General features: G+C 63.2%; 203 protein-coding genes, 1 tRNA gene and 2 pseudogenes (1 of these 206 cut by a window edge). 121 read left to right on the top strand and 85 right to left on the bottom strand.

Going from position 1 to position 230,686, the window contains the following annotated elements:
- Positions 1-139: 139 nt before the first annotated feature.
- Positions 140-1,243: an IS4 family transposase gene (locus UP09_RS11255; protein WP_044535962.1), complete on the bottom strand. Its 1,104-nt coding sequence runs from the start codon at positions 1,241-1,243 to the stop codon at positions 140-142.
- A 160-nt stretch (positions 1,244-1,403) separates the two neighbouring features.
- Between UP09_RS11255 and cnbZ the strand changes: the two genes are divergently transcribed.
- The 8 genes from cnbZ to hemC all read left to right on the top strand — a co-directional run bounded on the left by cnbZ (position 1,404) and on the right by hemC (position 8,883).
- Positions 1,404-2,153: a 2-amino-5-chloromuconate deaminase CnbZ gene (gene cnbZ / locus UP09_RS11260; protein WP_044538247.1), complete on the top strand. Its 750-nt coding sequence runs from the start codon at positions 1,404-1,406 to the stop codon at positions 2,151-2,153.
- Positions 2,154-2,255: 102 nt separating this feature from the next.
- Positions 2,256-3,854 carry a flavin monoamine oxidase family protein gene (locus UP09_RS11265; RefSeq protein ID WP_044538248.1) on the top strand — a complete coding sequence of 533 codons (1,599 nt, stop codon included), beginning with the start codon at positions 2,256-2,258 and terminating at the stop codon, positions 3,852-3,854.
- Positions 3,854-4,258, top strand: a complete 405-nt coding sequence (locus tag UP09_RS11270; RefSeq protein WP_044538475.1) for a c-type cytochrome — start codon at positions 3,854-3,856, stop codon at positions 4,256-4,258. Before UP09_RS11265 ends, UP09_RS11270 begins: the two co-directional genes overlap by 1 nt.
- Positions 4,259-4,325: 67 nt before the next feature.
- Positions 4,326-4,826 carry a RidA family protein gene (locus tag UP09_RS11275; protein ID WP_082070091.1) on the top strand — a complete coding sequence of 167 codons (501 nt, stop codon included), beginning with the start codon at positions 4,326-4,328 and terminating at the stop codon, positions 4,824-4,826.
- A gap of 117 nt (positions 4,827-4,943) precedes the next feature.
- Complete coding sequence (locus tag UP09_RS11280) at positions 4,944-6,362, top strand: M20/M25/M40 family metallo-hydrolase (protein WP_044538250.1); 1,419 nt, start codon at positions 4,944-4,946, stop codon at positions 6,360-6,362.
- Positions 6,362-7,180, top strand: a complete 819-nt coding sequence (locus UP09_RS11285; RefSeq protein WP_044538251.1) for an aspartate dehydrogenase — start codon at positions 6,362-6,364, stop codon at positions 7,178-7,180. The genes UP09_RS11280 and UP09_RS11285 overlap by 1 nt, the downstream gene beginning before the upstream one ends.
- Positions 7,181-7,185: 5 nt before the next feature.
- Positions 7,186-7,806, top strand: coding sequence for a bifunctional nicotinamidase/pyrazinamidase (pncA, locus tag UP09_RS11290; protein ID WP_044538252.1), 621 nt, complete (start codon positions 7,186-7,188; stop codon positions 7,804-7,806).
- Positions 7,807-7,896: 90 nt separating this feature from the next.
- Positions 7,897-8,883, top strand: a complete 987-nt coding sequence (hemC, locus tag UP09_RS11295; RefSeq protein WP_082070111.1) for a hydroxymethylbilane synthase — start codon at positions 7,897-7,899, stop codon at positions 8,881-8,883.
- A gap of 7 nt (positions 8,884-8,890) precedes the next feature.
- On the opposite strand, the gene UP09_RS11300 is transcribed toward hemC, so the two are convergent.
- From UP09_RS11300 to UP09_RS11310, 3 genes are read right to left on the bottom strand one after another with little or no spacing between them, the layout of a single operon-like run.
- A complete protein-coding gene (locus tag UP09_RS11300; protein ID WP_044538254.1) occupies positions 8,891-9,580 on the bottom strand; it encodes a DUF1045 domain-containing protein in 690 nt (229 codons plus the stop codon).
- Between the two features lie 21 nt (positions 9,581-9,601).
- Positions 9,602-10,774, bottom strand: a complete 1,173-nt coding sequence (locus UP09_RS11305; protein ID WP_044538255.1) for an alpha-D-ribose 1-methylphosphonate 5-triphosphate diphosphatase — start codon at positions 10,772-10,774, stop codon at positions 9,602-9,604.
- A complete protein-coding gene (locus tag UP09_RS11310; RefSeq protein ID WP_044538256.1) occupies positions 10,771-11,436 on the bottom strand; it encodes an LbetaH domain-containing protein in 666 nt (221 codons plus the stop codon). Before UP09_RS11310 ends, UP09_RS11305 begins: the two co-directional genes overlap by 4 nt.
- Before the next feature lie 187 nt (positions 11,437-11,623).
- Here UP09_RS11310 and phnC point away from each other — a divergent pair, with 187 nt between their 5' ends.
- The 4 genes from phnC to phnE (UP09_RS11330) all read left to right on the top strand — a co-directional run bounded on the left by phnC (position 11,624) and on the right by phnE (UP09_RS11330) (position 15,257).
- Positions 11,624-12,439 carry a phosphonate ABC transporter ATP-binding protein gene (gene phnC, locus UP09_RS11315; RefSeq protein WP_044538257.1) on the top strand — a complete coding sequence of 272 codons (816 nt, stop codon included), beginning with the start codon at positions 11,624-11,626 and terminating at the stop codon, positions 12,437-12,439.
- A 78-nt stretch (positions 12,440-12,517) separates the two neighbouring features.
- Positions 12,518-13,447 carry a phosphonate ABC transporter substrate-binding protein gene (gene phnD / locus UP09_RS11320; RefSeq protein ID WP_044538258.1) on the top strand — a complete coding sequence of 310 codons (930 nt, stop codon included), beginning with the start codon at positions 12,518-12,520 and terminating at the stop codon, positions 13,445-13,447.
- A gap of 80 nt (positions 13,448-13,527) precedes the next feature.
- Complete coding sequence (gene phnE / locus UP09_RS11325) at positions 13,528-14,412, top strand: phosphonate ABC transporter, permease protein PhnE (protein WP_044538259.1); 885 nt, start codon at positions 13,528-13,530, stop codon at positions 14,410-14,412.
- Positions 14,409-15,257, top strand: a complete 849-nt coding sequence (gene phnE / locus UP09_RS11330) for a phosphonate ABC transporter, permease protein PhnE (protein ID WP_044538260.1) — start codon at positions 14,409-14,411, stop codon at positions 15,255-15,257. The genes phnE (UP09_RS11325) and phnE (UP09_RS11330) overlap by 4 nt, the downstream gene beginning before the upstream one ends.
- A 198-nt stretch (positions 15,258-15,455) precedes the next feature.
- Here the strand turns inward: phnE (UP09_RS11330) and phnF are convergent, their stop codons facing one another.
- Complete coding sequence (gene phnF, locus UP09_RS11335; protein ID WP_044538261.1) at positions 15,456-16,181, bottom strand: phosphonate metabolism transcriptional regulator PhnF; 726 nt, start codon at positions 16,179-16,181, stop codon at positions 15,456-15,458.
- Between the two features lie 105 nt (positions 16,182-16,286).
- Here phnF and phnG point away from each other — a divergent pair, with 105 nt between their 5' ends.
- Genes phnG through UP09_RS11380 form a run of 9 tightly spaced genes read left to right on the top strand, consistent with a single transcriptional unit; the run spans position 16,287 to position 23,224 of the window.
- Positions 16,287-16,748 carry a phosphonate C-P lyase system protein PhnG gene (gene phnG / locus UP09_RS11340; RefSeq protein ID WP_044538262.1) on the top strand — a complete coding sequence of 154 codons (462 nt, stop codon included), beginning with the start codon at positions 16,287-16,289 and terminating at the stop codon, positions 16,746-16,748.
- 4 nt (positions 16,749-16,752) lie between these two features.
- Positions 16,753-17,361, top strand: a complete 609-nt coding sequence (phnH, locus tag UP09_RS11345; protein WP_044538263.1) for a phosphonate C-P lyase system protein PhnH — start codon at positions 16,753-16,755, stop codon at positions 17,359-17,361.
- 3 nt (positions 17,362-17,364) lie between these two features.
- Complete coding sequence (locus tag UP09_RS11350; RefSeq protein ID WP_044538264.1) at positions 17,365-18,468, top strand: carbon-phosphorus lyase complex subunit; 1,104 nt, start codon at positions 17,365-17,367, stop codon at positions 18,466-18,468.
- Entirely contained in the window at positions 18,465-19,349 is an 885-nt protein-coding gene (locus UP09_RS11355) for an alpha-D-ribose 1-methylphosphonate 5-phosphate C-P-lyase PhnJ (RefSeq protein WP_044538265.1), read from the top strand. The genes UP09_RS11350 and UP09_RS11355 overlap by 4 nt, the downstream gene beginning before the upstream one ends.
- Positions 19,342-20,139, top strand: coding sequence for a phosphonate C-P lyase system protein PhnK (phnK, locus tag UP09_RS11360; RefSeq protein WP_044538266.1), 798 nt, complete (start codon positions 19,342-19,344; stop codon positions 20,137-20,139). The genes UP09_RS11355 and phnK overlap by 8 nt, the downstream gene beginning before the upstream one ends.
- 8 nt (positions 20,140-20,147) lie before the next feature.
- Positions 20,148-20,846: a phosphonate C-P lyase system protein PhnL gene (gene phnL / locus UP09_RS11365; RefSeq protein ID WP_044538267.1), complete on the top strand. Its 699-nt coding sequence runs from the start codon at positions 20,148-20,150 to the stop codon at positions 20,844-20,846.
- 13 nt (positions 20,847-20,859) lie between these two features.
- On the top strand, positions 20,860-22,014 hold the full coding sequence (locus UP09_RS11370) for an alpha-D-ribose 1-methylphosphonate 5-triphosphate diphosphatase (protein ID WP_044538268.1): 1,155 nt from the start codon (positions 20,860-20,862) through the stop codon (positions 22,012-22,014).
- The gene (gene phnN / locus UP09_RS11375; RefSeq protein WP_044538269.1) at positions 22,011-22,607 is read left to right on the top strand and encodes a phosphonate metabolism protein/1,5-bisphosphokinase (PRPP-forming) PhnN; all 597 of its coding nucleotides are present in this window, start codon (positions 22,011-22,013) and stop codon (positions 22,605-22,607) included. Before UP09_RS11370 ends, phnN begins: the two co-directional genes overlap by 4 nt.
- A gap of 5 nt (positions 22,608-22,612) precedes the next feature.
- Complete coding sequence (locus UP09_RS11380; protein WP_044538476.1) at positions 22,613-23,224, top strand: pyridoxamine 5'-phosphate oxidase family protein; 612 nt, start codon at positions 22,613-22,615, stop codon at positions 23,222-23,224.
- Between the two features lie 7 nt (positions 23,225-23,231).
- Here UP09_RS11380 and UP09_RS11385 read toward each other — a convergent pair whose 3' ends face one another.
- Positions 23,232-23,837 (bottom strand): TetR/AcrR family transcriptional regulator, encoded by a 606-nt coding sequence (locus UP09_RS11385; protein WP_044538270.1) that lies wholly within the window; start codon positions 23,835-23,837, stop codon positions 23,232-23,234.
- Between the two features lie 202 nt (positions 23,838-24,039).
- Here UP09_RS11385 and UP09_RS11390 point away from each other — a divergent pair, with 202 nt between their 5' ends.
- Complete coding sequence (locus UP09_RS11390) at positions 24,040-25,284, top strand: efflux RND transporter periplasmic adaptor subunit (protein ID WP_044538271.1); 1,245 nt, start codon at positions 24,040-24,042, stop codon at positions 25,282-25,284.
- Positions 25,285-25,312: 28 nt separating this feature from the next.
- Positions 25,313-28,495 carry an efflux RND transporter permease subunit gene (locus UP09_RS11395; protein ID WP_044538272.1) on the top strand — a complete coding sequence of 1,061 codons (3,183 nt, stop codon included), beginning with the start codon at positions 25,313-25,315 and terminating at the stop codon, positions 28,493-28,495.
- Positions 28,496-28,628: 133 nt separating this feature from the next.
- On the opposite strand, the gene UP09_RS11400 is transcribed toward UP09_RS11395, so the two are convergent.
- The 4 genes from UP09_RS11400 to UP09_RS11415 form a co-directional block, all read right to left on the bottom strand.
- The gene (locus UP09_RS11400; protein WP_044538273.1) at positions 28,629-28,847 is read right to left on the bottom strand and encodes a hypothetical protein; all 219 of its coding nucleotides are present in this window, start codon (positions 28,845-28,847) and stop codon (positions 28,629-28,631) included.
- Between the two features lie 201 nt (positions 28,848-29,048).
- Positions 29,049-29,849: an SDR family NAD(P)-dependent oxidoreductase gene (locus tag UP09_RS11405; RefSeq protein ID WP_044538274.1), complete on the bottom strand. Its 801-nt coding sequence runs from the start codon at positions 29,847-29,849 to the stop codon at positions 29,049-29,051.
- Position 29,850: 1 nt separating this feature from the next.
- Entirely contained in the window at positions 29,851-30,405 is a 555-nt protein-coding gene (locus UP09_RS11410; protein ID WP_044538275.1) for a carboxymuconolactone decarboxylase family protein, read from the bottom strand.
- A 47-nt stretch (positions 30,406-30,452) separates the two neighbouring features.
- Positions 30,453-31,403 (bottom strand): MaoC family dehydratase, encoded by a 951-nt coding sequence (locus UP09_RS11415; RefSeq protein ID WP_044538276.1) that lies wholly within the window; start codon positions 31,401-31,403, stop codon positions 30,453-30,455.
- Positions 31,404-31,606: 203 nt separating this feature from the next.
- On the opposite strand from UP09_RS11415, the gene UP09_RS11420 reads away from it, so the two are divergent.
- The 4 genes from UP09_RS11420 to UP09_RS11435 all read left to right on the top strand — a co-directional run bounded on the left by UP09_RS11420 (position 31,607) and on the right by UP09_RS11435 (position 38,490).
- Complete coding sequence (locus UP09_RS11420; RefSeq protein ID WP_044538277.1) at positions 31,607-35,077, top strand: indolepyruvate ferredoxin oxidoreductase family protein; 3,471 nt, start codon at positions 31,607-31,609, stop codon at positions 35,075-35,077.
- A gap of 138 nt (positions 35,078-35,215) precedes the next feature.
- Positions 35,216-35,647, top strand: a complete 432-nt coding sequence (locus tag UP09_RS11425) for a hypothetical protein (RefSeq protein ID WP_044538278.1) — start codon at positions 35,216-35,218, stop codon at positions 35,645-35,647.
- 275 nt (positions 35,648-35,922) lie between these two features.
- Positions 35,923-37,503, top strand: a complete 1,581-nt coding sequence (locus tag UP09_RS11430) for an alkaline phosphatase D family protein (RefSeq protein WP_044538279.1) — start codon at positions 35,923-35,925, stop codon at positions 37,501-37,503.
- Between the two features lie 168 nt (positions 37,504-37,671).
- On the top strand, positions 37,672-38,490 hold the full coding sequence (locus UP09_RS11435; RefSeq protein WP_044538280.1) for an aldo/keto reductase: 819 nt from the start codon (positions 37,672-37,674) through the stop codon (positions 38,488-38,490).
- 71 nt (positions 38,491-38,561) lie between these two features.
- On the opposite strand, the gene UP09_RS36920 is transcribed toward UP09_RS11435, so the two are convergent.
- The 3 genes from UP09_RS36920 to UP09_RS11450 all read right to left on the bottom strand — a co-directional run bounded on the left by UP09_RS36920 (position 38,562) and on the right by UP09_RS11450 (position 40,683).
- Positions 38,562-38,768, bottom strand: coding sequence for a hypothetical protein (locus UP09_RS36920; protein WP_082070092.1), 207 nt, complete (start codon positions 38,766-38,768; stop codon positions 38,562-38,564).
- 123 nt (positions 38,769-38,891) lie between these two features.
- Entirely contained in the window at positions 38,892-40,130 is a 1,239-nt protein-coding gene (locus UP09_RS11445; RefSeq protein ID WP_044538282.1) for an aminotransferase-like domain-containing protein, read from the bottom strand.
- Between the two features lie 73 nt (positions 40,131-40,203).
- On the bottom strand, positions 40,204-40,683 hold the full coding sequence (locus tag UP09_RS11450; protein WP_044538477.1) for a DUF3124 domain-containing protein: 480 nt from the start codon (positions 40,681-40,683) through the stop codon (positions 40,204-40,206).
- Between the two features lie 121 nt (positions 40,684-40,804).
- Between UP09_RS11450 and UP09_RS11455 the strand changes: the two genes are divergently transcribed.
- From UP09_RS11455 to UP09_RS11470, 4 genes are all read left to right on the top strand, one after another.
- Positions 40,805-42,532 (top strand): cation:proton antiporter, encoded by a 1,728-nt coding sequence (locus UP09_RS11455; RefSeq protein WP_044538283.1) that lies wholly within the window; start codon positions 40,805-40,807, stop codon positions 42,530-42,532.
- Positions 42,533-42,661: 129 nt separating this feature from the next.
- On the top strand, positions 42,662-43,738 hold the full coding sequence (gene ribB / locus UP09_RS11460) for a 3,4-dihydroxy-2-butanone-4-phosphate synthase (RefSeq protein WP_044538284.1): 1,077 nt from the start codon (positions 42,662-42,664) through the stop codon (positions 43,736-43,738).
- Positions 43,739-43,930: 192 nt separating this feature from the next.
- Positions 43,931-45,145 (top strand): acyl-CoA dehydrogenase, encoded by a 1,215-nt coding sequence (locus tag UP09_RS11465; RefSeq protein ID WP_044538285.1) that lies wholly within the window; start codon positions 43,931-43,933, stop codon positions 45,143-45,145.
- Between the two features lie 126 nt (positions 45,146-45,271).
- Positions 45,272-46,189, top strand: coding sequence for an MBL fold metallo-hydrolase (locus UP09_RS11470; protein WP_044538286.1), 918 nt, complete (start codon positions 45,272-45,274; stop codon positions 46,187-46,189).
- A gap of 126 nt (positions 46,190-46,315) precedes the next feature.
- Here the strand turns inward: UP09_RS11470 and UP09_RS11475 are convergent, their stop codons facing one another.
- Entirely contained in the window at positions 46,316-47,170 is an 855-nt protein-coding gene (locus tag UP09_RS11475) for a DUF1499 domain-containing protein (protein ID WP_044538287.1), read from the bottom strand.
- A 262-nt stretch (positions 47,171-47,432) separates the two neighbouring features.
- A complete protein-coding gene (locus UP09_RS11480) occupies positions 47,433-49,061 on the bottom strand; it encodes a fatty-acid--CoA ligase (RefSeq protein WP_044538288.1) in 1,629 nt (542 codons plus the stop codon).
- A gap of 76 nt (positions 49,062-49,137) precedes the next feature.
- On the opposite strand from UP09_RS11480, the gene UP09_RS11485 reads away from it, so the two are divergent.
- Complete coding sequence (locus UP09_RS11485) at positions 49,138-50,175, top strand: extensin family protein (RefSeq protein ID WP_082070094.1); 1,038 nt, start codon at positions 49,138-49,140, stop codon at positions 50,173-50,175.
- 103 nt (positions 50,176-50,278) lie between these two features.
- On the opposite strand, the gene UP09_RS11490 is transcribed toward UP09_RS11485, so the two are convergent.
- Positions 50,279-50,974, bottom strand: coding sequence for a L,D-transpeptidase (locus UP09_RS11490; protein WP_044538289.1), 696 nt, complete (start codon positions 50,972-50,974; stop codon positions 50,279-50,281).
- Between the two features lie 359 nt (positions 50,975-51,333).
- Here UP09_RS11490 and UP09_RS11495 point away from each other — a divergent pair, with 359 nt between their 5' ends.
- Both UP09_RS11495 and UP09_RS36925 read left to right on the top strand, forming a co-directional pair.
- Positions 51,334-52,311, top strand: a complete 978-nt coding sequence (locus tag UP09_RS11495) for a magnesium transporter CorA family protein (RefSeq protein WP_044538290.1) — start codon at positions 51,334-51,336, stop codon at positions 52,309-52,311.
- A 185-nt stretch (positions 52,312-52,496) separates the two neighbouring features.
- The gene (locus tag UP09_RS36925) at positions 52,497-52,718 is read left to right on the top strand and encodes a hypothetical protein (RefSeq protein ID WP_245301898.1); all 222 of its coding nucleotides are present in this window, start codon (positions 52,497-52,499) and stop codon (positions 52,716-52,718) included.
- A gap of 120 nt (positions 52,719-52,838) precedes the next feature.
- Here the strand turns inward: UP09_RS36925 and UP09_RS11500 are convergent, their stop codons facing one another.
- Positions 52,839-53,591 carry an SDR family NAD(P)-dependent oxidoreductase gene (locus tag UP09_RS11500; protein ID WP_044538291.1) on the bottom strand — a complete coding sequence of 251 codons (753 nt, stop codon included), beginning with the start codon at positions 53,589-53,591 and terminating at the stop codon, positions 52,839-52,841.
- Positions 53,592-53,658: 67 nt separating this feature from the next.
- Positions 53,659-54,300, bottom strand: a complete 642-nt coding sequence (pdxH, locus tag UP09_RS11505) for a pyridoxamine 5'-phosphate oxidase (protein ID WP_044538292.1) — start codon at positions 54,298-54,300, stop codon at positions 53,659-53,661.
- 108 nt (positions 54,301-54,408) lie between these two features.
- Here pdxH and UP09_RS11510 point away from each other — a divergent pair, with 108 nt between their 5' ends.
- From UP09_RS11510 to UP09_RS11520, 3 genes are all read left to right on the top strand, one after another.
- A complete protein-coding gene (locus tag UP09_RS11510) occupies positions 54,409-54,816 on the top strand; it encodes an RT0821/Lpp0805 family surface protein (protein ID WP_044538479.1) in 408 nt (135 codons plus the stop codon).
- A gap of 140 nt (positions 54,817-54,956) precedes the next feature.
- Positions 54,957-55,913 carry a DnaJ C-terminal domain-containing protein gene (locus UP09_RS11515; protein WP_044538293.1) on the top strand — a complete coding sequence of 319 codons (957 nt, stop codon included), beginning with the start codon at positions 54,957-54,959 and terminating at the stop codon, positions 55,911-55,913.
- A gap of 555 nt (positions 55,914-56,468) precedes the next feature.
- Positions 56,469-57,926: a DUF8370 family protein gene (locus UP09_RS11520; protein WP_044538294.1), complete on the top strand. Its 1,458-nt coding sequence runs from the start codon at positions 56,469-56,471 to the stop codon at positions 57,924-57,926.
- 14 nt (positions 57,927-57,940) lie between these two features.
- On the opposite strand, the gene UP09_RS11525 is transcribed toward UP09_RS11520, so the two are convergent.
- Both UP09_RS11525 and UP09_RS11530 read right to left on the bottom strand, forming a co-directional pair.
- Complete coding sequence (locus UP09_RS11525; protein WP_044538295.1) at positions 57,941-58,705, bottom strand: anti-sigma factor family protein; 765 nt, start codon at positions 58,703-58,705, stop codon at positions 57,941-57,943.
- Between the two features lie 88 nt (positions 58,706-58,793).
- A complete protein-coding gene (locus UP09_RS11530) occupies positions 58,794-59,282 on the bottom strand; it encodes a sigma-70 family RNA polymerase sigma factor (protein WP_044538297.1) in 489 nt (162 codons plus the stop codon).
- A 206-nt stretch (positions 59,283-59,488) separates the two neighbouring features.
- Between UP09_RS11530 and fabI the strand changes: the two genes are divergently transcribed.
- The 5 genes from fabI (at position 59,489) to UP09_RS11555 (ending at position 64,620) form a co-directional block, all read left to right on the top strand.
- Positions 59,489-60,307, top strand: coding sequence for an enoyl-ACP reductase FabI (fabI, locus tag UP09_RS11535; protein WP_044538298.1), 819 nt, complete (start codon positions 59,489-59,491; stop codon positions 60,305-60,307).
- 12 nt (positions 60,308-60,319) lie between these two features.
- Positions 60,320-60,919, top strand: a complete 600-nt coding sequence (locus tag UP09_RS11540; RefSeq protein WP_044538299.1) for a histidine phosphatase family protein — start codon at positions 60,320-60,322, stop codon at positions 60,917-60,919.
- Between the two features lie 170 nt (positions 60,920-61,089).
- Entirely contained in the window at positions 61,090-62,178 is a 1,089-nt protein-coding gene (gene aroC, locus UP09_RS11545; RefSeq protein ID WP_044538300.1) for a chorismate synthase, read from the top strand.
- Positions 62,179-62,241: 63 nt separating this feature from the next.
- Entirely contained in the window at positions 62,242-63,435 is a 1,194-nt protein-coding gene (locus UP09_RS11550; RefSeq protein WP_044538480.1) for an adenylate/guanylate cyclase domain-containing protein, read from the top strand.
- 297 nt (positions 63,436-63,732) lie between these two features.
- Positions 63,733-64,620 carry a DMT family transporter gene (locus UP09_RS11555; protein WP_044538301.1) on the top strand — a complete coding sequence of 296 codons (888 nt, stop codon included), beginning with the start codon at positions 63,733-63,735 and terminating at the stop codon, positions 64,618-64,620.
- 7 nt (positions 64,621-64,627) lie between these two features.
- On the opposite strand, the gene clpS is transcribed toward UP09_RS11555, so the two are convergent.
- On the bottom strand, positions 64,628-64,933 hold the full coding sequence (gene clpS / locus UP09_RS11560; RefSeq protein ID WP_044538302.1) for an ATP-dependent Clp protease adapter ClpS: 306 nt from the start codon (positions 64,931-64,933) through the stop codon (positions 64,628-64,630).
- A 318-nt stretch (positions 64,934-65,251) separates the two neighbouring features.
- On the opposite strand from clpS, the gene UP09_RS11565 reads away from it, so the two are divergent.
- Entirely contained in the window at positions 65,252-66,103 is an 852-nt protein-coding gene (locus UP09_RS11565) for a DUF1194 domain-containing protein (protein WP_044538303.1), read from the top strand.
- Positions 66,104-66,240: 137 nt separating this feature from the next.
- Here the strand turns inward: UP09_RS11565 and UP09_RS11570 are convergent, their stop codons facing one another.
- The 9 genes from UP09_RS11570 to UP09_RS11610 form a co-directional block, all read right to left on the bottom strand.
- The gene (locus UP09_RS11570) at positions 66,241-67,479 is read right to left on the bottom strand and encodes a class I SAM-dependent RNA methyltransferase (protein ID WP_044538304.1); all 1,239 of its coding nucleotides are present in this window, start codon (positions 67,477-67,479) and stop codon (positions 66,241-66,243) included.
- Positions 67,472-68,227, bottom strand: coding sequence for a TlyA family RNA methyltransferase (locus tag UP09_RS11575; RefSeq protein ID WP_044538305.1), 756 nt, complete (start codon positions 68,225-68,227; stop codon positions 67,472-67,474). Before UP09_RS11575 ends, UP09_RS11570 begins: the two co-directional genes overlap by 8 nt.
- Positions 68,224-68,793 (bottom strand): nucleoside 2-deoxyribosyltransferase, encoded by a 570-nt coding sequence (locus UP09_RS11580; RefSeq protein ID WP_044538306.1) that lies wholly within the window; start codon positions 68,791-68,793, stop codon positions 68,224-68,226. The genes UP09_RS11575 and UP09_RS11580 overlap by 4 nt, the downstream gene beginning before the upstream one ends.
- 36 nt (positions 68,794-68,829) lie before the next feature.
- Complete coding sequence (dxs, locus tag UP09_RS11585; protein WP_044538307.1) at positions 68,830-70,755, bottom strand: 1-deoxy-D-xylulose-5-phosphate synthase; 1,926 nt, start codon at positions 70,753-70,755, stop codon at positions 68,830-68,832.
- A 486-nt stretch (positions 70,756-71,241) separates the two neighbouring features.
- Positions 71,242-71,493 (bottom strand): exodeoxyribonuclease VII small subunit, encoded by a 252-nt coding sequence (locus UP09_RS11590; RefSeq protein WP_044538308.1) that lies wholly within the window; start codon positions 71,491-71,493, stop codon positions 71,242-71,244.
- 127 nt (positions 71,494-71,620) lie between these two features.
- On the bottom strand, positions 71,621-72,547 hold the full coding sequence (locus UP09_RS11595) for a histone deacetylase family protein (protein WP_044538309.1): 927 nt from the start codon (positions 72,545-72,547) through the stop codon (positions 71,621-71,623).
- 105 nt (positions 72,548-72,652) lie between these two features.
- The gene (locus UP09_RS11600) at positions 72,653-74,326 is read right to left on the bottom strand and encodes a bifunctional metallophosphatase/5'-nucleotidase (RefSeq protein WP_044538310.1); all 1,674 of its coding nucleotides are present in this window, start codon (positions 74,324-74,326) and stop codon (positions 72,653-72,655) included.
- A gap of 61 nt (positions 74,327-74,387) precedes the next feature.
- Positions 74,388-75,149 carry an enoyl-CoA hydratase-related protein gene (locus UP09_RS11605; protein WP_044538311.1) on the bottom strand — a complete coding sequence of 254 codons (762 nt, stop codon included), beginning with the start codon at positions 75,147-75,149 and terminating at the stop codon, positions 74,388-74,390.
- Positions 75,150-75,386: 237 nt separating this feature from the next.
- Positions 75,387-75,779 carry a GFA family protein gene (locus UP09_RS11610; RefSeq protein WP_044538312.1) on the bottom strand — a complete coding sequence of 131 codons (393 nt, stop codon included), beginning with the start codon at positions 75,777-75,779 and terminating at the stop codon, positions 75,387-75,389.
- 173 nt (positions 75,780-75,952) lie between these two features.
- Between UP09_RS11610 and UP09_RS37540 the strand changes: the two genes are divergently transcribed.
- Positions 75,953-76,129, top strand: coding sequence for a hypothetical protein (locus UP09_RS37540; protein ID WP_156164560.1), 177 nt, complete (start codon positions 75,953-75,955; stop codon positions 76,127-76,129).
- 17 nt (positions 76,130-76,146) lie between these two features.
- Positions 76,147-76,362 carry a hypothetical protein gene (locus tag UP09_RS11615; protein WP_044587332.1) on the top strand — a complete coding sequence of 72 codons (216 nt, stop codon included), beginning with the start codon at positions 76,147-76,149 and terminating at the stop codon, positions 76,360-76,362.
- 27 nt (positions 76,363-76,389) lie between these two features.
- On the opposite strand, the gene UP09_RS11620 is transcribed toward UP09_RS11615, so the two are convergent.
- Together UP09_RS11620 and UP09_RS11625 are read right to left on the bottom strand one after the other, a co-directional pair.
- Positions 76,390-76,647, bottom strand: coding sequence for a DUF1427 family protein (locus tag UP09_RS11620; protein ID WP_044538314.1), 258 nt, complete (start codon positions 76,645-76,647; stop codon positions 76,390-76,392).
- A gap of 9 nt (positions 76,648-76,656) precedes the next feature.
- Complete coding sequence (locus tag UP09_RS11625) at positions 76,657-77,625, bottom strand: quinone oxidoreductase family protein (RefSeq protein ID WP_044538315.1); 969 nt, start codon at positions 77,623-77,625, stop codon at positions 76,657-76,659.
- Positions 77,626-77,731: 106 nt separating this feature from the next.
- Between UP09_RS11625 and UP09_RS11630 the strand changes: the two genes are divergently transcribed.
- The gene (locus UP09_RS11630) at positions 77,732-78,622 is read left to right on the top strand and encodes a LysR family transcriptional regulator (RefSeq protein ID WP_044538481.1); all 891 of its coding nucleotides are present in this window, start codon (positions 77,732-77,734) and stop codon (positions 78,620-78,622) included.
- A 248-nt stretch (positions 78,623-78,870) separates the two neighbouring features.
- Positions 78,871-79,842, top strand: coding sequence for a 2,3,4,5-tetrahydropyridine-2,6-dicarboxylate N-succinyltransferase (gene dapD / locus UP09_RS11635; RefSeq protein ID WP_044538316.1), 972 nt, complete (start codon positions 78,871-78,873; stop codon positions 79,840-79,842).
- A gap of 262 nt (positions 79,843-80,104) precedes the next feature.
- Here dapD and UP09_RS11640 read toward each other — a convergent pair whose 3' ends face one another.
- Entirely contained in the window at positions 80,105-80,668 is a 564-nt protein-coding gene (locus tag UP09_RS11640) for a DinB family protein (RefSeq protein ID WP_044538317.1), read from the bottom strand.
- Between the two features lie 335 nt (positions 80,669-81,003).
- Complete coding sequence (locus tag UP09_RS11645; protein ID WP_044538318.1) at positions 81,004-82,782, bottom strand: acyl-CoA dehydrogenase family protein; 1,779 nt, start codon at positions 82,780-82,782, stop codon at positions 81,004-81,006.
- Positions 82,783-83,104: 322 nt separating this feature from the next.
- Here UP09_RS11645 and UP09_RS11650 point away from each other — a divergent pair.
- A tRNA-Gln gene (locus UP09_RS11650) sits at positions 83,105-83,179 on the top strand.
- 633 nt (positions 83,180-83,812) lie between these two features.
- Here UP09_RS11650 and UP09_RS11655 read toward each other — a convergent pair.
- Together UP09_RS11655 and UP09_RS11660 are read right to left on the bottom strand one after the other, a co-directional pair.
- Positions 83,813-86,020 carry a carboxypeptidase-like regulatory domain-containing protein gene (locus UP09_RS11655; protein WP_044538319.1) on the bottom strand — a complete coding sequence of 736 codons (2,208 nt, stop codon included), beginning with the start codon at positions 86,018-86,020 and terminating at the stop codon, positions 83,813-83,815.
- Positions 86,021-86,276: 256 nt separating this feature from the next.
- Entirely contained in the window at positions 86,277-87,647 is a 1,371-nt protein-coding gene (locus tag UP09_RS11660; protein ID WP_044538320.1) for an IS1182 family transposase, read from the bottom strand.
- Positions 87,648-87,803: 156 nt separating this feature from the next.
- Here UP09_RS11660 and UP09_RS37550 point away from each other — a divergent pair, with 156 nt between their 5' ends.
- The 12 genes from UP09_RS37550 (at position 87,804) to UP09_RS11715 (ending at position 100,684) form a co-directional block, all read left to right on the top strand.
- Positions 87,804-88,046, top strand: a complete 243-nt coding sequence (locus UP09_RS37550) for a hypothetical protein (RefSeq protein WP_156164561.1) — start codon at positions 87,804-87,806, stop codon at positions 88,044-88,046.
- Between the two features lie 194 nt (positions 88,047-88,240).
- Positions 88,241-89,218 (top strand): LysR substrate-binding domain-containing protein, encoded by a 978-nt coding sequence (locus tag UP09_RS11665; protein ID WP_063840140.1) that lies wholly within the window; start codon positions 88,241-88,243, stop codon positions 89,216-89,218.
- A 154-nt stretch (positions 89,219-89,372) separates the two neighbouring features.
- The gene (locus UP09_RS11670; protein ID WP_156164562.1) at positions 89,373-90,551 is read left to right on the top strand and encodes an ABC transporter substrate-binding protein; all 1,179 of its coding nucleotides are present in this window, start codon (positions 89,373-89,375) and stop codon (positions 90,549-90,551) included.
- Positions 90,552-90,586: 35 nt separating this feature from the next.
- Positions 90,587-91,459 (top strand): branched-chain amino acid ABC transporter permease, encoded by an 873-nt coding sequence (locus tag UP09_RS11675; RefSeq protein ID WP_044538321.1) that lies wholly within the window; start codon positions 90,587-90,589, stop codon positions 91,457-91,459.
- 10 nt (positions 91,460-91,469) lie between these two features.
- The gene (locus tag UP09_RS11680) at positions 91,470-92,474 is read left to right on the top strand and encodes a branched-chain amino acid ABC transporter permease (RefSeq protein ID WP_052833062.1); all 1,005 of its coding nucleotides are present in this window, start codon (positions 91,470-91,472) and stop codon (positions 92,472-92,474) included.
- Positions 92,471-93,259: an ABC transporter ATP-binding protein gene (locus tag UP09_RS11685; RefSeq protein ID WP_044538322.1), complete on the top strand. Its 789-nt coding sequence runs from the start codon at positions 92,471-92,473 to the stop codon at positions 93,257-93,259. The genes UP09_RS11680 and UP09_RS11685 overlap by 4 nt, the downstream gene beginning before the upstream one ends.
- A complete protein-coding gene (locus tag UP09_RS11690; protein WP_044538323.1) occupies positions 93,249-94,004 on the top strand; it encodes a branched-chain amino acid ABC transporter ATP-binding protein in 756 nt (251 codons plus the stop codon). The genes UP09_RS11685 and UP09_RS11690 overlap by 11 nt, the downstream gene beginning before the upstream one ends.
- A 124-nt stretch (positions 94,005-94,128) precedes the next feature.
- Complete coding sequence (locus UP09_RS11695; RefSeq protein ID WP_044538485.1) at positions 94,129-96,207, top strand: hydantoinase/oxoprolinase family protein; 2,079 nt, start codon at positions 94,129-94,131, stop codon at positions 96,205-96,207.
- A gap of 11 nt (positions 96,208-96,218) precedes the next feature.
- Positions 96,219-97,877, top strand: coding sequence for a hydantoinase B/oxoprolinase family protein (locus tag UP09_RS11700; protein WP_044538324.1), 1,659 nt, complete (start codon positions 96,219-96,221; stop codon positions 97,875-97,877).
- 29 nt (positions 97,878-97,906) lie between these two features.
- Complete coding sequence (locus UP09_RS11705; RefSeq protein WP_044538486.1) at positions 97,907-98,707, top strand: SDR family oxidoreductase; 801 nt, start codon at positions 97,907-97,909, stop codon at positions 98,705-98,707.
- Positions 98,708-98,747: 40 nt separating this feature from the next.
- Positions 98,748-99,485 (top strand): HpcH/HpaI aldolase family protein, encoded by a 738-nt coding sequence (locus UP09_RS11710; protein ID WP_044538325.1) that lies wholly within the window; start codon positions 98,748-98,750, stop codon positions 99,483-99,485.
- Positions 99,485-100,684: an aspartate transaminase gene (locus tag UP09_RS11715; RefSeq protein WP_044538326.1), complete on the top strand. Its 1,200-nt coding sequence runs from the start codon at positions 99,485-99,487 to the stop codon at positions 100,682-100,684. The genes UP09_RS11710 and UP09_RS11715 overlap by 1 nt, the downstream gene beginning before the upstream one ends.
- A 230-nt stretch (positions 100,685-100,914) precedes the next feature.
- On the opposite strand, the gene UP09_RS11720 is transcribed toward UP09_RS11715, so the two are convergent.
- The 7 genes from UP09_RS11720 to UP09_RS11755 form a co-directional block, all read right to left on the bottom strand.
- Positions 100,915-101,646 carry a DUF3750 domain-containing protein gene (locus tag UP09_RS11720; RefSeq protein ID WP_044538327.1) on the bottom strand — a complete coding sequence of 244 codons (732 nt, stop codon included), beginning with the start codon at positions 101,644-101,646 and terminating at the stop codon, positions 100,915-100,917.
- A gap of 32 nt (positions 101,647-101,678) precedes the next feature.
- Positions 101,679-102,029, bottom strand: coding sequence for a hypothetical protein (locus UP09_RS38085; protein ID WP_044538328.1), 351 nt, complete (start codon positions 102,027-102,029; stop codon positions 101,679-101,681).
- Positions 101,944-102,480, bottom strand: a complete 537-nt coding sequence (locus UP09_RS38980; RefSeq protein WP_082070098.1) for a ParB/Srx family N-terminal domain-containing protein — start codon at positions 102,478-102,480, stop codon at positions 101,944-101,946. The genes UP09_RS38085 and UP09_RS38980 overlap by 86 nt, the downstream gene beginning before the upstream one ends.
- A 440-nt stretch (positions 102,481-102,920) precedes the next feature.
- The gene (locus UP09_RS11740; protein ID WP_044538331.1) at positions 102,921-103,166 is read right to left on the bottom strand and encodes a hypothetical protein; all 246 of its coding nucleotides are present in this window, start codon (positions 103,164-103,166) and stop codon (positions 102,921-102,923) included.
- A 533-nt stretch (positions 103,167-103,699) separates the two neighbouring features.
- Positions 103,700-104,629 carry an HlyD family secretion protein gene (locus UP09_RS11745; protein ID WP_245301900.1) on the bottom strand — a complete coding sequence of 310 codons (930 nt, stop codon included), beginning with the start codon at positions 104,627-104,629 and terminating at the stop codon, positions 103,700-103,702.
- A 28-nt stretch (positions 104,630-104,657) separates the two neighbouring features.
- Positions 104,658-106,988, bottom strand: a complete 2,331-nt coding sequence (locus tag UP09_RS11750; protein ID WP_044538333.1) for an ABC transporter permease — start codon at positions 106,986-106,988, stop codon at positions 104,658-104,660.
- The gene (locus UP09_RS11755; RefSeq protein WP_052833063.1) at positions 106,985-108,046 is read right to left on the bottom strand and encodes an HlyD family secretion protein; all 1,062 of its coding nucleotides are present in this window, start codon (positions 108,044-108,046) and stop codon (positions 106,985-106,987) included. Before UP09_RS11755 ends, UP09_RS11750 begins: the two co-directional genes overlap by 4 nt.
- A 416-nt stretch (positions 108,047-108,462) precedes the next feature.
- Between UP09_RS11755 and UP09_RS11760 the strand changes: the two genes are divergently transcribed.
- The 7 genes from UP09_RS11760 to UP09_RS11790 all read left to right on the top strand — a co-directional run bounded on the left by UP09_RS11760 (position 108,463) and on the right by UP09_RS11790 (position 115,282).
- The gene (locus tag UP09_RS11760) at positions 108,463-109,368 is read left to right on the top strand and encodes a 3-hydroxyacyl-CoA dehydrogenase (protein WP_044538334.1); all 906 of its coding nucleotides are present in this window, start codon (positions 108,463-108,465) and stop codon (positions 109,366-109,368) included.
- A gap of 21 nt (positions 109,369-109,389) precedes the next feature.
- Positions 109,390-110,367: a 3-hydroxyacyl-CoA dehydrogenase NAD-binding domain-containing protein gene (locus UP09_RS11765; RefSeq protein ID WP_044538335.1), complete on the top strand. Its 978-nt coding sequence runs from the start codon at positions 109,390-109,392 to the stop codon at positions 110,365-110,367.
- Between the two features lie 87 nt (positions 110,368-110,454).
- Positions 110,455-111,675, top strand: a complete 1,221-nt coding sequence (locus UP09_RS11770) for an acyl-CoA dehydrogenase family protein (RefSeq protein WP_044538336.1) — start codon at positions 110,455-110,457, stop codon at positions 111,673-111,675.
- A 60-nt stretch (positions 111,676-111,735) separates the two neighbouring features.
- Entirely contained in the window at positions 111,736-112,587 is an 852-nt protein-coding gene (locus UP09_RS11775) for an enoyl-CoA hydratase-related protein (RefSeq protein ID WP_082070099.1), read from the top strand.
- A gap of 36 nt (positions 112,588-112,623) precedes the next feature.
- Entirely contained in the window at positions 112,624-113,850 is a 1,227-nt protein-coding gene (locus tag UP09_RS11780; protein ID WP_044538338.1) for a CaiB/BaiF CoA transferase family protein, read from the top strand.
- A 50-nt stretch (positions 113,851-113,900) separates the two neighbouring features.
- A complete protein-coding gene (locus tag UP09_RS11785; RefSeq protein ID WP_245301901.1) occupies positions 113,901-114,719 on the top strand; it encodes an enoyl-CoA hydratase in 819 nt (272 codons plus the stop codon).
- A gap of 2 nt (positions 114,720-114,721) precedes the next feature.
- The gene (locus UP09_RS11790) at positions 114,722-115,282 is read left to right on the top strand and encodes an NADPH-dependent FMN reductase (RefSeq protein WP_044538340.1); all 561 of its coding nucleotides are present in this window, start codon (positions 114,722-114,724) and stop codon (positions 115,280-115,282) included.
- Between the two features lie 62 nt (positions 115,283-115,344).
- On the opposite strand, the gene UP09_RS11795 is transcribed toward UP09_RS11790, so the two are convergent.
- The 3 genes from UP09_RS11795 to UP09_RS11805 form a co-directional block, all read right to left on the bottom strand.
- Positions 115,345-115,794, bottom strand: a complete 450-nt coding sequence (locus UP09_RS11795) for a hypothetical protein (RefSeq protein WP_044538341.1) — start codon at positions 115,792-115,794, stop codon at positions 115,345-115,347.
- Between the two features lie 52 nt (positions 115,795-115,846).
- Positions 115,847-117,178, bottom strand: coding sequence for an NAD(P)/FAD-dependent oxidoreductase (locus tag UP09_RS11800; RefSeq protein ID WP_082070100.1), 1,332 nt, complete (start codon positions 117,176-117,178; stop codon positions 115,847-115,849).
- Between the two features lie 182 nt (positions 117,179-117,360).
- The gene (locus UP09_RS11805) at positions 117,361-117,720 is read right to left on the bottom strand and encodes a hypothetical protein (protein WP_044538342.1); all 360 of its coding nucleotides are present in this window, start codon (positions 117,718-117,720) and stop codon (positions 117,361-117,363) included.
- Positions 117,721-117,882: 162 nt separating this feature from the next.
- Between UP09_RS11805 and UP09_RS11810 the strand changes: the two genes are divergently transcribed.
- From UP09_RS11810 to UP09_RS11855, 10 genes are all read left to right on the top strand, one after another.
- On the top strand, positions 117,883-119,121 hold the full coding sequence (locus UP09_RS11810) for a heme o synthase (protein WP_349643910.1): 1,239 nt from the start codon (positions 117,883-117,885) through the stop codon (positions 119,119-119,121).
- 1 nt (position 119,122) lies between these two features.
- Entirely contained in the window at positions 119,123-120,001 is an 879-nt protein-coding gene (gene cyoA / locus UP09_RS11815; protein ID WP_052833064.1) for a ubiquinol oxidase subunit II, read from the top strand.
- On the top strand, positions 119,998-121,980 hold the full coding sequence (cyoB, locus tag UP09_RS11820) for a cytochrome o ubiquinol oxidase subunit I (RefSeq protein ID WP_044538343.1): 1,983 nt from the start codon (positions 119,998-120,000) through the stop codon (positions 121,978-121,980). Before cyoA ends, cyoB begins: the two co-directional genes overlap by 4 nt.
- A complete protein-coding gene (gene cyoC, locus UP09_RS11825) occupies positions 121,977-122,612 on the top strand; it encodes a cytochrome o ubiquinol oxidase subunit III (protein ID WP_044538344.1) in 636 nt (211 codons plus the stop codon). Before cyoB ends, cyoC begins: the two co-directional genes overlap by 4 nt.
- Positions 122,609-123,004: a cytochrome o ubiquinol oxidase subunit IV gene (locus UP09_RS11830; RefSeq protein WP_044538345.1), complete on the top strand. Its 396-nt coding sequence runs from the start codon at positions 122,609-122,611 to the stop codon at positions 123,002-123,004. The genes cyoC and UP09_RS11830 overlap by 4 nt, the downstream gene beginning before the upstream one ends.
- A gap of 132 nt (positions 123,005-123,136) precedes the next feature.
- Complete coding sequence (locus UP09_RS11835) at positions 123,137-123,937, top strand: acetoacetate decarboxylase family protein (RefSeq protein ID WP_044538491.1); 801 nt, start codon at positions 123,137-123,139, stop codon at positions 123,935-123,937.
- Between the two features lie 126 nt (positions 123,938-124,063).
- Positions 124,064-124,864, top strand: a complete 801-nt coding sequence (locus UP09_RS11840; RefSeq protein ID WP_044538346.1) for an acetoacetate decarboxylase family protein — start codon at positions 124,064-124,066, stop codon at positions 124,862-124,864.
- A gap of 342 nt (positions 124,865-125,206) precedes the next feature.
- The gene (locus UP09_RS11845) at positions 125,207-125,794 is read left to right on the top strand and encodes a helix-turn-helix domain-containing protein (protein WP_052833065.1); all 588 of its coding nucleotides are present in this window, start codon (positions 125,207-125,209) and stop codon (positions 125,792-125,794) included.
- Positions 125,791-128,643, top strand: a complete 2,853-nt coding sequence (locus UP09_RS11850) for an ATP-binding protein (RefSeq protein WP_044538347.1) — start codon at positions 125,791-125,793, stop codon at positions 128,641-128,643. The genes UP09_RS11845 and UP09_RS11850 overlap by 4 nt, the downstream gene beginning before the upstream one ends.
- Before the next feature lie 116 nt (positions 128,644-128,759).
- The gene (locus tag UP09_RS11855) at positions 128,760-131,669 is read left to right on the top strand and encodes an ATP-binding protein (RefSeq protein WP_082070104.1); all 2,910 of its coding nucleotides are present in this window, start codon (positions 128,760-128,762) and stop codon (positions 131,667-131,669) included.
- Here the strand turns inward: UP09_RS11855 and UP09_RS11860 are convergent.
- Entirely contained in the window at positions 131,631-134,381 is a 2,751-nt protein-coding gene (locus UP09_RS11860; protein WP_052833067.1) for a winged helix-turn-helix domain-containing protein, read from the bottom strand. The two genes, UP09_RS11855 and UP09_RS11860, sit on opposite strands and share 39 nt — an antisense overlap.
- A gap of 222 nt (positions 134,382-134,603) precedes the next feature.
- On the opposite strand from UP09_RS11860, the gene UP09_RS11865 reads away from it, so the two are divergent.
- The 10 genes from UP09_RS11865 to UP09_RS11905 all read left to right on the top strand — a co-directional run bounded on the left by UP09_RS11865 (position 134,604) and on the right by UP09_RS11905 (position 147,954).
- Positions 134,604-137,360, top strand: coding sequence for an ATP-binding protein (locus UP09_RS11865; protein ID WP_052833068.1), 2,757 nt, complete (start codon positions 134,604-134,606; stop codon positions 137,358-137,360).
- A 129-nt stretch (positions 137,361-137,489) separates the two neighbouring features.
- A complete protein-coding gene (locus UP09_RS38475) occupies positions 137,490-138,500 on the top strand; it encodes a thiamine pyrophosphate-binding protein (RefSeq protein ID WP_245301902.1) in 1,011 nt (336 codons plus the stop codon).
- A 102-nt stretch (positions 138,501-138,602) separates the two neighbouring features.
- On the top strand, positions 138,603-139,196 hold the full coding sequence (locus tag UP09_RS38480) for a thiamine pyrophosphate-dependent enzyme (RefSeq protein WP_245301904.1): 594 nt from the start codon (positions 138,603-138,605) through the stop codon (positions 139,194-139,196).
- The gene (locus tag UP09_RS38485; protein WP_044538348.1) at positions 139,197-139,412 is read left to right on the top strand and encodes a hypothetical protein; all 216 of its coding nucleotides are present in this window, start codon (positions 139,197-139,199) and stop codon (positions 139,410-139,412) included. It begins immediately after the preceding gene.
- Positions 139,413-140,388: 976 nt separating this feature from the next.
- Entirely contained in the window at positions 140,389-141,165 is a 777-nt protein-coding gene (locus UP09_RS11880) for a TetR/AcrR family transcriptional regulator (RefSeq protein ID WP_044538349.1), read from the top strand.
- Positions 141,162-142,133 carry an ABC transporter permease gene (locus UP09_RS11885; RefSeq protein WP_044538350.1) on the top strand — a complete coding sequence of 324 codons (972 nt, stop codon included), beginning with the start codon at positions 141,162-141,164 and terminating at the stop codon, positions 142,131-142,133. Before UP09_RS11880 ends, UP09_RS11885 begins: the two co-directional genes overlap by 4 nt.
- A 44-nt stretch (positions 142,134-142,177) precedes the next feature.
- The gene (locus UP09_RS11890; RefSeq protein ID WP_044538351.1) at positions 142,178-143,173 is read left to right on the top strand and encodes a sugar ABC transporter substrate-binding protein; all 996 of its coding nucleotides are present in this window, start codon (positions 142,178-142,180) and stop codon (positions 143,171-143,173) included.
- A 70-nt stretch (positions 143,174-143,243) separates the two neighbouring features.
- Positions 143,244-145,367 carry an ABC transporter permease gene (locus UP09_RS11895; protein WP_044538352.1) on the top strand — a complete coding sequence of 708 codons (2,124 nt, stop codon included), beginning with the start codon at positions 143,244-143,246 and terminating at the stop codon, positions 145,365-145,367.
- Positions 145,364-146,461, top strand: coding sequence for an SMP-30/gluconolactonase/LRE family protein (locus UP09_RS11900; RefSeq protein WP_044538353.1), 1,098 nt, complete (start codon positions 145,364-145,366; stop codon positions 146,459-146,461). The genes UP09_RS11895 and UP09_RS11900 overlap by 4 nt, the downstream gene beginning before the upstream one ends.
- On the top strand, positions 146,458-147,954 hold the full coding sequence (locus UP09_RS11905; RefSeq protein WP_044538354.1) for a sugar ABC transporter ATP-binding protein: 1,497 nt from the start codon (positions 146,458-146,460) through the stop codon (positions 147,952-147,954). Before UP09_RS11900 ends, UP09_RS11905 begins: the two co-directional genes overlap by 4 nt.
- Here UP09_RS11905 and UP09_RS11910 read toward each other — a convergent pair whose 3' ends face one another.
- The 4 genes from UP09_RS11910 to UP09_RS11925 all read right to left on the bottom strand — a co-directional run bounded on the left by UP09_RS11910 (position 147,955) and on the right by UP09_RS11925 (position 151,587).
- On the bottom strand, positions 147,955-148,989 hold the full coding sequence (locus UP09_RS11910; RefSeq protein WP_044538355.1) for an LLM class flavin-dependent oxidoreductase: 1,035 nt from the start codon (positions 148,987-148,989) through the stop codon (positions 147,955-147,957).
- 219 nt (positions 148,990-149,208) lie between these two features.
- Positions 149,209-150,132 (bottom strand): glutathione S-transferase family protein, encoded by a 924-nt coding sequence (locus tag UP09_RS11915; RefSeq protein ID WP_044538356.1) that lies wholly within the window; start codon positions 150,130-150,132, stop codon positions 149,209-149,211.
- 89 nt (positions 150,133-150,221) lie between these two features.
- Positions 150,222-150,980 carry an SDR family NAD(P)-dependent oxidoreductase gene (locus UP09_RS11920; RefSeq protein WP_044538357.1) on the bottom strand — a complete coding sequence of 253 codons (759 nt, stop codon included), beginning with the start codon at positions 150,978-150,980 and terminating at the stop codon, positions 150,222-150,224.
- A gap of 37 nt (positions 150,981-151,017) precedes the next feature.
- Complete coding sequence (locus UP09_RS11925) at positions 151,018-151,587, bottom strand: TetR/AcrR family transcriptional regulator (RefSeq protein WP_044538358.1); 570 nt, start codon at positions 151,585-151,587, stop codon at positions 151,018-151,020.
- Between the two features lie 107 nt (positions 151,588-151,694).
- Here UP09_RS11925 and UP09_RS11930 point away from each other — a divergent pair, with 107 nt between their 5' ends.
- Positions 151,695-152,483: a crotonase/enoyl-CoA hydratase family protein gene (locus tag UP09_RS11930; RefSeq protein ID WP_044538496.1), complete on the top strand. Its 789-nt coding sequence runs from the start codon at positions 151,695-151,697 to the stop codon at positions 152,481-152,483.
- 271 nt (positions 152,484-152,754) lie between these two features.
- On the top strand, positions 152,755-153,606 hold the full coding sequence (locus UP09_RS11935; RefSeq protein ID WP_044538359.1) for a division plane positioning ATPase MipZ: 852 nt from the start codon (positions 152,755-152,757) through the stop codon (positions 153,604-153,606).
- Positions 153,607-153,617: 11 nt separating this feature from the next.
- Here the strand turns inward: UP09_RS11935 and UP09_RS11940 are convergent, their stop codons facing one another.
- The 3 genes and pseudogenes from UP09_RS11940 to UP09_RS11950 all read right to left on the bottom strand — a co-directional run bounded on the left by UP09_RS11940 (position 153,618) and on the right by UP09_RS11950 (position 157,501).
- On the bottom strand, positions 153,618-155,012 hold the full coding sequence (locus tag UP09_RS11940) for a glycosyl hydrolase family 79 N-terminal domain-containing protein (RefSeq protein ID WP_245301906.1): 1,395 nt from the start codon (positions 155,010-155,012) through the stop codon (positions 153,618-153,620).
- 231 nt (positions 155,013-155,243) lie between these two features.
- Positions 155,244-156,482: pseudogene (locus UP09_RS11945) on the bottom strand (SulP family inorganic anion transporter); the annotation flags it as partial.
- 119 nt (positions 156,483-156,601) lie between these two features.
- Complete coding sequence (locus UP09_RS11950) at positions 156,602-157,501, bottom strand: CHAD domain-containing protein (RefSeq protein ID WP_245301909.1); 900 nt, start codon at positions 157,499-157,501, stop codon at positions 156,602-156,604.
- A 291-nt stretch (positions 157,502-157,792) separates the two neighbouring features.
- Between UP09_RS11950 and UP09_RS11955 the strand changes: the two genes are divergently transcribed.
- The 3 genes from UP09_RS11955 to UP09_RS11965 all read left to right on the top strand — a co-directional run bounded on the left by UP09_RS11955 (position 157,793) and on the right by UP09_RS11965 (position 160,062).
- Entirely contained in the window at positions 157,793-158,227 is a 435-nt protein-coding gene (locus UP09_RS11955; protein WP_044538363.1) for a MarR family winged helix-turn-helix transcriptional regulator, read from the top strand.
- 74 nt (positions 158,228-158,301) lie between these two features.
- A complete protein-coding gene (locus UP09_RS11960; RefSeq protein WP_044538364.1) occupies positions 158,302-159,072 on the top strand; it encodes an enoyl-CoA hydratase-related protein in 771 nt (256 codons plus the stop codon).
- Positions 159,073-159,192: 120 nt separating this feature from the next.
- A complete protein-coding gene (locus UP09_RS11965) occupies positions 159,193-160,062 on the top strand; it encodes an aldose 1-epimerase family protein (protein ID WP_044538365.1) in 870 nt (289 codons plus the stop codon).
- Here UP09_RS11965 and UP09_RS37565 read toward each other — a convergent pair.
- The gene (locus UP09_RS37565) at positions 160,055-160,228 is read right to left on the bottom strand and encodes a hypothetical protein (protein ID WP_156164565.1); all 174 of its coding nucleotides are present in this window, start codon (positions 160,226-160,228) and stop codon (positions 160,055-160,057) included. The two genes, UP09_RS11965 and UP09_RS37565, sit on opposite strands and share 8 nt — an antisense overlap.
- Positions 160,229-160,237: 9 nt before the next feature.
- Between UP09_RS37565 and UP09_RS11970 the strand changes: the two genes are divergently transcribed.
- Together UP09_RS11970 and puuE are read left to right on the top strand one after the other, a co-directional pair.
- Positions 160,238-160,651, top strand: coding sequence for a DUF3830 family protein (locus UP09_RS11970; RefSeq protein ID WP_044538366.1), 414 nt, complete (start codon positions 160,238-160,240; stop codon positions 160,649-160,651).
- 1 nt (position 160,652) lies between these two features.
- The gene (gene puuE / locus UP09_RS11975; protein WP_044538367.1) at positions 160,653-161,591 is read left to right on the top strand and encodes an allantoinase PuuE; all 939 of its coding nucleotides are present in this window, start codon (positions 160,653-160,655) and stop codon (positions 161,589-161,591) included.
- 191 nt (positions 161,592-161,782) lie between these two features.
- Here puuE and UP09_RS11980 read toward each other — a convergent pair whose 3' ends face one another.
- The 5 genes from UP09_RS11980 to UP09_RS12000 are packed head-to-tail and all read right to left on the bottom strand — an operon-like array spanning position 161,783 to position 167,156.
- On the bottom strand, positions 161,783-163,315 hold the full coding sequence (locus UP09_RS11980; RefSeq protein WP_082070106.1) for an ABC transporter ATP-binding protein: 1,533 nt from the start codon (positions 163,313-163,315) through the stop codon (positions 161,783-161,785).
- Positions 163,312-163,995 carry a biuret amidohydrolase gene (biuH, locus tag UP09_RS11985; RefSeq protein ID WP_044538368.1) on the bottom strand — a complete coding sequence of 228 codons (684 nt, stop codon included), beginning with the start codon at positions 163,993-163,995 and terminating at the stop codon, positions 163,312-163,314. Before biuH ends, UP09_RS11980 begins: the two co-directional genes overlap by 4 nt.
- A gap of 17 nt (positions 163,996-164,012) precedes the next feature.
- The gene (locus UP09_RS11990; RefSeq protein ID WP_044538369.1) at positions 164,013-164,939 is read right to left on the bottom strand and encodes an ABC transporter permease; all 927 of its coding nucleotides are present in this window, start codon (positions 164,937-164,939) and stop codon (positions 164,013-164,015) included.
- Between the two features lies 1 nt (position 164,940).
- Positions 164,941-166,050, bottom strand: a complete 1,110-nt coding sequence (locus tag UP09_RS11995) for an ABC transporter permease (RefSeq protein ID WP_044538370.1) — start codon at positions 166,048-166,050, stop codon at positions 164,941-164,943.
- Positions 166,047-167,156 (bottom strand): BMP family ABC transporter substrate-binding protein, encoded by a 1,110-nt coding sequence (locus UP09_RS12000; protein ID WP_044538371.1) that lies wholly within the window; start codon positions 167,154-167,156, stop codon positions 166,047-166,049. Before UP09_RS12000 ends, UP09_RS11995 begins: the two co-directional genes overlap by 4 nt.
- A 383-nt stretch (positions 167,157-167,539) precedes the next feature.
- Between UP09_RS12000 and UP09_RS12005 the strand changes: the two genes are divergently transcribed.
- Complete coding sequence (locus UP09_RS12005; RefSeq protein ID WP_044538498.1) at positions 167,540-168,796, top strand: allantoate amidohydrolase; 1,257 nt, start codon at positions 167,540-167,542, stop codon at positions 168,794-168,796.
- A 273-nt stretch (positions 168,797-169,069) separates the two neighbouring features.
- Positions 169,070-169,291: a hypothetical protein gene (locus UP09_RS12010; RefSeq protein WP_044538372.1), complete on the top strand. Its 222-nt coding sequence runs from the start codon at positions 169,070-169,072 to the stop codon at positions 169,289-169,291.
- Here the strand turns inward: UP09_RS12010 and UP09_RS12015 are convergent.
- The gene (locus UP09_RS12015; RefSeq protein WP_044538373.1) at positions 169,239-170,222 is read right to left on the bottom strand and encodes a LysR substrate-binding domain-containing protein; all 984 of its coding nucleotides are present in this window, start codon (positions 170,220-170,222) and stop codon (positions 169,239-169,241) included. The genes UP09_RS12010 and UP09_RS12015 overlap by 53 nt on opposite strands.
- An 86-nt stretch (positions 170,223-170,308) precedes the next feature.
- Between UP09_RS12015 and UP09_RS12020 the strand changes: the two genes are divergently transcribed.
- From UP09_RS12020 to UP09_RS12030, 3 genes are all read left to right on the top strand, one after another.
- Entirely contained in the window at positions 170,309-171,367 is a 1,059-nt protein-coding gene (locus UP09_RS12020; protein WP_044538374.1) for a YeiH family protein, read from the top strand.
- A 211-nt stretch (positions 171,368-171,578) separates the two neighbouring features.
- Complete coding sequence (locus UP09_RS12025) at positions 171,579-172,256, top strand: cysteine hydrolase family protein (RefSeq protein WP_044538375.1); 678 nt, start codon at positions 171,579-171,581, stop codon at positions 172,254-172,256.
- A gap of 24 nt (positions 172,257-172,280) precedes the next feature.
- Complete coding sequence (locus UP09_RS12030) at positions 172,281-173,942, top strand: hypothetical protein (protein ID WP_044538376.1); 1,662 nt, start codon at positions 172,281-172,283, stop codon at positions 173,940-173,942.
- 61 nt (positions 173,943-174,003) lie between these two features.
- On the opposite strand, the gene UP09_RS12035 is transcribed toward UP09_RS12030, so the two are convergent.
- On the bottom strand, positions 174,004-175,167 hold the full coding sequence (locus UP09_RS12035; RefSeq protein ID WP_044538377.1) for an NAD(P)/FAD-dependent oxidoreductase: 1,164 nt from the start codon (positions 175,165-175,167) through the stop codon (positions 174,004-174,006).
- 146 nt (positions 175,168-175,313) lie between these two features.
- On the opposite strand from UP09_RS12035, the gene UP09_RS12040 reads away from it, so the two are divergent.
- Complete coding sequence (locus tag UP09_RS12040) at positions 175,314-176,231, top strand: amino acid ABC transporter substrate-binding protein (RefSeq protein WP_044538378.1); 918 nt, start codon at positions 175,314-175,316, stop codon at positions 176,229-176,231.
- A gap of 6 nt (positions 176,232-176,237) precedes the next feature.
- Here the strand turns inward: UP09_RS12040 and UP09_RS12045 are convergent, their stop codons facing one another.
- From UP09_RS12045 to UP09_RS12060, 4 genes are all read right to left on the bottom strand, one after another.
- A complete protein-coding gene (locus UP09_RS12045; RefSeq protein WP_044538499.1) occupies positions 176,238-177,062 on the bottom strand; it encodes a carbohydrate ABC transporter permease in 825 nt (274 codons plus the stop codon).
- Positions 177,063-177,073: 11 nt separating this feature from the next.
- The gene (locus UP09_RS12050; protein ID WP_044538379.1) at positions 177,074-178,018 is read right to left on the bottom strand and encodes a carbohydrate ABC transporter permease; all 945 of its coding nucleotides are present in this window, start codon (positions 178,016-178,018) and stop codon (positions 177,074-177,076) included.
- On the bottom strand, positions 178,015-179,337 hold the full coding sequence (locus UP09_RS12055) for an ABC transporter substrate-binding protein (RefSeq protein WP_044538380.1): 1,323 nt from the start codon (positions 179,335-179,337) through the stop codon (positions 178,015-178,017). The genes UP09_RS12050 and UP09_RS12055 overlap by 4 nt, the downstream gene beginning before the upstream one ends.
- 118 nt (positions 179,338-179,455) lie before the next feature.
- A complete protein-coding gene (locus UP09_RS12060; RefSeq protein WP_044538381.1) occupies positions 179,456-180,310 on the bottom strand; it encodes a VOC family protein in 855 nt (284 codons plus the stop codon).
- Positions 180,311-180,383: 73 nt separating this feature from the next.
- Here UP09_RS12060 and UP09_RS12065 point away from each other — a divergent pair, with 73 nt between their 5' ends.
- Complete coding sequence (locus UP09_RS12065; protein ID WP_044538500.1) at positions 180,384-181,688, top strand: NAD(P)/FAD-dependent oxidoreductase; 1,305 nt, start codon at positions 180,384-180,386, stop codon at positions 181,686-181,688.
- Here the strand turns inward: UP09_RS12065 and UP09_RS12070 are convergent.
- The 4 genes from UP09_RS12070 to UP09_RS12085 all read right to left on the bottom strand — a co-directional run bounded on the left by UP09_RS12070 (position 181,685) and on the right by UP09_RS12085 (position 186,975).
- A complete protein-coding gene (locus UP09_RS12070) occupies positions 181,685-183,310 on the bottom strand; it encodes an ABC transporter ATP-binding protein (protein WP_044538382.1) in 1,626 nt (541 codons plus the stop codon). The genes UP09_RS12065 and UP09_RS12070 overlap by 4 nt on opposite strands.
- A complete protein-coding gene (locus UP09_RS12075; RefSeq protein WP_044538383.1) occupies positions 183,307-184,137 on the bottom strand; it encodes an ABC transporter permease in 831 nt (276 codons plus the stop codon). The genes UP09_RS12070 and UP09_RS12075 overlap by 4 nt, the downstream gene beginning before the upstream one ends.
- A gap of 2 nt (positions 184,138-184,139) precedes the next feature.
- Positions 184,140-185,117, bottom strand: coding sequence for an ABC transporter permease (locus UP09_RS12080; RefSeq protein ID WP_044538384.1), 978 nt, complete (start codon positions 185,115-185,117; stop codon positions 184,140-184,142).
- A 244-nt stretch (positions 185,118-185,361) separates the two neighbouring features.
- A complete protein-coding gene (locus UP09_RS12085; RefSeq protein ID WP_044538385.1) occupies positions 185,362-186,975 on the bottom strand; it encodes an ABC transporter substrate-binding protein in 1,614 nt (537 codons plus the stop codon).
- 423 nt (positions 186,976-187,398) lie between these two features.
- Between UP09_RS12085 and UP09_RS12090 the strand changes: the two genes are divergently transcribed.
- Complete coding sequence (locus UP09_RS12090) at positions 187,399-187,698, top strand: HU family DNA-binding protein (protein ID WP_044538386.1); 300 nt, start codon at positions 187,399-187,401, stop codon at positions 187,696-187,698.
- A gap of 74 nt (positions 187,699-187,772) precedes the next feature.
- On the opposite strand, the gene UP09_RS12095 is transcribed toward UP09_RS12090, so the two are convergent.
- Both UP09_RS12095 and UP09_RS12100 read right to left on the bottom strand, forming a co-directional pair.
- On the bottom strand, positions 187,773-188,552 hold the full coding sequence (locus UP09_RS12095) for an SDR family oxidoreductase (RefSeq protein ID WP_044538387.1): 780 nt from the start codon (positions 188,550-188,552) through the stop codon (positions 187,773-187,775).
- A 295-nt stretch (positions 188,553-188,847) separates the two neighbouring features.
- Complete coding sequence (locus UP09_RS12100) at positions 188,848-189,837, bottom strand: ABC transporter substrate-binding protein (RefSeq protein ID WP_044538501.1); 990 nt, start codon at positions 189,835-189,837, stop codon at positions 188,848-188,850.
- 470 nt (positions 189,838-190,307) lie between these two features.
- Between UP09_RS12100 and UP09_RS12105 the strand changes: the two genes are divergently transcribed.
- The 8 genes from UP09_RS12105 to UP09_RS12140 all read left to right on the top strand — a co-directional run bounded on the left by UP09_RS12105 (position 190,308) and on the right by UP09_RS12140 (position 199,004).
- Complete coding sequence (locus tag UP09_RS12105; protein WP_502689042.1) at positions 190,308-191,405, top strand: ABC transporter substrate-binding protein; 1,098 nt, start codon at positions 190,308-190,310, stop codon at positions 191,403-191,405.
- A complete protein-coding gene (locus UP09_RS12110) occupies positions 191,383-192,405 on the top strand; it encodes an ABC transporter permease (protein WP_044538388.1) in 1,023 nt (340 codons plus the stop codon). Before UP09_RS12105 ends, UP09_RS12110 begins: the two co-directional genes overlap by 23 nt.
- On the top strand, positions 192,399-193,208 hold the full coding sequence (locus tag UP09_RS12115) for an ABC transporter ATP-binding protein (RefSeq protein WP_044538390.1): 810 nt from the start codon (positions 192,399-192,401) through the stop codon (positions 193,206-193,208). The genes UP09_RS12110 and UP09_RS12115 overlap by 7 nt, the downstream gene beginning before the upstream one ends.
- Positions 193,202-194,374, top strand: coding sequence for an acyl-CoA dehydrogenase family protein (locus tag UP09_RS12120; protein ID WP_044538391.1), 1,173 nt, complete (start codon positions 193,202-193,204; stop codon positions 194,372-194,374). The genes UP09_RS12115 and UP09_RS12120 overlap by 7 nt, the downstream gene beginning before the upstream one ends.
- Before the next feature lie 32 nt (positions 194,375-194,406).
- The gene (locus tag UP09_RS12125; RefSeq protein ID WP_044538392.1) at positions 194,407-195,501 is read left to right on the top strand and encodes an LLM class flavin-dependent oxidoreductase; all 1,095 of its coding nucleotides are present in this window, start codon (positions 194,407-194,409) and stop codon (positions 195,499-195,501) included.
- A complete protein-coding gene (locus UP09_RS12130; protein WP_044538393.1) occupies positions 195,498-196,439 on the top strand; it encodes an ABC transporter substrate-binding protein in 942 nt (313 codons plus the stop codon). Before UP09_RS12125 ends, UP09_RS12130 begins: the two co-directional genes overlap by 4 nt.
- Positions 196,440-196,678: 239 nt before the next feature.
- A complete protein-coding gene (locus tag UP09_RS12135; protein WP_044538394.1) occupies positions 196,679-197,524 on the top strand; it encodes a CmcJ/NvfI family oxidoreductase in 846 nt (281 codons plus the stop codon).
- A 235-nt stretch (positions 197,525-197,759) separates the two neighbouring features.
- Positions 197,760-199,004: an MFS transporter gene (locus UP09_RS12140; RefSeq protein WP_044538395.1), complete on the top strand. Its 1,245-nt coding sequence runs from the start codon at positions 197,760-197,762 to the stop codon at positions 199,002-199,004.
- A gap of 58 nt (positions 199,005-199,062) precedes the next feature.
- Here the strand turns inward: UP09_RS12140 and UP09_RS12145 are convergent, their stop codons facing one another.
- The 4 genes from UP09_RS12145 to UP09_RS12160 are packed head-to-tail and all read right to left on the bottom strand — an operon-like array spanning position 199,063 to position 202,236.
- A complete protein-coding gene (locus tag UP09_RS12145; RefSeq protein WP_044538396.1) occupies positions 199,063-199,827 on the bottom strand; it encodes an anti-sigma factor family protein in 765 nt (254 codons plus the stop codon).
- Positions 199,824-200,354, bottom strand: a complete 531-nt coding sequence (locus UP09_RS12150; RefSeq protein WP_044538397.1) for an RNA polymerase sigma factor — start codon at positions 200,352-200,354, stop codon at positions 199,824-199,826. Before UP09_RS12150 ends, UP09_RS12145 begins: the two co-directional genes overlap by 4 nt.
- The gene (locus tag UP09_RS12155) at positions 200,351-201,808 is read right to left on the bottom strand and encodes a YncE family protein (RefSeq protein WP_044538398.1); all 1,458 of its coding nucleotides are present in this window, start codon (positions 201,806-201,808) and stop codon (positions 200,351-200,353) included. The genes UP09_RS12150 and UP09_RS12155 overlap by 4 nt, the downstream gene beginning before the upstream one ends.
- Positions 201,808-202,236 carry a DUF305 domain-containing protein gene (locus tag UP09_RS12160; protein WP_502689045.1) on the bottom strand — a complete coding sequence of 143 codons (429 nt, stop codon included), beginning with the start codon at positions 202,234-202,236 and terminating at the stop codon, positions 201,808-201,810. Before UP09_RS12160 ends, UP09_RS12155 begins: the two co-directional genes overlap by 1 nt.
- A 333-nt stretch (positions 202,237-202,569) precedes the next feature.
- Here UP09_RS12160 and UP09_RS12165 point away from each other — a divergent pair, with 333 nt between their 5' ends.
- The 3 genes from UP09_RS12165 (at position 202,570) to UP09_RS12175 (ending at position 207,620) form a co-directional block, all read left to right on the top strand.
- Positions 202,570-204,228: a hydantoinase B/oxoprolinase family protein gene (locus tag UP09_RS12165; RefSeq protein ID WP_044538400.1), complete on the top strand. Its 1,659-nt coding sequence runs from the start codon at positions 202,570-202,572 to the stop codon at positions 204,226-204,228.
- Positions 204,229-204,234: 6 nt separating this feature from the next.
- Entirely contained in the window at positions 204,235-206,274 is a 2,040-nt protein-coding gene (locus UP09_RS12170) for a hydantoinase/oxoprolinase family protein (protein ID WP_044538401.1), read from the top strand.
- 110 nt (positions 206,275-206,384) lie between these two features.
- On the top strand, positions 206,385-207,620 hold the full coding sequence (locus tag UP09_RS12175; protein ID WP_044538503.1) for an ABC transporter substrate-binding protein: 1,236 nt from the start codon (positions 206,385-206,387) through the stop codon (positions 207,618-207,620).
- Positions 207,621-207,752: 132 nt separating this feature from the next.
- On the opposite strand, the gene UP09_RS12180 is transcribed toward UP09_RS12175, so the two are convergent.
- Both UP09_RS12180 and UP09_RS12185 read right to left on the bottom strand, forming a co-directional pair.
- The gene (locus UP09_RS12180) at positions 207,753-208,967 is read right to left on the bottom strand and encodes a mandelate racemase/muconate lactonizing enzyme family protein (protein ID WP_044538402.1); all 1,215 of its coding nucleotides are present in this window, start codon (positions 208,965-208,967) and stop codon (positions 207,753-207,755) included.
- Positions 208,968-209,237: 270 nt separating this feature from the next.
- Positions 209,238-210,479 carry an amidohydrolase family protein gene (locus UP09_RS12185; RefSeq protein ID WP_044538403.1) on the bottom strand — a complete coding sequence of 414 codons (1,242 nt, stop codon included), beginning with the start codon at positions 210,477-210,479 and terminating at the stop codon, positions 209,238-209,240.
- A 194-nt stretch (positions 210,480-210,673) separates the two neighbouring features.
- Here UP09_RS12185 and UP09_RS12190 point away from each other — a divergent pair, with 194 nt between their 5' ends.
- Entirely contained in the window at positions 210,674-213,976 is a 3,303-nt protein-coding gene (locus UP09_RS12190; protein WP_044538404.1) for a carboxyl transferase domain-containing protein, read from the top strand.
- Between the two features lie 86 nt (positions 213,977-214,062).
- Here the strand turns inward: UP09_RS12190 and UP09_RS12195 are convergent, their stop codons facing one another.
- Positions 214,063-215,700, bottom strand: a complete 1,638-nt coding sequence (locus tag UP09_RS12195; RefSeq protein WP_044538405.1) for a flavin-containing monooxygenase — start codon at positions 215,698-215,700, stop codon at positions 214,063-214,065.
- A gap of 389 nt (positions 215,701-216,089) precedes the next feature.
- Here UP09_RS12195 and UP09_RS12200 point away from each other — a divergent pair, with 389 nt between their 5' ends.
- From UP09_RS12200 to UP09_RS12220, 5 genes are all read left to right on the top strand, one after another.
- Positions 216,090-217,655: a tyrosinase family protein gene (locus UP09_RS12200; protein WP_044538406.1), complete on the top strand. Its 1,566-nt coding sequence runs from the start codon at positions 216,090-216,092 to the stop codon at positions 217,653-217,655.
- Positions 217,656-217,662: 7 nt separating this feature from the next.
- A complete protein-coding gene (locus UP09_RS36315) occupies positions 217,663-218,061 on the top strand; it encodes a hypothetical protein (protein WP_052833070.1) in 399 nt (132 codons plus the stop codon).
- A 222-nt stretch (positions 218,062-218,283) separates the two neighbouring features.
- Positions 218,284-219,885, top strand: a complete 1,602-nt coding sequence (locus UP09_RS12210) for a GMC family oxidoreductase (RefSeq protein WP_044538408.1) — start codon at positions 218,284-218,286, stop codon at positions 219,883-219,885.
- Positions 219,886-219,904: 19 nt separating this feature from the next.
- On the top strand, positions 219,905-220,354 hold the full coding sequence (locus UP09_RS12215; RefSeq protein WP_044538409.1) for a hypothetical protein: 450 nt from the start codon (positions 219,905-219,907) through the stop codon (positions 220,352-220,354).
- Between the two features lie 180 nt (positions 220,355-220,534).
- Positions 220,535-221,557 (top strand): S1C family serine protease, encoded by a 1,023-nt coding sequence (locus UP09_RS12220; RefSeq protein WP_044538410.1) that lies wholly within the window; start codon positions 220,535-220,537, stop codon positions 221,555-221,557.
- A 483-nt stretch (positions 221,558-222,040) separates the two neighbouring features.
- Here the strand turns inward: UP09_RS12220 and UP09_RS12225 are convergent, their stop codons facing one another.
- Positions 222,041-223,633 (bottom strand): winged helix-turn-helix domain-containing protein, encoded by a 1,593-nt coding sequence (locus tag UP09_RS12225; RefSeq protein WP_156164568.1) that lies wholly within the window; start codon positions 223,631-223,633, stop codon positions 222,041-222,043.
- Between the two features lie 143 nt (positions 223,634-223,776).
- Between UP09_RS12225 and UP09_RS12230 the strand changes: the two genes are divergently transcribed.
- Together UP09_RS12230 and UP09_RS12235 are read left to right on the top strand one after the other, a co-directional pair.
- Positions 223,777-224,973 carry an ABC transporter substrate-binding protein gene (locus UP09_RS12230; RefSeq protein WP_044538411.1) on the top strand — a complete coding sequence of 399 codons (1,197 nt, stop codon included), beginning with the start codon at positions 223,777-223,779 and terminating at the stop codon, positions 224,971-224,973.
- 42 nt (positions 224,974-225,015) lie between these two features.
- Positions 225,016-226,185 (top strand): FAD-dependent monooxygenase, encoded by a 1,170-nt coding sequence (locus tag UP09_RS12235; RefSeq protein ID WP_052833071.1) that lies wholly within the window; start codon positions 225,016-225,018, stop codon positions 226,183-226,185.
- Between the two features lie 133 nt (positions 226,186-226,318).
- Here the strand turns inward: UP09_RS12235 and UP09_RS38490 are convergent.
- The 5 genes and pseudogenes from UP09_RS38490 to UP09_RS12255 all read right to left on the bottom strand — a co-directional run.
- Positions 226,319-226,423 (bottom strand): annotated as a pseudogene (locus tag UP09_RS38490) (type II toxin-antitoxin system RelE/ParE family toxin); the annotation flags it as partial.
- A gap of 362 nt (positions 226,424-226,785) precedes the next feature.
- Positions 226,786-227,565 carry an alpha/beta fold hydrolase gene (locus tag UP09_RS12240; RefSeq protein ID WP_044538412.1) on the bottom strand — a complete coding sequence of 260 codons (780 nt, stop codon included), beginning with the start codon at positions 227,563-227,565 and terminating at the stop codon, positions 226,786-226,788.
- Between the two features lie 3 nt (positions 227,566-227,568).
- Positions 227,569-228,864 carry an O-acetylhomoserine aminocarboxypropyltransferase gene (locus UP09_RS12245; RefSeq protein WP_044538413.1) on the bottom strand — a complete coding sequence of 432 codons (1,296 nt, stop codon included), beginning with the start codon at positions 228,862-228,864 and terminating at the stop codon, positions 227,569-227,571.
- Between the two features lie 45 nt (positions 228,865-228,909).
- Complete coding sequence (gene pncB / locus UP09_RS12250; protein WP_044538414.1) at positions 228,910-230,214, bottom strand: nicotinate phosphoribosyltransferase; 1,305 nt, start codon at positions 230,212-230,214, stop codon at positions 228,910-228,912.
- Between the two features lie 61 nt (positions 230,215-230,275).
- A protein-coding gene (locus UP09_RS12255; RefSeq protein ID WP_044538415.1) for a molybdopterin cofactor-binding domain-containing protein crosses the window boundary here: on the bottom strand, positions 230,276-230,686 show its 3' end. 3,126 nt of this gene lie beyond the right edge of the window; 411 of the gene's 3,537 nt are visible here — the last part of the coding sequence; its start codon lies off the right edge, out of view; the stop codon is at positions 230,276-230,278.

The following is a 230,686-nucleotide window of genomic DNA, read 5'->3' on the forward strand; positions in this document are numbered from 1 at the left end:
TTACGTCTGGGAGGCTCGCGCAGATGTCGTTGGAGAGCGAGGCTGGCTCTGCGCAGACGCGCGATTGTGGGCTGGGGAATGATGGCTTGGAGCAGGGAGGCGATGAGCTGACGGAGCAGGCGCCATGCTGCAGGTCTGGTTAGGCGGCTTCGGCCAAGCGGGGAGAGTCCTCGAGTTCGTCGACAAGCGGCTCGAGCAGAAGAATGATCAGCAGGTGAGCGAGGATATGGGGTCTGGCAGACCGCTCGTCAGTTCCTGGAGGTCCTTTCAAGCCAATCAGGCTCTTCAGCCGCTTGAAGCCGAGTTCGATCCGCCATCGCAGCCGGTAAAGGGCAAGCAGATCAGCGGTTGTGAAGTCCTCGGGCTTGAGCGAGGTCACCAGGATCACCCAATCCGCAGCATCAAGCGTTTGCCTGGAGAGACGATGGCCTCCCTTCTGAGCCGTCCTGCGTGCCTTGCGCCGTGCAGCCTGAGCCGCATCTGCAGGTTTCTTGACGGCAACCAAACGCACAGCAAGCGGTGCTCCACCAGACTTGCGTTTTACCCAGATCGGCCGGTCGATGATGCCGCGTGCCGCGGCCTTGCGCAGTTCGGCGACGAGATCGATCAGATTGCCTTTGCGATCCAGCCAACAAGCGCTCTTCCAGCCCGAGCGGATCACGAAGTCCGCACCGGCCTCGACCAGATACGCCATGCGCTCCGGCTGCAGATAGGCGCGGTCGGCAAGACGGATCTCGCCGGCAATCAGCGGGATCCGGTCCAGCGTCTCGCCCGCGCGTTCGTCGGTCAGCTCGAAGTGACCAAAACGTTCTTGCGGAAGATCGAACGCACTGTGGATGCGCCACACCGCATTCTTCTGCCTGCCGCCGGTTCCAGCTTTTGGGACCGTCGTGGCGTCAACGATGCGGATCAGTCGACCGCGGCTTGCCTTCGGCGCACCGCTCGCAAGTGCCCGGCCTATCAGCTGTGCAAGCCAATCCCCGGACTGACGCAGCCGGTATAACAGAGCCACGTTGGAGATATCGACAAGGCCCACCGAAGTCGCCCATGCCGCCGTCAACCGCAGACCTCTCGTGCCCAGGCAATACGCAAGGATCAGCCGCAGCAGATCGACTGCATTGCTGATCTCGCGCGGGCGAACAAACGCCTTCGTCTCCCGCGCGCCAGCCTCCAGAGCCTCAGCTCCGCCCAGCCGCGAAACAACACGCGCCCAGTCTTCGTTCACAAGCGATTCGTTTCTCATCTCTTCTTGGAATCACACGTAAATCCAACGCGCAAATCCTATTTTAGCGCCTATGGGCGCAGGCCGGGACGACGGATGGTGGCTGCGCCCTGTTTGACATCTTCGCGGCGAGCGCATCCACTGCGACGCGACCGTACTTCGATCACGTCAAAGAGGCGACATGACCAACACCGTCGAAGCCCCCGACCGCGGCTATCGTTTCATGCCCGGCGTCAGCCAGTATTCCTGCGGCATCAGTGCGCTTCCCGGTTTTGCCATCGAGCGGGTCAGGTTCTTTGAGCCGGTGCCGCTGAAAGCGGGTTTTGCCAGCATTGCGGAGATACTCAAGGCTGCGGGGCGTCCGCTCACGGCCTTCGGCGCCTGCGAATTGCGCTCGCCGGCGCCATTCACCGAGGAGGGCTTCAAGGCGTTCAACGACATCTACATCAAGACATTGATCGAATGGGCCGTGATGCGGGACGGCGTCAATCCGGTGGCGCGCAGCAATGTCTGTCCGAAGATCGATCCGCCCAAGGAGCCGTGCTTTCACGCCTTCTCGTACACGGTGCCGGCGAAGGACGCGCCCACAAGCTTCGTCGTGGCCGGCAGCGGAGAATCGGTCGAGGGCAAGGCCAATTACCGCGACCACATCGTTGCATTCGGCGACACCAGCCCGGCCGGCATGCTGGCGAAGGCGAAATCGGTGCTGGACGAGATGGAACGCCGGATGAGCGCATTCGGCGGGACGTGGAAGGACACCACCGCAGTGCAACTCTACACCGTGCACGACGCCTATCCGGTGCTCGAAAGCGAACTCGGTCGCCGCGGCGTGTTCCGCAACGGCCTGACCTGGCATTTCGACCGGCCGCCGGTGGTCGGGCTCGACTACGAGATGGATTGCCGGCGCGTGCATCGCGAGCGTGTGGTCTGATGCATCAAAAACGCGTGTGGGTGCACGCGGAAGCGTGCGGCCTTTCTTGACAGCGGTCGCGTCAACCGTTTCCCTCTCCAAACGATGAATGAGGCTGGGTGAATGCCGGTGCAGAACGGACCTGTGATCAAGCGGCGAGACCTGCTCGCGCTGATCGGTACCATCGCCGGGAGTTCGGCGATGTATCATGCGATGACGAGCCTCGGCTTCACATCCGAATCCGCCTACAAGGGGCCGCTCAAGCTCGCGGGCGATCCGAAAGGCGCCTCCGTGCTGATCCTCGGCGCGGGGCTTGCGGGCATGACGGCGGCGCTGGAACTGCGCAAGGCCGGCTACAAGGTCCAGGTCCTCGAATTCAACAGCCGCCCGGGGGGCCGCAACTGGACGATCCGCGGCGGCGACAGTTTTACCGAGCTCGGCGGCTTCAAGCAAAATTGCGAGTTCGAGCAGGGGCTCTACATCAATCCGGGCCCGTGGCGGATTCCCTATCATCACCGCGCACTGCTCGATTATTGTAGACGGCTCAATGTCGTGCTGGAACCCTTCATCCAGCTCAACCACAACGCCTATCTGCACGCGGGTCGCGCGTTCGACGGCAAACCGCAGCGGATCCGCAGCATCAAGGCGGATTTCCAGGGTCAGGTGTCGGAGCTGCTCGCCAAGGTCACCCAGCAAGGCAAGCTCGACGAAACGGTCACCAAGGAAGATCAGGAGATCCTGCTGCAGTCGCTGCGCGCCTGGGGCGCGCTCGATCGCGATTACAAATACAATGCCAATCTCGGCTCCGCAGAGTTCCGGGGGTATGCCCGCGATCCCGGCGGCGGGCTGACCGCCGATCCGCTGCCGAGCGATCCGATCCCGCTGTCGGCGATCCTGCGTTCGCAGGTGTGGCGCTATCTGCAGGCCTTTTCCCGCTACAATGTCCAGACCACCATGTTCCAGCCGGTCGGCGGCATGGACATGATCGGCAAGGCGTTTGCACGCGAGGTAGGCGATCTCATCCGCTACAACGCCAAGGTGACACAGATCCAGCAGAACGGGTCCGGCGTCACCGTGAGCTATGTCGACACGACCAATCCATCCGCTGTGCAGCAGGCCACCGCCGACTGGTGCGTCTGCACCATCCCGCTGCCGATCCTGAGCCAGTTGCCGCTGGACGTCAGCGCGCCGATGCGGAATGCGATCGAGTCCTTGCCCTATGCCGCCTCGGTGAAGATCGGGTTGCAATTCAAGCGCCGCTTCTGGGAGGAGGACGAGGCGATCTATGGCGGGATCAGCTTCACTGACCTGCCGATCCGGCAGATCGCCTATCCGAACTACGGCTTCAACCGCGCCGGCCGCGGTATCCTGCTCGGCGCCTATCTGTTCGAGGGCGCCAATGCCTACGAATTCACGGCGATGACGCCGGCCGAGCGCGTCGCCAGTGCCGTCGAGTTCGGTGCCAAGATCCATCCGCAATACAAAGCTGAGTTCGAGACCGGCGTTGCGGTGGCCTGGCATCGCGTGCCGTTCACGCTCGGCTGCGCCGGCGAATGGACGGAGGCCGGGCGCGCGCAGCATTACCGCAATCTCTGCCAGATTGATGGCCGCATCGTGCTGGCGGGCGAGCATGCCTCCGACCTGCCGGCGTGGCAGGAGGGCGCGATCCTGTCCTCGCTCGACGCCATCACGCGGCTGCACGAACGCGTGGTGAAGACATGATGACGCGAGCCAGCATATCGGCGGTTGCCGCACTGACGCTGCTGTCAGCGACCGCAGCGACCGGACAGGACAATGCGAGCCGCCGCACCTTCAGTTCCGGCTACCGCTTCGTGGAAATGACCGGTGAGGAACTGTTCGCCAATGTCTGCCAAGGCTGCCACATGCCTGACGCGACCGGGGCGACCGGCGCGGGGACGTATCCGTCGCTGGCCGGCAACAAGACCCTCGAGGCCGGTAGCTACCCGATCTTCCTCATCGTCAACGGCCGCCGCGGCATGCCGGCGTTCGGCGACATGATGAACGATGGCCAGGTCGCCGCCGTTGTGAATTATGTGCGGACGCATTTTGGCAACGACTTTCAGGACGCGGTGACGGCCAAGGACGTCCAGGACGCCCGCCACTAGAGCATGATCCGGAAAAGTCTGAAGCTTTTTCCGAAAGATCATGGTCAGACACATCGAGGGGGAAATCATGAAACTCGCAAACATCGTACTTGGGGCCGCACTGTCGGCCGTGGCGACCGCGGCCTGTGCGGACGTGATCCGCCATCCGCTTCCCAACTCGACCTTCCCGATCGCGCAGGCGGTGACCGTCACCGGCAACGCCACCACCATTTATGTCAGCGGCCAGGTGCCGCCTGTTATCAACAAGGATGCCGATCCGGCGAGCCCGCAGGCCTATGGCGACACCAGGACCCAGACCGTCGGCGCGCTCACCCGCATCAAGGGCATTCTGGAAGGCCAGGGGCTCGGCATCGGCGACGTCGTCAAGATGCAGGTCTTCCTGGTGCACAACGCGTCGGCGCCGATGGATTTCAAGGCCTTCATGGAGGGCTACACCCAGTTCTTCGGCGGCAGCCAGCCGAACCTGCCGGCGCGCTCGGTGGTCGGCGTCGCCGCGCTCGCCAATCCCGGATTCCTGGTCGAGATCGAGGTGGTCGCGGCCAAGGACACGAATAAGGATGCCAAATAACGCGTGTGAAACAGCGGAGCTTGTGCGCGCAAATTGAAGGTCTCGCCGTCTTGCCAAAGCAGGTGCCGCCTGTTCTGAATTCGATCGGACGAAGTCATGGAATTTTGGGAGAGCAGGATGTCGCACAAAGCCCGAAGGACGTATCGATCGCTGCTGCTGTCGGCGGTGTTTGGTCCGGTGCTGCTGGCCACGGGCGCTGCGGCGGAGGGGCTGACCGAGCAACAGCAGTTCGCGCGTAGCATCTATCAGGAGCTGGTCGAGATCAACACGACCACCGCGACCGGCGATACGCAGAAGGCGGCGGAGGCGATGGGAGCGCGGTTGCGCGCGGCCGGCTTCTCCGACGAAGACGTCCACGTGTTCTCGCCGACGCCGCACAAGGGTGATCTGGTGGCACGGCTGCACGGCTCCGGCGCGCGCAAGCCGATCCTGCTGGTCGCCCATATCGACGTCGTGCCGGCTCTCCGCGAGGACTGGTCGTTCGATCCGTTCAAGCTCACCGAGCAGGACGGCTATTTCTACGGCCGTGGCTCTAGCGACGACAAATTCATGGCCGCCTCCTTCGTCACCAACCTGATCCGCTACAAGAAGGAAGGCTACACGCCCGACCGCGACATCATCGTGGCGCTGGAGACCGACGAGGAGACGGGGGATTCCAATGCCGTCGGTATCCAGTGGCTGATCAAGAACCACCGCGACCTGATCGACGCCGAGTTCGCCTTGAACGAAGGCGGCGGCGTCGGCCTGAAGAACGGCAAGGCGATCCGCAACAGCGTGCAAACCAGCGAGAAGGTCTCGACCGGCTACAAGCTCACGGTGAAGGACCGCGGCGGCCACTCGTCGCTGCCGCGCAAGGACAATGCGATCTACCGCCTCGCCGAAGGTCTGGTGCGCCTCTCCAACTACGACTTCCCGCTCAATCTCAACGAGACGACGCGGCTCTATTTCGCCAAAACCGCCGAGGTCGAGAGCAAGCAGAACGCCGACGATATCCGCGCCATCCTGGCGCCGCAGCCGGATCCGGCCGCGCTGGCGCGGTTATCTGCGTATCCCGGCTACAACGCCCAGCTCCGCACCACCTGCGTCGCGACCATGCTGCAAGGTGGCCACGCTCTCAATGCGCTGCCGCAGGTTGCGACCGCGGGGGTGAATTGCCGGGTCCTGCCCGGCGAGTCGATCGAGGGTGTTCAGGCCCAGATCGAGCGCGTGCTCGCCGACAAGCAGATCGAGGTGAGCGGGGGCTCGGCCAAGCCAAGCCCACCGTCGCCGCTGAACGAGGAGATCATGGGATCGATCGAAAAGCTGTCGAAGGAATTCTGGCCTGATGCCGCGGTCGTCCCGGTCATGAGCACCGGCGCGACCGACGGCCTGTTTCTGCGCAATGCGGGGATTCCGACCTACGGTCATTCCGGGCTCGGCTCCGACGTCGACGACAACAGGAACCATGGCAAGGACGAGCGCGTGCTGGTGAAGTCGTTCTACGAAGGGCAGGAGTACCTCTACCGCCTGGTCAAGATGCTGGCTGGCGGGAAGTGATGGCAGAGCGAAGCACAAAGACGCGTGTCGCGGTGGCTGGCCTCGGCGCGATCGGCACCGACGTCGTCAAGGCACTCGATCAGGGTATCGAGGGCCTGACGCTGGTCGCGGTGTCGGCGAACAACCCGGAGAAGCATCGCGGCTGGGTCGCGGGCCTCAGATCGGCGCCTGACATCGTGCCGATCGAACAACTCGCCGAGGTCGCCGACATCGTGGTCGAATGCGCGCCGAGCAAGGTGGTTCGCTCGATCGTGGCGCCGGTGGTCGAGCGCGGCAAGACCGCAATCGTGCTCAGCGTCGGCGCGCTGTTGCAGAATATGGACCTCATCGATCTCGCCAAGGCGCATGGCGGCCAGATCATCGTGCCGACCGGCGCGCTGATCGGGCTCGATGCCGTCACCGCGGCCGCTGAAGGGACGATCCATTCGGCGAGGCTGGTGACGCGCAAGCCGGTCGCAGGGCTGCTCGGCGCTCCGCATCTGGTCGAGAACAACATCCAGATCGATGGGATCACCGAGCCGCTGCGGATATTCGAAGGCAGCGCGCGCGACGCCGCAAAGGGCTTTCCGGCCAATCTCAATGTCGCGGTCGCGCTATCGCTTGCCGGCATCGGACCCGACCGCACCCGGGTCGAGATCTGGGCCGACCCGACGGTGACGCGCAACACCCACCGCATCGAGGTCGATTCCGATTCGGCGCGCTTCACGATGACGATCGAGAACATCCCCTCGGAGAACCCGAAGACCGGTCGCATCACCGCGCTGTCGGTGATCGCCTGCCTGCGCAAGCTGCGCGCCAGCTTGCGCATCGGAACGTAAGGGCGATGAAGATCCTGCCGGACGATCTCTTGCTGATCATCGATGTGCAGAACGACTTCTGTCCCGGCGGTGCGCTGGCGGTCGCCGACGGCGATGCCGTGGTGCCGGTCGTCAACCGGCTGGCGGAGCGGTTCGACCATGTCGTGTTGACCCAGGACTGGCATCCGGCGGGCCACAGCTCGTTTGCGACCTCGCATCCGGGCGCCGCGCCGTTTTCCTCCATCACGATGCCCTACGGCCCGCAGACGCTGTGGCCAGACCATTGCATCCAGGGCACCCTTGGCGCCGCGTTTCACCCGCAGCTCGCAACCGACAAGGCCGAACTTGTGATCCGCAAGGGATTCCGCGCGGCGATCGATTCCTATTCGGCGTTCTTCGAGAATGATCAGGCCACGCCGACTGGTCTGGCGGGCTATCTTCGGGAGCGCGGCCTGAAGCGCATCGTCATGGCGGGTCTCGCGACCGATTACTGCGTGCAGTATTCGGCGCTCGATGCGCGGCGGCTCGGCTTCGAGACCGCGGTCGTGATGGCCGGTTGCCGCGCCATCGATCTCGCCGGCTCGCTCGCAACAGCCACCGCGGCCATGACGGAGGCCGGCGTCGCGCTGATCGACGACATCGCCTGAGAAGGGCTTGGTTAGGGGCAAAAACCGTTGTTATGACTGGCCTTTTGCTTTAATCCCCAGCCGTTGACGGTCATTCGCAGCGGAGACTTCGTGTCGGGACAGGCTTTACGGATTGGCACGCGGAAAAGCGTGATGGCGCTGGCGCAGACCGACGAGGTCGCGCGGCTGCTGCGCGCCTCGGCGCCGGACCTTGCCGTCGACGTCGTCAAGTTCGAAACCCGCGGCGACCAGGACCAGACCAGCAAGCTGCTGCGTCACGGCGGCAAGGGCGGCGCCTTCGTCGCCGAGATCCGCGAGGCGATGCGATCAGGCACGCTGCAGGCGGCGATGCATTCGCTGAAGGACGTGCCGGGCAACGAGGAAACGCCGGGTCTCGTCATCGCGGCGATGCTTGCGCGCGACGCCGCCAGCGATTCGCTGGTGCTGCGGCCCGGCCTGTCGCTGGAGACCTTCCGCGCTTCCCGCGGCAAGGGTCTGAAGATCGGCACCAACGCGGTGCGCCGCGCCGCCTATCTGCGCCGGCTGTTTCCGGAAGCGACAGTGATCCATTATCGCGGCGCCGCCGACACGCGGATCGCAAAGCTCGATCGCGGCGACAAGCAGCGGCTGCCTGACGGCGGCGAGGTTGGGCCGGCGGATGCGCTGGTGATGGCGCGCTCCGGCCTCGAGCGCATCGGCATGACCGCGCGCATCGCGCATGATTTCACTGTCGACGAGATGCTGCCGGCCGTTGGCCAAGGCATCGTCGCGGTCGAATGCGTCGACACTGACTGGGCGACGCGCATGCGGCTGGCTGGAATCGACGACGCGCAGGCGCGGCTCAGCGCCGAAGCCGAACGCGAGGTGCTGTGGGTGCTCAACGGCCATTGCAATTCGCCGATCGCGGGCCACGCCACGCTTGTCGACCATGAGATGACGCTGCGCGCGTCTGTGCTCGACGAAACCGGCGACCGCTTCATCGAGGTGGTCAGGCGCGGCGCCGCCGATCGCCCGCGCGAACTCGGCCGCGCGGTGGGACTCGAACTGCTCGACAAGGGCGCCGCCGAGATCATCGCTCGCACAAGGCCGGACGAGTAGGGCGCGCTTACGAACGTAGCGGCCAGTTGCCGACGATCCGGAAGCGCGACGGGCCGTCGTCCTGCCTGAACAGCGCGATGCGGTCGATCGCGAGCGTCGTGAGGCCCGTCGCAGCAAACCGCTCCCGCAACCACGCCACGATCGGGCCGCGCCGCTCGTCGTTCAGCCGCCCGGTCAGCGTCATGTGGAAACGGAACTCCTCCATCACGTAAGGATAGCCCCAGCGATCCAGATGTTCGCACTGCCGCGCGGTCAACTTCGCGGGATTGCGCCGCGCACGATCTTCCGGAGAGAGCGGCGCGCGGAAGGCGTCGAAATCTCTGACGCAGTCGGCGGCAAGCCGCTCGAGATCGTCCGAACGCCTAGCCGGAATCACGGCGATGAAGCCGCTGATGGCATCGACGATGGGTTCAATCACCGGAATGCGCCTGATACGGCCGGCGAAGGTGGCGCAGGCGTCGAGGAGGTCGGCCTCGCGCTTGCCGTCGGCCAGCGACATCGGCGCCTTCAGCGTGGCGTGGAAGCCGTATTTGCGTGGGTCCTGCGTCACCTCGCGCCAGTCTGGTGCGACAGCATCGGGGAATGGCAGATCGTCGCCATCAGCGGCATCGTAGCCGAGCAGCGTCGAACCGAAACGGTGCAGTACGCTGTCGGGCGACGGTGCGTAGTAGATCGCGTAGCGCGGATGATTTGCCATGACCGCCAGAATAGAGCCGCCTTACGCCGTCGCAACTGTCTTGCGCGACGCGAGCGAATGAACCAGGCGGCCGGCATCCGTCAGATGCACAAGCCGTCCGGCGGCGACGACGGCGACGATTCGTGGCCGCAGCGGCACCTTGTCGTCGACGATGATGATATCGGCGCGGCGGCCTGCGGCCAGCACGCCGCGATCGGCGAGGCCAGCGGCGCGCGCCGGCGCCGACGAGATCAGGTCCCAGGCCTTGGCGAGCGGCAGCGTGCCGTCGGCGGCGAGGCGGAACGCTGCCAGCAGCTGCGCCGGATAATAATAGTCGGACGCCAGCACCGAGCAGAGGCCCTTCGCGATCATGTCGGAGGCCTTGGTCCAGCCGGTGTGGCTGCCGCCGCGCACCACATTGGGCGCGCCGAACACGATGAAGTCGCCGGCATCAGCGGCGTCGCGCGCTGTCTCCTCATTGACGGGGAATTCGGCGATCGTGACACCCAGTGTGCGGAAGTCCTGACGCATGGCGGGGCTGTTGTCATCATGCGAGAGCATCCGGACGCCGGCCGCGCGCGCGGCAGCGGCCAGGCGCGCGATCGAGGCCGGCACATCGGGGCGGCGGGCGGCGACCTGGTCGAGCAGCTCATTGACGGCTTCGATCGAGAGCCCGGCGCGTTCGGCCAGGCGGCCGCGCTTCTCGGGCTTCACGTGGCTGTGGTCGTTGAACGCGAACAGGTCGATGCGGCCCTCGGTGAGCCATTCAGTGATCTCGGCCTCGGCTTCGAGATTATGGGTCTCGTGGCGGAGATGAAAGCGGGTATCGGCGGCAAGCTGAGGCCGCAACGCCTCGATCGTATCCAGCAATGTCCGCGCATTGTCAGCGCTGCGCAGGCCGGGCTCCCACGACCAGGTCGTGCCATGGAAGACGGTGGTGATGCCGTTAGCGATCGCCTGCCGGTCGCTGTCAACAAGCGCGACGTCGGTCGGGAAGTCGACGCCGGGGCGCGGCATCATCTGGCGTTCGAAGGCGTCGCCGTGCAGGTCGACGATACCAGGCAGCACCAGGAATCCCTTGGCATCGATATGGAGCGTGGCGCGGCCCTGTTCGGCGTCGAGTGCGTCGATGTCGCGGCCGGCGATCCGCAGCGAGGTCTCGGTGAACGCGCCGTCAACCAGCGCGCGTCCGCCTTCGATGAAAATGTCAGTCACGATGCGGCACTCCGAGTCTTGTCTTGTGATTGGGCCACAGCTTCGGCCTCGTATTTGTCGAGGAAGTCTTCCACCGAAAGGTTGCGAAAATCGGGCAGGGCGCGGCGAAGCGTCTCATGATCCCAGTCCCACCACGCCAGCGCAGTGAGACGGTCGGCGACCGCTTCCGAAAAGCGCCGCTTGATCGGTCGTGCCGGATTACCACCGACGATGGTATAGGGTGGCACGTCCTTGGTCACAACAGCGCCGGCAGCAATGACCGCGCCGGTGCCGATGTTGCGGCCGGCCAGCACCACAGCGCCGTGACCGACCCAGACGTCATGGCTGATATGCACGTGGTGCGCACGTCGCCAGTTGAAGAAGTCAGTGTCGTCGCTCTCGCCGGGAAAATAGGCGCTGGCCCGGTAGGTAAAATGCGCCTGCGTGGCGCGGTGCATCGGATGATTGCCGGGATTGATCCGGGTCATCGCCGCGATCGAGCAAAATCTTCCGATCGTGGTGTAGGTGATCTGGCTGTCGTTCACGACATAGGAATAGTCGTCCATGCTGACTTCGAGCAGGATGGTGCGTGCGCCGACCTCGGTGTAGGTGCCGAGCTTGCTCTCGCGGACGGACGCTGTGGGGTCGATGGTCGGGACGACCGAGAGTGTTTTTCCGGCCATCAGGGCCTCCACAAATCATGGCTTCCGGGAGATGCGCTCGTCATCACGGTGCATGATGACAACAGCATGACGTCACGATGACTGCAACCATAGTGGTGTGGACGATCGCCGCACCGCAGCAGTACGTCACATAACTGTTAAACACCGGGGATAGCGATGGCCTAACACGACGTGGTTGGAGCATTGCATGCTGGTGGTTGAAGGTTTGACGTGCCGCTTCGGCACAAAAGCCGCGGTCGACAACGCATCGTTCTCGATTGCGCCGGGTGCCTTCGTCGGCGTGATCGGCCGCTCCGGTGCCGGCAAGTCGACCCTGCTTCGCATGATCAACCGCCTCGCCGATCCCACCTCCGGCCGCATCCTGTTCGAAGACGTCGACGTGACCTCGCTGCATGGCAAAGCGCTGCGGCAGTGGCGGGCGCGCTCGGCGATGATCTTCCAGCAGTTCAACCTGGTCGGCCGGCTCGACGTCCTGACCAACGTGCTGATGGGCCGGCTCGCCGGGATCCCGTCGTGGCGCTCGCTGGCGCAGATGTGGCCGGAGCAGGACCGGGCGCTGGCGATGTCCGCGCTCGAGCAGTTCGATATCGCCCAGCTTGCGGCGCAGCGCGCCGACCAACTCTCGGGCGGCCAGCAGCAGCGCGTCGCGATCGCCCGCGCGCTGGTGCAGGAGCCCGACATCATCCTCGCCGACGAGCCGATTGCCTCGCTCGATCCGCGCAACACCAAGATCGTGATGGACGCGCTGCTGCGCATCAACAAGCACTTTGGTATCACGGTGCTCTGCAACCTGCATTCGCTGGACCTGGCGCGCAGCTATTGCGATCGCCTGATCGGCATGTCCGCAGGCCGCGTGGTGTTCGACGGCGCACCCGCGATGCTGACCGATCATATCGCGCGCGAGCTCTACGACCTCGAGGCCAACGACGTCATGGGGACGGCGCCGCTGCCCGCGCCCGACGACGCAACCGTTCCGGCGCTCGGCACCGCAGCCGCGGCCTGAGCGCTGCGCATTTTCCGATCAGGATGGCCGGGCATTTCGCCCGGCCCAACAGGCGTAACCACAACAAGAGGGTTTGACATGATCACTCGTCGCATCGTTCTGGCCGGCGCCGCCGCGCTGGCGTTTGCCGGCTCGGCCTCGGCCGAAGACTGGAAGACGAAATATCCGGAGATCACCTTCGCCGTGATCCCGTCCGAAAACGGCTCTGGCGTGACCGAGCGCTATGGACCGTTCGTGAGCTATCTGTCCAAGGAGCTTGGCATCAAGGTGAACCTGCGCGTCGCCAACGACTATGCGGCCGTGATCGAAGGCCAGCGCGCCGGCAACATCCAGATCGGTTATTACGGCCCGGCGTCGTTCGCGCGCGCCCGTCTCACCGGCGTCAAGACCGATGCCTTCGTGATCGACGTCAATGCCGACGGCTCGAAGGGCTATTATTCGGTGTTCTACGTGCTCGCCAAGAGCCCGTACCAGAAGATCGAGGACCTCAAGGGCAAGAATCTCGGCCTGGTCGACCCGAACTCGACCTCCGGCAACAACATGCCGCGCTTCAAGCTGAACCAGATGGGAATCGATCCGGACGCCTATTTCTCCAAGGCGATCTTCACCGGCAGCCATGAGAACGCCGTGCTGGCGCTGGCGCAGGGCACCGTCGACGTCGCCGCCAACTGGTGGAACGCCGATGACGATTCGAACCTCACCCGCATGCTGAACAAGAACATGGTGAAGTCGAGCGACGGTACGCCGCTCAAGAAGGAAGACTTCCGCATCATCGTGAAGTCCGACCTCATCATCAACTCGCCTTACGCCTATCTCGAGAGCCTTCCGGACGACATGAAAGCCGCGATCAAGCAGGTGTTCCTCGATGCCGCCAAGAAGGATCCGGAAGCGTACAAGAAGCTCTCCGACGGCAAGAACCTGCCGTGGCAGCCGATCACCAACGCCGACTACGACAAGACCATCGAGCTGATCAAGTTCGTGGACAATCTGCGCAAGAAGGCGTCCTGATCGATCCGCAAACGAATTGGGCCGGGTTAGATAACCCGGCCCTTTTCCGTTCAACCCTTAAGGCAGATCGGCCCGCGTCGATGGCGACCGCCATATCCATCCTTCCGGCCCAGCAACTTGCGGTGCTGAATGACGCCTATCGCAAGGCGGTGGCGCGCAAGCGGCTGAAGATGACGATCGCCGCTGCGGTGTTTTGTGCAGCGCTGCTGATTGCCGCAATTGGCGCCGAGGTGAACCTGCGCACGCTGTTCACCTATTTCGGCAATTTCATCAGCTATTTCGACCGCATCCTGACGCTCGATTCCGGCGCGCGGGTCTGGACCGATCCGGCCGAATGGTTCTGGGGCTGGAAGAAGTGGCTGCGGATGCTCGGCGAGACGTTGCTCATCAGCTATGTCGGGACGCTGATCGGTGCGGTGTTTGCCTTCGCGCTGAATTTCTTCGCCGCACAGAACACCTCGCCTTCGCGGTGGCTGCGCTTCACGGTGCGTCGCCTGCTGGAATTCGCCCGCACCGTGCCCGGCATCGTATTCGCGTTGATCTTCGTCATCGCCTTCGGTCTCGGACCGATGGCCGGCGTGCTCGCGATCGCGATCCATTCGACCGGCGCGCTTGGAAAACTGTTCGCCGAGATCGTCGAGAACGCGGACATGAAGCCGGTCGAGGGCATCCGTTCCACCGGCGCGAGCTGGCTGTCCTGCATGCGCTTTGCCGTGCTGCCGCAGGTCGTGACCGGCTATGCCAGCTATGCGCTGCTGCGATTTGAGGTCAACGTCCGCGAAGCGTCCGTGATGGGCTTTGTCGGTGCCGGCGGCATCGGTCAGGAGTTCGTGGTCGCGATCCGCAAGTTCTACTATTCCGATGTCAGCGCCATTCTCGTCACCATCATCGTCACGGTCTTCATCATTGATATCTCGACGGGCTGGCTGCGCGCGCGGCTGTTCGGCAAGGAGACCCGCCGATGAGCCAGTTGCCGAAGCCGGACACCGAGCTGCTGCGCTCGAAGTACCCTGATGTGTTCGCCCGGCCTGCCTCGGCGCGGCTGGCGATGCCAGCGACGATCGCAGCCGCGCTCGCGATCTTCGTGTTCGGGCTGGTCGATCTCGACTTCTCGCCGTCGAAGCTGATTTCGGGCGTCAGTCAGCTCGGCTGGATCACCATGATGATGATCCCGCCGAATCCCGGCGCGTCGTTTCCGCTCTACATGCAGGCGCTCGGCGAAACGCTGTCGATCGCGCTGCTCGGCACCACGCTCGCGGCGATCCTGGCGCTGCCGGTGAGCCTGCTGGCGGCGCGCAACATCATCCCCTCGAACCTGATCCGCTTTCCGGTGCGCCGCTTCCTGGATTCGATCCGCGGCGTTGATACGCTGATCTGGGCGCTGGTCTGGATCAACGTCGTCGGCCTCGGCCCGTTCGCCGGCGTGCTGGCGATCATGGTGTCGGACTTCGGCGCGTTCGGAAAGCTGTTCTCGGAGGCGATCGAGGGCGCCGACCGCAAGCAGGTCGAGGGCATCAGAGCCTCTGGCGGCAGCGTGCTGCATGAAATCCGTTTCGGCCTGTTGCCGCAGGTGTTGCCGGTGATTGCGGGGCAGGTGCTCTATTTCATCGAGTCGAACACGCGTTCGGCCACCATCATCGGCATCGTCGGCGCCGGCGGCATCGGCCTGCAACTGGCCGAGCAGATCCGCGTGCTGGAGTGGCAGAAGGTGTCGTTCCTGATCCTGATGATCCTGATCGCGGTTGCCGCGATCGATTTCATCTCGAGCAAGCTGCGCTTTGCGATCATCGGACAACGGGCGGTGGCCTAGGAAGCCACCTCGCTCCGCTCTTCCTATCCTTCTCCCCTTGTGGGAGAAGGTGGCGCGAAGCGCCGGATGAGGGGTATCTCTCCGCGAACTCAGAACGAGAGAATGCGCGGAGAGATACCCCTCACCCGGATCGCATCTGGCGATGCGATCCGACCTCTCCCACAAGGGGAGAGGTGCACCGTGAGTGTGGCGGCACACTCAACTGTTCTCCACCAGAAACTCGACGCGCTCCGCGGCAAAGCGCGAGCGCTTGGTGACCAGCGGCTTGTCCGTGGGATCCACGTCGGTGGAGTCAACGACCAGCACGGGGCGGCCGAGCGCGAGGTCGAGCCGTGCGGCGTCGGTGGCGTCGGCGATCGCCGCGGTGATCCGGGTCGAGGAACGCCGGTAATCCTTGACGCCGTAATGCGCCAGCAGCTTGGTCATCGAGCGGACATTGGCGAACACGCTGCCGGCGTCGGGAAAGCGCTCGGCCGACAGCCAGGTGGTCGACACGCAGATCGGCGTGCGGTCGGCGAGCCGCACCGACTCGATCCGGATCAGCGGCGCGCCAATCTTTAAGCCAAGTTCGCGCGCGATTTCGCGGGTGGCGATATCGTCACCGGCATCGATCAACTGGCCGCGCGGCTCATGGCCGCCGGCGCCGACGATCTCGGAAAACCGCGTACGTGAGCGCAGCGGATAGGCGAGGCGCTGGGCCTCGACATAAGTGCCGCTGCCGCGCTCGGCGCGCACCAGGCCGCGTTCGGCGAGCGCCGCGAGCGCGCGCCGCACGGTGTGGCGGTTGACGCGATAAGTCTCGGCGATCTCGACCTCGCCGGGCAGCTTCTCACCCGCGGCAAAGCGACCGTCGGCGATGCCGCGCTCGATGCCGTCGGCAACCTGCCGCCACAAGGCGACGCCGGAACTCTCCTGCATGCTCATGGCGCGGTGATACCTAGAAATCGTCGATTTGTCACGAAACGGTCATTGGCGTTCGCTAAGAAGTTGTCTAGTATCATAGACAACTTGATTCAGGCAAGGTTGCTCATGGATTCGATGGTGCGGAACAGCAAAGAGGCGCAGCGCAAGGCCGCGATGGCGGTGCTGGCGCATTCCGGCGCTACCGAGATCGCGGGACGGCTCGCTGATATCACGGTGCCGGCGCATGAGAATCTGCGCGAACCGGAGAACGGCCTCGTGATGGTGCGCGGGCGGATCGGCGGCGACGGTGCGCCGTTCAATCTCGGCGAAGCGACGGTGTCGCGCGCCGCGGTGCGGCTTGCGACCGGCGAAGTCGGCTTCGGCTACACGCTCGGCCGCGACATCCAGAAGGCGCAGATGATCGCGCTGTGCGACGCCATGGTGCAGTCAGCGGAGTTGGTCGGCGAGGTGGAGGCCAAGGTGATTGCGCCGCTGCGCGCTGTCATGATCGCCGAACGCAGCCGCAAGGCTGAGGAAACCGCGGCGACGCGGGTCGATTTCTACACGATGGTGCGCGGTGAGGGGTGATGCGATGACGACATTTGCCGAACTGCCCGCAGGCTTTGCCGACAAGGTGTTGTCGGCGCAGTCGACCTTCCGCTCGGTGATGGACGCGATGGCGCGCCCGGGCAGCGTCCAGCGCATCACCGCCACGGCGGGAACGCCCGCCGGCATGATGCGCGGCTCGGCTGCGATCGCGTTGACGCTGTTCGATCACGATACGCCGATCTGGCTCGATGCCGCGATGTCGGCAACATCAGATGTTGCCAGGTGGCTTAAGTTCCACACCAGTGCGCCCGTGATTGCGGATTCGTCGATCGCCAACTTTGCGCTGATCGGCGATGCGGCCAATCTGCCGCCTCTCGATCGTTTCGCATTCGGCAGCAACGAATATCCGGACCGTTCGATCACGCTGATCCTGCAGGTCGACAGCCTGACGCAAGGGCCGACCTTCGAGCTGAAAGGCCCGGGCATCGATGGCACCGCGCTGTTGCAGGCGATGATCCGGCCGCGCGACCTGTTCGAGCGGCTCACCATCAACGAAGCCTTGTTTCCGCGCGGCATCGACGTCGTGCTGGTCCATGACGATGCGATTGTCGCGATCCCCCGCACCACGCGGCTGATCACAAGCGGAGTGTAGGCGATGTATGTAGCCGTCAAGGGAGGCGAACGCGCCATCGAGAACGCCCACCGCCTGCTCGCTCATGAGCGGCGCGGCGACCGCGATGTGCCTGATTTGTCGCTGGCGCAGATCGCCGAACAGCTCTCGCTCGGCGTCGACCGGGTCATGACCGAAGGCTCGCTCTACGATCGCGAACTGGCGGCGCTCGCCATCAAGCAGGCGCGCGGCGACATGATCGAGGCGATCTTCCTGGTCCGCGCCTTCCGCGCCACGCTGCCGCGGTTCGGCGCCACCGAGCCGGTCAACACCGGCGAGATGCAGGTGCGCCGACGCATCTCCTCGACCTTCAAGGATATTCCGGGCGGCCAGATCCTGGGGCCGACCTTCGACTACACGCACCGCCTGCTCGATCCGCAGCTGGCCGAGGGCTTTGTTCCGGAGCAGCCGGCGACGTCGGAGGCCTCGCAGGCGGCGACGCCGCGTGTCACCGACATCCTCGGTCGCGACGGTCTGATCGAGACATCGCCGCAGGCGGAGGCCGATGCTCCGGTCGGCGACCTCACGCGCGAGCCGCTGAATTTTCCGGCCGATCGTGACCTGCGGCTGCAAAACCTCGCGCGCGCCGACGAGGGCTTTCTGCTCGCGCTCGGCTATTCCACGCAGCGCGGCTATGGCCGCAACCATCCGTTCGCCGGCGAGATCCGCTTCGGGGAGGTCGAGGTCGAATTCTTCGCTGAGGACGCCGGCTTTGCCGTGCCGCTCGGCGCGATCGCACTGACCGAGTGCCAGATGGTCAACCAGTTCAAGGGCTCGGCGACCGAGGCGCCGTGCTTCACCCGTGGTTACGGCCTTGCCTTCGGGCAGAGCGAGCGCAAGACCATGTCGATGGCGCTGGTCGACCGCTCCTTGCGCGCGCGCGAGCTCGACGAAGAAGTCACCGCGCCGGCGCAGGACGAGGAGTTCGTGATGTCGCACTCCGACAATGTGCAGGCGACCGGCTTCGTCGAGCATCTGAAGCTACCGCATTATGTCGACTTCCAGTCCGAACTTGGCCTGCTGCGCAAGCTGCGGCAGGAGTTCGCTGAGGCCAACGAGGCTCCCGAACTACAGGAGGCCGCAGAATGAACGCGCCAACTTATAATTTTGCCTATCTCGACGAACAGACCAAGCGGATGATCCGCCGCGCGATCCTGAAGGCGATCGCGATTCCCGGCTACCAGGTGCCGTTCGCCAGCCGCGAAATGCCGATGCCCTATGGCTGGGGCACCGGCGGTGTGCAGGTGACGGCCGCGATCCTCGGCCCCGACGACGTGCTGAAGGTGATCGACCAGGGTTCCGACGACACCACCAACGCGATCTCGATCAGAAAATTCTTCGGCAAGACCGCCGGTGTCGCGACCACGACCGCAACTGCGGACGCGACCGTGATCCAGACCCGGCATCGCATTCCCGAGGCGCCGCTGCATGCGGGGCAGGTGCTGGTCTACCAGGTGCCGATCCCCGAACCGCTGCGCTTCCTCGAGCCGCGCGAGACCGAAACGCGGCGCATGCATGCGCTCGCCGAGTATGGCCTGATGCATGTCAAGCTTTACGAGGACATCGCCCGCTTCGGCCATATCGCGACCGCCTATGCCTATCCGGTGAAGGTGAACGCGCGCTACGTGATGGATCCGTCGCCGACGCCGAAATTCGACAATCCGAAGATGGACAATTGCCCGGCGCTGCAACTGTTCGGCGCCGGCCGCGAGAAGCGCATCTACGCGATCCCGCCGCACACGTCCGTGGTCTCGCTCGATTTCGAGGATCACCCGTTCACGCGCTACCGCTTCGACGCGCCTTGCGCGCTGTGCGGCGCGGATAATTCCTATCTCGACGAGATCGTCACCGACGACAGAGGCGGGCGGATGTTCGTTTGCTCCGACACCGATTTCTGCGAGCAGCGTCAGGCGGCCGGCCATCACGGCACCGAGAGCGCGGCGCCGCACAAGGAGAAGGCGCATGTCTGAGTCGTTCAGTCTCGACAACGCCCAGCCGCTGCTGGTTGCCGAGGGGCTTGCCAGGAACTACGGCCATATCGCGGCTTGCCGCGAGGTCTCGTTCGCGCTCTATCCGGGCGAGGTGCTGGCGATCGTCGGCGAATCCGGTTCGGGCAAGTCGACGCTGTTGCAGCTGCTGTCGGCACAGCTGGCGCCGAGCGCCGGGCGCGTGTCCTACCGGATGCGCGATGGCGTGCTGCGCGATCTCGCCGGGCTCGGCGAAGCCGAGCGGCGTTTTCTGTTTCGCACCGATTGGGGTTATGTGCACCAGGATCCGGCGCAGGGGCTGCGCATGGCGGTCTCGGCCGGTGCCAATGTCGGCGAGCGGCTGATGGCTGTGGGGTGGAATCACTACGGCCGGATCCGCGACACCGCCTCGAATTGGCTCGAGCGGGTCGAGATCGATGTCGGCCGCATCGACGATGCGCCAAAAACTTATTCCGGCGGCATGCGGCAGCGGCTGCAGATCGCGCGCAACCTCGTCACTGAGCCGCGGCTGGTGTTCATGGACGAGCCGACCGGTGGCCTCGACGTCTCGGTGCAGGCGCGCCTGCTCGACCTGATGCGCAACCTCGTCAGCGAGCTTGGGCTTGCCGCCATCGTCGTCACCCACGATCTTGCGGTCGCGCGGTTGCTGTCGCACCGCGTGATGGTGATGAAAGGCGGCCGCGTCATCGAGACTGGCCTGACCGATCAGGTGCTTGACGATCCCCACGAACCGTATACGCAACTGCTCGTCTCCTCGATCCTTCCGGCATGAGGCCACCGATGACCGCGATGATCGAACTTGCCAACGCCGAAAAGACCTTCACGATGCACTTGCAGGGCGGCATCGAACTACCCGTGGTGCGCGGTGTCTCGTTCCATGTCGAGCCGGGCGAATGCGTGGTGCTGTCGGGCCCGTCGGGCGCCGGCAAATCCTCGATCCTGAAGATGATCTTCGGCAATTACCGCTGCGATGGCGGCCGGATCGGCATCTGCCATCATGGCACGGTGATCGACCTCGCCACCGCTGAGCCGCGCCAGGTGCTGAGCGTGCGCCGCTCGACGATTGGTTATGTCAGCCAGTTCCTGCGTGCGGTGCCGCGGGTGGCGACGATCGATGTCGTCGCCGAGCCTCTGATCGTCAACGGCGTGACGCGCGAAGAGGCTCGCGACCGTGCCGCCCATCTGCTACACCGGCTCAATATTCCGGAGCGGCTGTGGGCGCTGCCGCCGTCGACCTTCTCCGGCGGTGAGCAGCAGCGCGTCAACATCGCGCGCGGCTTCATCTCGGACCTGCCGATCCTGCTGCTGGACGAGCCGACTGCATCGCTCGATGCCGCCAACCGCGCCGTGGTGGTCGCGCTGATCGCCGAGAAGAAGACCAAGGGCGTCGCGATGGTTGCGATCGTCCATGACGACGAGATCCGTCACCTGATCGCCGACCGCATCGTCGACGTGACCTCGTTCGCCGCTGCTGCCTGAAGGACCTTTTGAAATGACTGCTAAGCAAGACACCATCATCGGCAACGCCCGCGTCGTCCTCGCCGATCGCGTGATCGAGCAGGGCTGGGTGGCCATGTCAGATGGCAAGGTTGCTGAATTCGGCGAGGGCAGGGCGCCGGAAGCGGCTGAGGACGCCGGCGGCGACCTCATCATGCCCGGGCTGATCGAGCTGCACACCGACCACCTCGAGATGCACTATGTGCCGCGGCCCAAAGTGTTCTGGAATCCGATCGCCGCTGTGATCTCCTATGATGGGCAGCTTGCGACCTCGGGCATCACCACGGTGCTGGATTCGCTCCGGGTCTGGCGCGAGGACGGCGCCGAGGACGTCGACGGCCGCGCCGGCGTGCTGGCCGCGGCGATCTCGGCGGCACGCGAGGAGAACCTGCTGCGTGCCGATCATTTCCTGCATCTGCGCTGCGAAATTCCGATGCCGGACGTGGTCGCCGAAGCTAAGGAACTGATCGACCGGCCCGACGTGCGGCTGATGTCGCTGATGGATCACACCCCGGGCCAGCGCCAGTTCCGCGACGAGGTGAAGCTGCGCGACTATTATCGCGGCAAGGGCGGCGGCATGACCGACGCCCAGCTCGACGTGCTGTTTGCACGCCGCTTCGCCTACCAGAAGCAATACGCCGCGCCCAACATGCGCGCGATCGTCGCACTTGCGCATGAGTACAAGATCCCGCTGGCCAGCCACGACGACACCACGGAAGAGAACGTGGTCGACGCCGTCAAGGATAAGGTCGCGGTTGCGGAATTCCCGACCACGATGGAAGCGGCGCGCGGGCTGCACGCCGCCGGCATCGACATCCTGATGGGCGCGCCGAACGTCGTGCGCGGCGGCTCGCATTCCGGCAACATCGCGGCCGTCGATCTTGCCCAGGAGGGAATGCTCGACATCCTGTCGTCGGATTACATCCCGTCGAGCCTGTTGATGGCGGCGCTGCAATTGCCGCAGCACGTCCCGGCGATCGACCTCGCCTCAGCGGTCCGTACCGTGACCAAGACGCCGGCCGAAGCGGTGGGGCTCTCCGATCGCGGCGAAATCGCGGTCGGCCGACGCGCCGATCTGATCCGCGTGCACGTCGCGCGCGACCTGCCGGTCGTGCGCAGCGTCTGGCGCGAAGGAGGGAGGGTTGCATGACTGAAGCCCCCGTCATCGCCGAGCAGCGCGTCACCGCGATTGGCCCGGGACGTCTGGTGCTGGTGGTCGGTCCGAGCGGCGCCGGCAAGGATACGCTGTTGGGACTGGTGAAGACGGCCTGTGCCGACGACCGCAACATCGTGTTTCCGCGCCGCCTGATCACCCGCGCGGCTTCGGCGTCGGAAGACAATGAGGAAGTCAGCGCCGATGCCTTCCAGCGCGCGGTCGCAGGTGGCGACTACGCCATGCACTGGGAAGCGCATGGGCATCGCTATGCGCTGTCGCGGTCGATCGACGACGAGATCCGCGCCGGGCGCAGCGTGATCGCCAACGTCTCGCGCACGGTGATATCGGCCGCGCGCCGCAACTACATCAATGTCGTGGTGGTCTTGATCACGGCGCCGCCGGACGTGCTCGCGGCGCGGCTTGCGGCGCGGGCGCGCGCCAGCGACGGCCAGCTCGCGCAGCGGCTGACCCGCAGCGTTGACGAGACCACGGCCGTGCCTGACGTCACCATTGTCAATTCCGGCAGCGCCGAATTCCACGCGCGACAGCTTATCCGCATCACCGAAGGCGAGCACTGGGAGAAATGACCCGCATGTCGGCGATTGAATCGATCGAGCAGCTTGAGGCGATCTACGGTTTTCCGAATGACGCCTCGACGGTGAAAGTCGCGGACCGTGTGACTCCGCTCTACCGCGTGCTGATCGAAAAATCGCCGTTCGTGTCGCTGGCGACCTCCGGACCCGAGGGCCTCGACTGTTCGCCGCGCGGCGACCTGCCCGGTTTCGTGCGCATCCACGACGAGACAACGCTGATGATGCCGGACCGCCGCGGCAACAATCGTTGCGACTCCTTGCGCAACATCGTGCGCGATCCCCGCATCGCGCTGCTGTTCCTGATCCCGGGTTCTGGCAGCACGCTGCGCGTCAACGGCCATGCCTATGTATCGGCGGAGCCGGAGCTACTCGCGTCCTTCAAGGTGGACGGCAAGGCACCGCGCACGGTCATCGTGATGACTGTCGAGGAGATGTACTTCCAGTGCGCCCGCGCGATCGTGCGTTCCGATCTCTGGAATCCCGAGAAGCGGGTCGATCCGAATGCGTTGCCGACGCCGGGCCAGATCCTCGCCGAGATGAGCGAGCAAACGGTCGGCGGCGAAAAATACGATCGGGAATGGCCCGAGCGCGCGCGGCAGACGATGTGGTAGCGGCGCGTTACAAGTCGCTCTTAGATTGCTCTTCGAACGCCTTCAGCGACACTGCCGCGATCTGGCGCAACGCGTCGCGGTCGGCCCCCGAGGAGGCCATCACGCACATGCCTGATGTGACCGCGGAGAGATAGCGTGCAAGCCCGGCCGGATCGGCGTTGTCGCCAAGGTCACGTTCGGCCTTGGCGCGGACAAAACGTTCGCGCAACTGGTCTTCGGTGTGGTTGCGGCGCGCCGCCAGCTCGAACGGAACATTCGCCGAGCCCGTGCCGCAGGCCAGTCCCCCCTGGACCAGCAGACAGCCGGGCGGGTTGGCAGGGTCGGTCTGGGCGTCCGCGTGCTCCATCAGAAATCGTTCGGCGACATCGCGGGCGGTCGGCGCACCCAGGACTTCCGCCATCCAGGCGTCACGCCTCTCGGTGTAGCGGTCGAGTGCGGCCTTCAGCAGGCCTTCCTTGCTGCCGAAGGCGGCATAGAGGCTCGGCGGATTGATGTTCATGGCTTCGGTCAGCTGCGCGATCGTGGCGCCCTCATAGCCGTGCCGCCAGAACACTTCCATTGCCCGGTCCAGCGCGGCGTCTGCGTCGAATGCGCGGGGGCGTCCCATACCCATTTCGTTTCTCCCTAAGCCCGGGTGCCGCTTCTATGGCGGATTTTCCGCAAGCCTATCCTGTTGTTAGACGTGGTCTTTTTCCCTGACTTCCAATTTCCCCAACAATCCGATAATAAATTCATAGCGTCCGATACATAAGTATCTTGCGGACCGGCGTCCAGCTCCACATCTGTAGCGAACACTACACATCTGGAGCGCGTGAATGCCCTCGTCAACCCAAAATCCCCGTTCCGGCCGATTCCGACGTGTTATCGGCGGTATTGCGATCCTCGGCGCCCTCGCGGTGGCCGGTTCGATCACGACCGGCCGCTATTTTTATGCAGCCCAAGCGACCGGCGCTGCCGTGGCGCCTGAACCGGCGGTCCCGGTGACCGTTGCAGTCGTCCAGCCGCGCCCGACCACGCTGTTTGAGGAATTCTCGGGCCGGCTCGAAGCCGTGGACCGCGTCCAGCTCCGGCCGCGGGTTGCCGGTGCGATCCTGGCGACCAACTTTACCGAGGGGGCGCTGGTCAAGGCCGGCGATGTCCTGTTCAAGATCGATCCCGCGCCCTATGCGGCTGAGGTCGACAAGGCCCAGGCCCAGCTCGAGGCCGCAAAGGCCCGCGTCGTGTTCACCACCAGCGAGGTCGAGCGCGGCGCCGCGCTGGTCGGCAACAACGTGGTGACCAAGCGCGATTTCGACCAGCGCGACAATGCCAATCGCGAGGCGATTGCCAACGTCAAGGCGGCCGAGGCGACGCTGCAGACCGCCAACCTCAATCTCGACTACACCGAGGTGCGTGCGCCGGTCGATGGCCGGGTCGGCAAGATCGAGATCACCGTCGGCAATCTCGTCGCCGCAGGGACCGCGTCGCCGGTGCTGACCTCGCTGGTGTCGGTCAACCCGATCTATGCGAGCTTTGACGCGGACGAAGAGGTGGTGCTGCGTGCCCTGAATTCGATCGCCGATGCCTCCGGCAAACGCGGCAATCTCGACCAGATCCCGGTCGAGATGGCGACCTCAGGCGGCACCAGCGCCAAGGGCCACATCCAGCTGATCGACAACCAGGTCAACGGCCAGAGCGGTACCATCCGCGTCCGCGCGGTGTTCCGTAACGACGACGGCCGGCTGATCCCCGGGCAGTTCGCGCGGGTGCGGATGGGCCAGCCGCAAGCGCAGACGCTGGTCATGATCGATGAACGCGCCGTTGGCACCGACCAGGACAAGAAGTTCGTCATGGTCGTCGGCGACGACAGCCGCGCGGTCTATCGGTCGGTGACGCTCGGCGGCGCGGTGGAGGGGCTTCGTATCGTGACTTCAGGCCTGAAACCGGGCGACCGCATCGTCGTCAACGGCCTGCAGCGCGTGCGCCCCGGCGCTCTCCTGAAGATGGAAATAGCCGAGATGGGCGCGCGCGGTATCCAGCGGGCATCCGCAGAGAACAACCAGCACACCGCGCAGCGCTGAGCATTCTGCTGCGCCTGGGGGCATCACCATGAATCTCTCAAAATTCTTCATCGACCGGCCGATCTTCGCCGGCGTGCTGTCGATCCTGATCTTCCTGGCCGGCCTGATCTCGCTGCTGGCGATGCCGATCTCGGAATATCCTGATGTGGTGCCGCCGTCGGTCGTGGTTCGTGCGACCTATCCCGGCGCCAATCCGAAGGTGATCGCCGAGACGGTCGCGACTCCGATCGAGGAGCAGATCAATGGCGTCGAGGGCATGCTCTATATGTCGAGCCAGGCGACCACCGACGGCGCGATGACGCTGACGGTGACCTTCCGCCTCGGCACCGACCCCGACAAAGCGACGCAACTGGTGCAGAACCGCGTCCAGCAGGCCGAGCCGCGTCTGCCGGCCGTGGTGCGCCAGCTCGGCATCATCACCAAGAAGAGCTCGCCCGACCTCACCATGGTCGTGCATCTGCTGTCGCCGAACAACCGTTACGACATGACGTATCTGCGCAATTACGCAGTGCTCAACGTCAAGGACCGGCTGGCGCGGATCGACGGCGTCGGCGACGTCCAGATCTATGGCGCCGGCGACTATTCGATGCGGGTCTGGGTCGATCCGCAAAAGGCCGCCGAACATGGCCTGACCGCGAGCGACGTCGTGCGCGCGATCCAGGCGCAAAACGTCGAGGCTGCCGCCGGCGTGGTCGGCTCCTCACCGAGCGTCAAGGGCATCGATCTCCAACTCTCAGTCAATGCAGAGGGACGATTGTCGACCGAGGAGCAATTCGGCGACATCGTGGTCAAGACTGGTTCGCGGGGCGAAGTGGTGCGGTTGCGCGATGTCGCGCGGATCGAGCTCGGCGCCTCCGAATACGGCCTGCGTTCGCTGCTCGACAACAAGCAGGCGGTCGCGCTGCCGATCTTCCAGGCGCCGGGTTCCAACGCGCTGCAGATTTCGGACAATGTCCGCGCCACGATGGCCGAGATCAAGAAGAACATGCCGGAAGGCGTGTCCTACCAGATCGTCTACGACCCCACGCAGTTCGTGCGCTCGTCGATCGAGGCCGTGATCCACACGCTGCTGGAGGCGATCGCGCTCGTCGTGCTGGTCGTGATCTTGTTCCTGCAGACCTGGCGCGCCTCGATCATTCCGCTGCTCGCCGTCCCGGTGTCGATTGTCGGCACCTTCGCAGTGATGCATCTGTTCGGCTTCTCCATCAATGCGCTCAGCCTGTTCGGCCTGGTGCTTGCGATCGGCATCGTGGTCGATGACGCGATCGTCGTGGTCGAGAATGTCGAGCGCAACATCGAATCCGGCCTGTCGCCGCGCGAGGCCACCTATCAGGCGATGCGGGAAGTGTCAGGGCCGATCATCGCGATCGCGCTGGTGCTGATCGCCGTGTTCGTGCCGCTTGCCTTCATCTCCGGCCTCACCGGGCAGTTCTACAAGCAGTTCGCGTTGACGATCGCGATCTCGACCGTGATTTCGGCCGTCAACTCGCTCACTCTGTCACCGGCGCTGGCGGCGCTGCTGCTGAAGGGCCATGACGAACCGAAGGACCGGTTGACCCGGATCCTCGAAAAGGGGCTCGGCTGGTTCTTCCGCGGCTTCAATCGTGTCTTCACGCGCTCCTCCGAGAACTACAGCCGCAGCGTCTCCAAGGTCATCTACGGCAAAGCCGCCGTGATCGGCCTCTATGTGGTCCTGGTCGGTTTGACGGGTGTGCTGTTCAAGCTGGTGCCGAGCGGTTTCGTGCCGGGCCAGGACAAGCAATATCTCGTCGGTTTCGCGCGATTGCCGGATGGGGCCACGCTCGACCGTTCCGAGGATGTGATCCGCAAGATGAGCGACATCGCGCTGACCCAGCCAGGCGTCGAGAGTTCAGTGGCGTTTCCGGGCCTGTCGATCTCCGGTTTCACCAACTCCTCCAATGCCGGCATCGTGTTCTCGACGCTGAAGCCGTTCGATGAGCGCAAGAGCGCTTCGCTCAGCGGCGTGGCGATCGCGGCCGACCTGAACAAGAAATATGCCGGCATCCAGGAAGCCTTCATCGCCATGTTCCCGCCGCCGCCGGTCAACGGTCTCGGCACCATCGGCGGCTTCAAGCTGCAGATCGAGGACCGCGCCGGCCTTGGCTATGAGGCGTTGAACGGGGCGACCACGGCGTTCATGGCCGCGATGCAGAAGGCGCCGGAGATTGCCGGCGTGTTCTCGAGCTTCCAGGTCAACGTGCCGCAATTGTTTGCCGACATCGATCGCACCAAGGCGCTGCAGTTAGGGGTGCCCGTAACGGAAGTCTTCAACACGCTGCAGATCTACCTCGGCTCCTACTACGTCAACGACTTCAACAAATTCGGCCGCACCTATTCGGTCTACGTCCAGGCCGATGCGCCGTTCCGCGCGCGCGCCGACGATATCAGGCAGTTGAAGGTGCGCTCGTCCTCAGGCGACATGGTGCCGCTGTCGGCGCTGATGAAGATACGCCAGAGCGCAGGGCCCGAGCGCGCCATCCGTTACAACGGATTCCTGTCGTCCGACATCAACGCGGCGGCCGCACCGGGCTATTCCTCCGGCCAGGCGCAGGAGGCGGCGACGCGGATTGCTGCGGAAGTGCTGCCGCCCGGCTTCGCCTTCGAATGGACCGACCTGACCTACCAAGAGTTCATCGCCGGCAATTCCGGGATCTGGGTATTTCCGCTCGCGATCCTCCTGGTGTTCCTGGTGCTCGCCGCGCTTTACGAGAGCCTGGCGCTGCCGCTCTCGATCATCATGATCGTGCCGATGGGCCTGTTGGCCGCGATGTTCGGGGTCTGGCTCTCGAAGGGCGACAACAATGTCTTCACGCAGATCGGCCTGATCGTGCTGGTCGGACTGTCGGCCAAGAACGCGATCCTGATCGTCGAATTTGCCCGCGAGCTCGAATTCGCCGGCCGCTCGCCGGTCCGTGCCGCGATCGAGGCCAGTCGGCTGCGTCTGCGGCCGATCCTGATGACCTCGATGGCGTTCATCATGGGCGTGTTGCCGCTGGTGCTCTCGAGCGGCGCGGGCTCGGAGATGCGGCGCGCGATGGGTGTCGCGGTGTTCTCCGGCATGATCGGCGTCACGATCTTCGGCCTGTTCCTGACGCCGGTGTTCTATGTGCTGCTGCGCAGCCTCACCGGCATGAAGCCGTTGACGCAGCACGGCGCGGCGACAATTCCGGGAAAGGCACACGCGGCATGATGCCGCGAGCTAGAGCGTTTTCGAGCGAAGTGGGAACCGGTTCGCATGAAGAAAACGCGTCAAAACAAAAATCGAGAGCTTCAGTTCTGATTCCATCAGAACTGAAGCTCTCGTTCATGAACTTCTCGAAAGGTCAGGCTGCAAGGTCGAGCAGCAATTGCGAGGAGCCGCGGACCAGCACCTTGCGGCCGGCAGGCGTTATCGCGAACGAATCGCCCCGCATCGCTACATAGCCGAGCGTAATCAGGCTTTCGACCGCAAACCGGCCCAGTTTTGAAGGGTTTTCCGCGGGAGCCCGCAACGCCTTCAAGGCATCCCACTGATCCGGCCTTAGTTCGAGTTCTTCGTTCATTGGTCTTGGCACTCCAGGAATTCATAGGGTGCCAGATACCCAGCGCAGATGAATTTCGTGCGACCACAACGAGTCAGGATTTCGATTTATGTGGACGCGCCGTCACATCGTCGTGTCATTGGAATGCTTCAAGTTTTTCGAATCATGAATGACATTGACGCGTGATGTCGTCACACAGGTTAACCTCACCTCTCACAGAGATTAACCGCGCCGCACGCTGGCGCCGCCATCGACCGGCAACGTGACACCGGTGATGAAATTGGCTTCGTCGGATGCGAGAAACAGTGCGGCGTTGGCGACGTCCCAGCCGGTGCCCATCTTGTGACGCAGCGGCACCTTGCTGTCGCGCTCGGCCTCGACCTCGGCGCGGCTCTTCTTGAACTCGCGGGCGCGGGTGTCGACCGCCATCGGCGTGTTCATCAGTCCGGGCAGGATCACGTTGGCGCGAATGCCGTATTGCGCATTCTGGTAGGCGAGCTGCTCAGTGAAGGCGATCATCGCCGATTTCGTCGCCTTGTAGGCCACGTAAGGATAGGTCGTGATCGCGGCCATCGACGAGATGTTGATGATGGAGCCGCGCTGCTGCTGCCGCATGATCGGGATGACATGCTTGGCGGCCAGGATACAGCTCTTCAGATTGATCGCGACGCAGCGATCGAACGCCTCCTCGGTGATGTCGAGCAATTCGGCGTCGCCGCCGGACAGGCTGACGCCGACATTGTTGTGCAGGATATCGACGCTGCCCCAACGCGTATGCGCATCGGCCACCATGGCCTTGATGTCGGCATTTTTGGTGACGTCGGCCTTGAAGGCGACCGCGGCGCCGCCCTTGGCCGCGATCAGGTCAACCGTCTCCTGCGCCGAGTCCAGATTGTGATCGACGCACAGCACCTTGGCGCCCTCGCGCGCGAAGGTCAGCGCCGTGGCGCGGCCGTTGCCGATGCCCTCGCCGGGGCTCTGGCCGGCGCCGACGACGATGGCGACACGATCTTGCAGGCGCATCTCACTTTACTCCCGGTATTGGGTACTGCTGCAGTACCTCTTTGTATTGGGGCTCGTTGTCGATCTTCATCGTCGCGAGTACGCGGACCACGGCGCAATAGAACGCGATGGTCAGCACCAGATCGGTCATGTGCTCGTCGGAGAGGTGCGCCTTGATCTCGGCAAACGTCGCATCCGACATCGCGAGCTCGCGCACCATCTCACGGGCGCCTCTGAGGATTGCTTTCGCGAGCGGCTCGAGCTTCGACGGCTTGCCGTCGGTTTCCGCCATCAGGCCCTGGATGTCCTGGTCGGTGACGCCGAACTCCTTGCCGATCTTCACATGGTGGGTGAACTCGTATTCCGATTTCTCCAGCCAGCCGACCTGCAGGATCGCGAGCTCGCGCAAGCGCGGATCGAGCTTGCTCTTGAAACGGATATAGCCGCCGATGCCGTTGAAGGCGCGCGCCATATCAGGCGAATTGACCAAGAGCTTGTGCAGATTGGTGTTGCGCTTGAGCATGTCGCGATACTCAGGGGCGACCTGATCGGCTTCGAGATAGGGCAGGCGGGCCATTGTTGTTGTCCTTGGTTCGGCGGCTTGCGGGATGCGTGGCTGTTGGTTCAGCCGTAGAGCGCTTTGTACTCGCTGTCATAGTTGGCGTAGGACTGCTTCATGCTGGCGCCGTTGAGCAGCATGGTCGCGACCACAGTGTTGTCGGCATCGAACACGGTGGTGCGGACCCACATGCTCTCGGTGCGCTTGCTGCCGGAGAGTGCGACGACCTCGCGCTCGGCCCAATAGGTCTCGCCCGGGAACAACGGCCCGCGCAGCAGGCGGATCTCCTGATCGGCGAACAGTCCGACCGCAGGGCCACGGACCGGCAGCCGGTCCTCGCGCGCGCGATACTGGAACAGCACGCTCAGCATCTCCATCGGGATGATGGCGCGGCCCCAGGGATTATGCTCCTGCGAATAGTAGTTCGTGGGTTCGGTGATCACCTTCAGCTTGTCGGCCAGCGAAAACGGATAGAGGTCGCCCATGTTCTGGTCGAAATCCATTTTGATCGCCTGGCGCGGTGTCTTCATGCCGACCTTGATGTCGGCGAGGATGACCGGGTCGGTCAGCGGCTTCAATTCGCCGAGCCGGTGGCTGAGCGCGGTCTCCGTACCGTCGCCGTCAATGGACGCGGTGCCGCGCAAGATCTCGATGCCGTCGCGCTTGATCATTCCGATCGCGCAGACGGTCTGGCCCGGTTTCGGCTTCTCGATCTGGGCCTGCACCTCTTCGCCTTCGAAGACGGGGTTGCGGTAATGTGCGGACAGGCATCCGGTCATGAACCAGGCCCGGCCCCAGATCCGCTCGCACAGCGGCGCGAACTGGCTGAAGTGCGTGGGGCCCTCGATCGTCCCACCCTGGAAGCCGAGCTTCTTCGCGGTTGCATCGTCGTGAATCGAAGCGTGGGAGTCGTAGACTTGGGCCTGCAGCATCTGTTTCGGGCTGCGCCAGGGACCCACCAGCAGATTGTCGTTCTCCAGTATTTCCGTTGCGAACGCGGTTTCGACTGTAATCATCCTTAGTCTCCCTTTGACCGCCAAGGTTTCAAAGAAGCCGCCGTTCGGCAAGGGCTTGCGGACGCAACACCGAGATATGTGCTGCGGCCATGGAACAGGGCTGTTCATGCATAGCAAAACCAGTGCATGCTGATGCATGATCATGTGCAGATAATGAGACCGGTTCGGACCGGCGCGGCACATACGGGACGGGAGCCTGACTGATGGCGTTGATGGAAGTTGGACTGGACGACAAGTACCGGTTAGACGCGAAACGAATCTTCCTCTCCGGCACCCAGGCGTTGGTCCGATTGCCCATGTTGCAGCGCGAACGCGATCGCGCGCAGGGGCTGAACACCGCAGGCTTCATCTCCGGCTACCGCGGCTCGCCGCTCGGCATGTATGACCACGCGCTGTGGCGCGCGAAGTCTTTCCTGAAGGAGCACGACATCGCCTTCGTGCCGGGTCTCAATGAGGATCTGGCCGCGACCGCGGTGTGGGGCAGCCAGCAGGTCGGCATGTTCCCGGGCGCCAAGGTCGATGGCGTGTTCGGCATCTGGTACGGCAAGGGTCCTGGCGTCGACCGCTCGCTCGATGCGCTCAAACATGCAAATTCCGCCGGCACCTCGCCCAATGGCGGCGTGATCGCGCTCGCCGGCGACGACCATGGTTGCCAGTCCTCGACCCTGGCCCATCAGAGCGAGCAGGTGTTCGCCTCGGCGCTGATGCCGGTGGTCAATCCAGCGACGCTGCAGGACTATCTCGACCTCGGCATTCTCGGATTTGCGTTGTCACGCTATTCGGGCTGCTGGGTCGGCTTCAAGGCGATCTCGGAGACGGTCGAAAGCTCGGCCTCGATCGTCAGTGATCCCGACCGCATCAAGATCATTATGCCTGACGATTTCGAAATGCCGCCGGGCGGCCTTTCGATCCGCTGGCCGGATCCGTCGCTCGAGGCGGAGCGGCGCCTGCACGGTCCGAAGATGGACGCCGTCGCCGCCTTCACCCGCGTCAATCGCTTCGACCGCATCGTGCTGGATTCGAAGCCGGCGCGGCTTGGCATCATGGCGACCGGCAAGGCCTATCTCGATCTGCGCCAGGCGCTCGCTGACCTCGGCATCACGGACGCCGACGCGCAGGCGCTCGGCCTGCGCATCTACAAGGTGGCGCTGACCTGGCCGCTCGAACAGAGCGGCGCGCGGGCCTTCGCCGAGGGCTTGCAGGACGTGCTGGTGGTCGAGGAGAAGCGCGGCTTCATCGAGGACCAGCTGATCCGTATCCTCTACAACATGGACGCATCAAAGCGGCCATCGGTGGTCGGCAAGCGCGACGAGAGCGGCGCGACGTTGCTGCCGAGCGAAGGCGAGCTGACGCCGACCATGGTGGCGGCTGCCGTCGTGGCACGGTTGCGCAAGCTCGGTCACCGCAGCCCGATGCTGGAGCAGCGGCTTGCCAAGCTTGAGGCGTTCGACCGTCCGGCGGAAGGCACCGGTGCCGTCAAGCTGGCGCGCACGCCGTATTTCTGCTCGGGCTGTCCGCACAACACCTCGACCAAGATTCCCGAGGGCAGCCGCGCGATGGCCGGCATCGGCTGCCACGGCATGGCGCTGTCGGTGCCGAACCGCCGCACTGCTACGATCTCGCATATGGGCGCGGAGGGCGTGAACTGGATCGGGCAGGCGCCCTTCACCGACGAACAGCACGTGTTCCAGAATCTCGGCGACGGCACCTACACCCATTCCGGACTCTTGGCACTGCGCGCGGCTGGGGCTGCCGGTGTCAACATCACCTACAAGATCCTCTACAATGACGCGGTCGCGATGACCGGCGGCCAGCCGGCCGAGGGCGGTTTTTCGGTGTCGCAGATCGCCCATCAAGTCGCGGCTGAGGGGACAAAACGGCTCGTGATCGTCTCCGACGAACCGGACAAATATCCGGCAAACTATTTCCCCGCTGGTGTCACCGTGCATCATCGCCGCGAGCTCGATGCCGTGCAGCGCGAGCTGCGCGACATCAAGGGCCTGACCGTCCTGATCTACGACCAGACTTGTGCCGCCGAGAAGCGCCGCCGCCGCAAGCGCGGGCTCTATCCCGATCCGCCGAAGCGCGTCTTCATCAACGAGCGTGTCTGCGAAGGCTGCGGCGACTGTTCGGTCGCGTCGAACTGCGTCTCGGTGCAGCCGCTGGAGACCGAGTTCGGTCGCAAGCGCCGCATCGACCAGTCGAACTGCAACAAGGATTTCTCCTGCGTCGAAGGTTTCTGCCCAAGCTTCGTGATGGTGCAGGATCCCAAGCTGCGCAAGGCCGATCGCACCGCGGCCGATCCCAAGGCGTTGTTCGCCGATTTGCCGACGCCACCTGCAACTTCGCTCGCCGCTCCCTACAATATCCTGATCACCGGCATCGGCGGCACCGGTGTCATCACCATCGGTGCGCTGCTCGGCATGGCCGCGCACGTCCAGGGCCTGGCCTGTTCGACGCTCGACTTCACCGGTCTGTCGCAGAAGAACGGCGCCGTGATGAGCCATGTCCGGCTCGCGCCGGCCAGCGACATGCTCACGACTGTGCGCATCGCGCCCGGCAACGCCAATCTGATCCTCGGTTGCGATCTCGTCGTTGCCACCAGCGTTCCGGCGTTGAGCCGGGCCGAACGCGGTGTCACCCGCGCGGTCGTCAACGCCGATTTGCTGCCGACCGCAAGCTTCGTGATCGATCCGGATATCGATTTCGAAGCCGGTGCTATGCGCGATGCGCTCAATGGCGCGATAACGCCTGGTGATCTCGACATTCTCGATGCCACAGGTCTCGCCACCGCACTGATGGGCGACAGCATTGCCACCAACTCATTCATGCTGGGCTTTGCCTTCCAGCGCGGCGCGATCCCGCTGTCGCTCGAAGCCATCCTGAAGGCGATCGAGCTCAACGGCGCAGCGATCGAGATGAACAAGACGGCGTTCTCGTGGGGCCGGCTTGCTGCGCACGATTTGCCGCGCGTTATCAGCGCCGCGCGCTTCAAGAGCGCAGGCGCTACGCCCGTGAAGCGGTCGCTGGACGAGGCAATCGCGCTTCGTGCCAAAACCCTCGTCGACTATCAGGACGAGGCTTACTCAAAGCGCTATCTCGCCGACGTCGCGCGTGTGCGTGCCGCCGAGTCCGCGGCGGCTCCCGGCTCGCAGGACCTGACCGAGGCCTTCGCAAAGGGCCTGTTCAAGCTGATGGCCTACAAGGACGAGTACGAGGTCGCGCGGCTCTATTCCGATGGTGAGTTCGCGCGGGCGCTGAAGGAGCAATTCGAGGGCGATTCCGGGCTCAAGGTGCTGCTCGCGCCGCCACTGCTGGCGCAACGCGATCCCGTCACCGGGCATCTGCGGAAGCGCGAATTCGGCCCTTGGGTGTTCAAGTCGTTCGGTCTGCTGGCGCGGCTGAAGGGCTTGCGCGGCACCGCGTTCGACATCTTCGGCTACACCGCCGAGCGGAAGATGGAACGCGCGCTGCCGGTCGACTATGCGGCGATGATCCTGCGTCATCTCGACGGCAAGACGGTCGATCTGCCGCGCTTGACCGCGCTGGCCAGGACGGCCGATCTCGTGCGCGGCTATGGCCACATCAAGGAAGCCGGTGTTGCTCGCTACCGCGCCGAATGTGCGCGGCTGGAAAGCGCGATCGGCCAGCCGGTGGCGCAGGCGGCCGAGTAGGGCGATCGGGCGGCCTGCGGGAACTTTCCACTGAAGCCATGGTTGACTGGTAACCCTGCCCGCAGCATCGGTTGGATTTGCGCGGCCGGGTTCCTACATGATCGATGTTCCCTTTGAGTGATTTCAGGAGGCCGTTTCATGGTCCTGAAAAGTGCTTTTGTTGCAACTGTTTGCACCGTGCTCCTGGCGTTGGGCGGCGTGGCGTTCGCTGACGAGTACCGACCGAGCGAGTTCTTCGGCCTCGATCTGTCCACGGCCGTGCTGTCGCCGAAGCGGCTCGGTCCGTCGGCGCAGTTTGAGCCGGTGGCGGTCGAGGCGAATTCCGAGCGCCGCAATGACGCGCAGGTGAGCGTTGAGCCAAAGGTCGTGCAGCCGCAGGTCAAACCGCGAAAGCCGGTGCGCACGACCAGGGTGATGGCGCCGGTTGAGCAGCCGCGCAAGATCGCGCGCGTTCCCGCGCGTGCAAAGCTCGCGCGGCGGCATAACAACCCGCTCGATGCGGAAGCACGCGATATCCGGATCCAGACCTGGCCGTGCAAGTCTGGCGGTATCTGTGGCTGGCGGCGGTGACGCTCCTAGATTAGACCCGTCATCCCCGCGCCAAGGCTTCGCCTTTGTCGCTGGAGGAGCGCGCTCTTGCGCGCGTCTCGAAGGATGCGCGGCCCCGATCTCGCGGTCGGGCCGTTCGCCCTTCGAGACGCGCGTTCCGCTGTCAGGGTGACGGGAATAATCAGGAGTGTGCGGTCTCAAACGTCACCGAGAGTCATCCCGCTGTCGTAAAACCGTAAGCCGGGAGTCAAGCAGCGCAGGCAAAACCTTCGTCGTGATTCGACGAAGGTCTTTCGATGGCGATAGCGATTTCCGCGCAGATGCGAGGTCTCACCCGGCGTCAGCTCCTGGTGCGCTCGGCGTCCACGGCGGCGCTTGCGGGATTGGGCTCTCTTGCACGACCTTACCTCAGCCGTGCCGCGGATCGCCCGCAGATTGCCGGCATCCAGTCCGGTGACGTCGCCTCTGATTCGGCGGTGATCTGGGCGCGCGCCGATCGCGCGGCGCGGATGCAGGTGGAATGCTCCACCACCGAAAGCTTCGCGACCATCCTGCGCACGGCATCTACGGATGCACTGCCCGACCGCGACTTCACCGCAAAGCTGCTGCTCGACGGCCTGCCGCCGGGACAGGATATCTTCTATCGCGTGCGCTTTGATGATCGCGACGGCGTCGCCGGCGAGAGCCGCGTCGGACGTTTTCGCACCGCGCCGCTCGATCGGCGTTCGGTCTCGTTCGTCTGGTCCGGCGATGTTGCGGGTCAGGGCTGGGGTATCGATCCCGCGCGCGGCGGCATGCGCAGCTACCGCACCATGCTGAACGAGCGCCCCGATTTCTTCATCCATTCCGGCGATCACATCTATGCCGACTGCACGGTGCCGTCGAAGCTGGAGCTTCCGAACGGCGAAGTCTGGCGCAACATCGTCACTGAGGAAAAATCCGTCGTCGCGCACAGCCTCGACCAGTTCCGCGGCAACTACAAATACAACTGGCTCGACGACAATTTCCGCGCCTTTCATGCTGATGTGCCGATGTTCGCGCAATGGGACGATCATGAGGTGGCCGACGACTGGTCGCCGATCGGCACGACTGATGCGACCGGCTACGATCAGGATGGGACGTCACAGCTGGTGGCGCGGGCGCGCCGCGCCTTCCACGAATTCATGCCGATGCGGCTGATGCCCGAGCGCGACGGCCGGGTCTATCGCAAGATCGCCTATGGGCCGCTGCTCGACGTGTTCGTCATCGACATGCGCTCCTATCGCGACTCGACCTGGAACAAGGAGGGCGATCCAGACCAGACCTTCATCCTCGGCCAGAGCCAGCTCGCCTGGCTGAAGCGCGAATTGGTGGCGTCGGATGCGACCTGGAAGGTGATCGCGGCGGATCTGCCGATCGGCCTGATCAGCCTGGATGCGGTCGCGCTCGGCGACGGGCCGCCCTCGCGGCGCGAGCACGAGATCGCCGATTTGCTGTCATTCATGAAACGCGCCGGCATCCGCAATACGGTGTGGCTTACTGCCGATATGCACTACACCGCCGCGCATCACTACGACCCGAACCGCGCGGTCTTCCAGGATTTCGAGCCGTTCTGGGAATTCGTCTCCGGCCCGTTGCATGCCGGCACCTGGTCGCCGGGCGAGCTCGACAACACCTTCGGCCCCAAGGCGATGTATCAGAAGGGATGCAGCGCCGTGCAGGGCGACAACCTTGCGCCGTGCTTCGGGCTACAATTCTTCGGCCGTGTCGACATCGACGGCAAGAGCTCCGTGATGACGGTGACGCTGAAGGACGTCGACAACCACGATCTCTGGTCGGTCGAACTCCCGCCGCGACCGGATGCGCGACCCGGTCAGATCATGGCGCAGCACATCTGAGCGACTAATTTCAGTCGCGACATCTTGATGGCGGATATCTTGCCCTGTCGGCGGATTTGCAGGCAAGTTACGCACCGGCAGCCCTGCCATTTCATCACGTCCCGCAATCGATTGTTCGTGCGACGCCGCTGATCCCCCCAGCGGCCTGCATCTCTTCAGGAGTTATCCATGGAAAATCTGCAAACACAGGGCATCGGCGTGCCCCGGCTGGGGCTCGGCACCTTCCGCATGCAGGGCGACGCCTGTCGTGCCGCGGTCGAGAGCGCGCTCGGGCTCGGCTACCGGCATATCGACACCGCCGAAATGTATGCCAATGAGGAGCCGATCGGGGCTGCGATCGCTGCTTCCAAGGTGGCGCGCAAGGATCTGCATGTGACCACGAAGGTCTGGCACGAGAATCTGGCGCCCGATGCCATCCGAAAAGCCTTCGACACCAGCCTGAAGAAATTGCGTCTCGACCACGTCGACCTCTATCTCGTGCACTGGCCGTCGCGGAGCATGAACCTGCCGGTGGTGTTCGAGGCGCTGATGAAGCTGAAGCAGGAGGGCCGCACCCGCGCGATCGGCGTTGCGAACTTCACGACGGCGTTGTTGAAAACGACGGTCGAGGACATCCGGGCGCCGATCGCCTGCAACCAGGTCGAGTATCACGCGATGCTGGACCAGACGCCGCTGCGAAAATATCTCGCCGCGAAATCGATCCCGCTGGTCGCCTATTGTCCGTTGGCGCAGGGGCGGTTTGCCACCGATGAGACGCTGACGAAGATCGGCAGGAAGCATGATGCGACCGCAGCACAAGTGGCGCTGAAATGGCTGCTCGACCAGGACGGCGTTGTAGCGATCCCGAAAGCCTCGCGCGCCGAGAGCCAGCAGGCCAATCTCGATGCGTTGAAGGTCAAGCTCGACGACGCCGACCGCAAGGCGATCGCCGCGTTGCCCAAGGACAAGCGCTGCGTCAATCCGGGTTTTGCACCCGATTGGGATTGATGATGGATTGACAATGAAAATGGCTCCGCAAGGAGCCATTTTCCGTTGTGTCGATCTTTCGTGGCAATGCCTTAGTGGCTATGCCGCATCCGGTCGTGATGGTGGTGCCGGTCACCGTGCCAGCCGCGATCATGGCGCATCTCGGCGCGGGCGTCCCGGCCGCGATCTCCATGATGGTACCCGCCGTGTTTAATCATGACGGTTTCGGCGCTGGCAATCGACGGCACCGCAACGGCAAGCGCGCCGAGCGCCGCAAGAATCAAACCAAACTTCTTCATCTCTTGTCCTCCTCAATTGAGCGAGAATGAAACAGCGCAGCGATGGGAACGTTCCTGGGAAATCGGAAAAGTTTTCTGAACGGTTGTTCAGGGACGGTGTTTTTGGCTTGCGTGGATGGATCTCTACCCCCGCTTCTCCACATTGCTGCTTCGCGTCGGCACGCCGAACTCCTTGCGACACACCTCGGCGAGCACGGCGACGCCCTCGCGGATTTGCTGATGCGAGGGGCTGGCGAAGCAGAGCCGCAGCCGGCTGCCGGAATGGGCCTTGCTGGTTGACCATTCCGGTCCCGGATTGATCGAGACGCCGGCGGCCAGCGCCGCCTGATAGAGTTTCAGCGTGTCGACATTGTCGGGCAGCTTGACCCAGAGGAAGATGCCGCCCTTCGGCGCCTCGAACTCGGCTGCGGTGCCGAACTGCTCGTTCAGCGCCTCCATCAACGTGTCGAGCTTGGCGCGCAGGCCGCGCGTCAGCCGTGGCACGTGCGTGGCGAAATGCGGGGCGCAGTATTCGGCGAGCACCATTTGCTCCAGCGCGCCGGAGCCTGCATCGGTCTTCAGCGCCAGCATCCGTGACGTCATCTCCCAGGGCGCGACGATGAAGCCGACACGTAGCGCCGGCGCGATCGACTTGGAGAACGAGCCGATATGGATTACGCCGCCATGCTTGCTCATGGCGTAGATCGCCGGCGGCCGCTCACCGCTCCAGATCAAATCGGCATAGCAATCATCCTCGAAGATCGGTACGCCATATTCTTGCGAGAGCTTCAGCATCTCGGCGCGGCGGCTCTCGGGCAGGATCGAGCCGGTCGGGTTCTGCACGGTCGGGATCGTGTAGATGTATTTCGGCGTGATGCCGCGCCGCTTGTGGTCGGCGAGCGCGGCGGCCAGCGCGTCGATCCGGATGCCGTCGCCGTCGAGCGGAATGCCGACCGCGTTGACGCCGAGCCGCGTCAGCCGGTTCAGGGAGCCCTGATAGGTCTCCTGCTCGATCAGCACCGTGTCGCCCTTGGCAAGCAGCGTCTGATTGACCAGATCGAGCGCCTGCAGCGAGCCTGATACGATCATGATCTCATCCGGCGTGCAGGCAATGCCGGCGTCGCGCTTGAGCTTCTCGCGCAGGAATTCGCGCAAGGGCATATAGCCCTGCGGCCCGTGGGCGAGGTTGTAGGTCGCGAGATTCCGGCCGTCGCGCTTCAGCACGGCGCTGACCGCCTCCAGCAGCCCGTCGACCGGGACCTGCTCGGGATCATTGTTGCCGCCGACGAAGCTGTACTTTGCAAGCCCGGTCCACCGCGCGGCCGGCGCGGGCAGGCCGGCCGGAAGCAGGGGCGCAAAGTCGAACTGGGGTGAGGTGGCCATCGCTGTTTCGCTCCGTCTTGTTTTTCGTTGAGAAGGCCTGTTGCGGCCATTCTTGAGTCAGTTCGTGCCTAAGTTAGTTCTTGCCGACCAATTTGACCGGCCGGCCCTGGCTGATGAAGGCATAGTGTCCGGCGCCGACGCCGCCGACCATCAGCGCCTCCACCACCGGTTCCGCAATCTCGTTCGTTGCCGTCCAATCGACCACGAAGTTGGCGCCGGTGCCGCCGCGGGTATCCGTGGTGGCGATGAATATCTCGACGGTCGAGAACGGTTTTAGTGCGACCGGAGATTTGAGGTAGCTCTCCACCATCTTGCCTGCTGTGTCGAAATAGGCGATCCGCTTCAGCACCAGCGGCTTGGTCTCGGACGCGTTGTGCACGCTCAGGGTTACCGAGAAATCGGCCCTGAGCTTGCCCTGGCTCATCGCGACGCTGGAATAGACCGGCACATAGAATGCTCCTGACACGGTGAGAGGCTCCGAGGGCACCGTGGTCAGCGAATTCGCAAAGTTCTGCTCGAGTGATCCGGCGGATTGCGCGATCGCATCGCCCATCCGCACGGTCAGCAGGCAGGCGAGAACACCCAAAAAAATGCCGCCTGCGCGGATGTGACACATTGCTTGGTTGATCCTCACGCTCTTCCCCCTAGGTTGCAGCTACAGGAAATCTTGACGCATGCACGAACTCATTCGCGATATCACGCTCTGCATCCTGTTTGCCTGGGGGCTCGGGCTGTTGGCCCATTTCTCCCGGCAACCGCTGATCCTGGCCTACCTTATCGCCGGCTTTTTCATTGGTCCATTCGGCATGGGCTGGGTCAAGTCCCAGGAATCGATCAGCGTCATCTCCGAGCTCGGCCTGATCTTCATGCTGTTCATGATCGGGCTGGAAATCGACCTGAAGAAGATCGTTCGCGCCGGCAAGGTGATCCTGTTTGCCGGCGCCGGCCAACTGCTGGGCGGCTGCCTCGTCGGCATCCTGTTCTTTGCGGCAATCGGGCTCTCGATCGGTGGTGGCAAGTTCGACGCACTCTATCTCTGCATCGCCTGCGCGTTGTCCTCGACCGTCATCATCGTCAAGGTGCTCTACGAGAAGCGCGAGCTCGATACGCTGCCGGGGCGGATCACGCTCGGCGTTCTGGTGCTGCAGGACATCTTCGCGATCCTGTTCCTGGCGGTGCAGCCGAGCCTCGACAACCTTCAGATCAGCGTGGTGCTGCTGTCGATCGCCAGGGTCGCGGTGCTGGTCGCGACCGCGCTGGTGCTCAGTCGTTACGTGCTGCCGCGGCTGTTCCACCAGATCGCGCGCCGGCCCGAACTGGTGCTGCTCGGCGCGCTGGCCTGGTGCTTCCTGATCGGCGAGATCGCCGAACGGCTGCAGCTGTCGCGCGAGATGGGCTCGCTGGTTGCCGGCGTCTCGCTGTCGACCTTCCCCTATGCGCTCGACGTCACCGCGAAGGTCACGACGCTCAGGGACTTCTTCATCACCCTGTTCTTTGTCGCGCTCGGCATGACGATCCCGATTCCGGGTCTCTCGGTGATCGGGCTTGCGCTGGTGATCGCGGCGTTCACGGTGGCAAGCCGCCTGGTGACGACGTTTGCGCCGCTCTATCTGATGAAGCAGGGCCTGCGCGCCAGCCTGCTGCCGGCGATCAATCTGGCGCAGATCTCCGAATTCTCGCTGGTGGTGATCCAGACCGGGGTTGCCGCCAATCACATCGCGACCGAAACCGCGAATGCGGCCTCGTTCGCCTTCGTGGTGCTGGCGGTGCTCTCGACCTTCGCGATGGGCCGCAGCGACCAGATCGTGCGTGGCCTGATCGGTCCCTTGAAGCGGATCGGCCTGCGGGACCTCGACCAGGTTCGGGAGGGCGAAAGCGGGCAGGAGGGCGGCCACGGCGAGATCAGGCGCATCGTCATCCTCGGCTTTTTTCGCGCGGCGAGCGCGCTGCTCAGCCAGGTCGAGCGGCAGAACCAGTCGTTGCTCGAGCAAATCAGCGTCATCGACTTCAACCCGCTGGTGTTCCGCACGCTGTCCGACCGCGGCTTGCACGTGATCTATGGCGACATCAGCAATGTCGACACGCTGGTGCATGCCGGCATCAGCAAGGCCGAGATTATCATCCTGAGCGTGCCGGATTTCCTGCTGGTCGGCGCCAACAACGAGAAGCTGGTGCGCCACGTCCGCAACCTGAACCCGTCCGCGAAGATCGTCGCAACCGCGGACCTGTTGGCTGACGTCGACGACCTCTATGCCGCCGGCGCCAACTACGTGACGGTGACCCGGATCAGCGACGCCGCCGAGCTCTATGCGGTGATCGAGGCCGCCGACGCCGGCCTGCTCGACGACAAGCGCGCCGAGATGGATGTCCAGCTCGGCGACCGGCGCGAGGTGTTGCCCTAGGGGCTGGCACAGACCCGCGCCACCGTCCTGGTATGCCTGCTGGACGCATGGCGGGTTGCATAATGATACTGGCGCGCGGTTCGGAACCCGGCTAATCCACTGCCTGCAAATAAATGAGATGTCAGGACAATGGCCGATACGATCCAGGAAGTGCTGCAAGCCTTTGCATTGGGCGAACTCGTCGTCGTCACCGATGATGACGATCGGGAAGGCGAGGGCGATCTGATCGTCGCGGCGTCATTCTGCACGGCGGAGAAGATGGCCTTCATCATCCGCCACACCTCGGGCATCGTCTGTGCGCCGATCACGAGCGAGGACGCGCGGCGGCTGCGGCTCGATCCGATGGTGGCGCACAACGAGTCCAATCACACCACGGCCTTCACCGTGTCGATCGACTACAAGCCCGACGGCGGCACCGGCATTTCGGCCGAGGAGCGCGCCTCCTGCTGCCGCGCGCTCGCCAATCCCAACGCCGGCGCCAACGATTTTGCGCGCCCCGGCCACATCTTCCCGCTGATCGCGCGCGACGGCGGCGTGCTGCTGCGCTCCGGCCATACCGAGGCCGCGGTCGACCTCTGCAGGCTGTCCGGCCTGCCGCCGGTCGGCGTCATCAGCGAGCTGATGAACGACGACGGCACCGTGATGAAGGGCGCGCAGGTCGCGAATTTCGCCGCCACTCACAAGCTCAAGCACGTCACGATCGCTGACATGATCGCCTATCGCCAGGCGCGCGAGAAGCTGATCGAGCGCGTCGCGACCTTCACCACCGAGAGCCCGATCGGGCCGCTTCAGGGCTATGCCTACCGCTCGCCGTTCGACGAGATCATGCACGCCGCCTTCGTCTACAACGGCATCGGCGACGGCAAGAGCGTGCTGACACGGCTGCACAAGCCCAACATCGTGAAAGACCTCTTCACCGGCCCGGCGCGGATGGAAGCCGTGCTGCGGCAGTTCAAGACGGCCGGCCGCGGCGTGCTGGTGTATTTGCGCGATGGCGCCGCCGGCGTTCCGGTCCAGCCCGTCGGCGAGGCGAAGAGCGCGGAGGCCGACCGCAACAAGCAGTGGCGCGAAGTCGGTGTCGGCGCGCAGATTCTGCGCGATCTCGGCGTCACCTCGATCCGCCATTTGACGTCGTCGGTGCACGACTACAAGGGCCTGTCCGGCTTCGGCATCGAGATCCTGTCCAACGAGAAACTCGAGACTTAGTAATTGTCATTCCGGGGCGATGCGTGAGCATCGAACCCTCAGGTGCGCAGTTGCGCACCGAGAATCTCGAGATTCCGGGTTCATCGCTGTGCGATGCCCGGGAATGACAATGATCCCAATTCAATTGCGCTTTGCAGCATAGCGCTTTAATTTATCCGCGAAATTCTGAAGACAGATACGAAAGGAAGTTTCATGAGCGTGCGCCCCCAGGCCAAGGACAAACCGGCTGCGGCCAGCTTCCAGTGGGATGATCCATTCCTGCTCGACGACCAGTTGACCGAAGACGAGCGCCTGATCCGCGACACCGCGCGGGCCTATGCGCAGGACAAGCTGGCGCCGCGGGTCACCAAGGCCTATCTGGACGAGAAGACCGATCGCGAGATTTTCAACGAGATGGGTGAGCTCGGCCTGATCGGCGTCACGCTGCCCGAGGAATATGGCTGCGCCCATGCGAGCTACGTCGCCTATGGCCTAGTGGCGCGCGAGATCGAGCGCGTCGATTCTGGCTATCGTTCGATGAACTCGGTGCAGACCTCGCTGGTGATGTATCCGATCTACGCCTATGGCGACGAAAACCAGCGCAAGACATACCTGCCCAAGCTTGCGACCGGCGAATGGGTCGGCTGCTTCGGCCTGACCGAGCCGGATGCCGGTTCCGATCCCGGCGGCATGAAGACCCGCGCCGAGAAGGTCGCCGACGGCTACAGGCTCAACGGATCCAAGATGTGGATTTCGAACGCGCCGATCGCCGACGTGTTCGTGGTCTGGGCCAAGTCGGCCGCACATGACAACCAGATCCGCGGCTTCATCCTGGAGAAGGGCATGAAGGGCCTTTCGGCCCCGAAGATCGACGGCAAGCTCTCGCTCCGCGCCTCGATCACCGGTGAGATCGTGATGGACAATGTGGTGGTGCCGGAAAGCGCGCTGCTGCCCAACGTCGCCGGTCTCAAGGGGCCGTTCGGCTGCCTCAACCGCGCCCGCTACGGCATCTCCTGGGGCGCGCTCGGCGCCGCCGAGGACTGCATGCACCGCGCCCGCCAATACACGCTCGACCGCAAGCAGTTCGGCAGGCCGCTCGCCGCCACCCAGCTGGTGCAGAAGAAGCTCGCCGACATGGAGACCGAGATCGCGCTCGGCCTGCAGGCCTCACTGCGCGTCGGCCGCCTGATGGACGAGGGCAAGATGGCCCCTGAGATGATCTCGATCGTCAAGCGCAACAATTGCGGCAAGGCGCTCGACATCGCCCGCGTGGCGCGCGACATGCACGGCGGCAATGGCATCCAGATCGAATATCACGTGATGCGCCACGCCGCGAACCTGGAAACCGTGAACACCTACGAGGGCACCCACGACGTCCACGCCCTGATCCTCGGCCGCGCCATCACGGGCATCCAGGCGTTTTCGTAAGCGACCTCACGACGACTGCGTAGGATGGGTAGAGCGAAGCGAAACCCATCTTATCGCCCGTCATGCGCCGCATGATGGGTTTCGCTGCGCTCTACCCATCCTACGAGACCGCATACGGACGCCGCCATGGCCGACAACGACGACATCCCGTTCAACCGCGATTTCCCGCTGAAGCCCGGCGTGGTCGAAGAAGTCCGCCCCGGCGTGCGGCGCGTCCTCTGCAACAATCCGAGCCCGTTCACCTTCACCGGCACGGTCAGCTACATCGTAGGCACCGGCAAGGTCGCGATCATCGATCCCGGCCCCGATGACGAGGCGCATGCGAAGGCGCTGCTCGATGCGGTCAAAGGCGAGACCGTGACGCATATCCTGGTCACCCACACCCATCGCGATCACTCGCCGAACACGCCGCGGATCAAGGCCGCGACCGGCGCGCCCGTCTATGCCGAGGGCCCGCACCGCGCCTCGCGGCCGCGCTTCGAGAGCGAGAAGCACAATCCGGAATCCGGCGCCGATCGCGATTTCCGTCCCGACGTGCAGGTCAAGCACGGCGACGTCATCGAAGGTGCAGGGTTTGCACTGGAAGCGGTCGCAACCCCCGGCCACACCGCCAATCATCTGGCGTTTGCCTGGGGCGAGCGCAGCATCAGCTTCGTCGGCGACCATGTGATGGGCTGGTCGACCTCGATCGTGGCGCCGCCCGACGGTTCGATGATCGACTACATGGCCTCGCTGGAGCGGCTCGAGCAGCGGCCCGAGCAACTGTACTTCTCAGGCCATGGTCCGGAGATTCCGGAAGGCCCGCGCTTCGTCCGCTTCCTGACGCGTCATCGCCGCGCGCGTGAGACCTCGATCCTGCACCGCCTCGGCAAGGGCGAGGCCGACATCCCGACCATGGTGCGCGCGATCTATATCGGCCTCGATCCGCGGCTCGCCAATGCCGCCGGCTATTCCGTGCTGGCGCATCTGGAGGATCTGGTTGCGCGCGGGATCGTGGCGACGGACGGCGATCCGGTGATCGGCGGGACGTACCGTTTGGCTTAAAGGCACCCCTCCATCGTCATTCCGGGGCGCGCGCAGCGCGAGCCCGGAATCCATCGGACCGCAGGCTCTGTGGCGAAATGGATTCCGGGCTCTCGCTTCGCGAGCCCCGGAATGACGAGGTAGAGATTATTTCTTCACCGTCTTGGCCGCCGGTGCCTTCGGCGCGGCCGGCGGCTTCTTCGCCGGCTTGGCGTTGTCGTTGTCGACCGCGGTATTGATATCGTCGATCAGTTTTTTCACCCGTGCGGCGTTGCTGCCGAGATCGGTATCGAAATAGCGCGAGGCGGAGCGGATATCGACCCGCGAGTCATCGCCGTCGGTCGTGACCCGGATCGAAATGTCCTCGCGGAATCCCATGATCGGCGTCCGCGCCACCGCCTCGATCCGGCCGATGCGGCGCGGCAGCTGCGGCGCGCGCTCGTCGATGACCAGCCATTTGCGGCGGTTGACCAGCCGCAGCGTCGCCTCATAGGCCCGGTCGACCGGAACCTCGAGTTCGACGGTCTCGATATCAGGGTAGGCGAGGCGCTGCCGCTCGGCCGAATAGAGGCCGGCATAGGCGGCCGGATTGGTGCCTTCGCCGGTGCGCAGCCGCGCCAGCGCCTCGAACTTCGGCGGGTCGATCGGATCGGTCGTGATGTCGTAGATCCGCGGCAGCTTCCGGTACTGATAGGTCAGGTAGGCGGGGTAGGCGAGCACGACGACATCGATCATCAGTGCGAGCAGGATCCGGCCCATGCCGCGGGTGCCGTTCTGCCAGATCGCGGCGAAGGCGGCGAGGCCGACCAGCATTGACAGGCCGGCGCAGCCCAGCGCGCCGAAGAACGTCATTAGCGCCGGCTTCACCTCGAGGAAGCCGAAGCGGACGATGATGATCGAGACCGCGACCGCGACGACGGAGAAGATGGCGAGGTTGCGCGACCAGGTGGCGAGACCGGACACGGGCTCCTGCTGGTAGGGAGCGGAAAACCTGCGCGCCATTCTCTGAAATCTGCCGGTTGGTGCTCTGCCGGGCTTGGACGCCAGGCTCCAAAGGCCGTGTGAGACCATGGACCTGCGGCAAATTCAAGGGATTTGGGGGCCGGTCCTGCCCTTCTCCCCCTGTGGGAGAAGGTGGCGCGGACGTAGTCCGCGACGGATGAGGGGTTCTCTCCGCTTGCGAGACTGTGCCGTGTGGAGAGAACCCCTCACCCGCCCGCCCTTCGGGCGGGCACCCTCTCCCACAAGGGGAGAGGGGAAAGCGCTACGCCGCCGCCGTCGGGAATCTGTAGTCCTTGAACTGGTCGCGCAGCGCAGTCTTGAGGATCTTGCCGGTCGCGGTGTGTGGAATGCCGTCGACGAAGGCGACATCGTCGGGCATCCACCATTTCGCGATCTTGCCGTCCATGAACTTCAGGATGTCCTCGCGCGAGGCATTCTGGCCCTGCTTGAGCTGCACGATCAGAAGCGGCCGCTCGTCCCATTTCGGGTGATGGACGCCGATCACCGCGGCTTCCGCGACCGCCGGATGGCCGACTGCGAGGTTCTCGAGATCGATCGACGAAATCCACTCGCCGCCGGACTTGATCACGTCCTTGGAGCGGTCGGTGATCCGCATATAGCCGTGTTCGTCCATCGTGGAGACGTCGCCGGTGTCGAAAAAGCCTTTCTCGTCGAGGATGTTGGCATCGACCCGGAAATAGGCCTTTGCGATCGCGGGGCCGGAGACCTTGAGCCGCCCGAAGGTCTTGCCGTCCCACGGCAGCTCCTTGCCGGCATCGTCGGTGATCTTCATCTCCACGCCGTATGGCGGGTAGCCCTGGGTCTGCAGGATGTCGAGCCGTTCCTCGCCAGTGCGTGTGTCGAACGGCGGCTTCAGGGTCGCGAGCGTGCCGAGCGGGCTCATCTCGGTCATGCCCCACGCGTGGCGCACCTGGCTGCCCATGTCGAGGAAGGTCTTGATCATCGAGCGCGGCATCGCCGAGCCGCCGCACACCACCATCTGCAAATCGGGCAGCTTGAGGTTGTTGGCGGCCATGTGCTGCAGCAGCATCAGCCACACCGTCGGCACGCCGGCGGTGTGGGTAACCTTCTCGGTCGAGAGCAACTCATACACCGAGGCGCCGTCGAGCTTTGGACCGGGCATCACGAGCTTGGTGCCCATCGAAGGCGCGGAGAAGGCGATGCCCCAGCTGTTGGCATGGAACAACGGCACCACCGGAAGCATTGTGTCGGCGGCGGAAGTGCCGAGCGCGTCCTTCGAATTGGCCATCAACGCATGCAGCACGTTGGACCGGTGCGAATAGAGCACGCCCTTGGGATCGCCCGTCGTGCCCGACGTGTAGCACATCGCAGCCGCAGTGTTCTCGTCGAAGGTCTTCCACTGGAACTTGCCGTCGGACGCCGCGATCCAGTCCTCATAGGCGACCGCGTTCTTCAACGTGGTCTCCGGCATATGCGCCTTGTCGGTCAGCACGATGTAGCGCTCGACGCTCGGCATCTGGCCTGCGATCTTCTCCAGCACCGGAACGAAGGTGAGGTCGGTGATGACGATGCGATCCTGGGCGTGGTTGACGATCCAGGCGATCTGTTCCGGGAACAGCCGCGGATTGACGGTGTGGCAGATCGCGCCGATCCCCATGACGCCGTACCAGACCTCGAGGTGGCGCCAGGTGTTCCAGGCGATGGTGGCGACGCGGTCGCCGAGCTTGATGCCGTCGCGTTCCAGGCTCTGCGAGACTTTCAGTGCGCGGGCATGGATTTCGGCGTAGTTGGTGCGATGAATCGGACCTTCGACCGACCGCGTCACGACCTCCTGCGTACCGTGATATTTCGCGGCGTGCTCAATAATCTTGTGACACAGCAACGGCCAGTCTTGCATCAAGCCAAGCATACGCACATTCCTCCTCGATCCTCGCGCATGATCCACCGGCATCTTGGGCGGCCGGTAGTGACATCACGGAATTGACATGAACTGTAGCGCGGAGAAAGCAAGCCGAAAATGGGCTGATGGCGCGTTTCGCCGCGGGGGCGCGGCAATGGTTACCGCTGCCATGGCCCTGCTCTGGCTTGGCATGCAGGCCGAGCCGGCGGAGGCGGCGCGCCGGCCGGCGGCCTTTCCCTGGGATGACCTGTTTGCCCGGCCGACGAAGCCGCGGGCCACCGCGCGCCACGTGGTGCCGCTGCCCAAGCCCCGCCCGGCCGAGGCACCGGCGGCGACCGAGACCGAGAAGCCCGCAGCCGAGACGCAAGCGCCGGCCGGGCCGGCCGGCCCTCCGGAGACCGCCAGACCCGCCGAGGCAGTGAGGCCTGCCGAGCCCCCGGCGCCCGCCACAGCTCAGCTCTCGGCCTGTCGGCAGGCGCTGACCGAGGAGATCGCGATCGCACCCAGCATTCCCGACATCCATGGTGCCGGCGGTTGCGGCGGCGAGGATCTGGTGCGGCTGGAAGCGATCGTGTTGCCGGACAAGCGGAAGGTAGCGGTGACGCCGGCAGCGATCCTCCGCTGCAAGATGGCAGCCGCAATCGCCGACTGGGTTCGATCCGATATCGCACCGATCGCGCAGGGGCTGGGGAGCACGATCAGCGGCCTCGACAATTTCGACTCGTTTGAGTGCCGCGGCCGCAACCGCGTCGTCGGCGCACCGCTCTCCGAGCACGGCCGCGCCAATGCGCTCGACGTCCGCGCCTTCAAGCTCGCCAATGGCACGTCGATCTCGCTGACCGATCGCAGCGTGCCGCGCGTCTTGCGTGAGAGCGTGCTGCGTTCGGTCTGTGCGCGTTTCTCCACCGTACTCGGCCCGGGCTCGGACTGGTACCATGAGGACCACATCCATCTCGACCTGATGGAACGGCGCAGCAATTACCGGATCTGCCAGTGGAACGTGTACGACCCGCTGCCGCAGACAGCGCCGCTGTTGCCGGCCGAACGCCCGGAGGAGGCGCCGCCGCGGGAGGTTGCGCGGAAGGAAGATGAGGCAAGGGGAAAGAAGGGGAATGGCGAGTAGCGAATGGCCAACCCATTTGCCATTCCCTATCCGCTATTTGCCGGCAACAAAAAAGCGCCGGCAAAACCGGCGCTTTTGAACGCGTTCGAGATACCCTGACGGATCAGTAGGCCGTGGCTCCGGCGCCCGTGTTGTTGCCGCCGCCGCCCTGCAGCGCCATCTGCGAATTGTACGGCGAGTCGCCGTGTTTCGGCTCCAGCACCACCACGACGGTGCCGATCTTGACACGGTTGTAGAGGTCGATGGCATCCACGTTGGTCATGCGGATGCAGCCCGAGGAGATCGAGGCGCCGATATATTCCGGCTGGTTGGTCCCGTGAATGCGGAACAGCGTGTCCTTGCCGCCCGAGTAGAGGTACATCGCACGCGAGCCCATCGGATTGTCCGGACCCGGTGCCACGAAGGTGGGAACGCCGAGGCGGGAGATTTCGCCGGGGGTCGGGTGCCAGGCCGGCCACTCGGTCATGCTGCCGACCTTGGCGATGCCGGACCAAGCCATCGCTTCTTCGCCGACGGTGATGCCGTAGCGGATCGCCTTGCCGTCATTCAGCACGTAGTAGAGGTAGTGGTTGTCGGAATCGACCACGATCGATCCGGGGACTTCCTTGCGGTGATATTCAACGATGGCGCGACGGAACGGCTCAGCGACCGGCGTCTGGACGAAGCTGCTCTTGGCCAGCAGTTCCTTGTCGTGCGGCTTGAAGGTCGAGGTGTTGGTTGCCTCATAGGTCGTGGCCTGCATACAGCCCGACAACATCAGGCCCGCGGCCAGAATTCCGAAAGTAACTTTGAGCGACATGATACGGTCCAATCGAAAACCCGCGCCCTAAAGCGCCAATATTGCGCCCCAAACGCCACGATTCCATTAAGGGCATTATCGCCGAAACCCCTCATTATTCCCAGCGTTTAGATGCCCCTCCCGCGATGCGGGACGCGCTCTGTGGCTTTTTTGCCGCAAGTTTTCTGGTGCCGGGCCGAATTTTGTGCAAACAGGCAACGGTCGCCGAACTGGCGCCACGTCACCGCCACCTGGCCGCCACAAATATGGATGCCCGGTTAATCCGCCGGTCATGAAGCGCTTGCCAGAATCGCGCTAAGTCCCAAGGACCTGTCTGTCGCTTGTCTCCCCGCCTGCCCGCCTGTTTCGTGGAGTTCCTTATGCTGTCGGTGTTCGTCCCTTCCGATGTCTCGCTCAAGAAGGCCGCCGTGGGCGACCTGGCGGCACTGCCCGATACCGCGGTCTGGGTCGATCTGGTGAACCCGACCGGGGAGGAGGACCGAGCGGTCGAGAGGCTGGCAGGGATTGCGGTTCCGACCCGGGAGGACATGCAGGAGATCGAGATTTCCAGCCGCCTCTATATCGAGAACGGCGCGCGCTACATGACGGCGACGCTGATGTGTCAATCCGACACCGACATGCCGCGCACCACCGCCGTTACCTTCATCCTGGCGGGACATCGCCTGGTGACGGTGCGCTACGACGTGCCGAAACCGTTCGCGCTGGTCGAGAACAAGCTGGCGCGCGCCTGCGCGCCCGGCATCACCGGCGAGATGGTGCTGATGGAACTGTTGGACGCGCTGATCGACCGTTGCGCCGACATCCTGGAGAAATGCGGCGCCGATATCGACCAGGTCTCCCATGACATCTTCGAACCCGAGAGCGAACGCCACGGCCACGCCAAGCAATATTCGCAGATCCTGATCTCGATCGGCCGCAAGGGCGACCTGACCTCGAAGGTCCGTGAAAGCCTGGTCTCGATCGGCCGCCTCGTCACCTTCCTGTCCGCGGTCATGGAGGGCGTGAAATGGTCCAAGGACATGCGCGAGCAGCTCAAGACCATGCAGCGCGACGTGGCCTCGCTGACCGACCACGCCTCCTATCTCTCCAGCAAGATCACCTTCGTGCTCGACGCCATGCTCGGCGTCGTCAATCTCGAACAGAACAACATCATCAAGCTATTCTCGGTGATGGCCGTCGTGTTGATGCCGCCGACGCTGATCGCTTCGATCTACGGCATGAATTTCAAGACGATGCCGGAACTCGAATGGGCGCACGGTTATCCGCTGGCGCTGATCATGATGCTCGCAGCCGCAATCGTCCCGTACTGGCTCTTCAAGTGGAAGAAGTGGCTGTAGATAGCGTTTTCGAGCGAAGTGGATACCGGTTCGCGTGAAGAAAACGCGTCAAACAAGAGTCCGGGGCGTCACGTTTTGGGATTGGGGCGGCTGCCTCATTTCCTCTGCTAAAATTTGAGCGTTGCGCTGAACGTTTGGGCGAAACTTGTCTGCGATAACGCCCGCCTCGAAGCCGGAGGACAGCAATGGTTGAGAAAATCATAACGCCACGGCGTAACGTCATCGATTTTGCGCGCTATCAACACGACCGCGCAGGAGGCAGGGTGCAGGCGATCTCGCCGAGACTTTGCCGCCACTGTGGCGCTGCGTTGCTCGATGGTGAGAACGAAGACGAATGCTCCAGCGCGTTGAACGACATCGCGCTGCAGCCGCTTGAGAAAACGCCGCGCAGGTTCTACGCGGATTAGGGGCAGAAGCCTCGTTGCCTCATTGCACCTGCAGTGGAAGCAATCCGGACAGACGGCCGCGGCGGCGGCCGGGATCGCTTAGCAGGAACCTTCCCCCCGCAATGACGGCCCATCCAACTCTCAGACGTGCTGACCACCGTTAATGTGGATTTCCGCACCGTTCACGTAAGAGCTGGTTTCCGTACAGAGAACGTAAATGATCTTGGCAACTTCGTCCGGCGTGCCGAGGCGATGCATCGGGATCTGCTGCTCGACGATCTTCTCGGTGCCGGGCGACAGGATCGCGGTGTCGATCTCGCCCGGCGCGATTGAATTGACGCGGACGCCGACGCGGCCGAAGTCGGACGCCATTTCCCGCGTCAGCGAAGCAAGCGCCGCCTTCGAGGTCGCGTAGGCGACGCCGGCGAACGGATGCACGCGCGAGCCCGCGATCGAGGTGACGTTCACCACCGCGCCTTTGGCGTGCTGAAGCTCATCGATCAGCCCGCGGGCCAGCATGATCGGTGCGAAGAAGTTGACGCGGAACACGTGCAGCCATGTCTCGACATCGGTGTCCATGGTGCCGAGCCGCGCGCCACCTTGTCCCTTCGGCGAGATCGCCGCATTGTTGACCAGCGCGTGCAACTCGTCGTTCACCAACCGCTTGCGGATCTCCGAGATCGCGCGAACCGTGTCGTCATGGTCGCCGAAATCGACCTCGATATGATCTTCCGGTCCCGCGCCCCAGGGGCAGATTTCCGGAAAGGCGTGCCGCGAGCAGGTGATGACGCGCCAACCGGCGGAGGCAAACCGGATGGCGGTGGCGTGGCCGATGCCGCGGCTGGCGCCAGTGAGGAGCAGGGTACGGCGCGGCGCGTTGGACGGAGGGGACATTGCTTCTTTCAGGTTGGCTTCTTTCAGGTCGGCTTCTTTCAGGTCGGCGTCGTTCAGGCTGGGATCATCACGGATAGAGCCGGACCTTGGACCAGGCCGGGCCTGCGCCGTCGCGGCGGAATTCGATGCGGTCGTGCAGGCGGTAGGGGCGGTCGTGCCAGAACTCGAAGCGTGAGGGTGTGATGCGCCAGCCGCTCCAGCCCGGCGGGCGCGGCACCTCGCCGATCAGATGTTTCGCCGTGACCTTGGCGATCGCCTGCTCGAAGGCAAACCGGCTTTCCAGCGGCTGCGACTGCTTGCTGGCCCAGGCGCCGATCTGCGCCTGTTTCGGCCGGGTGGCGAAATAGGCGTCGGCCTCGGCCTCGCTCACCGGCGTGACGGCTCCGCGGATGCGGACCTGCCGGCGCAGCGATTTCCAGTGAAACAGTAAAGCCGCCTTAGGATTTGCGGCCAATTCGCGGCCTTTGGCGCTGGCAATGTGGCTGTAGAACACGAAGCCATCGGCATCAAAGCCCTTCATCAGCACCATCCGGACGTCAGGCAGGCCGTCGGCATCGACGGTTGAGAGCGCCATCGCGTTCGGATCGTTCGGCTCGGACCTGGCAGCCTCCGCAAACCATTCGCCGAACAGGGCGAACGGATCCTCCGCTGCGGTAAAATCACCCGATGTTAACGGTGCCGGGTGTTTGATGGAGGTCGTGTCGGTCATGTCAGGGGTTCCGATTTGCATCTGCCCGCGTCCCAGAACGCGTTATTAGCCCTATATAGAACATGGGCGCGCGTTGGCCTATCCGCGATCCGTCCCGCGGGCGCGGTGGTGACATTGATTCTCATCGGCGTCGGTGCAGGCGGCTGCAGCCTGTCGCGCAACGATGCCTTCGCCAAGATGGACGACAAGGATGTGACGGGATCGATCAGCCCGACCAAGGCGAGCGCGCAGATGCCGTCGGAGGGCGATCTCGCCTTCGCCCGCAACGCCGCCTCCGACGTCCTGACGAAGGGCGACAAGGACGCCAGCCAGCCATGGGAGAATCCCGAGACCGGCGCGCGCGGCTCGGTGACGCCGCTGGCCGAGGCCTATTCGGGCGAGGACGGCCGGACCTGCCGGGACTTCCTTGCGAGCTACGTCAATGGAGCCACCGAGAGCTGGCTGCAGGGCGCCGCTTGCAAGGGTGGACAGGGACGGTGGGAAATTCATAGTTTGAAGCCGTGGAGAAAGTCCTGAGCGGTCGGCCACCGGCGTCCGCGAGTGAATTGGGACGCCGGACCAGTTGCAAAAATGCCACTGAGCCCCCAGATGTAAGCGAAGTGGGCCCAATGGGTTCCGAATTCAGGACTGTTTTTCCCATAAAGGAGACGTGACGGATGCGCGACCCCTATGAGGTCTTGGGGGTGCAGCGGAGCGCCAGCGCCGCGACGATCAAGAGCGCCTATCGCAAGCTCGCCAAGAAGCATCATCCCGACAGCAACAAAAACGACCCGAAGGCGGCTGACCGCTTTGCGGAGCTCAACACCGCCAACGAGATCATCGGCGACGAGGACAAGCGCAAGCAGTTCGACCGTGGCGAGATCGATGGCGATGGCAAGCCGCGCTTCCAGGGCTTCCCCGGCGGCGGCGCGGGTGGCCGCGCCGGTCCTGGTGGATTCGAGTCCCACACGTTCCGCGCCGGTCCTGGCGGCGGCATGGGTGGCGGCGGCTTCGAGGACATTCTCAACAGCATGTTCGGCAACGCCAATCGCGGCGGCGCCCGCGCTGGGCGCGCCAGCCCGTTCGAATTCGAGGGCGGCGGGGTCGGGGTCGACCTCGACCTTTCCGTCGCCATGACTGTCACGCTGGAGGAGTCGGTCAACGGGGGCGAGAAGCGCGTCCGGCTGCCGACCGGGCGCGAACTCAACGTCAAGATTCCCGCAGGCGTCACCGCCAGCCAGCAGATCCGGCTGAAGGGCCAGGGCGAGACCGCGCAGGGTCATCCGCCCGGCGATCTCCTGATCACGATCTCGATCGCGCCGCATCCGTTCTTCAAGGTCGACGGCAACGATCTCAGGGTCGATCTGCCTGTGACGCTGTACGAGGCCGTGCTCGGCGGCAAGGTTCGCGTGCCGACGCTTGGCAGCGCGGTCGAATTGTCGATCCCGAAAAACACCTCGAGCGGCCGCATTTTCCGCCTCAAGGGCAAAGGTCTGCCGAAGGCAGGCGTATCAGGCGATCTCTACGTCACCACCCGCATCATCCTTCCCGACGGGAACGATGCCGACCTCGAGGCATTGATGCAAACGTGGCGCGATCAACACCCCTACAATCCGCGCAGCGATCTCGGCTGACCGCCGAAAGCGCGCCTGAGATGCGAAACTGACCTGCCCCGGACTTTGCCGGGGTAGACAGACAGCATTGTGAGCGCGTCAAAGGATGAGAGGCCGTCGGTCCCGATTCTGCGGCGAGCAGACAGTCCGGCGGAAAAAGAAGTGCGGCCTCGAGAGGGGGACCAGCGCGGTACCAAACCCCAATCGAGGCCGCCTGCGCCGATCGGCGGATCGGGCGCGGATCATATTCGCGTGAGCATCCGGTGCGATATTGAGACGCGCCAATGTCGCGATTCGAAATTTTCAATGTCGGAATTGGGACGCTGAGTGAGGCTGGATTCACTCACTGCAATTGGGTGCGTCCGGAGCGGCAGATTCCCGTATAATTACGGAGATGAGCCGACAGCACCTCTCTTCGAGATGAGGCCGGTAGTCGCCACAGCTCAATGTGGACTACCTCGTTGTTGCATCGCAATGAGACTTGTTAAGCGTCGGTCGTTCAGCACGACGATCGTATACTTGCTGCTCTCTTCTCGGGTGATACGGTAAGAAATTGCAATTTGCGGGAGCTTCTATGTGAGTCACCGTATAGGTGTTTCGATTGCCGACCACTTTGGAGTCAGCGAGGAATGGTTTGACAAAGAAGGCATTTTTAACGCCAACCTAGATATCGATGCGCCGCTATTTATCGACCCATTTCTCTTGCCTGAGAGCAAACACGCTGAGTTCTCGGGTTGTGGATTTGAAACGTACGAGGAGCATTTTGGCAAAATTCATGGGCTCCTTCGTCTTAGCGAAAACGTTGGGGACAAAGCTTGGAAAGGTGCCCTGAAACAATTTCAGTTTAGCGAAGCTAAAGGGCTCAGCGGCACGTGTTTGGGCTACAGCAAGAATTCAACAAAGGGGAATGGCTTCGGCAAGAAACTATCTGCTCGCGCTCTAGTGTGGGCTAAACAAGTTGTGGATCTGGGAGTCAAAGATCCAGAGATGTTCTCGTCAATGTCTCTCTTCGAGGATGGCATTGGACCTGACCGCATAAGCGATATGGTCGCGAACATTACGCTCCCTTGCATCATCCAATTCAACAACCGAATATATTCAGAGATAGAAGAGGAATTTGGCAAGAAGATTCCTCGACAATCATTCAATCTCAAATCCCTCGTCGCTGAGTTGGCGTCAAACCCATACTCCAATATTCCAGCGCCAATTATTCTGCTCCCGCGCGACATTCTCAAGCATCTTCCGATCGTGGACGACGCTCTTAAATTGTCCGACGTGGCATTACATAATGAGCAGCTCCGGGATCGTGTAAATCAACACATTTCCGAAATTTTCAAAATCAGGACAAAGAAGGAAAAGGATTTCATCCGGAATCGAGCGATGGAGAGTAGTGCCGCTTTCCAGACCTTGCTCGACCTCCTCAAGATTATTGAGAAGGAGCCGTACGATACCCTCAAAGACCCTCAAGGACTGTTGCAATGGAGGTCGTTGGCCGAGAAGTTTTCTGGAGTTTACAAGCTTGAAATCAAGCCAGACGCTACGAAGTCACGGATTGCTCAGATAGACGAAGTTTGCTTACAAATTATCGAACAGTTCCGGCATCTCGTTGAAAACTGCAGGCTGTCGCAGTCCTTTTATGTTGACGGTGCGCCACGGCACGAACGGTTTGCGCAGTTGCTATTTTACGCGATAGCGTTCTCCTACTGCGCTGCGAATGATCTTGATATCTCGCCCGAAGCGGATGCAGGGGCCGGGCCGGTGGATTTCAAGTTCTCAAGGGGCAGCGACCGAGTGGTAGTGGAAATCAAGCTTTCGACCAACGGAAAGGTCGTTGAGGGATACGAGAAGCAATTGAAGGCCTACATGGCGGCGGAAAAGGCGACGATAGGCCACTACGTCGTTATCAATGTGGGAAGGATGGGAACCAAATGGGACCGCCTTCGGGGAATTGCTAGAAAAAGCAAGAACTTTCAGCGTGATCGGGGATTGCATCTGATCGATGGCACCCCCCGGGCATCGGCAAGCAAGCTGTAGCAGTCGGCGCCGCATCATCCGCCGCTCTTTTCCATCTGGTCGTAGACCCCCTGCGCGACCTGGGTCAGGCGGGTGCGGTCGCTGCCGCCTGAGACCACATAGGCGACGCCGCGGTCGGCCCAGAACAGCGCGCCGTCGCTGCCGTGGACGGAATAGCGCATCTGCGTCGCCTCGGTCTCCGCCTTTGCGGTGTAGACCGTGAAGCGCTCGCCGGACGTGCTCTCATACATCAGGAACGATGCCGGCCCGCTCGGTCCGGGCAGCAGTCGACCGCCGACCAGCTTCAGCCCGGCCAGCTCCGGCGCGCGGACGTCCCAGCCGCAGCGCTTGGTCAGCCACTGTTGCAAATGGTCACGCTCGCTGCCGGGCACTTCGACGGGATGACGGACCTCGACCACATAGAGGCGATGCGCATCGAGCGCATCGACCGTGAAACTCTGGAAGGTCGACGGCATGGCGGCCGCGCCGCGGGCAATCCAGCCGGCGCCGCCGCCGGCGATGAAAGCGACCAGCGTTGCCGCGATCGCGCCATAGACCCAGCGCCGCGGCTGGCGCACCAGCCGCTCGATCTCGAGCCGCTTCGGCACCGTCTCGTCCAGCACCTGATCGTAGCGCGCATGCAGCGCCTCGGCCATCGCGCGCCACGACTGCACCCGGGCCGCGTCGTCGGGATGCGCCGCGAGCCACGCCTCGACGTCGCCGCGGCGTTCGGCCGGCAGCTCGTTGTCGACATAGGCATGAAGCTCGTCTTCGGTGACGGGGATGTTGGGATCGGTCATTTCAGTCGTCTCTGCCAAATCCTGTTCAGATATCGTCCAGATCTTGCTCTGATATGCATAACGCTCGCCACTACGCTCCGTGTCATCGTCATTTCACCCGCCTGAGCGCTGGGCGCTCGCCGTCCAGCGACGCCCTGACATGGGCGCGGGCGCGGGCGAGGCGGGACATCACCGTGCCGATCGGCACGCCCTGGATGTCGGCGACCTCGCGGTAGCTCAGTCCCTCCAGCATCACCAGCAGCAGCACGGAGCGCTGCTCCTCCACCAGCGTCGACAGCGCGCGTGCGATATCGCGCCCCTCCGCCTCGGTGCCGCTGGCATCGGCATTGTTGTCGAGCAACGGCATCAAGGTCGGCCGCCGCGCCAACGAGCGCCGGCGGTTCTTGTTCAGATTGGTCAGGATCGTATAGAGCCAGCTCCTGACGTCGCCGCCGAGAAACAGCCGCTCCGAGCGCAGCGCGCGCACCAGCGTATCCTGCACCAGATCGTCGGCGATGTCGGCATCACGCGTGAGCGCGCGCGCATAGCGGCGGAGCGCCGGGATCATGGCTTCGACACTTTGACGAAACGCGGTCATGCATACCAGTCTTCAGATGGTCTCGGCGCGGATGGTTTCGGCCCGCGCCTTGCCCAACATAACACCCAAATTGCGTGACTATTCCGGTTGTGCGGATTTGCGCACCGAGAGTTAGCCGACGCCAATTTGGACTGTACCCGGTCAGAGTGCTGGTGTACCTCCCAGACCGGAAAATTCGCAGCGTGATTGGACACCCGGGAAACCTCATGTCGCAGATGTCAGGGCTGATGCAGGGCAAGCGCGGCGTGATCCTCGGCGTCGCCAACAACCGCTCGATCGCCTGGGGCATCGCCAAGGCATGCCACACCGCCGGTGCCGAGGTCGCGCTGACCTGGCAGGGCGACGCGCTGAAGAAGCGGGTCGAGCCGCTGGCCAAGGAGATCGACGCGGTCCTGCTCGGCCATTGCGACGTCACCGACGCCGCGACCATCGATGCGGCGTTCGAGGCCGCGAAGGCGCAATGGGGCAAGATCGACTTCGTCGTGCACGCGATCGCCTTCTCCGACAAGGACGAACTCGACGGCCGCTATATCGAGACCTCAGAGGCGAATTTCACCAAGAGCATGCTGATCTCCTGCTACTCGCTGACCGCGGTCGCGCAGCGCGCCGAGAAGCTGATGACCGACGGCGGCTCGATCCTCACGCTGACCTATTACGGCGCCGAGAAGTGGATGCCGCATTACAACGTGATGGGCGTGGCGAAGGCCGCGCTGGAGGCCAGCGTGCGCTATCTCGCCGCCGATCTCGGCGAGAAGAACATCCGCGTCAACGCGATCTCCGCCGGGCCGATCAAGACGCTGGCCTTTGCGGGCATCGCCGATTCCCGCTATTTGCTGAAATGGACCGAGCTGCACGCGCCGATGCGCCGCAACGTGACCATCGAGGAGGTCGGCGACAGCGGAATGTATTTCCTCTCTGACCTGTCGCGCGGCGTCACCGGCGAGGTGCATCACGTCGATTCCGGCTACCACGTCGTCGGCATGAAGCGGCTCGACGCGCCTGATGTCACGCTGGCGAAGGACTAGCCTGCCAGAGCCATGCCGGTGCCCACGATCTATTACATCCGCCACGGTGAGACGTCGTGGAATGCCGAAGGCAGGCTGCAAGGCGTGCAGGACATCGCGCTGAACGATCTTGGCCGCCGTCAGGCGGCCCATGCCGGGCGCATCCTCGCCGATCTGCTCGCCTGCGACGGTCATGACACCGCCGCGCTGTCGTTCGTCGCAAGCCCGCTGATCCGGGCGCGGGCGACCATGGAGTTGGCGCGCACCGAACTCGGCTTGCCGCCGGGCGATTACGCGCTCGATAGTCGGCTGCGCGAGATCGGCTACGGCGCGTGGGAGGGCTCGACGCTGAAGGAGGCGCAAGCCGCCGATCCCGCGCTCTATGCGCGGCGCCAGGTCGAGAAATGGACGATGTCGCCGCCCGGTGGCGAGAGCTACGTCGACGTCCAGGCGCGGATGACCGATTGGTACCGCTCGGTCACCTCCGCCACGGTCGCTGTCGCCCATGGCGGCACGGCGCGGGCGCTGATGGTGGCGCTCGGCTTCGAGACCCCGGCGAGTGCGGCGGACCTGAGCATCGAGCAGGGCGCGGTCTACGTGTTCGACGACGGGGACCTGCGGAAATATAGTTAAGGGCGCCTGTTCCCAGCCGCCGTCATTCCGGGGCGCCCGAAGGGCGAACCCGGAATCTCGAGATTCCGGGTTCGATGCTTTGCATCGCCCCGGAATGACGGCGTAGTTGTTTGACCGCAGTGCCTCCGCGCGTTACGACAAGTCAGCATTGACTTACAGCCAGCGAGCAAATGTCCTTCAACACCTTCGGCCACATGTTCCGCGTCACGACCTTCGGCGAAAGCCACGGGGTTGCGATCGGCTGCGTGGTCGATGGTTGTCCGCCGCTGATCCCGCTTAACGTAGAGGAGATCCAGCGCGATCTCGATCGCCGGCGCCCCGGCCAGTCGCGCTTCACCACCCAGCGCCAGGAGCTGGACGCGGTGAAGATCCTGTCCGGCGTGATGGCGCATCCGGAGACCGGGGTGCAGGTGACGACCGGCACGCCGATCGCGCTGTTGATCGAGAACACCGACCAGCGCTCCAAGGACTATTCCGAGATCAAGGACAAGTTCCGCCCCGGGCACGCCGACTTCACCTATGAGGCGAAATACGGCCTGCGCGACTATCGCGGCGGCGGTCGTTCCTCGGCCCGCGAAACCGCGACCCGCGTCGCTGCCGGTGCGATCGCCCGCAAGGTTATGCCCGAGGTCAAGGTACGCGGCGCGCTGGTTCAGATCGGCCCGCACAAGATCGACCGCGAGAAATGGGACTGGGACGAGATCGCCCGCAATCCGTTCAATTGCCCGGACAAGGACAAGGCGGCGTTCTTCGAAAGTTATCTCGACGGTATCAGGAAGAGCGGCTCCTCGATCGGCGCTGTCATCGAGGTCACAGCCGAGGGCGTGCCGGCCGGACTTGGCGCGCCGATCTATGCCAAGCTCGACAGCGACCTTGCCGCGGCGATGATGAGCATCAATGCGGTGAAGGGCGTCGAGATCGGTGCTGGCTTCGGTGCCGCCGAATTGTCCGGCGAGCAGAACGCCGACGAGATGCGGACCGGCAATGAGGGGACGCGGTTTCTGTCCAACAATGCCGGCGGCGTCCTCGGCGGCATCTCGACCGGGCAGCCGGTGGTGGTGCGCTTCGCGGTAAAGCCGACGTCCTCGATCCTGACCCCGCGTCGGACCGTGGACCGCAAGGGCGCCGACACCGACATCCTGACCAAGGGCCGTCACGACCCCTGCGTCGGCATCCGCGCCGTGCCGGTGGGCGAGGCCATGATGGCCTGCGTGCTGGCCGATCATTTTCTGCGCGATCGCGGGCAGACCGGGCGCTGACCCTTATATAGTGGTGGTTGCCAGATCGGGTGCTGGTATCGGGTGCTGGTCTGGGGTGCTGCCATGAACGCGTCGGAGTTGCGGGACATCAACGAGTGGATGATCGGCGGCGCACGCTCGGCGCCCACACCGCCGCAGATGATGGCGGAATGCTGCGAACGCCTGGTTCGGGCCGGCCTGCCGCTGTGGCGCGTCGGCGTCTTCGTTCGAACCCTGCACCCCGAGATTTACGGCCGCAATTTCCTCTGGAAGCCTGGTGCCGAAGTCGAACTCGGCACCGTCGATCACGACATCCAGAACGCCCCGGAATTCATCGCCAGCCCGCTTTCGACCGTCTTCAAGCAGGGACTTGAAGTGAGGGCGCGGCTCGACGATCCCGCGAGCGCGCGCTTTCCGATCATCGAGGACCTGCGCGCGGAAGGCGTCACCGACTACATCGCCCTGCCGCTGATCAATACCGACGGCTTCGTCAACGCCTCGAGCTGGACCACCAAGCAGCCGGGCGGCTTTACCGAAGAACAGTTGCGCGCGCTCCGGTCGATCGCGGTTCCGCTGGCGCGTTATATCGAGATTGTCACCCTACGCCGGACCGCCTCGTTGCTGCTCGATACCTATGTCGGCAATCGTGCCGGCGAGCGGATTCTCGGCGGCCAGATCAGGCGTGGCCATGCCGACACGATGAATGCCGCGATCTGGCTGTCTGACCTGCGCGGCTTCACCGCACTGTCGGACCGCTTGCCGGCCGAGACGATCGTGGAGATTCTCAACCTCTACTTCGATTGCCAGGTCGCCGCGATCCGCGAACATGGCGGCGAGGTGCTCAAATTCATGGGCGACGGGCTGCTCGCGGTGTTTCCGGTTGACGAATATGTTAGCGACGAGGCGCAGGTCTGCTCGCGGGTGCTGGAAGCGGCGCGCGAGTCCCGCGCCAGCGTCGAGGCGCTGCAGTTTTCCCATCGTGAGGCGGTCGAGCGCTTCCGTTTCGGCATCGCGCTGCATGTCGGGCGCGTGCTTTATGGCAATATCGGCGGCGGCGACCGGCTCGATTTCACCTGCATCGGTCCGGCGGTCAATCTCGCGGCGCGGCTGGAGAAGATCGCCGGCCGTCTCGGCCGCACCGTGGTCGCCTCCGAGGGCTTCGCCGGGATCTGCAGTGGCGGCTGGAGCGATCTTGGCGAATTTCCGATCGCCGGGTTCGCGAAGGCCGAGCGGGTCTATGGCCTGGCCGACGAGGCGTCGCGCGCCGCCCCGGGCTAGCGCAGATGTCACTACATCGAATCGAGCAAGAGCCCTCACTTCACCTCGCCCCGCTTGCGGCAGGGCAGTCCGGGGCGAGGGCACTTGCGTGATTTCGGAATAATGGAATAATGCCGCTGAGTTGCCCGACGTGTCAAGTCGTCTTGTCGAGCGCCGGCAGCAGCCGGCTACTTTGCATGGGGTTGTTTTCGATGTTTTGGCAGTGTGTCCCTGCGGAGGCAGGCTGCCGTAAGAATGGGGATAGGGAGCAGTGTCCCGTCGCCGTTCGACCACATCTCAACGAGTCCTAGAGGCGAAATGCCGGAAGTTACCTCCCAGCACCGCACCGGCATCGCGCTCATCGTTGCGGCGGCGGTGGCATGGAGTACCGCGCCGTTCTTCACCCGACTGCTCCCCTTCGACTCCTGGACCATTCTGTTCTGGCGCGGGCTGTTCGGCGGTGGCGTGATCGCGCTGGTCCTGGTCGTCATGCAAGGCCGCCGCGGCGTTCGCGACCTCATCGCGATGCGCCCAAGCGGGTGGCTGGTGGCCGGCCTTTCGACCGTCGGCATGGTGACGTTCATTCCGTCGTTGCAACTGACCAGCGTCGCCAATGTCGCTGTTATCGTCGCAGTCCAGCCGTTTGCCGCCGCGGCGATCGCCTGGATATGGCTGCGGGAGACGGTGCGGCCGCGGACGCTGCTGGCCAGCGGTGTGGCGTTCGCGGGCGTGGTCGTCACCGTCAGCGGTGCTGGCGGCACTGCGGATTACAGGGGCATCGGCCTCGCCTGCGTGATGATGCTGGCGATCTCAGTCATGACGGTCGCCATTCGCCGGCACCGGGAGACCTCGATGGTTGCGGCTGCGGCACTGTCGAATTTTCTGGGCAGCCTGGTCAGCATTCCCTTCGCGCAAGGGCTCGGATCGGTCACGGCGGCGAACCTCGGCGTGCTCGCGCTGTTCGGGATCTGCCAGGTCGGATTGGGCCTCACGCTGTTCACGCTGGGCTCGAGGCTGTTACCGTCAGGACAGGCGTCCCTCATCGCCACCCTCGAGACTCCGCTGATGCCGTTCTGGGTGTGGCTGGCGTTTGCTGAGGTGCCGTCGGTCCGCGCGCTGGTCGGAGGCGCGCTGGTAATGGGAGCCGTCGTCGCCGACATTGCGGCGGAGCGACGGACGCAACCCGTACAGCCGGCGGAATGGTGACTGCGGGCTATTCCTCAGGCTCGGTGGTGAAGAGCAGCGGATATCCCTTGGCGCGGCCGGCGTCGGTCGCGCGCGTCGCCTTGGTCTCGGCGATGTCCCTGGCGAAGACGGCAACGACGCAGACGCCGCGCTGGTGCGCAACCAGCATCACCTTGTAGGCTTGGTCGTCGGTCATGCGGAATTCGGCCTTGAGCACGGTGACGACGAATTCACGTGGCGTGAAGTCGTCGTTGACCAGGATCACCTTGTGCAGGCGCGGCCGCTCGACCTTGGTCTTCGTCCTGTTTTTCGGCTTGATGACGGTATCGGGCATCGCCCGGCACCTCCTTCGCGGTTATCCCGTAACAATACCGGCTTTCGCCCTTCGTTGGAACCGGTCGATTTGCACACGCTCATTGCGGCGACGGCACGGCGCGATTATCGCCCAAATCATGGCGAGCAGCGTCCGGAGCGCATTCCGATGGGATCGAAACACGCTCCGGATTCTTATTTTGACGCGTTTTCTTTACGCGAACCGGTAGCCGCTTCGCTCGAAAACGCTCTGAACTGAATGTGAAGAGCAGATGATATCAGCGCTTTTCGCCGCCTGATTTGCGTGTCACGATGACACTCATACGACGGGAGGGCCGCGATGCGCTGGTATGTCTCGATCGGAGCCGTGCTTGTCGCGGGCATGCTTGCCGGCGGCGATGTGGCCGGTGTTGCCGCGCCCGCGCCGGCAATACAGCCCGGCCATCGGCTGGCTGAAAAGGAATCCACCCCGAGCGTCGATGTCGAGTTGATCATCGCGGTCGACGTCTCCTATTCGATGGACATGGACGAGCTTGCGATCCAGCGCGAAGGCTATGCGCAGGCAATCGTCTCCAAGGAGTTTCTGCAGGCGCTGAAGGCCGGCCCGAACGGCAAGATCGCGATCACCTATTTCGAATGGGCCGCCTCCAACGACCAGAAAGTCATCATCCCCTGGCGGGTGATCGACGGCCCCGAATCCGCGGACGCCGTCTCGGCCGAGATCCTGAAGACGCCGGTCCGCCGCGCCTCGCGCACCTCGATCTCGGGCGCGATCTATTTCGCGATGCCGCTGTTCGACGAGAATCCGTATCGCGGCTTGCGGCGCGTGATCGATATTTCCGGCGACGGGCCCAACAACAACGGGATGCCGATCACGCCGGCGCGCGAAGCGGCGCTGGACAAAGGCATCGTCATCAACGGCCTCCCGATCATGGTGAAGGAGCCGTCCTACTCCACGATGGATATCGAGAATCTCGACTGGTACTATGAGGACTGCGTGATCGGCGGCCCCGGCTCCTTCGTGGTGACGATCAAGGATCGGGAAAAATTCAAGGAGGCGATCCGCACCAAACTGCTGCTCGAAGTCGCCGGCCGCACCCCGGAGCCGCGCCATGTGCCCGTCGCCGAGAAGGAGCCGCGGGTCAACTGCCTGATCGGCGAGAAGATTTGGCAGGACAGGTGGGGCAGGTAGCGTCGCTGCCGTAGGATGGGTGGAGCGTAGCGATACCCATCAATCCTGGCCTCGACCCAAATGATGGGTATCTCTTCGCTCCACCAATCTTACGATTTCAGCGATCGGCTTGTTGGGTTCTCATCCATCTCGCCTACTCAGCGCGAAAACCGTGCCACCAGTTCGACATGCGCCGTGTGGCGGAATTGGTCGACCGGGGTGACCTCCTCGATCCGATAGCCGCCATCGATCAGGATTTTCGCATCGCGCGCGAACGTTGCGACGTTGCAGGACACCGCGACGACGGTCGGCACCTTGCTGGCGGCGAGCTGGGTCACCACCGCCTGGGCGCCTTGCCGCGGCGGATCGAACACGACCGTGTCGTAGTCGCGCAGTTCCTGCGGCATCAGCGGGCGGCGGAACAGGTCGCGGGCCTCGGCCTTGAGCGGCTTCAGGCCCTTGGTCGCGGTCGCAGCCTTCTGCAGCGCCATCACCGCGCCGGCATCGTTGTCGAAAGCGGTCACGCGCGTGCGCGCGGCGAGCCGCAACGCGAACGGTCCGACGCCACAGAACAGGTCGGCGATGTGTTTTGCGCGCTTGCAGCGATCCTGCACCAGCGCGGCCAGCGTCGCCTCGCCCGCCGCCGTCGCCTGCAGGAACGAGCCGGGCGGCAGCGCAACCTGCGCGGTGCCCATCGTGACGACGGGGGCGTTGCGCATCAGCACCAGCTCGCCATGGCGCGTCAGCCGCGCCAGCCGGTGGGTTTCGGCAATGCGCGAGAGCGCCGTGATCATTGCGGTCGGCACCGGGCCGGAGCCGCGGACGTCAATGTCGAGGCCGCTGCTGGTCGCCGTGATCTGGATATCGAGCGGCTTGTCGGCCGGCTTCAGCGCCTCGGCCACCGCGCGGGCGGCGTCGAGGGCGCCGTGCAATCCCGGATCGAGGATCGGGCAATCTTCGATCGCAACGATCGCGTGGCTGCCTGAAGCGGCGAAGCCGATGCGCAGCTCGCCGTCGGTGCCGCGGCGGGCATGAAGGGTGATGCGCCTGCGGCCGGCGCCATGGGCGTCGACGAGCTCTGCGACCTCGCAGGCGATGCCGGATTGCGCCAACGTGTCGACCACGATCCGGCGCTTCCAGGCGCGATAGGCATCGGCCTGCCAGTGCTGGATGGCGCAGCCGCCGCACTGTCCGAAATATTCGCAGAACGGGGTGATCCGCTCCGCACTCGCCTTGATCACATGGACCAGCCGCCGCCGTTCGGGATCGTTGTCGGCCGCCTCGCACTCGACGGTCTCGCCGCCGAGCGCATAGGGCACATAGAGGCTGCGCCCGTTCGCGAGCGCCACGCCGTCGCCGCGGTGACCGACATGATCGATGGTGATTGTTTCAGCCACGGCGCGCGCCGATGAAGAACTCGATATTGCCGTCGCCGCCGGAGATCGAGGACGGGAACACCTGGATCTCGGTGCAACCGAGCGAAGCCGCGAAGGCTGCGATGTCGTCGCAGATCTCCTGATGCACCATCGCGTTGCGGATGATGCCGCGTTTGGAGTGCTTTCGTGCCGCTTCGAACTGCGGCTTGATCAGCGCGAGCAGATGCATCGGTGCCGCTGCCAGCGACAGCGCCACCGGCAGCACCGCCTTCAGCGAAATGAAGCTGACGTCGATCACGATGACATCGGGCCGCGCCGGCAGGCGCTTGCCTTCATAGCTCCTGATGTCGGTCTCTTCCATGGAGACGATCTTCGCATGTCCTTGCAGCGAGGGATGCAGCTGACCGTGGCCGACATCGACTGAAAACACCAGGCCGGCACCGTTGGCGAGCAGCACTTCGGTGAAGCCGCCGGTCGATGCGCCGACGTCGAGGCAGACGTGATCCTCGATCTCGATCGGATAGTGCTCGAGCGCGCCGGCGAGCTTGACGCCACCGCGGGAGACGTAAGGGTGTGCGGGCTGCGCCGAAAGCTGTGCCTTCACCGCGATGATTTCGGAGGCCTTGGCGACCGGCTTGCCGTCGGCGATCACGAGGCCGGCGTCGATCGCCGCGCGTGCCCGCGCCCGGCTCTCGAACAGGCCACGTTCGACCAGCAATACGTCGATGCGCTTGCCGTCCGGCCCATCGCTTTTGTCCTTGCCGGTCAATTGAAGCCTGACCGGTTCTGCGCGCGCTCAGCCGCCAGGCGGACGCAGGCCTCGAAGGATTCGAGATCGTGCCAGAGATCCGCAGGCGCCTCTCTCGGCGTCAGCAGCGGAGCGCCGTGCAATTCAAGCGCATGTATCATCATCAGATTATCAGGCAGTCCAAACTCTTCCACTGTCAGCCCGTCGGCATCGATCAGGCGGCCGTCCGGCGCCGCTACCACCCGCTGCAGCCGCGCCACCCGATTGACGTAGGATGCGGGATCGTTCGAATAGGCGAGGCACAGCTTGCCGCATCCCGCCATGTAGCCGAGTTCGTAGACTGTGCCTGCGTCGGCACTGGGGCCGCGAAACGGCGTCAAATTGGCGATGATGGCGTCGGCGGACTCCATCATTGCCTCGTTGCTCTTGAAGATGGTGAGGGACGCCCCGGCAGCTGCGAGGTTCACCGCGTTGTCGAGCGGATAGAGCCCGGTCAATCCGTGGCTCGCGCAAATCTCGGCCTTGCGGCGGCCGATCTCTACGGCATCCGGCAGGAACACGTCAGGACCTGCCAGATAGATGATCATGGGACTTGCCGGCGCCCGAAGCGCCGCCCGGACGGACTACGCGAGCTTGACGGTCTCGGTCTTGTAATCCTTGCCGAGGGTTTCGAACACCTTGGCAACGATGCCCTTGGCGTCGAGACCGGCGCGGCCGTACATCGCCGCCGGCGTGTCGTGGTCGAGGAACACGTCGGGCAGGATCAGCGAGCGCATCCGCAGGCCGCCGTCCAGCATGCCGTTGTCGGACAGCAGCTGCATGACGTGGGAGCCGAAGCCGCCGATCGAGCCTTCCTCGATGGTGAGCAGGATCTCGTGCTCGCGCGCGAGCTTCAGGATCATCTCTTCATCGAGCGGCTTCATGAAGCGCGCGTCGGCGATGGTTGCGGAGAGGCCGTGGGCGGCGAGTTCGTCGGCCGCCTTCTCGCATTCGGCCAGGCGGGTGCCCAGGGACAGCAGCGCGACCTTCTTGCCCTCGCGGACGATGCGGCCCTTGCCGATCGGAAGCGGCACGCCGACTTCCGGCATCTCGACGCCGCGGCCTTCGCCGCGCGGATAGCGCAGCGCGCTCGGGCGGTCGTTGATCGCGACCTGCGTTGCCACCATGTGGACCATTTCCGCCTCGTCGGAGGCCGCCATGATCACGAAGTTCGGCAGGCAGCCGAGATAGGCATTGTCGAACGAGCCGGCATGGGTCGCGCCGTCGGCGCCGACCAGGCCGGCGCGGTCGATCGCGAAGCGGACCGGCAGGCTCTGGATTGCGACGTCATGCACCACCTGGTCATAGCCGCGCTGCAGGAAGGTCGAATAGATCGCGCAGAACGGCTTGTAGCCCTCGGTGGCGAGACCGGCGGCGAACGTCACCGCATGCTGCTCGGCGATGCCGACGTCGAAGGTACGGTTCGGGAACGCCTTGTTGAAGATATCGACGCCGGTGCCGGACGGCATCGCCGCAGTGATGGCGACGATCTTGTCGTCCTTCTCGGCTTCCTTGACGAGACTCTGGCCGAACACGTTCTGGTAGGCCGGCGCATTCGGCTTGGATTTGGCCTGGGTGCCGGTGGCGACGTCGAACTTGACGACGGCATGGTACTTGTCGGCGGAGGCCTCGGCCGGGCCGTAGCCCTTGCCCTTCTGCGTCACAACGTGGACCAGGATCGGGCCGGTCTCCATGTCGCGGACGTTCTTGAGAACGGGCAGCAGATGGTCGAGATTGTGGCCGTCGATCGGGCCGACATAATAGAAGCCCAGTTCCTCGAACAGCGTGCCGCCGTCCATCATGAAGCCGCGGGAATATTCCTCGACGCGGTTGGCGCGGTTGGCAATGATCTTCGGCAGGCGCTTGTTGATCTGCTTGGCCGCCTCGCGCAGCGTGCGATAGGTCTTGCCGGAGTAGAGCCGCGACAGATAGGCGCTCATCGCGCCGACCGGCGGCGCGATCGACATGTCGTTGTCGTTGAGGATCACGATCAGGCGCGAGTTCATCGCGCCGGCGTTGTTCATGGCCTCGTAGGCCATGCCTGCCGACATCGCGCCGTCGCCGATCACGGCGATGACATTGTTCTTGCCGCCGGAGAGGTCGCGGGCGACGGCCATGCCGAGGCCGGCCGAGATCGAGGTCGAGGAGTGCGCGGCGCCAAACGGGTCGTAGTCGCTCTCGGTGCGCTTGGTGAAGCCGGAGAGGCCGCCGCCGGTGCGCAGCGTGCGCATGCGGTCGCGGCGTCCGGTCAGGATCTTGTGCGGATAGGCCTGGTGGCCGACGTCCCAGATCAGACGGTCGCGCGGAGTGTCGAAGATGTAGTGAATGGCGGTGGTCAGCTCGACCACGCCGAGGCCGGCGCCGAAATGGCCGCCGGTCACCGAGACGGCGTCGATGGTTTCCTGGCGCAGTTCGTCGGCAACCTGCCGCACCTGCTCGACCTTGAGCCGGCGCAGGTCTTCCGGGGTGTGAATGGTATCAAGAAGCGGCGTCTTACTAAATGTGGTCACAGCGATATTCCAATTTTGCCTTGTCGGGACCCAAGTTGAAGCCCTGGGCCCGACGCGAGATGGGTTGCGCGCTCACCGCGCAGCGAAAAGCCAGACACTCGGTACCGCCCCGGCAGGCCGGTGCCTGGTCTATAAGCCTAGATGCACTCCGGATTGGACCACGTGATATGCCTCACGTTGGTCGCTCTTCACCCGTCCCGGTTCAGTTATTCGAACCATTCGAAGCCTTGCCGCCGGAATAATCTGGCCGCCCGCCACCCTCAAATGCCCATAGAACTGGAAGCATTACACCAAAGCAGCGGTCAAAGCCAACCCGCTAGCCGCGCTGGGTTCCCATACCAGACGTCAAAAAGTCTAGACTTTTCAATGGTTGGGTCGTCTCGCGGGTTCCATCTCGCCTATTTCGGCGGCAGCCGGCCGGTCCGGGCCGGCCGATTCGATCCGCGCCAAGCGGCGCATCCAAGCGCTGCCTGGGATCGTCGGGCGTTATTGGACGTCGAGCGGTTCGGTGCCGGTCACCTGGCCCGCGGCGTCGATCGTGATCTTGTCGACGCGGGCCTCGGCCTGCCGCAGCAATTCCTCGCAGCGCCGCTTCAGCGCCTCGCCGCGCTCATAGATCGTGACCGACTCCTCGAGCGGGACCTTGCCGTCCTCGAGCCGCTTGACGATCGATTCCAATTCCTCGATCGCGCGTTCGAAGGTGAGCTTCTTGACGTCAGCTTGAGTATTTTCGGCCATAATGAGTTCCTGGCTGCGCAGTTGGCATGAGCATGATCTGGTCCGAAAACCGGTTCCCACTTTTCGGGATCATGCTTGCATTGGCGCAGAATCAATCGAATTTATGCGGGCGTATTGTGGCGATTATTTAGGCGCCCATCAATGCGGTGACGTGGGAAGCCACCGACTCTTTCAGGCCCTGCAGGTCGTAGCCGCCTTCCAGCACCGAGACGACGCGGCCTTCGGCGCTCTTGTCGGCGACATCCATCAGCTTGCGCGTCACCCAGCCGAAATCCTCGCCCCTGAGGTTGATCGAGGCCAGGGGATCGCGGTGATGGGCGTCGAAGCCCGCCGAGATGACGAGAAGCTCGGGGGAGAATTTTTCGAGCTGCGGCAGGATCAGGTTCTCGAAGGCTGCGCGGAACTTGGCGCTGCCGTCTTCCGGCGCCAGCGGTGCGTTGACGATGGTGTCATGCTCGCCGCGCTCGCTCGTGGCGCCGGTGCCCGGAAACAGCGGCATCTGGTGGGTCGAGCAGTACATCACGGTCGGATCGGCCCAGAAGATGTCCTGCGTGCCGTTGCCGTGATGGACGTCGAAATCGATCACCGCGGCGCGCGTGATGCCGTACTTGCGCTGCGCGTGGCGCGCGGCGATCGCGGCATTGTCGAAGAAGCAGAATCCCATCGGCGTCGATTTCTCGGCGTGGTGCCCGGGCGGGCGCACCGCGACGAAGGCGTTGCGATGGTGGCCTGCCATCACCGCGTCAGTCGCCGCGACGGCGCCGCCGACGCCGCGCATCACCGCTTCCCAGGTGCCCGGTGACATCGAGGTGTCGCCGTCGACATAGATCATGCCCGAGGTCGGCGCGATGTGGCGGAGCTCGCCGACATAATGCTCGCCATGGCAGAGCATCACCGAATCAAGGTCGCCTTCCGGCGCCAAATCACGCACCAGCGCCTTGAAGCGGTCCTCGCCAAGCACCTCGTCGACGGCGCGCAGCCGGTCGGGGCGTTCGGGATGTCCGGGCGGGGTGAGGTGGTTGAGACAGGCGGAATGCGTCAGAAGCAGTGTCATGCAAATTCCCGGCGCAACTGCTGCGCGTATGACGAAGGCCTAATCTAGGCGCTTACCGGCTCCCCGGAAAGGCCTGCATTCGATCCGAAGAGCCTCTGTCCTGGTTCAATTGATCCGCGCGATGCGGCCGGCTGCCATCGGGCCGACTGGGCTGTTGGCCTTGAAAAAAGCATACAGCGCGTCGACATCGTAGGCGCCGAACTGCTGCGCGGCGCCGTCCTTGAACACCGTGAAGCCGTCGCCGCCTTCGGCGAGATAATTGTTGACGGTGACGCGATAGCTCGCCTTGGGGTCGATCGGCCGGCCGTCGAGCGACATCCGCTCAGTGATGATGCGCGCGCCATCCGGCTTGGCCGCATCCCACGCATAGGCGAAGCCTTTGGAGACCTGCAGCGGACGCGGCCGCTTCGGGTCGGCCCATTGTTGCTCGAGCACGTCCTTGAGCTGCTGGCCGGTCAGCGTCATCGTCACGAGCTGATTGCGGAACGGCTGGCTTGCGAAGATGTCGGCGTAGGTCACCGCGCCCTCGTCGCGCTTGACGATGTCGGTGCGCACGCCGCCGGGATTGGTGAAGGCGATCACCGCGCCGCCATTCGGCTCGGAGCTCGTCGCCGCGAGCTGCGCGTCGGCGACGATGTCGCCGAGCGGGCTTTCGCCTGAATCGTTCGGTGTCCGCGACAGCGTTTCGGTCACCGCGCCCGCCGGGCGGTTGGCGATCGGCGCGGCGAGCCGGTCGTAGGATTCCAAGAGCGCACTCTGCTCGGGATCGCGGCCATAGCTGCCGATCCGCACGATGGTGTTGTCGGCCTTGGCGCTGATGACGTCGTGGGTCTTCGGATCGAGCTGAAGGTCGATCGCGGTGACCAGCGTGCCGTATTTGTCGCCCGAGGTGACGAGCCGCCCGTCGATCTCGCAGACATAGGCCTGGTGCGTGTGACCGGAGATCACGACGTCGACCGCCTTGTCGAACTTCTTGACGATGTCGACGATCGGCCCGGAGATCCCAGGGCATTCATTATAGTCGCCGCTAGGAAAGCCGCCCTCGTGGATCAGCACCACGATCGCCTCGACGCCGCGCGCCTTCAATTCGGGGACCAGCGCATTCACCGTCTCGGCCTCGTCACGAAACTCGAGGGTCGCGACGCCGGCCGGCGAGACCAGGTTCGGCGTGTTCTTCAGCGTCAGCCCGATGAAGGCGACCGGAATGCCGTCGAACGTCTTGATCTCGTAAGGCGGAAACACCGTCTTGCCGGTGGCCTTGTCGATCGTGCTGGCGGCGAGGTAGCGGAACTTTGCCCCGGTGAAGGGATGCGGTCCCTGGCAATTGTCGACCGGATGGCAGCCGCCGTTTTGCATCCGCAGCAATTCGTCCTTGCCCTCGTCGAACTCGTGATTGCCGACCGAAGAGATCGCAAGCCCCATCATCGACAGCGACTCGATGGTCGGCTCGTCATGGAACATCGCCGACAGGAAGGGGCTGGCGCCGATCAGGTCGCCGGCCGCGACGAAGATGTTGTTGTTGTGCCCTTCGCGCAGCTTCTTGACAGCGGTCGCCATCCGCTCGGCGCCGCCGGCTGCTACCATGATCTTTTTGGTCGCGTCGGCGGGATCGGTGATGCGGATGCCGCCCGGCGGCGGCCGCAGATAGCCGTGGAAATCGTTGATCGCGAGAATGCGCAAGTCCACCGGCGCCGCGGTCTGCGCCGCGCAGGGGCTGGCCGCGATGACGACAAGCGAGCAGATCGCGGCGGCGAGAGGTGAGAGATGGAAGCGTCTCATGACCTGTCCATGGAGCACACGATCATGACGCGGCGCCACTACATTTTTGCGACGCGGCTGTTCAATCCTTCGTGCGCGCCACGAACCTCCTGAAGGCGGCGATCGCTTCGGCGGAGCGCATGCGCTCCATGAACAAATGGTTCTCCTGATCGATCCGGCGGGTGACGTCCTCGGGCGGCAGCCGGATCAACCGCCGCGAGATCGCGACCGCTTCCGCCGGCAGCGCGCAGATCTCCCGCGCCACCTTGTGCGCCTCGACCTCGGCATGTCCCGGCGCCACCACCGAGTTGACGAAACCGGCGACGCGGGCGTCGTCGGCGGTCATGGTGCGTCCCATCACCAGCATGGCGAAGGCGCGCTGGTGGCCCATGCTGCGCGGCATCAGCAGGCTGGAGGCGCCCTCCGGCACCAGGCCGAAAGTGGTGAACGGGGTCGAGAACTGCGCGGTTTTGCTTGCGAGCACATAATCGCAATGGAACAGCAGCGTCGTGCCGATTCCCATTGCGACGCCATCGACGGCCGCGATGATCGGCTTGGCGTTGTGGGCCAGCGAATACAGGAACTTGACCAGATCGGAGGCGCCCGGCGCCTCGCCGGTCGAGGTGCCCTCGCTCAGGAGGTCCTCGATATCGTTGCCCGCGGTGAACACGCCGGAGCCGCCGGTGACGATCAGGCAGCGGATCTTCGGATTGTTCTGCGCGGTGTCGATCGCAGCGCTCATTGCGCGATACATGTCCTGGGTGATCGCGTTCTTCTTCTCGGGCCGGCGCATCTTGATCAGGCGCGCGGCGCCCTCATCGGTCACGATCACATGCGCAGTCATCACGCGGTCCCTTGCATCAGCGGGTGGCGTCATCGCTGCCGGGCAGTCCAGCTCGTCGCGACAATCCTTACACGAACCTTACATGATCCGGTGCAAGCCCCAAGGGGGTCTGAAGGGCTCCGGAGGGTGTTCCCGTGCATCTTTTCCCCTCGGGCGAGCATGGCGGCGATGCAATGCAGTTAACGAGAAACCCTATCCGGGTGTGGGCAGGTCCGGACTTCGCCGATCGGGGAGGCGCTACAAGCCTTCCGGAACTTCAGCCGTCTCGTGCTTCGGATCATACCAGGCCGCAGCATCGGACCGCCAGATGTGCGCGCGAGCCGGACCCGCGACCGGGGTGTCGAGACATCCCATGCGCAACAGGACGTTCGGCTGCGCGACCCGCTCGGCCATGATGTGCGAGCCGCACCTCGTGCAGAAGCGCCGCTGCTTGCCGGGCGAGGATTCGAACGCGCCCAGCAGCTCTTCGCCGCGGACCCAGCGAAACGACGCGCGCGGCACCGGCATCACGCTCGAAAAAGCTGACCCGTGCGTCTTCCGGCACGTTTGGCAATGGCAATGAACGAACGCTGCGGGCTCCGCGTCGACTTCATAGGCGACGGCCCCGCACAGGCAACTCCCGGTCAACATCGCAAGATCCTCGCGTGCAAGATCCTCGCGTGCAAGACCTGTTCGCTATCGCGGCCAACATGATCTGTCAAAACCGCCGCCTGCGTCACGCTGCGTGTCGCGGTGACGCAGAAGCTCCGCTTCAATTCGGCTGAAGCCACATGCGTCGAAGGTCAGGTCATATCGGGCAATCGTTGAGTGCCGCGGGCGAGGGCGGTCTCTCGGCAGAACACGGCATCGAATATGGCGATCTCGACAAGAGCGCGTATGTCGCCGAAATGTTCGTGGGACGCCGGCTCTCGCCCTTCCTGGCCCTTCCAGGCATCTTGCAGACCGGTTCCGTGCTCGTGCAAATCCGTGACCCGGCGTGATCGCCTGTTGCCTTCATTTGGGCACCTATGAGAAGACTACTGCGTTCGGGAAGGATGCCAAGGCGGCCATCGCAGGGGGCCTGCAGTTGACGGATCGATCCCACGAGACTTCGCAAGGCGTGACTTCGCAAGACGTGGATTTGCGCAACTTCGCCCGCGTTGTTTCAGCCTGCACCTTGGGGCTGTGGGCGTTTGCGGCGGGTCTGCTGATTGGCACCTTCTTCCTGTCGTGATCGAAGCGGATTCGCGAAAGTCCGTGCTCAGTGTGGCGCTGTCATATCAGGTATCCGATTGGAAGCGGGACCAGGCGGAATAGAAAGATCGTCATTCGCCTGCTCGATCGAGGCAGGGGCAGCCGCGAAATGATGTCGGGCCATATTGATCGCCTGTTCTCCGACGACCATGCCCAACAAGCCGACCAGCGCGATCAATGGCGGGGCCGGCGAGCGAACCTGGACGAGGCCGTAAGCGATACCTGCCGCAGCACCCATCAGCAGGGAAACCAGATAGCCGATCATGGTCACCTCCTATGTCTGCGGTTGAAGCACGATGCGACCTGCGACGCCCGCCGCGACCTTGCGGTAGGCCTCCTCGGCCTGAGTGAGCCCGCAGGTTTCCGCGATCGGTGCCGCGCGATAGTCGCCGGCGACGAACCCCGGGGTGAGCGCGTCGAGCACGTCAGCTGACGCTGCAAGGTCTCTCTTCAATGTATCCACGCCGAACAGCCGGCTTTCGTTGTGGTAGAAGTCAGCGAGGTCGAAGCTCACCTCGCGCTGACCGGTCGCGGAGATCTCGACGAGCCGCCCCCTGAGTGCCAGACTGTTGACGGCATTGAGGAACATGACGCCGCCGACGAGATCGAACACGACATCGGCCCCCTTACCGCCAGTGGCTCTGCGAATGTCCGCCGGCAGGTCGTTTGAACCGATGATCAGCTTCTCCGCAATGTCATGGATCGGCGCGTCCGGATGCGGCGCATGCCTGTCGATACCGATCACGCGGGCGCCACGGCGCTTTGCGATCTGGGCTGCGGCACCACCGACGCCGCCGCCGGCGCCGATCAGCACCATGGTTTCGCCGGCCGTCAGGCCGGCGGCCTCGATGCCGCACCAGGCGGCAACATAATTGACACCGACTGACGCGGCCTGCTCGAAGCTGAGATTGTCCGGCTTGCGTCTGAGGCTCGCAACCGGCACGGCGAGAAATTCGGCGTGGGTGCCGTCGCGGGTGAACCCGACATCGCCGCCGGTGCCCCAGACGGCAGCGCCGAGCCATTCCGAAGGCCCGGCTTCGACCACGCCGGCATAATCCCGTCCGGGGATGCGCGGCAGTGTGGTCTGGCTCATGGCTCCCGCCACGTTCTTGACGTCGCTCGGGTTGATGGAGGCCGCCATCACGCGGACCAGCGCCATGTCACGGCCGGCGGCGGGCCTAGCGACTTCGGTCAGTTTCAGAACCGAGGGATCGCCAAAGGCTTCGAATTGGATGGCACGCATTGTTGGCTCCTTATTTTCTACGAGAGAAAATGGAGAACCGCCTGCAGATCGGAAAGGGCCGAGAAAGCATGCTATGTTTCCGCTGAGTGGAAGCATGGAGCCTGCCTTGGCGGATAGCATTGGAGATATCGAGCTGTTCTGTGCGATCGTCGAAGCCGGTGGAATCTCCGCGGGCGCCACGGCGCTGCGCTCCTCACCGCCGGCCGTCAGCCGCCGGCTTTCAGCGCTGGAGGATCGCCTCGGCGTGCGGCTCGCCGAGCGCAACGCGCGACGGTTTCGCCTGACCGAAGAGGGCGCGCTGTTCTACGAGCATTGCAGGAAGCTTCTTGCGACCATGCACGACGTCGAAGCCGAGGTCTCCGCCCGCGGCGCGACCGCCCGCGGACTGCTGAAGGTCGGTGCACCGATGGAGCTTGGCCGCAGGCGGATCGCGCCGTTGCTGGCGGAATTCGCCGCCCGGCATCCGGGACTGGAAGCCCATCTGGTTCTCTCTGACGCCGGCCTTGAGGTCGGGCAGGACGGCATCGACGTCGCGCTGCGCGTTGACCGGCCCGACAATCCCGCCGTCATGACCCGCAAGATCGCAGCAACCCCGCGCGTCCTTTGCGCCGCGCCTTCGTATCTCGCCGATCGCGGCATGCCCGAGCGGCCAGCGGATCTGGCACGGCATGAGTGCCTGCGCCTTGCCCGCCGACATTACCTGCATGACCGCTGGCGGTTTCGCACCGACAGCGGCGTGGAGGAGATCGTCGCCGGTGGCCATCTCTCGAGCAGCAGCGGCGACGTGCTTCATGGCTGGGCGCTTGACGGCCGGGGCCTTTCGTTCGAGGCGTTATGGGATGTCGCCGATGATCTCGAAGCAGGCCGTCTCGTTGCGTGCCTCGCCGATTACGCCAGCGACGAGATCGAATTGTTCGCGACGTTTCAACCTGGCCACCCGGTGCCACCGCGCGTGCGGCTGTTTGTGGATTTCATGGCCGCGTCGCGTCTGAGATAGCTAGACGCGGACTCATTGAGCCGCAGCCATAGCCTAATTGACGCGAGTTCAACGAAGGCAAGGTAGTAGACGCAATGCTCTCGGCCCGGCCCCGGCTTACGGGCAGAAGCAGACATCACCCGTCGACTCCCCCCGCTGAATCCGTCGAGAATGAACCCAAAGCGGACGTGTTTGAGAGCCCAGAAGTTGCCATTTCTACGAGAACTCGCGTATGCTTTACGTGCAGGATCGTAGTGTGAGAAATCCAAATGGCGATGGAGCTGAGGGGCGCGAGAGGCGAGGGATTTGCGACGATTGCCGCTGATGGTCGCGTGTTAGATTCCTGGTTCCTTCAGCTGCGCCTGGTCGCGGAGGCCGACAAGGCGGCAGCGGTACGGCTGACGAAGGACGAGATCATCAGATCGTTGGGTGAGTCGGCAGACGGATATGCGCGACATGACGACATCCGCAATGTCGATATCGTTCCAATCCATACAGAAATTGACTCCCTTGCATCTGCGCCAACTGATGTGCACGACGCATATCTTCGCCTCCATCTCCTGAGCCACCGGCTCGTCCAGCCTAATTGCCTGAACCTTGACGGAATTTTCAGTCTGTTACCTAACGTTGCCTGGACGACATTCGGTCCCTGCGAATGCTCTCGTGTATCGGAAGCGCGAATCGTAGCGCGAAAACGTGGCCTTGGGTTTGAGGTGACAGGCGTGGATAAATTTCCGCGCATGACTGATTATGTGACGCCTGCGGACGTGAGAATTGCAGATGCGGATCGCGTAAGGCTCGGAGCCTACCTGGCTCCGGGCACGACCGTCATGCACGAAGGCTTTTGCAATTTTAATGCGGGTACGCTCGGTCCCTGCATGGTCGAAGGCCGGATAAGCGCTGGTGTGGTTGTGGGAAGTGGCAGCGACGTTGGTGGCGGAGCGTCGATCATGGGCACTCTGTCCGGAGGAGGGAAAGAGAGGAATACAGTTGGTGAGCGCTGCCTGATCGGAGCCAACGCCGGTATCGGCATTTCATTGGGTGACGATTGTATCGTCGAAGCGGGCTGTTACGTCACGGCAGGCGCGCGCATCCTTTTGGAAGATGGTCGAGTCCTGAAAGCCAAAGAACTCTCAGGCCAGAAGGGCCTTCTTTTCCGTCGTAATTCCCAGAGCGGCGCTCTTGAGGCAACCAGACGTACCCCAAATTGGGACGGCCTCAACTCGCAACTTCACAGCTAGAGCGTTTTCGAGCGAAGTGGACACCGGTTCGCGTAAAGAAAACGCGTCAAAACAAAAATCTAGAGCTTCGGTTCTGATTCAATCAGAACCGAAAAGCTCTAGGCAACTCACTCGAAGAAGTCGTTGGCGACAATTGTGGCCGTCAACGATGTCGCCTTCTGGCCCCTCGCGTCATTTGCTGCTGTCGCACAAAGCGGTCGTTGTCGGAGCGAAGCGGACATCATGCGAGCAGCTTATGAGTCGCGCCTTGGCTGATCCGCAGTCAGCCGCCCCACACGGTGGCTTCGGTCCAACCGAGCTCGGCGAACTCGTCGGCCCTGAGCGGCGCTTCTCCGGCGGCGAAGAACTCGTCGAGCTGCGGCGGCTTGACCGCCGTTGCGGACAGCATGGCGTGAGCCTGGCCGCGATGATGGATGTCGTGCTGGAACAGGTGCATCAGCAGGCGGTCGCGCCGCTCGGTCTGCACCTTGGTGTCGCGATTGATCCGCACGATATCGTTGAGTAGGTCGGGCGTCAGCGCATCGCAGACTGCGATCAGGCGCTGGTCGATCGCGCGCTGCGCCGGCTTGAGTTCGGCAACCGACGGGCAGGGCACCTCGTTCGCCCACGCCTTCGGCCCGAGCCATCCGCCTTCCAGCGCGTCGACGTAGAACAGGTCGACGACGTAGATGTGGTTCAAGGTCTGCTGCAGGCTCGGGAAGAACCCGGTGCGCGCGGCGGCAAACTCCGCCTGGCTGAGGTCGGCGCACGCAGTGAGAAGACGGTGGTTAGCCCACGCGTTGTTGTGGGCAAAGGCGCGGTAGGTCTGAACGAGGCCGGCGGGCATCTCTCGTCACCTGGCTTGTTGCGTGCGGGTTCATTAGCACGGATGTCTTGAAAAGACGCGCGCTTCGCTGTCGCGGTGGCGCATCTGCCGGCGAGTGGCGATGCCGAAGCACTGATTTGCCCGATATGGCAAGGTCCCGCTTAACTGTCGTCCCGGGCTTGACCCGGGACCCATAACCACAAATGCCAATTGCTGCGCGACGCTGTGGCCCCAGCTCATCTCACAACGAACGCCTGTGGTTATGGGTCCCTGCTTCCGCAGGGACGACATACGGTGAGAGCCGTACTCAAAATTCGGCCTGCCGCTGCGCGAAGATCGCGACGCCGCCGAATCATTTACCCCAGCAACACCGCATCCGCGCCGTTCACAGCCTCGGCGCCGTCGGTCACCGTCTTCTCCAGCGACGGCGCCTGCACGGCGAGGTTCTCGGCAAAGAAGCGCGCCAGTCCGACGTAGCGCTGCGGCTCGGCTTCGCCATTGGCCTTCGCGGCCAGCGCTTCGCCGGCCAGCATACAGCCGCCGAGCGTGGCGCCGAACAGCCGCAGATAAGGCGTCGCGCCGGCGAGCGCATCGTTCGGCGCGGCCGCCAAGCGTTCGAGCAGCCATTTGCTGGCGCGATCGAGTGAAGCGAGCGCGTCGCGCAGCTTTGGGCCTGTGGTGCCGAAGGCCGGATCGTTGGAGGCTTCGACCTGCTTGACGGTTGCCGAGAGTTCGTCGAGCAGCGCCCACACCGAGGCGCCGCCATTGGCGCCGAGCTTGCGGGTGACGAGGTCGATCGACTGGATGCCGTTGGTGCCTTCATAGATCGAGGTGATGCGGGCGTCGCGATAATGCTGCGCGGCGCCGGTCTCCTCGATAAAGCCCATGCCGCCATGGACCTGGACGCCGAGATAGGAGACCTCGTTGCCGATGTCGGTGGAGAACGCCTTGGCGATCGGCGTCAGCAGCGCGCCGCGCGCAGCGGCGTCGGCCCGCACCTTGGCGTCCGTGGCGCGCACTGAGACGTCGAGCGCGACCGCGGTGGCGTAGCAGATCGAGCGCGCCGCCGCCGTCATCGAGCGCATCTGCATCAGCATGCGCTTGACGTCGGGATGCACGATGATCGGATCCATGCCGTCGCCCTTCTTGCCGGCGGCCTTGCCCTGGCGTCGTTCTTGCGCATAGGCCAGCGCCTGCTGATAGGCGCGGTCGGCAATACCGACGCCTTCGAGGCCGACGCCGAGCCGGGCCTGGTTCATCATCGTGAACATGCAGCGCATGCCCTGGTTTTCTTCGCCGATCAGATAGCCGATCGCGCCGCCCTTATCGCCCATCGTCATGGTGCAGGTGGGGGAGGCGTGCATGCCGAGCTTGTGCTCGACGCCGGAGGCATGGATGTCGTTGCGGTCGCCGAGCGAGCCGTCGGCCTTGACCAGGAATTTCGGAACAAGAAAGAGAGAAATCCCCTTGGTGCCGGCGGGCGCATCGGGCAATCGTGCGAGCACGAAATGCACGATGTTGTCGGTCATGTCGTGCTCGCCATAGGTGATGAAGATCTTGGTGCCCTTGATGCGGTAGGTGCCGTCGGGCTGCTTTTCGGCGCGGGTGCGCAGCGCGCCGACATCGGAGCCGGCGTTGGGCTCGGTGAGCTGCATCGTGCCGGTCCATGCGCCGGTGACGAGCTTCTCCAGGTAGATGGTCTTGAGTTCGTCGCTGCCATGGGCGTCGAGCGCCTCGATCGCGGACAGCGTCAGCAGCGGGCAGAGGCCGAAGGCGACGTTCGAGGCGCTCCAGATCTCGGTGCAGGCGGCGTTGATCGCGAGCGGCAGGCCCTGGCCGCCGAACGCCTCCGGTCCCGACACCCCGTTCCAGCCCGCGGCGGTCCAGCGCTGATACGCGTCGGGCCAACCGGGCGCCGTCGTCACCTTGCCGTTGTCAAGCTTGATGCCGTGCTCGTCGCCGACCTTGTTCAGCGGTGCCAGCACGTCACCGGCGAACTTGCCGGCTTCCTCCAGCACGGCGGCGGTGATGTCGGCGTCGAAATCGCCGTAATGGCCGGCCTTGACGGCGGCAGCCAGGCCCGCGCCGTGATTGAGGGACAACAGGATATCGTTGATCGGCGCACGGTAGGTCATGGCGTTACTCCCGACGAAGCGTTTGGCAACCGTCTTCCCACGAAAGCCGCCGCCTCTCAACTCTCCGAACGGACGCCGCGCGGTCCGTTTCGGCCACGAGAGCGTTTTCCAGCGAAGTGGATACCGGTTCGCGTCGAGAAAACGCGTCAAAACGAGAATCTAGAGCTCCGTTCCGATTTCATCGGAACGGAAACAGCTCTAGGACGACACTCTATATTTGGGGGACGGCAGCCGGCCGGCCGCTTTCGCGGGATTTCGCGCGTCCCCCTGTTGAAATCGGGGGCCTCACTCTATAGACCGGCGGTGCCCTCGATCGGCACGTTGGGGCGTAGCCAAGCGGTAAGGCAGCGGATTTTGATTCCGCCATTCGGAGGTTCGATCCCTCCCGCCCCAGCCATCCATAGTTGAATTTGGAGAATTTCCTTCTCCATGGGAGAAGCGCCTGCTAAATGCGGGCTTTTCTGACTCCGAATAGTCTCTGGAGACCGATGATCGAACTTTTAGCCCCTGGAATTCTCAAAAGTCTCCGGGTAACTCCTAGAAAATTCCCGTTTTTTGGAGGCTGGCTTCAGAGATCGGAGAAGAAATCCACTGCGCGCTGGGGGCGGCATCGGCTCGCGCCTTTTTGGGCGGCTCACTCTCGACATCGGGCGGGTGAGTCTCAAGCTGAATCGCTTTGAGAGCGCAGATGGAAATCGATCTTTGATGAAGAAGAGATCCAGTGACCCCTCGTGACCGTACCGCGACTAGCATGCACTCAAGTCGGACTATGCCATCGCGAGCTTCGCCTTGGTCTCGTGAAGTGTTCAAGGGCAGCTGTGCATTGATAAGGTTTGGTCACAAAGCTCATCAGTTGATCAGAGGCGAACTCGTTCCATAACAGCTGATTGGCGAATGGCTGCCGTTGGCGCAAAGCGGCCGTAACCATGCATGTCCGATGATGGGGATGGGACACAAATGCGACGCCTTCCATTAGGATGCCGCGCGATCGGCGCGGCATCTATCTTGGTTTAAAGAAGGCAGCGAGCACTCAATGCGCCAGCGGATCCGAGCGCAGCTGCAACTTGTAGACGCGAGGCTGTTCGGATTTTCCGTTTTCGGCGTGGAACACGGTACGCGTGCCCGATGTCGTCCACAATGCGCGGCCTTTCCAGCCGGTGTTTTGGTCATCAATGCGGCCGTCGACGTTTTTGGTGAAGAAGGCCGCCGGGTACGGCACGTGGAACTGCAGCATCTTGCCGTCGACAAGTGCGGTAATCGCCTCGCCGCCATTGGTCATGGCCAGCGGCACATTCTCGCCGAGTCCGAAGGTGTTGAAGCGATCGACCCAGACATAATAGGCGTGATTGGCACTGCCTTTGTTATCAACCCCCTCAAACTGCGGGCCAGGAAACCGGTAGAGCGTCCAGCCTTCGTAACATTGCTCACCGGTTACAGCCGCAGCTCCGGTCAGAGCGGCCTTGCACTTCGAACGGTCAAAGCTCGCCAGATGTCCGCTCGACAACGCGGTCCAGACGATTCCTCTGGCGTCGAGATCAATGCCACGCGGCCCCCATGTTCCTGGCGGCGGCTGGAAAAGCTCGGCTAAGCCGGTATTGGTGGGATCGGAGCCGGGATTGAAGTGAACAAGGTAGCCGGGCTGATCGAGGTTGGAAAAGCCACTGTCCATCGACTGGCCCCAGATGGTGTCATCGATGGGACTCGCCTGCACGCCGTACCAGCCGGCGACAACGCGTTTCTGCTTGGCAAGATCGACCGGCTGCCCGATCTCTACATAGGCGCCGCGCTTCCCCCAGCCGGGAACGTCGACGATGAGCGGCGCCCACCCTTGAGACGCCTTGGCATCGTGCGTCTCCAGGTATCTCTTGGTGTTGAGCCAGCCGACCGCGGGGAAGCCCGCTCCGCCAGCGCTCGTCCACAAGGTGTTGTTGGCGTCGTGACCGAAATAAAGGTGCTGCGTCGTGAAGCAGGTCGGAATGAGCTCGAATTGTTTCGTCGCCGGGTCGTAAAGCGACAGGTGCCGCACCGATTGATCGAGCGGCACCACCTTGGCCGACGGATGGTCGCCTCCGGCCTTGCACCAGTCGGGATTGGCCGGGCCGCGGACGCGGGCCGCAAACCAGACGCGATTGGCACCGTCGATGATCAGGTTGTGGTTGGACGTGTGGCCGTCCCAGATCGGTGTGTCGCCCCAAAAGACCGAAGTGCCGAGCGGATCGTCGGCAACCGACGGCGTGCCTGGCATGAACGGGTGCTCGACGTTCCAGGTCTTGTTGTTGACGGGATCGAGAACCGGCACGAGATCGGTGGATTCTTCCGGGGAGCCATAAATAAACCCGTTCGCGTTGACACGCGGATCGCGCTTGTCGGTCGAAATGGCGTCGTGCATGTAGTGGGTTGGCGACGCCCAGTCCCATAGCGTGACCACAACATTGCGTTCCACGCCAGTGGGCCGCTGAGGTTTGCTCGATGGCAACTGGCCCTTGGCGATTCGATCGGTCCAATCGGCGAACAGCGACAGGCCGAGGTCGGGCCCGATGCGGGCGATGCCTATTGCCATGCGGGTCATTGCTTGACCGGACTGGATACGCCGCGTCCACATCTCGGTCGAGTCCTTGAACTCTCCCAGTTCCTTCACATGGGGCGAGCGGATATTCTCGCTGCCGAGTGCGTGGCACGACTGACATGTGTTCTTGACGAGATCAATCCAATTTCCCTGGTTTTTCATGAACGTCGGGATGTGGTTGCCCTTGTCGCCCGTTCCTGGAAATTGGTCGGCCGCAGGGATCTTCAGCATCGAGTACCAGTACATACCAGGATAATACTTCGCAGCATCGGCTGCCGTCGGGGCCACCGCCGCCTTCAACGCCAGCTGCTGTCCCGGCTCCGCATCAACGCGGGTTGAATCAACGAGACCGTAGCCACGGACCCAGACCTTGTATTTGGCTCGCGGAAGGTCAGGGATTACGTAACGGCCAGTATCATCGGTGACGACGATCTTGGCGTACCTGGTTGGAAGGTCGGTCGTCTCCGCGATCACCCACACGCCCGCCTCGGGACCCGCGGTGCTCGTCACAATGCCGCCGATGTCAGTCGAGCCAATAGCGACCGGCCTGGTTGATTGGGCGGATTGAATGGTTTGCGCCAAAGAAGCAGATCCCATCGACAACAATGGGATGAAGCCATACAGCGCGATTACCGAAAAGCGCCACGGCGCCCTCTTTATCGACAGCGTCATATTCCCCCCGGATAGCGCTTATTTTTGAAGACGAGACGTTCTTTTGTTATGCCACAAACGCTTAACCGAGAACAGTGCGCGGTTGGCGGGTCTTGGCACGCGCCGCTTCGCCGACGCTGATGGTCTGCGGCGACAGTCCGGAACTGGTGGATTTTGTTGCAAAAGTCGGCAGTGACTGGTGATGTGGCTCGACCATTTCACTTGGGGTAACGGGGTTTGGTCCCGCGACCCGGACACTCTCTACGCAACTTTTACGCTACGCAGTACACAGAGCCTGAGCGGGTGGCGGTCGCGCAAGCAGCGATGCGAGCCGCCGTAGGTTCTGAGCAATAGCGGCCAGAACAAACTCGTCCTGAGCGCCTCGTGGACCGCGTAGTCGGAGCCGACCGAGCTTCAGGATACGCTTCAAGTGTGCGAACCTCATCTCGATCTTCTTGCGCTCATGCCGCGACTGCTCGAAGCCCTTGGTGCCAGCCAACGAACGGGCCACGTCTCGAGCGTGCTCATGGATATCGCGTGGGATCTTGCGTGATGGTTCCTTTGGGCAGCACTGCGGTTTGAGCGGGCATGCATTGCAGTCGAGCTTGCTTGCGCGATACAGAAGGGTCTTGCCCTCGTGCACGGTACCGCTCGTCCCAAGCCGCTTTCCGCCCGGGCAGTCGTAGACGTCGCTGGTCGGGTCATATCGAAAGTCGCTGCGCGAGAAGGTGCCGTCATCCCGCTTCGACTTGTCGAACACGGGGATATGTGGCGCGATGCCTTTCTCCTCGACCAGCCAGTTCAGCATCGGAGCTGCCCCGTAGGCGGTATCTCCGATCAGCCGCTCCGGCTTGAGGCCGAAGCGCTCCTCTGTTCGCTCGATCATGGTCTTCGCCGCCCCGACCTCAGCCTGGCGAATGGAGCGGGAGGCCTCGACATCAACGATGACGCCGAACTTCACGTCGATGAGATAATTGTCGGAATAAGCGAAGAATGCCGGCCCCTTGTGAGCCCCAGTCCACTGCGCCGCGGGGTCGGATGGCGAAACGAACTTCGGGACAACATCGCTGGCGGCGCCCCACGCCGTATCGTCAAGGGTCGCCAGATACTCCTTCACCGCGCGGCTCGACCTCGCTGGATCACGATCTCTCCGCCAGTCCTGACCTGCGATCGAGCGTTGCTTGTTGGCATCAGCCTGGATCAGGCTCGCATCGACTGCAAAGCCATCGCCGCCAACCAGGCCGGCCGCAATGCACCTCTCGACGACTCGCTCGAACATGTGGCGAAATACTTCTCCCTCGCGGAAGCGCTCGTTGCGGGCGCGCGAAAACGCCGCATGATCCGGGATGGCGTCCTCGATCCCGAGCTTGCAGAACCAGCGATAGGCAAGGTTCACCTGCACTTCACGACAGATCAATCGCTCCGAGCGGATCGCAAAGACATATCCCACGACCAGCATCCGGATCATCAGTTCCGGATCGATCGACGGGCGACCCATGGACGAATAATGAGGTGCTAGTTCACTGCGAAGCCAGGACAGATCGAGAGCAGCGTCGATCTTCCGCACCAAATGATCTTCAGGAACCGCGTCGCCAAGATGAAACTCGTAGAACAGTTGACCTTGGTCACTCTTCACACGGCCCATCATGGATCGACCTCGCCGAGATTCGCGTCAACACAACGGAATCACGGTTCGCGGCTCGTCTCAACCGACTTTTGCAACAAAATCGGCGCAAAGCAGACCCTAGGGGTTGCCTTTCCATAGGATTCTCCCTGTTCTTTGGGCCAAGAGTCCCTGTTCACAATGCTTTCACTGTTCGGATTAGTAGGGAATCTTGAAAGAAGCCGCTGTGGCTCAGTCGTTTCTCGCAGGGTAAGCGGACAGGCCGATCGCCTGGCCAAGAAGGTCCCGATTGAAGTTGCTGACCCCGATGTGACGGGTCTTGCCCGATCTCAAGGTCTCGTTGAGCAGGCCGATCTGATCCGCAAACCGCGCAATGCTTCTGTCATGACGTGGACCGCCGACGGAGATAAGGGCTGGCTGTAAATAAGCGTCCCAAGATTGACCCCTCCATCGCTCGGTAGATCAAAAGCTTGGCTCGCTGATCGGCGTCGGGACCCTACGCCGATTAACAAGCTGAAGGTAAGGAAGTCTGCGAGCCGTCGGTCCCCATTTGCGGTAAACCGCCATCGCCTGTAGCTTGAGTCTGATTTTTAAGACTAGGAGGCTTGAGGTAAGGCGTGAGCGTCGATTTCAAAAAGCTCAGCAGCTTCGTCAAGATCGTCGACACCGGCAGCATGTCGCGCGCCGCGAATACTTTACGGATCGCCCAACCGGCGTTGAGCCAGCAGGTCGCCGCGCTCGAGGCGCATTTCAGGCAGAAGCTGCTTCTGCGCAGCAATCATGGGGTCGCGCCGACGGAAGCCGGCTTTACCTTGTATCGTCATGCCCAGGCGATGCTGAAGCAACTGGAGCAGTCGCAGCGCGACGTGACGCAGGCGACCACTTCCCTGCAGGGGCATGTTTCAGTGGGGCTCGCCACCTTCAGCGGCGCTGCGAATTTTGCCGGGCCCTTGCTGCTCGCGCTTGCGGACAGGCATCCGGACGTCGTGCTGAACATCAGCGACAGTTTTGGCCACGTGCTGAGCGAACTGGTCATCTCCGGCCGGCTCGACATGGCGCTGATCTACAGCTTCGGGGCAATCAAGGGTACGCATTTACAGCCGCTGTTCCGGGAGGAGTTCGTCTTGGTTGCTCCGCGCTCGTTGAAGCTGCCGGGACGGCCGGAGGATCCTCTGGAGCTGGCGGCGCTGCAGGACATCAAGATGCTGCTGCCGAGCAGTTACCATTTCCTGCGCAAGCTGATCGAAGCGTCTTTCGCCCATGTCCGTATCGCGCCTCGCGTCGCGGCCGAGATTGAGTCCCTCACGACGATGCGTGTTGCGCTGGACGCAGCTCTCGGTCCGACCATCCTGCCACGTTCCGCAGCGGAGCAGTTCCTGTCGAGCGAGAACCTGGTGACGCGCCGCCTGATCCGGCCTGCCATCTCCGCGACGATTTCGTTTTGCCAGTCCGACCATCTCCCGCTCTCCGAGGCGGCGCTTGTCGTTCGCGAGATGGTCCTGAAGATGGCGGTGGACTTCGCAGCCGCCGGCGCTACGCCGCCGGTCGATGGCCCGGCAGGTCGAAAGCGCGGCTCACGCCGCGATCCGCTATAAGGATTTGTTATGGCGGTAGAATGAGATCGAAGAAGCCGGCTGTCGATCGATCGTTCTAAGCTCCTCTTCGTCGCTAGCGGGAACGTTTGGACCAAAAGGCTTAAGCCAGGCCGATACCCCTTTGCCGATGTTTGCCGACTTGAAGGAGGGGTGCATGCCGAGTCGTTTCGTCTCCGTTGCCGCAGTCGTGTTCTTCATGCTGTCCTGTTTCGTCGTCTATCCTGCGATGGCGCAATCCGATGTCGTGCGCATCGGCATCGTCAGCCCCAATACCGGCGCGGCGGCCCGCTACGGCGCCTTCGCCTGGCGGGGCGCACAACTGGCCCGCGACGAGATCAATGCCGCGGGCGGCATGAACGGCAAGAAGGTCGAGCTGTTTCAGGGGGACAGTCAGTGCATCCCGACCGAGGGCGTATCCTCGGTGCAGCGCATGATTGCGCAGGACAAGGTCCGCTTTGTGATCGGCGACGTCTGCAGTTCGGTCACGATCGCGATGCAGCCCGTGGCAGAGAATGCCGGCGTCCTGCTTGTCAACGCCGCCTCGTCCAATCCTGACATCACCTACAAGGCCGGCGTCGGCGGCTACAAATGGTCGTTCCGCAACTATCCGACCGACGAAAACCGCGCCTCGGTCGTGCTCAAATATGCGACCGAGCAAAAGAAGATCAAAAAGTTCGCGGTCCTGTCGGTCGACAGCGACTATGGCCGCGGTGCGATCGCGTTGACCAAGAAATATCTTGGCGAGTTCGGCGCCGAGATCGTCAGCGAGGACTATTACAAGGACAAGGAAGCCGATTTCCGCCCGGTTCTGGCCAACATCCGCCGCTCGGGCGCCGGCGCCATCATCATGTATGGGCTTGCCGATACGACGCCGATCATCGGCCGCCAGATGGTCGAGGCCGGACTGGCCGGCAAGGTCATCCTGATCGGCAGCGCCGAGTTCAACAATCCCGAGGCGATCAAGATCGCTCCGACAGCACTGAACGGCGCAGTCGAGGCCGCCGCCTATATGCCCGAATGGGATACGCCAAAGAATCATGAATTTGTCGCGGCCTATCGCAAGACCTACGACGGCGAGACGCCGAATGTCCACGCCTATGCCTATTGGGAGACGTTGCGGCTGGTGGCTGCTGCTGCCAAGGAAGCCAAGAGCGACAATCAGGACGACATTCGCAAGGCGCTTTCGACGATGACCTATGAGGGAGTCATGGGCAAAGTGACCTTCGACGATCACAACCAGGCCAATCTGCCGATGATCCTGTTCGAAATCATCGACGGCAAACCTGTGATCAAGGGCACGTTCAACACCCAGATCAAATATTCGGCTCGCTGAGCAGATCGCCGCCGTAACGGCAGGAGATATGGATCATGACAGAGTTGCTGGTCGAGCAGATCATCAACGGGATCGTCGCGGGCTCCGTCTACGCCCTGGTCGCCGCCGGGATGACAATGATCTTCGGGGTGCTGCGCGCAATCAACTTCGCCCATGGCGAATATTACATGCTGGGCACGTTCTCGGCCTGGTACGTCATCACCAAGCTTAATGTTTCCTACCCGGTGGCGATCATCCTGGCGGTGATCATTACCATGGGCATCGCGGCGGTCATTGGCCGGCTGGTGATGCAGGGGCTTGTCACGGCGCCGTTCCAGTCCGGCGTGCTCGCCACGCTCGGCCTGTCGCTGATCCTGCAGAACCTGATCATCATCACCTTCGGCGGTACCTACAAGATTTTTCCGGGCGGCTGGCTCGAGCCGGTATTCTTCGGCGACATCAGCCTTGCCTGGCAGCGCATCATCATCGTGCTGGTGACGATCGGAGTGTTCATTGCCCTCGAGTTTCTGGTCCGGCGCACCCGCATGGGCAAGGCGATGCGCGCGGTCTCGCAGAACACGGCGTGTTGTCTGGTCAACGGCATCGATATCGAGCGGGTGGTGCTCGGCACCTTCGTGCTCGGCGGCGGGCTGGCGGCGCTGTCCGGTGTGCTGACGGGGCCGATCAATGTCACGGTCTATGGCGGCATGGGCGAGGCCATCACGCTCAAGACCTTCGCAGTCATCGTCATGGGCGGCATGGGCAATGTGCGGGGCACGCTGATCGCGGGCTGGATTCTCGGTATCGCCGAAAGCTTCGTGGCCGGCTTTATCGGGCTGCAATATCGCGACGCGGTCGGATTCGTCATCCTGATCGGAATGCTGATGGTCCGTCCGACCGGATTCTTCAGCGTCCAGTCCAGGTTCTAGGGGGCAGACGATGACGGCCAACTCGACATCCCTGCAGGCCACCGACGCACGCATCGCCTCCCGGACAACCTCGCGGCTGCTGGGTCTGGTGATCCTCGTCGCGCTTCTCGGCGCGCCCTTCGTGCTCGACAACTACTACCTGCATGCCGTGATCATCTCGATGATCTTCCTGCTGCCCGCGCACGGGTTGAACCTGATCGTCGGGTATATGGGGATGCTCTCGCTGGCTCAGGGAGCGTTCTTCGGCATCGGTTCCTATGTCTCGGCCCTGGCGGCGATGCATTTCGGCACGCCGTTCTACGTCAATTTCATTCTGGCCGGCGTTGTGACCGGGCTGATCGCGCTGCCGCTCGGGATTCCAGCGCTGAGGCTCCGGACCTATTCCTTCGTGATGTGCACGCTCGGCCTTGTCGTCATCGGCGAGGCCGTAGCGAAGAACTGGGTCGGCTTGACGCGCGGCGACATGGGTCTGTCCGGCGTTCCGCAACCGGTGCTCGGTTTCGGCGCCCATCCTTTCACCGTCACCACCATCACTGGGTATTACTATCTCTATCTGGCGATCGCGGTGCTGATGACCGGGTTGTTCTATGCCCTGGTCACCTCGCCGGCCGGCCGCAGCATGATCGCGATCCGCGACAACGAGATCCAGGCCGAGGCGCTCGGCATCCCGACCTGGAACTACAAGCTCGTCGTCTTCACGATCAGCGCGGCCTTTGCCGGTTTCGGTGGCAGCCTCTACGCCCACTATCTCACGACGGTCAGCCCGCTGACCTTCCAGATGTTCTACTCGACCACGATCCTGATTATCGTGCTTGGCGGCGGCGCGGGGTCGATCCGGGGCGTTGTGGTCGGAAGCGTCGTCTTTGTCGCCGTCTCCGAGGCGCTGCGCATCTCGCCCGAATACCGCATGGTGATGTACGGCCTGGTGCTGCTGTTGCTGGTGTTCTGGCTCCCCAACGGCCTGACGCCGCTGATCGACCGCGGGCTCGCGATGTTGTCGGGACCGCGCAAATGAATTCGCTGTCTCTCGTCCGTGGCAAGCCGCTTCTGACCGTTCGTGGCCTTCGCAAGAGCTATGGCGCAGTGCAGGCGGTGCGTGGCATTGACCTCGATGTCCGGGAGCGTGAACTCTGCTGCCTCATGGGCCCCAACGGCTCCGGCAAGTCGACCTTCTTCGATTGCGTGACCGGCCTGCAGCGGGCCGATGCAGGCACGGTCCATCTCGACGGTGTCGACATCACGGGTTGGCCGATGCACCGCATTGCCCATGAAGGCAAGATGCTGCGCAGCTTCCAGAAGACGGTCGTCTTCACCACCATGACGCCGGAAGAGAACCTGATTGCGGCCGGGCAGATGTTCGATTTCCCGAACCTGCTCTCGACCTTCTCGCCCGGGCCGGGTTCGCGGCGTCGAGTCGCACGGCTTCGGGAGCGCGCCAACCATCTGATCGAGATGGTCGGCCTGTCGCATGTACGTGACCAGAATGCTGGAAAACTTTCCTTTGGACAGCAGAAGCTGCTGCAATTCGCCTCCAGCCTGATGCCAGAGCCTCGGCTGATCCTGCTGGACGAACCGCTCGCAGGCGTCAATCCGGTGCTGATCGAGCGCATCCTCGACAGCATCCGCAACGTCAATCGGGAACTCGGCATCACTTTCATCGTCGTCGAGCACAACATCGACGCGATGATGAGTCTTTGCCAGCGCGTGGTCGTGCTGGATCAGGGCGCGCTGCTCGACCAGGGCGATCCGGAGACGATCATGCGCAGCCAGAAGGTTGTGGAGGCTTATCTTGGCGGTTGATCCCAATCTTTCGATCGAGGGGCTGCGCGCCGGCTACGGTGCGATCGACATCCTCAACGGCGTCGATCTCACCGTGCATCCCGGCGACTTCATCGCGCTGATGGGACCGAACGGCGCCGGCAAGTCGACCTTGCTCATGACCATCTTCGGCATGACCACCTTCAAGCAAGGCATGATTCGCTGGCGGGGGAAGAACATCGGCGGGGCCAAACCGCAATCGATCCTTTCCCAGGGCATCGGTATCGTGCCGCAGGGCCGCTGCAATTTTCCGCTGATGAGCGTCGACGAAAATCTGGAGATGGCGGGCTACATCGTTCGTGACCGCGAGGTGAGGGCAGAGCTGGATTATGTCTTCGAACTGTTTCCGATCCTGAAAGCGCGGCGCTACCAGCTCGCCGGCAACCTTTCGGGCGGCGAGCAGCAATTGCTCGAAACCGCTATGGCGGTGTTGCGCAAGCCAGAGATCGTGCTGATCGACGAGCCCTCCGTCGGGCTATCGCCGCAGGCGATCACCATCGTGTTTAACGAGCTGAAGCGCCTGCATGCCGATGGCCGCGCCATACTCCTGGTCGAGCAGAACACGCGCAAGGCGATGGAGGTCGCCGAACGCGCCGTCGTGCTGCGCCTCGGCAAGGTCATCTGGGACGGGCGCACCAGCGACATCACTCACGCCGAACTTGGGCAGCTTTTCATGACAGGTCAGATCGGAAACCAGGTTGAGGCACCTACGGGGCCCATCGCTTAGAAAGTAACGCGCGGCCCCATCGAGGGGCCGGCACATCCAGGACGCAAGTCGACACCGCGCGCCACCGCAGGCCGGAGGCGCGACGGAGCATTATTGGCGTGACGAAGCAAGAACGGACACTATGATGGCTAGGTTAGCATTCGACACCGGCGGTACTTTCACCGATTTCGCGCTCATTGACGATCTCGGCATACTGCATTTGCACAAGGTGCTGAGCACGCCGGCAAACCCGGCGGCTGCCGTCGTCCAGGGCGTCGGCGAACTCCTGGTGCGACCAGGCGTAAAGTCCTCCAAGGACAATCTGCAGATCCTGGGCGCGACCACGGTGGTCACCAATGCCGTGCTGGAACGCAAAGGTGTGGAGACGGCTTTCCTCACAACGGATGGTTTCCAGGATCTGCTCCGGATTCGCACCGAGGGACGCTACGACCTCTATGATCTGAAGATCGCATATCCCGCGCCGCTGGTGCCACGCGATTGCTGCTTTGGCATCGTCGAGCGCATGGCGGCGGATGGGCGCGCCATCACGCCGCTCGACGAGAGCAGCGTCGGCCTCATCGCCGCGGAATTGAGGGCGCGGGGACTTACCTCGGTCGCCGTCTGTCTGCTGCATTCCTACAAATTCCCGGAACATGAGCAGAAGGTCGGGGCGCTGTTGGCCGCGGCCGGACCGGAGCTTTCGGTTTCGCTATCCTCCGATGTCTGCCCGGAGATCCGCGAATATGATCGCGCCTCAACGACGGTGGTCAACGCATACACGCGGCCCCTGATGACGCAGCACGTCGAGCGACTCGAGGCCGATCTGCGCAAGGACGGGATCGTCTCCCGGATGCTCTGGATGACGTCCAGCGGCGGCGTTGTGCCGAGCGCCACCGCGTCGCGCACACCGGTGCGGCTGATCGAATCGGGGCCTGCGGCCGGGGCGGTTGCGGCGGCGGAATATGCCCGCCAGGTCAATGAGGCGAGCGTCATGTCCTTCGACATGGGAGGCACCACGGCCAAGCTCTGCCTGGTGCCGAATGGCGAGCCGATGATCGGTGGCGAACTCGAGATCGCCCGTCACGAACGCTTCCACCGCGGCAGCGGCTTTCCGCTTAAGATCCAGTCCATCCAGATGATCGAGATCGGGGCAGGTGGCGGCTCCATCGCCTCGCGCAATCGTCTCGGCCTGCTTCAGGTCGGGCCGCATAGCGCCGGCGCCGTTCCAGGCCCGGCCTGCTACGGGCGCGGCGGCGCCAGGCCGACCGTCACCGATGCCGATGTGCTGCTCGGCTATATCGGCGCCGACTCGTTTCTCGGTGGCGAATTCCAGCTCGACGCCGGCAAGGCACGCACCGCGATTGCCGAACTGGCGGAGTCCCTCGGTGTCACGCCCGAACGCTGCGCCTGGGGCATCCACGATCTCGTCAATGGCACGATGGCGGAAGCAGCGACCATGCACGCGGCCGACTATGGCGTCGATCCCAGCACGCTGCCGGTCATCGCCTTCGGCGGCGCCGGCCCGGTCCATGCCTATGGCGTGGCCTGCAAGCTCAATGCGAAGAAGGTCGTCTGCCCCGCCGGCGCGGGCGTGACCTCTGCCGTAGGTCTGCTGATTGCGCCGGTCGCGGTGGACGTCTCCGCGAGCCTGCCGATGCGGCTCGACCGCTGGGACGCCGACGCGGTGCGCGATGTCTTCGCAAGGCTCGAAAAGGACGGTCGCGAGGTCGTGCTGCAGGCGGAGGTGAATGCCGATGGCATCTCCTACGCTCGCACGGCAGATCTGCGCTATGTCGGACAGGGTCACGAAATCAGCGTGGCGCTGCCGCCGCTCGACTTCGGCGCAGATGCTTTCGTCGATGAGCTGTTCGCCCGGTTTGAGACGAACTATGCCGCACTGTTCGGCCGCACCGTCGCGAACTCGCCGGTCGAGGCCATCACCTGGCGGTTGCGCGCCAGCGGACCCAAGGGCGCGCCCGCGAAAACCGCGACCAAGACTGTCCGGGGCTCGGCGCGGGACGCACTGAAGACGCACCGGCCGGTGTATTTCGACGAGACGCAGAGCTTCGTCACCACTCCGGTCTACGATTACTACGCCCTGCCGCAGGACGTCGAAATCAAGGGCCCGGCGATCGTCGAGCAGGTGGAATCGACCATCGTCGTCGGCCCACGCGGCACGGCCCATGTCGATGCCCGTGGCAATCTCATCATGCACATCCAGTGAGGAGCGCGACCATGGCTCGCCAACAGATCGATTTCAACGATCCCATCACCCTGCAGGTTCTCTGGAACCGGCTGATCTTCATCGCCGATCAAGCCGACCGCGCACTGGGACGCACCGCCTTCTCGCCCGTCGTACGCGAGAACCACGATTATGTCACCGTGCTGATGGACGCCAAAGGTCGGGCGTTGGCGCAATGCACTTGGGCGATCCCGGTCTTCATCACCTCGCTGCCAATGGCCGCCCAGCATTATTTCCTGCCAGCTTTTCCGCCCGAGACGCTGGAGCCGGGCGACGTACTCCTGACCAATGACCCTCTGATCGGCACCGGCCATTTGCCCGACATGGTGATGATCACGCCGATCTTCCACAAGGGAAAGCTGATCGGCTATTCTGGCAGCATCGCCCATATGCCCGATATCGGCGGCCGGCCCTATTCGCCTGAGTCCACCGACATCTTCGAGGAGGGTGTGCGCCTCCCGATCCTGAAGCTCTACAAGGCCGGCAAACCGACGCAGGAGGTGTTCGACATCATCGGCGCCAGTGTCCGCCTGCCGCGCGAGGTGCTGGGCGACATCGAAAGCATGGTCTCAGCCAACGACGTGATGGCCCGCGAACTGGTGCGTTTCCTCGAAGAATACGGGCTCGACGATGTCGAGGATCTGGGCACCGCCATCCACAGCAGGTCGGAAGCCCATATGCGCCAGGCGATCTCGCGCTGGCCGGCCGGTGAATACAGTTCCGAGGTCACGCTCGACGGCTACAACAGCGAGGTCACGCTGAAGTGCAACGTCAAGGTCGAGTCCGGCGCGATCCATGTCGATTATGCCGGCACATCCGCGCAGGTGCTCCACGCCATCAACGTGCGAAAGCACTACCGCTACGCCCACACGGTCTATGCGCTGAAATGCCTGCTCGATCCCGAAACGCCGAACAATGAAGGCTGCATGCTGCCGATCACCGACGAGGCGCCAATGGGCTCGATCCTCAATCCGCGCAACACAGCCGCCGGCAATCTGCGCAATCTCATCGGCCACGTTATTCCGAGCCTGATTTTCCGAGCGCTGCAAGGCGTCGTGCCGGACAAGGTCCAGGGCGACAGTGGCGGCGCGCCGATCTGGGGTGTTAACTGCCAAGGCCAGAATGAACTCGGCGAGCAATATGGCGCGGCGCAAAATCTGCACGGTGGGCAGGGCGGACGTTCCACGGCTGACGGCATCGATACACTCAGCTTCCCCTCCAATTGCCGCATTACTCCGGCCGAAATGTACGAACTCGCCGTTCCTGCCTTAATCGAATGCAAGGAACTGATCCCCGATTCCGGCGGGCCCGGGCAGTTCCGGGGGGGGCTCGGTCAACGCCTGGTCTTCCGCAACATCTCGTCAGGGCAGATGAACATCTATCTCGCTAGCGAGCATGTGAAGAATCCCTGCTTCGGCGTCGTCGGCGGCAAGGATGGCCGGGCCGGCCATGTCCTCAAGAATGGCGAGCCTGTTTTCGCCAAGGGTCACATCCCACTCGAGCCCGGCGCGAGGCTGACAGTGGAGTTGCCCGGCGGCGGTGGCTGGGGCGATCCGGCCAACCGCTCGCGCGAATTGATCACCGAGGATATCCGCCTAGGCCTGGTGACCAGCGAATGCGCGAAAGCCGATTACGGCTATGCCGCCAAATGACCGCTGCCAAGCTTTACGAGGAGACGACCATGTCAAGACTGAACGGGCGCGTCGCGATCGTGACCGGCGCTGGAACCGGCATCGGACGCGAGATCGCGCGCCAGCTGGCGGAGGAGGGCGCCTCTGTGGTCCTTGTCGGCCGCAGGCTCGCACTTCTGCAGGACGCGGCTGATGCGATCACTGCCGCTGGCGGTCGGGCTTTTGCCCGCGCTGCCGACATCACGCAGGCTGAAGCTGTCGAAACCCTGATTGGCTGGGTGAGCGCGGAACTCGGTACCGTCGACATCCTCATCAACAATGCCGGCAGCGCGGTTGGGCCACGCAACCTCGCCTTCATCACGCCGCAGGACTGGCAAGCAACGGTCGATGCCAACCTGACCGCGGTGTACCTGCTGTCGCGCGCGGTGTTGCAGCCAATGATCGACAAGGGCGGCGGCACCATCATCACCGTCTCGTCGGGCGCGGCGCTGCGGCCGAATATGCTGGGCGGTGCGGCTTATGGCGCGGCCAAGGCCGGTGTGCGCAACCTGATGGGCTATCTACACGCCACCTTCCGCAATCAGATGATCCGCGCCACGACGATCACCCCGGGTGAGGTCAACACGCCGATTCTCGACGACCGTCCGCGTCCGCCCACGGCGGAAGAACGCGCCGCCCTGATGCAGCCGGAGGACGTGGCGCAGGCCGTGCTCCTCGCTTGCACCCTGCCGGCGCGCACTGTGATCGAGGAACTGGTGATCGTCCCGACCAAGATGCGCGACCAGTCAGCCGATATCGAACTGGCTCGCTGGTTCGGTGCGCCCGAGGGCGCTGGACCGGCCAAGTCCTGATGACCTGAAGAAGACGACCCTGAAACGATCGGAGAAAAAAATGATCGGAGCGAAACTGCGCCAGCGCCTTGCGGCGGGCGAGCATATTCTCATGATAAACCCCAACCATGTCTCATCGGGACTGGTGGCCCGCCTCACTGAGCTGAAGGCGGATACGATCTTTATCGATTGCGAGCACGGCACGGCAAGCTTCGATGAAGCGCGCGAAATGGCGCGATCGGCGCGCTCCGGCGGCGGCGGCGCGATCCTGCGTCCGGATTCGCATCAGCGCTCGCTTCTGACGCGCTATCTCAATGCGGGTGTCGACGGGTTGATGGTGCCGCTCGTCAATACGGCTGAACAGGCCCGAGCGGTGGTCGCGACTGTACGCCATGCCTGCCCCGCAGATTTCGAGACGAAGCTACTGATCTGCATGGTCGAGACGGTCGAGGCCGTCGGCAATCTCGACGAAATTCTTGCGGTCGAAGGCATTGACGTCTTCTTCGTCGGACCGGGCGATCTCTCGCAGTCGATGGGCTATCTGCCCTCAGTCCCGCGTGGTCAGCCGCGTCCGCGAGAGGTGCTCGATCTCGTCGAGTCGACGTTGGCGCGCATTCGCGCTGCCGGCAAGATCGCAGGCACCCTGGTAATCGAAGACGACATCGAACATTGGTCGCGTTGCGGCGCCCAGCTGCTTTACTGCCATGTCGACCCGTTCCTGCGCGACAAGATCGAGGCGATGCACGAACTCGCTGCACGCAAAAGCGAACGTCATCCAACCCGGAGTCTGATGTCGTGATGGTTCTTTCCGAGCGCGCGCAGCGCATCAAGGTCTCCCCGACGACGGCCGCGGCCCAGCGCGTCCGCGACCTGAAGGCCCAGGGGCGTGCCATCCTCGATTTGACGATAGGCGAGCCTGATTTCGACACACCGGCCCATATTAAACAGGCTGCGGTCGACGCGATCACGCGCGGCGAAACCAAGTACACGCCTGCCAATGGCATTGCTCCCCTCCGTGAGGCAATCGCAGCCAAGATGACGCAGCGCACCGGTGTGTCCTATACCCCGGACAGGATCACGGTCGGTGGCGGCGGCAAGCAGGTAATCTTTCTGGCGTTGATGGCAACGCTCGATCCAGGCAGCGAGGTCATCATCCCCGCACCCTATTGGGTATCCTATCCCGACATGGTGCTCGCCAATGACGGCATCCCGGTCATCGTCACTTGCCGGCAGCAACAATCCTTCAAGCTCACTTCCGCCCAGCTGGAGGCCGCGATCACGCCAAAGACCCGCTGGCTGGTGCTGAACACGCCCGGAAATCCGACAGGTATCGCCTACGACGCGGCCGAGCTGAGAGCGCTCGCCGAAGTGCTGCGCCGTCATCCCCATGTCGGCGTGTTGACCGACGAGATCTATGATGAGGTCTGGTTCAAGCCGGAGGCCGCGCCGAGTTTGGTGCAAGCCGTGCCCGATCTCGCCGACCGGGTCTTCATCGTCAATGGCGTCTCCAAGACCTATGCCATGACGGGTTGGCGTATTGGCTACGGGGCCGGTCCCAAGTCCATCATCGACGCCATCAACATGCTGCAGTCTCAGAGTTCGTCTTGTCCCGCTGCGGTGAGTCAATTTGCGGCGCTCGCCGCAATCACTGGGCCACAGGACTTTATCGCCGAGAGTGTTGCGGTCTATGCCCGCCGCCGAGATCTCGCGCTCGGTATGCTCAATGCGATACCGGGCCTCACCTGCCTGAAACCGGACGGAGGATTCTATCTTTTCCCGAATTGCTCTGCTTTTGTCGGACGCAAGACGCCGGAAGGGACAATCCTGGAGGATGATCGCGCGTTCGTCCTGCATTTGTTGGACGCTGGTGGCGTCGCGGCCGTTCACGGCTCGGCTTATGGTCTACCGGGATATTTTCGCATCTCGATCTCGACTGACGACAGGGTCATCGAGCGCGGCTGCGCTTCCATTGCGGCAGTCTGCCGGAATCTTGCCTGATGGATCGTAAGTGGCAAAATTGCGCAGTTCGAAATCTAAGCAGAGGCGACCGGTTCGGTTCGCGAAATCAATAACAATTTGGCCGAGACGCCTTGGTCGAGCGATCTTCGTTTAGCCCGAGATCCTTTGCCTAGCTCAAGCGCTAGACCAACGGAGCGGCCGCTCCTGGCGCAAAGCGGTCGGTCGCTTAACGGATCTTCCATAACGATGGTTAAGCAAAGACACCCAGGTTACGCCCCTGCCGCAACGCCGATCCGCCCAATGCCAGGCAATTTGAGCGCTGGACGCCGCAAGTCGAAACCGACGACTGCTCCGAAGAAGTTGATTTCGAAACCCTCAACCCAGCCGACCGTGATGCCCAGATAGCCGGCGAGCGTGGCGTACAGTCCGGTTCCTGACGCGGTTAAGCCGAACCATCTTCCCCGATACGGGTAGTCCTTACCGATGGCCGTCGGCGGAAGAACAGCATTGAGCCCGGGAACGGCATCAAGTGCGGCCTGAACGAACGTGTTCGAGTTCGGCCCCGGCCATGCGCTGTAGTCGCCATAGGCGCGGAACTTATAATCTTCAACGACCTGGTGGATCTTAGGAATGAGATTTTGGGCTTCTTCGCCATCGATGGCCACGACAACCGCTGGATCGGCGCCAAACCAACGACCATCCGCTGCAAAGCCATTGACCCGAATAGGCTCGCCCCACGCGGTGTAATCATATCGGCTGTAATTGCTCGCGCCGGCTTCCTTGACCACGATCCAGGTATGGACCGCAAAGATGCCACGCCACCGAACAGTACGGGCGGCAAATACCCGGATCAAAGCCTCGGGATGGGAAGACGCCGGGGGCAGAAGACCAGCGCTTGAACGATCCGCCGTTTGCCAGCTGCCTCGCGTGTCGGCGAACCAATAGTAACGCCCGGCAGATATTCCGATCGGCACAAAAACCAACAGCAAGAAAGCGATCACGGATTTTCTCAAACTCGCAGGCCCACCAGCGCTCACAGGCCATCATATAGTTCTGCTTTTTGACCTTGCCAGCTGAGTGCCTGTACCTTCCGCAGATCCCGCAAAGTTGCGGGGATCTCGCCGTAAAGGACGCCTTTCAGGATGTTTGGCGCGAGGAAGGCAAGCCGTAGTTCGCCCCGGATGACCTTGGGGTGAAGGCGTATAGCGACCGCGAGATCCTCGATTGAAGCGAAACGCCCGCTTGCAAGGTCTCGCTGCCAAGCGTGCACCCGAGCCAAAGACTGCAGCACCTTTTGATCAGGCTCCTGTGTGGATGAACCTGGAACAATGTGAGGGCTGTCGGCCGGCTGCTTGGCCCTGGGTATCTTGATCGCCTCGATCAAAGACTCTTTTACGAAGGCGAGGTTCAGAGAGCCATCCTGTCAGCGTGACTTCGAGGTCCTCAGCAGGCAGCAAGTCCACGAGTTCTCCTAACTCGATCGCCAACATTTCGCGATCCCAGCCGGCTTGTTCCGCAATCCTGTTATCGGCAATCAGATAGGCTCGCTTTTCAGCGTCGGAGAGGTGCCCAAACCGGATGATTGCGACCTGGGTCAGCCCCACCAGTCGGGCGGCTTCGACAAAGCCGTGGCCGGCCAGAATGGTACTTTGGTCATCAACTATTACCGGTTTTATTTGACCGAATTTCTCAATGCTTTGTCTTATCAGCGCTATCTGCCTCTTCGAATGGGTTCTAGCGTTTCTCGGATGGGGTCGGAGCGCGCCTATCGGGACGAGCTCGTTAAGAGGAAATTCGACCTTGTCGCGATTAGATAGCGTCCGGGTAATTGCCAATGTTGCCTCCGTTAGTTAAGCGGAGAACAGCAGACCGTAGAGAAACTTCAAAAATAAACAAATAAGCGGGCTGTGTGTTTATTTATCTGGCCGAACGGGGACGCCCTCGTCGTTTGCTAAAAACCTCCTGATAAGCCGCATTGAAAATTCGAACTGGGATATGTTCTCCAAAATAACGAGCAGCTTCCTGTATGAGGATCTTTCGACGGCCTTCACCTTGTGCTTTTCGTGTTTGTAGCAGGCATTCGCAGCGTTCGCGCAGTTCGGACTTCGGGTCTTTTGGATGCCATGATAATTCAATGTCGCATAGCTTCCCACCGTGCTCATTGCCCAATTGCCGACGAAGTTAGGCCAGAGGCGCTTCCACTCAACGGTCGGTATGGACTCTCTCGTGGGATCGGACCGACCGCGTGGCACGCCAGTAGCTACTAACTCTTCACTCAGAAACTTCGTTTGCAAATTACGAAGCAATTCGCGCCCAACCGCACACGCTTCGCAATTTCCCGCCAAAGTTCCTTTGATAGGCTTTTGCACATTTCATAGCGCTCATGGTGGTAGCCAGTCAGACCCGGGGGATAGCCAATCCGCTTCAGGGCAACTTCTGGCGTTTCAAAATAGGAAACGAAAATCTGCCGGAGCTGCTCGTCAAAGAACATTTCCGGCGCCCGACTCAGCGGGAATTTCATTGGATTCGAGCCTCCATGCTCACCTTGCCAATTTAGGCCGGTTTGGAGGGAACCAGAAGAGCTAACTGTTCGTGGAATCCTGCGAAAATTTAACGCGGTCAGCGTGGCCTAGAAAGCCACTTGAATTTAAAATCGGTTTCAAGAATTCAGACTCGAAATAAACTGACCGAATAGACGCGCAATAGGCGCTAGACGGGCGCGCAGATGATTATTTGATTTCTTGAATTCATTCCTCTCGAATTGTCATTTCAAGATGAAATTGCTGAATCGTTTCGTGTCGTTCGTACGACGCCATATTTCGTGTCGTCGGCGCAATTGGGGACATGGTCAGTGACGACCAAGTCTTACATCGTGCGGGGGAAGTAATTCGCGTAATGAGCGCTTATGGAACGGCTGCTTCTGAGTGCAAAGCGGCTGTTCATACACAAACAGTAAACCCTGCCGCTCAAAAACTAGACGCCGGTGCGGTCGAAAATGTGCGAGCCGATTAGCACTTCGGCGGCCGAAGCAGTCTTCGCCGCTCGGTGCCCTCGCTAGTTCTCGATCCAGACGGTCATGCCTGGCTCAAGGCCTGCCGGCTCTGCCTCCGGGTCGAGGCGCAAGCGCAGCGTGTTGCGGTCGTGATCGCCGATGACCCGCTCGGCCTGCCAGGTCGCGAACGTTCCGAGCGGCCGCAACTCGGTGATGACGGCTTTGGTCGCGTCATCGGTGCCGTTCCGCTTCACGCTCGCCGTTTCTCCCATCACGAGGCGACTGAGATGATCTTCGCGCACATTGAACGAGAGCCATTGCTTGCCCGCCGCCTCCACCATGAGGATCGGTTGACCAGCGCGAACATTCTCGCCCACCTCTGCGGCGATCACGCTCACCACGCCGTCGGCGGGCGCACGCAAGACCATCTTGTCGAGACGGCGCTCGAGCACCGCGACTGCGGCCGCCGCGGCCTCGACCTGGGTGTCTGCGATGGCGCGTTCCTCGCGGGTCGGACCCGCCACCGCCGCATCATAATTCGCCTGGGCCTCGGCCACATCGGCGCGCGCGCTCGCGACGTCGGTTTCGGCCTGGTCGAGCGTCTGCTGCGATTCAAAACTCTGACGGGCCAGCGTGCTGGTTCGGGTGAGCTGGGCCTGCACGTAGTCGAGGCGGGCGCTCGCCTTGGCGATGGCGGATTTCAGAGAATCGACCTGCTCACGACGAACGCCGGCATAGACGTTGTTTCGGTTCGCGGTTGCCGATGCGAGCGCTGCGCGCGCCTGGTCTGCCTGTGCCGTCAACTCGACGGCGGAGAGCCTCGCCAGGACATCGCCCGCCCGCACCTGCGCGCCCTTCGCGACCGCGATCGACACCAGTTGGCCGTTCACTTCCGGCTCGACCCTGACCTCGGTCGCCCGCACGACGCCAACGATTGGGACCGGCGATCCGGACCGACGCTCGGAATAGACCACAGCGCCGGCGACAAGCACGAGCGGGATCGCAACCATGGCTGCTCGGCTAGCTATGCGCATGTCGCTGTCCTCTCTTGACGGCAATCGCCGAGATCACGGCGAGCGTGAAATAGATCAGCGCAAGACACCACAGTCCGAGCCAGTCATGCGCGACCTCCCAGATGCTGGCACCGAGCTGGTTGATGCGCACGAGGCCATCGATCGCAGCGTCGGCCGGGAACAGCCGGCCCAGCGCGAGGGCTGCGTCGGGAATTGCTTCGCGCGGCCATGCAAAACCGGCCGTGAAGAACTGAGGCAGGCTGGTGGCCAGGAGCAGGATAGTCGCGTTCTCCGGCCGCGTGAACCAGGCTCCGACCGCTTGCCCCAGGAAGCTCGTCGCAAGCAGGAATACGGTCGCCAGCGCGAACAATTCTGGGAGATGGCCGAGCGTCGAGAAGCCATAGAGACGCGGCAGCACGATCAGATAAAGCGCGACCGCCGGAAGGTAGATGGTCAGGTGGGCGATGCCGCGACCGAACACGCCGGACATCGCTCCACCGGAGCTCGCCAGCGACGTGCGGGTCAACATCGCCGCACCGATCAGGAGGGTTTGCTGCAGGATCAGTACAAACGCCGCCGGGACGACGTAGCTGGCGTAGCCACCGACCGGGTTGAAGATCGGCTGCAGCAGGACATCCGCGGGGCTCAAGCTCGCCAATTTCGCCTTGACGAGGCTTCCGTCCGAGCGAGCGCCTCGCGAAACGAGCTCGGACGTCAATGTTCCGACGGCCGTGGCAACACCGCTTGCCGTCGACCTGTATATGAATAGGTAGGTGGCATCCGCGTAGACCGGGATGTGAGCGGTGACGCCTTTGAGCACGTCGCGCTCGGTGCCTGGTGGGATATCGACGACGGCAAACGCCTCGCCGCGATCGATTGCGCTACGCGCTTCGGCAAGGGTGCGAGCGCGAACCGCAACACTCAATGCGCCGCTCGCATCCAGCGTCTCGACGATCTGACGGCTGAGATCGCTCAAATCGTTGTCGACGACCGCGATGGGAAGCTTGCGAAGGATCTGATTCAGATAGGGTTGCGGGTAATAGACACCGTAAACCAGGGGGGCCAGGAACAGCAGGCTGAAGGCGCTTTTGGTTCCAAGCACGCGCCGCCACTCCGCCTTGAAGGCGCCGCCAATGCCTCGCGGCGTCCAATCGCTCGCGGTTGGCTCGGCAGGCCTTGCCGCCTCGAACCAGCCCTTACGCTTGAGACTCGCCATGCGCCAGATGGCGAGACCGGCAAACAGCACCGCGAGGCCCGCGAGCGCAGCGAATGGAACGGCGGATTCCACGACCGGCAATCCGCGCGCCGCCTGTCCCAACAGGACGGCCATGTACCAGCGCAGGGGCAGGATCGCGCCCCAGGTCTGCGCGAAGGCGTTCATGCCGACGGAGGGGAAGCCGACGCCCGCATAGCCGAATGCAGGAGAAGCAATGAGGCCTGCGAGTCCCAGCCCCGTCGCCAGGTCGCCGACCAGGAGCTGCAGCAAAGCACCCAGTGACAGATAGGCAATAATGAGGAGCGAGCCGGCGGCAAGCATCAATGGCAAATCTCCCCTGAAGGGGATTTGCAGAACGCCCTCCAGGAGAAGCGGCACGGTCAACATGATCAGGAAGAAGATGCCGAACAGTGGTGCGAGCTTGCCGGCAAGTGCTGTGACCGGATTACCGCCGGCGCTTTCGAGCCAGGCCCGGGCGTCGCGGCGGCGGAATTCGGAGCCGACGGAATAGCCCGCGGCGAGCGTGATCACCACATGAATGATCGTCGGCAGCAGCGCACGCAACAGGAACTGCGCATAGTTCTTCTGCGGATTGACCAGTGCGATGGTCTCCGCCGTCATCGTTCCGAGCGACGCCGGCGCGGGTACCGCGCGCGTGGCGGGAGCCGCCACGGACGCCGCGGCGGACAGTGCATCGCTCAGCCCCGAGGATGCAATGCCGGATGCCGTCAGGAACTGCTGGTTATAGAAACCGACCACCTGCGGGCGGCGCGCGGCCTTCAGGTCGCGCTCGAAATCCGGCGGGACGTAAACTGCGGAGATCGCCTTGCCGGACCGTATGTCCTGCACGGCCGTCGACAGCGTGCCGGAGCGATCGACGATTTTCAGGCTTGGAGACGCCGCGACGTATTGCACCAGGGCCCGCGACGCGTCCGACTTGTCCTCGTCGACGATCGTCACACCAAGTCCCCGTATCACCGGATGGCTGAACACCGTTGTGAGAACCACGAACGCAAACAACGGCACGCCGAAGATCAGGAGCAACGCCACACGATCGTGAAACAGCCACTGGCACTCGCGGCGCGCGACCGATAGAAATCCCGGCTTTGACGCCGCCGTCATTGCCGTGACCGCCAGTTGAGATAGGCGCTCATTCCCGGTCGCAACTCGGGCACCGGCTGGACCGGGTAGGCGCGGATCGAAAACGTCCGCAGGTCGAAATCGCCCGTGGCGCGCGTCGCCCGCCAGCTCGCATACTCGCCCTTGGTGGCGATGAGCTTGACCTCGACCGTGACACGGCGATCATCGAGCGCCGGAATATGGACATCGAAGCGATCTCCGACCTTCAGGCTCTTGACCAGATCCTCGCGAAGATCGAAGTGGATCCAGACGTCGGCCAGATCGATCAAGGTCACCAGCGGCACGCCTGGCGACACATATTCGCCCGGCTCTACATTGCGCTGATAGATCTGCGTCGCAACGGGGGCATAGACCACGAGTTGATCGATGATCGACTGGACGCTCTGGATATCGGCGTTGGCCTTTTCGACGTTGGCTTTCGCGATGGCCCGCTCTTCCTTCGTGTAGCCATTGACAGCCTGCTCGTAGGCCGAGTTGGCCTGATCGAGCCCGCGTTCGCTCTCATGCAGCGCATCGGTCGCCTGATCGAGGCGGGCCTGTGGCGCATTGCCTTGCTCGGTCAGTGTATGAGTGCGGTCGAAGGTTTTCTGCGCCAGCACCTGAGCGGCCTGCGCTCGCTCCATTTCCGCTTTCCGCGCGGCGATGGTTTCCGCCCGCGTTCCGACCAGCACGTTGGCGAGCTGTGCCTCGGCAACAGCCATCGCCGTTCTCATCTGTTCGAGCTTGGCGACCGTCTCCGGATTGTCGATCCTTACCAGTACTGCGTTTGCAGGGACGTTCTGGCCGCGTTCGACGGGTATTTCCTTGACCCGTCCGTCGACGCGCGCCGCGATATCGAACCGCGTTGCATCGGCCTCGCCCTGCACGAGCAGCGGCACCGGCCGCAGCAGATAGAAGAGGGAAAGCGCGACGACGGTAGCCGCAACGATACCGACGATGATGGAAGGAGCACGCGTCGCGGTGTGCGTGCTCTTCTCTTGTCCGTCACCTGGTGCGTCGGCCCTCCCTTGAATTTCCTTGTCAGAGACCGGTGTGTCCATGCCTCACTCCCTTTCTCATGACCAGGGTAGCCATTTACTACTACAGTTTGTTGTCAAGCCCTGTCCAATCTCGATGTGCTGAATTCCTCGAGCAGGATGACGAACTATCGGCAAGATGCATCTCGCGGGCAACCTCTGCGGTTTGGATGTTTGACGCCCTACTTGTTGAAAGCTGCTGCTCTCGTATCGGTTGTTGTCCCGATGCTGGGCCAACTTCGAAACGATCTCGGATTAAACGGCCGGCTGTGGCTCGGGACAATGTAGAGCCTCGCCGCCGTGGCGGGCGAAGAGCTCGCAAGGGATCGAGCAGCAACATTCCATCGGTGACATTCCTGTCCAAGCCGAGCGCCGCTGGTCGCGTCATAGTTCGCGCTCACCAGACCCGGTTCGTGGTCGGGCCATAACGCAGGTGCGACATGCCAAAAGCCGTCACGAGTCCTTCCGAAAACGTCACAGTCCCCCGCCTCTTCGTTCTCGAACTGAATGCAGGTTGCATTCACTTGATGAATGCGGATGGCTCCGATCGCACCACCATTGTGACGGGCTGTCACCTGCCGGACGGCATAGTGGTAGACGTTGATGCTGGCCATATCTACTGGACCAATATGGGCATCCCGAGCCTGGATGACGGGTCCATCGAGCGCGCCGATATCGACGGCAAAAACCGCAGGATAATCGTCGCACAGGGACACACCCACACTCCGAAGCAGATCATCCTGGATAAGAAGGGCGGCAAGCTCTACTGGTGCGACCGCGAGGGCATGCGCGTCATGCGCTGCAATCTCGACGGCTTGCAGCTGGAGACGCTCATCGAATCCGGCCGCGGCGAAGCCGATGGCCGGGATCAGACGCGATGGTGCGTTGGGCTGACGATCGATCCGAAATTCGGACATATCTACTGGACCCAAAAGGGCCCCGACAATGCCGGGCTCGGCCGCATTTTCCGCGCCAATGTCGAGATTCCTGCCGGTCAAACGGCGGCGACCAGGTCCGACATCGAGATCTTCTTCGACGCTCTGCCGGAACCGATCGATCTCGAGCTCGACCACAAGAACCGCGTTCTCTACTGGACCGACCGCGGCGACCCTCCGCGCGGCAACACGGTGAACCGGGCCTCGGTCGACAACAAGCCTGCTGAGCCGGAGATTGTGGTGACCCATCTCATGGAGGGGATCGGTATTGCGCTCGACGTTCCAAACGATCGCATGTTCGTGACCGATTTCGCCGGCTCGGTTTACTCCGCACGGCTCGATGGATCGGGTGAACGAAATTTCCTCTTCGCCCAGGGCAATCTCACCGGCATCGCCTACGCCGAAATCTGACAAACGCATCGGAGAAACGATATGACCGACACCAAGCCCATTCGCCGCATCGCCATCATCGGCACCGGCGTGATCGGCGCGAGCTGGAGCTCGCTGTTCCTCGCCAAGGGACTGCAGGTCGTCGCAACGGACATCGCGCCGAACGCAGAAGCCGCGTTGAGGAAGTTCGTCGAGACCGCCTGGCCTGCGCTCAAGCGATTGGGCCTGTCGCCCGGCGCGTCGCAGTCGAACCTGACGTTCACGCCCGACATCGCACAAGCGCTCGCCCGCGCCGACCTTGTCCAGGAGAACGGGCCGGAGCGGATCGATTTCAAGCAGAAGCTCTATGGGCAGCTCGACGAGTTGCTGCCGCCCGACGTGATCATCGCGTCGAGCTCGTCGGGGCTCACCATGAGCGAAATCCAGAAGGGCGCCGCGTCCCATCCCGAGCGCTGCGTCATCGCCCATCCGTTCAATCCGCCCCACCTGATTCCTCTCACCGAGATCGTCGGCGGGGCCAAGACCTCGGAGGCGACAATCCGGCGCGCTGAGGAATTCTATACGTCGATCGGGCAGCGGACGGTGCGGGTCAACAAGGAAATGCCGGGGCATGTCGCCAACCGTCTGCAGGCGGCGCTGAGCCGCGAAGTCTATTACCTCGTTGCGGAGGGTGTCGTGAGCGCCGCCGATGTCGACACGGCCCTGTCCTGGGGTCCGGGTCTGCGCTGGGGTGTCATGGGCAGCATGATGCTCAACCATCTCGGCGGCGGTCCGGGCGGCATCGAGCATTTCTTCCAGCAGTTCACGGGTCCGATGACGGCCTGGTGGAAAACCCTCGGCTCGCCGGTACTCACGCCGGAAGTGCAAAAGATACTCATCGACAGCGTCCATGCCGAGGCCGGATCGCGCACCATCGAGGAGCTGGAGGCGGAGCGTGACGAAGTCCTGCTCGGCCTGATCGAGCTGCGCAACAAGGTTGCCAAATCGAGCCAGACGAAATCGACAAAGTCGGTCGCCTGAGACCAGGCGCCGCCATCGCGATCGATCGCACCCCCGACACGTTCTTCAATTTTTCCGGCGTTCAATCCGCAGCCAAAGGAGTCTCAAATGCCCACCGCAGCCACCGCAGGCAAGACCGGTGCACCGAAGCCGGTGCCCGTCCCGAATGGCGACTTCTATCAGCTGGTCGACCTGCTCACTCCTGAGGAGAGATCGATCGTCAAGAAGGTGCGGACCTATATGGAGAGCAAGGTCCAGCCAATCATCAACAAATACTGGTCTGACGACGCCTTTCCGTTCGAGCTTTTGCCATCGTTCAAGGAGCTCGGCATCGGCGGCCTTGGCTTTCAGGGCTACGGCTGTGCTGGCGGCAACCAGAAGCTGTTCGGTTTCGTCGCGATGGAGATCGCACGCACCGACGCGTCGATCTGTACGTTCTGGGGCGTGCACAATGGCCTGGCGATGGGCTCGATCTATCTCGACGGATCGGAGGAGCAGAAGCAGAAATGGCTGCCGCAGATGGCGCGTTACGAAAAGATCGGCTGCTTCGGCCTCACCGAGCCGCTGGTCGGTTCGGGAACGAGCGGCGGCATGACCACGACGGCCAAGCGTGACGGCGACACCTGGATTCTCAATGGCCAGAAGCGATGGATCGGCAACGCGCCCTGGTGCGATCTCTCCATCATCTGGGCGCGCGATCTCGCCGACAACCAGGTGAAGGGTTTCATCGTCGAGAACAAGTCGACACCCGGATTTAGCGTCGAGAAGATCGAGCACAAGATCGCGCTCAAGGTGGTCCAGAACGGCCAGATCACGCTGAAGGACGTAAGGGTGTCGGAGGCGAACCGCCTGCAGGGCGGCAACTCGTTCCGCGACACCGCCCGCGTGCTGCGGATGACGCGATACATGGTGGGGTGGGCATCGACCGGGATCCAGATGGGGGCATACGAAGCTACCCTCAAATACGCCCAGGAGCGACTGCAATTCGGCAGGCCGATCGCGTCGTTCCAGATGATCCAGGATCTGCTGGCCAAGATGCTTGCCAACCTGACGGCGTGCCAGTGCCTGATGCTTCGCCTGGCGCAGCTCGATGACGAAGGCAAGCTCGACGACCATCATGCGGCGCTGGCGAAGGCGTTCTGCACGGCGAAATCGCGCGAGACGGTCTCATGGGGCCGCGAGGTCCTGGGCGGCAACGGCATCGTCGCCGACTACAATGTCGCGCGCTTCTTCGCCGATGCCGAAGCACTGTACTCCTACGAAGGCACCTACCAGATGCAGAATCTGATCGTCGGCAAAGCCATCACTGGTCACGGCGCCTTCATCTGACATCCCGAGCGGCGCCGGCGCTCCGACGCCGGCTGCCCTCCCAATCCAGGAGATACGATTATGGCTTCGCAAGCTGCACCGCTCACCCCTTCGCCTGCAACAGTACCCAACTCCTTGCCGCGGGCGGCGTTGGCGCTTGCGAACGTCCTGTACGAGAAAAAGGGTTCGATCGCCTACGTGACGGTCAATCGGCCCAAGGTGCTCAACGCGCTCAATACGCCGACCTGGACCGATTTGCGCGCCGCATTCGAGGATGCAAAGGCCGACGCGTCGGTACACGGCGTGATCCTCACCGGCGCAGGCGACAAGGCCTTCATCGCCGGCGCCGACATCAGCGAACTTGCACATGTCGACGCCTACGACGCGGAGGAGTCCAGCCGGTTCGGGCAAGGTGTGCTGGACGTCATCGAAAATCTTGGCAAGCCGGTGATCGCAGCCATCAATGGTTTTGCGCTCGGCGGCGGCTGCGAGACGGCGATGGCCTGCACCATCAGGGTCGCTGTGGAGCATGCCAAATTTGGGCAACCCGAGGTCAAGCTGGGCCTGTTGCCCGGTGGTGGCGGAACGCAGCGCTTGCCGCGTCTGGTGGGCAAGGGGCGTGCGTTGCAGCTGATCCTCACGGGCGAGACGATTTCCGCACAGGAAGCCCATCGCATCGGCCTCGTCAACGAAGTCGTTCCTGCAGCCGGCCTGATCGACCGTGCCGAGACGATCCTGAAGCAGATCGCGGCCAACGCGCCGATCGCTGTGAAGTTCTCGCTGGAGGCGGCCAACAAGGGGATGGACACCAGCCAGGCCGAGGGTTTTGCGCTCGAAGCGTCCTATTTCGGCATCTGCGCGGCAACGGAAGACAAGAAGGAAGGCACAACCGCCTTCCTCGAAAAACGCGCGCCGCAGTTTCGCGGTCGGTGAAACATTCCACATACGGCGATTTTGGAAGGGACAGCTATGGCAAGCGACAATATCTTCTCTGGACTGAAAGTGGTCGATCTCGCGAGCTTCATCGCAGGCCCCAGCGCCGCGGTGATCCTGTCGGATTTCGGTGCCGACGTCATCAAGGTGGAGCCGCCGAGCGGCGAACTGTGGCGACATGCCAACCATCTCCCGCCGCAACCAGTCGCGGAGGACGCCTATCCCTGGCATCTGGCCAATCGCAACAAGCGCGGCATCGCCCTTGATCTGAAATCCCCGAGCGCCCATCAGGTCCTCGAAAAGCTGGTCAAATGGGCTGACGTTCTCATCGTCAACACGCCGCATCCCGCGCGTGCACGATTGAAGCTCGAATATCAGGATGTTGTGCAGTGGAATTCGCGACTGATCTACGCGGACATCTCGGGCTTCGGCGACAAGGGGCCGGATGCGAATCTCCCCGGCTTCGACATAACGTCCTATTGGGCACGCAGCGGTTTGCTGTCGATGACGCGCGATGCCGGCGCGCCGCCGACCTGGCCGGTCGCCGGCAGCGGTGACAATGCGACCGCCGTCGGGCTTTATTCGGCGATCGTCACGGCCCTTTATCGTCGCGAGCGCACGGGGGAGGGGGCGCATGTCACGACCTCGCTGCTCGCCGAAGGCGTGTGGTCCGCCAGCGTCTCGATCCAGGCAGCACTTTGCGATGCGAAGTTCTTCGGGCTGCACGATCGCAAGAATCCAGCGAATGCGGCGATGAACGTCTGGCGCGCCAAGGATGACACCTGGTTCGTTCTCATCATCACGCCCGACAAGCTGGCGGCCGTCGCCAAGGCCATCGGCCGCCCTGACCTTCTGACCGATCCCCGCTTCTCCGATCCGGCGAAGCTGACGGCGAATATGCCACAGCTCACGGCGATCCTCGACGAGATCTTCAGCAGCGAGCCGATGGCCCATTGGTACGAGGTGTTCAATGGCGTCCACGTGACGTTCGGAGCGGTACGTGGGCCGCAGGAGGTGATCAACGATCCTCAGCTCCAGGCGAACGATATCATTGTTCCGCTTAGTGGTGCCGGCGGCAAGCTGACGTCCACGATCAGCAGCCCGATGCAGGTGCATGGCGTCGCCAAAGTACCCGCCAAGCGCGCCCCGAAGATTGGAGAGCACAATGAGGAGGTTCTCCGGCAACTCGGATTTAGCGCGGCCGAGATCGACGGTTTGCATGAAAGCGGTGCGATTCCGAAAGCAAAGGAACATGCGGCCTAGCTCGGCGACACGCTCGGGGCGGCGGCAGCCGCCCCGAACCTCGATTTGCCATGAAATTCAGCAAACAAACCCGGAATTTGACAATGGATGATATCATTACCGAACACGCGGGAAGCGTCTTGCGCGTCCAGTTCAACCGCCCGACAAAGCGGAATGCGATGACGTCAGCCATGTACGTGGCTCTCGCCGGCATCTTCAACAAGGCGGCGAGTGACGAGAGCACGCGTGTCGTGCTTTGGCATGGCGCGGGAGATTCGTTCTGCGCGGGCAACGATATCGAGGATTTTCTCAAGAATCCTCCAGGGCCGGGCGAATCGCCACAAGCCGGCCTCATGCATGCGTTCGCTAACTTCGACAAGCCAGTCGTGGTGGCGGTCCAGGGCGCCGCCATCGGTGGTGGCACCACCATGCTGACGCACTGCGACTTCATCTATGCCGGCGAGAGCGCGAAATTCCAGATGCCCTTCATCAATCTTGCTGTCGTACCGGAGTTCGGATCGAGCTGCTCGGTGCCGGCGCGGATCGGTCACCTCCGTGCCGCGGAGCTGATTTTGTTGGGATCTCCGTTTGATGCCGGGCGGGCCGGGGAGTTGGGTCTGGTGACCGAGGTCGTATCCGACAAGGACGTCTTGGTAAAGGCGGCCGAAACGGCCCGGAAATTGGCAGCGAAGCCGGCCGCAGCGCTGCAAGCCAGCAAGAGGCTCATGAAGCGGCCGTTTCGTGAACAGCTCAAGGCGGCGATGAAGGCCGAGAATGAAGAGTTCAGCGTGCAAGTCCGCTCTGAAGACGCAAAGGAGGCGTTCTCGGCTTTCCTGGAAAAGCGCAAGCCCGACTTCACGAAGAGCACGAAATCTCCAGCGACCGCATGACCATGGATAAGCCGATGAACGTGTGCGTATTGGTTGGGAGTCTGCGGAAAGCTTCGATCAACGGAATGCTGGCGAATGCGCTGATATCACTCGCGCCATCTTCGATGACGCTTGAAATTGTCGAGATCGGACAATTGCCGCTGTTCAATCAGGATCTCGAGACCGGCGCTTCGCCCGCGCAATGGACCGCGTTCCGGCAGCGCGTCAGGGCCGCTGACGCGGTGCTGTTCGTCACGCCTGAATATAACCGTTCGGTGCCGGCGGCTCTCAAGAATGCACTGGACGTTGGCTCCAGGCCGTATGGAAGCAGCGTCTGGGACCGCAAGCCCGGTGCGATCATGAGCGGTTCGCCGAGCGCAATCGGGGCCTTCGGTGCCAATCACCATCTCAGGCAGTCGCTGGTGTTTCTGAACGTGCCGACCATGCAGCAGCCCGAGGCCTATGTCGGCCACGCTGACAAGCTGTTCGATGAACATGGCAAGCTCGTCAACGATGGCACCCGTAAATTCCTGCAGGAGTTCATGCAGGCGTTCGCGAATTGGGTCGAGACGATCCGCTCTTAAGGCCGGTGCATCCGATGTCTTGCGGCGAGCGCGGGCGGCGCATTGAAATCGCGGGGTGAGGCTCAAAATCGCATTGGTCGCATTTGCTCGAATTCGTCGTGGCACGCCTCGCTGAAGCCTCGCAACAGATCGATCGTGCCATCGATAGCCATCTTGCGCAGTTCGACGAAGCTCTTGTCCGGCTCCAAATAGGTGTCCAGGATTTTTCGGGCAATATCTTCGGCACGATGGAGCACCGGCTTTGAAGATATCGCTCGCATCGCACTCAGCTTCGCGTAAAGACCGACAAGGCCGGGAATGTCGGGTTCATCGTGCTGGAGCGCGTCAATGTAACATTTGGCCGCGCTTTCGATGAAATCCCTGTAAAGGGTCTGCCGGCGGCTTTTCTCGTGAAGAATCCATTCGACGCGGATCTGGCTGCGGTGGTTCAGCCAAGTCGCAATTCCGCTCGTCAAGCCGCCGACGGCTGCTCCGGTGAGGGCGGCGAGTGCGGAAATGATGGAGACGTCCACGGGTGCAATCCCCAACCAACGGGCGGGCAGTGATGACTACCGGGCGTCACTGCTACGACGCGGACGACCGCGGCCCTTCAGAAATCAGCCGTGAACTCCGTTGTCCGGACAGATAGGACCACAACCATTGCGTCTGAACGCGGAACCGGTTCTGAAGCTGCGGCAGCGCGAGCACGTGTAGTGCGGCCCACACCAGCCAGGTCATAAAGCCGCTGCTGCGCAAACGGCCGGACTCGAGGATGGCGAAGTTCTTGCCGACCACCGCCATATTGCCTTTGTTGCGGTACCGAAACGGCCGGCCGTCCTTGCGCCCCCTGACTCGATTGGTGATGACTTGCCCGACAAATCGGCCCTGTTGAATGGCTGCTTGCGCCACTCCGGGGACGGGGTGACCATCCTGGGTCATCGCGGCGGCGTCGCCCGCTACAAACACGTTGGGCGCCTCGGGAATGTCCATGAAAGCGCCAACGAGCGCGCGCCCGGCACGGTCGGTCTGCGTTCCCAGCATTTTCACAACCGGCGAGGCGCTGACGCCTGCCGTCCAGAGCACGGTGGCGCTGGGAATCCGCTCGCCGGCCGCGATCACGCCCTGGTCGTCAACCTTCTCGACCTTTACGCCCGTCGAAACCTCGACGCCGAGCTTCGTCAGCCGCTTTGCTGCTTTTCGCGATAGCGACTCTGCAAAGGTCGGAAGAATACGAGCACCGCCGTCGAGTAACAGAATTCGGCTCTTGGCGGGGTCGATCCTGCGGAAATTGTTGTGCAGGGTCACCGAAACCAGTTGAGCGATCGAGGCGGCGAGCTCGACGCCGGTCGGGCCACCGCCTACCAACACAAAGGTCATTTGCCGAGCACGCTCGTTCGGATCATCGGTCGATTCAGCCAATTCGAACGCGCTCAGGATCTTGGTTCGGATCGCTTCAGCGTCGTTGAGACTCTTGAGGCCCGGCGCGAATCGCGCGAACTCGTCATGACCGAAATAACTCGGCCGCATTCCGCTGGCGATGAGCAGGAAGTCGTAGTCGAGTTTCCGGCTGCCAACGCCCGGACAAATGGTCTCGACCGTGCGGGCTCCGAGATCGAGCCCCTTAACCTCGGCCAGCAACACGCTGAGGTTCTTCTGTTTCGCCTCGAGTTGACGGATCGGCGCCGCGATCTCGGCGGGCGACAAAACAGCGGTGGCGACCTGGTACAGCAGTGGCTGAAAGATATGGTGATTACGCCGATCGATCAGCGTGATTTCGACATCGGCGCGTTTTAGCGCGCGCGCTGCCGCGATACCGGCAAAGCCACCGCCGACGATCAAGACGCGTTTCTTGCCCGGATCCGCCTTTAATACAGTTGGCTTCTCTTGCGGAAAGGATTTGGTCAGAACTGTAGTCATGGGTACACCGACGCTCTCTGGGGCTAGCCCCCCGATTGGCATTGGTACGGCGGGGCCTCACGCTATTCTTGGACCGCGCTGCGGCACGTTGAACGATCGTGCCTCATCATGCGGAGGAGGCACTACACGTTCGAGCAGCACGCGCTGGAGGATCAGCCCGACGTCACGGCCATTCAAATTCATCAATTGCGTTGCGCGGTCCAGTAGCCAGAGCATCGCGTGCCCGCCGCGCTGCCGTTCCATCTTCCGCGACCCGAGGTTCCGGAAAGCCGGCCCGTGCCGGACGCAAATTTGTCGTGAACCGTTACTGACGCACGAACGGAACCGGATTTGGCGACGTATCCCTTGAATTTTACGAGATTGGGATGGGTCACAACGCCGTTGGAAATATTGACGGTGAAGTTATAGGCGGGATCGCAGGTGCCCGTTTGCGTCACGAAGACGAGGTCCCAGGAGCCGTCGTAGGCGGAGCGCGCGTGCGCCAACGATGCCGGAGTGACAAGGCAGGCAACTGCAATGATCCAGAGCGAAGGTGTCTTCATTGATAGCTCTCCGTCAGGTGCAGCGGTCGCTTCCAGGTAAACAAAACAGACATCGTCGATCAGAGCTGGGAAGCGGCCTGTTGCGGATATTCGAACAGGGGTCTGCTTTAGGAAGAGCTGGCACAGCGCGCTTGTTGAAATGTGCTCGAACTATCCTGAAACGTGCGATCGCGGCGCGGCTCGTTAGATCGGAACCCGACAGCTGACAGTTTTGAGCATGATTGGCCCCAATCGAGCAGCCGCGTTCAATCGCGGCCGAAACTAACGACGCATATTGAATGGACACAGCGACAATTGTTCGAACTGAGCACGACAGTTCTTATTTTGCGAACTCGGAGCGGCGAGATGAACGTCAAATCCATTGCTGGTGAGCTTGGGGAAAGACGAGCTCACCTTGCAGTGTCGCCCCATTCGGCTCCTGCGTTGGCGGACCATCGGAGCTTGTACGACTTCATCGCGCTCACAAAGCCACGGGTGATGATGCTTGCCGTCTTCACCGCGCTGGTCGGATTGAGCCGCGCTCCGGTTCGACTTGATCCGCTAACCACAATTGTCGCGGTTCTTGCCATTGCCGCGGGAGCTGCGGCCGCCGGCGCACTCAACATGTGGTACGACGCCGATATCGATGCGGTCATGACCCGCACTGCGATGCGGCCAATTCCCCGAGGCAGGACGTCCCGGTTCGAGGCGCTTATCGTCGGCCTTTCGCTCGGCGTTTTCGCCGTGGTCGCGCTGGCTTTGACGACGAATCTCACCGCGGCCGCGCTGTTGGCCGGTACCATCCTCTTTTATGTCGTCGTGTACACGGTGTGGCTGAAGCGGGCTATGCCACAGAACATCGTCATTGGAGGCGCCGCTGGCGCGTTGCCGCCGGTGATCGGCTGGGCGGCAGCAACCGGAGACGTCGGGCTCGAGCCGCTTGCGCTGTTCCTCATTATCTTTCTTTGGACGCCGCCCCATTTCTGGGCTCTGGCGCTCAATCGCACCGATGATTATGCCCGTGCCGGCGTCCCCATGTTGCCGGTCGTTGCGGGAAGGGCTGCAACGACGCGTCAGATCCTGATCTATAGCAGCCTCCTGGTCCTGGCCTCGGAGCTGCCCTGGGTGCTCGGATTTGCAGGGACCATCTATGGCGCGCTCGCCGCGATCTGCGGGGCACTTTTCCTTCTGCTCGCACTCCAGCTGAACAGAAGCATCGACGCTGATCGCCGTGCGGCTCACAGGCTGTTCGTGTTCTCGATCGTCTATCTGTTCGTGCTGTTTACCGGCCTTCTGATCGACCGCGGCCCATTCTCGTCCACGCGATCGTCGCATGGTGACCGTGGCGTCTCGGTGCATGCCGAACGGCCTTCAGGCGCGGACTGCGGCGCATGCCGCATCGCCAACTTCAGCGAGGTCTAACATGCGATACGGTTTGGTTGCCGCTGTCCTGATCGGCGTCGCGACACTCGGCGGCTGCGCAGAAGGCGTGCTCGACCCTAAAGGGCCGATTGCCGCCGCCGACCGGCAAATTCTGCTCAACTCGCTTGGCATCATGCTGGCGATCGTGATCCCGGTGATCGTTGCCACGCTTGGCGTTGCGTTCTGGTTTCGTGCATCGAATGAACGCGCGCGCTATCGGCCAGATTTCGCGTATTCTGGCCGCCTCGAGATGCTCGTCTGGTCGATCCCGGCCATGACCGTGTTTTTGGTTGGCGGCGTCGCGTGGGTCGGTTCACACGAGGTGAGCCCGCGCAAACCGATCGTATCCACTGTGAAGCCGCTGCGGGTCCAGGTCGCCTCGCTCGACTGGAAGTGGCTGTTCATCTATCCCGATCAGGGCGTCGCGAGCGTCAATCGACTGATTGTTCCGGTCGGCACGCCGGTCAGTCTGGAACTGACGTCGTCGGGCGTGATGAACAGCTTCTTTGTGCCGCAGCTTGGCAGCCAGATCTACACCATGGCGGGAATGATCACCCGTCTTCACCTGCAGGCCGACCATTCGGGAACCTATCGCGGGTTTTCCGCCCAGTTTAGCGGCGAAGGCTTTGCCGACATGCATTTCGACGCCGACGCCGTGCCGGACGAAAAGTTCGCACAGTGGATTGACGTAGCGCGTGGCGCTGGTCCGGAACTCGACGGGAAGAGTTACGCGCAGCTGGCCAAGCCAAGCGCTGCGGTCGCGCCATTCACCTACCGCTCCGTCGCGCCCGGTCTATTCAACAGCATCCTGGTTTCCGAAATGCAATCGGACGACGCGATGTGCCGCAAAGACCCGACGTCAATGAGGGCAGAAAAATGAATCTACTCGGCAAGCTGGATTGGAGCGCGATTCCCCTCGACCAGCCCATCATCATGGGCGCGTCGGGCGGCATGGTCCTGGTCATCGTAGCCATCCTTTCGTGGGTCACCCTCAAGGGTTACGTGCCTTACCTCTGGCGCGAGTGGATCACCTCGGTTGACCACAAGCGCATCGGCATCATGTACATCATCCTTGCGCTGATCATGCTGCTGCGCGGCTTTGCCGATGCCATCATGATGCGGGCGCAGCAGGCGGTCGCCGCGGGCGGCGCGCAGGGATATCTGCCGCCCGAACACTTCGACCAGATCTTCTCGGCGCATGGCACGATCATGATCTTCTTCATGGCGATGCCGTTCGTGATCGGGATGATGAATTTCGTGGTGCCGCTGCAGCTCGGCGTCCGCGACATGGCATTTCCGACCCTGAACTCGGTGGCCCTTGGGTTGACTGCGTCGGGCATCCTGCTGACGAATATTTCGCTGGCCGTCGGCGAGTTTTCGAAGGCCGGCTGGGTTGCCTATCCGCCGCTGAGCGAGCTGCAATATTCGCCCGGCGTCGGCGTCGACTACTATCTTTGGGCGCTGCAAATCTCCGGCGTCGGCACGTTGATGACGGGCATCAACTTCGTCGCGACCGTCCTGAAAACGCGCGCGCCGGGGATGAGCTATATGCGCATGCCCGTGTTCTGCTGGACGTCGCTCGCCGCGAACCTCCTCATTGTCGCGGCGTTTCCGGTCCTGACCGCGACCCTGGCGATGCTGCTGCTGGATCGTTACCTGGGCTTTCACTTCTTCACGATCGACGGCCAGGGCAACGCGATGATGTATGTCAACCTGTTCTGGGTCTGGGGGCACCCGGAGGTCTACATCCTGGTGTTGCCGGCCTTCGGGATCTTCTCCGAGGTCGTCTCGACGTTCTCCGGCAAGCCGCTGTTTGGTTACCGCTCCATGGTTGCCGCGACGATGGCGATTTGCGTGCTGTCATTTATTGTTTGGCTGCACCACTTTTTCACCATGGGCGCCAGCGCCAACGTCAATGGCTTCTTCGGGGTCATGACCATGATCATAGCGGTGCCGACTGGTGTCAAAGTCTTCAACTGGCTGTTCACGATGTATGGCGGCCGCATCCGGTTTACCGTGCCGGTCTTGTGGTCGATCGGCTTTATGGTGACGTTCGTGATCGGCGGCATGACCGGCGTGTTGATGGCGGTGCCTCCTGCGGACTTTCAGCTACACAACAGCCTGTTCCTGATCGCGCATTTCCACAATGTCATCATTGGTGGCACGGTGTTCGGCTTGATGGCCGGGTACAACTACTGGTTCCCCAAGGCATTCGGATTCAAGCTCGACGAACGTTGGGGCAGAATTTCGTTCTGGTGCTGGCTGATCGGCTTCTACGTCGCTTTCATGCCGCTCTACGCGCTTGGTCTGATGGGCATGACCCGCCGCATGCAGCATTACGATGTCGCCAGCTGGCAACCGTGGTTGGTGGCCGCGGCGGTCGGCGTCGTCATTATCCTCGCGGGGATCGTCAGCCAGGTTATCCAGCTTGTGGTGTCGGTCCGCGACCGCGACCGGCTGAAGGTGACCGCAGACCCATGGAACGGCCGCACCCTGGAATGGGCGACCGCTTCGCCGCCGCCGGCATGGAATTTCGCCGTGCTTCCACAGGTCAGAGATCTCGATGCTCTCTGGAACAAGAAGCAGCGCGAGCGCACGCAGGCCCAGCCGGCGCAGGAGCGAAAATTCGAACCGATCGAGGTGCCGAAGAACAGCGCGACCGGCTTCATCGTTGCATTTTTCTCCGTCGTCGCCGGCTTTGCGATGATCTGGCACATCTGGTGGATGGCAGGTGTGGGGGTGATCGGAATCTTTCTGACCATGCTTGCCTTCGCGTTTCGTGATGAAGAAGAAATCGAGATTCCGGCTGAGCAAATTGCGCGTTTCGAACGGGCAAATCCGGTGGAGATTGCAGTATGAACGTTGCTGTCGCCGTTGATGATAAGGTTCGTTACGAGGCGCGACCGAGTGCAGGTGAGGCCGGTCCCGCTACCAAGCGGGTCGTCGTTGGCTACGGCTTCTGGGTCTTCCTGCTGAGCGACATCGTGATGTTTTCGGCAATCTTTGCCGCTTACGCGGTGCTCAACCATGCGACCGCCGGCGGGCCAAGCGGCGTGCAGCTGTTCAACCAGCGCAGCGTTGCAATCGAAACCGGCTGCCTTCTCGCATCGAGCTACACTTGCGGACTGATGTCCCTGGCGATCGGCTCGCGGCGCTATGCCGCCACTTATTGGGCTGCCCTTATTACCTTTGTGCTGGGGGCGTTGTTCCTGGCGCTGGAGCTGCGGGAGTTCGCCGGCATGATCGCGATCGGGGCGGGCCCGCAACGCAGCGCGTTCCTCTCCGCCTTCTTTACGCTTGTCGGCTGCCACGGGCTGCATGTCACCGCCGGCCTGGTCTGGCTGGTGGTGATGATGGCCCAGGTCGCCGTCAAGGGATTTCGCCAGACTGTGGAGCGGCGCCTGCTTTGCTTCTCACTGTTCTGGCATGCGCTCGACATCGTCTGGGTCTGGCTGTTCACGGTGGTCTATCTGATGGGAGTCCTTTCATGACCGACACACAGTACGATCGCGCGCCCGGAGACGCATCAGCACTTCCCGACGTGGAACAGGGCGCGTCGTCCGGCGTGCTTGTCTACACGATCGGATTGGGGCTCGCGGTCGGCCTCACAGCCCTGTCGTTCTGGGTTGCGAACACGTCGTTGCTCTGGGTCGGGGGCATCTCTCTCGGCCTGACGGTCCTCGCGATCGCGCAAATGGGCGTCCACCTAGTGTTTTTCCTGCATGTTACCACGGGGCCGGATAACACCAACAACGTGATGGCGCTGGCGTTTGGTGTGCTGATCGTCGCCCTGGTTGTCGTCGGATCGCTGCTGATCATGGCGGACCTGAACGACAGCATGATGCCGGCGCCAGAGCTGATGAACCTGCAAATGCAGCACTGAAGGTTGCGCGGTTTCGTATCAGCGTCACATGCGCATGAACCACCAAACGGTCACACGTTCGTCCAAGCGTTGGGAACGAGACCAACGCTAGCATTTCATGTTGAGGTCATGCGCGGCCACTGGGGAGGAGAAATGCTGAAAGGATTCACTGCGCCCCGGTCACCTCTGAGCGCTGCTGCATTGGTCCCGCCGCCTCCCTGGCATTTTGCGGGTGACGTCCTGGCGGTGGAATTCTGGAACGATCCCGATGTGTCGGCCCATATCCTTCCAGCCGGTGTCGAGCTTGACAGGAAATCTCCGGGTCACTCCGTCGCGCTGTTCACGGACTACCAGTTCACGGCGCAGAACGATGAGTATCTGGATCCTGCCAGGTATCAGTGTCGCGGGTTCAGCGTCCTCCTCGACGCGATATGGAAGGGGACACGAATAGCGTGGTGTCCATATTGCTATGTCGACAACGATGCTGCGTTGATGAGGGGCTGGATTCAGGGCTATCCGAGAAAGCTCGGGACAGTACACCAGACCCGTACTTTCGCCACCGCGAGCGCAGCCTCGGCGCCACTCGTGCATGATGGCAGGTTCTCAGCCTGCATGTCGGCTCACGGCCGTTTGTTGGTGCAGGCCCGCGTTACCTTGCACGAAAAGGTCGAGCGACTTGTTGGCCTGCTTGATCGCCGGATCGTGGGACGGCGATATTTTCCGCGGCTCTGTGCCGGCATGCACGACAGGCCGGCCGTCGATGAACTCGTTCGATGTGTCTCGAACCAGCTCCTGATCACGAACGTCTGGAGCGGCTCGGGCGAGCTTAATTTTCCGGAGGCCTATGGCGAAGAGCTGGAAGTGTTGGGGCCGCTGAAGGTGGGGCGCGGATATCGCTTCTCGTTTTCCTATTCCGTCAACGATATCGAGATCCTGGCAGACCTTACCGCCTAGCAGTCGCGGCGGATCCCAACGTTCTGGTTTTGCGGCAGGAATAGACAAGTCGACGCACGTCAAGCAAATCAATTGCGGCTAGTCTCGGTAGCTTCTTTACCGAAAGTGATGCATCGGAAAACGGGAATGCTCAGGGGCTTTACAGTTCCGAAATCGCCATTCGGTCAGGCCGCGCTAACTCCGCCTCCACCCTGGCACTACGCCGGTGACGTTGTCGGAGTCGAGTTCTGGACGGACGCCGATGCGACGGCGGCGACATTGCCGAATGGTCTTTCCCCGGATCCGAAGTCAAACGGTCACGCCGTCATGATGTTCCTGGATTGGCAATTCACGGCACAGGACGACGAATATCTAGAGCCGGCCCGTTATCAATATCGCGAGGCGTTTATTTTGGTCGACGCCATGTATCGCAACGAGCCGGTGATGTGGTGCCCCTACATTTATGTCGACAATGACGCTGCGCTGGCGCGCGGTTGGACGCAAGGATTTCCCAAGAAAATGGGGAGCATTTTTCAGACGCGCTCCTTTGCGGCGTCAGGTCCCGCCGCAGCGCCGGTGGCGCCTGGCAGCCGGTTTGGCGCCAGTCTTTCGGCGCACGGCCAACGTCTTGCGGAAGCCTGCGTCACCTTGCACAGGCCGGTCGCGAACGGAATATCTCTCCTCAGCCGACCCACGGTCCTGTTGCGATACTTTCCGAGACTGGCGGCCGGATACCAGGACAAGCCAGCGGTAAACGAACTCGCGATGTCGATCACCGACGATCTCACGGTTACCGGCGCATGGATCGGGAAGGGCGAACTTAACTTTCCGGAAGCGAATGGCGAAGAACTCAACGCGCTCGCGCCGAAAAGGATCGAGTCCGGGTTTCGTTACTCAGTTTCCTACTCAGTCAGCGATTTGAAGATCCTCGAGGACCACGGCTCGTAGGTAACTGAAAGCACTCTCACCGTGACGGCGAAGCGTACACTCCCACGCTTGGCCGGGAGGGTCTTCGCGGCCCCCTCCGGCCGGCTGAGACCCTCGGCCGGGGCGCTGGTGCGGACCTCGCGTCATTCATCGCATTTTCGATTTGGGCGCTTGTCGAGGTGTTCTGAATTGTGACGCCGCCGCGTTAGAAAACACACAACGTATTGATATTTAAGACGAAAAAAGTTCAGTGCGGTGCGGCAGCATTAACCTTCCATAACGCTGATTAACGAGCCAGAAGGCACTCGCTGCTGCACTCTCCCGCCGATCCGAAGCTTCGGATGGTTCGGGGAGGGAGTGACCATGGAAGGACTTCAAGCCACCACACCAGAGTCTGTCCCTGCAGAGGATCAACAGTTTCACCTGGTTGCTAACAGCGTGGCCAAGCTGCTCGAAACCGCAAGGCGGGAGTTGGGGCGCGATCAGGAGGCGGCCAAGGCGTCGCTAGCGACGGCATCGCACATCCTGCAAGCGGAGATCGAACGTTGTTCGGGCGCCAACGGCTTCACAAGGGGCGGTCTGGCGGCCTGGCAGATCCTTCGCGTACGAGCTTACATTGACGGCAACCTACACCGCACCATTCACATCCGGGATCTCAGTGAGGTCGCGCGTCGGAGCCCGGCGCACTTCTCCCGGAAATTCAAACTGGCGGTTGGCGAGTCGCCACATGCCTACGTGGTGAGAAGGCGTCTGGAGAAGGCCTGCCACCTGATGATCACCGGGGCGGCGTCTCTGAGTGAAATCGCGTTGAACGTGGGCTTTTCGGATCAAGCACATTTATGCAGGCTCTTCAGGCAGGCTTTTGGCCAAAGCCCGGCCAATTGGCGACGCGAGCGCGGAACGCCTGGCGAGGTCACCTCAAGAACCGGCATGGACGAGAATATCCCATGAGCGATCAGCGCGGCAAAGTGCTGAGCTTCGGCCCTTTCGAGCTGTCGATCCGAAACCGGCTTCTGACAAATGGCGCAAGGGTCGTACCGCTCGGCGCGCGCGCCATGGATCTCCTCATCGTCCTGGTGGAGCAAGCAAACAAGGTCGTCGGCCGGAGAACGCTGACCGAACGCGTTTGGCCACAGCGAGGTGCAGAACAGGTCAGCCTGCGCGTCCATATCTCGGCGTTACGGAAAGCGCTCGATCAGAGTGACCCTGGCAGGCGGTATATCGCGAACGTGCCCGGGCGGGGGTACAGCTTTGTCGTACCGGTGACGTCAGTGTCCGCGCCAGCGTCGGGGGATTTCAAGCCATTATCGAGGTCCCGACTGCCTGCGCGCTCGATGCGGATGCTCGGACGTAGCGGCGCGCTCGCCGAGATCCAGATGAAGCTGGCCGAGCAGAAGTTTGTGACAATCGTCGGGCCCGGCGGCATCGGCAAGACCACGGTAGCGGTGGCGGTTGCCCACGAGATGAGTATCACTTTCAGCAGCAGGATCTATTTCGTCGACTTGAGCGCCGTCGGAGCCGCTTCGCTTGTCGCGCCGAGCATAGCTGCAGCACTCGGCGTGTCGGTACGAGCAAACAACGTTGTCCCTGCCTTGATCGAACGCCTGCAGGAAAAGCCGACGCTTATCATTCTCGACGGTTGCGAACGCCTTGTCGACGGGGTGTCTGCGGTGGCGGAAGAACTCATTTGTCGTGTCCCGACGCTCAATTTGCTCGCGACCAGCCGGGAGGCCATGCGTGTTGAAGGTGAACATGTCTATGAACTCAGTGGGCTTGAATGCCCTGTGGAAGATGGCAGCCTGTCAGCGCGGGTCGCGCTGCAATATCCCTCCATTCAACTGCTGGTCGACCGCGTACGGGCGGTGCGAAGTGACTTCGAGCTGACCGATCCGGATGCGCCGACTGCCGCGAAAATTTGCCGGCGGCTTGATGGTATTCCATTGGCGATCGAACTCGCAGCCTGCAGGGTTGACATATTTGGTCTTGGCAGGACCGCAAGCCTGCTTGACGAGCGACTAAGCCTGTCATGGGTAGGGCGCAGAACCGCGCCGTCGAGACACCAGACACTGAACGCCACGTTGGAGTGGAGCTACGATCTGCTCGGCGAGGCCGAGAAGCGCGTATTGAGCCGGCTCGGCGTTTTTGCCGGTGGGTTTACCTTCGAAGCGGCGGTCGCCGTTGTCGCCGATGAGACGGTGGATGAAGCAAATGTATCGGATTGCGTTTGGGAGCTTCGTTCGAAATCGATGATTGCCGCTCAGGGACAGGAGGGGCGGCTGTGTTTGCTCGACACCACCCGCGCTTTTGCCTTGCAACGACTGGCCGGGAGCGGCGAGCAGAATCTTCTTCACCGTCGCCACGCCCTCTATTTCACCGACCTGTTCAGACAGGGTGCCGGGATGGATGGATCGGGCTGGTCCAAGGGGCTCGAGATAGAGGTCGACAATCTCAGAGCCGCTCTGAATTGGGCGTTCTCTGCCGCGGGCGATGCGAAAGTCGGCGTCGAACTCGCCGCGGCATCGGCAAGCACATGGATGGGTATGGCGCTGCTCACCGAATGCCGGGAATGGATGACAAAGGCCATCAGCCATCTCGATGACATGAATTCCGGCACACGACAGGAAATGGTCCTTCAATCCGCCCTCGCAAGTTGCATGATGTTCACGGCCGGCATGACGGAAACATCATACGCCACGTGGGCCAAAGCGCTGCTACTCGCCGAGGGCCTTGACGATATCGAACATCAGGTGGACGCCCTGCTGGTGCTGTGGGCCCATGCGTTGCGCGTTCCGAACTATCCGGACGCAATCAAATTGGCGGATCGCTGCGGCGAGGTTACGGAAGGAACCGGCCGCATCGGCGCTGTCGCAACGGCCAACTATATGAGAGGTATAACCTACTACCACGCTGGACGAATTGCGGAAGCTCAAGGTTTGCTGGAATTGTCGTTGCATCGCGATGACGAAGCTTCACGACAATTGCTGATCAAGCGGTTTGGTTATGATCGCAAGGTCGATAACCTGGCCGGTCTCGCGACCTTGGCGTGGTTACGCGGCTCTCCGGATCAGGCCCGCAGATTCAATCAAATGGCCGTAGCCGAAGCGCGCCAATCAAATCGGGCCGTGAATCTTTGTGGTGCGCTGACTTTTGCGGGCCTGATTGCATACTGGACAAACCCAGATGACGGCGAAGCGGAGGCGCTCGTGGACGAGCTCTCCGGCCATGCGGGAAAGTACGCTCTGCAGAACTACCAGGGTTTTTGTCTCGGCATGCAGGCTCTCCACAAAATCAGGCGAGGAGGAGAGATCAGCGCCGCGTCGGTGATGTTCTACTCAGGTCTTGAGAAGTTGTCCGCCGCACGCTACGGAATTTTCAACTGGATCTTGCAAGCAGAGTTTGCAAAATCCATGGCGGTTGCGAACTGGCCGAGGGAAGGGCTTGACGCCTTCCTGCGTGCGAAGATCGATCTTGACGAAAGCCGATGGTACGGCCCGGAATTGCACCGCATCAGGGGTGAACTGGCACTGCGTAACGGCGAGGGAGTGGCGGTTGGCAGGCAATATTTCCTGCGCGCGATCGAACTGTCGAACAAGCAGGCGAGCCTGTCGTGGGCGCTCAGGGCCGCGACCAGCCTTGTCATCGCCGAAAAGTCGCTTGGGCGAAAGGAGGCCGCGTGGCGGACCCTGCAAGCCACTTACGTTAAATTTCGCGAAGGCCTTGAAACCGTCGATCTACGGTTGGCCAAGCAGGTGTTGACCGGCTCATACCGGCCCGACAGCGCCATCAACTCGTTACACTGACGCTTGTTGCTGGAGGAGGTTTCGGCTAACACTTGATCGGCTGGGAGTGTATTTGCACAAGACCGACGACGAACGGTGCAACGACCGGACCGTCGGCGGGCTTGGCGGAATAACTCATGTCGATTCGACAAATTGGCTCCCCCGGTGCAATGCGGCTCGGTTTTGGCCCATTCGAACTCAACGTCGCCGAGCGTTCCCTCAGGAAGGCGAACCAGGTCATTCCGCTCGGTGGCAGGGCCTACGACATCCTGATTGCGCTTCTTGAAAACGCCGGTGAGGTTGTCCGAAAAGCCGAACTGATCGCGCGGGCATGGCCCGACGTAACGGTCGAGGAAGGCAGTCTTCGCGTCCATCTGTCGGCGCTGCGCAAGGCGCTGGGCGATGGTCAGTTCGGTAACAAGTACATTGCGAGCATACCGGGCCAAGGCTACAGCTTCATCGCGCCGGTCGCTCACCTTCCCGTGAACCATGACAGGGGCAATGCATCCGCGGGAATGTCCAGCCTGCCGCCCGCATTGGGCCGCATGGTCGGTCGCAACAATGTTGTTCTTGAGATTCAAGGTTTGCTCCGGGCCGGACAGCGCCTGATTACAATTCTGGGTGCCGGCGGTATCGGCAAGACGACGGTTGCCCTGTCAGTCGGACACGGGGCGCTGGCCGATTTCTCCGGCGCGGCATTCTTTGCCGATCTTGCCACCGTAAACGACCAGGAGCATCTCATCGGGGCGATTGCTTCCGCGGTCGGGCTCGGCCCGCAGTTAGGCTATCCAAAGGAGGCGCTGCTCAATCATCTGCGCCCTCGCAGGGCGCTCGTCATTCTCGATAGTTGCGAGCGTCTGATCGAGAAAACCGCGGAGATCGCCGGCCATATTCTTCAAAATGCCCCCGGGATCTACATCCTTGCGACTAGCAGGGAGGCATTGCACGTTTCTGGCGAACACGTGCTTCATCTTTGTCCACTGGAATGCCCGCCGGAACAGCCGGGGTTGACGGCGTCGGAGGTGATTGCCTATCCGGCCGCACGGTTGTTTGCCGAGCGTGTCAGTGCTCGCCGCGGTGAGTTCTCGCTTCGGGACGACGAAGCTCCCATGGTTGCCGAGCTTTGCCGCAAGCTTGACGGCATTCCTCTCGCCATCGAGCTTGCCGCCGGCAGGGCCGCTGTCTTCGGCATTGGGAGTACGGTGGCCAGACTGGGTTCGCGGCTCGATCTCTTGAAGTTCGGCCGGCGAACGGCCAATCCGCGGCATCAGACGCTGATCGCAACGCTGGACTGGAGCTACGACCATCTTTCGGAGATCGAGCGAGTCCTCTTGCGACGGGTCGCAATTTTCGTCGGGCATTTCACGCTGGAGGCGGCGCTCGCGGTCGCGGCGGAAGCGGGGATGGACGGGTCCGAGATCACGAAGGCGCTGGGAAGTCTCGTCAATAAATCTCTCATCTGGGTTTGGACCGGCTTGCGGGGGCCGTGTCACCAACTGCTGGATACGACACGCGCCTATGCGTTGGAGAAGTTGGCCGTCAGCGGCGAGCAAGATTCGATCGCCGAACGACACGCGAGCTTCTCGATCCAAATGCTGGAAAGCAACCCGGTCAATCTCTTCGATCTGGAGTCCACGGAAGCCGCAACCAACGCCGTGCGAGACGATCTTGGAAATATCCGTGCCGCGCTTGAATGGAGCTTTGGTCCCAATGGAGACGACCTTAAAGCCATAAGATTGGCGGCCGCAGCTTCGCAGTCGCTGCTGGCCATGTCGGATCTTTTGGAATGCAGAAAGTGGATGGAGAGAGCGATCGATCGGATGGCTGCGGACTGTGATCCGCGGGACCAGATGGAAATCCTTGCTTCGCTCGCATTGTCGTTGATGTTCACGGCCGGAAACAGTGAAAGGGTTCGCGAGGCCTTCAATACGGCGCTGACGTTGGCAGAGCGGCTTGAAGATACCTACCATCAATTGCGGCTCCTCAGCGGGCTATCGATGTATCTTCATCGTACAATCGACGCGGCTGGTAGCCTCGAAGTTGCGCTGCGCGCCGAGTCTGTCGCGAAGAAGACGGGAAACCGGGATGATGCAGCCCTTGCGGATGCGATGCTGGGAGCCGCGTACTACATGCTCGCCGACCACGTCCGCGCTCCAAAGCACCTCGAACGGGCTCTCCACAGGTCGCAGACTTCCCCACGGTTCAACGCAACTCAATATCTGTTTGATCTGCGTACCACATCGCTGTTCAACCTTACCCGATCCCATTGGTTCGCCGGCAATCTTGATCGGGCCGCCGCTTATGCTGAAGGAACCATCGAGGAGGCCCGGAGATCGAACCATCCGATCGCGCTGTGTCGGGCACTTATTCTGACGATGCCGTTCCACTTCTGGATCGGTCAATTGGGAGAGATCGAGAGCAGCCTCTCTGAGCTTGAGCTGACCGCGGAGAAATATTCGTTGGAGCCATTTCGCGCGGTCGCCATTGGCCTGAGGGGACGGCATTTGATTCACATCGGCCAGACAAGGGATGGCATACGTCACCTGCAAGATAGCTTGGAGAAGCTACGAAGCCTGCGATACGAGATGCTTGTAACAGATTTTGTCTCCGAGTTGGCGGTCAGTCTGGCGAAGCAAAACGAGCGCAGGCAAGCGTTGGCTCTCATCGATGATTCGATCGCAACCCAGCTGAGCTCGAAGAGGCCTCTTCACCTTCCGGCCCTCTTTTTGGCGAAAGGCATGGCGCTTATGTGCGGGGAAGCCCGGCAGAGTGACCTCGCTCTGGAGTGCTTCAAGGAAGCGATGACCCTGGCCGGGCAACAATCCGCGCTATCGTTCGAGCTGCGGGCAGGCTTGGAACTCGCGCAGCTTTGGATTGGTCGGGGTCAAATCCGAAGAGCCCATGATCTCATCAACCCTGTCTACGGTCGATTTATCGAAGGTCTCACAACACCCGATCTTGTCTTGGCGAGGCAACTCCTCGAACAGACCAGCGCTCCGAACGATGCTTCACTGCGTGGTGACAAGGCCCAGGGTCTGCGCGCGTGATACGGCTTGCGCGCGCCGCTCCACACCCAGCTTGGTGAAAACGCTCTTGAGGTGCGACTTCACGGTTTCAGGACCGATATAAAGGCTTCGGGCGATTTCCTTGTTGGACTGGCCTTCCGCGATCAGCGTGAGAATGTCAGTCTCGCGAGGACTCAATGCGTGCAAAGCCGGGCTCCTGAAGGTCGGTACCAGGCGATCTTGCTGCGCCCTTTGGGAATCGGACAGGAGCCGATCAACGTAAGACATTAATTGCGTGCTGATGCTGCCGCTCTGCTGGACCATCTGGACGAGGTCGGAAGTGACCGAACCCGCGTCCAAAATGATCTGATAGAGACCCCCGCCTGCGCAGGCAGCAAGAATGCGGCGAAACCGGTTCGTTGCCTCCGTGGCTTTGCCGAGGCGTAGCTGAAGGGCCGAGATTAGAATCTCAACTCGGATCAGGAAGTAGCGATGGTGGGCCGCTTCGGTTTCGCGCTGTAGCTCCCGCAGTATTGACATTGCTTCCTCAGGACGCTCCCGTTGCCCCAGCAAATGAGCGCGAGCCAGTTTATGGTCCCATTGAATTTCCGACCAGGCACAGAGCCTGGGCGCAGGGTACTTTCTTGCAAGTTGCTCCAGGCGATCGATGCATGCGGCGCCTTCATCCACGCGGCCTTCGTTAAGATAAAGCCGCGCTCGTTCTGCTGTTGCAGCTGCCGTCAGCCGTCCCCAATCCCGTGAGATGCCATGGCTTTCAGCCCGCTCCAGCAGCGTGTGGGCACGTTCGAGGTTCATCCGGGCAGCCGCGACTCTGGCCATCACGAAATAGGCGCTGCGAACGCAGTCGAGCATTGTCCCGGAGTTGATCAGCGATGCGCGATCGATCACCAAACTTTCTGCCTCGTTCAGCTGGCCCTGCTCGTACAAAATCCGTGCAATCAGACTGGTAGGCAAGGCCGCTGCCACCGAGTGCGGGCCGACATATTGCTCCGCGATTCGCAACCCCTCACGGTAATGAGCCTCCGCCGCGGTGAGACGTAGCTGCCGGACCTCTGCGACACCTTGAAGGCAGCGCCGATATACCGATGCGAACACGTTTCTCCGGTCTTCCTCCGGCGAATAGGGCATCCAGGGCGTCGCATGGAACTGCTTGAGGTCACCGGCTTGCATGTGGCCGAAGCGAACGACGTTTGAGGCAACATTCGCGGTCCAGGGATCCGATGAACGGTTCACGCAATCCTGTGCCAGAGGCAGCGCCCGCTCGCTGTCATCCGTCAGCGCGATAGCAACGGAGCGGATTGCCTGGCATGCGCACAGCAAATCGTTCTCCGGCAGCTGCGCAGCAGCGATATCGTTCTCAATTTCAGTTGCGAGCTGCAGGGCCTCATCGGAACGTAGCGCGAGCGCCAATCCCCAGGCGATCGCCAACCTGACCTCGGGCTGACCCCGCAGCAGTTCGTCCGGAAACTGACGCTGCCATTCGAGCAACGTGAAGAGATCGCCACGCTTTATCAGGGCCATTGCGCAATTGTTGATCCAGCCGATCGCACGGTCGGAATCGCCGGCTGCAATCGCGTGCTGAACTGCCTCAGTCCACAATTCGTGGGAGGCATACCAACGAGCGGCACGTCCGTGCAGCTCGGGAACTGCAATGCCGCGGTCCGCCTTCAGCCGCTGTCTCAAATATTCGGCGAGCAGCGTGTGATAGCGAAACCACGCACCGTCATTGTCGAGCGGCGTGAGCAGCATTTGGCGCTCGGCGAGCGATGCCAGGATCGTGCGGCCCGAGCCCGAACCGGTTACGGCCTCGCATAGCGGACCGGAGAGCCGATCAAGAATAGCCGTTCGTAGCATGAAGTCGACCATTTCGACGGGAAGCGTATCCAGCATCTCCGACAAATACGCTGCGATTGGACGCTGCGATCCTGAGAGACTTTGTACGTACTCCTTGAAGGCCAATCCGAACCGTGAGGGCATGGACGCAACAATTCGCAGGGCGGCGGGCCAACCTTCAGTCTTGCGGTGCAGGAGTTGGATGTCGGGGAACTCGAGCACGCCGGGCCTGACGAGATCCAGAAACGCCTGTGTCTCGTGCATGTCGAATCGCAGGGCTGCGGAATCAATCTCGACCAGCTGATTCTGGGCTCGCAGGGTCGCGAGTGACAGGGGAGGTTCGGTACGCGTCGTAAGCACCACATGACAGTGCGACGGTGCGTGCTTCAGAAAATACGCGACCGTCTGATGGATGCGAGAAGCGCTGAGCCAGTGATAGTCTTCGAGAAACAGGTACACATCATCATCTATCTCGGCCAGATCGTTGATCAGGCTCGACAGGATCACTGTCGGGTCGATCAGGTTGTTCTCGAGGATCAACCCAATCGCGCCGGCGCCAACCTCCGGACAGGCATGGTGCAGGGCCTGAGATACGTAAAATAGAAATCGCGTGGCCTCGTCGTCGTCTGAATCGATGGTCAGCCACCCGACACAGTTGCCGTCTTGCTCGAGCTGCTCGGCGCAAGCTGCCGCCAGCGAGCTCTTGCCGAATCCCGCCGGCGCCTTGATGACGGCAAGTCGCTTGGCCGGGAGTTCGGACAAGATTGCGGCAAGCCGGGGACGTGCGACCAGCCCACCGAACCGTGCGGGCAAGATCTTGGTCGCGAGGAATGGCAGCTGTCCACTGGCAGGCAAACAAGCCGTTCCCATCGCAAGATTGCCCGATTGCGGCTCGATCAAGGGCTCCCCCCTTTATCGCCGGGAGTTCTTCCCCCATTCGGGGGGTACCCCCCGTAACGAAAGTGTACGATCTCTGTTGGCGTGAGGGAAGCGCCGGGCGTCATTTGGGCGAAGCTACCCGCAGAGAGCCGAAGCAAGCTTATGTCCACCAGGAACGCACGCTTGGGTTTCTCACGAATAATTGACCACCCGGACAAGCGAACCAGGTCCAGGCCAAGAGCCATGGTTGACGATGATTCCCAAAGAAAACTGCAGTTTGGCCCCTTTGAGCTTTCGAGCAAGGAGAGGGTACTGCGGCGCGACGGTGTGGTGTTGCCCCTTGGCAGCAGGGCCCTTGAGATCCTGATCTATCTTGCCGGGCGTCCGGGTGAGGTGATCGCAAAGCAGGAACTGATCGATCACGTCTGGCCGGACGTGACCGTCGAGGAGGGGAGCATCCGGGTCCACGTGGCCGCGATCCGCAAGGCCCTTGGTGACGGCCAGTTTGGCAACCGATACATCGCCAACGTCAAGGGACGAGGCTACTCATTCGTCGGCACCGTTGTCGCCCTCGATGGCGGCACGGAAAGCAGGAAGGACAAGCCCCGACACCAAGGCAGGCTCCCGGTGCGGCCGGTTGTGATGGTCGGGCGTGAAGCGTTCGTCAGCGAGGTTAGCAACAAGCTCCTGGATGAGCGGTTTGTAACACTGCTAGGCCCCGGCGGCATCGGCAAGACGACCATTGCCCTGGTTGTTGGCCGTGCCGCAGCCGAGGAGTTTGGCGGGGACGTCTATTTTGTTGATCTCGGAAGCGTGACCGATCGGCATCATGTCACGGAGGCTGTCGCGACATCCCTGGGATTTGCACTCAAATCGAAAGATCCCGATCTACAGCTGGTCGACCGCGTTCGTTCGCAAAAGCTTCTTATCATTCTCGATAGCTGTGAGCACGTGATCGAGACCGTCGCGTTGCTTGCCGAGCAACTCTACCAGGAAACGGAGCAGGTCTATCTCCTCGCGACGAGTCGCGAATTGCTGAAAGTAGAGGGCGAGCATTGTTGCCGGGTCCTTCCCCTTGATGTTCCACCAGACGGCTCGGAGCAGACGGCACATGCCGTGCTTCGATATCCGGCGGCACAGTTGTTCGTACGGCGCGTCGCGGCGAGGGCGGGAAGCGTCGTTCTCACCGACGAGGAGGCGCCGCTTGTCGCGGAAATATGCCGAAAGCTCGATGGCATACCGCTGGCAATTGAGCTGGCAGCGGGCCAGGTGGCGGCCCTCGGCCTCAAAAACACAGCTTCCCGCCTGGTGTCCCGGCTGGAATTGCTGAAACTAAGCCATCGCACCACCGTTTCCAGACATCGGACCCTCAAGGCGACCTTGGATTGGAGCTACGATCTGTTGTCCGACGCAGAGAGGATTGTCCTTCGACGGATCGCTCCTTTCGTCGGCCATTTCACCCTAGAGGGTGCGCGGTCTGTCGCAGGTGAAGTCGGCGGAGTTGACGGAGAAATATTTGACGCGATCGCCGGCCTGGCTGAGAAGTCATTGATTGTAACCCGGATCGATGAAGCGCAGCCGCAGTATCGGTTGCTGGACACGACCAGGGCGTACGCGCTCGAAAAACTGGAGGAGCATAACGAGTTCGATCCGATCTCCCGGCGGCATGCGGAATACGTGATCCAGCAGCTCGAATCACAAAAGGAGAAGCTATCGGCTCGAACAAGGGCTGAAAGAGTTGCGGCCTATTCCTGGCAACTCAGCAATGTCCGGTCGGCGCTGGAATGGAGTTTCGGATCGCACGGCAACGACGAGATCGCGACAAGATTTGCGGCCGCTTCAGCGCCGCTATTTATGGATCTGGGGCTATTGATCGAATGGCAGGCATGGGCCGAGCGGGCGTTAGCCCGGCTGGGAAATCAGCATAAAAACGCCCGCGAGGACCTTGCGCGCGAGCTCATGCTTTTGACCGGACTGTTCATGTCCTCGAGTTGGACATCCGACACTCACCTCGCGCTCGATGTCGCGACGCGAAGCCAAAAAGTGGCTTTGAAAGCCCAAGATCCCGACGGCATGGCACACGTTGAGTCGATGCTGGGATACGCCAATCATTTGGCGGGAAAGCATTCTGTTGCACAGGGACATTTCGAAGCCGGCCTGCGCCGCTTAACACCCGGCTCGCGCCTGCGCGCTGGACACCAATTGTTTCATCCCGCCAGCGCCTTGCTTGTCGGCATGACGCGCTCCCTGTTTTACAGGGGGATACTCGATCAATCATTGGACTACGCACGGCTCGCGATAGAGGAAGGAGAAAAATCCGGTCTTCCATCGATATTGGGCCGATGCCTGATCCTGCTCCTCCCCGTCTATCTGGCGCTGGATGATTGGCAGAGGTCGGAGCACTACATCGCGCAATTGACCGACCTTTCCGCAACTCACTCCCTGAAGATATACCATGCGATTGCAACCGGCTTGCGAGGCAAGTGGTTTCTTCTTCAGAGCAACGTTCGCGATGGCATTCCGTTGCTGAAGAGGTCGTCGGAAGAGCTTGAGGCTCAAGGTGATGAAATGCTGAATATGGGTTTTGTCGGCGATCTCGCCGAAGGTCTTGCTGCTTCTGGCCAGCACGAGGAGGCGTTGACGCTGGTGGTGAATGCCCTTGATTTCCAGCAACGGGGCGGAAAACTCCTGAACGTGCCCGACCTGATGAACGCGAAAGGCCTCATCCTGGCATCCAGGTCGGCCGAGGACTATCCCGAAGCAGAAAGAAGCCTGTTGTCATCGATCGAGTGGGCAAGAGGTCAGTCCGCTCCCTTGTTTGAGCTGAAGGCTGCGACGGACCTCGCGGAGCTATTGCTGAAACAGGGGCGTGTGCCTGAAGCCTACAAGCATCTCCGCGCGGCTCTTGATCGAACACCAGCCGGGATACTATCTCGCGATCACAAGCGCGCCCTGCAAATCCTCAACAAGCTCCAATCCGGCACCACGGCCGTCGGCTAAAGTGGACGCGTTCGATGACTGTACGCCGTCTACGCAGGCGGATTCAAATTCCCGCATTCCCATACAAGCCCCACGTCCGCGGTTGGGTGCAAATTGTGGCAGGATTGGCCACAGCAGGGTTTGAATGCAATGGGCAGACTGGTTGCGGACATCATTGTCGAAGTCCTGCAGAGTGCAGGCGTCAAGCATTGTTACGGGATCGTGGGCGACACGCTCAACCTGATCGCGCGCTCGCTCGAAAAAAGCGAAATCGAGTGGGTGTCGATGAGACACGAAGAGGTCGGAGCATTTGCCGCGCAGGCGGAAGCGCAGGTCGCGGATCGCCTGACGGCAGTTGCGGGGAGCTGCGGCCCCGGAAGCCTGCATTTCATCAACGGGATATACGAGGCCAATCGCAACCGTGCGCCCGTCATCCTGATCGCCAGTCAGATCATTCGCGACGAATTGGGCTTCGATTTCATCCAGGAGGTCGACTTCAAGCAGGTCTACAGGGACTGCAGCGTCTTCTGCGACATGATCCATACGCCAGAGCAGGCACGCCGCAAGACCGTGATCGCCTGCCAAACCGCCCTGGCGAAACGCGGTGTTGCCGTCCTGATTGTGCCGGCGGATATCTCCGCCTCGGTGGTGGATGATAACATCCCCTACGCGGTGCATGTCGCCAGGCCCGTGACGCGGCCGAACGACGCTGATCTCGCCGAGATCGCAGAAATTCTCAATGGAAGCGAAAATGTCGTGCTGTACGGCGGGTCGGGCTGCCAGGGCGCGCATCAGGAGATTCTCGCGGTTGCCAACAAGCTGAAGGCGCCGATCGCGCATACGTCGCGGGCAAAGGACTTCCTCGAATATGACAATCCATACAACATCGGAATGACCGGAATGCTCGGCAATGAGGCCGGCTACCATGCCTTGCTGGACTGCGATGCGTTACTGATGCTGGGCGCGGACTTTGCCTGGCGGCAGTTTTACCCGAACAAGGCAAAGATCGTGCAAGTCGATATCGACCCGACTCATCTTGGGCGACGCCATCCGATCACGAAGGGCGTTGTCGGCGATGTGAAGGCGACGATGGAGGCGTTGCTGCCGATGCTGGTTGAGCGCACCGATGCCTCGTTCCGGAGCGCCTACGTCAAGCGTTAGTATCGGGAGTCCGAACAGGCTAAAGTCGCTGCCGGCCATGATGGCAGTATTCCCGGAAGCTATCTAACAAAGGTCATCAACCGCCACGCGGCGAAGGATGCGTTGTTCACGGCCGACGACGGTACCCCGGCCGCCTGGGCCTACCGCCATATCGACGCGAACGGTCAGCGCCGCATTTTCGCGAGTCTGCTGCATGGATCGATGGCCAACGGCATGCCGGGAGCCATTGGGCTCCAGAAGGCGGAACCTGGGCGACAAGTCGTGTGCTTGGCAGGCGATGGTGGAATTTCGATGTTGTTCGGAGACCTGATGACGGTCGTCGGACAGGAGCTGCCCATCAAGATTGCTGTCTATGACAACGGCAAGCTCGGCTTTGTGGAGATCGAGCAAAAGGCCGAGGGGATGCTCGATACCTTCACGAAGTTGAAGAACCCGAACTTTGCAGGGGTCGCGCGCGCATTGGGTCTCTGGGGCCAGACGGTTTCGGACGCGGACCAGCTCGAAGCGGCTGTGACGGACTGGCTGGCGCAACCGGGGCCGGCGCTTTTGCACGTGCACGTCAACCCGATGCAACTCGTCATGCCGCCATTCACGCAGGTAGAGCCGGCGATCGGAATGGCGCTTTATTCGACTCGCGCCATTTTGCATGGCCGGGGAGGCGATGTCTGGGAGATGGTCAAGGAGAATTTCCTCTAAATGAGGCTCGGCTATCCCAGTGAGGGCAGCGGCAGCTATCGGCGGGCCCGTAGCTGGATATTTTACGGTTATCGAGTGGGCGCTTGCATCCTGCTCGAAAACCACATCGGCCGGTTCGTCGCCGACGCCGAGGCGATTTACTCCTACGAGGGCACTAGAGAGATGAATACCCTGATCGTCGGCAAGTCGATCACCGGGTTGAGTGCATTCGTCTGAGCGACGAAACGACTTGTGGGTTGTCTCACTTCGAATTTGGGTTCCAACGGTAACCTACTGTTGGCGCCACTCAATCTTGCGAGTGCTCGATAATGGACGCTGTCTCCGCAGTACCGGAATTGCCCCATTCGGACATACTATGCGTCCCGACGGATGTCCGGTTTGACGGGCAGAGTGCCTCTGAAAACCCGCGGATCATGTCTGCAGATGATCCGGGCTGTCGCGAGCGCGATGAAGCGTCGGGGGCCGCGCCTGATTGAGGTCGTCGTTAGCCAGTAGAACACGCTTCGCGGGCGCGGCTTCGGCGCATATGGATTTTTGAGTTGCTCGCGAGGGACGGGACCTCGGCTCGGAGGGAGCGCGCTCTGTTCAGCGCGAAACTATTTCCGCGTGCGAGCGAAGACGGACGGCTGTCTTTCCATAGGATTTTCCCTGATCAATGCGTCAAGATTCCCTACTCACAGCAATACTTTCCCTGTTCGGTTCAGTAGGGAATCTTGAAAGAAGTCGCCGTGGCCCGGGCGCTTCTCACAGGGCAGAGGCCTCCTCAGGGGGCGAATGGTTCGAAATTCCCTGAAAAATTCCCTGTTCGCAGGGAATTTGGCCGGAGACGGGTGCGATCAGCACTGCGTCGCCAGCCATCCCGTGCCGCGTTTGGAGAATTTTCTTCTCTTTACTGGGAAGGCCCCGAAGATCGCTCGCCCCGCCGAGCCGGTGGGACGAACACTCCAAACGTACTTATCGCGAAGCGACAGGGTCGGCGACGCCGGCAGGACGTCGCCGCAGCGGAGCCAGCCTGGGGCAGGGACATCAATCGATTGCAACTGCTGGTCGCAGAAAAAAAGCGAGCGCTTGCTCGGAAAAGCTCCGGTTCCCTCTTCTCTCGCGGGCGATCCCTGGGCTAAGAGTGAGACAACGGGCGCATCAGCCCGAACCCGGACACCAACGAGTGTCCGGAGAAAAATTGGGAGGCGACGTGGACCTCGCGCGACAAGCGCCGTGGCCGAACGCGTTCTCGACGGAGGTGCTTTGCGCACGCATCCTCGAGCGCCATCGGGATTCCGTCCGCGTCCAGAAAACCCGGCTTGCCGTCGCGAATCTCGCGCGCATCATCAGCGCCACATTGGCCCTTTCCAACAAGCAGGGCTTTCACGCCACCACCCTGCGGCAACTCGCCGAGGCCTCCGGCCTCAGCATGGGCGGCCTTTACACCTACTTCGACAGCAAGCCGACGCTGCTCTCGATGATCCTCGGCGAAGTCGCGGCCACGGCGGTCGAGGTGCTCACCGCGCCACCCGACGAGGTGAAGACGGATGCCCGCAAGCATCTCGATTGGGTGATCGCGACCCACATCCGGATGAGCGAAGCGATGCAGCCCTGGTTCGTCTTCGCCTTCATGGAGGCGAAATCGTTTCCGCCGGCGGAACGCCAGCGCGCGGTCGACATGGAAGTGACGACCGAGAAGATCATCGCCGATGTCATCAGGCAGGGGGTCGCGAGCGGCAGCTTCGCGACCGACGAAATCACGCTCAGCGCGTCGCTGATCAAGCCGCTGCTTCAGGACTGGTACGTCAAACGCGCCAAGTACCGCCGGCGCGGCACATCGATCGACAGCTACATCGATGCGGTCGGGGCATTTGTCGGCGCCGCCCTGTCGAAAAATGTGCGTCCCGGAGCTCCTGCGGCGAGCGGCGCGCGGTCGCGGACAAGGCAAGCGGCGCGGGAACGGCCCGGAAGAAGGACGAGACAATGAAGCGCTTTCGATTCAGCCAGCAGGAGGTCGTCTTCGCGGTCTTTGCCGTCCTGTTCCTGACGTTCTCGATCTTCCTGCGCGGCTTCCTGACGCCGGAGAACATGCTGACCCTGCTGCAGAACGTGGCGGTGCTCGGGATTCTCGGCCTTGCCATGGCGATCGTCGTGATCGGCCGCGGCATCGATATCTCCCTGATCGCGGCGCTCGCCGTTCCGCCGGGCCTCGTGCTGCAGATGGTGCAGAACGGGCATTCGCTGCCGACGTCGCTGATCGCGGCGCTGTTGCTTGCGATCGCCTTCGGCCTCGTCAATGGCTGGCTGATTGCCTACGCCGAAGTGCCGTCGCTGTTTGCGACGCTCGCCACCGGTTTGCTGCTGGCCGGGCTCGGCCAGACGGCGCTGTTTCAGCTCGACGTCGTGCAATGGAGCCCGGGCATGGATGGCTTCGAGCGGCTCGGGCAGGGCGTCATTCTGGGCATTCCGACCCCGATCATCATGTTCGCCATCGCCTGTGTCATCGTGGCGTTCCTGCTGCGCCGGACGCGGTGGGGCGCCTACATCTATGCGATCGGCGACAATCCTTATGCCGCGCGCGCCACCGGCATTCCGTCGCGCCCCATCGTGGTGCTGCAATATGTCGTGACGGCGCTGATCGGCTGCTTCGCCGGCCTGGTGATGGCGGCGTCGGTTAATTCGATGCCGACCCGCGTCTTCAACTCGACGCTGATCTATGACGTCATCCTCGTCGTCGTGCTCGGCGGCATCGGGCTATCGGGCGGCCGCGGCGGCGTCCTCAACGTCATCATCGGTACGCTGCTGATCGGCACCATGCTCAACGGCATGACGATCCTGGATATCTCCTACGCCGGGCAGAATCTCATCAAGGGCGTGGTCCTGCTGCTCGCCGTCATCACCGATTCATTCCTGAACCCGCGCAACGAGGAAACCGCACAACAGGGCGATATCTAGCACGACCAGACATAACCATAACCAACATAACCAAGGAGGAAGCAATGATAGGACGAGTGATGATCGCGGCGCTCGGAATGGCGGCAATGACCGTTCCGGCGCTGGCGCAGCAGGGCCTCGACGAGCCGTTCCAGAAGCCGTTCAAGGAAGCGCTGGCCGGCAAGGTGGTGGCCTACGTCCCGGTCGCGATGAACTTCGACCTGACCGAGGGCTGGTACGCCGGCATGAAGAAGGAGCTCGAGCCTTACGGCGTCAAGTTCGAGATCCGCGATCCCAACTGGAACACCAATGCCGGCGCGCAGGCGGTGACGTCGCTGATCTCAGAGAAGCCGGCGGTGATGGTGATCCACAATCCCGACGTGCAGACCTACGCCAAGCTGCTGCAGCGTGCCGAGAACGAAGGGATCTATGTGATCCAGATCAACATGGGATCGGCCTATCGCAGCTCTGCCTTCGTCGGCGCCAACTGGATCGAGATCGGCGAGCGTGACACCGAAGCGGTGGTCAAGGCGTGTCAGGGCAAATCGAACAAGATCGCCATCGTGCAGGGCGCGCTGTCGGCCGCCGCCAGCGCCTACACGCTGAAGGGCGTCGAGAACGTCCTCGCCAAGCATCCCGACATCAAGGTGGTTTCGAGCCAGGCCGCCGACTGGGATGCTGCCAAGGCCAAGGCGATCACGCAGACCGTGCTGAAGCAGAATCCCGATCTGTGCGGCATAGTCGGCTTCTGGGACGGCATGGATATCGGCACCGCGGCCGCGGTGAAGGAAGCGGGCCTCACCGGCAAGGTGTTCGTTGCGACGTCTGGAGGCGGCGAGCGCAAGGGCGCCTGCGAACTGGTCAAGTCCGGCGCCTTCGATCTCAACATGAGCTACGACGTGCCGACCCAGGCCGCCGATCTCTCCGCGATGATCAAGTGGCTGTTGTCGTCGGGCGCCAAGGCCGGCTCGGTCAAGGGCTCCGCCTATACCACGCTGATTCCGATCAGCAAGGAGAACGCGGATACGGCCTGCTGGAATCTCAGCGATCTGAAGAAATAGTCTCGCCTTCGACGTCCCGGGCTCCGTGCGCCCGGGACGTCAATTCCCGAATTCGACACCTGCCGATGGAATGCCGATGCGCGATACCCTGACGAGCCTGCGCTACCGCTACTGGCCCGATCATCTTCTCGGCGAGATCCTGTCCAAGCGTTGGACGGAGACCGCAATCCCGGTCATCCTGCTCCTGATCATCGGCTTCGCGCTCAGCCGGTCCATCGATCACTTCCTGTCACCGGCGAGCCTCGCCGATACCGCGCGCCAGGCCGGCGAGATCGGCTTCATCGGGCTCGGGATGGCGCTGGTCGTGATCGTCGGCGGCATCGATCTGTCTGTCGGTTCGATGTTTGCTCTCACCGACTTCTGCGCGCTCTATCTCCTCGACGTGCTGGGCTGGCCGATTCCCGCCGTGGTCGCGGCCACGCTCGTCTTCGGAGCGTTCCTCGGCGCCGTCAACGGCGTCCTGATCGGTTATCTCAGGCTGCGCGCCTTCATCACCACGCTGATCACGCTGATCATCTACCGTTCGGCGTTCGATCTTCTGATTCAGCGCTACTCCAACGCCATCGCCGCGGCATTTCCCGACATTCCGTCATGGAACTTCATCGGCGGCGGCGACGTCTTCGGCATTCCAAGCGTGGCGCTCGTCTACATCGTCATCGCGATCTTCGGCCATATCTTCATGACGCGGCTGCGCCCGGGCTGGCACATCACCGCGATCGGCGGCTCGCGCCGCTCGGCCTATAATTCCGGCATCCCGGTCCGGCGCACGATCGCGCTCTGCTATGTCGCCAGCGGCGTATTGACCAGCATCGGCGCGCTGTTCTTTGCGGCACGGCTCGGCACCGTCGGCGGCGATATCGGCGTCGGCCTCGAGGTCATCGTGCTGACCGCGACGGTGCTCGGCGGTATCACCCTCGGCGGCGGCAAGGGGTCGGTCGCAAAATCGCTGGTCGGTGTCCTGATTGTCCTGCTCATCACCAACGGCCTGACGACAATGAATGCGCGCGGCGGCGTCAACCGCATGGCGCTCGCCGGAATCCTGCTGATCGCCGCGATGATCGATATCCGCTGGCAGAAGAACCGCACCCGCATCATCAGCAAGGTCTACGTCGCGCCGACCTATCACGCGCTGCCGCCGCCGCCGGCGACCGAGATCGGCGCGGGGGGACCGTTCGAGCAGAACGACAAGCTGCGCGACGTGACCCTGATCGGGCTCGGGCGGATCGAAGCGCCGGAAGACGTCATCCTCGACCGCCACGACAATCTCTATGCCGGTTCGCGGCACGGCGACATCATGCGTTTTCTCGCCCCGGACTATGAGACGATGGAGGTGTTCGCCCATATCGGCGGCCAGCCGCTCGGCATGGCCTTCGATCGCGACGACAATCTCTATGTCTGCATCGGCGGAATGGGACTGTACCGGATCAAGCCGGACGGGACGGTTGAGAAGGCCACCGACGAGACCAACCGCAGCCTGCATTCGGTCAACGACGACTCCAGGCTACGCCTCGCCGACGACCTCGACATCACTGACGACGGGCTGATCTTCTTCTCCGAGGCGACCGTACGCTACGAGATGGACGAGTGGCCGATCGACGGCCTGGAGGCGCGCGGCAACGGCCGCATCATCTGCTACGACACCAAAACCGGCAGCACGCATACGGCATTGCGCGGGCTCAAATTCCCCAACGGCATCTGCGTCGCCAGCGACGGGCAGTCGATCCTGTTTGCCGAGACCTTCGGCTGCTCGATCAAGCGTTACTGGTTCGAAGGCCCGAAGAAGGGGACGGTCGAGATCGTGATGGACAATCTGCCGGGCTACCCCGACAACATCAACCTCGCCTCCGACGGGAACTACTGGCTCGCCCTCGTCGGCATGCGCAGCCCGTCGCTCGATCTTGCCTGGAAGATGCCGGGCTTCCGCCGCCGCATGGCCAAGCGCGTGCCGGTCGACGAGTGGCTATTCCCGAACATCAACACCGGCTGTGTCGTCAAGTTCAACGAGCAGGGCAAGATCCTCGAATCGTTCTGGGACTTGCGCGGCGCCAATCATCCGATGATCACCTCGATGCGCGAGCATCGTGGCTATCTCTATCTCGGCGGCATCGCCAACAATCGGATCGGTCGCTACAAGCTCGACGGCGCCGATCCGAACTTCGTGCAGTATGACAAGCGGTGGGGGAAGCTGTCGTGATCGCCGCCGTCAGGGAGTTCGCCAACCGCTTTCTCGGTCGCGGCGAAGCGACCATCACCGTGCCGTCGTTCGATGGCGCGCTGAAGCCGAACCAGACGCTGGAAACCGCCGAGACGCTGTTTTCGTGCGACGCGCCGGAAGATCTCGCAACCATCAGTGGACGGCTTTATCTCGCCGACGGACGGCGTCTGCTGCGTCTCGATGGTGGTGCCGCGACTGAGCTCCGCACATTCGACCAGCCGATCTCGGCGCTCTGCCCCTTGCCGGATGGCGGGCTGGGGGTCGCGCTCGCAGGCCGCGAGGTTCGTCTTTATTCGGACCCAAGCTCTGGCGAGCCGCGCGCGACCATCGCCGACCCCGCTTTCAGCGCCATCAACGCGCTGACGCTTGCGCCCGATGGCACGCTGATCGCGACGGACGGTTCGGCGAGTTGCGGCGTCGACGATTGGGCGCGCGACCTGATGGAGCTGAATAGTAGCGGCCGGGTCTATCGGCTCAACCCCGAGACCCGAACCGTGACCCAGATCGCTGGAAAGCTCGGCTATGCGTTTGGCGCCTGCGCCGCGAGCGACGGCGTCCTCGTCAGCGAGAGCTGGCGGCATCGGCTGGTGCTGATAGCGCCGGATGGGTCGAGCCGGGTCGTGCTCGGCCGTCTGCCGGTCTATCCGTCGCGGCTGTCCAGGGCTTCGGGTGGCGGCTATTGGCTGACGGCGTTCACGGCGCGCACCCAGCTTATCGAATTCGTGTTGCGCGAGCCGGCCTTTCGGCGTCGCATGATGGCTGAGATCGACCCCAATTACTGGGTGGCGCCGCGGCTGCGCTCTGGTCTGTCGTTCAAGGAGCCGATGCAGGGCGCACACATCAAGACAATGGGCGTTATCAAGCCGTGGGCGCCGCCGCGCTCCTATGGGCTCGTGATCCGGCTGAACGAGGAGGGTGCGCCGCTGTATTCGCTGCACAGCCGCGTCGACGGCGTCAATCACGGCATCGTCGCGGCGATCGAATCCGGTCCCGATCTGGTGATGATCGCCAAGGGGCCGGGGCGGGTCCTGAGGCTGCCGCTGGCCACGCTCACCGAGGAGTTCGGCGCATGAGCGAGATCATACTTTCGCTGAGCAAGGCGACCAAGCTCTATGCGGGTGTCCCTGCCATCGAGCAGGTCGACTTCGACCTCCGTCGCGGCGAGATCCACGCGATCGTCGGCGAGAACGGCGCGGGCAAGTCGACGCTGACCAAAATCATGGCCGGTGTCGTGACGCTGACGTCGGGAAAGATGACGGTCGACGGCGCCGAAGTCACGCCGAAGACGCCGCTGGAAGCGCGCAATCTCGGCATCGCCATGGTGTTCCAGGAGAACAGCCTGGTGCCCACCATGACCGTGGCGCAGAATCTGTTCCTCGGGCAGGAGAAATTCTACAACCGCCTGCGCGGCATCTACATCTCCGCGCAGCAGTTCCTGCAGTCGCTCAATTTCGACGTGACGCCGACGGCGACCGTCGGCGCGCTCGGCGCAGCCAAGAAGCAGATGGTGGAGATCGCGCGGGCGGTTCTGCACCGCGCCAAGGTCATCATCTTCGACGAACCGACGGCATCACTCACGCCGGAAGAGAAGAAATACTTCTTCGACCTGGTTCGGGATTTGAAGAAGCGTGGCGTCTCGATCATCTTCATCTCGCATGCGCTCGAGGAGGCGCTGTTGCTCGCCGACCGGATCACGGTGCTGCGCGATGGCAAGCATGTCGTCACCGATGACGCGACGAAATTCGACCGCGCGGCGATCGTCCAGGCGATGGTCGGGCGCGATCTCTCCAACACGCTGTACGGCGCACGCAAGGACCGCGTGCGGCCGGCCGGTACACGGGTTCTGACGGTGCAGAACCTGAAGATGGCGCCGATGGTGAAGAACAACTCGCTGTCGGTGTTTGCCGGACAGATCACCGGCGTGTTCGGCCTCGTCGGCGCCGGCCGCACCGAAACGTTCAAGATCGTCTCCGGCGTGTTGAAGCGGGATTTCTTTCACGGCGGCGAAATCCTGCTGCACGACAAGCCGGTGCGGTATCGGGTCCCGGCGCCGGCGGTGAAGGCCGGCATCGCTTACGTCACCGAGGACCGCAAGGTCGAGGGCTTCTTCGAGACCGCCTCGATTGCGCGGAACATCTATCTCGGCCTGCTGGCCAAGTTCCCGGGAGGGCGGATGCTGTTGTCACCACGCGAAGCCAATGCGGTCGGCAAGACCTGGATCGAGCGCCTCAAGGTGCGCGCGATCGGCGACGAGGTGAAAGTGGTCGAGCTCTCCGGCGGCAACCAGCAGAAGGTCGTGATTGCCAAATCGCTGGTCCAGGAGCCGGAGCTGATCATCTTCGATGAGCCCACCCGCGGCGTCGACGTCGGCGCGATTGTCGAGATCCATGAATTGATCAACCGCCTTGCCGATGAGGGCAAGGCCGTTGTGGTCATATCATCCTACCTGCCGGAGATTCTCGCTTTGTCGGACCGCATCCTCGTCTCGCGCCAGGGCAAGGTGGTCGAGGAGTTCTCCGCGCTCGAAGTGACCGAGGAGAAGATCATGTATGCGGCGATCCACTAATCACGAGGCGAGCAAGTCACGAACCATCGGCACCACCTTGCGGCCATAGAGCTCGATGCTCGTCATCAGCTTCTCATGCGGCAGGGGACCTGCCGAATATTTCAGCTGGAAGCGCGCCAGCCCGAGCGCCTTCACGGTCGCGGCGATCTTGCGCGCGATCGTCTCCGGAGAGCCGACATAGAGCGAGCCGTGATCGGCCTCCTGCACGAACTCGTCGCGTCCCATCGGCGGCCAGCCGCGCTCCTTGCCGATGCGGTCGCGCATCACCTTGTAATCGGGCCACAGCTCCTTACGCGCCTGGGCGTCGGTCTCGGCGACATAGCCCGGCGAATGCACGCCGATCGGCTGCGGCGCGCGGCCGATCTGCTGATAGGCGCGCTGGTGCAGGTCGACATAAGGCGCAAAGCGCTTCGGATCGCCGCCGATGATGGCGAGCATCAGCGGCAGATCATAATGCGCCGCGCGCACCACCGATTCAGGGCTGCCGCCGACGCCGATCCAGGTCTTCAGCCTGCCGTGCTCGACCGGTGGATAGACCGATTGGTCGTTGAGCGGCGGGCGCAGCTTGCCCTGCCAGGTGACGGGCTGCTGCTTCAGGAGCTCGGTGAACAGGTCGAGCTTCTCCTCGAACAGCTCATTGTACTGGCGCAAATCAAAGCCGAACAACGGAAACGACTCGGTGAAGGAGCCGCGGCCGAGGATCACCTCGGCGCGGCCGTTCGAGATGGCGTCGACCGTGGCAAAGCGCTGGAACACCCGGATCGGATCGTCCGAACTCAGCACGGTGACGGCCGAGCCGAGGCGGATGTTCCGGGTGCGCGCGGCGATTGCCGCCAGCACGACCTCGGGAGCGGAGATCGCGAAGTCGGCCCGGTGGTGTTCGCCGAGCCCGATGAAATCGATCCCGAGCTCGTCGGCCAGCACGGCCTCGTCGACCACGTTGCGGATCACCTGCGCATGCGGCAGCGGCGCGCCGGCGGCGTCCCTGGCGACGTCGCCGAACGTATCGAGCCCAAATTGGAGAGAGGTCGTCATCGGTCATCCAGTTGTCGGTGTGGCGCAATCTGCGCCATGCGCCTCCAGTCTGCGCGAGTAGCGAAGTCGGCCTGCGGCACGACGTCCGCAAGCCCGCGCGGCTGAGGCTTCGGTTGGGATATCAGCGAGATAATGGCCGTTCGCGGCCGGACAAGGCTGCGCCGTGAAACGCTGGGTTTCCGCACAGGCTTCCGGGATGGGGGCGGGGGCGACCCGTCCTCAGTCCGGAACGACCAAAAAGCCGGCGCGCGGGAAGTGCACCACGACCTCGCCGGCGCGCGCGTCGGTCCGGCGGATCGCGATATGCTGCGCCGACAGCGAGACGATCTCACCGTGGACCGGGACCTTGCCGTAGTCATCGGGCAGCACGCCGACGCGGTCGCCGGGCTTGCGGCCGTTCGGATCCGCGGGGTCGCCGAAGCTGGGTGAGTCCGGCGTCGATCGTGCCGCGATCTCGAGCGCGTCGACCGACGACATCTCGGTGCGCGTGCCATGTCCGATGGTGCGAACGCGCGCTTCCCACGCCGAGACGTGCGGAAAATGCCTGATGATCTCGTCGATGGTGGCGAGACTTTGCCGCGCATACCACACGTTCATGTAGGCGCTGACGTCGGCGAGACTGAACTCGCCAAGCAGCCACCGCCGGCCGTCGCCGAGTTGCGCCTCGATCCAGTCGACATGGGCGCGGAATTGGTCGCGCATCTGCGGCAGGGCCGCCGTCATGGCGGCGACGTCGAATTTCGCGCCGCGGAGCTTCTCACGGTCCTCGATGAACTCCCGCGGTACCTTGTCGCCGATGAAGCCGAACACAAGATTGACGGTGCTCTGGAAGAACGGGCGGTCGGTCCACATGCCGAGCGCAGCCGGCACGCCGGCATGGCCGCCGGGAAACAGCGTCGGCGTCGGATATCGGCGCTCCAGCTCGCGGATGATGATCTGGGTGTCGCAATAGATGTCGGCACCGATCTGCATCGACGGCGTGCGCCGATAGCCGCCGGTCATCGGCATCAGGTCCGGCCGCGGCATGATGCGGGAGATCCGCACCGAGTTCCAGGCGAGCTTCTTGAACCCGAAGATGATGCGGATCTTCTCGGAGAAGGGCGACTCATCGAAATGATGCAGGATCGGGATCGGCTGCAACACGGGTGTCTCGGGGCTGTGGGCGCGCTCCAGGGACCGCGCCGCGCAGCCTAACCCATGTCCAGACCCAAAATCCACGTCGCTGCGAGCCGTCAGAACGCCTCCGCCCATGGACGCAAATCAAGCTCCAAGGTCCAGGCGCTGCGATGCTGATGATGCAGCACCCAATAGGCATCCGCGATGGCGGCGATATTGAGCAGGCCATCCGGTCCGCGGTCGTCCTTCAATTGCGGGCGCAGACTGAGCAGGCGATCGCCCTCGATGCCGCCATCGACCACGACATGCCCGACATGAATGCCCTGCGGTCCGAATTCGCGCGCCACGCTCTGTGCCAGCGCCCGCAACGCGGCCTTGGCCGAAGCGAACGGCGCGTAGTTGGCCTTGCCGCGGAGCGAGCCGCTGGCGCCGGTGAACACCAGCGTGCCGCCGCCACGTGCGAGCAGCGCCGGAATTGCGGCCTGTGCCAGATGGAACCCGCCGAGCGCATGCTCGCGCCAATGTTCCTCGAAGCGCTGCTCGCTCACCTTCAGGAACGGCGCGGGCCGGTTGGAGCCCGCATTGTGCACGGCCATCGCCAGCGGCGCGAGTTTTTGTGCCGCTTCGACGAAGCGGGCCGTGTCCGCGGCAGTGGAGGCGTCGCCGACGATGTGGACGACCTTCGCGCCATTAGCGGCAAGTTCAGCCGCGGTGACTGCGAGCTTCTCGGCGTTGCGGCCGGCAATCGCGACGGGATAGCCGCCCGCGGCAAAGCGCCGCGCAATCGCGGCGCCGAGACCATGCGACGCACCGACGCCGGCGATCAATACGCTTCCCTGCACGGCGCTTGGCTCAAGACCAGATCGATCGTTCATTGCTCACTCCATCAACGTGGCCGCGTCGCGGGCAAAATCATTCATCTGATGCCATAGCGACGATGCCGTCGCGGACCGTACGCAGCACGGCATCGGAGCGCTTCTGGTCGGTGATGACCCGCGAGATCGCGAGCGCACCGATCATTGCGCTGACCGCCATGATTGCCTGTTCGTCGTCCTCATCGCCGAGCACGCGCGCGACCTTGGCGATGAACGCCTCGATATGCGGTTCCATCACCGCCCGATGTTGCTCATCGGCGCGGCCGACATCCGAGATCAGTGCGGCAATCGCGCAGCCGGACTTGCGGGAGTCGCGATGCGTGCGGCTGAGATAGCTCCGGGCCATCGCATTCACGCTGACCGGCTTGTCCGGATCGCGCGAGGCGTGCGCGGCGGCTTCGCCGGCGTCCAGTGCCTGCTCGAGCGCTTCCGCGATCAGGTCCGAACGCGAGGCAAAGTGCCCGTAGAAGCCGCCATGGGTGAGGTTCACCCGCTGCATCAGGCTGCCGATGCTGAGCGCATCGAGGCCTTTGTCGCGGATCTCCGTCGCGGCCTCGTTCAAAATGCGTTCGCGGCTCCTGGCCTTGTCGGCCTGGGAATGACCCATCTCGCGTGACCCTCGGAAATTGACTCTGCTTCGGGATTATGATCATCATCTATCAGAATGACAATCATCATCCAGAATATGAGCAGTCACAAAGATGGGAGGAACCGATGTCCGGCAGCGCGAGCGAAGGGCGGGTCCGTCACGAACGGCATGACCACATCCTGAAGATCGTCATCGACAATCCCGCCAAGAAGAACGCCTTCAGTCCGGAGATGATGGCGGAACTGTCCGACGCGCTGACGCTGCTCGACAACGATGATGGCCTCTGGGTCGGCGTGCTCTGCGCCGCCGGCGACAATTTCACCGCGGGTCTCGACATGCCGAAATTCTTCGGCCCGACCGCGACCCGCAAGCCGCTGCCGGACGGCAATGTCGATCCGTTCGGACTTGCGAAGCGGTGCCGGAAGCCGATCGTCACCGCGGTGCAGGGCGTCGTGTTCACGGTGGGCATCGAGATGATGCTGGCCGGCGACATCGTGGTCGCCGCGGACGACTGCCGGTTCTGCCAGATGGAGGCGAAGCGCGGCATTGCGCCGCTCGCGGGCGCGCATTTCCGCTACATCAGCCGGGCCGGCTGGGGCGACGCGATGTATCATCTGCTGTTGTGCGACGAATTCTCGGCGGCTGAGGCGCATCGGATCGGCCTGGTGCAGGAGATCGTGCCGGCGGGACAGCAGGTCGAGCGCGCGATGGCGCTGGCCGAAATCATCGCGCGCAACGCGCCGCTCGGCATCCAGGTCACCAAGGAGGCGGGCCGCAAGTTCATCGAGGCCGGCGAGCAGGCGGCGATTGCGGTCATCCCGCAGATCCGTGAACGCGTGCTCAACACCGCCGATGCGGCCGAGGGCATCAAGTCGTTCGTGGAACGCCGCGCCGCCGTGTTCCAGGGGCGCTAGAGCGTTTTCGAGCGAGGCGGATACCGGTTCGCGTGAACAAAACGCGTCAAAACAAGAATCTAGACCCCTGTTCCGATTCCATCGGAACAGGGGTCTTGTCACGCTACCGCGCACAACGACAGGGCGAGCTGTGACAATGATGTCGCAACCTTCAGAGATATATCATGACAGTGTCACGACGACTCTTGTCGATATCCGTCGAATCACGGAGATTCGCGCTTACCGAATTCAATTCAAGCTGCTTTGACTCAAGCGTCCGGTAGGGAAGCGCATGACAAGTGCACGTGTAATTGTCGTAGGAAACAACAAGGGCGGATCAGGCAAGTCGACGATTGCCATGCACGTCGCCATCGCGCTGATCAAGGCCGGTCAGCGCGTCGCCACCATCGATCTCGACAACAAGCAGAAGACGCTCACCCATTACGTCGACAACCGGCGGGATTGGGCGCACGAAGCCTCGCTGGAACTCGGTGTCCCGACACATATGTGCTTCGAGACGGTGAGCGGCAGGACCAGCGAGGTCGAGACGCTCGGGCGCAGCGCGCTTGCCGAGATCGTCGAGCGGCTCAGCCGTTCGCATGACTTCGTCGTCATCGACAGTCCCGGTCACGACACTTACCTGAACACGTTCGCGCACTCGCTGGCGAATACGCTGATCACGCCGTTGAACGACAGTTTCCTCGATTTCGATGTGCTCGGCACGGTCGACGCCGAGTCCTTCAAGGTTACCGGCATCAGCCATTACGCGAAGATGGTGGAGGAGGCGCGGCGCACGCGCAGCGCCCACGACCAGCCGGCGCTCGATTGGGTGGTGCTGCGCAACCGGCTGTCCACGCTCGGCTCGCGCAACAAGCGCCTGGTCGGGGACGCCCTCGGCGAACTGTCGAAGACGCTGAATTTCCGCGTGGTCGACGGATTGGCTGAAAGGGTGATCTTCCGCGAGTTCTATCCACGCGGATTGACCGCGATCGACGATGCGAGCCAGTTGGCGCGCGGCGCGCGTCCGACCATGTCGCATGTCACCGCATGGTTAGAGATGGAGCGGCTGATGACGGCGATCATGCTCGGTCATCTGGTGGCGCGACCAACTGACACGTCGGAGGCTGGTCGCGACGCCGCATAGGGCTCGGATCGCTAACGACAGTTAGCGTTCCCGGCTGTTGCGACGGTCAGGAAGCTGATCGTTGCCGGTGCGACCATGATCGTCCCTGCCGCGGTCGCTTCGCCGGTGAGAGCCGGGAGCTGATCCGCAGGCCCCAGCGCCAGTGTCGTTCGGTTGAGCTGGACCGAGCCATCGGCAAGATTTTCACTCGCCAAGGTGTAGCGTTGCGATGCGGCCGGTAGTGCCAGGTCGTGCGGCTGTTCCCGATCATTGTTGATGACGAGCAGGGCGACGCCGCCCGGACTATCGCGCGCGCAATGCGCGTAGATGTGAAGACCCGGTCGTGGCGCAATCCCCGCATCCAGAACGGTCGTTCCCATCAGCCGACGCCAAAGCAGCGCGCCCCAATAGTTCGGCCGCGGCAGGTGGCTCCGCTGGTCGAGCAGGCCGTAATCGCTCGCGGCGAGGGTGTTGTGCATCACCACCTGAACGCCTGCCTTGGCCAGCCGTCCGAGCTGATCGAGGTAGCGGAACGTATCGATAAAGGTCGCGGCCCAGCGATTGCCGCCACACGCGGTCTCTGCGGTCTCGGTCAGCCAGATCGGCCTGCCCGGCGCGAAACGATCCCGTTGCGCGCGATAGAAGGCCAACGTGTCGTAGGTTCGCGCCAACCAGTCGTCCGACAGTGCAGCCTCCGGCCCGCGATCATTGCCGCATCGTGCCGAGAGCGCGCCATAGTGATGATAGGAGACCGCATCGATGCCCGGCGCTGTGGCGGCAAACAGGGCCGCTGCATCGTCGCCGGTGCCGACGGTGCCCGGGCCAAGCACCATCACATCAGGCGCCGCCTGTTTCATGAGGCTGCGGAACGCGGCGAAGTCCCGGCCGTAGGCGGCAACGTCATATCCCTCGGGCGCGCCGCCGATGGCGGGGAGGTCCGGTTCGTTCATGAACTCCGCGGCGGCGATATGCCCGCCAATGGAACGGGTAAAGGCGAGAAGGCGCTGCGCCTGCTCCGGTGTCCAATGGCCATTCGCGTCGCGGGTCCCGGCACTGATCGCGAATGACGTGACGATCGGTGCATCGACCCCGCCCGAGAAATCGACCACGTCCTGCCATTGCGGTCGTGTCAGGACGCCCTTGAAGCCCGCCGGTGGTGCCGACGGCGGTGTGTCGGAATCCGCAAAGAAAGTGCTGTTGGCCCAGGTCCCGCTGATACGGAGATAGGCGGGCGACAAGGCCGCAGCGAGCTTGCGCAGCCTGGCATCGCGGAGATCGATCGGGGAGCGCTCTGCGAACCGGTCGGCTTTCGCATCGACCTGCGTGCCAGTTGCGCCATAGGGCCTCCAGAACCGGCCACCGGTCACCTCGACCATTTCGATGTTGTAGGACTGGAACCGCGGGTCGACGGCCGCAATGCGTGGCATGTTCGACACGTTGAGAGACAGCTCCGCCGCGTGCGCTGTCGTGCCAACGAAGCCAACCAAGATCAAGGCAACGACGCACGCGAAGCGTCGGAGCGGATCGGTGCGGCCGTGATCGTGTACGGGTCCCTGCAACATCCCGAACTCCAGCTCTATCGCTCAGAGCGACGGCGGGACACGAAGTGACAGTAGTTAGCTCTTGCCTGCCTGCCGCCAGCGGTCGATGCCGGCAAACAGCGCGGCGAGCAGGCATCCCGTGACGATGCCGAACGTCAGGTCCTTGAACACGGTCAGGGCAAAGGTCGGGATCAGCACCACCGCACTGCGCCAGTCGACGATCAGGTGCAGGAATTCCTCCTTCTCGGCCATGTACCAGCACACCACGACCAGGACGCCGGCGAGCGCGGAGAGCGGGATGTAGCTCGCGAGCGGCGCGGCCAGAATGATGAACAACAGCAAAAAGACCGAATGCATCATGCCGGCGAGCGGGCTGCGCGCGCCGGCGCGGATGTTGGTTGCGGTGCGGGCGATCGTGCCGGTGACGCTGATCCCGCCGAACAGGGCAGATGCGACGTTGGCGATCCCTTGCGCCACCAGCTCCATGTTGGAGCGATGCTTGCGCCCGGTCATGCCGTCGGCGACCTTCGCCGAGAGCAGGCTTTCGACACCACCGAGCAGGGTGAAGGAGAGTGCGGTCGGAAGGATCTGCAGCAACAGGCTCGAAGAGAACGCCGGCAGATGTGGTGCCGGCAGGCCGCGCGGAATCTTGCCGAAATGGCTGCCGATGGTTTCAATCGGTAAATGCAGTAGCAACGTTGCGACCGAGGCCAGCACGATCGCGATCAGCATCGCCGGCCAGGCCGGCCGCCAGGCGCGCAGTCCGAAGATCACCGCTACCGAGCCGGCGCCGACCGCGAGCGCCGACCAGTTCAGGGTCGGAAGTGCATGGGCGAGGGCCGCGAGCTTTGGCAGAATCGGCCCGGGCTCGGCGCCGGCCAGCGTCAACCCGCCGAGATCGTGCAATTGGCTCGCCAGGATGGTGACGGCGATGCCGCTGATAAAGCCGACGGTGACCGGATGCGGGATGTAGCGGATCAGCGATCCAAGCCCCGACGCGCCGATCACCGTCAGCATCAGGCCGGACACAAATACGGTGAGCAGGAGCCCTTCAACCCCGAACTGCGCAACCGTCGCTGCAACCAGGACGATGAAGGCGCCGGCCGGGCCGCCGACCTGAAACCGGCTGCCGCCGAGCGCCGAGACGAGGAAACCGCCGACGATGGCCGTGAACAGTCCGCGCTCGGGCGTCACGCCGGAGGCGACCGCGATCGCCATCGACAATGGCAGCGCCACCACCGCCACCGTCAGTCCCGCCATCACGTCGTGGCGGAACGCGGCGAGACCGTAGCCTTCGGTCAGCATGGTGACGAGCTTGGGGCGATAGAGATGCGCCGTGGAGGAACCATCAGGCATAGGGATAACCGCGTAGGAGGAATTTCGGAAAGAAGCTGGCAGAGTTGCCACGAGCGAGAAACAGGCCGGGATCGCCGATGCAGACTGGAGGACCAGCCGCGCCGAACGAGCGAGTGAATTTATCCGGTAATCTTTCGGTAGACGGCAGCGGCCCGGCGCAGCAACTGGCTCTTGCGTTTCCGATCGCGTATCTTCTCGTGCTTGGCTTGGCGCGTCACGGTCATCTGCTGTTGATCGCTTGCGCTCTCGGCGAGTTCGCGGCGCACCTCCGCGTCGTTCAGCTCGCCAAGAATCTGCTGCCCCTTGCGCAGATGCTTGAGGATGTCCCGCCACGCAGTATAGTCCTCTGCAGGCAATCCGCCATCGGAGAATTCGATGGCGTAGCGCAGACGCTTGCTGGCGAGGCGCACATTATGTCGCTTGGTCTTGCCCATGCCCTGCAGGCCGCGGCTCTTCCGCGTCAGCTTCTCGTGCCATCGCGCCAGCCGCCGGGCATGGAACACCGATACCGGGACGGCCCGCCGTTGCGCGGCCTGGCGATCCTGCTTCGCCGTCCAGGGGCCGCTGCCGACCCAGTCCCACATGGCGTCGAACCATTGCCAGTAACGTTCACTGTTCAGCGCGTCCTTGAGACGGTCGAAGGCGTCGGCCCGCGCGGCCCTGAATGCGCGCTCTTCGGGCTGGCCCTTGCTGTTCTCGATCGCGACGTCGAGGTCGCGCGTCGCGCCGAGATGGGCGCTCAGCCATTTCAGCTCGGCTCGCAGGCGCGTCCATTCGGTGTCCGCCACCATGCGTCCGTAGAACGCGATCGCGGCCTTCAATCGCGTCAGCGCGATGCGGGTGCGGTGGAGCGCCGTGGGATCGCCGGCACAGACCGCCTCATGGTTGGTCGCGACGTCTTCGAGGCATTCCGACAAGATCAGGCGAAACGCGGTCTCGCAACGCATGGCTTGGCTGAGATGGCGTGCCCGTTTCGGGCGGACAGCACGCTCTTGGGCCGGACTTGCCGATAACGTCATGACTCTCTCGCGACCCCGTCGGAGCCGCAACGCCACCGGCGGCATCCTTGGGGGCAAAGCTTTCCGGTTTGATTGATCTCGGGCAAGGGTTTTCTGGAAGGGGACCCGTGCGACGATGCTGCAAAGCGACAAAAATGTCGCGCCATGTGCAACCGGGGCGAGTGATCTGGGGGCGGACCGACGGTGCGGGAACGCATGCCGCCATTTCGGCGGAATGCGTCTCGTTTTGACCCGGCAATCTCGCAAGAATCCGCTTGATATTTCGCATGCGAAATATATACCGAGGCGGCGATGAGAGCAGAGCACCGCCTGATCTTTCTTTTGACCGTGGGATATCGACGGTTGCAGCGCGCGATCGAGCAGGAGACGGTTGCGCACGAGCTGACGTCGGCCCAGGCGGGCGTGTTGTTCTATCTCGGGCGCAACGACGGTGCGCTGATTGGCGACGTCTCGCAGGCGCTCGACATCGTGCCGTCGGCGATGACCGGTCTTGCGGACCGGATGGAACGTGCGGGCCTCGTCAAGCGCAGGCGCGACGATGCTGACGGGCGCAGCCAGCGGCTTTATCTCACTGCCGTGGGACAGGAGCTCGGCAAGCGTGCTGCGACGCGGACGAGGGTGATCAACAACCGCCTGATGGACGGATTTTCGGAGGCCGAGATCGATGTGGTGTCCCGCTGGCTGTCGAGCCTGCAGGAGAAGTTTCCGAAAGACAAAGACGGCTAGAGCATGATCCGGAAAAGTGTGAAGCGGTTTTCCGAAAAGATCATGCTCAAACAACTAACAACAGGAGTGACGATATGGGTGAATTGGTCGACGTAGCGCTGCAAGGTGGGGTCCTCACGGTCACCATGGCGCGTCCGGACAAGAAGAATGCGATCACCAACGCGATGTATGGCGCGATGGCCGATGCGCTGGAACGCGCGGAAAGCGATTCTGCGATCCGCGCCGTGCTGTTCCAGGGCGATGGCGACAGTTTTACCGCGGGCAACGATCTCGCCGATTTCGCGGCAGTCTCGCAAGGCGCGCGGGGCGAGCGCCATGTGACGCGGTTTCTCGCAAGGCTCACCGCCGCGACGCGGCCGCTGGTTGCCGCCGTGCAGGGCAATGCGGTCGGTATCGGCACCACCATGCTGCTGCATTGCGACCTCGTCTACCTCGCGCCGAATGCGAAGCTGATCACGCCGTTCGTCAACCTTGCGCTGGTGCCGGAGGCCGCCTCGACCTATCTGCTGCCGCAGCGCGTCGGCTACGCGCGCGCTTACGCGATGTTCGCGCTCGGCGAACCGGTTGAGGCGGAAACGGCCGTCTCGATCGGTCTTGCCAACGCAGTCGTGCCTCTCGAGGATCTTCGCGCCAAGGCGAGGGCGGCCGCCGAGGCGCTGGCCAAGCGGCCGTTCGGCTCGCTCCAGCACACCAAGGCGCTCATGCGCGACACCGCCAGGATCAGTGCGCAAATGGCGCGCGAGGGCGAGATCTTCCAGGAGCGGCTGATGAGCGCGGAAGCGCGCGAGGCCTTCGCCGCCTTTGCCGAGCGCCGTCAGCCCGATTTTTCCAAGATTGCCGGATAAGCCTGGGCGGACGGCCTGCGCCGCGAGTGAAATTCATCGCGGCGTGCGTCGACAGGGTTGACGCCGTCGCCGCGATCAAACATCTCCTTGCCTGGAGATCGCATTCCGGCGAGGCAAGAGATGAGCGACAGTCACATGCTGCGCGGCGACAAGATCGCCGCGACCATTCTGGCGCAGGGCGCTGAGTTATCGTCGCTCAGAAATGCCGAGGGCACCGAGTTGCTCTGGCAGGCCGGCCCGCAATGGTCGCGCCACGCGCCGCTGCTGTTCCCGATCGTCGGCAAGCTGAAGAACGACACGCTGCGCCACGCCGGCAAGACCTATCCGATGACGCAGCACGGGTTCGCGCGGGACCGGCGGTTTAAATGGCTGCAGCAGGGGCCGCGATCCTGCAAGCTCGCGCTGATCGACGACGCCGAGACCCGTGCACGCTATCCCTTCGCGTTCAGGCTCGAAGTCACCTACGCGGTCGACGGCGCCGATCTCGAAGTCGTCTTTGACGTCGTCAATACCGGCAACGACTCGCTGCCGGCCTCGCTCGGTGGTCATCCCGCCTTCAACTGGCCGCTGCTGCCGGGTTTGCCGAAGGATGCTTATACGCTGACGTTCGCGAACGACGAGCCTGCACCGATCCGGCGGTTAAAGGACGGGCTGATGCGCCCGCAAGCGGAACCCAGTTCTGTCGAGGGCAGGACGCTCGCACTGTCCGAAAAATTGTTCGATGACGACGCCATGATCCTCGATCAGGTCGCGAGCAAATCGGTCCGCTTCGCCGCCACGCAAGGTCCGGCGATCGAGGTCTCCTGGAACGGCTTCCGTGAGCTCGGCGTCTGGTCGAAGCCCGGTGGTGCGCCGTTTCTTTGCATTGAGCCCTGGCACGGTTTTGCCAGCCCCGCCGAGTTCGATGGCGAATTCGCCGACAAGCCCGGCCTGATGCACATCGCCCCGGGCGCGCGCCAGTCGCTGAGCTACCGCCTCCGCGTCAGTTGAACGCCATCCCGCCGCTCATCGCGATGGTCTGGCCGGTCATGTAGGGATTGTTGACCAGCAGGCGGGCGATGCGGCGAAAAACCGGGTTTGGCGACCGGAAATGGCCTTGCGTCCGGCGCGGGCCGGCGGCAATGGTGGGGGCATCATTCCCCCAAAGACGACCCACGAGAGATCGATGAGCAAACTGATTGTCCGCGCCGGCGAGTTCACCTTTGACGCCCGTTTCGAGGAGCAGCTCGCGCCGAAGACGGTCGCGGCCTTCCGTAAGGCGATGCCGTTCGAGAGCCAGGCAATCCATGTGCGCTGGAGCGGCGAGGGCGTCTGGATGCCGCTCGGCGATCTCGATTTCGGCGTCTCCTACGAGAACCACACCAGCTATCCGGCGCCGGGCCAGATCATCCTCTATCCCGGCGGCATCAGCGAAACCGAGATCCTGCTCGCCTATGGCGGCGTGCATTTCGCCAGCAAGATGGGCCAGCTCGCCGGTAACCACTTCATCACGCTGACCTCGGGGCTCGAGAACCTCACCGCCTTCGGCAAGGCGGTGCTGTGGAAGGGCGCGCAGAAGATCCGCTTCGAGGAAGTCTGATGTGACCGAGCCTCGTTACCCGCGCGATCTCCGCGGCTACGGCCGCAATCCGCCCGATCCGAAATGGCCCGATGATGCCCGCGTCGCCGTGCAGTTCGTGGTCAATTTCGAGGAAGGCGGCGAGAACAACATCCTGCACGGCGATCGCGCCTCGGAAGCGTTTCTGTCTGACGTGCTGGGCGCGCAGCCCTGGGTCGGCCAGCGCCATCCCAACATTGAGTCGATGTTCGAATACGGCTCGCGCGTAGGCTTCTGGCGGCTGTGGCGGATGTTCACGGAGCGCAGGATGCCGGTGACCGTGTTCGGCGTCGCGACGGCGCTGAAGCGCAATCCGGATGTGGTCGCCGCGATGCACGAGGCGGGCTGGGACATCGCAAGCCACAGCCTGCGCTGGGTCGAGCACAAGGACATGTCCGAGGTCGAGGAGCGCGACGAGATCGCCAGGACGATCGACGTTCACACCGAGGCGACCGGTGCGCGGCCGCTCGGCTGGTACACCGGCCGCTCCTCGATCAACACGCTGCGGTTGCTGATGGAAGCGGGTGGCCTGCGCTATCTCTGCGACTCCTATGCTGATGACCTGCCGTACTGGATCAAGGCTGATGGAACCGAGCCGCATCTTGTCATCCCCTACACGCTCGACGCCAACGACATGCGCTTCGTCAACCCGCAGGGCTTTGGCGGCGGCGACGAGTTCTTCACCTATCTGAAGGACAGTTTTGACGTGCTCTACGCCGAGGGCGCGACATCGCCGAAGATGATGTCGATCGGCCTGCATTGCCGGGTGGTCGGCCGCCCCGGCCGCGCCGCCGCGCTGATGCGCTTCCTCGACTACATCCAGAAGCATGAACGCGTCTGGGTGCCGACGCGGCTCGCGATTGCCGAGCATTGGCACGCCAATCTGAAGCACCTCGCCGCAGACGCCTTCGATATCGGATAGGCGCATCTCTTCACCTCGCCCCGCCTGCGGGGAGAGGTCGGAACGCATCGTCAGATGCGTTCCGGGTGAGGGGAGTCTCCGCGAGTGTCTCTATCAGTGAGTATGCGGAGGCAGCCCTCACCCCAACCCTCTCCCCGTAAGAACGGGGCGAGGGGGCGCAGTTCCGTTGCGGCGATTGCTGAACCTAAACTTCAGTGCCCCGCCATATGCCGGCCGATCTCGGTGAGATCGGCCTCGCTGGCACGGGCCTCGTGGACGAGTTCGCCGTGGAACATCACGACCAGGCGGTCCGACAATTCGAGTAGTTCGTCGAGGTCCTCGCTGACCAGGAGCACCGCCGCGCCACGGTTGCGGGCGGCCATGATCTCGGCATGGATCTGCGCCACCGCGGCGAAATCGAGCCCGAAGCAGGGATTGGCTGCGATCAGCACCTCGACATCGCCTGAGAGCTCGCGCGCCAGCACCGCGCGCTGCACATTGCCGCCTGACAACGCCGCGATCGGGGTATCTGGCGTGCGGGTCTTGATTTTGTAGAGGCCGATCTTGCGCTCCGCGTCCTTGCGGAATGCCGCGCGGTTCAGCCACCAGCCGCCGCTCGCAAACGGCGCGCGGTCGAATTCTCTGAAAGCGATGTTGTCGGCGACGCTCATGCCGCCGACACAGGCGTTCTTCAGCGGCTCCTCCGGCAATAGCGACATCTTGTGGCGGCGCATCTCCTCGCGGCGCGCCGAATAGGCCTCACCCTGAACCCGGATCACGCCGCTCTCGGCCTCGCGCTGGCCCGCCAGCACCTCGACGAGCTGCCGCTGGCCATTGCCGGAAACGCCGGCGATGCCGACGATCTCGCCGCTTTTCACCGTCAGCGACACGCCGTGCACGGCGATCGCGCCGGCATCGTCAAGCGCGGTGAGCTTGTCGAGCTCGAGCCGGGGGGCGCCGGCGTCGCCGGTGCGTGGCGGCTGCACGGTCAGCTGTTCGGCGCCGATCATGGTGCGCGCCATTTCGTCGGGCGTGAGATCGGCGACCTTGCCGCTGCCGGCAAGCTTGCCGCGGCGCAGGATCGTTACCTCGTCGGCAAAAGCCATCACCTCGCGGAACTTGTGCGTGATCATCAGGATGGTCAATTCGCCCGCGACCACCATCGCGCGCAGCATGCCCAGCACCTCGTCGGCCTCGCCGGGCGTCAGCACCGAGGTCGGCTCGTCCAGGATCAGGAAGCGGCGCTTCAGATAGAGCTGCTTGAGGATCTCGCACTTCTGCCGCTCGCCGGCGGAGATGTCCGAGACCTTGGCATTGAGCGGCACCTTGAACGGCATCCGCGCCAGGAACGCTTCGAGCTCCTTCTTCTCCTTGCCCCAGTCGACCACGGCCGGCACGTCGTCGCGCGCCAACACAAGGTTCTCGGCGACCGTCATCGCCGGCACCAGCGTAAAATGCTGGTAGACCATGCCGAGGCCGAGCGCGTGGGCGTCCTTCGGGTTGGCGATGGTCTGCTGGCGGTCACCGACGATGATCTCGCCTTCGGTGGCGTGGTAATAACCCATGATGCATTTCACGAGCGTGCTCTTGCCGGCGCCATTCTCGCCGAGCAGGGCGTGGAACGAGCCGGGACGCACCTTCAGCTCGACATTGTCGAGCGCAAGGAAATCGCCGAACCGCATCGTCATGGCGATGGCATTGACGCCGAAGGCGCCTGAGGGTAGCGGCGGCTCGCCGATGATCACGACAGCGCTCCGATCAGATCGGCCGACGTCGCCACCGCGCCGAACACGCCGCCCTGCATCTTGATCATCTTCAGCGCGTGGTCGTGGTTGCTTCGGTCGGTCGCCGCGCAGCAATCCTCGATCAAGACGCATTCGAAGCCGCGGTCGTTGGCCTCGCGCATCGTGGTGTGGACGCAGACGTCGGTGGTGATGCCCGTCAGCACGATGTTCTCGATACCGCGCAGCCGCAGCATCAGTTCGAGGTCGGTGGCGCAGAACGAGCCCTTGCCGGGCTTGTCAATGATCGGCTCGCCCGGCAGCGGAGCCAGGTCCGGAATGATGTCCCAGCCGGGCTCGCCGCGCACCAGGATGCGGCCGCAGGGGCCGGGATCGCCGATGCCGGCGCCGATCTGGCGCGAGCGCCAGCGCTTGTTGGCGGGCAGGTCGGTGAGATCAGGCCGGTGGCCTTCGCGGGTGTGGATGATGTGAAAGCCCTGCGCGCGCATCACCGCGAGCAGTTTTTTGATCGGCTCGATCGGCGCGCGAGTCAGCGACAAATCGTAACCCATCTTGTCGACATAGCCGCCGACGCCGCAGAAATCGGTCTGCATGTCGATGATGATGAGCGCGGTATTCTCGGGGCGAAGGTCGCCATTGTAGGGCCAGGCGTAGGGTTCGGACTTGATAGTGCGCTCGGGCATGGGACGATCTCGCGATGCTATCGGGTGATGGAGAGTTCGGCCGGCGCGCCGGTCAGCGTGCGCTTCGGCGAGCAGGTGATGATCATGATCGCCAAGGTCAGGATGTAGGGCGCGGCGTTGAAGAGGTGATAGCCGGAGGTGACGCCGACGGATTGCAGCGCGGGCCCGAGGGCGGCGGCGCCGCCGAAGGCGAGCGAGGCCCAAAGACAAAGCATCGGATCCCAGCGCGCGAAAATCACCAGCGCGACCGCGGTGATGCCCTGGCCGGAGGAGAGGCCTTCGTTCCAGCTTCCGGGATAGAACAGCGACAGGAATGAGCCGCCGATGCCGGCGAGGAAGCCACCGACCATGGTGGCGCGCAGCCGGATCAGCAGCACCGAATGACCCATGGCACGCGCGGCGTCGGCGCTTTCGCCGGCGGTGCGGATCAACAGGCCCCAGCGTGTGGTCCTGAACGCCCAGTAGAGCAGCGGTGCAATGGCGACGCCGACCAAAAATAGCACGTTGATGCGCAGCGCCGCGCGCAGTTGCGGCACGTCGCTCCACCAGCCGAAATCGATCGCCGGCAGTCGTGCGGCGGTGGGCTCGATCAACGGCTTGCCGAGGAAGAAGGCGAGCCCGGTGCCGAACAGCATCAGCGCAATGCCGACCGCGATGTCGTTGACCCGCGGCAACGAGCAGATGCCGGCATGCAGCGCGCCGAGCAGTGCGCCGGTGATGCCGGCGGCGAGCACGCCGAGCCACGGCGAGCCGGAGAGATAGGAGATGCCATAGGCGCTCATCGCGCCCATCACCAGCGTGCCTTCGAGGCCGAGGTTGATGCGGCCCGACCGTTCGGTGATGCACTCACCGAGGCTCACGAACAGGAATGGCGTCGAGACGCGGATGGCGCCGCCGAACACGGCGAGCGGAACGGTCCAGAGCCCGATTGAGCCATCTGCCATGTCAGGACTTTCCCTTCAGGAAGCCGATACGTCCGTAGAGCGCGTCACTCGCCAGCACGAACACGAAGATGATGCCCTGCAGCACCAGCACCGAGGCGTCGGGCAGTCCGAGCCGACGTTGCAGCAGGCCGCCACTCGCGCTGATGCCGCCGAGCAGGATCGCCACCGGAATGATCGCGAGCGGATTCTGCCGCGCCAGGAACGCGACCAGGATGCCGGTGAAGCCGTAGCCTGCCGCAAGGTTGGCATTGGTGCGGCCCTGCACGGCCGCGACCTCGATCATGCCGGCGAGCCCGGCGCAACCGCCGGCCAGGAAACAGATGGTCAGGATCAGCCGGCCGACGCTCAGGCCCACGATCTTCGCGGCGCGGATGTTGCCGCCGGCAACGCGCGCGGCGAAGCCGAAGGTAGTGTGATAAATCAGGATGTAGGCTGCGACCGCCGCGACCAGGCCGAACACCAGGCCCCAATGCACGTCGGTGCCGGGAATGCTGCCGATCATGTTGGCAGCGCCGATTTCGCGCGTCGACGGCTTGTTGAGGCTTGCCGGATCGCGCATCGGGCCTTCGACCAGATGGTTGAGGATGGCCAGCGCAATATAGACCAGCAGCAGGCTCGAGATCGTTTCGTTCACGCCGCGATATTGCCGCAAGCCACCGGCCAGCATGATCCAAAGGCCGCCGCCGATGACGCCTCCGATCACCATTGCGACCTGCACGATCACAGGCGCCGCGCCCTGCACGGCGAGTGCCGCCGCGGTCGCCGACAGCGCGCCGATCAGCAGCGCGCCTTCGCCGCCAATGATGACCATGCCGAGCTGGGCCGGCAATGCCGTGCACAGCGCGGTGAGGATCAACGGCGCGGCACGGGTCAGCGTGTTCTGCCAGGAGAACCAGGTGCCGAACGCGCCGTAGTACATGTAGAAATAGAGATCGAGCGGGTTCTTGCCGTAGATCGCGACGAAGCCGCCGAACACCGCGAGCGCGCCGACCAGCGCCGCGCCCGGGATCAGGATGTATTCGATGCTCGCGCCGTAGCGTTGGAGGAATCCGGGATCGGCGGCCGGCGCAACGCCGACCGCATCCACTGAGTCCGCCGCATCCGTTGTCACGCGGTGGCTCCGATCACGCCGTCGACCAGATAGTCCATCTTCTCCAGTTCGGGATCCTGCTGGCCTCGATCGGTGCCACCAGCGATCACGGTCTTGCCCTTGTTGTCGGCGATCGGGCCCTTGAAGATGGTGTAGTTGCCCGCCATGAACTTGGCCTTGACGTCGTCGGCGTGCTTGCGCGCTTCGGCCGAGACCATCTCGCCATAGGGCGAGACCTTGACGATCTCTTCCTTGAGGCCGCCGCGGTAGAAGTTCGGAATCGATTCACCCGCGGTGATCATCTTGACGAACTTCGGATAGAGCGCCTCCCAGTTCCACTCGGCGCCGGTGAGATAGGCTTTTGGCGCGAGCGGCGACTGGTTGACGTGATAGCCGCAGACCATGGCGCCGCGGCGTGCCGCGTTCTCCACCATCGTCTTGGGCCCGTCGACGTGACAGGTCAGCACATCGACACCCTGGTCGATCAGGCTGTTGGTGGCTTCGGCTTCCTTGACCGGCATCGACCAGTCGCCGGTGAAGATCACCTGCGTGGTCGCCTTCGGATTGGCGAGCTTGGCGCCGAGCGTGAACGCGTTGATGTTGCGCAACACCTGCGGGATCGGCTTGGCCGCGACGAAGCCGAGCTTGCCGCTCTTGGTCGAGTAGCCGGCGACGATGCCCGAAATGTACTGGGCCTCGTCGATATAGCCGAAATAGCTGCCGGCGTTCTTCGGGTCCTTGTCGGCCCACAGGCCGCCGCAATGCTCGAAGTGGATCTTCGGAAACTTGTTCGCCATCTTGATCATGTGCGGGTTGTAGTAACCGAACGAGGTCGGGAACAGCAGCGTCGCACCATCGAGGTTGATCATGGACTCCATGGTCTTCTCGACCGCATCGGTCTCCGGCACCTTCTCTTCCTCGACCACCTTGATGCCGGGCAGCTTCTTCAACGCTGCCGCGCCCTGCGCATGCGCCTGGTTGTAGCCGTAGTCGTCGCGTGACCCGACATAGATGAAGCCGATCGTGGTCTCCGCCGCGGCTGCGCTTCGCACGCCGAGCGTGCTGCCGAGCGCCAGCGCCGCGCTTCCCTGCAATAAATGCCGTCGTGAAATCCTGCCAAAATCCATTGCCTGCTCCCTCCGGCGGTCCGCCCGCCTTTCGTTTTCGCTCAGAAGGGATGTCGCAAGCTTCGTGCCAGAGCATGTTTACTCATCACGTCGAAGTAAGCGTATGAAATAATTATAGAATAATAAGAGATGTAGGCGTGCCTAGAGTTCGAGCATGCATATGTTTTAGGCATTAAATTGGCATTGTATGCAATGCCGTTAAGCAGTCGATAACCGGCGAGGTGAGGTAGATCGCCTTGTCGGGCGAGACGCAAAACCCGCAATTTGCTGGCTGGTGAATCGAACCGGGGCTGCTACGAAGTGAAAGCTTGGCGGCCATCGAGGCCGGCCGCTGGCAGCAAGTTTGGGTCGATGCGGTCCTGCACTGGAAGAGCATGAGCGAGATGGAAGCGGCGGCGGGAATCAGACGGTCATCGCTCGGCGATGAAATCGTGGCGCGGATCGGCCAGCTCGGTGCGATCTCGGAGACGCCGGAGCATCTGGCGCGGATTTTCCTCACCCCCGAGCACCGCGAAGCGGCCGATCTCATCCTGTCCTGGATGCGCGAGGCCGGCATGAGCGCGCATCTTGACGCCATCGGCAATGTCTGCGGCCGCTACGAGGGCGACCGGCCGGGCCTGCCATGCCTGATGCTGGGTTCGCATTACGACACCGTCCGCGATGCCGGCAGATGGGATGGCCCGCTCGGCGTCATCACGGCAATTGCCTGCGTGGCCGATCTGAACCGGCGTGGCAAGCGGCTGCCGTTCGCAGTCGAGATCGCGGGTTTTGCAGACGAGGAGGGCGTGCGCTTCGCCTCGACCCTGCTCGGCAGTCGTGCGGTCGCCGGGACATTTGACGAGAGCGTGCTCGCCACCCGCGATCGCGCCGGTGTCTCGATGCGCGAGGCGCTGATCCAGTTCGGGCTCGACCCCGATCATATCGGCAAGGCGGCGCGCGCCCAGCGCGAGCTGCTCGGCTATGTCGAGCTGCACATCGAGCAGGGGCCGGTGCTGGAGGAGAAGGGACTGCCGGTCGGCGTCGTCACCGCGATCGCGGGCGCGACCCGGCTTGCCGCCAGTCTCGCCGGCGTCGCCGGTCATGCCGGCACGGTGCCGATGGCGCTGCGGCGCGATGCGCTGTCAGGCGCCGCCGAATGCATCGTCGCGATCGAGGAGTTCTGCAAGACCGACGCGAGCGGCCTCGTCGGCACCGTCGGCTATATCGGTGCGATGCCCGGCGCCACCAACGTGATCCCTGGGAAAGTCTCGTTCACGATGGATATCCGCGCACCCGGCGATATGCATCGCAAGCGCGCGGTGGCCGATATCGTGCGGCGGATCGAGGCGATCGCAAAACGCCGCGATCTGGCGCTGCAGATCGACGTTACCCACGAGAACCGGAGCGTGCCCTGCGCGCTGTGGCTGCAGTCGCAGATCGCGGGCGCCGTCGCCGCAGAGGGTTATGCCGTGTTCGAACTGCCGAGCGGGGCAGGGCATGACGGCATGGCGATGGTCGACATCGCCGATATCGGCATGATCTTCGTGCGCTGCCGCGGCGGGGTCAGCCACAATCCGGCCGAGCATGTCGAACCTGATGATGCCGATACGGGCGCCCGGGTCCTGCTGCGCTTCATCGAGAATTTCAGGCCGCAGCCATAGACGCGCGTAGGATGGGTAGAGCGAAGCGAAACCCATCGATTTCACGCATCGGCGACCGCACATGATGGGTTTCGCTGCGCTCTACCCATCCTACCGATGATCGCGAATTTCCGCGCTCAGGCCAGCTTCTGCGCCGGGCGAAAGAAGAAAACTCTCCGCGACCCCGCCCGGACGAAAGGCCTTTCCAAACGGCCGCCGCAAAAGGGGGTCTGCTACCCTTGCTTCCGCGCCGGATGTCCTGACATGTTGGAGGCGTTCCTAACGGTAGCCAAAATGAGCCAATCCGCATTCGATCCCTTCGGCGAGCCGGTTCCAGCGGTCGACAATTCGGCTGCGAGCGAAGGTGCGTCGAAATGGCTGAAGACGGCGGGCACCAGTGTGTTCTGGGGGCTGGTTGCCGTGATCGTGCTGGCACGTGCCGTCTATTTCGAGCCCGGCGTATTCAGTTTCGAGCGCGCCGTGGCTTGGGCGCAGGGTCTGTTCGCGGCGCTTTGACCGCTGGCTTGCGCGGACCGATCTTCGCAGCTCGCGTCTCCCTGATAATCCCTTCAAAGGCCACCGCCGCCGGCACGTCGAGGCGTCCGGGCGATTTCAGTTGCCAGAGCGTGCGCTCGATGTGGACGCCCCTGATCGGGATCACCTTCAGCTTCCCAAGCTTGACCTGATCGTCGATGGTCGCCATCGAGACGATGGCGACCCCGACGCCTGCCGCCACCGCCTGCTTGATCGCCTCGGTGCTGCCGATTTCCAGCGTCCGCTGTGGCTCGATGCGGTGGGCGACCAACGCCTGCGCGACCACCTCGCGTGTGCCTGAGCCGGGTTCGCGCATGATCAGGATCTCGTTCTCCAGCAAGCGAAAGTCGATCGGCCCTTGGATCGGTCCTTGGGCCGTCGCGAAGCGATGATCGGGAGCGGCGATCAGACCCATGACGTCGGTGCGCCAGGCCTCGCTGACCAGGCTCTCGTCCTCCACCGGTCCCTCGACCAGCGCGATTTCGATCTCATGCGCCAGCATAAGTGCCGCGATATCGCTGGTGTTGGCGCTGACCACGTGCAGGTCGATGCCGGGAAAGGCGCGGTGGAAGATGCCGAGATATTCCGGGATCATATAGGTCGCAATCGTCGTGCTGGCGCCGATGCGCAGCGATCCGCTGTCGAGGTTGCGCAGCGCTTGCAGCTCGTCCTCGGCGGCGCGCTCGGCGGCGAACAGCGTCTCCGCATGCCGCGCCAGCGCAGCGCCTTCCCGGGTCGTCCGCACCCCCTTCGGCGTGCGGTCGAGCAGGCGGCAGCCGACCTGCAGCTCGAAATCGCGCACGCCCTTGGAGATCGCGGGCTGGCTGATGTGCAGGATATCGGCGGCGCGGGAGAAACTCCCCGTTTTCGCCACGGCCGCGAACAGGCGGAGCAGATGCAGGTTGAGGGACATAACTTCTCTCTATCGGGGCAGTCCGAAAATATATTAGCCAATGACTGGGGTCTGGCGCATAAAATCTTCTCCGAAAAGGAGTTTCCGTGCCGGAGCTGTCGAAAGACCAGGGGCAGAAGGAAGGCGCGCTGAAGCGCGTGGTCCTGTTGATTCCCGGCATCCTGCTCAGCGGGTTGGTTACGGTCATCTCGCTTGGCGTGCAGGCCGTCGAGGAACGCGTCTTCGACCATCCCTATATCGAGGCCCTTGTCGTTGCGATCCTTCTGGGGATGGCGGTGCGCACCGTCTGGCAGCCGTCGGAGCGCTGGCGCTCCGGCATTGCATTCAGCGCCAAGCAACTGCTCGAGGTCGCCGTGATGCTGCTCGGTGCCTCCATCAGCTTTGCCGCCATCCTGGCATCGGGCTATCTGCTGATCGGGGCGATCGCGGCGATGGTCGTGATCATGCTCGTGATCAGTTTTGGCCTCAGCCGGATGCTCGGGCTCAAGACAAAACTCTCGATCCTGATCGCCTGCGGCAATTCGATCTGCGGAAACTCCGCGATTGCGGCTGTGGCGCCTGTGATCGAGGCCGATGGCGACGACATCGCGTCGTCGATTTCATTCACCGCCATTCTCGGCGTGCTGATGGTGTTGGGCCTGCCGCTGCTGATTCCGCTCCTGAAGCTGTCGGCGACACAATACGGCATCTTGGCCGGACTGACCGTCTATGCCGTGCCGCAGGTGCTGGCGGCGACCGTGCCGGCCGGCATCGTCTCTACGCAGATAGGCACGCTGGTGAAGCTGGTGCGGGTCTTGATGCTGGGCCCGATCGTGGTCGGCCTCTCGCTGTTCGCCGCCCGCCGCAAGCGCCTGGCCGGTCATGCGAAGGTCGTCTCGATCAGCCCGTTCAAGCTGGTGCCGTGGTTCATCATCGGCTTCCTGGTGCTGGCCGCGCTGCGATCCTTCCAGCTCGTGCCTGACATCGCGATCACACCGGTGACGAAGATCGCAGCTGTTCTCACCGTGGTCTCGATGGCGGCGCTCGGGCTCGGCGTCGACGTGCGCGTGCTGTCGACCGTCGGCGGCCGGGTGACGGCGGCGGTCACACTTTCGCTGCTGCTGCTGCTCGGCTTAAGCATCGCCCTGGTGCATTTCTTCAAGTGAGGGCGATCGTTCGCCTATTGTCGACGCTTAGCAAATGAGCAACTGCACGTCGTGGCAGCGTCGCTCAGCGAACGTGCAACGTCCCTTTGAACATCCAACAAACTGAAATTACATCGGATTCCGTTTCGGCCGCACGCCGGATGGTATTGTACACAATGGCACGCGCCTTGCTTGAGTTCTCTCAGGAGTTCTCTCGTTCGGGACGCGTGTCATGACGAACTCAAGCGGCATCATCGCAGCCGAGCCGGAGCCGATCACGCTCGATTGGACGAAGACGGCGCTCGTCATCATCGACATGCAACGCGATTTCATGGAGCCCGGCGGCTTCGGTGAGACGCTCGGCAACGATGTCAGCCAGCTTGCGCGCGCGGTGAAGCCGATTGCGTCCGTGCTTGCGGCGGCGCGCGCCTCCGGGATGCTCGTCGTCCACACCCGCGAAGGCCATCTGCCCGATCTCTCCGATGCGCCGCCGGCGAAGGTCGAGCGCGGCGCGCCGTCCTTGCGGATCGGCGATCCCGGTCCGATGGGCCGCATCCTGATCCGCGGCGAGGCCGGCCACGACATCATCCCCGCGCTTTATCCGCTCGACAGCGAGATCGTGATCGACAAGCCCGGCAAGGGCGCGTTCTACGCCACCGAGCTTGGCGAAATCCTGCAGAACTACGGCGTCGAGAACCTGCTGGTGTGCGGTGTCACCACCGAAGTCTGCGTCAACACCACCGTGCGCGAGGGCAACGACCGCGGCTATCGCTGTGTCGTGATCGGCGACGGTTGCGCGTCCTACTTCCCGGAATTTCATGAGATGGGCCTGAAGATGATCAAGGCCCAGGGCGGCATCTTCGGCTGGGTCAGCGACTCGGCCGCAATATTGAAGGCAATGGAGACGTAGAGAATTTTGGCATAGGGGATCACCATGAGCACGAGCATTGCGGGGACGGCCGGCAAGTCCGAATTCAAGCCGGTACTGTGGACACCGGGTGACTGGAACGCGTTCTTCGGCTTCGGCACCAACATCCTCGTCAACATGCTGGTGTTGACCGGCCTGTTGCGCTTCGTGCTGAAGATGCCCGACAGCCTGGTGTTCGGCCGCATCCTGCCGGCCCTCGGCTTGATGATGTGCCTCTCGACCTTCTATTACGCGTTCCTTGCCTATCGCCTCGCGCAGAAGACCGGCCGCAGCGACGTCTGCGCGCTGCCGTCGGGCGTCAGCGTGCCGCACATGTTCATCGTCACCTTCGTGATCATGCTGCCGGTCACGATCAAGACCGGCGATCCGATGAAGGGCTGGTCCGCCGGCCTGGTCTGGGTGTTCTTCCAGAGCTTCATCCTGATGATCGGCGGCTTTATCGCACCCTTCATCCGAAGGATCACGCCGCGCGCGGCGCTGCTCGGCACGCTCGCCGGCGTCTCGGTGACGTTCATCTCGATGCGGCCGGCGCTGGAAATGTACATGACGCCGCAGATCGGGCTGGTCTGCTTCGCCATCATCCTGGTGAGCTGGTTCGGCGGGGTGAAATATTGGAAGAATATTCCTGCAGGCCTCGTCGCCATCGCGGTCGGCATGGTCATCGCGTGGGGCTCGAACCTGTTCGGACTCGGGCTCGGTGGACTCAGCGTCAAGGGCGTTGGTGATGCCTTTGCGAGCTTCGGCTTCTCGGTGCCGGTCCCGGCGGTCGGGCAGGTCTTTTCGGGCTTCGAATTCCTCGGCGTCATCCTGGTCACGGCGATCCCGTTCGGCATCTACGATCTCGTCGAGGCCATGGACAATGTGGAGAGCGCGGAAGCGGCCGGCGATGAATATCCGACCACGCGTGTGCTGACCGCCGACGGCATCGTCAGCCTGATCGGCTGCCTGATGGGCAATCCCTTCATCAACGCGGTCTATATCGGCCATCCCGGCTGGAAGGCGATGGGTGGCCGGATCGGCTATTCGGCCGCGACCGGCATCATGGTGGTGGTGCTGTCGTGGTTCGGCATCATCTCGGTGCTGCTGGCGTTGGTGCCTGTCGTCGCGATCTCGCCGATCCTCCTTTATATCGGCATGTTGATTGGTGCGCAGGCGTTCCAGACCACGCCGGTCAAGCATGCGCCTGCGATCGTGCTGGCGCTGACGCCGCATCTTGCGGCTTGGGCGAAACTGCAGATCGACACCATGCTGGGCTCGACCTTGAACGCAGCCCAGGCTGTCGGCGGCCTCGCCGCCGACAAGGTGGGTGAGGTCAAGACTGCAGCCATCGCAGCGTTGCCGCAACAGGGCGTGCTCTATCACGGCCTGGAAGTGATGGGCGGCGGCTCGATCCTTGCGGGTTTGATCCTGGGCGCGATCGGCGTGTTCGTGATCGAACGCGATTTCATGAAGGCTTCGGCCTTCGCGCTCGCCGGCGCCGTCATGACCTATTTCGGCTTCATGCACGGCGAAGCCGTCGGTATCGGCGGCGGCCTCGGCGTGACGCCCAGCGTGGCACTCGCCTATCTCGTGATGGCGGGCGGCTTCTACGCGCTCGACAAGTCCGCAGGGAGCGAAGCCTACAGCCCGCATGCGGATATGCCGGCCGTGGCGGCTCCGGCGGAGTGATCGGGAGCCTCGTGGACACCAGGGCCGCGCAGACATCTGGCAGATCGCGAGAATCGATCTGCTAGATGATGCCGGTCTCGCGACAGGGCGTGCCGTCGAGCACGCGTTGCCATCCAAAGCGGCCGAGATCGATGGTCCGGTAGCCGCCGTCGAGGATCAGTTCGGCCATCGCTCGCCCACAACCCGGCGCGTGCATCAGGCCGTGCCCGGAAAAGCCGGCCAGCATGTAGAAATTCTCGATGGCACCTGTCCAGGGGCCGATGATCACATTGCCGTCGAGTTCGTTCTGGTCGTACAGCCCGGCCATCACGTTCTTCTCCTTGGTTCGCTCGAAGGCCGGGAAGCGATGGGCGAGCGCCGGCCACACCACCGTCTCGAAATAATCGTGCTGAACCTCGAAGTTGAAGCCACGCGGCTCGTTGGTATCGGGAACGCCGCCCGAATAGCCTTTGCCTTCCGGCCGGAACGCCAATCGTTGGGTGTCCTTCAAATAGGGCAGCGGCTCGATCGCGGTTTCGCACTCGAAATAGTGCTCGTATCGCCGCATCGGCTCGATCGGCACCCGCATCCCGACCATCGCGCTGATCTGCTTGGCCCAGGCGCCGGCGGCGTTCACGACGTGATCCGTCGTGATGACCGCGCCTGATTTCAGCGTCACGTTCCTGACGCGTCCGCGCTCGGCCCCGAGCCCGACGACCTCGTCGTCGATGAATGTCGCGCCTAACGATGCGGCCTTCCTGCGCAATCCGCGCAGCACGCTGTAGGGGTCGAGCCAGCCATCATCGGGCGAATACACCGCGGCCGCCAGATCCGTGACGTTCATCGAGGGAAACTTGCTCTTCAATCCCTCCCGATCGAGCCAGACGACATTGACGCCGTTGTCCTGCTGTATGCGAAAATTCTTCTCGAGCGTGCCGATATCAGCCGCGGCGACGATGAAGAGATAACCGTTCTTCCTGAAGTCGATCCGGGCCGGCTCGCCGTCGACCGCCATCTCGGATTCAAACCGCTCGTAGAACGGAATGCTGAAATTGGAGAGCGCGATGTTCTCCGGCAGGGCAAACAGCCGGCGGACGCCTCCGGAGGCGCGTGGCGTCGAAGCCTGCTGATAGCTCTTGTCACGCTCGACGACCACGACCGAGCACGCCTTTGGATGGCGCCTCAGGAAATAGGCGACGCTCGCGCCGATCGCTCCTCCACCGATAATGACGACGTCGTAATGCACGCGATGTCCCTCTCTTCGGTCCTGCCGGCAGCGACGTGCCGACTGGTCGACGATACTGCACGATTTCACAGTTGTATAATTGGTGGTAGTATTTTATACAATACAGGAAAATTATATCCAATGGTCGTGTTGAGTGGAGTAAGCGAATGGGCGGCGGCACCTTTAAGAAATTGATTTACTTGGCCTTTGTCTCGCTATTATCGATTGCGGCGGCCCGTGCCGAGCCTCCGTCGGAGACGCTCGACAAGATCGCGAGCACCGGTGTGCTCACCATTGGGCACCGCGACACGTCGATCCCGTTCTCGTATTTCGACGACGCGCAGCACGTCGTCGGCTTTTCGATCGATCTGTGCGCGCGCGTCGTCGACCAGATCAAGGTCGCCACCAAACGTCCCGACCTTCAGGTCAAGTATGTGCCGGTGACGTCGGCCACGCGAATTCCGCTGCTGGCCAACGGGACCATCGACATCGAGTGCGGGTCCACGACCAACACGATCGAACGGCAGACGCAGGTCGCGTTCTCGTCGACGACCTATCTGACCACCAGCAACTTCGTCTCGAAGAAGGCGGCTGCGATCCGCGGCTTCGACGATCTCAAGGGGCGCACGGTGGTGTCGACCGCCGGCACCACGAGTTTGCGGCTTCTCAATGAGCTCAATGTCCGGAAGGAGCTCGGCATGCAGGTCGTCCCGGCAAAGGATCACGCCGAGGCCTTCCTGATGGTCGCGACCGATCGCGCCTCCGCCTTCGTGATGGATGACGTCCTGCTGGCTGGGCAGGTTGCCAATGCGCGCGATGCTGAGAGCTACCAGATCTCGCAGGAATTCCTGTCCGTCGAGCCCTATGCGATCATGATGCGGCGCGGTGACTTGGGCTTCAAGCAACTGGTCGATTCAGCGCTTGCCGACATGTTCCGGTCCGGTGATTTTGATCGCGTCTATCGCAAGTGGTTCGAGACAGCGATCCCGCCGCGAAGCATCAACCTCAACCTTCCGATGAGCGCGGCGTTAAAGAAAGTTGTCGCGCACCCGAGCGATTCTGCTGATACCGCCAGCTACCAATAGCTGGCTCTACCCGCCCTTGACCGCGCCCGCCGTGAGCCCGGCGACGATCTGCCGCTGGGCGAATACCGTCAGCAGCAGCACCGGAAGCGTCACCATCAGTGCGGCGGCGGCGAGCGGGCCCCAGCTCAGCTGGTCGAACGAGATCATGTTGTAGACCGCGACCGGCAGCGTGCGTGTTTCGCGCCCGGCCAGCACGATGCCGAACACAAAATTATTCCAGGAGAAGATCACGGCGAGGATGAAGGCGACCGCGAGTCCCGGCTTGGCGATCGGCAGCGCGACATGGCGGAACACCTGCCAGCGCGTGGCGCCGTCGATCAGTGCGGCCTCTTCGAGCTCCAGCGGCGTGGTCTCGAAATAGCCGATCATGATCCAGATCACGATCGGCACCGTGACCACGAGATGGATGATGATCTGCGGCACCAGGGTGCCGAGCAGGCCGAGCCACTGGAACAGCAGGAACAGCGGGATCAGGTATGACAATCCCGGCGTGATGCGCGCGATCAGGATCACGACCGCCGATTTATGCGCCGCCATCCGCGCAATGCCGTAGCCGGCGGGCACGCCGACCAGCATCGCAAGCCCGGTCGCGCTGCCGGTCACGATCAGGCTGTTGACGAAATAGGTCAGGAAGCGGTTGGAGGCGAGCACGTCGGCATAGTTCTTCCAGGCGAAATTCTCCGGGATGAACACCGGCGGATAGGCGGCGTTGTCGATCTCGAATTTCAGCGATAGCGAGGCCATCCAGAGGAAGAACAGGATCGCCGGCGAGACGATGACGAAGACCGACAGCCACAGCCCGATCCGGCCCAAAATCTGACGAAGACTCACCTGACGCAGGCTCATGCGCCGTCTCCGAGTTCCGACGTCCACAGCATCCGCTTGCGCAGATAGAGCAGGAGTGCTGCGAGCGCGACGATCAGCAGGAAGAACACGACCGCAATCGCCGAGCCGTAGCCGATGTCGTAGTAGACGAAGGCGACGCTGTAGAGATAGAGGTTGATGGTCTCCGACGCCGAGCCCGGTCCGCCCTGGGTGATCGCGAAGATGATGTCAAAACTCTTCACGGCGTCGATCATGCGGATCATGCCGGCGATGAACAGGAACGGCATGATCAAAGGCAGCGTGATGAAGCGGAAGACCTGCCAGAAATTGGCGCCGTCGATCTGCGCGCTTTCGTAGGGCTCGGTCGGGATCGCGGCGAGACCGCCGAGCACGATCAGCATCACCAGCGGCGTCCATTGCCAGGTCTCGACCAGCACCAGTGACGGGATCACCGTCGTCGGATTGAACACCCAGAGCTGCGGCGGCAATCCGACCAGCGACAGCAAATAGTTCAGCACGCCGAGCTGCGGGTGGAACATCATGGTCCAGACCAGCGCGATCGCCACAGGAGTGGCCATCATAGGCATGATGAAAATACCGCGCAAAAAACCGCGCGCGGCGAACTTCTGGTGAAACACGACCGCCGCCAGCGTGCCGAAGATCAGCGGCAGCACCACCGATAACGCGGTGTAGAACAAGGTGTGCCCAATCGCCTCGACAAAGCGCGGATCGGTCGGCAACCGCAAATAGTTGGCGAGCCCGACGAAGACGGTCGGCGAGCCGACTTTCCATTCGTGCAGGCTCATCCAGATCGTGAACACCCACGGGAAGATGATGATCGCCAACACCACGACGAGTGCCGGGATCACGAACGGCCAGTAGGACGGCGGACGCCACGTACGTTCCGGCGTGGCGGAAAACGCCTCAGGCTCCGCCGGAGAGGCTTGTGTTATCACGCTCACGCTTTTTCGCTGCGCTCCAGGATCGGGCGGAATTGCTCATGCGCCTTCTTCAGCTCGGTGGCGGGATCGGCGCCTGATAGCGTCGTGGTCAACGCCGCGCCGACGATGTCGCGGAATTCGGCGACGGGGATGATGACGGGCAGGCCGAGCTTGGAGATCTTGGAGGAGTCGATCACCGATTGCAGCCACTCCTTGGTCTTGACGCCCTTGGCGACTTCGGGATCGTCGACGATGGAGCTGCGGAACGGTACGCCGCCGCCGGCCTGCAGCAGGCGTGCGCCCTGTCCCTTCGAGACCACCCATTGGCAGAGCAGATAGGCGGCTTCCTTGTTCTTGCTGGCTGCGGCAATGCCGATGCCGTCGCCATAGGTCGACGAGAAATGGCCCTTGGGGCCGGCCGGGACCACGGTGTAGCCGACCTTGCCGGCGACGCGCGAGGCGGTCGGATCCTCCAGCGGCGGCGCCCAGCCGGTCGCATCGATCCACATCGCGGCGCGCCCTTGCGTGAAGGAGGCCATCGACTCCATCCAGTTGAAGCCGACGACACCGGGAGGCGCCGACTTGGTCAGCAGCCGCTGATAAAGTTTCGTGGCTTCGATCGCCTCGGGGCCGTCGGTCAGGATATTGCCCTTGGCATCGAGGAATTCGCCGCCATAGTTCAGGTAGAAGTTGCTCCACATCGCCATGTTGGCGTTGCGCAGGCCGCGGCCGACGAAGCCGTAGATGCCTTCCTTCGGGTCGGTCAGCTTCTCGGCTGCAGCGGCCATTTCATCGAGCGTCTTCGGGATCTCGACACCCTTCTTCTGGAACAGTTCCTTGTTGTAGTAGAGGATGAAATAGTCGACTGACCACGGCAGCGACAGCATCTGGCCCTTGTCGTTGCGGGCATATTGCAGGCCGGCCGCGGAGAAATCGCTCTCGACCAGGTCAGGCGGCGTCAGGCTCGGGTCCTTGAGATAGCCGCTCATGTCGGCGAGCCAGCCCGCCTTCTCGAACTGGCGCTTCTGCACGTGATAGCTGATGTGAACGATGTCGAAGCTCGGCTTTCCCGATGACAGCTCGATCACGCATTTCTGGCGTTGCTGCTGCTCGGGAATCTGCTCCGATTCGACCTTGATGCCGGTCAGATCGGTGAATTCCTTGACGTACTTTTGCAGATTGTCGCCGCGCGGCCCCTTGGCGAGGATCACCTCGAGCGTGGTGCCGGAGTATTTCTTCCAGTTGACCTCGGCGCGGGCGGGAAATCCGGTCAATCCAAGCGCGCCAGCGGCGGCCGTGCCGGCCAGGACCTGGCGGCGCGAGATCAGGTGATGCGACATGTTTCTCTCCCAGGGGCGGTTCTTGTTTGGGAGGATACTAGCGTCTGAGGTTTGTATGCCTAGCCCCCACCTGCGCGGGCCGCGGCGTTATGCAGCGGCGACGCGCAGGTGATGGCAGCTATGCCTTGACGAAAGCGAGCAGGGTGCCGTTGCCGGCGGCCGGCGGCACGCAGATGCTGCTGCCGCTCTTCACGCCGGTCGCGCCCAGCGCCTTCTCCGTCGCCGCGAAGTCGGCCGCGATCACCAGGCCCGCGCCGCCGCGATCGGGCAGGCCGGCCAGCGATACGCCGGGATAGCGCCTGCCGAGCTGGTCTTTGGTCAGGAACACGAAGTCGGCGCGGTCCCCGCCCGATGGTACGGCGATGGCGCCATCGGCGTCGTTCCTTACCGCGATATCGATCATCTTGGAGAGATGCGCGGCATCGGCGGCCGGCTCCGGCGAGACGATCAACACCTGCTTGAGGCGTTTTGCCCCATTGGCGTGGGTCATCAATTCCGGAATCCACACCGTCTCACGCGTCTTGTGCTGACAGGCGAAGATGCGGACGCCACCGGGCGCTTCCGCGGTCGGCCACTGGAAGGTGCGGAATTTCGCAGACGAGATCGTGCCGTTGGGCAGCGTCACGGGGCGCTCGAAATCGGTCGGGCCGACCGGTGGGTAGCCGCGCGCGCGAATCTCCTCGGCGCCGGCGGCCGAATCCACTGCGGTGAACGCGATCCGCTCGATGCCTTCGCCGCGACTCTCCAGAGAGGCGCGCGCCGGCGCATTGTGTTCGGTCGGCGTCAGCACGCCGAGCAATTCCATGTAATCAGGGTCGAACATGATGGTGTAATTGCCCGATCCCATATGCGCGCTGTGGGTGCCGCGCGGCGACACGGTGAAGCCGAGCCGCTTGTAATTCTCGGCCGCCTTCTCGAGGTCCTTGACCATGACCACGGCGTGGTCGATTCCGATGACGTTCTTGAGTGCCACTTCTTGTCTTCCCGGCTGAAATAAGGGACTCAACCTAACCAGAACGAACACGCGCCCGCAAGAAAGGATCATGATGAGCAGCAATGCCGTACGCTGGCCCAATTCGCTCTGGGCCGCGGCGACGCCGTCCGGCCCCGATTGTCCCGAATTGACCGGTGCACAGCAGGCCGATGTCGTCATCATCGGCGGCGGCCTTACCGGTCTGGCGACCGCGCTGCATCTGCGCGAGGCCAATGTCGATGTCGCGATCGTCGAGGCGGCGGAGCCGGGCTGGGGCGCATCGGGCCGCAACAACGGGCAGGTGATCCCGACGCTGTCGCGGCCGGATCCCGAAGACATCATCGCCAAACATGGCGCGGCCGGCGAGCGTTTCGTCGCGATGCTGCGCGACAGCGCCTCGACGTTGTTCGATATCGTCAAACGGTACAACATCGAGGCCGAGCAGGAGCAGGTTGGCTGGGTGCAGCCGGTGCATTCACCGGGCCGTATCAAGATTGCGGAGCGGCGGGTGCGGCAATGGTCGAAATTCGGCGCGCCGGTCGAATTGCTGTCGCGCGACCAGGCCAGGGAGATGCTCGGCTCGGATGCGTGGTTCGGCGGCTTCTGGAACAGGACCGGCGGCCACATCAATCCGTTGGCGCTCGCGCGGGGTCTCGCGCACACCGTGCTCGGCCTCGGCGCGCGCATCTACGCCCGTTCGCCCGCGCTGAGTTTCGAGCGCCGCGGCGACCGCTGGGTGGTGAAGACGGAGCAGGGCGAAATCTCGGGTCGGGCGCTTGTGGTCGCGACCAACGCCTATAGCGGCGAGTTCGCAAAATCGCTGGTGCCTGACATTGCGCATGAGGTGATGCCGGTGCTGTCCTGGCAGATGGCGACACAGCCGCTATCCGACAATGTCCGCAAGACCATCATCCCGGGCCGGCAGGCGATGTCGGACACCCACGGCGAGCTCTATTTCGCGCGCTACGATGCCCGCAACCGCCTCGTCACCGGCGGCGCGGTGATCGGTCCTGGTGACAAGCCCGCGCGGCTGAAGGCGCGGGTGACCGAGCGGTTGCAGCGGCTGTGGCCGCAGATCGGCGATGTCTCGTTCGATTATGTCTGGAACGGCTATGTCGGCATGACCACCGACTTCCTGCCGCGTATTCATCGGCTCGGACCCAATGCCTATGGCTGGACCGGCTGCAACGGCCGCGCGGTAGCGCTGACGATGCCGCTCGGCCGGGAGCTCGCGAAGGCGGTGCAAGGCGTGCCGGAAAACGAGCTGGCGCTGCCCTTCACCGAGCCGGTCGCGATTCCCGCGCACGGCCTCATGCGCAAGCTCGCGCCGTTGATGCTGCTGGTCTATCGCCGCCGCGATGCGCGGGAGATCGCCTAGACGATCAAAGCATCCCGCTTGCGGGTGAAATCACCGCCGGGAATCGCTGATAGCAGCGCCTGTGTGTAGGGATGTTGCGGATTGCCGAACACCACGGCAGTCGACCCTTGCTCGACCACGGCGCCGTCCTTCATCACGGCAACGAGATCGCAGATCTGCGCCGCGACACGCAAATCATGCGTGATGAAGATGATGGAGAGGCCAAGTTGCTGCCGCAGGTCGGCGAGCAGCTTCAGGACCTGCGCCTGCACCGAGACGTCGAGCGCCGAAACCGGCTCGTCGGCGACCAGCACATCCGGTTTCAGCGCGAGCGCCCGCGCCAGCCCGATGCGCTGGCGCTGGCCGCCGGAGAATTCGTGCGGGAAGCGATCGCCCGCCGACGGATCGAGCCCGACCAATTCGAACAGTTTTCGCGCTTCTGCGATCGCAACCGCGCGATCGGCGCCATGCACGATCGGCCCCTGCGCCACCAGCTCGGCCGTCTTGCGTCGCGGGTTGAGCGAGGCGAACGGATCCTGGAATACCATCTGGATATGGCGGGTTTCGCGGCGAACCTGTTCGCGCGTGAGCTTCGCCCAGTCCTTGCCGTCGAGCAGGATCGCGCCGGCGTCAGGATCGATCAGCCGCACGATGCAGCGCGCGAGCGTCGACTTGCCGGAACCGGATTCGCCGACGATGCCGAGCGTCGCGCCGCGCGGCAGGTGCAGCGAGACGTTCTTCACCGCGTCCGTGACCCGCGCGCCGCGGCCGAGGAAGCCGCCGGTGCGATAGGTCTTCGAGACGTTGTCGATGGTCAGGATGTTTTTGCCGGAGATGATGCGCGGCGGCGGTGCCTTCAGTGGCGGCACGGCCGCAATGAGCTGCTTCGTATAGGCATGCTGCGGATCGTTCAACACCCTGTCGGTCACGCCTTGTTCGACGATCACGCCGTGCTGCATCACCACGACGCGATCGGCGAGCTCGGCGACCACGCCGAAATCATGGGTAATGAACAGCACCGCCGTCTGCTTGCGCCGCTGCAGGTCGCGAATCAGTTTGAGGATTTGCGCCTGCGTCGTGACGTCGAGCGCGGTGGTCGGCTCATCCGCGATCAGCAGTTTCGGGTCGAGCGCCAGCGCCATCGCGATCATGGCACGCTGACGCTGACCGCCGGAGAGTTCGTGCGGATAGGCCTTAGCGGCGGCCTTTGGATCGGGGATGCGGACGTCCTCGAGCAGCGCCAGCACCCGGGCCGCGATCTCGGCCTTTGACAGTTTGGTGTGGATCGAAAACATCTCGCCGATCTGGTCGCCGATAGAGCGCAGCGGGTTGAGCGCCGTCATCGGCTCCTGGAAGATCATCGCAATCCCGGCGCCGCGCACGTCGCGCATCTCGGCAGCGCTCGCTGCGCAGAGATCGCGGCCATTGAACAGCATCCGGCCCTGTTCGATTCTGACCTCGTTCGGGAGCAGCCGCATGATGGCGTTGGCCATCATCGACTTGCCGGAGCCGGACTCGCCGACCACGCAGAGGATTTCATTCGAGGCGATCGACAGCGAGACGTCGGACAGCGCGTGCGGCCGGTCGGCGCCCTTCGGCAGACGCACCGTCAGCCCGTCGAGCGAAAGAACGGGCTGGCTCATCGGCTCTTCAGCCGCGGATTGAGCGCGTCATTCAACCCTTGGCCGACCAGCGACACCGCGAGCACGGTGACGAGGATCGCAACGCCGGGGATCGCTGAGACATACCACTGCACCCGCAGCACGTCGCGGCCGAGCCCGATCAGATTGCCCCAGGAGGCGACGTTCGGATCGGACAGCTTCAGGAAGGCGAGCGCGCTTTCCAGCAGGATCGAGACCGCCATCACCACGCTGGCATAGACGATCACGGGCGGCAGTGCGTTGGGCAGGATTTCGCCGAGGATCAGCTGGATGTCCTTCATGCCGAGCGTCCTGCCGGCCTGCACGAATTCGCGGTTGCGCAGCGACAGGAACTCGGCGCGGGTCAGCCGCGCCGGCGCCGGCCACGACACCACGCCGACTGCGATCGTCACCGTGGTCAGGGTCGAGCCGAACACGGCGACCAGCACCAGCAGCAGCACGAAATTCGGCAAGGTCTGGAACGCCTCGGTGATCCGCATCAGCACATTGTCGACCCAGCCGCCGTAATAGCCGGCGAAGGCGCCGACCAGGATGCCGATCAGGATTGCGATCACGGTTGCGACGCCGCCGATCAGCAGCGAAATCCGCGCGCCGTAGAAAATCTGCGCGGCGATGTCGCGCCCCGAATTGTCGGTGCCGAGCAGGAAGCGCGGGTTGGAGAACGGCCAGACCAGCGGCCGGCCGGCCAGCGCCAGCGGATCGCGCGGATAGAGGAAGCCGGCACTGATTGCCATGGCGATCACGAGCAACAGCAGGACCAGGCCGATGATGGCGGCAGGACTGCGGAAGTAGCGCTTCACGGCGTCCATCGCTAGCCCTCCGCCGCGATGCGGGGGTCGAGCCGCGCGTAGAGCAGGTCGACGACGAAGTTCACGGATATGACGAGTAGTGCGGAGACGAACACAATGCCGAGCAGCGTGTTGAGGTCGCGCTGCACCACCGACTCATAGGCGAGGCGCCCGAGGCCGGGCAGCGAGAACACGCTTTCGACCACGACCGAGCCGCCGAGCATGGTGCCGGCCTGCAGGCCGATCAGCGTCACCATCGGCAGCAGCGCGTTGCGCAGCACGTGACGGGTGATGACACGGGTCTCGTCCAGCCCCTTAGCCCGGGCGGTGCGGACGAAATCGAGGTTCAGGACCTCGAGCATCGAGGCGCGCATGATGCGCAGATAGATCGCAAGGAAGATCAGTCCGAGCGTCAGCGTTGGCAGCAGGAGATGCGCCGCGATGTCGAATACGTGCCAGATGCCGGTCCTGATGGTGCCGATGTCCTCGAAGCCGCCCGGCGGCAGCCACTGCAGATAGACCGAGAACACCACGATCGCCATCAGCCCGAACCAGAACGACGGCGTGGCGTAGAAGACCAGGCCGAGCGTCGAGATCAGCGTATCCGGCCAGCGGTTGACGCCGCGCGCGGCGATCACGCCGAACAACAGTCCGAAGAAGAACGCAAACGACAGCGACGCCGTCATTAAGAGAATAGTCGGCGGCAACCGTTCCAGGATCACGGTCGCGACCGGCTTGCCGTAGATCGAGGAGAAGCCGAGATCGAGCCGCACCAGCCGCCACAGATAATTGGCAAGTTGCGCCGGAACCGAGAGATCGAGCCCGTAGAACTGGCGCAGCTCCTTTGCGGTCGCGGCATCGCCGCCGCCCATCTGCGCCATCAGCGCGTCGACGGTGTCGCCCGGCGCCAGCTGCAGCAGCAGGAACACGCCGATCAGGATCAGGAACAGGGTCGGAATCGAGGCGGCCAGCCGCCGCCCCGCAAGGCTCAGGATACGCATCGGTTATCTATAGCGGTTTCGGATGGAGTGGACACTGGTGTGCGTCGACGCTGGCCTCTTGGTCACCTCGCCCCGCTTGCGGGGAGAGGTCGGAACGCATGCAGCGAAGCGGAATGCGGTCCGGGTGAGGGGGTACAGGTCTATCCGCGCACACGACTCGCGGAGAGAGCCCCTCACCCCGACCCTCTAAGAGCGAGCTTCGCTCGTCTCGACCCCGCAAGAGCGGGGCGAGGGAGAAGGGACCTCAGGCCGAAAGCCAAAGATCGTGCCAGCTTGATGAACCCCAGCGCGGGGTGTTGGAGTGGTTGCGCGCTTTTGCCGTGATCACGGTGACGAAGATCTGCTCGATCGGCATCCAGACCGGCAGCTCGGTGTTCACCTCCTTGACGAACTCGGCATAGAGCGCCTTGCGCTTGACCGGATCGACTTCGGTGGCGGCGTCGTCGATCGTCTTGTCGACGGTGTTGTCTTCCCAACCCCACTGGTTGGTCCATGGCGCACCCTTCGGCTGGCCGGAGCGGTACCACACCGTGGTCGAGACCGCGGGATCGTTGCGGTACTGGTGCCAGCCGGTGGCGAGATCGAAGGCGTGCTCGTCATAGACCTGCTTGAGGAAGCCGCCGCCGTCATTGCGCACGATGTCGACCTGGATGCCGACTTCCGACAGCGACTGCTGGATGAAGGTCGACCACAGCGAGATGTCTTCGCCCCACGGTGCCGGCAACAGCTTTAGCGAGAAGCGATTGCCGCCAGTGGCCTTGAAGCCGGCCTCATCCAGCAGCGCGATCGCCTTGGCCTTGTCGTAGGGGTATTGCGGCGTGTTGGCGCCCGGATAGAAATCGGTCGAGGTCGAGGGGATCGGCCCGGTGCCGAGCTTGGCGAAATCGCCGAGGAAGTTGTCGATGAAGAACGGCACGTTGATCGCATGCGCGATGGCGCGGCGGACCCGGATGTCAGACAGCTCCTTGCGGCGGAAGTTGAACTCGATGGTGTTGGTGCGGGCGTTGCCTTCATTGCCCTTGGTCGTGACGATGAAGCGCTTGTCCTTCGCCAGCCGTCCCATGTCGGAGATGGTGAGTGACGAGAACGGGCTGTAATGCAGTTCGCCGGCCTCCATCTGTGTCGCCGCGGCGGCGCGATCGGTGATCACCTTCCAGACGATGCGGTCGAGATAGGGCGCATTCGGCCGCCAGTAATCCGGATTGCGGTCGGCGATGACATATTGCCCGCGCTCATATTTGACGAATTTGAACGGGCCGGTGCCGACCGGCGCCAGATTGGTCAGGTTCTGCCTGATGTCGCCATTCTCATAGAGATGTTTGGCCGAGATATAACCGAGGTCGGGCAGGGCGCGGAGCAAGAGGTTGAGCGGCATCGGGCGCTCGTAGCGGAAGATCGCGGTTTGCGGATCGGGCGTGTCGACCGCGGTGAGGAACAGCTGCAGCGTCGATCCGTAATTGAGGATCTTCTTCCACATGTTCATGGCGGTGAAGGCGACGTCGTCTGACGTGAACGGCTTGCCGTCGTGCCAGGTGACGCCCTTGCGCAGCTTGAAGGTGACGGTCTTGCCGTCAGGCGCAGCCTCCCAACTCTCGGCGAGCACGCCGACCGGTTGGCCGTTGGCGTCGAGGTCGACCAAATTCTCCTGGATCTTGCCGCCGATGATGTAGACGCCGGTCGAGGCCTGGATGCTGGGGTTAAGCTGACGCTGCTCGGCGGGGTATTGGACGTTGAATACGCCGCCCTTGCGGGGGGTCTCCTGCGCAAAGGCCCGCATCGGATTGATGACGTTGGCCGCGATGGCGGCCGAGGTCAAAAGGGCCGTGCGGCGGTTGATCTCGAGGCGGGTCACGTCCATACGCGGGGTCTCCAAAGCTCACATCGGATGGCCCGCGGGCTGGTCGCGGCGGGCTTTGGCCGATGTTACGATGGAATGGGAACCTGAGTCATTTTCTAATGCCTCGCCCTTTCGGAAGATCATTTCCGAAATCTGAAGTGGCGTCGCAGCTCTCCGCAACTCGAATTGGCCTCCCGCGTTTCCGTGCATTGACGCAGTGCGAAGTGCGCCGTGTGATTCTCTGCGATGCCCTTTGGCAGCCGCTCGGAAGCGTGCAAACCCTGTTATTTTAGGGCTTCTAGGCACCTTGACTTAAAGAAACCCGGGAAAACTCGCTGATTCGGGCGCTGTCCACAGCGATATTGCGGTGTGGAGTGCAGAAAACCCTATTATTCCCGGCGTTTTCCGCCATATCGTGCGCCTTCCAGAATCAATGGAGCAAACATGGCTACCCAATTGTCGAAGTCGCAAGTGATCGAGAAGATCGCGACCACCACCGAACTTTCCAAGCGCGACGTCAAGGGCGTGTTGGACACGCTCGTCGATGTCGGCCACAAGGAGCTGAAGAAGAACGGGGTTTTCCTCGTCCCCGGCTTCGCCAAGTTCGTCGTCGTCAAGAAGCCTGCGACCAAGGCGCGCAAGGGCACCAACCCCTTCACGGGCGAAGAGATGATGTTCAAGGCCAAGCCGGCCAGGAAGATCGTCCGCGCACGGCCGGTCAAGGCCGCCAAGGACGCGGTTTAAGAGTAGAAGGCCTCCGGTGACGGAGGCCTTTTGCTTTTGGGGCCAGCGGTTTCCTGCCGCAGATTGTTTGCCCTCTAGACCACCGGCGATCGGCCGCCATCGACGTTGATGGCGGTGCCGGTGATGTAGGAGCCTTGCTCGGACGCGAGGAAGCAGGCGAGGTTGGCAAACTCCTCCGCCGTGCCGATGCGGCCGAGCGGCGTCCCCTTGGCGAGATTCTTGGCGAACTCGCCGAAATCCATGCCCGGCGACTGCGTCGCGTGGCGCTTCACCCACTGATCGCTCATGATCAGGCCGACCAGCAGCGCATTCACCAGGATATTGTGCTCGCCGCCTTCGTTCGCCATCACCTTGGTCAGCGCCATGCCGGCGGCGCGTGACACCGAGGTCGGCGCGGAGTTGCCGGCCGGCGCCTTCGCAAAGGTGTTGAGCACGTTGATGATGCGGCCCCATTTGCGCTGCTTCATACCGCCCCAGACCAGCCGGCTGAAGCGGATCGCGGCAAACAGCTTCAGATCGAAATCTTCCTGCCAGGCCTCGTCGCTGATGTTCTCGAAGGCCAGCGTGCGCGCCGTGCCGGCGTTGTTGACGAGCACGTCGATCTTGCCGAGATCGGCAACGATCCGGTCGTGGGTTTCGGCGATGGCGGCGGCCTTCGAGACATCGCAGACGTAGTCGCGCACCACCAGCCCGTCTTTTGCCAATGTTTCGCGCGCCGCCGCGAGGTCGGCCGCACCACGGGCGAGGATCGCCACCTTGGCACCGGACTCGGCAAACCGCCGCGCCACCGCGATTCCGATGCCCTTGCTGCCGCCGGTGACCACGGCGACACGGTCGTTCATTGTGAGGTTCATTGTTGTTCTCCCTGGGCATGATCCCGGAGAGAACGTATCAAACCGAAAGCGCGACCAACAAGGTCATGCAGAGCAGGTGTGCTGCGACGATAAGCGAGAGATGGAGCGGGCCGGACATCAGGCGTCTCCGTTGTGGTGTGCGGTTAGGTGAGCGCCTCATCGTCATGGCCGGGCATAGCCGTCCGAAGGACGGCGTCGCTTCCGCTCGCGTATGCCCGGCCATCCACGTCTTGCTGTCCGCGGAACAAAGACGTGGATGCCCGGGACGAGCCCGGGCATGACGAAAACCACGGCGCTAGTTCGAATTGGCCGCGGCGGCTGTGAAGCTGGGGTCGACGGCTTTGCCGACATCGAGCGTCTTGGACAGGATGCCGTACCGGGTTGCGCGATCGGACGCCGCCTGCACCTCTTTCACCACGGCCTCATCGATCGCGATCGGGCTGCCCTTCGCTGCGGTGTAGGCGGCGAGCAGCACGTCCTCCGGCAGTTTGGTCAATTCGGCGGTGTTCTTGGCGTATTGCGGAATATGGTCGAGCGACCACAGCCATGCCTTGTTCAGCCGCTGCACGAGATCCTGCACCGCCGCGCGCTTGGTCGCGATCGCGTTGTCGGAGGCGACGATGAAGGTGATGGTCGGCGTCAGGCCTGCGCCATCGGCGATGACGCGCGCGTCGTCCTTCAGCTTGGCATAGGAGACGTAGGGCTCCCACACCGCCCAGCCGTCGATCGAGCCGGCGAGCAGCGCGATCTTGGCATCGACCGGACCGAGCGGCGCGAACGTTGCATCCTCGACCTTGTAGCCCGACTTCTCCAGCGTGGCATCGATCAGGAACTGGCCCCAGCCGCCACGGGTGCCGGCAAGGCGCTTGCCCTTGAGGTCTGCCGCGGTCTTGATCGGCGAATCCCCGCGCACCAGGATCGCTTGCGTCCGCGCGTCGGACCGCGTGCCGCCGATTGCCTTGATCGGTGCGCCTGCGGCGTAGACCGTGAGGAAGGCGAGATCGCCGGTGTAGCCGACATCGAGCGCGCCGGCGTTGAGCGCTTCGAGGATCGGCGCTGCGGCCGGGAATTCCGCCCACTCGATCTTGTAGGGCAGGTCCTTGGCGAGACCTGAAATCTCCAGCAGCGAGCGGTTGCCGCCCTTCTGGTCGCCGACGCGCAGCACGATCGTGTCAGTGGCGAAGGCCGCGACCGATGTCGACAGGGTGACCGCGGCCGCGATCAGCGCTGCGGCCGTGCGGCGGGTGAGGAAGTGGGGAGAACCCGGGCGGGTCGGTCTGGGCATGTCCATTTTCTTTCTGATTCATTCGCCGCAGCGTGGGAAACGCGTCAGGGCTCGCTCGAGTCTATGATCAACCTGTTCGCCGTCAACGAAACGGAAAACTGAATTCGCGGGTTGCGCAGCAAGGACTCATTCGTCGGAAGGCGCGTTCGTAGAAGGTGTCGTACATGCGGACGAAAAACGCTCAAATGCTGTGCATTCGATGTCGACCGGTTGCGTCGTTCACCCCGACCGCGCTGGAAATCCTTTCATCGTCGCACCATGCGATCGGGGAGATAACGCCTTTCGCGCGCGTTACTTTCGAAATTCCATTTCATTGACGATGACGCTATCGCGCCGCATCATTTGGATGTTGCTGAGGGTGCGGTGGCGCCGGAGAGATCCGATTTTTTCTCGAACATGAGCTTCGAATGGTGGGCGCGCAAACGGACAGGTTCGCGCGATCGGCGAAGCTGTGCCGAAATGCAGGAGTGATGATGTCGACGGATAACAAGAAGACGGTGATGGATCGCCGCACGTTGCTGCGCGCAGGGGCAGCCGCAGCGTTTGCCGCGCCGATCGGGGCCTTTGGCGCGCGGGCTTTCTCGGCGCGCGGTCCGGTGCCGGCGATCGACTTCTCGGAATTCCCGATCTGCAAGACAGCCTCCGATGCGCCGCCGCTATCAGGCGCCCCGCGCAAGCTCAAGCTGTCATGGAATGCCGGCGCGGTGTGCCTCGCGCCGCTGCCGGTCGCGATCGACTATGGCTTCTTCCAGAAGCAGAACCTCGACGTCGAACTCGTCAACTATTCCGGCTCGACCGATCAGCTGCTGGAGGCGATCGCCACCGGCAAGAGCGACGCGGGTCTCGGCATGGCGCTGCGCTGGCTCAAGCCGCTGGAGCAGGGCTTTGACGTCAAGATCGCAGCGGGCACCCATGGCGGCTGCATGCGGGTGCTGACTCGCGGCACTTCCGGTGTCGAGAAGCTCGCCGATCTCAAAGGCAAGGCGGTCGCGGTCGGCGATCTCGCCGGGCCCGACAAGAACTTCTTCTCGATCCAGCTCTCCAAGCTCGGCATCGATCCGGTCAGGGATGTCGACTGGCGCGCCTATCCAGGCAATCTCCTCAATGTCGCGGTCGAGAAGGGCGAGGTCCAGGCCTTCCTGTCATCGGATCCGCTGGCCTATCTCTGGCTCAAGGACCCGCAGTACAAGGAGGTCGCCTCCAACCTCGACGGCGAATACAAGGACAAGAGCTGCTGCATCGTCGGCCTGCGCGGCAGTTTGGTACGGGAAGAACCCCACGTCGCGCGCGCCATCACCCAGGCGCTGCTCGATGCCGCGATGTTCACTTCGCAGAACCCGGACAAGGCCGCGAAATCGTTCCAGCCCTACGCGCCGAAGACGGCGAGCCTCGCTGATCTCGAGGCGATGGCGCGCTACCACACCCATCACCATCACCCGGTCGGCGAGGTGCTGAAGCGCGAGCTGAAGGGTTACGCCGACGACCTGAAATCGGTCTCGGTGTTCAAGCAGAGCACCGATACGGCCAAATTCGCGGAGCGGATCTATGTCGACGTATTCGGTGTCTGACGCGACAGCCGCAGCCGCAGCCGCGCCGCGCGGCTCGGTAAGGCTTGCGAACCTCTCCGGCAGCTACGGTGTCGGCCTTGCGGCGAGCCTCGCCTGGCTCGCCTTCGGGGTGTCATCCCTGTATTGGCCCGATCTCGGCGATTGGTCGCGGACGGACTCGCTCGGCATCGGCGCCATCGTCATCGCGGCCTTCGTGCTGTTCGGCACCTTCGGTGCCGACTATCTCGGCGGCGCAGGTGAGGCGCTGCGCAAGCGCGCGCCGTGGCTGGTCGCGCTCGGCGCGTTCCTGACGCTGTGGGAAGTCGCCACCGCAAAATTCGCCTGGCTGCCGCTGCCGTTCTTCCCGCCGCCGCAGTCGATCCTCGAAGTCTATACCGACGATCTGCCAAAGCTGCTCGACAGCGTGTTCGCTTCGGTCAAGCTGCAGCTCGGCGGCTACATCATTGGGGCTACGGTCGGCTTCCTCACCGGCGTCTCGATCGGCTGGTCGCAGAAGATCGGCTACTGGGTGCATCCGGTGCTGCGTTTCATCGGCCCGCTGCCGGCGACCGCCTGGCTGCCGATCGCCTTCTTCTCCTTTCCGTCGAGCTGGAGCGCCTCGACCTTCCTGATTGCGCTCGCCACCGGCTTTCCGGTGACGGTGCTGACCTGGTCGGGTGTCGCGAGCGTCAGCAGCGCCTATTACGACGTCGCGCGCACGCTCGGCGCCAAGCCGTCGTTCCTGGTGCTGAAGGTCGCGATCCCGGCGGCGCTGCCGCATGTGTTCGTCGGCCTGTTCATGGGGCTCGGCTCGTCGTTTGCCGTGCTCGTCGTCGCCGAGATGATCGGCGTCAAGGCTGGCCTCGGCTGGTATCTGCAATGGGCACAGGGCTGGGCGGCCTATTCCAACATGTACGCCGCGCTGATCGTGATGTCGCTACTCTGCTCCGGCGCGATCACGCTGCTGTTCCGCACCCGCGACCGCTTGCTGGTCTGGCAGAAGGGTGTCGTCAAATGGTAGCGCAGGCCATCGCCCAAGCTACGGCTGAAGCGATCACCTATCCCGCGGTCGGCGCCGCGCTCGACATCGAAGGCGTGAGCCATGCCTTCGACATCGATGGCGCCACGCTGCCGGTGCTCGACAATGTGAACCTGGCGATTGCACCCGGCGAGTTCGTCGCACTGCTCGGCCCGTCCGGTTGCGGCAAGTCGACCCTGCTGCGGCTGGTTGCCGGACTGGAGAAGCCGCGCGCGGGCGCGCTGCGGGAGGATGAGGTCCGCATCACCGGGCCGCATCCCTCGCGGGTCGTCGTGTTCCAGGATCCGACGCTGTTTCCGTGGCGCTCGGTCTGGGACAATGCGGCGCTCGGCCTGGAGGCGCAGGGCATTTTGAAGACGCAGCGGCACCGGGTCGATGCGGTGCTCGAACTGGTCGGCCTGACGTCGTTCCGCAACGCCTATCCGCATCAGCTGTCCGGTGGCATGGCGCAACGGGTGGCGCTGGCGCGTGCGTTAGTCAACGATCCGAAAATCCTTGTGCTCGATGAGCCGCTCGGCAAGCTTGATTCGCTGACGCGGATCTCGATGCAGGCCGAACTCGTGGCGCTGTGGCAGCGCAAGGGCTTTACCACGCTGCTGGTCACCCACGACGTCGAGGAGGCGTTGGTGCTCGCCAACCGGGTCATCGTGCTCTCGGATCGCCCGGCGCGCATCACGGCCGATATCGCCGTTGATCGGCCCTATCCGCGGCATCGCGGCGATCCCTATCTCGCCGGCCTGCGCAAGCAGATCCTCGGCCTGCTCGGACTGGAGGCAACATGGTGACGACAGCCGCTAAGGAACTGCCGCACGCGAGTGAGCCCGAGCACATTATGCGCGCCCTGCAACTCGCCGATGTCTTCGCCGCGCGTGCGCCCGCGCATGACCGCGACGCCAGCTTCCCCTTCGAAAATTTCGCTGACCTCTCGCGCGAGGGGCTGCTGGCGCTGACCGTGCCGGCAGCGCTCGGCGGGGGCGGGGCGGGCGCCCGCGAGGCCGCGCGCGTCCTCGGCATCGTCGGCAAGGCCGATCCGTCGACGGCCCTGGTGCTGTCGATGCATTACATTCAGCATTTGGTGATGGCCCGCAGCACGCGCTGGCCCGGCCGTCTGTCGCGCAAGCTTGCGAAGGAGACGGTCGAGGGCGTGGCGCTGATCAACGCATTGCGGGTCGAGCCCGAGCTCGGTTCGCCGGCGCGCGGTGGGCTGCCGGCGACGATAGCGCGGCGCACCGAGACCGGGTGGCGGCTGAGCGGCAAGAAGATCTATTCGACCGGCGCGCCGATCCTGAAATGGTACACGGTCTGGGCCAAGACCGACGAAGCCGAGACGCGTGTCGGACTGTTTCTGGTCCCAGCCGGATTGCCGGGAACGCAGATCGTCGAGACCTGGGATCACCTCGGCCTGCGCGCCAGCGGCAGCCATACCGTGACCTTCGACGACGTCGTGTTTCCACTGGATTACGAGATCGACGTCCGCAAGCCCGACGACTGGAAGGTTCCCGATTTCGTGCATAGCGTCGTGCACACCATCTTCGTGGCCGCGATCTATGACGGGATCGCCCGCGCGGCGCGCGACTGGCTGGTCAAATTCCTGAGGGAGCGGGTGCCGGCCAATCTCGGCGCGCCACTGGCGACGCTGCCGCGCGTCCAGGAGGTGGTCGGCGGTATCGAGACGCGGCTGGCCGTCAATGCGCGGCTGATCGACAGCTTTGCCACCGATTTCGATAACGGCTTCCAGCTCTCTCCAAACGAGTCTAACATCATCAAGCTGACGGTGACCAATAACGCCGTCAAAGTGGTGGAGGATGCCTTGTCGCTGACCAGCAATCACGGCCTGTCGCGAACCAATCCGCTGGAGCGGCATTACCGCGACGTGCTGTGCGGCCGCGTCCATACCCCGCAGGACGACGCCACCCGTGTCTCCGCCGGACGCCTTGCGCTGGGCGTCTGATAATAACAGTCAACGAAACCGGAGTTTCTGCCATGTCCGTCGAGTTCATCGGCTTCATCGCCAACAGCAATTCTTCCGAGACCGTCGTGCGTTCCGGCCCGGTGCTCGATCCGCCCTTTATCGAGACCGTCGCGAAAGCCCATGAGCTCGCGGGCTTCGACCGTGCGCTGCTGGCGTTCCATTCGACCACGCCCGACGCGCTGCAGGTCGCGCAGCACGTGCTGACCATCACCAAATCGCTGAAGGTGATGATTGCGCAGCGTCCGGGCTTCACCGCGCCGACGCTGCTGGCGCGCCAGCTTGCGACGCTGGACCAGTTCTATGGCGGTCGCGTCTCGCTCCACGTCATCACCGGCGGCAATGCCATCGAGCTGCGCCAGGACGGCAACACGCTCGACGACAAGGACGAGCGCTACGCCCGCACCGACGAATTCCTCGATGTCGTCAGGCTGGAATGGACCAGCGAGAAGCCGTTCAACTACACCGGCAAATATTACAACGTCGAGAACGGCTTCTCGACGGTCAAGCCGCTGCAAAAGGGCGGTGTTTACACCTTTGTCGGCGGCGGCTCGGACGCGGCGATCGAGGTCGCGGGCAAGCACGCTGACACTTTCGCGTTGTGGGGAGAATCCTACGCGCAGGTGCGCGATGTCACCGCGCGGGTTCGGGCGGCTGCCGCAAAACATGGCCGGCCAACGCCGCGCTTCAGCCTGTCGGTGCGGCCGATTCTTGCCGACACCGAGGAGAAGGCGTGGAAGAAGGCCGACGATATCCTCGAACGCGCCACCGCGTTGCAGGACCAGACAGGCTACCGCCGGCCCAACCACGCTACCGATGGCGCCAAGCGGCTGCTCGCGCTGGCCGACCAGGGCACGCGTATCGACAAGCGGCTGTGGACCGAGATCGCCAAGCTCACCGGCGCCAACAGTAACACCACAGCGCTGGTCGGTACGCCCGAGCAGGTCGCCGAGGTGTTCGGCGACTATTACGACCTCGGCGTCAGCCACTTCCTGATCCGCGGCTTCGATCCGCTGGTCGATGCCATCGAGTATGGCCGCGAGCTGATCCCGCTGACCCGCAAGCTGATCGCTGCGCGTGACGAGCAGCGTGGGATTGCTGCCGAATGATCCGTCTCATTGTCGCGGCGGCGCTTGCATTCGCCGCCATCGACGTTGCCGCCGCGCAGACCACATTGCGCGTCGGCGACCAGAAGGGCAATTCGCAGGCCGCGATGGAAGCAGCCGGCATGCTCAAGGACGTCCCTTACAAGATCGAGTGGAAGGAGTTCGCCGCGGCGGCGCCGCTGCTGGAGGCGCTGGGCGCGGGTGCGATCGACACCGGGCTGGTCGGAGACGCGCCCTTCACCTTTGCCGCCGCCGCCAATGTCCCGGTCAAGGCGATCGCTGCCGTCAGGCAGTCGGGTGAGGGGCTCGCGATCGTGGTGCCGGAGAAGTCCGCGATCAAGAGTTTCGACGATCTGCGCGGCAAGAAGATCGCGACCGGCCGCGGTTCGATCGGCCATCAGCTGATCCTCGCCGCGCTGGAATCCAAGGGATGGCAGGCCAGCGACGTGCAGATCGTGTACCTCGCGCCGTCCGATGCCAAGGTCGCCTATTCGCAAGGCTCGGTCGACGCCTGGTCGACCTGGGAGCCCTATGTCAGCCAGGAAGAAGTGCTGTTCAAGTCGCGCCGCGTCATCACGGCCGAGGGCATCACGCCCGGCATCGGTTTCCAGGTGGCGACACCTGATGCGATCAAGGACAAGCGCGCGGAGCTTGAGGATTTCGTGCGCCGGCTCGCCGCCGCGCGCGCCTGGTCGCAGAACAATGTCGGGAGCTACGCCGCGACCTGGGGCAGGCTGATGAACATCCCAACGGCGGTGCCGCTGAATTGGTTGGCGCGGGCAAAAATCCGCATCGTTCCGATCGACGATGGTGTGGTGGCCGACGAGCAGAAGACCATCGATCTCTACGACCGCTCGGGCCTGATCCGGCAGAAGGTCAACGCCGCCGATATCGTTGACCGGTCGTTTGCCGACGCGGTCGTCAAGGGCGCGGGGCTTTAGCGCGGCCGCATAGGCGGTGCGCTCCCTCCCCCGCAAGCGGGAGAGGTGAAGACAACCCTCGCCGCTAACGAATCCGTGATCTCAGGATATCCGTTCGACGGGCGAGTGGTGCCCAGCAAGAATTTTCCCCGTTCCTTGCCTTGCGAAACCGCAACGTTGCTATTTTCTCCGCGCCCTTGCCGGCTCCTCCCGCACCGCCAAAATCAAACAGCACCAACAATCGAGTCCGGGAGATCACCATGGGCCTTCAAGAAACTCGCATCGGGTCGCTGCCTTTCGTTACCGCTGAACTCAACTACCTCGCGCCAACGCCGGGCAAGCCGCGCACCTACGCCTTCGATCCGCCACCCGGCGAACCCAGATCGACCGCGCTGCCCGAACCCCACAACGTCCTGATCTTCGACGGTCGCCTGATCGCCAACAATTTCTCGCTCGATCGCGAGGGCTTTGCGCTGGTCAGGCACCCGACCGCCGTCAAGGATTTCTACGACGACAATGAAGTTCGCAACGTCTACTATCCGGCCGTCGAAGCCTTCCTGAAGGCGACGCTGAAGGCCGACCGCGTCCTCATCTTCGATCACACCGTGCGCAAGCGTGTCGACGGCGCCGCCGATCTCCGTGGCGTCGGGCCGCGCCAGCCGGCGACCCGTGTCCATGTCGACCAGACCGACATCTCCGGCCGCAACCGCGTGTTCGAGCACCTTCCTGACGAGGCCGAGGAGCTGGTGAAGGGCCGCGTCCAGGTGATCAATCTGTGGCGGCCGATCCGCGGGCCGTTGCGCGATTCACCGCTCGCGATGGCCGACGGCACGACAATTGAGCCCGGCGATCTCGTCGCCTCCGACCTGATCTATCCGAACCGCAGCGGCGAGACCTATTCGGTGAAGTACAACCCGAACCATCGCTGGTTCTACATCCCCGAGATGACGCCGGACGAGGCGATCCTGCTGAAATGCTACGACTCGGCAACCGACGGACGTACGCGGTTTGGCCCGCACACGGCGTTCATCGATCCGACGACGCCTGCGGATGCGGCGCCGCGCGAAAGCATCGAGCTCAGGACGCTGGTATTTCACAAGGCTTGAGGTTACCTCGCCCCGCTTGCGGGGAGAGGTCGGATCGCCTCGAAGAGGCGATCCGAGTGAGGGGGTACAGGTCCAACCTCCCTCGCAACTCGCGGAGGCAGCCCCTCACCCAACCCTCTAAGAGCGAGCTTCGCTCGTCTCGACCCCGTGAAGAACGGGGAGAGGGCTGCCAGATTGGCACCATCAGCCCAATAATGTTACGCCGACCACAAAGCGCTCAGGGAAGTGACGATTCGTGGACGGCGGAACGGCGACTGAAGACACGGGGATCAATCTCCGTACACTGATTTTTGCGCTGCTGGCATTGGCCTGCGGCCATATGCTGTCGACGCTGCTGCGGACGATCCCGGCGATCAGCCTCGACCTGATGGCGCATGATTTCGGCACCTCGCCGCAGGCGCTGGCGAGCCTCACCTCGATCTATCACTTCTCTTTTGCCGCGGCCCAGGTTCCGGTCGGCGCCGCGCTGGACCGCTTCGGCGTACGGCCGGTGTCGCTGAGCCTGTTGGCCGGGACCGTGGTCGGAACGCTGGTCTCGGGGCTTGCGGTCGGGCCGGCGAGCTTCGTGCTCGGTCAGTTTCTGCTCGGCGTCGCCACTTCGGGCATGTTGATGTGCCCGATGACGCTCGCGGCCAAGCAGATGTCGGCGGCGAAGTTCGGCCTGTGGTCCGGCATGATCCTGTCGATCGGCAATATCGGCATGCTGCTGTCGTCGAGCCCGCTCGCGTTCGTCGTCGACCAGTTCGGCTGGCGCGCCGGCTTCTGGATCTCGGCCGGATTCGGTGTTGCGGTGCTGATCGCCGTGTTCGCGCTGGTGCCGCGGCAGCCGGCCGCACATGCGGACGAGTCCTCACCTCTGCAGCAGATGACCGAGGTGTTGCGGCTCGGCCTGTCGCGTGGCCTGCGCGGGTTGATCGCGCTGTCGATGGTGTCGCTTGGCGCTTCGCTGGCGTTGCGCGGATTGTGGGGCGGGCCATGGCTGATGGATGTGAAAGGCCTCAGCCGCATCGAGGCCGGCAATTTGCTCGGCCTGTTCACGCTGGCGATGATCGCGGGGCCAATCTGCATCGGCGCCTTCGATCGCAAATTCGGGCATCGCCGCACCGTTGTGGCGGCCGCGCACGCGCTTGCCGCGCTGCTGCTTGCGCTGATGGCGGCCGGCGCGCCGCATCTTCCGGTCTCCAACCTGTTCGGCGTCGCCGTGATGCCGCGGCAATATGATCTCGTGCTGCTGATCCTGATCGGGCTCACGACCTCGGCGCAGCCGCTGATCTTCGGCATGACGCGGCAGCTGGTCGACGCGCAGAACACCGGTAAGGCACTTTCCGCGGTCAATCTCGCCTTTTTCCTCGGCACGGCCTTGATGCAATCAATCACTGCCGGCGTCGCGGCGCTGTTCGGACTGCCGGCGGTGTTGTTGTTCATGGCGGTCGCGCTGGTGATCGGGACCGTGCTGTTTCTGATCTACACCAAGGCGTAGAGCATGATCCGGAAAAGTGTGTAGCGGTTTTCCGAAGAGATCATGCTCAAACAAGAATCTAGATCGTCTGCACCTGTTTGCGAACTTCGTTGGCAAGCGGTCTCAGCGATCCGGCTGCAGGTGGTCCCACGAGGCTATAGCCGACGCCATCGTCGGCCCAGGAGAAGCCGGCGACGCCGTCGCCTGACAGCGGCGCCATCGGCGCGTTCTGATCTGACGTCATCGGACGCGTCAGGACGACAAGCCGATCGCCCCGATCGTCGTCATACATGAACATCGCCGCGGGACCGTGCGCGGTCGGCACCACGCGTCCGCCCATGAAGCGATACCCTGACCTCGTCAGGTCAGGCAATTTGACCGGCCGACGCAGCCGGCTGGAGACCCAATCAGCGAGTTCGGTGTTGTCACGCAGCTCGACCGGCCGGGTGCGATCGGAGGCATAGACATTGTAGGACGCACTTGCCTCCTGGGCGAGCGCGGCAAGTCCGCCCGCCGGTATCGATGTCGCGCCACGGATCACCCATCCACCGAGACCGCCGATCGAGAGCAGCAGCATCGCCGCGATTGCCCAGCGGAACGACGAGGGGCGGCGGCGCCGGTTCTCGATCATCCTTGCAAGATTGAGCTGCGGCGGCAGCGGCTCCTCCGCAATCGGTGCCAGCGCCGAGCGCAACCAGGAGCGCTGGTCCGAGAAAGCAGCGATACGCTTTGCCACATCGGGATGGTTCTCCAGATAGGCGGCGACCTCGGCCTCGCGTTCGGGCTCGAGGGCATGATCGACATAGCCGTGCAGATCGTCTTCCGTGATGGGGCGATTGCTCATGGGTTGCTCCGCAACCGCACGACGTTCCCTATTGGGTTGTCCGCGGGCTTCTCGATTTCCTGCTGCAACCGCTCGCGGGCGCGAGACAGTCGCGACATGACGGTGCCGACGGGAATGTTGAGCACTTTGGCGGCCTCCGCATAGGTCAGGTCTTCGACGGCGATCAGCAGCAGTACGGCGCGTTGCTCGTCGGGAAGCCTGGCGAGTTTTCCGAGCGCTTCCTGATAGATCATCGTCTGTTCCTGCACTGCGTTCTGTCCGATCTCGTGCTCGTTCGCCTCGTCGATAGTGACGTGTTGGCCGCGCGTCGCCGTGCGACGAAACTGGGTGACGGCCAGATTGTGCAGGATCGCGAACAGCCAGGACCGGAGATTGCCGTCCTCGCGGCGCTGATCCCAGCGACTGACGGCGCGCTCCAGGCAGTCCTGCACCAGATCGTCGGCCGCCGCGTGGTTGCGGACCAGCGCGCGCGCATAGCGGCGCAACGCTGGAATCAACGGCTCGATCTGGCGCAGCATGTCGCTCACGGCGTCTGGACCTGCACCGCCGCGCCGAACTTCGACGGCTCGCCGGGGGCAATGACGAGGTAGCGCCGTTCGGCCTTGGTCGCGCTTTGCACGATCTGCCTGATCGGCCCTGTCGCGTCGACGATCGCGGAGCCCGCAGGGTTGGTCATGAAGGCTGCCAGCGGCTGCACCGTGCCACTGCCGTCGGCCTTGTCGGCCAGCGCAAGGACATAACGCTGCTTCGGCTCAAGGCCGGTGACGGAGGCCTGCAGAACCTGGATCAAGCCCTGATCGAACAGGGACACGCTGGTCGGCGGCTTGTCGCCCTTGGCCGCCTTCTTCGGTGCGAGCATGAGGTGGGCGACCTGACCGGCGACGCCGAGGGGTTGCAGGTTCGCCCGGTCGTCCGGATTGGGCGCGGCCTCCGGCACATAGGCGATCGCCTGCGGCGCCTGGCCGATCGGGATGTTGGCAATCACTCTGTTGGTCGCGGTGTCGATCGCGGCGAGCGCGTCGCCATTCTCCAGCCCGACATAGATCCGCGTGCCGTCGCCGGACGGCCAGATGCCATGCGGCAGGTTGCCCACGGGAATGGTGGTTACTTGCGAGAAGTCGTCGGTCCTGAAAACCTTGACCTCGTTGGTGCCGCCGATCGTGACGTAGGCGAAGGTCCCCTTGGGAGTCCTGGCGAAATTGACGTGGTTGGTAATCGGGCCGGTGTCGATCGTCTTGATCGGGTTGAATGGCGGCTTGGCGTTGAACACCTGGGTCTTGCCGATATCCTTCAGCGTGAACCACACCTGCTCGCCATCGGGCGTCGCCGCGATGTTCGGGCAGAACGGGCTCTCCTGCTTCACTTTCGCAATGATCTGATGATCGGCGACCGAGACCACATCGACTTCCGGATTGAACGAGGAGCAGATGTAGCCGTATTTTCCGTCGGGAGAGAAGATCTGCATACCGGGGCCGGGCGGCACCTCGATGCGCATCGTTTCCTTGAAACTCGCGGCGTCGATCACCGAGATGTAGTTCTCGCCGCGCACGGTGACCCAGATCTCCTTGCCATCGGGCGTGAAGAAGGCCTCATGTGGCGAACGTCCGACATAGGTGACGTGCTTGACTGAATTTGTCGTCGTGTCGATGAAGGTCACCGAGTTCGAGCCGATCGAGACGACCGCAAGGGTGTGGTGGTCGGGCGAATAGCCCATGCCGTGGACCAGCACCTGTCCCTTGTAGAGCGGACTGAAATTGCCGGGCTGCGGATCGCCCAGCCTGATGACGCCGAGCAGCTTGTTGTCGACGGGATCGGTGACGGACACGGTGTTGGAGAATTGCTCGGCCGCATAGACGCGGTCGTGATGGCTGATCGGAATATCGGATGAGGCGGCCGCGCCGGGCGCCTGGCCAGCGAAGGCGGATGTCGATATCGCGATCACGGTCGTGGCCAGCAGGCCCTTCAGAAATTGGCTATTCATCACTTGGTCTCCGGCATCTTCATGTCGTGGGACATGTTCATGTGATCTTGAGTGGCGACAGCTGGATTGGCTTGCGTCGGGGCGGGCGCGGATGCCGTGACCTGTTCGCCGATCGCGAGCTTCATCGCCGCGATCTCCTGCATCTGGTCGACGATGATCTCCTGCGCGATGCGGCGGAGCTGCTCGTTCTTGCCGTAACGGAGCTCGATCACGGCCATGTCGATCGCACCCTGATGATGTGGCGTCATCATCGCGACGAAGTCGCGGTCGATGTCGCCGCTCGGCTTGGCGGCCATGTCGTTCATCATCCTGGTCATCGCGGTATCGTTCTCGGCGAGGAACGCCTTTTCATCGGCCGCCTGGGCCGGCTGATGCGCGTCTTGTGCTGATACCACCGGGGAGACGGCAAGGACGAACAGGACACGCATGCCGAGCAGCGCGGCATTGATGCCGGGTCTGAAAAGTCGCGGGATCATCACGTGCACCCTCATTATCCGGGATTTCAGCGCGATACGGCTTCGGCCGGTCCGCGCGAGCCGTTTTGCCTGAGCAATTGGCTTGTAGGCGTGGGACGCAGAGCAGGAAGTTCTATTCCGAAGGCCGCCGATTTTACCGATCACGACTTGCTGATCGATCGACCGCCCCAAGCCGAGGCGCCGGTTTGCGATCCGGAAACCTCTGGGTATAAGGAGTGAATTCAGGTTCCGATCGTCCGGTTCCCTGACCTCCATTCGCGCATCCCGTGCGCCAACAAGGCAAAGATGTCCGCCAAGATCGATCCGATCACCCGCTCCGTCGTCCAGCACCGCCTCTCGTCGATCGTGAAGGAAATGGGCGAAGCCATGCTTCGCACCTCCTATTCGCAGATCCTCAATTCCAGCCGCGATTTCTCGCTTGGTATCTGCGATACACGCGGGCGGCTGATCGCGCAGGCCGATCACATCCCGGTCCATGTCGGCGCGCTGCCGTGGGCGACGCTGGCGGTCGAGGAGCGTTTCAAGGACGTCGCGCCCGGCGACGTCATCCTGCTCAACGATCCCTACGAAGGCGGCGGCAGCCATCTGCCTGATCTGACCGCCTTCGTGCCGGTTTTCGCCGGGGGCAAGCGGCTGCTCTGGACCATCGTGCGCGCGCATCAGAGCGACATCGGCGGCGCCACCCATGGCGCCTACAATCCCGCCGCCACGGAAATCTACCAGGAAGGCATCCGCATTCCGCCGATCAAACTCTACGAGGCCGGCAAGCCGCGGGAGGACCTGCTCGACCTGCTGGCGTTGAACATCCGCAACCCCCGCGAATTCCGCGGCGACCTCGCGGCGATGCTGGGCGCCGCTCATCTCGGTGAGAAGAGGGTGTCAAAGCTGTTCAGCGAATTTGGTGCGGACACGGTGGAAGCCGCGATCGAGGCCATTCTTGACGCCACCGAGCAGCAGACCCGCGCCGTGGTCTCGACCTGGAAGGACGGCGTGTTCTACGGCGAGGCCTTGCTCGATGACGACGGCCACGGCCGTACCGACATCAAGATCGCGGCCAAGGTCACGAAGAAGGGCAGCGACATCGAGGTCGATCTCACCGGCTCCGATCCGCAGTCGACCAGCTTTGTCAATTCGTCGCACGCCAACATGCAGGCCGCGGTCGCGATGGCCTTTGCCTATCTGATCGACGCCGATATCCCCAAGAACACCGGCGCGCTGCGGCCGCTGAAGGTGGTGGCGAAACAAGGCACCATCGTCTGGGCCGATCCGGGTCGTCCCGTCACGCTGTGCACCAGCCATCCCTCGAACGAGATCGTCGAAGCCATCATCAAGGCGATGTCGACGTCGTGTCCGGATCGCGTGATGGGCGGATGGGGCCGGCGATTCCGTATTGCGATCCAGGGCGAGGACCCGCGCAACGGGCGCAGCTTCATCTGGCACATGTTCCAGGCGCGGCCCGGCGGCGGCGCCTCGCCCGGCGGTGACGGCTATTCGTCGATCGGCGAGTGGCACTCGGTCGGCGGCTTGAAGTTCGGCAGCATCGAGGTCGCCGAGGTGCGCTTTCCCTTGTATTTCCGCCAACACGAATTTCGGCCGGATTCCGGTGGCGACGGCCAGCATCGCGGCGGCCTCGGCGTCGCGCTCGACATGGTGCTGGAGATCGCGAAGCCCGCGAAGGGCAACACCGCCGGCGACGGCGCGCGTCATGGCCCCTGCGGCATGCTCGGCGGCGAAGATGGCGAGCCGCATCACTATCGCCTGCTCTCGGATGGCCGCGAGCCGCGCGTGCTGAAGACCAAGGAGGTCAGCATCGAGCTTCGCCCCGGCGATTGCCTCGAAATCCGCTCCTCCGGCGGCGGTGGTTGGGGACCGCCGGAAAAACGATCGGCGGCCGCGCGGGCGCGCGACACAGCCCAGGGTCTGATTTCGAAAGCGGCGGTGTAAGGCAACATGTTCACGATTGGAGTCGACGTCGGTGGCACCTACACCGACCTGGTTGCGTCTGACAAAACCGGGCGTACTGTTTTCGCAAAATCGCCATCCACGCCGGCCGATCAGTCGATTGGCGTGATGGCCGGGCTGGACGAACTGGCGCGCCGCCTCGGCGTGACGCGTGCTGCGATGCTCGCCGAAACCGATCGCCTGGTGCACGGCACGACGGTCGCGACCAATGCGCTTCTGGAGCGCAAGGGCGCCAAGGTCGCGCTCTTGACCACCGAAGGCCATCGCGACGTCGTCGAGATGCGCGAAGGTTTGAAGCCCGATCGCTATGACCTGCGCACGCCGCCGCCCGAGCCGCTGGTGCCGCGCGAGCGCCGTTTTGGCGTACGCGAACGGCTGAAGGCCGACGGCAGCGCGGCTGTCACGCTCGATGCCGCCGCGCTCGGCGATGTCATCGCTGAGGTGGAGCAGTCCGGCGCGACCTCGGTCGCGGTCTGCTTCCTGCATGCCTATCTTAATCCCGTGCATGAGCTCGCTGCGGCCGAGCGCCTCGCAAAGGAGCTTCCCGACGTTAGCGTGTCACGCTCGAGCGACGTGCTGCCGCAGATCAAGGAATATGAGCGCGTTTCGACCACGATCGTGAACGCCTATGTTCAGCCTACGGTGCAGCGCTATCTCACCAATCTCGAACAGCGCCTGCATGAAGCCGGATTCAAGGGCTCGCTGTTCGTCGTGCTGTCGCATGGCGGCATGGCGCCGGTGGAGGAAGCCTCACGGCTCGCCGCGGGCACGGTGCTGTCGGGGCCGGCCGGCGGCATCTCCGGCAGCCGTCGCTGCGCCGAGATGCTCGGCATTCCCGATCTGGTGCCGTTCGACATGGGCGGCACCTCGACCGATATCTCGCTGATTGCAGATGGCCAGGCCTCGCTGTCCGCCGACGGCATGCTCGCTGGCCAGCGCATCGCGCTGCGCAGCCTCGACATCGCCAGCATCGCGGCCGGCGGCGGCTCGATCGCGAGCGTCGATGCGGGCGGCACGCTGCGGGTGGGGCCGGAGAGCGCTGGCTCGGTGCCGGGTCCGGCGTGTTACGGCAATGGCGGCACAGCCGCCGCCGTCACCGACGCCAATGTGGTGCTCGGCTATCTCGATGCCGCAGCCTTCATGGGCGGCGCGCGGCCGCTCGATCGCGCGGCGTCCGAGGCTGCGGTCGACCGCATCGCGGCTGCGCTCGATTTGTCGCGACTCGAAGCCGCCGCCGGCATCTACAAGATGATCAATCTGAAGATGGCCGACGGCATCCGCCTGATGACGCTACGCCGTGGTGTCGATCCTCGAAGATTCGCGCTGCTGAGTTTTGGCGGCGCGGCCGGAATGCACGCCGCCGAAGTGGCGCGCGAGCTCGAGATCAAGCGCATCATCGTGCCGACAGTCGCCTCGGTGCTTTCGGCCTGGGGCATGCTGACCAGCGACCTCCGCTACGAGGTCAGCCGCACCCGTTATGGCGCGGGCAAGATTTCCGCCGACGAGGTGCGTGCATTGTTCGCCGGGCTGGAAAAGCAGGCAGTCGGCCGGTTGCGTACCTGGTTCAAGGGCGAGATCGCAACCGAGCGCTCTGCCGAGATGCGCTATGGCGAGCAGGTGTTCGAGATCGACGTGCCGCTCGGCGACCTCGATCTTGGCGCCGCCGATCTGGTCGCGCAGATCGAGGATCGTTTCCACCACCGTCACGAGGAGCTCTACACCTACGCCTCGCGCGGGCAGGAGGTGGTGTTCGTCAACGCCCGCGTCGCCGCGGTGGGCAAGGTCGCGCAGCGCGCGAGCGATGCTGCGGCTGTGTCGTCGACCGCGGATTGCACGCCGCGCGGCAAGCGGCAGGCCTGGCTCAGTGCCTGGCGCGAGGTTCCCGTCTATGCGCTCGACGATCTCAAGCCCGGCCAGTCGCTCGCCGGTCCCGCCATCATTGAGGCCGAGACCACGACCGTGCTGGTCGACACCGGCGACCGCGTTGCGGTCAACCCGCTGGGCTGGCTCGACATAACATTGCGCTGAGGCGGCGTCCTGCCATCAACATTTCATTTTCCGGGCGTTGCGTTGGGCGATAAGGTCGGGGCGCTCGGGAGGGAGCGTTGGCCATGTTGCCAACGTTTATGGCGATGTTGATGCAAACAAGAACACAAAGCGCGCTTTCGATATCCCTTCTCCTCGCGGCGCTGTTTGCCGTCACGCCGTCGCGCGCGCAGCAGGCGCCGGGCGCGACTGCCGACACCGACATCCGCATCGGCAACATCATGCCCTTCACGGGCCCGCTTGCGGCGTTCGCCACCATCGGCCGGGCGGAACTGGCCTATTTCGACATGATCAACGCGCGCGGCGGCATCAACGGGCGCAAGATCAGATTCATCTCGGTCGATGACAGCTCCAATCCGAAGACCGCGCTGGAACAAACCCGCGATCTCGTCGAGAAGCAGAACGTGCTGCTGATGTTCGGTTCGTTCGGCACGCCGGACAATCTGGCGACCCGGACGTACCTCAACGAGAAGAAGGTTCCACAGCTCTTCGTCGCGTCGGGCGACGAAGAGTGGGCGCATCCGAAGGCCTATCCCTGGACCATGGGCTGGCAGCCGACCTTCCGCGCCGAGGGGCGAATCTATGCCAATTACATCCAGACCGCCTACGCCGACCGCAAGATCGCCGTGCTCTGGCAGAACGACCAGTTCGGCCGCGATCTGTTCCGCGGATTGCAGGAGGGGCTCGGCGCCACCGCCGGGATGATCGTCGCGGATCTCGCCTTCGATGCCTCGGAGACCGCGATCCAGAACCAGCTCGGCATCCTGAAGGACTCCGGCGCCGAGATCCTGGTGTTCGATGGCGCGCCGGCGATTGCCGCGCGCGCGATCCGCAGCGCTGTCGAGCTCGACTGGCACCCGGTGTTCATCCTCGACAACGCGTCGGCCTCGATCGCCAGCGCCTTGCAGCCGGCGGGTCTGCAGAATTCGCTCGGCGTGATCTCGACCTCGTTCCTGAAGGACGCCGGTGACGCCTCGTGGAAGGACGATCCGCATATCAAGGCGTGGTCCGACTTCATGGACAAATATTTCCCTGACGGCGACAAGGCCGACAACTATGCCATGTTCGGCTACGCTGCGGCCGACACGCTGCTCCAGGTCCTGCGCCAGTGCGGCGACGACCTGTCGCGCGACAACATCATGCGGCAGGCGGCCTCGCTGAAGAACTACCAGAGCCCGATTGCGCTGCCCGGGATCGTCATCAACACCGGGCCAAAGGATTTCCGCCCGATCAAGCAGATGCGGCTGGTGCAGTTCGACGGCACCGCCTGGCAGCCGATCGGCGACGTGGTGGACACGGCGTTCACGACGGTCAGGGATGACAATTAGTGCCCGTCGTCCCGGCGAAGGCCGGGACCCATAACCACCGTTGCCCGCTGTGAACGCAACTGCGGCCCCAGCGCCGTGCAACAACTCGCAGTTGGGGTAATGGGTCTCGGCCTTCGCCGGGACGACGTGGCGCTACTTCTTCAACCCATAATTCAACAGCCCGCCCTTGTTCTTCGGCGGATGCGCGCGCAGGCCCTCTTCGTTGGGCTCGGTGCCCCAGCCCGGACGATCGGGAATCACGAGATGGCCGTCGACATACTCAGGCAGATGGGTGAACAGCTCGTGGTCCCACGCCAGGCGATCGATGTCGGTCTCCATGATCCGCAGATTCGGCACCGCCGCGCAGAAATGTGCGTTCATCATGGTGCAGAGGTGGCCGTAGAAATTATGCGGCGCGACGTTGACCTCGAAATGCTCGGCGGCACTGGCGATTTTCATCGACTGCCACACCCCGTTCCACGGCGTATCGATGATCGCGACGTCCATCGCCTGCTCGGCAAAGTAAGGCAGGAATTCGCGCAGGCCCAACAGCGTCTCGCAGGATGAGATCGGGTGCGGGCTCTGGCGGCGGATATAGCCGAGCGCCTGCGGGTTAAACGTATCGATCTCGACCCAGAACATGTCCATGTCAGCGATGGCGCGCAGGATCTTCAGATAGCCTTCGGTCTTGGCGTTGAAATTGAGGTCGAGCAGCAGATCGACATCCGGGCCCGCGCCGTCGCGGATCGCCTCCAGGTGCATGCAGAGATTGCGCAGCACAGTGCGGTCGACGTTGATTTCCGGCTCGAACGGTGCGCCGAAGCCGGGGCGCCAACCTGTCGGCTTGCCGTCGGTGTAGACGAAGATGTTGGTCTTCATCGCGGAGAATTTCTTCTCCCGGACCTCGCGGCCGATCGCCTTGACGCCGTCGAGATCTGATATCGCAGGCTTGTACCAGTCGGGATGATTGATGCGCCAGGTCGCACAATGCGACCAGTACACGCGAACGCGGTCGCGGATCTTGCCGCCGAGCAGCTCGTAGCAGGGCACGCCCAGCGCCTTGGCCTTGACGTCGAGCAGCGCGTTCTCGATTGCCCCTAACGCCAGCGCGACCACGCCGCCGGCGGCGGGACGGGTCGCGGCAAACAGTTCGGCATAGATCCGCTCATGCTGGAATGCATTCTTGCCGACCACCCGCGCCGACAGCCGCTCGATTGCCGCGGTGAGGCCAGGCGCGCCAAAGCCCTCGTCGTACTCGCTCCAGCCGACCAGGCCGTCCTCGGTCGTCACCTTGACGAAGTGATAGTTCCGCCAGCCGGCATCGCAGGCGAGCGTCTCGACGCTTCTGACAGTGGTGGCCTTGGTCATGGTTTCCTGCCCGGGCTGTTGTTGGTGTTGAGGAATAACAACAACGGATCGGCAGGTGCGTCAATCCGCGCAGCAGATTCAGTGTCGTCCCTGCGAAAGCAGGGACCCATAACCACCGAAGTTCATAGTTGCGCACCACTGGGACAACGAGTCTCTTTCATAACACCCGCCGCGGAGTATGGGTCCCTGCTTTCGCAGGGACGACATCGAGTATGTTGCGTCATCGAGAGTCATACATTCACAGTCTCCCAGGGTGACGGGGAGGAAGTGTTAGCCCTGCGGCCTAAACAGCGTCGGCCGCTGCCGTTCGAACACCTTCCGCCCGTGCTTGAAGCCCATCAATACGTCGGGCAATTCGGCGATCGCGTTTGGTCCGCTGTCGGTGTCGAGCACGACGATATCGGCGGGATGGCCGACGGCGATGCCGTAGTCTTTCAGGTTCATCAGCCGCGCCGGCAGATCGGTGACGAGATCGAGGCAGGCGTCGAAGTCGCTGATGCCGGCATGGGCGACGTTGGCATAGAGATTTGCCATCCGCAGCAATGACGCATCGCCGAACGGCGTGAACGGGTTTTGCACATTGTTGGTCGCGACCGAGCACAACACGCCGTCGGCGACGAGCCGGTGCGCGACCGTCATGCCGCGCGGGGCGTTGTGGGTCGCGTCGCGCCCCATCAGATAGAGGTCGGTCGCGGGCAGCACAGTGACCGCGACGCCGGCTTTTGCCAACCGCGCAGTCGCCGCCTTGAGCTGCTCAGGCGGCAGCGCGGAGAGCTTTGTTGCATGCCCGATCGCGACGCGGCCGTGATAGTTGCGCCGCTCGGTCTGCCGGCAAACCTCCTCCATGTGCGACCAGGAGGGATCGAGGTCGAAATCGAGATGGAGGTCGACGTCGATGTCGAATTGCTGCGCGAGATCGAAGATGCGCGCGATGTGTGCGGTCGGGTCAGTGTCCACATAAGGACAGCCGCCGATCGCCGCGGCGCCGTCACGCAGTGCCGCGACAAGCAATTCGTCGGCGCCGGGATCGTTGGTCAGGCCCTCCTGCGGGAAGACACACAGCGAGAGATCGAGCGCCCAGGCGTAATCGCGCTTCAGCGCTTTCACCGCCTCGAAGCCGCGCAGGCCGATCCGGGGGTCGATCTCGACATGGGTGCGCATCCGCGTGGTGCCTGAGGTGATCGCGCGCTCGATCACTTTTGAGCCGCGCGCATGGACGTCTTCCACCGTGAAATCACGCTTCATCGCGGCCACCGCGCGGATCGCCTCACCGAGACTGGCGTGGCCGTGGCCGCAGCGGCCGAGCAGGCAGGCCTTGTCGAGATGGATGTGGCTATCGACGAAGCCCGGCAGCGCCAGCCTGCCGCCGAGATCGATCTCGATCGCCTCGCAGGCAAGGCGTGGACCGATCGCGGCGATCTTTCCATCGGCGACGCCGATATCGACCGCAGCGGCCGAGGCGCGCGTCACGGCGTTGCGGAAGACCAGGTCGAAGGCAGGTTTCGCTATCATGGAATCGGGCTGATATCGGGACCGTGGCAGCCTAGCGGAAGGGCAGGGGTTGGGCAGCACCAGATTGTGTGCAGCGCGCCTGCGCTTAAGTCCAGTCATCCTCTCACGTATTCCGTCCAGCGGAAGAAAATTCCACTTGCATGATTCGGGCGAGGTGAACAGATCAGTCTCCCGAGAGTTCAACGGAACCATTCATGTCCTTCAAGAAATTGCTGATCGCCAACCGCGGCGAGATCGCCATCCGCATCGCGCGCGCCGCGGGCGAGAGCGGAATTGCTACTGTCGCGATCTATCCTGCCGACGATGCAGCCTCGCTGCATGTCCGTGCCGCCGACGAGAGACGCGAAATCCCCGGCCGTGGCGCGCGGGCCTATCTCGATATCGAGGCGGTCATCGCGGCGGCGAAAGCCGCGGGCTGCGACGCGCTGCATCCGGGCTATGGCTTTCTCAGCGAGAACGCGCAGCTTGCGCGGCGTTGCGCGGAGGAACAGATCACCTTCGTCGGCCCGTCACCGGAAGCGCTCGACCTGTTCGGCGACAAGGCCAAGGCGAAGGCACTGGCGAAGACATGCGGCGTGCCGATTATTGCCGGCACCGGCAGTGCAACCAGCCTCGACGAAGCCAGGGCGTTCTTCGCCTCGCTCGGCACTGATACGGCCGTGATGATCAAGGCGATCGCCGGCGGCGGCGGTCGCGGCATGCGCGTGGTCGACGACGCGGCCAAGCTCGAGGAGGCCTATGCGCGCTGCCAGTCCGAGGCCAAGGCCGCGTTCGGCAGTGACGGCGTCTATGTCGAGCGGCTGATCCGCAAGGCCCGCCACATCGAGGTGCAAATCATCGGCGACCGCCATGGCGCGATCAGCCATCTCTGGGAGCGCGAATGCACGATCCAGCGCCGCAACCAGAAGCTCATCGAGGTCGCGCCGAGCCCGTCGCTAAGCGATGACTTGCGGTCGCGCATCATCGAGGCGGCGAAGCGGCTTGCCACAGCGGCGGGCTACGACAGTCTCGGCACCTTCGAATTCCTTATCGATGACGACGCGACGTCGGATGAAGGCGCCTTCGCCTTCATCGAAGCCAATCCGCGGCTTCAGGTCGAGCACACCGTCACCGAGGAGGTGCTCGGCGTCGATCTGGTGCGATCGCAGCTCGCCGTCGCGGCCGGCGCGACGCTGGCCTCACTCGGGTTGGCGCAGTCGGCGATCCCGGCGCCGCGCGGTTGCGCCATGCAACTCCGCGTCAACATGGAGGTGATGGACGCCAAGGGCGTCACCAAACCGACCGGCGGCACGCTCGCCGTGTTTGACCTGCCGTCGGGCCCCGGCGTCCGCGTCGATACCTTCGGCTATTCAGGCTACCGGACCAGCGCGGCGTTCGACTCGCTGCTGGCAAAGGTGATCGTGCATTCGCCGAGCCAAAAATGGTCCGATGTGGTGCACAAGGCGGCGCGGGCCTTGCGCGAATTCCGGATCGGCGGCGTCGCCACCAACATCCCGTTGCTCGGCGCCGTGCTGGCGCATCGCGAATTCCTCAGGAACCACATCAGCACCAGCTTCATCGATACCCACGTCGCGGCACTGGTCGGCGCGGCCAAGGATCTCGCCGAGCCATGGGTCGAGGTGAACCAGGCGGTCGTCGCCAAACCTGTGGTTGCCGAAGCCGCGCCGGAGGGGTCGGTCCCGGTGCCCGCGCCGTTGCAGGGCACCGTCGTCGCGATCGAGGTCGCGGAGGGCGATCTGGTGCGTCAGGGACAGCAGATCGCGGTGCTGGAATCGATGAAGATGGAGCATCTCGTCACCGCGCCGCATGGCGGCCGGGTGACGAAGATCGCGGGCGGCCCCGGTATCACGCTGATGCACGGCGAGCCGATCCTGTTCCTCGAACCCGCCGAGGTCGACGGCCACCACACCGAGGAAGAAGCTGATATCGATCTCGATCACATCCGTCCGGATCTGGCCGAGTTGGTCGCGCGCAAGGCGATCACGCTGGACGAGAATCGTCCGGCCTCGGTCGAGCGACGGCGCAAGACCAACCAGCGCACGGCGCGCGAAAACATCGCGCAACTGGTCGATGATGGCTCGTTCGTCGAATACGGCTCGCTCGCGATCGCCGCGCAGCGTCGCCGCCGCAAGGTCGAGGATCTCATCAAGAACACGCCGGCCGATGGCCTGATCGCCGGCGTCGCCACCGTCAACGCCGGGGATTTTGGCCCCGAAGGCGCGCGCTGCATGGTGATCTCATACGATTACACCGTGCTGGCCGGCACCCAGGGCCATATGAACCACAAGAAGATCGACCGCATGCTGGGCCTGGCCGAGCAATGGCGCATGCCGCTGGTGTTCTATGCCGAAGGTGGCGGCGGCCGTCCCGGCGATACCGACCGGCTCGGCATGACCGGCCTCGACGGACCATCCTTCGTGCAGTTCGCAAAACTCTCCGGCCTCGTGCCTGTCATCGGAATCGTGTCTGGCTATTGCTTCGCCGGCAACGCCGCGATGCTCGGCGTCTGCGACGTCATCATCGCCACCAGGAACGCGTCGATCGGCATGGGCGGACCCGCGATGATCGAGGGCGGCGGGCTCGGCGTCTATCATCCGGCCGAGGTCGGCCCTGTTACGTTCCAGTCGCCGAACGGCGTGATCGACATTTTGGTTGAGGACGAGGAGGAGGCGACGACGGTTGCGCAAAAGTATCTGTCCTACTTCCAGGGCGCGGTCGACGACTGGACAGCGCCGGACCAGCGGCTGCTGCGCCGCGCGATCCCGGAAAATCGCCTGCGGGTCTACGATATCCGCACCGTCATCGATCTCGTCGCCGACGAAGGCTCGGTGCTCGAGATCCGCCGCGATTTCGGCGTGGGCATCATCACGGCGTTCATCCGCATCGAAGGCAAGCCGTTCGGCCTGATCGCCAACAATCCAAAACATCTCGGCGGCGCGATCGATGCGCCGGCCGGCGACAAGGCCGCGCGCTTCATGCAGCTCTGTGACGCCTTCGATATCCCGTTGATCTCGCTGTGCGACACGCCCGGCTTCATGGTTGGTCCCGAAGCCGAGAAGACCGCGATCGTGCGCCACGTCGCGCGCATGTTCGTCACCGGCGCGAGCCTCACCGTGCCGCTGTTCGGCATCGTGCTGCGCAAGGGCTATGGCCTCGGCGCGCAGTCGATGATCGGCGGCGGCTTCCACGCCTCGTTCTTCACGGTGGCGTGGCCGACCGGCGAGTTCGGCGGCATGGGGCTGGAAGGCTATGTCCGCCTCGGCTTCCGCAAGGAGATGGAAGCGATCGCGGATCCGGTCGAGCGCGAAAAGTATTTCCAGACCAAGGTCGCCGAGCTCTACGCCAACGGCAAGGCGGTCTCGATCGCCTCGGTGCTCGAGATCGACGAGGTGATCGACCCCGCCGACACCCGCCACTGGATCATGGCGGGCCTCCGCTCGGTGCCGAAGCCCGAACCGCGCACGACGCGCAAGCGCCCGTGCATTGATGCGTGGTGAGTTGACGGCACAACAGACTCCGTGTCGTCCCGGCTTTCGCCGGGACGACACGGTGGATGTGGCTGGCGCTTCGCTTCAATACGGCGCTACCCCAACCTTAATTCATCATACCCCTTCGCCGCGACCTCGTCGCATTTTGCACGATACGCTGGCGCGCTGCCGCTGTAGCGGGCGACGATGCGCCTTTGCTTGCCCTCGACGTTGGTGTTGATGCCGGTCATCCAGGAGTTGACCTCGTTGGACAGCAGGCCGACGCCGAGCGCCTTGACATGATCGGTCCAGCCGGCGGTGCCCTCCGGTGTCGCGTCGAGCAAGGTCAATCCCTTTGCTTGCGCAAATCGCAGCAGGCCGGTGACCCAGTCGACGCTGTATTCGATGCTGCGCGGGATGTTGCCGAGCGCAGTGTGCGGGCCCATCAGCATCATCATGTTGGGGAAGCCGTCGACCATCAGCCCGAGATAGGTTTCGGGACCGTGCTGCCACTTCTCCTTCAAAAGCGTACCGTTGCTGCCACGAAAATCGATTCTGTCGAAACTGCCGGTGATGGCGTCGAAGCCGGTGGCGTAGATGATGATGTCGAACGGATAGTCCTTGTCGCTGGTCCTGATGCCCTCGGGTGTGATCCGCTCGATCGGCGTCTCGTTAAGGTCGACCAAACCGACATTGTCGCGGTTGTAGACCTCGTAATAGAAGGTTTCGAGCGGCAGCCGACGCGTGCCAAAGCCGTGGTTCTTCGGGATCAACATCTCGGCCACCGCCGGGTCCTTGACGCGCTGGCGGATCTTGCGCGCCACGAAATCGCTGATCGTCGCATTCGCTTCGCGGTCGATCAGGATGTCGCGGAAGTTGCCCTGCCAGATACCGAAGCCGCGCTCGCCATAAAGTTTTTCGTAGAACGCCTCGCGCTCCTCGTCGGAAACCTCGAACGCGCCGCGCGGATCAGGCGTATGGACGAAGCAGGCAAACGTTTCCTGGCAGCGGCGGAACATCTCGGGATAGCCGGCCTTGATCGCGGCCTGCGTCTCCGAGTCGATCCTGCCGTTATGCAGCGGCGCGGCCCAGTTGGCGGTGCGCTGGAATATGGTGAGGTGCTCGACTTCGCCTGCGATGGTCTGGATGGTCTGGATGCCGGTGGCGCCAGTGCCGATCACGGCGACGCGCTTGCCCGCGAAATCCACCGGTTGCTTCGGCCAGCGCGCAGTGTGGAAGGACTGGCCGCGAAAACTGTCGCGGCCCTCGATCCGCGGCAGCGTCGGCGTTGACAGCGGGCCGATCGCGGTGATCAGGAAGCGGCAGGTCGCGCGCGCACCGCTCGCAAGCGTGATTGCCCAGCTTCGCGTGTCGTCCTGATAGATCGCACTGGCGACGCGGCACTCGAACTGGATGTCACGGCGCAGATCGAACTTGTCGGCGACGTAACCACAATAGCGCAGCGTCTCCAGCTGACCGGCGAAATGCTCGGACCATTCCCATTCCTGCAACAGCTCCTTCGAGAACGAATAGCCGTAGGAGTAGCTCTCGGAATCGAAGCGCGCGCCGGGATAGCGGTTCCAGTACCAGGTGCCGCCGACGTCGGTGCCGGTCTCGAACACGCGCACGGTGAGGCCAAGTTCGCGCAGCCGGTAGAGTTGGTACATGCCCGACAGGCCGGCGCCGATGATGATGACGTCGTAATCCAGTGCGGCCGTCTCCGGCGAAATCTGTTCCTGGCGCGGCGCGGCCACCTGACATTGCTCCCCGGTCTGCTGATTGCCGACGAGGCTAGCCGGTCTCACCGCTGCCGACAAACGTCGGAAAGCGGAGCTGGTATCGGGATTTGCGGGTGCGTCAGCGCATCAGTGGCATTCCAGGCGACGACCACGCGCGTTTCGCTCCGTGCGCAGATGTCGCGCCCTGCGCTTGCTTGCCCGATATCCCGCAAGGGTGTATCATCGCCATGTTATCAACTTATGATATTTTCGATCGGTTTTCAGCGCCGACACTTCGAGACGTGACATCTGCCGGAACCGGCAGGGCGCCGGGCTTAGCAAACGGGGGCAGATGAAATTGGACGGGCGCTCCGCGGGGGGAGCGCTCACGCGTGATTTTTGGGTGATTGCAACAGGAGCATTCCATGACGCTGACAGATGTTTCATCCCTCACGCGCCGCCGTCTGCTTGGCGCCGGTGCGGCACTCGCCGCCACCGTGGCGCTGCCATCGGGCGCGCAGGCACAGGCCGCACGGTTCCGCCGCTGGGAGCTCACCGATCCGGCGATGCCGCCACGGGTGCTTGACAGCTACAAGGCCGGCATCGGCAAGATGCTGGCGCTGCCGCCGACCGATCCGCGCAACTGGTATCGCAACGCGATGGTGCACCTGTTCGATTGCCCGCACGGCAATTGGTGGTTTCTGGGCTGGCATCGTGCCTATCTCGGCTGGCTCGAGACGACGTTGCGCGATCTCAGCGGCGATCCCGATTTCGCGCTGCCCTATTGGGACTGGACCAAGACGCCGAGCGTGCCGCAGGCGATGTTCGATGGCGTGCTCGATCCGAACAACGCCGGGTTCATTCCGACCTTCGACGAGTTCAGCACCCAGTTCCAGCCGGTCGTGACCGATTTGTATGGGGCGTTCTCGCAGGACCAGCTCAGTGTCCTCAACGATCGCGGCATCGCGACCGCAGGCGATTTCATGAACTCGCTGCAGCAGGCGTTCTTCGATCAGCCCAATGCACGCGGGTTGACGGCGACCAATCCGGACCTCGATTCCGATACCAAGGTCGCGGTGTCGCTGCCGACGATCCGCCAGTCGTTACGCACGACATTGTTCGCGGGCGGCGGCGGACCCAACGATCCGGCCGGCTTCGCCAGTGCGAAGGCCTCCAATCACAGCGACGGCAGCACCAAGGGCATCCTCGAAAGCCAGCCGCATGACAACGTCCATGGCGCGATGGGCGGGGGCGGCGGCGCCTTCATGGTGCAGTTCTTTTCGCCGGTCGATCCGATCTTCTTCCTGCATCACGGCAATCTCGACCGGCTCTGGGATGTCTGGACCCGGCGGCAGACCGCGCTCGGGCGCCCGACGCTGCCCCAGGGGCCCGATCTCGACGCCTGGTCGAACGAAGAGTTCAGGTTCTTCTCCAATTCACAGAGCCAGCCGGTGACGCAGACCAAGGCCGGCAGCTACGCGTCGACAAGCGTGTTCGGTTACGATTACTCGCCGGGGTCGGGCGAGGACCAGGTCCCGGTGGCGGGGCCGGCGGTCGCGAGCACGCCGCAGGTGTTCAGCGGCGCCGTCGTATCGGAGCGAATTGGCCTGGCCAGGGCCGCTGGCGGCACCGTGCGGGTGCCGGCGTCCGCGTTGCAGGCGTCCCGTGCCGACGCCGGACCGCGGGTCGCGGAAATCACCCTCAATTTGACCCACGAGGATCTCGGCCGCCGCTTCCGCGTGCTGGTGTCGCCGACTCCAGGCGCGGCGCCGGTTGCGGCCGGTGCGATCACGATCTTCGGCCATCCGCATCATGGGCCGGTGACCTTCACCGTGCCACTGCCGAACAATCTCGCACCTGCAGGGGGCACCGGCGAGGTGCCGCTCGACATCCGCGTGGTGCCGATCGGCAATTCGGCGCGGCCAACCCTGGCCGCGGGCGCCGCGCCGACGGCGCCCCTTGTCAGCAGCATCAAGGTGAGGACAGACTAACCCCCAAATGAAACGCATTCTGTCCATCGCACTGCTGCTCGCAGGCTTGAACGGGTCGTGGGTCAACATGGTCGCGGCGCAGCCGGTGAAATCGTTCGAACTGATGGCCCCGCGCGAGCTGGCCGGCGGCGAGACGATCGAGCTGCAGATCACGACCGGCCCGCTGCCGCCGAGTGCCCGGATCGTCGTAACGACCGCGCAGGGCGAGGCGCTCGGCGCGATCGTGCCCTATGCCCTGCCGGGCCAGGACAAGGGCAGCACCGCGACCATCGCGGTGCCGCAGGCGGCTCTGGTTGACCGGCGCTTGCGGGTGCAATTGCAGGTGGTCGAGCAAGGCAAGCCGCCGCGTGCGCCTGATACCGACGAGGTCCGCCGCGTCAACCTGGTGCTCTCGCCCAAGCCATGACTGCGGTGCAATGCGACCTGTGCTTTGCGGTCATAGGCCCTCCCCAAAGGCTCTATTCCAATTTCATCCGCGGTATACGAAGCTTGCCGGTGAGAATCGTCAGTTGAGCTTGTGTTTGTCATTCCGGGGCGATGCGAAGCATCGAACCCGGAATCTCGAGATTCCGGGTCTGGTCCTTCGGACCATCCCGGAATGACGGGGAAGAAACTCCAGGAAATAATAATGAAGAACGATCCCGTTGACGTCCTGATCATCGGCGCTGGCGCCTCCGGTGCCGCGGTGGCCTGGAGTCTCGCCGACACCAAGATGCACATCCTCTGCCTCGATCAGGGCGGCTGGATGAAGCCTTCGGAATATCCGAGCACGGGCCGCGATTGGGAGGCGAAGTTCTACGGCGAGTGGTCGTCGAGCCCGAACATCCGCAAACGGCCGGAGGACTATCCGATCAACGAAGAGAACTCGCCGATCAAGGTGGTGAATTTCAACGCCGTCGGCGGCTCGACCGTGATGTACACCGCGCATTGGCCGCGGCTACATCCGTCCGACTTCAAGGTGAGGACGCTCGACGGTGTCGCCGACGACTGGCCGATCGACTACGACGCGTTGACCCCGTTCTTCGAAGAGAACGACCGCATGATGGGCGTCTCGGGCCTGTCAGGCGACCCGCTGTCACCGCTGACACACCCGCCGATGCCGCCGCAGCCGCTCGGGTTGTCGAGCCCGATCGTGGCAAAGGCCATGAACAAGCTCGGCTGGCACTGGTGGCCGTCCGACACCACGGTCGCGACGACGGATTACGAGGGCAGGGCGCGCTGCATCAATCTCGGCCATTGCACGCCGGCCTGCGCGCAAGGCGCGAAATCATCGACCGACATCACCTATTGGCCGCACGCGATCCGCGCCGGCGTCGAGCTCAAGACGCATTGCCGGGTGCGCGAGATCCTGACCAACGAGGAGGGCATGGCCTCCGGCGTCGTCTATTACGACAAGGACGGTGTCGAGCAGTTCCAGCCGGCGGAAGTCGTCATCATCGCCTGCAACGGCGTGGGCACGCCGCGGCTGCTGCTCAACTCAGCGTCCGGAAAATTTCCGAACGGACTTGCCAATTCATCCGGGCTGGTCGGCAAGAACCTGATGTTCCACCCCTATGCGCAGATCTACGGCTATGTCGAGGAGCCGACCGATTCGAACCGGGCGCCGCCGACCTGCCTGTGGAGCAAGGAGTGGTACGACACGGACCTCTCGCGCGGCTTTGTGCGCGGCTACGGTGTCCAGTTCGTCCGCGGCGCGGGGCCGGTGTTCGAGGCCGTCTCGAGCGAGCAGAAGGGCATTTTGCCGTGGGGCGCGGATCATCACCGCGTGTTCCGCAAGCTCAATGGTCACAGGCTCGGATTTTCCGCGATCTGCGAGGATCTGCCGGAGGAGCACAACCGCGTGACGCTCGATTCCGTCCTGAAGGACAGTCACGGCATTCCCGCGCCGAAGATCGACTACACGATCAGCGAGAACAGCCGGAAGATGATGGAGCACGGCCTGGCACGCGGGCGCGAGGTTCTCGAGGCCGCCGGCGCGACCGACATCTGCATCAATGCGCCGATCCCCTGGGGCGGCTGGCATCTGCTCGGCACCGCGCGCATGGGCACCGATCCCGAGCGCTCCGTGGTCAACGAATGGGGCCGCTCGCACGACGTGAAGAACCTCTTCATCGTCGACGGCAGCATCTTCGTCACCTCGGGCGGCGTCAACCCGACCTCAACCATCCAGGCCCTTGCGCTCTACATCGCCGACCAGATGAAGCAGCGCCTCGCCAATTTGTTCGATTGAGACCGCCAGAGAACTCGACATGTCCGATAGCAACGAACTGACCTCTGCCCAACGCGACGATCTCCGCACCATCGCCGCGATGATCGTTCCCGCCAGCGACGAATACAAAGTGCCGGGTGCGGATGATCCCACGATCCAGGCCGACATACTGTCGACACTCGGCCGCGATGCCGCGCTGGTCGCGAAGGCGCTCGATCATCTGGCGAAGCTGGCGGGCAAGCCGCTCGCCGCGCTCGACAATGCCAGGCGTGACGCGGTGGCGAAGGAATTCCGCGCCAGCGGCGGAGGCGCTGCGGCGACGCTCGTCCGCGTGGTGCTGCAGTGCTATTACCGCGACGACCGCGTGCTGCGCTCGCTCGGGCTTGAGCTGCGCGCGCCATTCCCAAAGGGCTATGTGCTGGAAGACGGCGACTGGTCGCTGCTCGATCCGGTCAAGGCGCGCGGCGGCGCGCTGAGGCGGGCGCCGTAGAGCGTTTTCGAGCGAAGTGGATACCGGTTCGCGCAAAGAAAACGCGTCAAAACAAGAATCTAGAGCCCCGTTCCGATTCCATCGGAACGGGGCTCTAGTAGGGCAGCCCTGCGCCCTGGGCGTTCCCACTTGCGGCGGCGGGAGCCGGTCACCATTTGGTAAGACCGAAGGAACCTCGCCATGCTGGATTTTACCTCAGATACCGCCGGTGACAGGCCGTCACTGCGAACGGCTGACGCTGCCCGGGATCACGACCGGATTTTGCTGGACGCCTATTCCAATGCCGTGATCGACGTGACCGAACGCGTCGGCCCCGCCGTCGTCCGCGTCGAGACCGGGCCGAAGGTCCGCAATGCGCGCGAGCGCGGCGGCATGGGCTCGGGCATCGTGATCTCGCCCGACGGGCTCGTGCTGACCAACAGCCATGTGGTCGGATCGTCGAAAGAGATCCGGCTGCGCGACACCGAAGGGTTCGACACCGATGCGCATGTGCTCGGCGTCGATCCTGACACCGACCTCGCATTGCTGCGGGCCGATGGCGCGCGCGATCTGCCTTATGCCTCGCTCGGCAATTCCAAGAGCTTGCGGCGTGGCCAGCTCGTGGTCGCGATCGGCAATCCGCTCGGCTTTGAATCGACGGTCACCGCCGGCGTGGTCTCGGCGCTGGGCCGCTCGATCCGTTCGGTCAGCGGAAGGACCATCGAGGACGTGATCCAGACCGATGCCGCGCTCAACCCCGGCAATTCCGGCGGAGCGCTGGTATCGTCGAACGCGGAGGTGATCGGCATCAACACCGCGATCATCAGCGGCGCACAGGGCATCTGCTTTGCGGTCGCCAGCAACACCGCGCAGTTCGTGCTGTCGGAGATCATCCGCCATGGCTGTGTCCGCCGCGCCTATATCGGCGTCGCCGGCCAGACCGCGCCGATCCCGCGGCGGCATGCGGTGCTGGCCGGCGTCGAGAACCGGATGGGTGCGCTGCTGGCGCAGATCGAGCCGGACAGTCCGGCCGCGAAGGCCGCGCTGCTGCCCGGCGACGTCGTGATCAGGCTCGACGGTGTCGAGGTCAACGGCGTCGACGATCTGATCCGCGCGCTCGACCGTGACCGCATCGACCGCACCTTGTCGATGGACGTGCTCCGCCTCGGCCGCCTGCGCGCGATCGACATCCACCCGATCGAGCGCAAGCCTGCGAAGCAGTGAGCGCGGTGCGATCCGCGAACTCTCCTGACCCTTTCCCCTTGTGGGAGAGGGGGCTTGCCAGCTCCCGAGGGGAGGTAGAGGTGTGGCGTGCAATTTCTTTCCGGGGAGCGTTCTACGTTTGAAAGCGACTAAAAGAATGGATGTGCAAAAGAGTTCATCTGAGGTGCAACAAAAGTAGATTTATCAAGGCGAAGGCTTGCGAGCGGCATCGTCAGCCAAACTGGGCCTTCGCCGTTCCGACGCGTGCCGCTAGCAGCCGCGTGAAAATTGTTTCCGACCGCTTGCGTGGTCGTGTTCGTAAGCGTTTTTGGCTACGCGATTCGTGTGGACCGTCTAGACCAGGGTGTGTACTCACAAACGTGCACAAATGTCAGGTCTTGGAAGCGAAGCGGAAATCTTGTGCTCGCCCTGAGCTTTACCGGTTGTGACCTCAACGGACATGGCTGATGATGGCGCATGCTGGATTCTTTGACCCAATATGGACTATAACTCGGGCACTCCGGCTAAGCGCATCCCCTCGTAGAACAACTCGCGTTTGGCGAGATAGGTTGGATTGTTGCCTTTGGCGTTGATGCGATAGCGACGAATAGTGAAGCCATGGTCAAGAGCCAATCCGGCCTCGGCAATGGAGCGCGCCTCTTGCAGGTCCCCCACCAGCGCAAGCGCGGCCGCGAACTGAAAATGAGAAAGAGCGTGATTTCGATTGGCCTCGAGGCTGCGGCGAAACCAATCGATTGCCTCGCGCTCTGCATTGGTTGTCAACTTGCCCATCCCGACAAACATGTACCAAAGGAAGGCGCGCGTATCCCGTGGGGATAGCCGCAGGGCCTCATGGACATGTCCCTCGACTTCCTCGCCACGCCCGATCTGATATTTCCCGAGTCCGATGAACCCATGTGCGTCGGCCAAATTCCGATCCAGCAGCAACGCCCGCCGGCATTCAGCGATACCTATGGAAGCGCGGTCGGTCTGAAGTTGAATTGCACCTAGCAGCATGTGGGCTCTCGGATGGTTGGGCGCCTGAAACAATACCTTGTTCAAGGCGGTCTCCGCGATTTCAAAGTGCGCCGAGGAATTGTCCGTCAGGAAAGCTGAGCCCACCGACACATCGATCTGGGCTGCGGCGACGGCTGCTTCGACATTATCGGCGTCAAGAGCAATCGCACGTGCGAAGAAATCTCTCGCTTGTGCCATGAATGTCGGTGTCACTCCTTTGTTCAAGAAGGCTCTACCCTGAAAGTACAAATCCATGAATCCGGGACGCAATGACCGTTCGGCGCGTCGTGCTTCGGCTTTCACCAGTTCGGCATTCAAGGTGTTGGCAAGCCGAGACACGATCTCATCCTGCAAGTCGAACAAGTCCGCTGCCGGCTTGTCGAAGCGCTCCGCCCAGAGATGGGTCGCGGTCTCGGTGTCGATCAATTGAACGTTCAAGCGAAACCGGTCGCCGCCGCGCTGTACCGATCCTTCCAGCACGTACCGTACGTTCAGCTCGCGGCCGATCTGCCTGACGTCGGCGGCTTTGCCCTTGAAGGTGAACGCGGTGTTGCGCGCAATGACGAACGAGCCGGCAATGCGCGACAGGTCCGTGGTGAGGCTTTCGGTCACGCCATCGACGAAATAGTCCTGCTCGGGATCGCCGCTCAGATTTGCGAACGGTAGAACGACGATCGACAAATGCGGCATTGCGGATGAACCCGTCAATGCGCCGATGTGCGGGGGTGTTGAGGGAGCAATGTCGGACCGCAGCGTAGCATCGGTCGGCTCTCCATTCACGGCCAGCATGTAGCCGCGGCGCGGCAAGGTTCTCAGAGCCGTCCGGCCGGCCGTTCCCAAGGCCCGCCTGATGTCGCCAATAGCCTGGACGAGCGAGTCTTCTGTGACCTCACAGTCCGACCAGACATGGTCCAGGATCTCGTCCTTGCCAACCAGCCGTCCGGCCCGTGTCGCAAGCAGTTGAAGCACCAGCCAGGCGCGTGGGCGCAATGGGACGACGTTGCCGCCTTCGTCGACCAACAATTCGCGGGTCAGATCCACCGTCCGGTTGCCGACAATGATCGAATGCTGCTTGACCAATGACGCCTCGTAGCGACGCTTTCGGAAAATTTCGGGAAGGTTTCGGGACGCAGCGCGGATTGTACAGCATCATCCTGCGGCCCGGGATAGCAAAATAGTCCCGAGAGGTGATACGTCAAAGCGAGACACAGGAGCCTGCTTCCATGATCCGTCCCGTGATCCTTGCTGCGCTAAGTCTCTCGGTCGTCGGTCTTGCGCCGGTTGCAGGGGCGGACAAGAGATATGGCCCCGGCGTCACCGACACGGAGATCAAGATTGGACAGACGGTCCCGTATAGCGGGCCGATCTCTTCGCTGAGCCGTTTCGGGCGAATTGAGACGGCCTATTTCGGGATGATCAACGCGGCAGGCGGTATCAACGGTCGCCGGGTGACGCTCGTATCGCTCGACGACGCGTTTGCGCCGCCGAGGGCGGTGGAGCAGACGCGGAGGCTCGTTGAAGGCGAAGGTGTGCTCGCAATCGTCGGCTCGATTGGGACGCCGACCAACCTTGCCGTGGCGAAATATCTCAACAGCAAGCAGGTTCCTCAGATTCTCATTCTGGCCAGCACCCCGAAACTCAACGACCCGGACAATCTTCCATGGACGACCACGTTCATGATGCCGCAGCCCGTCGAGACCCGGATCTACGCTGAATATCTGCTGCGGACCAAGCCTGATGCGAAAATCGCCGTCATTTATCAAAATGACGATCTCGGAAAGGGCAATCTGGAGGGCTTCAAGGCAGCACTGGGATCAAGCGCTTCGATGATCGTGAGCGAGGCTGCTTATGACATTACGGATCCAACGATCGATTCACAAATTCTGGCGCTCAAGGCCTCTGGCGCCGATACGCTGTTTCACGCATCCAATGCGCGATTTGCAGCACAGGCCATCCGCAAGGCGCACGAGCTTGGGTGGAAAGTTCAGCATGTCCTGTTGTCCGGTGTGAGCGGCATTTCGGCTGTGCTGGCTCCGGCGGGGCTTTCTGCATCGACCGGGGCGGTCACGTCGTTCTGGCTGAAGTCGCCGGAGAACCCGGTGTGGGATGCCGATGAGGGCATGAAGGCGTATAGCGCCTTCATGAAGGAGTGGGCGCCGAACGAGCCCCTCGATGACGCCGTCTTCCCGTACGCGACCGCTCAGATCATCGTTGAGGTTTTGAGGAAGTGCGGCGACGATCTCTCTCGCGAAAATCTGATCAAGCAGGCGACGAACGTCAGCGAATTTCAATTGTCGATGTTCCTGCCTGGCGTGACGATCAACATCACCCCCCACCAACGGATTGGATGGCGAAAAGCCCGGATGGCGCGCTTTGACGGCACCAGATGGGTACTGCTCGATGATGTCATCGGCGACTGACAACAGCCTTACTCAACTCGGGTCAACGGTCGGACAATTGCCATGAATGACGGCTTGAACGTTGCGATCATTGGTGCGGGAATTGGTGGCCTTGCCGCGGCGCTCGCATTGCGCGCGCGGGGCATGCAGGTGGCGGTCTTCGAGGAGGCGGAGTCTCCGCGCGAAGCCGGCGCTGGAATATCCATTCCTCCAAACGCAGCGACCCTGCTAAAACGCACCGGACTTCGCGACGCGATCGAGAAGATCACCACAACGAGCCAGGGACTGACGCTACGGACATCACGCGGGGAGCTCGTCTCGGGACCGCCAGCCTCCTCCACGATGCAGAGCTATCAAATTCACCGCCTCGACCTCCTCAATATGCTTCTCGACGTGATGAGGGAGGCGGTTAGGTTTGGGCACCGATGTATTTCCGTCAATGAAAAGAATATTGGAGCGCGACTGACTTTTGCCAATGGCGCTATTTGCCATGCGGATGTCGTCATAGGCGCAGATGGCATCCATTCCATTGTACAGCGCGAGATAGGCCTGACGTCGAGCCCGACCAGCGAAGGCATCGTGGCCTATAGAGGCCTCGTGCACTCGTCGCGTCTCAGTAGGGCCACAGAACTGCGCGGCTTGAACATGTGGATGGGAGATGGGCGTAGCTTTATTTGTTTCCCGGTTTCCCAAGGGCGCTTGATCAACGTTGTCGCGTTTGTACCAAGCTCCCGTGACATGGAGGAGACTTGGTTCGGACCGGGCGACGTCGAGGCGCTCGCAGGCGAGTACAAGGGCTGGGATGCTCCCGTCCCAGACATCATCGCAGCGCTGGATCAAACCTTTCGTTGGGGCATCTATGACCGGCCCCCGTTACCATATTGGTCCAAAGGGTGCGTAACCCTTCTTGGTGACGCCGCTCATCCGATGGTCCCGCATTTTGGCCAAGGTGCCGGGCAAGCCATTGAGGACGGCTTTGCGCTTGCCGTTTTACTTGAGCGGGCGAGGCGTGACGAGATTCCGTCCAGACTGGAGACCTACCAGAATCTGAGATTGGAGCGTACCAGCCGCGTTCAAGTCGCCTCTCGGTTGGCCGGAAGGTTCTATCGATCCGCCAGCGAAAGTGCTTCTGAACGCGCTGAGAAAATGAGAGAATGGATGTCGGCGGCGGCATGGATATTTCCATACGATGCCGAGAAAGCTGCGGCGGCATTGCTGAACAGCGCGGCCTGATCATAAGTCCGCTTTTGGGCCCCTCTCGGACTTACGGCAATGTCCGCCTTCGCGCTCCTGTCAGGGCCATAGCAGACATCCAGCGTACGTGATCCGAGCCGCCTCGATTTATGAGTACACGCCCCAGCCAGCGATAGTCGATTATCTCCACGTCCTCCGGACCCGCGTCGGTCCAACGGAACACGACCCGCCATTGGTCATTGATACGGATCGAGTGCTTGTCCGCCAAGTCGCCCTTGCACTGGCATGGTGGGTGAGAATTTTCGGCCGCAATCGCGATGGACACGTACGCTGCGGGGCGTTCGCAGGAGTTCGGAATAATAGAAGATATCGCTGAGTTGCCCGACACGTCAAGTGGCTTGTCCGAGTGCCGGCGGCCGCCCCGCTACTTTGCATGGGGTTGTTTTCGATATTTTGGGGGCGCTCACCTTCGAAGGACGTTCTCCAGCGTCGCCGGCAGTTGTGGCGGCAAACGGCACTTCGAATGCGGAAGCGTCGGAGCCGGCTGAGGGGTCTCTATCCGCGGAGATAGACCCCTCATCCGTCTCGCATCTGTCGATGCGAGCCACCTTCTCCCACAAGGGGAGAAGGGAAGAGGAGCTATTGCAGCGCCGCCAGCAGTTCGTCGGGTTGCTCGACCATCATCATGTGGCCCGCGCCTGGGAGCACCACAGTGCGGGCGTTCGGCGTTGCCGCGGCGAGCGCCTTGCCCGCCTTCACTGGCGTCATCATGTCGCGCTCGCCGAGGATGAAGGTCGCGGGCACCTTGACCGCAGCAGCCGCGGCCAGTGCGCCCTGATAGGCGTTGCAGGCGTTGAGGTCGTTGTACAGCACGCCCGGCTTCGCCTCCTGCAGCACCCGCTGCGCGCCCTTGTGCATCCAGAGGCCGGGCGCGAGGCTGCCGCCGAGCTCAGCCTTGAAGCCGAGGCCCCAGATCGAGACCATGTCGATCGCGGCGGGATCGTTGGCTTCCGCGGCCTTGAGCAGATCGGGGCCCACGGTCATGGTCGCGGCGGTGCCAATCAGCGCGAGGCCGGACACCTTGTCGGGGTGGCGCGCGGAGGTCTCGAGCGCGATCAGCGAGCCCATGGAGTGGCCGATCAGCCGGGCTTTCGATGCGCCGGCGGCCGTGATCAGCGCGGCGGTCCAGTCGGCCATTTCTGCGATGGTCGGCAGCGGTTTGCCGGAGGAGCGGCCATGGCCGGGCAGGTCGGGCGCCAGCACGGAGAAGCCGTGATGGGCGAACCAGCGGCTGTGCAGCGCCCAGGTCGTGGAATCGAAGCCGGCGCCGTGGAGCATCACCACGGTCGGCAGCGACGCATCGAACGGCCTGCCGCCGGTGGCGATGAAGGTGTCTGACCCATTGACTGAGAGCTGCATGGCTCAGGTCCTTTGCGAGGCGCGCAGCGCCTGGCCGAGATCGTCGATGATGTCCTGCACGCTCTCGATGCCGACCGACAGCCGCACCAGCTCCTCGCCGATGCCGGCGGTCTTGAGCTGCTCGGCGTCCATCTGCTGATGGGTGGTAGAGGCAGGATGGATCACCAGCGTCTTGGCGTCGCCGACATTGGCAAGATGGCTGATCAGCTTCAGCTGCTCGATGAACTTCTTGCCGGCCGCGCGGCCGCCCTTGATGCCGAAGCTGACGATCGAGCCGGCGCCGCGCGGCAGCAACTTCTTGGCGAGCGCGTGATCCGGATGGCTCTCCAGCGACGGATGCAGCACCCAGTCGACCGCCTTGTTCGCGGCGAGGGCGTCCAGCACGGCGTGGGTGTTGCTGACGTGGCGGTCCATGCGGATGCCGAGCGTCTCGATGCCCTGCAGCAGCTGAAAGGCGTTGGTCGGCGACAGGCAGGCGCCGAAGTCGCGCAGGCCTTCGGTGCGGGCGCGCATGATGAAGGCGGCCTTGCCGAACTGCTCGTCGAAGACGATGCCGTGATAGCCGGCATAGGGCTCGGTGAGCTGCGGGAATTTGCCGGAGGCGCGCCAGTCGAACCGGCCGCCATCGACGATGACGCCGCCGATCGCGATGCCGTGGCCGCCCATCCATTTGGTCGCCGAGTTCATCACGAGGTCGGCGCCGAGTTCGATCGGCTGGCTGAGATAGGGCGTTGCGAAGGTGTTGTCGATCAGGAGCGGGATCTTCGCGTCGTGCGCAAGCTGCGCGACAGCCGGGATATCGAGCACTTCGAGGCCGGGATTGCCGATGGTCTCGCCGATGACGAGCTTTGTGTTCGGCTTGATCGCAGCGCGGAACTCATCGAGTGCGCGCGGCTTCACGAAGGTCGTGGTGATGCCAAAACGCGGCAGCGTGTGCGCCAGAAGATTGATGGTGCCGCCATAGAGCGAGGCGGAGGCGACGATGTGGTCGCCGGCGTTGAGCAGCGTCGCGATGGCAAGATGCAGCGCGGCCATGCCGCTCGCGGTGCAGATCGCGCCGACGCCGCATTCCAGCGCGGCGATGCGCTCTTCCAATACTGATGTCGTCGGATTGGAGATGCGCGTGTAGATGTGGCCGGCGCGTTCCAGGTTGAACAGTGCCGCCGCGTGATCGGCGTTCTGGAACACGTAGGATGTGGTCTGATAGATCGGAACCGCGCGTGCGCCGGTCACGGGATCGGGGCGTTGGCCGGCGTGCAGGCTCAGCGTTTCGAAGGCAGGCGGCTTGGGTGCGGGCATGCGGGACTCGTCAGGCCAATCGATGGGAGTGGTTCGTGCGCTGGTTTAGACGTGAACTGCGGTGCGAACGCGGCCGACATTGCCGAACACGCGCAAATAGCGCTCGACCTCGGACGGGTTGCCGGTGGCCTTCTCCGGATTATCGGAGAGTTTCACGGCCGGCCGGCCGTCGACCGACGTCACCTTGCAGACGATCGAGATCGGGTCGAGATCGGCCGTACCGTCGGGCGCGCAGCCGACGAAATCGTTGGTGAGGTTGGTGCCCCAGCCGAAGCTGACGCGGACGCGCCCCTTGAAGTGGCGGAACGTCTCCTCGATCGAGCCGACATCCATGGCGTCGGAGAACACCAGGAGCTTCTCCTTGGGATCGCGGCCCTTCTGCTTCCACCATTTGATGATGTCTTCGCCCGCCGTGATCGGCGGCGCGCTGTCGGGGCGAAAGCCGGTCCAGTCCGCAACCCAGTCCGGCGCGTCGCGCAGGAACGGTTTTGTGCCGAATGCGTCGGGCAGGGCGATCAAGAGGTTGCCGCCATAGGTGTGGCGCCACTGGTCGAGGATTTGATAGGGCGCCCAGCGCAGCTCCTCGTCGGAATTGGCGAGCGCTGCGGCCACCATCGGCAGTTCATGCGCGTTGGTGCCGATCGCCTCGAGGTCGTTGTCCATCGCCAGCAGCACGTTCGACGTCCCGGTGAACGACGAGCCGAGGCCTTCCTTGACGGCCTCGACGCACCAGCGCTGCCAGAGGAAGCCGTGGCGGCGGCGTGTGCCGAAATCGGACAGCCGCAAGCCGTCCAGCTTGCGCAGCCGCTCGACCTTGGACCACAGCTTGGCCTTGGCGCGGGCATAGAGCACGTCGAGCGCGAAGCGGCCATATTGCTTGGTCGCCGCCCGCGAGCGCAATTCGTTGAGGATCGCGAGCGCCGGGATTTCCCACATCGTGGTGTGGCTCCACGGCCCGTGGAAGTGCAATTCATACTGGCCGTCGACCTTGTGCAGCTCGTATTCGGGCAGGCGAAAGTCGGACAGCCAGGTGATGAAATCGGACGAGAACATCTGGGTCGTGCCGTAGAACGTGTTGCCGGCGAGCCAGATCAGCTCCTTGTTGGTGAAGCGGATGGTGCGGGCATGGTCGAGCTGGGCGCGCAGTTCGCCCTCGTCGATGATCTCGGCCAGCCGGATATGGGTGGAGCGGTTGATCACCGAAAAGGTCGTGCGCGTGTCCGGGTAGCATTCCCGGATCATCCGCTGCATCAACAGCTTATAGAAATCGGTGTCGAGCAGGCTGCGCACGATCGGATCGAGCCGCCAGCCGTGGTTGTAGGTCCGGGTTGCAATGTCTGTGACCGTCATCCCGGAACTCTATCGCGCCGGAAGCCGCCCGCCCAGTGGGTTTTGGCCGGAACATGGCAGGTCAGCGCGCTATGGTCTGCCGGATACGGCCGATCGTCCCAGCCAGGTCGGTCCAGGCAGGCTTGCCGGGGGCAAATTGCCGCCTGAGGTAAGACACCAGCTCGGCAATTTGGCGGTCGGTCATGCTGTCCCTGAAGGCCGGCATATAGCCGAGATCGGTCGCGGCCGGCCTTGCGATGCCGTGCATGATCACCTGGATGAGATTATCCGGCACGTCGCTATGCAGATTGCTGTTCAGCGCCAGCGAGGGACGGCTGCCGAACAGAGGCGGCCCGCCGACCTCATGGCAGACCGCGCAGGCGCCTTGATAGATCCGGGCACCTGCGGAGGCCGCGGTGGTCACGGCGGTGCCAGTCTCAAGCCCGGTGGCCAGCACCTCGCGGGCTGACCGGTCGGTTGCAGGCTCGTTGAA

The organism is Bradyrhizobium sp. LTSP885, from assembly GCF_000938305.1.
Classification (GTDB): Bacteria; Pseudomonadota; Alphaproteobacteria; order Rhizobiales; family Xanthobacteraceae; genus Bradyrhizobium.

Coding starts and splice junctions, on each gene's coding strand:
- UP09_RS11255 (WP_044535962.1), bottom strand. CDS start 1,243: ATGAGAAACGAATCGCTTGTGAACGAAGACTGGGCGCGTGTTGTTTCG.
- cnbZ (WP_044538247.1), top strand. CDS start 1,404: ATGACCAACACCGTCGAAGCCCCCGACCGCGGCTATCGTTTCATGCCC.
- UP09_RS11265 (WP_044538248.1), top strand. CDS start 2,256: ATGCCGGTGCAGAACGGACCTGTGATCAAGCGGCGAGACCTGCTCGCG.
- UP09_RS11270 (WP_044538475.1), top strand. CDS start 3,854: ATGACGCGAGCCAGCATATCGGCGGTTGCCGCACTGACGCTGCTGTCA.
- UP09_RS11275 (WP_082070091.1), top strand. CDS start 4,326: ATGAAACTCGCAAACATCGTACTTGGGGCCGCACTGTCGGCCGTGGCG.
- UP09_RS11280 (WP_044538250.1), top strand. CDS start 4,944: ATGTCGCACAAAGCCCGAAGGACGTATCGATCGCTGCTGCTGTCGGCG.
- UP09_RS11285 (WP_044538251.1), top strand. CDS start 6,362: ATGGCAGAGCGAAGCACAAAGACGCGTGTCGCGGTGGCTGGCCTCGGC.
- pncA (WP_044538252.1), top strand. CDS start 7,186: ATGAAGATCCTGCCGGACGATCTCTTGCTGATCATCGATGTGCAGAAC.
- UP09_RS11300 (WP_044538254.1), bottom strand. CDS start 9,580: ATGGCAAATCATCCGCGCTACGCGATCTACTACGCACCGTCGCCCGAC.
- UP09_RS11310 (WP_044538256.1), bottom strand. CDS start 11,436: ATGGCCGGAAAAACACTCTCGGTCGTCCCGACCATCGACCCCACAGCG.
- phnC (WP_044538257.1), top strand. CDS start 11,624: ATGCTGGTGGTTGAAGGTTTGACGTGCCGCTTCGGCACAAAAGCCGCG.
- phnD (WP_044538258.1), top strand. CDS start 12,518: ATGATCACTCGTCGCATCGTTCTGGCCGGCGCCGCCGCGCTGGCGTTT.
- phnE (WP_044538259.1), top strand. CDS start 13,528: ATGGCGACCGCCATATCCATCCTTCCGGCCCAGCAACTTGCGGTGCTG.
- phnE (WP_044538260.1), top strand. CDS start 14,409: ATGAGCCAGTTGCCGAAGCCGGACACCGAGCTGCTGCGCTCGAAGTAC.
- phnF (WP_044538261.1), bottom strand. CDS start 16,181: ATGAGCATGCAGGAGAGTTCCGGCGTCGCCTTGTGGCGGCAGGTTGCC.
- phnG (WP_044538262.1), top strand. CDS start 16,287: ATGGATTCGATGGTGCGGAACAGCAAAGAGGCGCAGCGCAAGGCCGCG.
- phnH (WP_044538263.1), top strand. CDS start 16,753: ATGACGACATTTGCCGAACTGCCCGCAGGCTTTGCCGACAAGGTGTTG.
- UP09_RS11350 (WP_044538264.1), top strand. CDS start 17,365: ATGTATGTAGCCGTCAAGGGAGGCGAACGCGCCATCGAGAACGCCCAC.
- UP09_RS11355 (WP_044538265.1), top strand. CDS start 18,465: ATGAACGCGCCAACTTATAATTTTGCCTATCTCGACGAACAGACCAAG.
- phnK (WP_044538266.1), top strand. CDS start 19,342: ATGTCTGAGTCGTTCAGTCTCGACAACGCCCAGCCGCTGCTGGTTGCC.
- phnL (WP_044538267.1), top strand. CDS start 20,148: ATGACCGCGATGATCGAACTTGCCAACGCCGAAAAGACCTTCACGATG.
- UP09_RS11370 (WP_044538268.1), top strand. CDS start 20,860: ATGACTGCTAAGCAAGACACCATCATCGGCAACGCCCGCGTCGTCCTC.
- phnN (WP_044538269.1), top strand. CDS start 22,011: ATGACTGAAGCCCCCGTCATCGCCGAGCAGCGCGTCACCGCGATTGGC.
- UP09_RS11380 (WP_044538476.1), top strand. CDS start 22,613: ATGTCGGCGATTGAATCGATCGAGCAGCTTGAGGCGATCTACGGTTTT.
- UP09_RS11385 (WP_044538270.1), bottom strand. CDS start 23,837: ATGGGTATGGGACGCCCCCGCGCATTCGACGCAGACGCCGCGCTGGAC.
- UP09_RS11390 (WP_044538271.1), top strand. CDS start 24,040: ATGCCCTCGTCAACCCAAAATCCCCGTTCCGGCCGATTCCGACGTGTT.
- UP09_RS11395 (WP_044538272.1), top strand. CDS start 25,313: ATGAATCTCTCAAAATTCTTCATCGACCGGCCGATCTTCGCCGGCGTG.
- UP09_RS11400 (WP_044538273.1), bottom strand. CDS start 28,847: ATGAACGAAGAACTCGAACTAAGGCCGGATCAGTGGGATGCCTTGAAG.
- UP09_RS11405 (WP_044538274.1), bottom strand. CDS start 29,849: ATGCGCCTGCAAGATCGTGTCGCCATCGTCGTCGGCGCCGGCCAGAGC.
- UP09_RS11410 (WP_044538275.1), bottom strand. CDS start 30,405: ATGGCCCGCCTGCCCTATCTCGAAGCCGATCAGGTCGCCCCTGAGTAT.
- UP09_RS11415 (WP_044538276.1), bottom strand. CDS start 31,403: ATGATTACAGTCGAAACCGCGTTCGCAACGGAAATACTGGAGAACGAC.
- UP09_RS11420 (WP_044538277.1), top strand. CDS start 31,607: ATGGCGTTGATGGAAGTTGGACTGGACGACAAGTACCGGTTAGACGCG.
- UP09_RS11425 (WP_044538278.1), top strand. CDS start 35,216: ATGGTCCTGAAAAGTGCTTTTGTTGCAACTGTTTGCACCGTGCTCCTG.
- UP09_RS11430 (WP_044538279.1), top strand. CDS start 35,923: ATGGCGATAGCGATTTCCGCGCAGATGCGAGGTCTCACCCGGCGTCAG.
- UP09_RS11435 (WP_044538280.1), top strand. CDS start 37,672: ATGGAAAATCTGCAAACACAGGGCATCGGCGTGCCCCGGCTGGGGCTC.
- UP09_RS36920 (WP_082070092.1), bottom strand. CDS start 38,768: ATGAAGAAGTTTGGTTTGATTCTTGCGGCGCTCGGCGCGCTTGCCGTT.
- UP09_RS11445 (WP_044538282.1), bottom strand. CDS start 40,130: ATGGCCACCTCACCCCAGTTCGACTTTGCGCCCCTGCTTCCGGCCGGC.
- UP09_RS11450 (WP_044538477.1), bottom strand. CDS start 40,683: ATGGGCGATGCGATCGCGCAATCCGCCGGATCACTCGAGCAGAACTTT.
- UP09_RS11455 (WP_044538283.1), top strand. CDS start 40,805: ATGCACGAACTCATTCGCGATATCACGCTCTGCATCCTGTTTGCCTGG.
- ribB (WP_044538284.1), top strand. CDS start 42,662: ATGGCCGATACGATCCAGGAAGTGCTGCAAGCCTTTGCATTGGGCGAA.
- UP09_RS11465 (WP_044538285.1), top strand. CDS start 43,931: ATGAGCGTGCGCCCCCAGGCCAAGGACAAACCGGCTGCGGCCAGCTTC.
- UP09_RS11470 (WP_044538286.1), top strand. CDS start 45,272: ATGGCCGACAACGACGACATCCCGTTCAACCGCGATTTCCCGCTGAAG.
- UP09_RS11475 (WP_044538287.1), bottom strand. CDS start 47,170: ATGGCGCGCAGGTTTTCCGCTCCCTACCAGCAGGAGCCCGTGTCCGGT.
- UP09_RS11480 (WP_044538288.1), bottom strand. CDS start 49,061: ATGCTTGGCTTGATGCAAGACTGGCCGTTGCTGTGTCACAAGATTATT.
- UP09_RS11485 (WP_082070094.1), top strand. CDS start 49,138: ATGAACTGTAGCGCGGAGAAAGCAAGCCGAAAATGGGCTGATGGCGCG.
- UP09_RS11490 (WP_044538289.1), bottom strand. CDS start 50,974: ATGTCGCTCAAAGTTACTTTCGGAATTCTGGCCGCGGGCCTGATGTTG.
- UP09_RS11495 (WP_044538290.1), top strand. CDS start 51,334: ATGCTGTCGGTGTTCGTCCCTTCCGATGTCTCGCTCAAGAAGGCCGCC.
- UP09_RS36925 (WP_245301898.1), top strand. CDS start 52,497: ATGGTTGAGAAAATCATAACGCCACGGCGTAACGTCATCGATTTTGCG.
- UP09_RS11500 (WP_044538291.1), bottom strand. CDS start 53,591: ATGTCCCCTCCGTCCAACGCGCCGCGCCGTACCCTGCTCCTCACTGGC.
- pdxH (WP_044538292.1), bottom strand. CDS start 54,300: ATGACCGACACGACCTCCATCAAACACCCGGCACCGTTAACATCGGGT.
- UP09_RS11515 (WP_044538293.1), top strand. CDS start 54,957: ATGCGCGACCCCTATGAGGTCTTGGGGGTGCAGCGGAGCGCCAGCGCC.
- UP09_RS11525 (WP_044538295.1), bottom strand. CDS start 58,705: ATGACCGATCCCAACATCCCCGTCACCGAAGACGAGCTTCATGCCTAT.
- UP09_RS11530 (WP_044538297.1), bottom strand. CDS start 59,282: ATGACCGCGTTTCGTCAAAGTGTCGAAGCCATGATCCCGGCGCTCCGC.
- fabI (WP_044538298.1), top strand. CDS start 59,489: ATGTCGCAGATGTCAGGGCTGATGCAGGGCAAGCGCGGCGTGATCCTC.
- UP09_RS11540 (WP_044538299.1), top strand. CDS start 60,320: ATGCCGGTGCCCACGATCTATTACATCCGCCACGGTGAGACGTCGTGG.
- aroC (WP_044538300.1), top strand. CDS start 61,090: ATGTCCTTCAACACCTTCGGCCACATGTTCCGCGTCACGACCTTCGGC.
- UP09_RS11550 (WP_044538480.1), top strand. CDS start 62,242: ATGAACGCGTCGGAGTTGCGGGACATCAACGAGTGGATGATCGGCGGC.
- UP09_RS11555 (WP_044538301.1), top strand. CDS start 63,733: ATGCCGGAAGTTACCTCCCAGCACCGCACCGGCATCGCGCTCATCGTT.
- clpS (WP_044538302.1), bottom strand. CDS start 64,933: ATGCCCGATACCGTCATCAAGCCGAAAAACAGGACGAAGACCAAGGTC.
- UP09_RS11565 (WP_044538303.1), top strand. CDS start 65,252: ATGCGCTGGTATGTCTCGATCGGAGCCGTGCTTGTCGCGGGCATGCTT.
- UP09_RS11580 (WP_044538306.1), bottom strand. CDS start 68,793: ATGATCATCTATCTGGCAGGTCCTGACGTGTTCCTGCCGGATGCCGTA.
- UP09_RS11590 (WP_044538308.1), bottom strand. CDS start 71,493: ATGGCCGAAAATACTCAAGCTGACGTCAAGAAGCTCACCTTCGAACGC.
- UP09_RS11595 (WP_044538309.1), bottom strand. CDS start 72,547: ATGACACTGCTTCTGACGCATTCCGCCTGTCTCAACCACCTCACCCCG.
- UP09_RS11600 (WP_044538310.1), bottom strand. CDS start 74,326: ATGAGACGCTTCCATCTCTCACCTCTCGCCGCCGCGATCTGCTCGCTT.
- UP09_RS11605 (WP_044538311.1), bottom strand. CDS start 75,149: ATGACTGCGCATGTGATCGTGACCGATGAGGGCGCCGCGCGCCTGATC.
- UP09_RS11610 (WP_044538312.1), bottom strand. CDS start 75,779: ATGTTGACCGGGAGTTGCCTGTGCGGGGCCGTCGCCTATGAAGTCGAC.
- UP09_RS11620 (WP_044538314.1), bottom strand. CDS start 76,647: ATGATCGGCTATCTGGTTTCCCTGCTGATGGGTGCTGCGGCAGGTATC.
- UP09_RS11625 (WP_044538315.1), bottom strand. CDS start 77,625: ATGCGTGCCATCCAATTCGAAGCCTTTGGCGATCCCTCGGTTCTGAAA.
- dapD (WP_044538316.1), top strand. CDS start 78,871: ATGGCGATGGAGCTGAGGGGCGCGAGAGGCGAGGGATTTGCGACGATT.
- UP09_RS11640 (WP_044538317.1), bottom strand. CDS start 80,668: ATGCCCGCCGGCCTCGTTCAGACCTACCGCGCCTTTGCCCACAACAAC.
- UP09_RS11645 (WP_044538318.1), bottom strand. CDS start 82,782: ATGACCTACCGTGCGCCGATCAACGATATCCTGTTGTCCCTCAATCAC.
- UP09_RS11655 (WP_044538319.1), bottom strand. CDS start 86,020: ATGACGCTGTCGATAAAGAGGGCGCCGTGGCGCTTTTCGGTAATCGCG.
- UP09_RS11660 (WP_044538320.1), bottom strand. CDS start 87,647: ATGATGGGCCGTGTGAAGAGTGACCAAGGTCAACTGTTCTACGAGTTT.
- UP09_RS37550 (WP_156164561.1), top strand. CDS start 87,804: ATGCTTTCACTGTTCGGATTAGTAGGGAATCTTGAAAGAAGCCGCTGT.
- UP09_RS11670 (WP_156164562.1), top strand. CDS start 89,373: ATGCCGAGTCGTTTCGTCTCCGTTGCCGCAGTCGTGTTCTTCATGCTG.
- UP09_RS11675 (WP_044538321.1), top strand. CDS start 90,587: ATGACAGAGTTGCTGGTCGAGCAGATCATCAACGGGATCGTCGCGGGC.
- UP09_RS11680 (WP_052833062.1), top strand. CDS start 91,470: ATGACGGCCAACTCGACATCCCTGCAGGCCACCGACGCACGCATCGCC.
- UP09_RS11685 (WP_044538322.1), top strand. CDS start 92,471: ATGAATTCGCTGTCTCTCGTCCGTGGCAAGCCGCTTCTGACCGTTCGT.
- UP09_RS11695 (WP_044538485.1), top strand. CDS start 94,129: ATGGCTAGGTTAGCATTCGACACCGGCGGTACTTTCACCGATTTCGCG.
- UP09_RS11700 (WP_044538324.1), top strand. CDS start 96,219: ATGGCTCGCCAACAGATCGATTTCAACGATCCCATCACCCTGCAGGTT.
- UP09_RS11705 (WP_044538486.1), top strand. CDS start 97,907: ATGTCAAGACTGAACGGGCGCGTCGCGATCGTGACCGGCGCTGGAACC.
- UP09_RS11710 (WP_044538325.1), top strand. CDS start 98,748: ATGATCGGAGCGAAACTGCGCCAGCGCCTTGCGGCGGGCGAGCATATT.
- UP09_RS11715 (WP_044538326.1), top strand. CDS start 99,485: ATGGTTCTTTCCGAGCGCGCGCAGCGCATCAAGGTCTCCCCGACGACG.
- UP09_RS11740 (WP_044538331.1), bottom strand. CDS start 103,166: ATGAAATTCCCGCTGAGTCGGGCGCCGGAAATGTTCTTTGACGAGCAG.
- UP09_RS11750 (WP_044538333.1), bottom strand. CDS start 106,988: ATGACGGCGGCGTCAAAGCCGGGATTTCTATCGGTCGCGCGCCGCGAG.
- UP09_RS11755 (WP_052833063.1), bottom strand. CDS start 108,046: ATGGACACACCGGTCTCTGACAAGGAAATTCAAGGGAGGGCCGACGCA.
- UP09_RS11760 (WP_044538334.1), top strand. CDS start 108,463: ATGCCAAAAGCCGTCACGAGTCCTTCCGAAAACGTCACAGTCCCCCGC.
- UP09_RS11765 (WP_044538335.1), top strand. CDS start 109,390: ATGACCGACACCAAGCCCATTCGCCGCATCGCCATCATCGGCACCGGC.
- UP09_RS11770 (WP_044538336.1), top strand. CDS start 110,455: ATGCCCACCGCAGCCACCGCAGGCAAGACCGGTGCACCGAAGCCGGTG.
- UP09_RS11775 (WP_082070099.1), top strand. CDS start 111,736: ATGGCTTCGCAAGCTGCACCGCTCACCCCTTCGCCTGCAACAGTACCC.
- UP09_RS11780 (WP_044538338.1), top strand. CDS start 112,624: ATGGCAAGCGACAATATCTTCTCTGGACTGAAAGTGGTCGATCTCGCG.
- UP09_RS11785 (WP_245301901.1), top strand. CDS start 113,901: ATGAAATTCAGCAAACAAACCCGGAATTTGACAATGGATGATATCATT.
- UP09_RS11790 (WP_044538340.1), top strand. CDS start 114,722: ATGGATAAGCCGATGAACGTGTGCGTATTGGTTGGGAGTCTGCGGAAA.
- UP09_RS11800 (WP_082070100.1), bottom strand. CDS start 117,178: ATGACTACAGTTCTGACCAAATCCTTTCCGCAAGAGAAGCCAACTGTA.
- UP09_RS11805 (WP_044538342.1), bottom strand. CDS start 117,720: ATGAAGACACCTTCGCTCTGGATCATTGCAGTTGCCTGCCTTGTCACT.
- cyoA (WP_052833064.1), top strand. CDS start 119,123: ATGCGATACGGTTTGGTTGCCGCTGTCCTGATCGGCGTCGCGACACTC.
- cyoB (WP_044538343.1), top strand. CDS start 119,998: ATGAATCTACTCGGCAAGCTGGATTGGAGCGCGATTCCCCTCGACCAG.
- cyoC (WP_044538344.1), top strand. CDS start 121,977: ATGAACGTTGCTGTCGCCGTTGATGATAAGGTTCGTTACGAGGCGCGA.
- UP09_RS11830 (WP_044538345.1), top strand. CDS start 122,609: ATGACCGACACACAGTACGATCGCGCGCCCGGAGACGCATCAGCACTT.
- UP09_RS11835 (WP_044538491.1), top strand. CDS start 123,137: ATGCTGAAAGGATTCACTGCGCCCCGGTCACCTCTGAGCGCTGCTGCA.
- UP09_RS11840 (WP_044538346.1), top strand. CDS start 124,064: ATGCTCAGGGGCTTTACAGTTCCGAAATCGCCATTCGGTCAGGCCGCG.
- UP09_RS11845 (WP_052833065.1), top strand. CDS start 125,207: ATGGAAGGACTTCAAGCCACCACACCAGAGTCTGTCCCTGCAGAGGAT.
- UP09_RS11850 (WP_044538347.1), top strand. CDS start 125,791: ATGAGCGATCAGCGCGGCAAAGTGCTGAGCTTCGGCCCTTTCGAGCTG.
- UP09_RS11855 (WP_082070104.1), top strand. CDS start 128,760: ATGTCGATTCGACAAATTGGCTCCCCCGGTGCAATGCGGCTCGGTTTT.
- UP09_RS11865 (WP_052833068.1), top strand. CDS start 134,604: ATGGTTGACGATGATTCCCAAAGAAAACTGCAGTTTGGCCCCTTTGAG.
- UP09_RS38475 (WP_245301902.1), top strand. CDS start 137,490: ATGGGCAGACTGGTTGCGGACATCATTGTCGAAGTCCTGCAGAGTGCA.
- UP09_RS38485 (WP_044538348.1), top strand. CDS start 139,197: ATGAGGCTCGGCTATCCCAGTGAGGGCAGCGGCAGCTATCGGCGGGCC.
- UP09_RS11885 (WP_044538350.1), top strand. CDS start 141,162: ATGAAGCGCTTTCGATTCAGCCAGCAGGAGGTCGTCTTCGCGGTCTTT.
- UP09_RS11890 (WP_044538351.1), top strand. CDS start 142,178: ATGATAGGACGAGTGATGATCGCGGCGCTCGGAATGGCGGCAATGACC.
- UP09_RS11895 (WP_044538352.1), top strand. CDS start 143,244: ATGCCGATGCGCGATACCCTGACGAGCCTGCGCTACCGCTACTGGCCC.
- UP09_RS11905 (WP_044538354.1), top strand. CDS start 146,458: ATGAGCGAGATCATACTTTCGCTGAGCAAGGCGACCAAGCTCTATGCG.
- UP09_RS11910 (WP_044538355.1), bottom strand. CDS start 148,989: ATGACGACCTCTCTCCAATTTGGGCTCGATACGTTCGGCGACGTCGCC.
- UP09_RS11920 (WP_044538357.1), bottom strand. CDS start 150,980: ATGAACGATCGATCTGGTCTTGAGCCAAGCGCCGTGCAGGGAAGCGTA.
- UP09_RS11925 (WP_044538358.1), bottom strand. CDS start 151,587: ATGGGTCATTCCCAGGCCGACAAGGCCAGGAGCCGCGAACGCATTTTG.
- UP09_RS11930 (WP_044538496.1), top strand. CDS start 151,695: ATGTCCGGCAGCGCGAGCGAAGGGCGGGTCCGTCACGAACGGCATGAC.
- UP09_RS11935 (WP_044538359.1), top strand. CDS start 152,755: ATGACAAGTGCACGTGTAATTGTCGTAGGAAACAACAAGGGCGGATCA.
- UP09_RS11940 (WP_245301906.1), bottom strand. CDS start 155,012: ATGCCACGCATTGCGGCCGTCGACCCGCGGTTCCAGTCCTACAACATC.
- UP09_RS11950 (WP_245301909.1), bottom strand. CDS start 157,501: ATGACGTTATCGGCAAGTCCGGCCCAAGAGCGTGCTGTCCGCCCGAAA.
- UP09_RS11955 (WP_044538363.1), top strand. CDS start 157,793: ATGAGAGCAGAGCACCGCCTGATCTTTCTTTTGACCGTGGGATATCGA.
- UP09_RS11960 (WP_044538364.1), top strand. CDS start 158,302: ATGGGTGAATTGGTCGACGTAGCGCTGCAAGGTGGGGTCCTCACGGTC.
- UP09_RS11965 (WP_044538365.1), top strand. CDS start 159,193: ATGAGCGACAGTCACATGCTGCGCGGCGACAAGATCGCCGCGACCATT.
- UP09_RS11970 (WP_044538366.1), top strand. CDS start 160,238: ATGAGCAAACTGATTGTCCGCGCCGGCGAGTTCACCTTTGACGCCCGT.
- biuH (WP_044538368.1), bottom strand. CDS start 163,995: ATGCCCGAGCGCACTATCAAGTCCGAACCCTACGCCTGGCCCTACAAT.
- UP09_RS11990 (WP_044538369.1), bottom strand. CDS start 164,939: ATGGCAGATGGCTCAATCGGGCTCTGGACCGTTCCGCTCGCCGTGTTC.
- UP09_RS12000 (WP_044538371.1), bottom strand. CDS start 167,156: ATGGATTTTGGCAGGATTTCACGACGGCATTTATTGCAGGGAAGCGCG.
- UP09_RS12005 (WP_044538498.1), top strand. CDS start 167,540: ATGGAAGCGGCGGCGGGAATCAGACGGTCATCGCTCGGCGATGAAATC.
- UP09_RS12010 (WP_044538372.1), top strand. CDS start 169,070: ATGAGCCAATCCGCATTCGATCCCTTCGGCGAGCCGGTTCCAGCGGTC.
- UP09_RS12015 (WP_044538373.1), bottom strand. CDS start 170,222: ATGTCCCTCAACCTGCATCTGCTCCGCCTGTTCGCGGCCGTGGCGAAA.
- UP09_RS12025 (WP_044538375.1), top strand. CDS start 171,579: ATGACGAACTCAAGCGGCATCATCGCAGCCGAGCCGGAGCCGATCACG.
- UP09_RS12030 (WP_044538376.1), top strand. CDS start 172,281: ATGAGCACGAGCATTGCGGGGACGGCCGGCAAGTCCGAATTCAAGCCG.
- UP09_RS12040 (WP_044538378.1), top strand. CDS start 175,314: ATGGGCGGCGGCACCTTTAAGAAATTGATTTACTTGGCCTTTGTCTCG.
- UP09_RS12055 (WP_044538380.1), bottom strand. CDS start 179,337: ATGTCGCATCACCTGATCTCGCGCCGCCAGGTCCTGGCCGGCACGGCC.
- UP09_RS12065 (WP_044538500.1), top strand. CDS start 180,384: ATGAGCAGCAATGCCGTACGCTGGCCCAATTCGCTCTGGGCCGCGGCG.
- UP09_RS12070 (WP_044538382.1), bottom strand. CDS start 183,310: ATGAGCCAGCCCGTTCTTTCGCTCGACGGGCTGACGGTGCGTCTGCCG.
- UP09_RS12075 (WP_044538383.1), bottom strand. CDS start 184,137: ATGGACGCCGTGAAGCGCTACTTCCGCAGTCCTGCCGCCATCATCGGC.
- UP09_RS12080 (WP_044538384.1), bottom strand. CDS start 185,117: ATGCGTATCCTGAGCCTTGCGGGGCGGCGGCTGGCCGCCTCGATTCCG.
- UP09_RS12085 (WP_044538385.1), bottom strand. CDS start 186,975: ATGGACGTGACCCGCCTCGAGATCAACCGCCGCACGGCCCTTTTGACC.
- UP09_RS12090 (WP_044538386.1), top strand. CDS start 187,399: ATGGCTACCCAATTGTCGAAGTCGCAAGTGATCGAGAAGATCGCGACC.
- UP09_RS12095 (WP_044538387.1), bottom strand. CDS start 188,552: ATGAACCTCACAATGAACGACCGTGTCGCCGTGGTCACCGGCGGCAGC.
- UP09_RS12100 (WP_044538501.1), bottom strand. CDS start 189,837: ATGCCCAGACCGACCCGCCCGGGTTCTCCCCACTTCCTCACCCGCCGC.
- UP09_RS12105 (WP_502689042.1), top strand. CDS start 190,308: ATGATGTCGACGGATAACAAGAAGACGGTGATGGATCGCCGCACGTTG.
- UP09_RS12110 (WP_044538388.1), top strand. CDS start 191,383: ATGTCGACGTATTCGGTGTCTGACGCGACAGCCGCAGCCGCAGCCGCG.
- UP09_RS12115 (WP_044538390.1), top strand. CDS start 192,399: ATGGTAGCGCAGGCCATCGCCCAAGCTACGGCTGAAGCGATCACCTAT.
- UP09_RS12120 (WP_044538391.1), top strand. CDS start 193,202: ATGGTGACGACAGCCGCTAAGGAACTGCCGCACGCGAGTGAGCCCGAG.
- UP09_RS12125 (WP_044538392.1), top strand. CDS start 194,407: ATGTCCGTCGAGTTCATCGGCTTCATCGCCAACAGCAATTCTTCCGAG.
- UP09_RS12130 (WP_044538393.1), top strand. CDS start 195,498: ATGATCCGTCTCATTGTCGCGGCGGCGCTTGCATTCGCCGCCATCGAC.
- UP09_RS12135 (WP_044538394.1), top strand. CDS start 196,679: ATGGGCCTTCAAGAAACTCGCATCGGGTCGCTGCCTTTCGTTACCGCT.
- UP09_RS12145 (WP_044538396.1), bottom strand. CDS start 199,827: ATGAGCAATCGCCCCATCACGGAAGACGATCTGCACGGCTATGTCGAT.
- UP09_RS12155 (WP_044538398.1), bottom strand. CDS start 201,808: ATGAATAGCCAATTTCTGAAGGGCCTGCTGGCCACGACCGTGATCGCG.
- UP09_RS12160 (WP_502689045.1), bottom strand. CDS start 202,236: ATGCGTGTCCTGTTCGTCCTTGCCGTCTCCCCGGTGGTATCAGCACAA.
- UP09_RS12165 (WP_044538400.1), top strand. CDS start 202,570: ATGTCCGCCAAGATCGATCCGATCACCCGCTCCGTCGTCCAGCACCGC.
- UP09_RS12170 (WP_044538401.1), top strand. CDS start 204,235: ATGTTCACGATTGGAGTCGACGTCGGTGGCACCTACACCGACCTGGTT.
- UP09_RS12175 (WP_044538503.1), top strand. CDS start 206,385: ATGCAAACAAGAACACAAAGCGCGCTTTCGATATCCCTTCTCCTCGCG.
- UP09_RS12180 (WP_044538402.1), bottom strand. CDS start 208,967: ATGACCAAGGCCACCACTGTCAGAAGCGTCGAGACGCTCGCCTGCGAT.
- UP09_RS12185 (WP_044538403.1), bottom strand. CDS start 210,479: ATGATAGCGAAACCTGCCTTCGACCTGGTCTTCCGCAACGCCGTGACG.
- UP09_RS12190 (WP_044538404.1), top strand. CDS start 210,674: ATGTCCTTCAAGAAATTGCTGATCGCCAACCGCGGCGAGATCGCCATC.
- UP09_RS12200 (WP_044538406.1), top strand. CDS start 216,090: ATGACGCTGACAGATGTTTCATCCCTCACGCGCCGCCGTCTGCTTGGC.
- UP09_RS36315 (WP_052833070.1), top strand. CDS start 217,663: ATGAAACGCATTCTGTCCATCGCACTGCTGCTCGCAGGCTTGAACGGG.
- UP09_RS12210 (WP_044538408.1), top strand. CDS start 218,284: ATGAAGAACGATCCCGTTGACGTCCTGATCATCGGCGCTGGCGCCTCC.
- UP09_RS12215 (WP_044538409.1), top strand. CDS start 219,905: ATGTCCGATAGCAACGAACTGACCTCTGCCCAACGCGACGATCTCCGC.
- UP09_RS12220 (WP_044538410.1), top strand. CDS start 220,535: ATGCTGGATTTTACCTCAGATACCGCCGGTGACAGGCCGTCACTGCGA.
- UP09_RS12230 (WP_044538411.1), top strand. CDS start 223,777: ATGATCCGTCCCGTGATCCTTGCTGCGCTAAGTCTCTCGGTCGTCGGT.
- UP09_RS12235 (WP_052833071.1), top strand. CDS start 225,016: ATGAATGACGGCTTGAACGTTGCGATCATTGGTGCGGGAATTGGTGGC.
- UP09_RS12240 (WP_044538412.1), bottom strand. CDS start 227,565: ATGCAGCTCTCAGTCAATGGGTCAGACACCTTCATCGCCACCGGCGGC.
- UP09_RS12245 (WP_044538413.1), bottom strand. CDS start 228,864: ATGCCCGCACCCAAGCCGCCTGCCTTCGAAACGCTGAGCCTGCACGCC.
- pncB (WP_044538414.1), bottom strand. CDS start 230,214: ATGACGGTCACAGACATTGCAACCCGGACCTACAACCACGGCTGGCGG.